This window comes from Streptomyces sp. NPDC028635 (assembly GCF_040637635.1).
In the GTDB taxonomy this organism is placed as follows: Bacteria; Actinomycetota; Actinomycetes; order Streptomycetales; family Streptomycetaceae; genus Streptomyces.
The window spans coordinates 55,784-277,349 of sequence record NZ_JBEZWX010000007.1 but is presented as its reverse complement, the minus strand read 5'-3'; the positions used below and the strand labels follow the sequence as shown (position 1 = coordinate 277,349).

Annotated in this window: 182 protein-coding genes, 1 tRNA gene and 1 pseudogene (1 of these 184 only partly in view); 120 read left to right on the top strand and 64 right to left on the bottom strand. The window is 73.4% G+C overall.

All coding sequences use genetic code 11. The features are described from left to right. Nucleotides 1-50 precede the first annotated feature (50 nt). Nucleotides 51-2,582, bottom strand: a complete 2,532-nt coding sequence (locus tag AB0E88_RS11030; RefSeq protein ID WP_361627396.1) for an ATP-dependent Clp protease ATP-binding subunit — start codon at nucleotides 2,580-2,582, stop codon at nucleotides 51-53. A 198-nt stretch (nucleotides 2,583-2,780) separates the two neighbouring features. Next, nucleotides 2,781-3,548 carry a type I methionyl aminopeptidase gene (gene map / locus AB0E88_RS11025; RefSeq protein ID WP_361627393.1) on the bottom strand — a complete coding sequence of 256 codons (768 nt, stop codon included), beginning with the start codon at nucleotides 3,546-3,548 and terminating at the stop codon, nucleotides 2,781-2,783. A 33-nt stretch (nucleotides 3,549-3,581) separates the two neighbouring features. On the opposite strand from map, the gene AB0E88_RS11020 reads away from it, so the two are divergent. The 9 genes from AB0E88_RS11020 (at nucleotide 3,582) to AB0E88_RS10980 (ending at nucleotide 15,273) form a co-directional block, all read left to right on the top strand. Continuing rightward, nucleotides 3,582-3,848, top strand: coding sequence for a helix-turn-helix transcriptional regulator (locus tag AB0E88_RS11020; RefSeq protein ID WP_361627390.1), 267 nt, complete (start codon nucleotides 3,582-3,584; stop codon nucleotides 3,846-3,848). A gap of 128 nt (nucleotides 3,849-3,976) precedes the next feature. Then, nucleotides 3,977-6,052 carry a hypothetical protein gene (locus AB0E88_RS11015; RefSeq protein WP_361627387.1) on the top strand — a complete coding sequence of 692 codons (2,076 nt, stop codon included), beginning with the start codon at nucleotides 3,977-3,979 and terminating at the stop codon, nucleotides 6,050-6,052. Nucleotides 6,053-6,331: 279 nt separating this feature from the next. After that, nucleotides 6,332-7,174 carry a nitrilase-related carbon-nitrogen hydrolase gene (locus tag AB0E88_RS11010; protein WP_361627384.1) on the top strand — a complete coding sequence of 281 codons (843 nt, stop codon included), beginning with the start codon at nucleotides 6,332-6,334 and terminating at the stop codon, nucleotides 7,172-7,174. 29 nt (nucleotides 7,175-7,203) lie between these two features. Next, nucleotides 7,204-8,454 (top strand): aspartate aminotransferase family protein, encoded by a 1,251-nt coding sequence (locus tag AB0E88_RS11005; protein ID WP_361627428.1) that lies wholly within the window; start codon nucleotides 7,204-7,206, stop codon nucleotides 8,452-8,454. 46 nt (nucleotides 8,455-8,500) lie between these two features. Then, nucleotides 8,501-10,084 carry a PucR family transcriptional regulator gene (locus tag AB0E88_RS11000; RefSeq protein ID WP_361627381.1) on the top strand — a complete coding sequence of 528 codons (1,584 nt, stop codon included), beginning with the start codon at nucleotides 8,501-8,503 and terminating at the stop codon, nucleotides 10,082-10,084. A gap of 156 nt (nucleotides 10,085-10,240) precedes the next feature. Continuing rightward, entirely contained in the window at nucleotides 10,241-11,083 is an 843-nt protein-coding gene (locus tag AB0E88_RS10995; protein ID WP_361627378.1) for a nitrilase-related carbon-nitrogen hydrolase, read from the top strand. A gap of 118 nt (nucleotides 11,084-11,201) precedes the next feature. Further along, a complete protein-coding gene (hydA, locus tag AB0E88_RS10990; RefSeq protein ID WP_361627375.1) occupies nucleotides 11,202-12,605 on the top strand; it encodes a dihydropyrimidinase in 1,404 nt (467 codons plus the stop codon). Between the two features lie 20 nt (nucleotides 12,606-12,625). Continuing rightward, nucleotides 12,626-13,648: a TIGR03842 family LLM class F420-dependent oxidoreductase gene (locus AB0E88_RS10985; RefSeq protein WP_361627372.1), complete on the top strand. Its 1,023-nt coding sequence runs from the start codon at nucleotides 12,626-12,628 to the stop codon at nucleotides 13,646-13,648. A 95-nt stretch (nucleotides 13,649-13,743) separates the two neighbouring features. Next, the gene (locus AB0E88_RS10980; protein WP_361627369.1) at nucleotides 13,744-15,273 is read left to right on the top strand and encodes an NCS1 family nucleobase:cation symporter-1; all 1,530 of its coding nucleotides are present in this window, start codon (nucleotides 13,744-13,746) and stop codon (nucleotides 15,271-15,273) included. A gap of 58 nt (nucleotides 15,274-15,331) precedes the next feature. Here the strand turns inward: AB0E88_RS10980 and AB0E88_RS10975 are convergent, their stop codons facing one another. Next, nucleotides 15,332-16,003 carry a hypothetical protein gene (locus AB0E88_RS10975; RefSeq protein WP_361627366.1) on the bottom strand — a complete coding sequence of 224 codons (672 nt, stop codon included), beginning with the start codon at nucleotides 16,001-16,003 and terminating at the stop codon, nucleotides 15,332-15,334. Nucleotides 16,004-16,175: 172 nt separating this feature from the next. Further along, nucleotides 16,176-17,240: a biotin/lipoate A/B protein ligase family protein gene (locus tag AB0E88_RS10970; protein ID WP_361627426.1), complete on the bottom strand. Its 1,065-nt coding sequence runs from the start codon at nucleotides 17,238-17,240 to the stop codon at nucleotides 16,176-16,178. 153 nt (nucleotides 17,241-17,393) lie between these two features. Here AB0E88_RS10970 and AB0E88_RS10965 point away from each other — a divergent pair, with 153 nt between their 5' ends. The 7 genes from AB0E88_RS10965 (at nucleotide 17,394) to lpdA (ending at nucleotide 28,695) form a co-directional block, all read left to right on the top strand. Beyond that, nucleotides 17,394-19,190, top strand: coding sequence for a gamma-glutamyltransferase (locus tag AB0E88_RS10965; RefSeq protein WP_361627423.1), 1,797 nt, complete (start codon nucleotides 17,394-17,396; stop codon nucleotides 19,188-19,190). A gap of 108 nt (nucleotides 19,191-19,298) precedes the next feature. Then, the gene (locus AB0E88_RS10960) at nucleotides 19,299-20,144 is read left to right on the top strand and encodes an inositol monophosphatase family protein (RefSeq protein WP_361627363.1); all 846 of its coding nucleotides are present in this window, start codon (nucleotides 19,299-19,301) and stop codon (nucleotides 20,142-20,144) included. Nucleotides 20,145-20,414: 270 nt separating this feature from the next. Further along, nucleotides 20,415-21,824, top strand: coding sequence for an NAD(P)/FAD-dependent oxidoreductase (locus tag AB0E88_RS10955; protein WP_361627360.1), 1,410 nt, complete (start codon nucleotides 20,415-20,417; stop codon nucleotides 21,822-21,824). After that, on the top strand, nucleotides 21,821-22,330 hold the full coding sequence (locus tag AB0E88_RS10950; protein WP_361627357.1) for an O-acetyl-ADP-ribose deacetylase: 510 nt from the start codon (nucleotides 21,821-21,823) through the stop codon (nucleotides 22,328-22,330). The genes AB0E88_RS10955 and AB0E88_RS10950 overlap by 4 nt, the downstream gene beginning before the upstream one ends. A 148-nt stretch (nucleotides 22,331-22,478) precedes the next feature. Further along, on the top strand, nucleotides 22,479-22,988 hold the full coding sequence (locus tag AB0E88_RS10945) for an SRPBCC family protein (RefSeq protein WP_361627354.1): 510 nt from the start codon (nucleotides 22,479-22,481) through the stop codon (nucleotides 22,986-22,988). Between the two features lie 185 nt (nucleotides 22,989-23,173). Next, nucleotides 23,174-27,070 carry a glycoside hydrolase family 2 TIM barrel-domain containing protein gene (locus tag AB0E88_RS10940; RefSeq protein ID WP_361627420.1) on the top strand — a complete coding sequence of 1,299 codons (3,897 nt, stop codon included), beginning with the start codon at nucleotides 23,174-23,176 and terminating at the stop codon, nucleotides 27,068-27,070. A gap of 212 nt (nucleotides 27,071-27,282) precedes the next feature. Next, on the top strand, nucleotides 27,283-28,695 hold the full coding sequence (gene lpdA / locus AB0E88_RS10935; RefSeq protein WP_361627351.1) for a dihydrolipoyl dehydrogenase: 1,413 nt from the start codon (nucleotides 27,283-27,285) through the stop codon (nucleotides 28,693-28,695). Between the two features lie 6 nt (nucleotides 28,696-28,701). Here lpdA and AB0E88_RS10930 read toward each other — a convergent pair whose 3' ends face one another. Continuing rightward, nucleotides 28,702-29,895, bottom strand: a complete 1,194-nt coding sequence (locus AB0E88_RS10930) for an MFS transporter (protein WP_361627348.1) — start codon at nucleotides 29,893-29,895, stop codon at nucleotides 28,702-28,704. Nucleotides 29,896-30,086: 191 nt separating this feature from the next. On the opposite strand from AB0E88_RS10930, the gene AB0E88_RS10925 reads away from it, so the two are divergent. The 3 genes from AB0E88_RS10925 to AB0E88_RS10915 all read left to right on the top strand — a co-directional run bounded on the left by AB0E88_RS10925 (nucleotide 30,087) and on the right by AB0E88_RS10915 (nucleotide 32,342). Continuing rightward, nucleotides 30,087-31,568 (top strand): AlkA N-terminal domain-containing protein, encoded by a 1,482-nt coding sequence (locus AB0E88_RS10925; RefSeq protein ID WP_361627345.1) that lies wholly within the window; start codon nucleotides 30,087-30,089, stop codon nucleotides 31,566-31,568. 8 nt (nucleotides 31,569-31,576) lie between these two features. Then, nucleotides 31,577-32,059: a methylated-DNA--[protein]-cysteine S-methyltransferase gene (locus tag AB0E88_RS10920; protein WP_361627342.1), complete on the top strand. Its 483-nt coding sequence runs from the start codon at nucleotides 31,577-31,579 to the stop codon at nucleotides 32,057-32,059. A 109-nt stretch (nucleotides 32,060-32,168) separates the two neighbouring features. Beyond that, nucleotides 32,169-32,342, top strand: a complete 174-nt coding sequence (locus AB0E88_RS10915; RefSeq protein WP_361627339.1) for a type A2 lantipeptide — start codon at nucleotides 32,169-32,171, stop codon at nucleotides 32,340-32,342. Nucleotides 32,343-32,405: 63 nt separating this feature from the next. Here AB0E88_RS10915 and AB0E88_RS10910 read toward each other — a convergent pair whose 3' ends face one another. Beyond that, on the bottom strand, nucleotides 32,406-33,143 hold the full coding sequence (locus AB0E88_RS10910) for a Sir2 family NAD-dependent protein deacetylase (protein WP_361627336.1): 738 nt from the start codon (nucleotides 33,141-33,143) through the stop codon (nucleotides 32,406-32,408). A 120-nt stretch (nucleotides 33,144-33,263) separates the two neighbouring features. Here AB0E88_RS10910 and AB0E88_RS10905 point away from each other — a divergent pair, with 120 nt between their 5' ends. Both AB0E88_RS10905 and AB0E88_RS10900 read left to right on the top strand, forming a co-directional pair. Further along, a complete protein-coding gene (locus tag AB0E88_RS10905; RefSeq protein ID WP_361627333.1) occupies nucleotides 33,264-33,806 on the top strand; it encodes a GNAT family N-acetyltransferase in 543 nt (180 codons plus the stop codon). A 54-nt stretch (nucleotides 33,807-33,860) separates the two neighbouring features. Beyond that, nucleotides 33,861-34,061: a type II toxin-antitoxin system VapB family antitoxin gene (locus AB0E88_RS10900; RefSeq protein WP_361627330.1), complete on the top strand. Its 201-nt coding sequence runs from the start codon at nucleotides 33,861-33,863 to the stop codon at nucleotides 34,059-34,061. 12 nt (nucleotides 34,062-34,073) lie between these two features. Here AB0E88_RS10900 and AB0E88_RS10895 read toward each other — a convergent pair whose 3' ends face one another. Both AB0E88_RS10895 and AB0E88_RS10890 read right to left on the bottom strand, forming a co-directional pair. Further along, on the bottom strand, nucleotides 34,074-34,565 hold the full coding sequence (locus AB0E88_RS10895; RefSeq protein ID WP_361627327.1) for an NUDIX hydrolase: 492 nt from the start codon (nucleotides 34,563-34,565) through the stop codon (nucleotides 34,074-34,076). Nucleotides 34,566-34,594: 29 nt separating this feature from the next. Beyond that, nucleotides 34,595-35,671, bottom strand: coding sequence for an ADP-ribosylglycohydrolase family protein (locus tag AB0E88_RS10890; protein WP_361627324.1), 1,077 nt, complete (start codon nucleotides 35,669-35,671; stop codon nucleotides 34,595-34,597). Between the two features lie 202 nt (nucleotides 35,672-35,873). Here AB0E88_RS10890 and AB0E88_RS10885 point away from each other — a divergent pair, with 202 nt between their 5' ends. Beyond that, on the top strand, nucleotides 35,874-37,025 hold the full coding sequence (locus AB0E88_RS10885; RefSeq protein ID WP_361627321.1) for a glycerate kinase: 1,152 nt from the start codon (nucleotides 35,874-35,876) through the stop codon (nucleotides 37,023-37,025). A 508-nt stretch (nucleotides 37,026-37,533) separates the two neighbouring features. Here AB0E88_RS10885 and pssA read toward each other — a convergent pair. From pssA to AB0E88_RS10840, 9 genes are all read right to left on the bottom strand, one after another. Next, nucleotides 37,534-38,349, bottom strand: coding sequence for a CDP-diacylglycerol--serine O-phosphatidyltransferase (gene pssA, locus AB0E88_RS10880; RefSeq protein ID WP_103783613.1), 816 nt, complete (start codon nucleotides 38,347-38,349; stop codon nucleotides 37,534-37,536). A gap of 22 nt (nucleotides 38,350-38,371) precedes the next feature. Then, nucleotides 38,372-39,028 carry a phosphatidylserine decarboxylase gene (locus AB0E88_RS10875; protein ID WP_103783614.1) on the bottom strand — a complete coding sequence of 219 codons (657 nt, stop codon included), beginning with the start codon at nucleotides 39,026-39,028 and terminating at the stop codon, nucleotides 38,372-38,374. A gap of 170 nt (nucleotides 39,029-39,198) precedes the next feature. Beyond that, entirely contained in the window at nucleotides 39,199-40,404 is a 1,206-nt protein-coding gene (locus AB0E88_RS10870; RefSeq protein ID WP_361627317.1) for an acyl-CoA dehydrogenase family protein, read from the bottom strand. 3 nt (nucleotides 40,405-40,407) lie between these two features. Continuing rightward, nucleotides 40,408-40,920: a MaoC family dehydratase gene (locus tag AB0E88_RS10865; protein WP_019757884.1), complete on the bottom strand. Its 513-nt coding sequence runs from the start codon at nucleotides 40,918-40,920 to the stop codon at nucleotides 40,408-40,410. A gap of 2 nt (nucleotides 40,921-40,922) precedes the next feature. Beyond that, the gene (locus tag AB0E88_RS10860) at nucleotides 40,923-41,885 is read right to left on the bottom strand and encodes a CoA ester lyase (RefSeq protein WP_361627314.1); all 963 of its coding nucleotides are present in this window, start codon (nucleotides 41,883-41,885) and stop codon (nucleotides 40,923-40,925) included. After that, the gene (locus AB0E88_RS10855) at nucleotides 41,882-43,930 is read right to left on the bottom strand and encodes a protein meaA (RefSeq protein WP_361627311.1); all 2,049 of its coding nucleotides are present in this window, start codon (nucleotides 43,928-43,930) and stop codon (nucleotides 41,882-41,884) included. Before AB0E88_RS10855 ends, AB0E88_RS10860 begins: the two co-directional genes overlap by 4 nt. 14 nt (nucleotides 43,931-43,944) lie before the next feature. Next, nucleotides 43,945-45,282, bottom strand: coding sequence for a crotonyl-CoA carboxylase/reductase (gene ccrA, locus AB0E88_RS10850; protein ID WP_361627415.1), 1,338 nt, complete (start codon nucleotides 45,280-45,282; stop codon nucleotides 43,945-43,947). 422 nt (nucleotides 45,283-45,704) lie between these two features. Continuing rightward, on the bottom strand, nucleotides 45,705-46,517 hold the full coding sequence (locus AB0E88_RS10845) for a TetR family transcriptional regulator (protein WP_361627308.1): 813 nt from the start codon (nucleotides 46,515-46,517) through the stop codon (nucleotides 45,705-45,707). Between the two features lie 145 nt (nucleotides 46,518-46,662). Continuing rightward, entirely contained in the window at nucleotides 46,663-48,468 is a 1,806-nt protein-coding gene (locus AB0E88_RS10840) for a 3-hydroxyacyl-CoA dehydrogenase family protein (RefSeq protein ID WP_361627305.1), read from the bottom strand. Between the two features lie 405 nt (nucleotides 48,469-48,873). Here AB0E88_RS10840 and AB0E88_RS10835 point away from each other — a divergent pair, with 405 nt between their 5' ends. Beyond that, entirely contained in the window at nucleotides 48,874-49,446 is a 573-nt protein-coding gene (locus tag AB0E88_RS10835; RefSeq protein ID WP_361627302.1) for an adenylosuccinate lyase, read from the top strand. 423 nt (nucleotides 49,447-49,869) lie between these two features. On the opposite strand, the gene AB0E88_RS10830 is transcribed toward AB0E88_RS10835, so the two are convergent. The 3 genes from AB0E88_RS10830 to AB0E88_RS10820 all read right to left on the bottom strand — a co-directional run bounded on the left by AB0E88_RS10830 (nucleotide 49,870) and on the right by AB0E88_RS10820 (nucleotide 53,087). Further along, nucleotides 49,870-50,268, bottom strand: coding sequence for a RidA family protein (locus tag AB0E88_RS10830; RefSeq protein WP_361627299.1), 399 nt, complete (start codon nucleotides 50,266-50,268; stop codon nucleotides 49,870-49,872). 70 nt (nucleotides 50,269-50,338) lie between these two features. Then, nucleotides 50,339-51,907, bottom strand: coding sequence for an alpha/beta hydrolase (locus tag AB0E88_RS10825; protein WP_361627296.1), 1,569 nt, complete (start codon nucleotides 51,905-51,907; stop codon nucleotides 50,339-50,341). Between the two features lie 136 nt (nucleotides 51,908-52,043). Next, on the bottom strand, nucleotides 52,044-53,087 hold the full coding sequence (locus tag AB0E88_RS10820; RefSeq protein WP_361627293.1) for an Rv2578c family radical SAM protein: 1,044 nt from the start codon (nucleotides 53,085-53,087) through the stop codon (nucleotides 52,044-52,046). A gap of 201 nt (nucleotides 53,088-53,288) precedes the next feature. On the opposite strand from AB0E88_RS10820, the gene AB0E88_RS10815 reads away from it, so the two are divergent. From AB0E88_RS10815 to AB0E88_RS10775, 9 genes are all read left to right on the top strand, one after another. Beyond that, entirely contained in the window at nucleotides 53,289-53,732 is a 444-nt protein-coding gene (locus AB0E88_RS10815) for an SRPBCC family protein (protein WP_361627290.1), read from the top strand. A gap of 178 nt (nucleotides 53,733-53,910) precedes the next feature. Further along, nucleotides 53,911-56,325 carry an MFS transporter gene (locus AB0E88_RS10810; protein ID WP_361627287.1) on the top strand — a complete coding sequence of 805 codons (2,415 nt, stop codon included), beginning with the start codon at nucleotides 53,911-53,913 and terminating at the stop codon, nucleotides 56,323-56,325. 160 nt (nucleotides 56,326-56,485) lie between these two features. Then, entirely contained in the window at nucleotides 56,486-58,936 is a 2,451-nt protein-coding gene (locus AB0E88_RS10805; protein WP_361627284.1) for a SpoIIE family protein phosphatase, read from the top strand. 99 nt (nucleotides 58,937-59,035) lie between these two features. Continuing rightward, entirely contained in the window at nucleotides 59,036-59,761 is a 726-nt protein-coding gene (locus tag AB0E88_RS10800) for a class I SAM-dependent methyltransferase (protein WP_361627281.1), read from the top strand. 304 nt (nucleotides 59,762-60,065) lie between these two features. After that, a complete protein-coding gene (locus AB0E88_RS10795) occupies nucleotides 60,066-60,899 on the top strand; it encodes a M55 family metallopeptidase (RefSeq protein WP_361627278.1) in 834 nt (277 codons plus the stop codon). Further along, on the top strand, nucleotides 60,892-62,196 hold the full coding sequence (locus AB0E88_RS10790) for a M20/M25/M40 family metallo-hydrolase (RefSeq protein WP_361627275.1): 1,305 nt from the start codon (nucleotides 60,892-60,894) through the stop codon (nucleotides 62,194-62,196). Before AB0E88_RS10795 ends, AB0E88_RS10790 begins: the two co-directional genes overlap by 8 nt. Before the next feature lie 12 nt (nucleotides 62,197-62,208). Continuing rightward, a complete protein-coding gene (locus tag AB0E88_RS10785) occupies nucleotides 62,209-64,140 on the top strand; it encodes an LpqB family beta-propeller domain-containing protein (protein WP_361627272.1) in 1,932 nt (643 codons plus the stop codon). Continuing rightward, nucleotides 64,137-65,060 carry an LD-carboxypeptidase gene (locus AB0E88_RS10780; protein WP_361627269.1) on the top strand — a complete coding sequence of 308 codons (924 nt, stop codon included), beginning with the start codon at nucleotides 64,137-64,139 and terminating at the stop codon, nucleotides 65,058-65,060. The genes AB0E88_RS10785 and AB0E88_RS10780 overlap by 4 nt, the downstream gene beginning before the upstream one ends. 86 nt (nucleotides 65,061-65,146) lie before the next feature. Further along, nucleotides 65,147-65,698: a GNAT family protein gene (locus tag AB0E88_RS10775; protein ID WP_361627266.1), complete on the top strand. Its 552-nt coding sequence runs from the start codon at nucleotides 65,147-65,149 to the stop codon at nucleotides 65,696-65,698. Here the strand turns inward: AB0E88_RS10775 and AB0E88_RS10770 are convergent. Further along, nucleotides 65,670-66,017: a DUF6204 family protein gene (locus AB0E88_RS10770; protein WP_361627263.1), complete on the bottom strand. Its 348-nt coding sequence runs from the start codon at nucleotides 66,015-66,017 to the stop codon at nucleotides 65,670-65,672. The genes AB0E88_RS10775 and AB0E88_RS10770 overlap by 29 nt on opposite strands. Nucleotides 66,018-66,160: 143 nt before the next feature. Between AB0E88_RS10770 and AB0E88_RS10765 the strand changes: the two genes are divergently transcribed. After that, nucleotides 66,161-68,116, top strand: coding sequence for a DUF5107 domain-containing protein (locus AB0E88_RS10765; RefSeq protein ID WP_361627260.1), 1,956 nt, complete (start codon nucleotides 66,161-66,163; stop codon nucleotides 68,114-68,116). Nucleotides 68,117-68,202: 86 nt separating this feature from the next. On the opposite strand, the gene AB0E88_RS10760 is transcribed toward AB0E88_RS10765, so the two are convergent. Further along, nucleotides 68,203-68,553: a VOC family protein gene (locus AB0E88_RS10760; RefSeq protein ID WP_361627257.1), complete on the bottom strand. Its 351-nt coding sequence runs from the start codon at nucleotides 68,551-68,553 to the stop codon at nucleotides 68,203-68,205. A gap of 298 nt (nucleotides 68,554-68,851) precedes the next feature. Next, nucleotides 68,852-69,805: an LLM class F420-dependent oxidoreductase gene (locus AB0E88_RS10755; RefSeq protein WP_361627254.1), complete on the bottom strand. Its 954-nt coding sequence runs from the start codon at nucleotides 69,803-69,805 to the stop codon at nucleotides 68,852-68,854. Between the two features lie 609 nt (nucleotides 69,806-70,414). Here AB0E88_RS10755 and AB0E88_RS10750 point away from each other — a divergent pair. The 13 genes from AB0E88_RS10750 to AB0E88_RS10690 all read left to right on the top strand — a co-directional run bounded on the left by AB0E88_RS10750 (nucleotide 70,415) and on the right by AB0E88_RS10690 (nucleotide 80,220). Then, complete coding sequence (locus AB0E88_RS10750) at nucleotides 70,415-71,926, top strand: NAD(P)/FAD-dependent oxidoreductase (RefSeq protein WP_361627413.1); 1,512 nt, start codon at nucleotides 70,415-70,417, stop codon at nucleotides 71,924-71,926. Continuing rightward, nucleotides 71,923-73,770, top strand: a complete 1,848-nt coding sequence (locus AB0E88_RS10745; protein WP_361627251.1) for a transketolase — start codon at nucleotides 71,923-71,925, stop codon at nucleotides 73,768-73,770. Before AB0E88_RS10750 ends, AB0E88_RS10745 begins: the two co-directional genes overlap by 4 nt. Next, nucleotides 73,767-74,696 carry a non-homologous end-joining DNA ligase gene (gene ligD, locus AB0E88_RS10740; RefSeq protein WP_361627248.1) on the top strand — a complete coding sequence of 310 codons (930 nt, stop codon included), beginning with the start codon at nucleotides 73,767-73,769 and terminating at the stop codon, nucleotides 74,694-74,696. The genes AB0E88_RS10745 and ligD overlap by 4 nt, the downstream gene beginning before the upstream one ends. Before the next feature lie 100 nt (nucleotides 74,697-74,796). Beyond that, a complete protein-coding gene (locus AB0E88_RS10735; protein WP_361627246.1) occupies nucleotides 74,797-75,171 on the top strand; it encodes a gas vesicle protein in 375 nt (124 codons plus the stop codon). 57 nt (nucleotides 75,172-75,228) lie between these two features. Further along, nucleotides 75,229-75,651: a gas vesicle structural protein GvpA gene (locus tag AB0E88_RS10730; protein ID WP_361627243.1), complete on the top strand. Its 423-nt coding sequence runs from the start codon at nucleotides 75,229-75,231 to the stop codon at nucleotides 75,649-75,651. Continuing rightward, the gene (locus AB0E88_RS10725; protein WP_361627240.1) at nucleotides 75,648-76,421 is read left to right on the top strand and encodes a GvpL/GvpF family gas vesicle protein; all 774 of its coding nucleotides are present in this window, start codon (nucleotides 75,648-75,650) and stop codon (nucleotides 76,419-76,421) included. Before AB0E88_RS10730 ends, AB0E88_RS10725 begins: the two co-directional genes overlap by 4 nt. Nucleotides 76,422-76,425: 4 nt before the next feature. Then, entirely contained in the window at nucleotides 76,426-76,689 is a 264-nt protein-coding gene (locus AB0E88_RS10720; RefSeq protein ID WP_361627237.1) for a gas vesicle protein GvpG, read from the top strand. Beyond that, nucleotides 76,686-77,405 (top strand): DNA primase, encoded by a 720-nt coding sequence (locus tag AB0E88_RS10715; RefSeq protein ID WP_361627234.1) that lies wholly within the window; start codon nucleotides 76,686-76,688, stop codon nucleotides 77,403-77,405. Before AB0E88_RS10720 ends, AB0E88_RS10715 begins: the two co-directional genes overlap by 4 nt. Further along, the gene (locus AB0E88_RS10710) at nucleotides 77,402-78,604 is read left to right on the top strand and encodes an SRPBCC family protein (protein ID WP_361627231.1); all 1,203 of its coding nucleotides are present in this window, start codon (nucleotides 77,402-77,404) and stop codon (nucleotides 78,602-78,604) included. Before AB0E88_RS10715 ends, AB0E88_RS10710 begins: the two co-directional genes overlap by 4 nt. After that, nucleotides 78,601-78,939: a gas vesicle protein gene (locus AB0E88_RS10705; protein ID WP_361627228.1), complete on the top strand. Its 339-nt coding sequence runs from the start codon at nucleotides 78,601-78,603 to the stop codon at nucleotides 78,937-78,939. The genes AB0E88_RS10710 and AB0E88_RS10705 overlap by 4 nt, the downstream gene beginning before the upstream one ends. Continuing rightward, nucleotides 78,936-79,739 carry a GvpL/GvpF family gas vesicle protein gene (locus tag AB0E88_RS10700; protein WP_361627225.1) on the top strand — a complete coding sequence of 268 codons (804 nt, stop codon included), beginning with the start codon at nucleotides 78,936-78,938 and terminating at the stop codon, nucleotides 79,737-79,739. The genes AB0E88_RS10705 and AB0E88_RS10700 overlap by 4 nt, the downstream gene beginning before the upstream one ends. Then, complete coding sequence (locus tag AB0E88_RS10695; protein ID WP_361627222.1) at nucleotides 79,736-79,945, top strand: gas vesicle protein; 210 nt, start codon at nucleotides 79,736-79,738, stop codon at nucleotides 79,943-79,945. Before AB0E88_RS10700 ends, AB0E88_RS10695 begins: the two co-directional genes overlap by 4 nt. Beyond that, nucleotides 79,942-80,220, top strand: coding sequence for a gas vesicle protein K (locus tag AB0E88_RS10690; protein ID WP_361627219.1), 279 nt, complete (start codon nucleotides 79,942-79,944; stop codon nucleotides 80,218-80,220). The genes AB0E88_RS10695 and AB0E88_RS10690 overlap by 4 nt, the downstream gene beginning before the upstream one ends. Before the next feature lie 99 nt (nucleotides 80,221-80,319). Here the strand turns inward: AB0E88_RS10690 and AB0E88_RS10685 are convergent, their stop codons facing one another. From AB0E88_RS10685 to AB0E88_RS10675, 3 genes are all read right to left on the bottom strand, one after another. Then, a complete protein-coding gene (locus tag AB0E88_RS10685; RefSeq protein ID WP_361627216.1) occupies nucleotides 80,320-80,490 on the bottom strand; it encodes a hydrophobic protein in 171 nt (56 codons plus the stop codon). A 42-nt stretch (nucleotides 80,491-80,532) separates the two neighbouring features. Beyond that, the gene (locus AB0E88_RS10680; RefSeq protein ID WP_361627213.1) at nucleotides 80,533-81,354 is read right to left on the bottom strand and encodes a methyltransferase domain-containing protein; all 822 of its coding nucleotides are present in this window, start codon (nucleotides 81,352-81,354) and stop codon (nucleotides 80,533-80,535) included. Between the two features lie 111 nt (nucleotides 81,355-81,465). After that, on the bottom strand, nucleotides 81,466-82,959 hold the full coding sequence (locus tag AB0E88_RS10675; RefSeq protein WP_361627210.1) for a phosphatase PAP2 family protein: 1,494 nt from the start codon (nucleotides 82,957-82,959) through the stop codon (nucleotides 81,466-81,468). A 67-nt stretch (nucleotides 82,960-83,026) separates the two neighbouring features. On the opposite strand from AB0E88_RS10675, the gene AB0E88_RS10670 reads away from it, so the two are divergent. Both AB0E88_RS10670 and AB0E88_RS10665 read left to right on the top strand, forming a co-directional pair. Then, complete coding sequence (locus AB0E88_RS10670) at nucleotides 83,027-83,683, top strand: histidine phosphatase family protein (protein WP_361627207.1); 657 nt, start codon at nucleotides 83,027-83,029, stop codon at nucleotides 83,681-83,683. Nucleotides 83,684-83,763: 80 nt separating this feature from the next. Continuing rightward, nucleotides 83,764-85,383 carry an ATP-binding cassette domain-containing protein gene (locus AB0E88_RS10665; RefSeq protein ID WP_361627204.1) on the top strand — a complete coding sequence of 540 codons (1,620 nt, stop codon included), beginning with the start codon at nucleotides 83,764-83,766 and terminating at the stop codon, nucleotides 85,381-85,383. A gap of 184 nt (nucleotides 85,384-85,567) precedes the next feature. On the opposite strand, the gene AB0E88_RS10660 is transcribed toward AB0E88_RS10665, so the two are convergent. Further along, nucleotides 85,568-86,686: a Vms1/Ankzf1 family peptidyl-tRNA hydrolase gene (locus AB0E88_RS10660; protein ID WP_361627201.1), complete on the bottom strand. Its 1,119-nt coding sequence runs from the start codon at nucleotides 86,684-86,686 to the stop codon at nucleotides 85,568-85,570. 90 nt (nucleotides 86,687-86,776) lie between these two features. Between AB0E88_RS10660 and AB0E88_RS10655 the strand changes: the two genes are divergently transcribed. Continuing rightward, complete coding sequence (locus tag AB0E88_RS10655; protein WP_361627198.1) at nucleotides 86,777-87,025, top strand: DUF6158 family protein; 249 nt, start codon at nucleotides 86,777-86,779, stop codon at nucleotides 87,023-87,025. A gap of 119 nt (nucleotides 87,026-87,144) precedes the next feature. On the opposite strand, the gene AB0E88_RS10650 is transcribed toward AB0E88_RS10655, so the two are convergent. Genes AB0E88_RS10650 through AB0E88_RS10640 form a run of 3 tightly spaced genes read right to left on the bottom strand, consistent with a single transcriptional unit; the run spans nucleotide 87,145 to nucleotide 89,901 of the window. After that, a complete protein-coding gene (locus AB0E88_RS10650; protein WP_361627195.1) occupies nucleotides 87,145-87,690 on the bottom strand; it encodes a type 1 glutamine amidotransferase domain-containing protein in 546 nt (181 codons plus the stop codon). 2 nt (nucleotides 87,691-87,692) lie between these two features. Beyond that, the gene (locus tag AB0E88_RS10645; protein ID WP_361627192.1) at nucleotides 87,693-88,088 is read right to left on the bottom strand and encodes a DUF2795 domain-containing protein; all 396 of its coding nucleotides are present in this window, start codon (nucleotides 88,086-88,088) and stop codon (nucleotides 87,693-87,695) included. A 19-nt stretch (nucleotides 88,089-88,107) separates the two neighbouring features. Continuing rightward, nucleotides 88,108-89,901, bottom strand: a complete 1,794-nt coding sequence (locus tag AB0E88_RS10640; protein ID WP_361627189.1) for a thiamine pyrophosphate-requiring protein — start codon at nucleotides 89,899-89,901, stop codon at nucleotides 88,108-88,110. A 243-nt stretch (nucleotides 89,902-90,144) separates the two neighbouring features. Between AB0E88_RS10640 and AB0E88_RS10635 the strand changes: the two genes are divergently transcribed. From AB0E88_RS10635 to AB0E88_RS10620, 4 genes are all read left to right on the top strand, one after another. Then, the gene (locus AB0E88_RS10635) at nucleotides 90,145-90,927 is read left to right on the top strand and encodes an RNA polymerase sigma factor SigF (protein WP_361627186.1); all 783 of its coding nucleotides are present in this window, start codon (nucleotides 90,145-90,147) and stop codon (nucleotides 90,925-90,927) included. A 236-nt stretch (nucleotides 90,928-91,163) separates the two neighbouring features. Next, entirely contained in the window at nucleotides 91,164-91,958 is a 795-nt protein-coding gene (locus AB0E88_RS10630) for a hypothetical protein (RefSeq protein ID WP_361627183.1), read from the top strand. 140 nt (nucleotides 91,959-92,098) lie between these two features. Further along, nucleotides 92,099-93,346: an aminotransferase class I/II-fold pyridoxal phosphate-dependent enzyme gene (locus tag AB0E88_RS10625; protein WP_361627179.1), complete on the top strand. Its 1,248-nt coding sequence runs from the start codon at nucleotides 92,099-92,101 to the stop codon at nucleotides 93,344-93,346. After that, nucleotides 93,343-94,452, top strand: a complete 1,110-nt coding sequence (locus AB0E88_RS10620; protein ID WP_361627176.1) for an MBL fold metallo-hydrolase — start codon at nucleotides 93,343-93,345, stop codon at nucleotides 94,450-94,452. The genes AB0E88_RS10625 and AB0E88_RS10620 overlap by 4 nt, the downstream gene beginning before the upstream one ends. Nucleotides 94,453-94,624: 172 nt before the next feature. On the opposite strand, the gene AB0E88_RS10615 is transcribed toward AB0E88_RS10620, so the two are convergent. Further along, the gene (locus AB0E88_RS10615) at nucleotides 94,625-95,254 is read right to left on the bottom strand and encodes a VTT domain-containing protein (RefSeq protein ID WP_361627173.1); all 630 of its coding nucleotides are present in this window, start codon (nucleotides 95,252-95,254) and stop codon (nucleotides 94,625-94,627) included. Continuing rightward, nucleotides 95,251-96,024: an MBL fold metallo-hydrolase gene (locus AB0E88_RS10610; RefSeq protein ID WP_361627170.1), complete on the bottom strand. Its 774-nt coding sequence runs from the start codon at nucleotides 96,022-96,024 to the stop codon at nucleotides 95,251-95,253. The genes AB0E88_RS10615 and AB0E88_RS10610 overlap by 4 nt, the downstream gene beginning before the upstream one ends. An 84-nt stretch (nucleotides 96,025-96,108) precedes the next feature. Here AB0E88_RS10610 and AB0E88_RS10605 point away from each other — a divergent pair, with 84 nt between their 5' ends. The 14 genes from AB0E88_RS10605 to AB0E88_RS10540 all read left to right on the top strand — a co-directional run bounded on the left by AB0E88_RS10605 (nucleotide 96,109) and on the right by AB0E88_RS10540 (nucleotide 111,590). After that, nucleotides 96,109-96,540, top strand: coding sequence for a hypothetical protein (locus AB0E88_RS10605; RefSeq protein WP_361627167.1), 432 nt, complete (start codon nucleotides 96,109-96,111; stop codon nucleotides 96,538-96,540). A 448-nt stretch (nucleotides 96,541-96,988) separates the two neighbouring features. Next, entirely contained in the window at nucleotides 96,989-99,097 is a 2,109-nt protein-coding gene (locus AB0E88_RS10600) for a phage holin family protein (protein WP_361627164.1), read from the top strand. A gap of 128 nt (nucleotides 99,098-99,225) precedes the next feature. Further along, nucleotides 99,226-100,656 (top strand): amino acid permease, encoded by a 1,431-nt coding sequence (locus AB0E88_RS10595; RefSeq protein ID WP_361627161.1) that lies wholly within the window; start codon nucleotides 99,226-99,228, stop codon nucleotides 100,654-100,656. Between the two features lie 119 nt (nucleotides 100,657-100,775). Next, complete coding sequence (locus AB0E88_RS10590; protein ID WP_361627158.1) at nucleotides 100,776-101,201, top strand: OsmC family protein; 426 nt, start codon at nucleotides 100,776-100,778, stop codon at nucleotides 101,199-101,201. 352 nt (nucleotides 101,202-101,553) lie between these two features. After that, nucleotides 101,554-102,549, top strand: a complete 996-nt coding sequence (locus AB0E88_RS10585) for an AfsA-related hotdog domain-containing protein (RefSeq protein WP_361627155.1) — start codon at nucleotides 101,554-101,556, stop codon at nucleotides 102,547-102,549. Further along, entirely contained in the window at nucleotides 102,546-103,595 is a 1,050-nt protein-coding gene (locus AB0E88_RS10580; protein ID WP_361627152.1) for a beta-ketoacyl-ACP synthase III, read from the top strand. The genes AB0E88_RS10585 and AB0E88_RS10580 overlap by 4 nt, the downstream gene beginning before the upstream one ends. 144 nt (nucleotides 103,596-103,739) lie before the next feature. Beyond that, the gene (locus AB0E88_RS10575; RefSeq protein WP_361627149.1) at nucleotides 103,740-103,979 is read left to right on the top strand and encodes an acyl carrier protein; all 240 of its coding nucleotides are present in this window, start codon (nucleotides 103,740-103,742) and stop codon (nucleotides 103,977-103,979) included. After that, nucleotides 103,976-105,208, top strand: a complete 1,233-nt coding sequence (locus tag AB0E88_RS10570; RefSeq protein ID WP_361627146.1) for a beta-ketoacyl-[acyl-carrier-protein] synthase family protein — start codon at nucleotides 103,976-103,978, stop codon at nucleotides 105,206-105,208. Before AB0E88_RS10575 ends, AB0E88_RS10570 begins: the two co-directional genes overlap by 4 nt. Before the next feature lie 20 nt (nucleotides 105,209-105,228). Further along, complete coding sequence (locus AB0E88_RS10565) at nucleotides 105,229-106,194, top strand: aldo/keto reductase (protein ID WP_361627143.1); 966 nt, start codon at nucleotides 105,229-105,231, stop codon at nucleotides 106,192-106,194. Nucleotides 106,195-106,198: 4 nt separating this feature from the next. Beyond that, nucleotides 106,199-107,038, top strand: coding sequence for an HAD-IB family hydrolase (locus AB0E88_RS10560; protein WP_361627140.1), 840 nt, complete (start codon nucleotides 106,199-106,201; stop codon nucleotides 107,036-107,038). Beyond that, nucleotides 107,025-108,062 (top strand): 3-oxoacyl-ACP synthase, encoded by a 1,038-nt coding sequence (locus AB0E88_RS10555; RefSeq protein WP_361627137.1) that lies wholly within the window; start codon nucleotides 107,025-107,027, stop codon nucleotides 108,060-108,062. Before AB0E88_RS10560 ends, AB0E88_RS10555 begins: the two co-directional genes overlap by 14 nt. 62 nt (nucleotides 108,063-108,124) lie before the next feature. Further along, nucleotides 108,125-109,693: an MFS transporter gene (locus AB0E88_RS10550; protein WP_361627134.1), complete on the top strand. Its 1,569-nt coding sequence runs from the start codon at nucleotides 108,125-108,127 to the stop codon at nucleotides 109,691-109,693. Then, nucleotides 109,690-111,204, top strand: coding sequence for an FAD-dependent monooxygenase (locus AB0E88_RS10545; RefSeq protein WP_361627131.1), 1,515 nt, complete (start codon nucleotides 109,690-109,692; stop codon nucleotides 111,202-111,204). The genes AB0E88_RS10550 and AB0E88_RS10545 overlap by 4 nt, the downstream gene beginning before the upstream one ends. Next, the gene (locus AB0E88_RS10540) at nucleotides 111,201-111,590 is read left to right on the top strand and encodes a PPOX class F420-dependent oxidoreductase (RefSeq protein WP_361627128.1); all 390 of its coding nucleotides are present in this window, start codon (nucleotides 111,201-111,203) and stop codon (nucleotides 111,588-111,590) included. Before AB0E88_RS10545 ends, AB0E88_RS10540 begins: the two co-directional genes overlap by 4 nt. 23 nt (nucleotides 111,591-111,613) lie before the next feature. On the opposite strand, the gene AB0E88_RS10535 is transcribed toward AB0E88_RS10540, so the two are convergent. Further along, entirely contained in the window at nucleotides 111,614-112,147 is a 534-nt protein-coding gene (locus AB0E88_RS10535) for a cysteine hydrolase (RefSeq protein WP_361627125.1), read from the bottom strand. A gap of 64 nt (nucleotides 112,148-112,211) precedes the next feature. Between AB0E88_RS10535 and AB0E88_RS10530 the strand changes: the two genes are divergently transcribed. The 3 genes from AB0E88_RS10530 (at nucleotide 112,212) to AB0E88_RS10520 (ending at nucleotide 118,387) form a co-directional block, all read left to right on the top strand. After that, nucleotides 112,212-113,111: an alpha/beta fold hydrolase gene (locus AB0E88_RS10530; protein ID WP_361627122.1), complete on the top strand. Its 900-nt coding sequence runs from the start codon at nucleotides 112,212-112,214 to the stop codon at nucleotides 113,109-113,111. A gap of 726 nt (nucleotides 113,112-113,837) precedes the next feature. Beyond that, nucleotides 113,838-117,098, top strand: coding sequence for a BTAD domain-containing putative transcriptional regulator (locus tag AB0E88_RS10525; RefSeq protein WP_361627119.1), 3,261 nt, complete (start codon nucleotides 113,838-113,840; stop codon nucleotides 117,096-117,098). Further along, nucleotides 117,095-118,387: an MFS transporter gene (locus AB0E88_RS10520; protein ID WP_361627116.1), complete on the top strand. Its 1,293-nt coding sequence runs from the start codon at nucleotides 117,095-117,097 to the stop codon at nucleotides 118,385-118,387. Before AB0E88_RS10525 ends, AB0E88_RS10520 begins: the two co-directional genes overlap by 4 nt. Before the next feature lie 69 nt (nucleotides 118,388-118,456). On the opposite strand, the gene narJ is transcribed toward AB0E88_RS10520, so the two are convergent. The 3 genes from narJ to AB0E88_RS10505 all read right to left on the bottom strand — a co-directional run bounded on the left by narJ (nucleotide 118,457) and on the right by AB0E88_RS10505 (nucleotide 121,151). Beyond that, complete coding sequence (narJ, locus tag AB0E88_RS10515) at nucleotides 118,457-118,951, bottom strand: nitrate reductase molybdenum cofactor assembly chaperone (protein ID WP_361627113.1); 495 nt, start codon at nucleotides 118,949-118,951, stop codon at nucleotides 118,457-118,459. Nucleotides 118,952-119,424: 473 nt separating this feature from the next. Next, a complete protein-coding gene (locus AB0E88_RS10510; RefSeq protein WP_361627110.1) occupies nucleotides 119,425-120,291 on the bottom strand; it encodes a helix-turn-helix transcriptional regulator in 867 nt (288 codons plus the stop codon). 26 nt (nucleotides 120,292-120,317) lie between these two features. Beyond that, complete coding sequence (locus AB0E88_RS10505; protein ID WP_361627107.1) at nucleotides 120,318-121,151, bottom strand: helix-turn-helix transcriptional regulator; 834 nt, start codon at nucleotides 121,149-121,151, stop codon at nucleotides 120,318-120,320. Nucleotides 121,152-121,370: 219 nt separating this feature from the next. Between AB0E88_RS10505 and AB0E88_RS10500 the strand changes: the two genes are divergently transcribed. Beyond that, nucleotides 121,371-121,676: a 4a-hydroxytetrahydrobiopterin dehydratase gene (locus AB0E88_RS10500; RefSeq protein ID WP_361627104.1), complete on the top strand. Its 306-nt coding sequence runs from the start codon at nucleotides 121,371-121,373 to the stop codon at nucleotides 121,674-121,676. 32 nt (nucleotides 121,677-121,708) lie between these two features. Further along, complete coding sequence (locus AB0E88_RS10495) at nucleotides 121,709-122,482, top strand: class I SAM-dependent methyltransferase (protein WP_361627101.1); 774 nt, start codon at nucleotides 121,709-121,711, stop codon at nucleotides 122,480-122,482. 69 nt (nucleotides 122,483-122,551) lie between these two features. Here the strand turns inward: AB0E88_RS10495 and AB0E88_RS10490 are convergent, their stop codons facing one another. After that, nucleotides 122,552-125,470, bottom strand: coding sequence for a glycoside hydrolase family 48 protein (locus tag AB0E88_RS10490; protein ID WP_361627098.1), 2,919 nt, complete (start codon nucleotides 125,468-125,470; stop codon nucleotides 122,552-122,554). 269 nt (nucleotides 125,471-125,739) lie between these two features. On the opposite strand from AB0E88_RS10490, the gene AB0E88_RS10485 reads away from it, so the two are divergent. From AB0E88_RS10485 to AB0E88_RS10475, 3 genes are all read left to right on the top strand, one after another. After that, nucleotides 125,740-127,233 (top strand): cellulose binding domain-containing protein, encoded by a 1,494-nt coding sequence (locus tag AB0E88_RS10485; protein WP_361627095.1) that lies wholly within the window; start codon nucleotides 125,740-125,742, stop codon nucleotides 127,231-127,233. A 12-nt stretch (nucleotides 127,234-127,245) separates the two neighbouring features. After that, nucleotides 127,246-128,982 carry a glycoside hydrolase family 6 protein gene (locus AB0E88_RS10480; RefSeq protein WP_361627092.1) on the top strand — a complete coding sequence of 579 codons (1,737 nt, stop codon included), beginning with the start codon at nucleotides 127,246-127,248 and terminating at the stop codon, nucleotides 128,980-128,982. A 355-nt stretch (nucleotides 128,983-129,337) separates the two neighbouring features. Then, entirely contained in the window at nucleotides 129,338-130,231 is an 894-nt protein-coding gene (locus AB0E88_RS10475) for a methyltransferase domain-containing protein (RefSeq protein WP_361627089.1), read from the top strand. 77 nt (nucleotides 130,232-130,308) lie between these two features. Here the strand turns inward: AB0E88_RS10475 and AB0E88_RS10470 are convergent, their stop codons facing one another. The 4 genes from AB0E88_RS10470 to AB0E88_RS10455 all read right to left on the bottom strand — a co-directional run bounded on the left by AB0E88_RS10470 (nucleotide 130,309) and on the right by AB0E88_RS10455 (nucleotide 135,696). Continuing rightward, the gene (locus AB0E88_RS10470; protein WP_361627086.1) at nucleotides 130,309-131,055 is read right to left on the bottom strand and encodes a glycoside hydrolase family 75 protein; all 747 of its coding nucleotides are present in this window, start codon (nucleotides 131,053-131,055) and stop codon (nucleotides 130,309-130,311) included. A 128-nt stretch (nucleotides 131,056-131,183) separates the two neighbouring features. Further along, entirely contained in the window at nucleotides 131,184-132,020 is an 837-nt protein-coding gene (locus tag AB0E88_RS10465) for an aldo/keto reductase (protein WP_361627083.1), read from the bottom strand. A gap of 106 nt (nucleotides 132,021-132,126) precedes the next feature. After that, on the bottom strand, nucleotides 132,127-133,953 hold the full coding sequence (locus tag AB0E88_RS10460; protein WP_361627080.1) for an AMP-dependent synthetase/ligase: 1,827 nt from the start codon (nucleotides 133,951-133,953) through the stop codon (nucleotides 132,127-132,129). 255 nt (nucleotides 133,954-134,208) lie between these two features. Next, nucleotides 134,209-135,696 carry an MFS transporter gene (locus AB0E88_RS10455; protein WP_361627077.1) on the bottom strand — a complete coding sequence of 496 codons (1,488 nt, stop codon included), beginning with the start codon at nucleotides 135,694-135,696 and terminating at the stop codon, nucleotides 134,209-134,211. A gap of 117 nt (nucleotides 135,697-135,813) precedes the next feature. Between AB0E88_RS10455 and AB0E88_RS10450 the strand changes: the two genes are divergently transcribed. Continuing rightward, a complete protein-coding gene (locus AB0E88_RS10450) occupies nucleotides 135,814-136,797 on the top strand; it encodes an AsnC family transcriptional regulator (RefSeq protein ID WP_361627074.1) in 984 nt (327 codons plus the stop codon). Between the two features lie 16 nt (nucleotides 136,798-136,813). Here AB0E88_RS10450 and AB0E88_RS10445 read toward each other — a convergent pair whose 3' ends face one another. After that, the gene (locus AB0E88_RS10445; RefSeq protein ID WP_361627071.1) at nucleotides 136,814-137,695 is read right to left on the bottom strand and encodes a LysR substrate-binding domain-containing protein; all 882 of its coding nucleotides are present in this window, start codon (nucleotides 137,693-137,695) and stop codon (nucleotides 136,814-136,816) included. A 166-nt stretch (nucleotides 137,696-137,861) separates the two neighbouring features. Between AB0E88_RS10445 and AB0E88_RS10440 the strand changes: the two genes are divergently transcribed. After that, on the top strand, nucleotides 137,862-138,896 hold the full coding sequence (locus AB0E88_RS10440) for a bile acid:sodium symporter family protein (RefSeq protein ID WP_361627068.1): 1,035 nt from the start codon (nucleotides 137,862-137,864) through the stop codon (nucleotides 138,894-138,896). Here the strand turns inward: AB0E88_RS10440 and AB0E88_RS10435 are convergent. Both AB0E88_RS10435 and AB0E88_RS10430 read right to left on the bottom strand, forming a co-directional pair. Continuing rightward, on the bottom strand, nucleotides 138,846-140,705 hold the full coding sequence (locus tag AB0E88_RS10435; RefSeq protein ID WP_361627065.1) for an exo-alpha-sialidase: 1,860 nt from the start codon (nucleotides 140,703-140,705) through the stop codon (nucleotides 138,846-138,848). The genes AB0E88_RS10440 and AB0E88_RS10435 overlap by 51 nt on opposite strands. A gap of 33 nt (nucleotides 140,706-140,738) precedes the next feature. After that, nucleotides 140,739-141,656, bottom strand: coding sequence for a zinc-binding dehydrogenase (locus AB0E88_RS10430; RefSeq protein ID WP_361627062.1), 918 nt, complete (start codon nucleotides 141,654-141,656; stop codon nucleotides 140,739-140,741). A 127-nt stretch (nucleotides 141,657-141,783) separates the two neighbouring features. Between AB0E88_RS10430 and AB0E88_RS10425 the strand changes: the two genes are divergently transcribed. Beyond that, nucleotides 141,784-142,227 carry a MarR family winged helix-turn-helix transcriptional regulator gene (locus tag AB0E88_RS10425; protein ID WP_361627059.1) on the top strand — a complete coding sequence of 148 codons (444 nt, stop codon included), beginning with the start codon at nucleotides 141,784-141,786 and terminating at the stop codon, nucleotides 142,225-142,227. Nucleotides 142,228-142,298: 71 nt separating this feature from the next. Here AB0E88_RS10425 and fdhD read toward each other — a convergent pair whose 3' ends face one another. The 5 genes from fdhD to AB0E88_RS10400 are packed head-to-tail and all read right to left on the bottom strand — an operon-like array spanning nucleotide 142,299 to nucleotide 148,763. After that, nucleotides 142,299-143,147: a formate dehydrogenase accessory sulfurtransferase FdhD gene (gene fdhD / locus AB0E88_RS10420; RefSeq protein ID WP_361627057.1), complete on the bottom strand. Its 849-nt coding sequence runs from the start codon at nucleotides 143,145-143,147 to the stop codon at nucleotides 142,299-142,301. Then, a complete protein-coding gene (locus tag AB0E88_RS10415; protein WP_361627055.1) occupies nucleotides 143,135-144,025 on the bottom strand; it encodes a 2Fe-2S iron-sulfur cluster-binding protein in 891 nt (296 codons plus the stop codon). The genes fdhD and AB0E88_RS10415 overlap by 13 nt, the downstream gene beginning before the upstream one ends. Next, entirely contained in the window at nucleotides 144,022-145,845 is a 1,824-nt protein-coding gene (locus AB0E88_RS10410; RefSeq protein WP_361627052.1) for an NADH-ubiquinone oxidoreductase-F iron-sulfur binding region domain-containing protein, read from the bottom strand. The genes AB0E88_RS10415 and AB0E88_RS10410 overlap by 4 nt, the downstream gene beginning before the upstream one ends. Before the next feature lie 6 nt (nucleotides 145,846-145,851). Then, nucleotides 145,852-147,795 (bottom strand): molybdopterin-dependent oxidoreductase, encoded by a 1,944-nt coding sequence (locus AB0E88_RS10405; protein WP_361627049.1) that lies wholly within the window; start codon nucleotides 147,793-147,795, stop codon nucleotides 145,852-145,854. Further along, nucleotides 147,792-148,763, bottom strand: a complete 972-nt coding sequence (locus AB0E88_RS10400; RefSeq protein WP_361627046.1) for a 2-dehydropantoate 2-reductase — start codon at nucleotides 148,761-148,763, stop codon at nucleotides 147,792-147,794. Before AB0E88_RS10400 ends, AB0E88_RS10405 begins: the two co-directional genes overlap by 4 nt. 354 nt (nucleotides 148,764-149,117) lie before the next feature. Here AB0E88_RS10400 and AB0E88_RS10395 point away from each other — a divergent pair, with 354 nt between their 5' ends. Both AB0E88_RS10395 and AB0E88_RS10390 read left to right on the top strand, forming a co-directional pair. After that, complete coding sequence (locus tag AB0E88_RS10395) at nucleotides 149,118-150,065, top strand: beta-ketoacyl-ACP synthase III (protein WP_361627042.1); 948 nt, start codon at nucleotides 149,118-149,120, stop codon at nucleotides 150,063-150,065. Between the two features lie 163 nt (nucleotides 150,066-150,228). Further along, nucleotides 150,229-150,906 (top strand): GntR family transcriptional regulator, encoded by a 678-nt coding sequence (locus tag AB0E88_RS10390; RefSeq protein ID WP_361627039.1) that lies wholly within the window; start codon nucleotides 150,229-150,231, stop codon nucleotides 150,904-150,906. Nucleotides 150,907-150,954: 48 nt separating this feature from the next. On the opposite strand, the gene AB0E88_RS10385 is transcribed toward AB0E88_RS10390, so the two are convergent. Then, nucleotides 150,955-152,133: a low temperature requirement protein A gene (locus AB0E88_RS10385; RefSeq protein ID WP_361627036.1), complete on the bottom strand. Its 1,179-nt coding sequence runs from the start codon at nucleotides 152,131-152,133 to the stop codon at nucleotides 150,955-150,957. 207 nt (nucleotides 152,134-152,340) lie between these two features. Here AB0E88_RS10385 and AB0E88_RS10380 point away from each other — a divergent pair, with 207 nt between their 5' ends. The 16 genes from AB0E88_RS10380 (at nucleotide 152,341) to AB0E88_RS10305 (ending at nucleotide 171,959) form a co-directional block, all read left to right on the top strand. Then, nucleotides 152,341-153,522, top strand: coding sequence for an ROK family transcriptional regulator (locus AB0E88_RS10380; protein ID WP_361627033.1), 1,182 nt, complete (start codon nucleotides 152,341-152,343; stop codon nucleotides 153,520-153,522). Nucleotides 153,523-153,766: 244 nt separating this feature from the next. Beyond that, nucleotides 153,767-155,284, top strand: a complete 1,518-nt coding sequence (locus tag AB0E88_RS10375; RefSeq protein WP_361627030.1) for a sugar ABC transporter ATP-binding protein — start codon at nucleotides 153,767-153,769, stop codon at nucleotides 155,282-155,284. After that, a complete protein-coding gene (locus AB0E88_RS10370) occupies nucleotides 155,281-156,297 on the top strand; it encodes an ABC transporter permease (protein WP_361627027.1) in 1,017 nt (338 codons plus the stop codon). The genes AB0E88_RS10375 and AB0E88_RS10370 overlap by 4 nt, the downstream gene beginning before the upstream one ends. Before the next feature lie 17 nt (nucleotides 156,298-156,314). Then, the gene (locus AB0E88_RS10365) at nucleotides 156,315-157,355 is read left to right on the top strand and encodes a substrate-binding domain-containing protein (protein WP_361627024.1); all 1,041 of its coding nucleotides are present in this window, start codon (nucleotides 156,315-156,317) and stop codon (nucleotides 157,353-157,355) included. A gap of 216 nt (nucleotides 157,356-157,571) precedes the next feature. Beyond that, complete coding sequence (locus AB0E88_RS10360) at nucleotides 157,572-158,813, top strand: Gfo/Idh/MocA family oxidoreductase (RefSeq protein ID WP_361627021.1); 1,242 nt, start codon at nucleotides 157,572-157,574, stop codon at nucleotides 158,811-158,813. A 15-nt stretch (nucleotides 158,814-158,828) separates the two neighbouring features. Beyond that, nucleotides 158,829-159,827 (top strand): sugar phosphate isomerase/epimerase family protein, encoded by a 999-nt coding sequence (locus AB0E88_RS10355; protein ID WP_361627018.1) that lies wholly within the window; start codon nucleotides 158,829-158,831, stop codon nucleotides 159,825-159,827. Nucleotides 159,828-159,912: 85 nt separating this feature from the next. After that, a complete protein-coding gene (locus AB0E88_RS10350; protein WP_361627015.1) occupies nucleotides 159,913-162,390 on the top strand; it encodes a carbohydrate-binding protein in 2,478 nt (825 codons plus the stop codon). 12 nt (nucleotides 162,391-162,402) lie between these two features. Next, nucleotides 162,403-163,731: a ThuA domain-containing protein gene (locus AB0E88_RS10345; RefSeq protein WP_361627012.1), complete on the top strand. Its 1,329-nt coding sequence runs from the start codon at nucleotides 162,403-162,405 to the stop codon at nucleotides 163,729-163,731. 86 nt (nucleotides 163,732-163,817) lie between these two features. Beyond that, a complete protein-coding gene (locus AB0E88_RS10340) occupies nucleotides 163,818-164,930 on the top strand; it encodes an inositol-3-phosphate synthase (protein ID WP_361627009.1) in 1,113 nt (370 codons plus the stop codon). After that, nucleotides 164,927-165,880, top strand: coding sequence for an SCO3242 family prenyltransferase (locus AB0E88_RS10335; protein WP_361627006.1), 954 nt, complete (start codon nucleotides 164,927-164,929; stop codon nucleotides 165,878-165,880). The genes AB0E88_RS10340 and AB0E88_RS10335 overlap by 4 nt, the downstream gene beginning before the upstream one ends. Continuing rightward, the gene (locus tag AB0E88_RS10330) at nucleotides 165,877-166,725 is read left to right on the top strand and encodes a sugar phosphate isomerase/epimerase family protein (RefSeq protein ID WP_361627003.1); all 849 of its coding nucleotides are present in this window, start codon (nucleotides 165,877-165,879) and stop codon (nucleotides 166,723-166,725) included. Before AB0E88_RS10335 ends, AB0E88_RS10330 begins: the two co-directional genes overlap by 4 nt. Beyond that, nucleotides 166,722-167,327, top strand: a complete 606-nt coding sequence (locus AB0E88_RS10325) for an EboA domain-containing protein (protein ID WP_361627000.1) — start codon at nucleotides 166,722-166,724, stop codon at nucleotides 167,325-167,327. Before AB0E88_RS10330 ends, AB0E88_RS10325 begins: the two co-directional genes overlap by 4 nt. 30 nt (nucleotides 167,328-167,357) lie before the next feature. Next, nucleotides 167,358-168,206 (top strand): TatD family hydrolase, encoded by an 849-nt coding sequence (locus AB0E88_RS10320; RefSeq protein WP_361626998.1) that lies wholly within the window; start codon nucleotides 167,358-167,360, stop codon nucleotides 168,204-168,206. Nucleotides 168,207-168,211: 5 nt separating this feature from the next. Next, nucleotides 168,212-169,372 carry a metabolite traffic protein EboE gene (gene eboE, locus AB0E88_RS10315; RefSeq protein ID WP_361626995.1) on the top strand — a complete coding sequence of 387 codons (1,161 nt, stop codon included), beginning with the start codon at nucleotides 168,212-168,214 and terminating at the stop codon, nucleotides 169,370-169,372. After that, nucleotides 169,369-170,811, top strand: a complete 1,443-nt coding sequence (locus tag AB0E88_RS10310) for a nucleotide pyrophosphatase/phosphodiesterase family protein (RefSeq protein ID WP_361626992.1) — start codon at nucleotides 169,369-169,371, stop codon at nucleotides 170,809-170,811. Before eboE ends, AB0E88_RS10310 begins: the two co-directional genes overlap by 4 nt. Further along, entirely contained in the window at nucleotides 170,808-171,959 is a 1,152-nt protein-coding gene (locus AB0E88_RS10305) for a sugar phosphate isomerase/epimerase family protein (protein ID WP_361626989.1), read from the top strand. The genes AB0E88_RS10310 and AB0E88_RS10305 overlap by 4 nt, the downstream gene beginning before the upstream one ends. Before the next feature lie 68 nt (nucleotides 171,960-172,027). Here the strand turns inward: AB0E88_RS10305 and AB0E88_RS10300 are convergent, their stop codons facing one another. The 5 genes from AB0E88_RS10300 to AB0E88_RS10280 all read right to left on the bottom strand — a co-directional run bounded on the left by AB0E88_RS10300 (nucleotide 172,028) and on the right by AB0E88_RS10280 (nucleotide 179,849). Further along, entirely contained in the window at nucleotides 172,028-173,404 is a 1,377-nt protein-coding gene (locus AB0E88_RS10300) for an OFA family MFS transporter (RefSeq protein WP_361626986.1), read from the bottom strand. Further along, a complete protein-coding gene (locus AB0E88_RS10295; RefSeq protein WP_361626983.1) occupies nucleotides 173,401-174,654 on the bottom strand; it encodes an MFS transporter in 1,254 nt (417 codons plus the stop codon). The genes AB0E88_RS10300 and AB0E88_RS10295 overlap by 4 nt, the downstream gene beginning before the upstream one ends. Before the next feature lie 119 nt (nucleotides 174,655-174,773). After that, nucleotides 174,774-176,918 carry an acetate--CoA ligase family protein gene (locus tag AB0E88_RS10290; protein ID WP_361626980.1) on the bottom strand — a complete coding sequence of 715 codons (2,145 nt, stop codon included), beginning with the start codon at nucleotides 176,916-176,918 and terminating at the stop codon, nucleotides 174,774-174,776. A 4-nt stretch (nucleotides 176,919-176,922) separates the two neighbouring features. Continuing rightward, nucleotides 176,923-178,155, bottom strand: coding sequence for a formyl-CoA transferase (frc, locus tag AB0E88_RS10285; RefSeq protein WP_361626977.1), 1,233 nt, complete (start codon nucleotides 178,153-178,155; stop codon nucleotides 176,923-176,925). 11 nt (nucleotides 178,156-178,166) lie between these two features. Continuing rightward, the gene (locus tag AB0E88_RS10280; RefSeq protein ID WP_361626974.1) at nucleotides 178,167-179,849 is read right to left on the bottom strand and encodes a thiamine pyrophosphate-binding protein; all 1,683 of its coding nucleotides are present in this window, start codon (nucleotides 179,847-179,849) and stop codon (nucleotides 178,167-178,169) included. Between the two features lie 135 nt (nucleotides 179,850-179,984). Here AB0E88_RS10280 and sucC point away from each other — a divergent pair, with 135 nt between their 5' ends. From sucC to AB0E88_RS10260, 4 genes are all read left to right on the top strand, one after another. Continuing rightward, nucleotides 179,985-181,115 carry an ADP-forming succinate--CoA ligase subunit beta gene (sucC, locus tag AB0E88_RS10275; RefSeq protein ID WP_361626971.1) on the top strand — a complete coding sequence of 377 codons (1,131 nt, stop codon included), beginning with the start codon at nucleotides 179,985-179,987 and terminating at the stop codon, nucleotides 181,113-181,115. A gap of 14 nt (nucleotides 181,116-181,129) precedes the next feature. Next, nucleotides 181,130-182,038 carry a succinate--CoA ligase subunit alpha gene (gene sucD / locus AB0E88_RS10270; RefSeq protein ID WP_361626968.1) on the top strand — a complete coding sequence of 303 codons (909 nt, stop codon included), beginning with the start codon at nucleotides 181,130-181,132 and terminating at the stop codon, nucleotides 182,036-182,038. Between the two features lie 11 nt (nucleotides 182,039-182,049). Next, a complete protein-coding gene (locus tag AB0E88_RS10265) occupies nucleotides 182,050-183,612 on the top strand; it encodes an aldehyde dehydrogenase family protein (RefSeq protein ID WP_361626965.1) in 1,563 nt (520 codons plus the stop codon). Between the two features lie 253 nt (nucleotides 183,613-183,865). Continuing rightward, a tRNA-Leu gene (locus tag AB0E88_RS10260) sits at nucleotides 183,866-183,953 on the top strand. 51 nt (nucleotides 183,954-184,004) lie between these two features. Here AB0E88_RS10260 and AB0E88_RS10255 read toward each other — a convergent pair. After that, nucleotides 184,005-185,381: an HEXXH motif-containing putative peptide modification protein gene (locus AB0E88_RS10255; RefSeq protein ID WP_361626962.1), complete on the bottom strand. Its 1,377-nt coding sequence runs from the start codon at nucleotides 185,379-185,381 to the stop codon at nucleotides 184,005-184,007. Then, complete coding sequence (locus tag AB0E88_RS10250) at nucleotides 185,378-186,703, bottom strand: FxsB family cyclophane-forming radical SAM/SPASM peptide maturase (RefSeq protein WP_361626959.1); 1,326 nt, start codon at nucleotides 186,701-186,703, stop codon at nucleotides 185,378-185,380. The genes AB0E88_RS10255 and AB0E88_RS10250 overlap by 4 nt, the downstream gene beginning before the upstream one ends. A 290-nt stretch (nucleotides 186,704-186,993) precedes the next feature. Between AB0E88_RS10250 and fxsA the strand changes: the two genes are divergently transcribed. The 3 genes from fxsA to AB0E88_RS10235 all read left to right on the top strand — a co-directional run bounded on the left by fxsA (nucleotide 186,994) and on the right by AB0E88_RS10235 (nucleotide 192,502). Continuing rightward, nucleotides 186,994-187,212 (top strand): FxSxx-COOH cyclophane-containing RiPP peptide, encoded by a 219-nt coding sequence (gene fxsA / locus AB0E88_RS10245; protein ID WP_361626956.1) that lies wholly within the window; start codon nucleotides 186,994-186,996, stop codon nucleotides 187,210-187,212. Between the two features lie 299 nt (nucleotides 187,213-187,511). Then, a complete protein-coding gene (gene fxsT, locus AB0E88_RS10240; protein ID WP_361626953.1) occupies nucleotides 187,512-191,336 on the top strand; it encodes an FxSxx-COOH system tetratricopeptide repeat protein in 3,825 nt (1,274 codons plus the stop codon). A 140-nt stretch (nucleotides 191,337-191,476) separates the two neighbouring features. After that, nucleotides 191,477-192,502 (top strand): hypothetical protein, encoded by a 1,026-nt coding sequence (locus AB0E88_RS10235; protein ID WP_361626950.1) that lies wholly within the window; start codon nucleotides 191,477-191,479, stop codon nucleotides 192,500-192,502. Here AB0E88_RS10235 and AB0E88_RS10230 read toward each other — a convergent pair. The 4 genes from AB0E88_RS10230 to AB0E88_RS10215 all read right to left on the bottom strand — a co-directional run bounded on the left by AB0E88_RS10230 (nucleotide 192,486) and on the right by AB0E88_RS10215 (nucleotide 198,490). Beyond that, nucleotides 192,486-194,735: a hypothetical protein gene (locus AB0E88_RS10230; RefSeq protein WP_361626947.1), complete on the bottom strand. Its 2,250-nt coding sequence runs from the start codon at nucleotides 194,733-194,735 to the stop codon at nucleotides 192,486-192,488. The two genes, AB0E88_RS10235 and AB0E88_RS10230, sit on opposite strands and share 17 nt — an antisense overlap. Nucleotides 194,736-194,901: 166 nt before the next feature. Then, nucleotides 194,902-196,053 (bottom strand): hypothetical protein, encoded by a 1,152-nt coding sequence (locus AB0E88_RS10225; protein ID WP_361626944.1) that lies wholly within the window; start codon nucleotides 196,051-196,053, stop codon nucleotides 194,902-194,904. Beyond that, nucleotides 196,050-197,144 (bottom strand): hypothetical protein, encoded by a 1,095-nt coding sequence (locus AB0E88_RS10220; RefSeq protein WP_361626941.1) that lies wholly within the window; start codon nucleotides 197,142-197,144, stop codon nucleotides 196,050-196,052. Before AB0E88_RS10220 ends, AB0E88_RS10225 begins: the two co-directional genes overlap by 4 nt. A 122-nt stretch (nucleotides 197,145-197,266) precedes the next feature. Continuing rightward, nucleotides 197,267-198,490 carry a hypothetical protein gene (locus AB0E88_RS10215; RefSeq protein WP_361626938.1) on the bottom strand — a complete coding sequence of 408 codons (1,224 nt, stop codon included), beginning with the start codon at nucleotides 198,488-198,490 and terminating at the stop codon, nucleotides 197,267-197,269. Between the two features lie 448 nt (nucleotides 198,491-198,938). On the opposite strand from AB0E88_RS10215, the gene AB0E88_RS10210 reads away from it, so the two are divergent. From AB0E88_RS10210 to AB0E88_RS10160, 11 genes are all read left to right on the top strand, one after another. Next, entirely contained in the window at nucleotides 198,939-199,634 is a 696-nt protein-coding gene (locus AB0E88_RS10210; protein ID WP_361626935.1) for a nucleotidyltransferase domain-containing protein, read from the top strand. A gap of 311 nt (nucleotides 199,635-199,945) precedes the next feature. Next, the gene (gene fusA, locus AB0E88_RS10205) at nucleotides 199,946-202,003 is read left to right on the top strand and encodes an elongation factor G (RefSeq protein ID WP_361626932.1); all 2,058 of its coding nucleotides are present in this window, start codon (nucleotides 199,946-199,948) and stop codon (nucleotides 202,001-202,003) included. Nucleotides 202,004-202,448: 445 nt separating this feature from the next. Next, entirely contained in the window at nucleotides 202,449-203,765 is a 1,317-nt protein-coding gene (locus AB0E88_RS10200; RefSeq protein WP_361626929.1) for a sugar ABC transporter substrate-binding protein, read from the top strand. Between the two features lie 5 nt (nucleotides 203,766-203,770). Continuing rightward, nucleotides 203,771-204,757: a sugar ABC transporter permease gene (locus AB0E88_RS10195; RefSeq protein WP_361626926.1), complete on the top strand. Its 987-nt coding sequence runs from the start codon at nucleotides 203,771-203,773 to the stop codon at nucleotides 204,755-204,757. 79 nt (nucleotides 204,758-204,836) lie between these two features. Continuing rightward, a complete protein-coding gene (locus AB0E88_RS10190; RefSeq protein WP_361626923.1) occupies nucleotides 204,837-205,676 on the top strand; it encodes a carbohydrate ABC transporter permease in 840 nt (279 codons plus the stop codon). Nucleotides 205,677-205,714: 38 nt separating this feature from the next. Next, complete coding sequence (locus AB0E88_RS10185; RefSeq protein ID WP_361626920.1) at nucleotides 205,715-207,073, top strand: GH1 family beta-glucosidase; 1,359 nt, start codon at nucleotides 205,715-205,717, stop codon at nucleotides 207,071-207,073. A 139-nt stretch (nucleotides 207,074-207,212) separates the two neighbouring features. Beyond that, nucleotides 207,213-207,611 carry a hypothetical protein gene (locus AB0E88_RS10180; protein WP_361626917.1) on the top strand — a complete coding sequence of 133 codons (399 nt, stop codon included), beginning with the start codon at nucleotides 207,213-207,215 and terminating at the stop codon, nucleotides 207,609-207,611. A 603-nt stretch (nucleotides 207,612-208,214) separates the two neighbouring features. Continuing rightward, on the top strand, nucleotides 208,215-208,709 hold the full coding sequence (locus tag AB0E88_RS10175; protein ID WP_361627411.1) for a GNAT family N-acetyltransferase: 495 nt from the start codon (nucleotides 208,215-208,217) through the stop codon (nucleotides 208,707-208,709). Beyond that, nucleotides 208,706-210,199, top strand: coding sequence for an ABC transporter substrate-binding protein (locus tag AB0E88_RS10170; protein WP_361626914.1), 1,494 nt, complete (start codon nucleotides 208,706-208,708; stop codon nucleotides 210,197-210,199). The genes AB0E88_RS10175 and AB0E88_RS10170 overlap by 4 nt, the downstream gene beginning before the upstream one ends. 2 nt (nucleotides 210,200-210,201) lie before the next feature. Continuing rightward, entirely contained in the window at nucleotides 210,202-211,947 is a 1,746-nt protein-coding gene (locus tag AB0E88_RS10165) for an ABC transporter permease subunit (RefSeq protein WP_361626911.1), read from the top strand. Continuing rightward, nucleotides 211,944-213,125, top strand: coding sequence for an MFS transporter (locus AB0E88_RS10160; RefSeq protein WP_361626908.1), 1,182 nt, complete (start codon nucleotides 211,944-211,946; stop codon nucleotides 213,123-213,125). Before AB0E88_RS10165 ends, AB0E88_RS10160 begins: the two co-directional genes overlap by 4 nt. 427 nt (nucleotides 213,126-213,552) lie before the next feature. Here AB0E88_RS10160 and AB0E88_RS10155 read toward each other — a convergent pair whose 3' ends face one another. After that, a complete protein-coding gene (locus AB0E88_RS10155; RefSeq protein WP_361626905.1) occupies nucleotides 213,553-214,320 on the bottom strand; it encodes a CDP-alcohol phosphatidyltransferase family protein in 768 nt (255 codons plus the stop codon). A 107-nt stretch (nucleotides 214,321-214,427) separates the two neighbouring features. On the opposite strand from AB0E88_RS10155, the gene AB0E88_RS10150 reads away from it, so the two are divergent. The 5 genes and pseudogenes from AB0E88_RS10150 to AB0E88_RS10130 form a co-directional block, all read left to right on the top strand. After that, nucleotides 214,428-215,411 carry a zinc-binding alcohol dehydrogenase gene (locus AB0E88_RS10150; protein ID WP_361626902.1) on the top strand — a complete coding sequence of 328 codons (984 nt, stop codon included), beginning with the start codon at nucleotides 214,428-214,430 and terminating at the stop codon, nucleotides 215,409-215,411. A gap of 150 nt (nucleotides 215,412-215,561) precedes the next feature. Beyond that, entirely contained in the window at nucleotides 215,562-215,960 is a 399-nt protein-coding gene (locus tag AB0E88_RS10145) for a 6-carboxytetrahydropterin synthase (RefSeq protein ID WP_361626899.1), read from the top strand. After that, on the top strand, nucleotides 215,957-217,138 hold the full coding sequence (locus tag AB0E88_RS10140) for a glycosyltransferase family 4 protein (protein WP_361626896.1): 1,182 nt from the start codon (nucleotides 215,957-215,959) through the stop codon (nucleotides 217,136-217,138). The genes AB0E88_RS10145 and AB0E88_RS10140 overlap by 4 nt, the downstream gene beginning before the upstream one ends. Beyond that, entirely contained in the window at nucleotides 217,135-218,166 is a 1,032-nt protein-coding gene (locus AB0E88_RS10135; RefSeq protein WP_361626893.1) for a methyltransferase domain-containing protein, read from the top strand. Before AB0E88_RS10140 ends, AB0E88_RS10135 begins: the two co-directional genes overlap by 4 nt. After that, nucleotides 218,163-219,368: pseudogene (locus tag AB0E88_RS10130) on the top strand (lysylphosphatidylglycerol synthase transmembrane domain-containing protein); the annotation flags it as partial. The gene AB0E88_RS10135 and the pseudogene AB0E88_RS10130, both read left to right, overlap by 4 nt. Nucleotides 219,369-219,421: 53 nt before the next feature. Here the strand turns inward: AB0E88_RS10130 and AB0E88_RS10125 are convergent. Then, nucleotides 219,422-220,204: a creatininase family protein gene (locus tag AB0E88_RS10125; RefSeq protein WP_361626890.1), complete on the bottom strand. Its 783-nt coding sequence runs from the start codon at nucleotides 220,202-220,204 to the stop codon at nucleotides 219,422-219,424. A 39-nt stretch (nucleotides 220,205-220,243) separates the two neighbouring features. Between AB0E88_RS10125 and ribA the strand changes: the two genes are divergently transcribed. Next, nucleotides 220,244-220,915, top strand: coding sequence for a GTP cyclohydrolase II (ribA, locus tag AB0E88_RS10120; RefSeq protein WP_361626887.1), 672 nt, complete (start codon nucleotides 220,244-220,246; stop codon nucleotides 220,913-220,915). Nucleotides 220,916-220,928: 13 nt separating this feature from the next. Here ribA and AB0E88_RS10115 read toward each other — a convergent pair whose 3' ends face one another. Next, nucleotides 220,929-221,566, bottom strand: partial view of a serine hydrolase domain-containing protein gene (locus AB0E88_RS10115; protein WP_361626884.1) — the 3' portion only. It continues 592 nt past the right edge of the window; only the last 638 of its 1,230 coding nucleotides appear in the window; its start codon lies off the right edge, out of view; the stop codon is at nucleotides 220,929-220,931.

Sequence of the window (221,566 nt, the reverse complement as noted above, 5' to 3'; positions counted from 1 at the left end):
GCCGACGTGACGGCCGTCGGCCCTGTCACCGGGCCGACGGCCGTCGCGCTCTACAGCTCGGGAGCGGGCCGCGCTTGCGTGCGGAACACCAGCCGCCCGTCCTCGACGTCGACGGTCACCCGGCCGCCCTCGCTGATCGTGCCGTTCAGCAGCAGCCGGGAGAACTGGTTGTCCACCTCCCGCTGGATGGTGCGGCGCAGCGGCCGGGCGCCGTACTCCGGCTGGTAGCCGCGTTCGGCGAGCCAGTCCACGGCCGCGTCGGTGAAGTCCACCGTGACGCCCTGCGCCTGCACCAGCCGGCGGGTCTGCGTGAGCAGCAGCTGCGTGATCTGGCGCAGTTCCTCGCCGGTCAGCTGGCGGAAGACGACGATCTCGTCGATCCGGTTGAGGAACTCCGGCCGGAAGTGCTCGCGCAGCGGCCGCAGGATCTGCTCGCGCCGCGCCTCCTCGTCGGCGTCCGTGCCGGTCGCCCCGAACCCGATGCCGGCGCCGCGCCGCGTGATGGCCTCCGACCCCAGGTTGCTGGTCATCACGATCACCGTGTTGGTGAAGTCCACCGTCCGGCCCTGGGAGTCGGTCAGCCGGCCGTCGTCCAGCACCTGCAGCAGGATGTTGAACACGTCCGGGTGCGCCTTCTCCACCTCGTCGAGCAGCAGCAGCGAGTACGGGTGCCGGCGCACCACCTCGGTGAGCTGTCCGGCCTCCTCGTGGCCGACGTACCCGGGCGGGGCGCCGACCAGCCGGGACACGGTGTGCCGCTCCTGGTACTCGCTCATGTCCAGGCGGACCATGCGGTCCTCGCTGCCGAACAGCGCCTCCGCCAGCGCCCGGGCCAGCTCCGTCTTGCCGACGCCGGTCGGACCGAGGAAGAGGAAGGACCCGATCGGCCGGCCCGGGGCGGACAGGCCGGCGCGGTTGCGCAGCACCGCCTCCGAGACGACGGCGACCGCCTCCTCCTGCCCGACGACCCGCTGGTGCAGATGCTGCTCGAGGCCCAGCAGGCGCTCCTTCTCCTCCTGGGTGAGGCTGCTGACCGGGATGCCGGTCTGCCGGGACACCACCTCGGCGATCGCCTCCGCGGTGACCTGGAGGTTCTGGCCCTCGTCCGCCTCCCCGTCGCCGGCCTCGGCGATCCGCTGCTTCAACTCGGTGATGCGGTCGCGCAGTTGCGTGGCCGTCTCGTACTGCTCGTCCGCGACCGCCTGGTCCTTGTCCCGGGCGAGCTGCTCGACCTCGCGCTCCATGGCCCGTACGTCCGTGCCCTTGGTGCGGGCCTGGAGCCGCACGCGCGCGCCGGCCTGGTCGATCAGGTCGATCGCCTTGTCCGGCAGCCGCCGGTCGGTGAGATAGCGGTCGGACAGCTCCACGGCCGCCACCAGCGCCTCGTCGGTGTAGCGGACCTGGTGGTGGGCCTCGTAGCGGTCGCGCAGCCCGCGCAGGATCTCGATGGTGTCGGGCACGGACGGTTCCGGCACCAGGATCGGCTGGAAACGGCGGGCGAGCGCCGCGTCCTTCTCGATGCGCCGGTACTCCTCCAGCGTGGTCGCGCCGACGATGTGCAGCTCGCCGCGGGCCAGGGCCGGCTTGAGGATGTTGCCCGCGTCCATGCTGCCGCCCTCGCCGCCGCCCCCGGCGCCGACGACGGTGTGCAGTTCGTCGATGAAGACGATCAACTGGTCGGAGTGGGTGCGGATCTCCTCGACGATGGTGTTCAGCCGCTCCTCGAAGTCACCGCGGTAGCGGGTGCCCGCGACCACCCCGGTCAGGTCCAGGGCGACCACCCGCCGCCCGATCAGGATGTCCGGCACGTCCCCGTCGGCGATGCGCTCGGCCAGCCCCTCCACGATGGCGGTCTTGCCGACGCCGGCGTCACCGATCAGCACGGGGTTGTTCTTGCCGCGCCGGGAGAGCACCTCGATCGTCTGCTCGATCTCCGTGTCCCGCCCGATCACCGGGTCGATACGGCCCTGGCGTGCCAGGTCGGTCAGGTCCCGGCCGTACTTGTCCAGGGTCGGCGTGCCCGTGGGCCGCGCCCGCTCGGAGCGGGGCATCTGCGGGGCCTCCGGCGCCGACGGCGGGCCCGAGGGGGCGAAGCGGGCCGCGTTCAGGATGTGCCCGGCGGCCGAGTCCGGGTTGGCGGCCAGCGCGCTGAGCACGTGCTCCGGGCCGATGTAGCCGGCGCCGCCGGCGCGCGCCATCTCGTGCGCGTCCAGCAGCGCCCGCTTGACCGCCGGGGTGAGGGAGAGCGAGGTCGGCGCGGGCGCCTCGCCGGGCGGGTGCTGGACGGGGCCCGACCGCTCGTCGATCTCCGAGGCCAGCGAGTCAGGGTCCGCGCCCGCCCGGCTGAGCAGACTGCGGGTGGGCTCGCTGGACAGCGCCGCCCGCAGCAGGTGCTCGGTGTCCAGGTCCCGGCTGCCGTGCTCCGCGGCGTACTGCGCGGCGCCCCGCACCAGTTCCCTGGCGGGCTGACTGAGCAGACGGCCGATGTCGATCTGGCGGGGTCCCGGGCGGGGGCCGCCGAAGAAGCGGGCGAGGAATTCTCCGAAGGGGTCGCCCTCCGGGCCGAGGTAGCCGCTGGTCATGGCGCTCCGTTCCTTCGCTGAGACGTACCGGAGGCGGGTAACCGGGGGTGGGGTCGGTCATGCCCACGATGGCATGTTCTGCGGGGGTGCGCCTTTTGGCCCAGGATGCGCACGTGCCTCGGGTGGAGCGGCTTGCCGGGCGGCTGCCGTTGGTGGGGGCTGGTCGCGCGGTTCCCCGAGCCCCCGGGGTGGGTGACCTCAGCGTTGGGTGAGGATGCGCGGTCCGCTGTCCGTGATCGCCACCGTGTGTTCGGCGTGGGCGGCCCTGGTGCCGTCGTTCGTACGGAGGGTCCAGCCGTCGGGGGCCTCGTGGTAGCCGTCGGTGCCGCCGGCGATCAGCATGGGCTCGATCGCGAGGACCATGCCGTGGCGCAGGGGCAGGCCGCGGCCGGGCCGGCCCTCGTTGGGCACGCCCGGGTCCTCGTGCATACGGCGGCCGATGCCGTGTCCGCCGAAGCCGTCGGGGATGCCGTAACCGGCCGCGCGGCACACCGTGCCGATGGCGTGGGCGATGTCGCCGATGCGGTTGCCGACGACGGCCGCCTGGATGCCGGCGGCGAGGGCGCGCTCGGCGGTCTCGATCAGCTTCAGGTCCGCCGGGCGCGGGCGGCCCACCGTGAAACTGATCGCGGAGTCGCCGACCCAGCCGTTCAGCTCGGCGCCGAAGTCGGCGGAGAGGAGGTCGCCGTCCCGCAGCCGGTACGCCGTGGGGATGCCGTGCACGATCGCGTCGTTCACGGAGGCGCAGAGCACGGCCGGGAACGGGGTGGGCGCGAAGGAGGGCCGGTAGCCCAGGAAGGGCGATGTGGCGCCCGCCTCGCGCAGCACGTCGTGGGCCAGCTCGTTCAGTTCCAGCAGGGAGACGCCGACGTCCGCGGCCTCCCGTACGGCCGTCAGGGCGCGGGCGACCACCTGGCCCGCCTCGTACATCGCGTCGATCGACGTGTCCGTCTTCAGTTCCACCATGCCAATTACTATACCGGTATTAGAATGGGTGCCATGGTACGCACCCCTCTCACACCCGAAGAGCGCGAGCGCGGCGAGCGGCTCGGGCGGCTGCTGCGCGAGGCCCGCGGCGAGCGCAGCATGACGCGGATCGCGGCGGATGCCGGGATCTCCGCGGAGACGCTGCGGAAGATCGAGACCGGACGGGCGCCGACGCCGGCGTTCTTCACCGTGGCCGCGCTGGCCGGCGCGCTCGGGCTGTCGCTGGACGAGCTGGCCGTCCGGTGCGCGCAGGCGGGTCTGGATCTCGCCGCGGCCTGAGCGTCACCGCTGCCCGAGCGGTGGCCCGAGGTCCCTGCCTCCCGGGCGAAAACTCCGCGTAGCCGTGCCGTAACACGAAGGGTGTTGGCTACGGGCCCGGAGTGATCCCCTCGGGCGGGAGTCGGGCGATGGCGGTGGAGCAGCTCCCGGGTGCGGTACGGGAGTTCGTGGGATACCTCGACGCGCTGCTGGGGCGTCTCGACACGGGCGACGGCTGGTGCGGCGTCTTCTGGCAGCGCGACCCGGACGGCATGCGCGCGTGCCGGGAGGGCCGCGAGGTGCCGCCGTGGGACGTGGTCGTGGCGCTGCTGCAGGATCTCGCCGCCCGTCACGGTCCGCGGGTCGCCGCACGGGAGAGCGAGCGGGCCCGTGCCCTGCACGCCGCCGCGGTCACCGCGTACGACGCCCGTCCCGGTGGCCGGGAGGCGCTCGCGGACCGCCTCGACGTGATGCTCCGCGAACAGCGCTACGCCGCAGAGCGCTGCGCCGGCCTGACCCGGGCGCTCGCCTCGGCGGCGACCCGGGAGGAGGCCGACGCCCTCCGCGTCGACCTCGCCTGGTCCCGCGACGACCACGACCGCGCGACCGCCCGCTGCGCGGAACTGCGGGCACGGATGGCGCGACGGGAGCGGGGGCAGCCGACGGAGGGGGCAGGGGGGAGCGGCGGCGTCCGGGCCGACGGCCCCCTCGGCGCCGCGCCCGCGCAAGCAGGCCGCCCCGCGCCCGGCGCCCACCCGCCGGTGGTCCGCGCCGCGGACGGCGACCCCTGGTTCACGGCGGACGTCGGTGCCGCGGGTACGGCGCCCGTGACCGGGTCTGCCCGGGGACGCGTCGGGGACGCCGACGGCCAGACCGAAGCCGACGCGGAGGGCACCGGCGCATGGCCCCGGGGTGACGTGGGGGGCGTTGACGCGCGAGCTGGAGCCGGCGGTGCGGGCGTCGGCGGTGCGGGCGTCGGCGCGCGAGCTGGAGTCGGCGATGGGGACGGGGGTCCTGTGCCGGCGAACGAGGCGGGGGCCGGGGGCGGGGCACGGGGCGCTCGTGTGCAGGACCGGCCGCAGCCGGGCGACCGGGGCGTCACGGCCGCCGTCGGGGGCGCGCCGCAGGCGGTCGGCGGTGCCGTGGGCCGGCCGGTGCGGGAGGCTCACGCAGCGCCCTTCGGGGCCCTGTCTGACCTCGCGCCGTCGCAGTCGTCCGCGCCCGTCGCGTTCCCGGACGCCCGTACCGGGACTGTCACGCCCCCGCCCGCCGATGCCCCGCCAGCACCGCACCGGGTCGCCGGTGCCCCCTCCCAGGCCGACGGCCCACCGGCACCGGCCGACGGCCCACCTGCCCTGCCCGGCGTTCCCCCCGCCCAGCCCGCCTCGCAGGCCATCGCTTCGGCCTCGCCCGGCCCCCTGCCGCCCCCCAGCGGTCCTCCCGTCGATGCTCAGGCTGCCGCGCGGCCGGTACCCCCCGTCATCCCCAAGCCGCGTAAGCGGCGGCGTGGCGGGGCGCGGTTCGCCGGTGCCGTCGACGAGGGGGACGCCGCGCCTCTCGCGGAGCCGGTGCCGGTGCCGCAGCCGGCTCAGGTGCCGGTTCCCGGTGCCGGTACCGGCCGTGGCCTGCGGGGGGCCCGGTTCGCCGGGGCCGGGGAGGGTGCCGAGGCGGTACCCGCGCCCGAGCCGGTGGACGGGGCCGACCGCCGGGCGGTCCAGGGCGCCGTGGACCGGCTCGCGCGGCTGCGCGCCGACGGCCGTACCGGCGACGCACACGTCCTGCTCGTCGAACTCGCCCGCTGGCCCGCGGCCCGCTTCCCGCTGCTCGCCGCCGAGCTGCACCGGGCCGGGCTCGGTGCGGACTGGACGACCCTGCTGTGGGAAGCCGCCTCGCTGTCCGCCGAACGGCTCGTCGCCGCCGCTGACGCGCTCGTCGCGGCGGGCCGGGACGCCGACGGCGAGCACATCCTGCGGCAGGGCGTCGCACGGCCCGCCGAGGAGATCGGCGCCGCCGTGCGCGCGCTCCACACGGCCGGACGCCACCGCGAGGTGCGCGCGCTGCTCGGCGCCTACGTCCGTGTCCGCAGCCCCGAGGAAGCCGCCCGCAGCGCCGCCGCCGACCCCCGGCTCCTCGTGCCCCTGCTCCTCGAGGCCGCCCGGGACGTCACCGACGAACGCCACTGGGACCTCCTGCACGCCCTGCGCGTCGCCGGCCTCGCCCACTGACCCCCATCGAAGCCACCGACGCCCGCGCCCGATGCCGCCACGCCCGCCTCGAAGCCACCCACGCGCACCCATGCGCACACACACGCACCCACGTACCGAAAACAACGCCACATCCACCCCACCAGCCCCACCCATCACCCACAGGAGTGTCAATCGCGCTCGACTCAGCGGGTTGGCGACGATGGTCTTGGCAAGCCCGTCCGAGAGGCTTACGTTCGTCCCTCTACGGCCTGCTTCTACGGGCGTAGAGGCTCTGACGTCGCGTCGAAGGAGCAGCTCATGGCGAACGTCGTCCGTGCCGCCCTGGTCCAGGCCACCTGGACCGGCGACACCGAGTCCATGGTGGCGAAGCACGAGGAGCACGCCCGCGAGGCGGCCCGCCAGGGAGCCAAGGTGATCGGCTTCCAGGAGGTGTTCAACGCCCCGTACTTCTGCCAGGTCCAGGAACCCGAGCACTACCGCTGGGCCGAGCCCGTCCCCGACGGCCCGACCGTGCGCCGTATGCAGGAGCTCGCCCGCGAGACCGGCATGGTGATCGTCGTGCCCGTCTTCGAGGTCGAGCAGTCCGGCTTCTACTACAACACCGCCGCCGTGATCGACGCCGACGGCAGCTATCTGGGGAAGTACAGAAAGCACCACATCCCGCAGGTGCGGGGCTTCTGGGAGAAGTACTACTTCAAGCCCGGCAACCTCGGCTGGCCCGTCTTCGACACGGCCGTCGGCAAGGTCGGCGTCTACATCTGCTACGACCGGCACTTCCCGGAAGGCTGGCGGCAACTGGGGCTCAACGGCGCCCAGTTGGTCTACAACCCCTCCGCCACCCACCGCGGCCTCTCGTCCTACCTGTGGCAGCTGGAGCAGCCCGCCGCCGCCGTCGCCAACGAGTACTTCGTCGCCGCGATCAACCGCGTCGGCCAGGAGCCCTACGGCGACAACGACTTCTACGGCACGAGCTACTTCGTCGATCCGCGCGGGCAGTTCGTCGGCCGGACCGCCTCCGACTCCAAGGAGGAACTCGTCGTCCGCGACCTCGACTTCGACCTGATCGACCAGGTGCGGCAGCAGTGGGCCTTCTACCGCGACCGCCGCCCCGACGCCTACGAAGGACTGGTGCAGCCGTGAGCGACCTGTACGCCCGCCACCGCGGCGTGATGCCGGACTGGCTCGCGCTGTACTACGACGACCCGATCGAGATCACGCACGGCGAGGGCCGCCATGTCTGGGACTCCGACGGCCGCCGCTACCTGGACTTCTTCGGCGGCATCCTGACGACGATGACCGCCCACGCCCTGCCGGAGGTGACCAAGGCCGTCAGCGAACAGGCCGGGCGGATCATCCACTCCTCCACCCTCTACCTCAACCGCCCGATGGTCGAGCTGGCCGAGCGGATCGCCCAACTCAGCGGCATCCCCGACGCCCGCGTCTTCTTCACCACCTCCGGCACCGAGGCCAACGACACGGCCCTGCTGCTCGCGACGACGCACCGGCGCAGCAACACCGTCCTCGCCATGCGCAACAGCTACCACGGCCGCTCGTTCAGTGCCGTCGGCATCACCGGCAACCGCAGCTGGTCGCCGACCGCGCTCTCCCCGCTGCAGACGCTGTACGTGCACGGCGGGGTGCGCACCCGGGGCCCGTACGCCTCCCTGAGCGACGAGGACTTCATCGCTGCCTGCGTGGACGACCTGACGGACCTCCTCGGCCACACCCGCCCGCCCGCCGCGCTGATCGCCGAGCCGATCCAGGGCGTCGGCGGCTTCACCTCCCCGCCGGACGGTCTGTACGCCGCCTTCCGCGAGGTGCTCGCCGAGCGGGGTGTGCTGTGGATCGCCGACGAGGTGCAGACCGGCTGGGGCCGCACCGGCGACCACTTCTGGGGCTGGCAGGCGCACGCCCGCAGCGGCCCGCCGGACATCGTCACCTTCGCCAAGGGCATCGGCAACGGCATGTCCATCGGCGGTGTGATCGCCCGCGCCGAGATCATGAACTGCCTGGACGCCAACAGCATCTCCACCTTCGGCGGCACCCAGGTCACCATGGCCGCGGGCCTCGCCAACCTGGGTTACCTGCTGGAACACGACCTTCAGGGCAACGCCCGGCGCGTCGGCGGCATGCTCATCGAGCGGCTGCGGGCGATCGCCGCCCACGTCCCGGCCGTACGGGAGGTACGCGGACGCGGGCTGATGATCGGCGTGGAGCTGACGAAACCCGGCACCGACGAGGCCGACCCGCAGGCCGCAGCGGCCGTCCTGGAGGCGTGCCGCACCCAAGGGCTGCTCATCGGCAAGGGCGGCGGGCACAACACCTCCGCGCTGCGCATCGCACCGCCGCTGTCCCTGACCGTCGCGGAGGCCGAGGAGGGCGCCGCGATCCTCGAGGACGCCCTGAGAAGCCTCCCGTAGCGGCTGGGTGAGCGGTGAGCCGAGCGGCAGCATCGAGGAAGGCGCCATGACCATCACCTGGGAACCCGTGGAACCGGCCCTGTCGGTACGGCAGATCCTCACCCTGGAGCGGGTGCTCGCCGGGCAGCCCGAGGTGGTGGCCGGCGCCGGCCGGCTGGACCGTCCCGTGCGCTGGGTGCACGTCGCCGAGGCGCCCGACGTCGGCGTGATGCTCAGCGGCGGCGAACTCGTGCTCACCACCGGCGTGCTCCTCGCCGGCGACGAGGACAAGCAGGCCGACTACATCCGCTCCCTGCACCGCGCCGAGGCCGCCGCGGTCGTCCTGGGCCTCGGGCGGGCGTTCCCGGCCGCGCCGGAGGTGATGCGCCGGGCGGCCGACCGGTGCGGACTGCCGCTGGTCGTGCTGCACCGGCCGTTCCCCTTCGCCCAGCTGACCGAAGAGGTGCAGGCGCGGCTGGTGCGGCGCGAGTTCGCCGCGGTCAGCCTGTCGGAGTCCGTGCGCACCGCGCTGACCGCGCTGATCACCTCCGGTGCCCCGCTGCAACGCCTCCTCGACGAGATCGCCCGGCACTGCGGCTGCCCCGTCCTCGTCACCAACCTCGCCCACCGGGTGCTGGCCACGGCGGGGGAGCGGCCCGCGGTGGACGACGTGCTGCGCGACTGGGACCGCATCGCACGCCAGGCCGGCGCCGCCGACGCCGACGGCTGGATCCGCGCCGAACTCGGCGGGCGCGGCGAACGCTGGGGCCGCCTCGTGCTGTGCGGGCACCGAGGCGACCCGGCCGTCGGCCGCCTCCTCGCCGAGCGGGCCGCCGAGGCCCTCGTCCTGCACCGCATGCTCGCCGGGCCGGCCGCCCGCACCTGGGAGGAGCAGTCCGCTCAGAGCCTGCTCACCGACCTGGTCTCCGGCGTCGTACCGGCCCGGCAGCTGCTGCCCCGGGCGCGCGCCGCGGGGCTGCCGGTCAACCGGCGCACCTTCGTGCCGCTCGCCGTACGCGACCGCGAACCCGCCCGACTCGACCGCGTCCTGCGGCTGCTGGGGCTGCCCGGCCTCGTCGCGGACCTCGCCGGCGGCACCACCGCCGTCCTGCTCAGCCTCGCCCGCGACCAGGACGCCGACGCGCTCACCGCCCACTTCGCGACCCGGCTGCGCGCCACGCACCCCGCCGGCCCGTCGGACGACCGCGCCCCGGCCGTGGTCGCCGCCGCCGACCCGCGCACCGCCTGGGACGACGTACCGGCCGGGCTGCGCGAGGCGCGGCACGTCGCCGACGCCGTCGCCGACTCCGCGGCCGCCCTGGACCTGCCGCCCGTGGTCCGCCTCCGGGACGTCCATCTGCGGGGCCTGATCCGGCTGCTGCGGGACGACCCGCATGTGCAGTCCTTCGCGGAGCGGGAGCTCGACGGGCTGCTCGGCACCGCCGAGGACGACCTGCTCGCCGTGCTGCGCACCTACCTCGCCACCGGCCGCAACAAGTCCCGCACCGCCCAGCTCCACCATGTCTCCCGGCCCGCCCTGTACCGCCGCCTGGAAGCGATACAGACCCGCCTCGGGGTGGACCTGGACGACTTCGAACAGGCCGCCTCGGTGCACATAGCCCTCCTCGCGCACGACGCGCAACACCCCTGACACGGACGACCACCTGGGAAAACGGCGGTGAAACATGCGCCAGACGAAGGGTGACACGGTGACACGCCGCACCCCCGCGGACGTGACACCGTGCACCTCACCGCACGCCCGCGGTCTTTCTACGCTCGCCGCACACCGACCGAGCGGAGAAACGTGATGAGCCGAGTGATCCGCGCCGCCCTCTTCCAGACCGCGTGGACGGGCGACAAGGAGTCCATGATCCAGGTCCATGAGCAGGCGGTGCGTGACGCCGCCGCGCAGGGCGCCCAGGTGCTGTGCTTCCAGGAGCTGTTCTACGGGCCGTACTTCTGCCAGGTCCAGGACCCCGCCTTCTACGCGTACGCCGAGCGGATCCCGGACGGCCCGATCGTGCGGCGCTTCCAGGCACTCGCACGGGAGGCGGGCATCGTCCTCGTCCTGCCGATGTACGAGGAGGAGCAGCCCGGTGTCCTGTACAACACCGCCGCCGTCATCGACGCCGACGGCTCCTACCTCGGCAAGTACCGCAAGACGCACATCCCGCAGGTCAAGGGTTTCTGGGAGAAGTTCTACTTCCGTCCCGGCAACGGCGGCTGGCCCGTCTTCGACACCGCCGCCGGCCGTATCGGCGTCTACATCTGCTACGACCGGCACTTCCCGGAGGGCTGGCGGGCCCTGGGCCTCGCGGGCGCCGAGATCGTCTTCAACCCGTCGGCGACCTCGCGCGGTCTGTCCCGCTACCTGTGGCAGCTGGAGCAGCCGGCGGCGGCCGTGGCCAACGAGTACTTCGTCGGCGCGATCAACCGGGTCGGCGTCGAGGACCTCGGCGACAACGACTTCTACGGCACGAGCTACTTCGTCGACCCCGAGGCGCAGTTCGTCGGCGAGGTCGCGAGCGACAAGGAGACGGAACTGGTCGTGCGCGACCTGGACCTGGCCAGGCTCCGGGAAGTGCGCGACCGCTGGCAGTTCTACCGCGACCGGGCCCCCGGGGCGTACGAACCGCTGACGGCACCGTGAACACCCCAGGAGCCCCGTCCGCGAAGAGCGGGGCCGGGCCCGGCCGGCGGCCACCGCCGCGCGGGCGCGACCAGCCACCCACGACCGGCACACATCCACCGGGAGGAGCGACACAGACATGAGCACCCGAACCGTCATCCGCGGGGGCCTGGTCGTCACCGCGTCCGACGAGATCCACGCCGACGTGCTGATCGAGGACGGCCGCGTCGCCGCCCTCGCCGCCTCCGGCACCGCGGCCGCCGGGGCGTGGACGGCGGAGCGGACGATCGACGCCACCGGGAAGTACGTCCTCCCCGGCGGCGTCGACGCCCACACCCACATGGAGCTGCCGTTCGGCGGCACCTTCGCCTCCGACACCTTCGAGACCGGCACCCGGGCCGCCGCCTGGGGCGGGACGACCACGATCGTCGACTTCGCGGTGCAGAGCGTCGGACACAGCCTGCGCGAGGGCCTGGACGCCTGGCACGCCAAGGCGGAGGGCAACTGCGCGATCGACTACGGCTTCCACATGATCGTCTCGGACGTCAACGACAAGACGCTCAAGGAGATGGACCTGCTGGTGGAGGAGGGCGTGACCTCCTTCAAGCAGTTCATGGCCTACCCGGGAGTGTTCTACTCCGACGACGGCCAGATCCTGCGCGCCATGCAGCGCTCCGCCGGCAACGGCGGGCTGATCATGATGCACGCCGAGAACGGCATCGCGATCGACGTCCTCGTCCAGCAGGCCCTGGAGCGCGGCGAGCGGGACCCGCGTTTCCACGGCGAGGTCCGCAAGGCACTGCTGGAGGCCGAGGCCACCCACCGCGCGATCCGGCTCGCGCAGGTCGCCGGGGCGCCCCTGTACGTCGTGCACGTCTCGGCGACGGAGGCGGTGGCCGAGCTGGCCCGGGCCCGCGACGAGGGACTGCCGGTGTTCGGGGAGACCTGCCCGCAGTACCTCTTCCTGTCCACCGACAACCTCGCCGAGCCGGGCTTCGAGGGCGCCAAGTACGTCTGCTCCACCCCGCTGCGGCCGAAGGAGCACCAGGCGCAGCTGTGGAAGGGCCTGCGCACCAACGACCTCCAGGTCGTCTCCACCGACCACTGCCCGTTCTGCTTCAAGGGCCAGAAGGAACTGGGCCTGGGCGACTTCTCCAAGATCCCCAACGGCCTGCCGGGCGTCGAGAACCGCATGGACCTGCTGCACCAGGCCGTCGTCGACGGGCACATCTCGCGGCGCCGCTGGATCGAGATCGCCTGCGCCACCCCGGCCCGGATGTTCGGCCTGTACCCGAAGAAGGGCACCATCGCGCCCGGCGCCGACGCCGACGTGGTGATCTACGACCCGCACGCCGAGCAGGTGATCTCCGCCGAGACGCACCACATGAACGTCGACTACTCGGCGTACGAGGGCACACGGGTCACCGGCCGCGTCGAGACCGTGCTCTCCCGCGGTGAACTCGTCATCGACCAGCGGGAGTACACCGGGCACGCCGGTCACGGCGTCTACCTTCCCCGCTCCACCTGTCAGTACCTGAACTAGCCGAACGAGGAGTGGCGCCCATGGACTTCGGGCTCGTCCTGCAGACAGACCCGCCCGCCTCCCGGGTCATCGACCTGATGAAACGGGCCGAACACAACGGCTTCAGCCACGGCTGGACCTTCGACTCCGCCGTGCTGTGGCAGGAACCGTTCGTGATCTACAGCCAGATCCTGGCCCAGACACGGAGGTTGACCGTCGGACCGATGGTGACGAACCCGGGGACGCGCACCTGGGAAGTCACCGCCTCCACCTTCGCCACCCTCAACGACATGTTCGGCAACCGCACGGTGTGCGGCATCGGACGCGGCGACTCCGCCATGCGCGTCGCCGGCCGCAAACCCAACACGCTCGCCCGGATCAGCGAGGCGATGAAGGTCATCCGGGCCCTCGGCAGCGGCCGGGAGGCCGACCTCGGCGGCGGCACGGTCGTGCGCTTCCCCTGGATCAAGCCGGGCGCCGAACTGCCCGTGTGGATGGCCGCCTACGGGCCCAAGGCGCTGAAGATGGCCGGCGAGGAGGCCGACGGCTTCATCCTCCAGCTCGCCGACCTGTATCTCACCGAGTACATGGTCAAGGCCGTCCGGGACGCCGCCACCGCCGCCGGACGCGACCCGTCCGAGGTGACGGTCTGCGTCGCCGCCCCCGCCTACGTCACCGCCGACGACTCGCCCGAGGCCCTCGCCCACGCCCGCGAGCAGTGCCGCTGGTTCGGCGGCATGGTCGGCAACCACGTCGCCGACCTGGTGAGCAAGTACGGCGAGCACTCGGCGGCCGTCCCCGACGAACTCACCGACTACATCAAGGCCCGCCAGGGCTACGACTACGCCCACCACGGACGCAGCGGCAACCCCGACACCGCCTTCGTCCCCGACGAGATCGTCGACCGCTTCTGCCTGATCGGCCCGGTCGAGCGCCACCTCGAGAAGCTGCGGGCGCTGCGCGCGCTGGGCGTCGACCAGTTCGCCGTCTACGACATGCACGACGCGCAGGAAGCCGTCATCGACGCCTACGGGCAGCACATCATCCCCGCGCTCGCCTCCTGAGCCCTGCCTCAAGCCCTTGGTCGCCCCTCCCCGCCGTCCGGAGGAGGGGCCGGTGCCCGCACACACCCCGACCCACCTCACCCCATGGGGCTGCCATGACCGAGACCGCTCCCCCCGCGATACCCATGACCGGCCAGATCACCCTGCCCGACGGCCGCGTGGAACTCGCCCCGGACGCCGAGCCGCCCGGCGGCCGTTACGCCAACCGGGACCTGCTGCCGGTCCCGGCGGCGCGGCGCACCTGGACGACGTACAACTTCTGCGCGCTGTGGGTCGGCATGGCCCACAACACCGCCTCCTGGACGCTGGCCTCCGGCCTGATCGCCGTCGGGATGGACTGGAAGCAGGCGGTGTTCACCATCGCCCTGGCCAATGTGATCGTGCTCGTGCCGATGCTGCTCACCGGGCACGCCGGACCCAAGTACGGCATCCCCTTCCCGGTGTTCGCGCGCGCCTCCTTCGGCGTGCGCGGCGCCAACCTGCCCGCCGTGGTGCGGGCGTTGGTGGCGTGCGGCTGGTTCGGCATCCAGACCTGGATCGGCGGCGAGGCGATCTACTTCCTGGCCGGGAAGCTGATCGGTTCCTCCTGGTCGCAGGCGTCCCACATCGCCGGCTACGCCTGGACCATGTGGCTGTCGTTCGCGCTGTTCTGGGTGCTCCAGGTCGCCATCATCCTTCGCGGCATGGAGACGATCCGCCGCTTCGAGAACTGGGCGGCGCCCTTCGTGCTGGTCGGCGCGTTCGTGATGCTGTGGTGGATGAGCGACAAGGCGGGCGGTCTCGGCCCGCTCTTCGACCAGCCGTCCAGTCTGGGCTGGGGCGCCGACTTCTGGAAACTCTTCGCGCCCTCGCTCATGGGCATGATCGGCTTCTGGTCCACGCTGTCGCTGAACATCCCCGACTTCACCCGCTACGGCCGCAGCCAGAAGGCGCAGACGTGGGGCCAGGCGCTCGGACTGCCCACCACGATGACCCTGTTCGCGTTCCTGTCCGTGCTGGTCACCTCCGGCTCGCAGGCGGTCTACGGCAAGCCGGTCTGGGACCCGGTGCAGCTCGCGGCGAAGACGGACAACACGGTCGGCCTGCTGTACGCCCTCGTCACGGTCCTGGTGGCGACCCTGTCCGTGAACATCGCGGCGAACCTCGTCTCCCCGGCGTTCGACTTCTCCAACGTCGCACCGCGCCGGGTGAGTTTCCGCACCGGCGCGCTGATCACCTGTGTGCTCGCCGTGCTGATCCGCCCGTGGAAGCTGTACGCCGATCCGCAGGGCTACATCTTCACCTGGCTCGGGCTGGTCGGCGGACTGCTCGGCACGGTCGCCGGCATCCTCGTCGCCGACTACTGGATCCTGCGCCGGGCCCGGCTCGACCTCGCCGGCCTGTACCGGGCGGGCGGCCGCTACTGGTACGCGCGCGGCTGGAACTGGCGGGCCGTGGCCGCCTTCACGGCGGGCGGGGTGCTGGCCGTCGGCGGCGCCGACTTCCACCCGCTGATCGACGGCCGCCCCACCCCGGCGCTGGCCCCTCTCGCCGACTACGGCTGGGCCGTGGGCCTCGCGACGTCGCTGGTGGTGTACCTGGCGCTGATGCTGCCACGCCACCGGCGCGCATACGCCGAGGTGTGAGCGGCGGTGGTCTCGTTCCTGCGCTCGTACGCCGAGCCGTGAACGCGCGACGGGGCGGTCAGCCGGACTGACCGCCCTTCAGCGCCGCCATCGCCTCCTTGGCCGCCTTGATCGCGCCCTTGTTGATCTCGTCGGTGCTCGGCGCCTTCTTCGTCTCGAAGTCGCTGCCGTTGTAGGTGATCACCACCACGGCGTTGTCCGCGCGGGCGATCACCTCGCCCTCCCGGGTCTGCTGCTTGTCCTCGGTGGTCAGGTTCACCACCGAGTAGGCCTCGTCCCCGAGGCCGGGCACGGCGCCGCCGCCGCTCTTCTCCGCCGTGCGCTCCCGGTAGGACTTCTGCGCCTGCTCCCCGGAGCCCAGGATCTCGAACGACACGTCGAGCCAGCGGTAGTCGTAGCCCTTGAGGGCGTTCCAGGAACATGTGCGGCGCAGCTTCACGTCCGTGGAAGGGATCTCCTTGCCGCCCGTCCCGGCACCGGGCACCAGCGAGGTGATGGTCTTCGTGCCGATGCTCGTGCAGGGCGCGGGGGCCGTGGCGTACGACTTCGTCTCCGTCGTCGTCGAGGGGGCGGTGGCCGACTGGGTGGCGGTCTTGTTCTGTGCGGCTTCGTGCCCGGCGGCCGGGGCAGGGGCGAGCGGGCCGGACGACAGGGCCCAGCCGGCCGTGGCCAGCACGGCCACCGGGGACAGGCGCGCGGTCAGGGCGAGCGGCAGAGGAAGCAAACGCACGGCGCACATCTCATGGGGGGAGGCTGTGAGGGGCGTCCGCAGTGCGGACGGGACGACAGTGTCACATGACTGCCTGTGGGGCGGAAGGGCGAACTCGCTCCGTGCCGGTGCGGTGACGCTCACGTGCCGAGGGGTGCCGGACTTGTACGAAAAGCCTCGCCTGCCGGGATGCTCAGGGCACCCGGGCGGTCCACTCAGGCGAGGAGAACTTGGTGCGGGCCAGCTCCTCGGCGCGGGCCAGCTCCTCGTCCGTGACCTTGCCCTCGGTCAGGCCGTACCGCGTGCGGAAGGAGTCGATCATCCGCTCGATGACCGCCTCGCGGGGCAGCCCGGTCTGCCGGCGCAGCGGGTCCACCCGCTTCTTCGCGCTCCTGGTCCCCTTGTCGGACAGCTTCTCCCGCCCGATGCGCAGCACCTCGACCATCTTGCCGGCGTCGATGTCGTACGACATGGTCACGTGGTGCAGTACGGCCCCCGGCCCGCCGTGCGGGGCCACGAGCCGCTTCTGCGCGGCGCCCGCGATCTTGCCCTGGTCGGTGGCGATGTCGTTCAGTGGCTGGTACCAGGCCCGGATGCCCATGTCGCCGAGCGCGCCGAGCACCCAGTCGTCGAGGTAGGCGTAGCTGTCCTGGAAGGACAGGCCCTGCACCAGCGCCTCGGGCACCGACAGGGAGTAGGTGATGGTGTTTCCCGGCTCGACGAACATCGCGCCGCCGCCGGAGATCCGGCGCACGACCTGCACGCCGTGGCGTGCGGCGCCGTGGGCGTCGACCTCGTTGCGCAGGGACTGGAAGCTGCCGATGATCACCGCCGGGGCGCCCCACTCCCACACGCGCAGCGTCGGAGGGCGCCGCCCGGCCGCCACCTCGGCGGTCAGCACCTCGTCCAGCGCCATGTGCAGCGCCGGTGACTGCGGGCCCTCGTGAATCAGCTGCCAGTCGTAGTCCGTCCAGTCGGTGGCGTGCGCGAGGGCACGGCGCACCGCGATCCCGACACCTTCCGAGGTGAGCCCGTACATCACGGTGCCCTCGGGGAGCGCCGCGTCGACGCGGGCCGCGAGCCCCGCCGCGTCGGTGTCCGCCGGGGCGCCCTCCAGCGCGCCGTTCACCGCGTCCAGCGCCTCGTCCGGCTCCAGGAAGAAGTCGCCCGCCACGCGCACGTGCCGCAGCACGCCGTCCTCGACGTCCACGTCCACGACGACGAGCTTGCCGCCGGGGACCTTGTACTCACCGTGCACGGGACCTCCCATCCTGCCTACGGGATCAACGCCGCGGGCGACCGCCGTGTTCCCGCGGCGCGATCACGCTCGTACGATCCACCCGGCAGACACCCCCGAGCCCAGGAGGCGCCCGTGTTCACCACCCGGCCCACCCTGCAGGGCACGTTCGGCATGGTCTCCTCCACCCACTGGCTGGCCTCCCAGTCGGCCATGGCGGTTCTGGAGGACGGCGGCAACGCCTTCGACGCCGCCGTGGCCGGGGCGTTCGTGCTGCACGTGGTGGAGCCGCATCTGAACGGGCCGGCGGGCGAGGTGCCGATCCTGCTCGCCCCCGCCGGCGGCGAGGTGCGGGTGCTGTGCGGGCAGGGCGTGGCGCCGGCGGGCGCGAGCGTCGCGCACTACCGCGGCCTCGGCCTGGACCTCGTCCCCGGCACCGGCCCGCTCGCCGCCGCCGTGCCCGGCGCCTTCGACGCGTGGATGCTGCTGCTGCGCGACCACGGCACCAAGTCCCTCGCCGACGTCCTGAAGTACGCCGTCGGGTACGCCGAACACGGGCACGCGCCCGTGGAGAACGTCGGCGCGACCGTGGAGAGCGTGCGGGAGCTGTTCGAGACGGAGTGGACCTCCTCGGCGGAGGTCTATCTGCCCGGCGGCCGCGCGCCCCGGCCCGGTGAGCTGCTGCGCAACCCCGCGCTCGCCGCCACCTGGAAGCGGCTGCTGGCCGAGGTCGCCGGGGCGGGGGACCGGGACGCGGAGATCGACGCCGCGCGGGAGGTGTGGCGGACCGGCTTCATCGCCGAGGCGCTGGTACGGCAGGCCGGGCGGCCCACGCGGGACACCAGCGGCGAGCGCCACACCGGCACCCTCACGCTCGCCGACCTCGCCGCCTGGTCCGCGACCTACGAGACGCCGGTGACGTACGACTGGAACGGCTGGACCCTGTGCAAGGCCGGCCCCTGGAGCCAGGGACCCGTCCTGCTCCAGCAACTCGCCCTGCTACCGCCCGAGCTGCCGCCGTACGGCTCCGCCGACTACGTCCACCTGCTCGTCGAGGGCTGCAAGCTCGCCATGGCCGACCGCGAGGCCTGGTACGGCGACGCCGCCGGTGTGCCCGTCGACGAGCTGCTGTCCGAGGACTACAACGCGGCACGCCGGGCCCTGATCGGCGACACGGCCTCCACCGAGCTGCGCCCCGGCAGCCCGGGCGGCCGCACCCCACGGCTGAGCGCCCACGCGCGCGTGGCCGCCACCGTGGCGCCGGGGCCCGATCCGCTGGCCGCGCTCGGCGTCGGCGAGCCCACCGTCGCGGGGCCGGTCACCTCCCCGGTGCCGGGCGAGCCGATGGTCGGCACCGACGGAGCCACGCGCGGGGACACCTGCCATCTCGACGTCGTCGACCGCTGGGGCAACATGGTCTCCGCCACACCCAGCGGCGGCTGGCTCCAGTCCAACCCCGTCGTGCCCGAGCTGGGCTTCCCGCTCGGCACCCGGCTGCAGATGACCTGGCTGGAGGAGGGCCTGCCGAACTCCCTGACGCCCGGCCGCCGCCCCCGCACCACGCTCACACCGTCGCTCGCGCTGCGTGACGGCGTGCCCGTCCTCGCCTTCGGCACCCCCGGCGGCGACCAGCAGGACCAGTGGCAGCTGCACTTCTTCCTCGCCGCGGCCCTGCGTTCCCCGGTGCGCGGCGGACTCGACCTGCAGGGTGCCATCGACGCCCCGAACTGGCACAACGACAGCTTCCCCGGCTCCTTCTACCCGCGCGCCATGCGGCCGGGCGCCCTCACCGTCGAGTCGCGCACGGACCCCGACGTCGTCGCCGCGCTGCGCCGCCGCGGTCATGACGTGACCGTCGGCCCGGCCTGGTCCGAGGGCCGGCTGTGCGCGGTCGCCCGTGACCCGCGCACCGGCGTGCTGTCGGCGGCGGCCAACCCGCGGGGGATGCAGGGATACGCGGTGGGCCGCTGAACCCCTGCGGCCCTGGGCGGGATGAGCGGAGCCGCACGTTCATGCCGATTCCACCCGGTGTGCACGGGCCGGGTGAGGAATGTCAGTGCCGCATGCTGTGATGGAGGCATGATCCAAGACACGGGAACCATCGAGGAGTTTCTCGCCCGCCACTCGGCCGACGTGGAGGAGGCGGTCCGCGCGGCCGCCGCGGCCGAGATCATGCCCCGCTGGCGGCAGCTCGCCGACCACGAGGTGGACGTCAAGAGCGGGCCGCACGACCTGGTGACGGACGCCGACCGCAAGGCCGAGCTGTATCTCACCGAGACCCTGCGCGCCCTGCTGCCCGGCTCCGTGGTGGTCGGCGAGGAGGCCGTGCACGCCAACCCGGCGACCTACGAGGCGATACAGGGCGCGGCACCGGTGTGGATCGTCGACCCGGTCGACGGCACACGGCAGTTCGTGCACGGCGACGACGGCTTCTGCACCCTGGTCGCGCTCGCCCAGGACGGCGTCCTGCGGGCCTCGTGGACGTTCGCACCCGCCCGCGGCCAGTTCGCCACCGCCGTGCGGGGCAGCGGCGCCCACCTCGACGGACAGCGGCTGCACGCCGGAGCGCCGGCCCCGGGCGAGGACCTGCGGGTCGCCACCTCGCACCCCGACTACACCACCGACGACCAGAAGCGGGCCCTGCTGGGCCTGTGGACGCCGGGAGTCGCACCGCGCGCCTGCGGTTCGGCGGGGCTGGAGTATCTGGCCGTCGCCCGCGGCGAGTCCGACGCCGTCGCCTTCTCCTGGGAAGCGGCGTGGGACCACGCGGCGGGCCTGCTGCTCGTCGAGGAGGCGGGCGGTGCCCACCTCACGATCACCGGCGAGCCGTTCCGCGTCACCGGCGGCAACGCCCTGCCCTTCACCGCCGCCCGCGACGCGGCCACGGCCCGCCGGATACGGGCGCTGCTGACGCAGGGGGCGTGAGGGCCGGGCGGTGCACTTGCCGGCCGCCGTGCGCGGTTGCGGCAAGGGGCGTGCGAGACGGACGGGCGGCGCGGTTGCCGCAAGGGGCGTGACGGGCGGGCGGCGTGGTTGCGGCAAGGGGCGTGTGGGCGGGGCGGCGCGCGGGCAGGGGCAAAGACCACGGGCCGGCCGGCGGCAGCCGACCGCGCCGCCGGGGCTGTCGGTGCCCCGGCATATCCTGATCCCCTCAGGCAGGCCATCGGCTGACGAAGGGGTCCGAAGGTGCCGTCGATGCTCGATGCGGTCGTGGTGGGTGCGGGGCCGAACGGACTGACCGCAGCCGTGGAGCTGGCCCGCCGCGGCTTCTCCGTCGCCCTGTTCGAGGCCCGCGACACCGTCGGCGGAGGCTCCCGCACCGAGGAGCTGACCCTGCCCGGGTTCCACCACGACCCGTGCGCCGCCGCCCACCCCCTCGCCGTCAACTCGCCCGCGTTCCGCGCCATGCCGCTCGAGCGCTACGGCCTGCACTGGCTGCACCCCGAGCTGCCCATGGCGCACCCCTTCCCCGACGGCAGCGCGGCCGTGCTCGCCCGCTCGGTCGCCGAGACCGCCGCGTCCTTCGGCCCGCGCGACGCCGGAGCCTACCGACGGCTGGTGGAGCCGTTCCTGTACCGCTGGGACGGCCTCGTCCGCGACTTCATGTCCCTGCCGCTGACCGCGCTGCCCCGCGACCCGGTGACGCTCGCCCGCTTCGGCCTGGCCGGCCTGCCCCCGTCCACGTGGCTGACGCGCCGCTTCCGCGACGAGAAGGCCAGAACGCTGTTCGCCGGGCTCGTCGCGCACGTCATGGCCCCGCTCGGCGGGGTCGCCACCAGCGCGATCGGCCTGGTCTTCGCGCTCGCCGCGCACGCCCGCGGCTGGCCCGTCGCCCGGGGCGGCTCCCAGGCGATCTCCGACGCGCTCGCCGCCTACCTGACGGACCTGGGCGGCGACATCCACACCGACTACGAGGTCAAGCGGCTCGACGACCTGCCCCCGGCCCGCGCCTACGTCTTCGACACCTCGCCCACCGCCCTGGCCCGCATCGCGGGCTTCGGCCGCTACTACGACAACTTCCGCAACGGCCCCGGCGCCTTCAAGATCGACTACGCCCTGGACGGCCCGGTCCCCTGGACCGCGCCCGAGGCCCGCACCGCCGGGACCGTGCAGATCGGCGCGGACAGCGCGGAGATCGGCGCGGCGCTGCGCGCGGCCTCCCGCGAGGGCCGCGCCCCCGACCGGCCGTTCCTGATCACCGTGCAGCCGAGCGTCGTCGACCCCAGCCGCGCGCCCGAAGGCCGTCACGTCTTCTGGGCCTACGGCCACGTCCCGAACGGCTGGACCGGAGACCTCACCGACGCCCTGGAACGCCAACTGGAGCGTTTCGCGCCCGGGTTCCGCGACCGCGTGCTCGCCCGCGCCACGGCCGGCCCGCCCGAGCTGGCCGCCCGCAACCCCAACTACGTCGGCGGCGACATCGCCTCCGGCGCGGTGTCCGGGCTCCAGACGCTGCTGCGCCCCAAACTGTCCCTGTTCCCGTACGCCACCCCGCATCCGGCCGTCTTCATCTGCTCGTCGGCCACCCCGCCGGGCCCGGGCGTGCACGGCATGTCGGGACACAACGCGGCCAAGGCCGTGTGGAGGAGGCTGAGGCAGGAATGACCACCATCACCCTGGTCCGGGGCGACATCACCCGGCAGAGCGCCGACGCCCTCGTCAACGCGGCCAACTCCTCCCTGCTGGGCGGCGGAGGCGTCGACGGCGCGATCCACCGCCGCGGCGGCCCGGCGATCCTCGAGGACTGCCGTAAGCTGCGCGCCTCGCGCTACGGCAAGGGCCTGCCCACCGGCCGGGCGGTCGCCACCACCGCGGGCGAGCTGGACGCCCGCTGGGTGATCCACACGGTCGGCCCGGTCCACAGCGCGAGCGAGGACCGCTCCGGCCTGCTCGCCTCCTGCTACCGGGAATCCCTGCGCGTGGCCGACGAGCTCGGCGCGAGGACCGTCGCCTTCCCGGCGATCTCCACGGGCGTCTACCGCTGGCCGATGGACGACGCGGCCCGCATCGCCGTCGAGACCGTCCGCACCACCCCCACCGCGGTGGAAGAGGTCCGCTTCGTCCTCTTCGACGACCGCGCGTACGACGCGTTCGTCCGGCAGCTGGGCTGACGAGGGCGGCCCCCGGGGCTCACGGCCCTCGCGGAACGAGGGCCGCTGACGACACGTCAAAGACGCGCGCTAGCCTGGCCGCGCCCCGCGCCGGTGATCGCTGACCGGTGCGCGGAGTGGAGCCGTTCCCTGCATGGAGGTTGAAGCGATGCGTCTTGCCGATGGACCCGGGGTGGAGTGCGAGATCGAGATAGCGGCCGCGCCGGAACAGGTGTGGAAGGTCGTCTCGGACATCGCCACCTCGGCGAGGTACAGCCCCGAGCTGCAGGAGGTGGAGTGGCTCGACGGCGCGCGCGAGCCGGCCGTCGGCGTGTGTTTCTCCGGTCGCAACCACAACGAGCACATAGGGGAGTGGCGCACCGTCAGCCGCATCACGGTGCTCGAGGAGCCGCACGCCTACGCCTGGGAGGTCGTCCGGCACAGCGACCGGGACGGAGAGGCGCTCGCCCGGTGGACGTACACCCTGGAGCCGGTCGCCGGCGGGGCCGCCACCCGGCTGCGGCACGGCATGCGCATCGGCCCCGGGCGCGGCCCGCTGAACGACTTCGTGGAGAAGCACCCGGAGCGCGAGGAGCAGATCATCGACGGCCGGCTCGCCCTGCTGCGCACCGGCATCGAGGCGACGCTCGCCGGCGTGAAGGCCGAGGTGGAGGCGTAGCCGCTCCCGCGGCGTGAGCCGTTCGCGTCGCTCCGCTGATCCTGATGGGCGACGAGGGCCCATCAGGATCACACAAACTCCGACAGAATCATTGATAGGAAAGTGTTCGGGTTCTAGGGTGACGGTGGCTCAGTAGCCGCACGGTCACCATGAGTTGCGTGTCGGTCGTCAGGAAGGCCCCGGTCATGCCGCACCCGAACGCGTCCCCGTCCGCCCGCTCCGAGCGCACGGTCGTCAGCCGCCGTCGTCTCCTGGAGTCCTCCGCCGCCGTACTCGGCGCGCTCGCCCTGTCCGGCCCGTCCACCGCCGCACACGCCGCCGGCCCGCGGGCGGCGGCCGACGACCGCGCGGAGTGGAACGGCCACATGAACCTGTTCCAGGTGGGCACCGAGCCCCCGCACACCACGCTCATGCCGTACGCGAACCTCGCCCAGGCGCTGAAGGCCGACCGCACCGCCTCGCCGTACCGGATGAGCCTCGACGGAACCTGGAAGTTCGCCTACGCCGACCGCCCCGACGACCGGGACGCCGACTTCCACCGCACCGACCTCGACGACCGGGACTGGGAGACCATCCCCGTCCCCTCCGTGTGGCAGCTGCACGGCCACGACTTCCCGATCTACGTCAACATCACCTACCCCTACTGGGGCCCCAACGGCCTCGGCGAGAACCCCCGGCCGCCCGCCGCGCCGACCCGCTACAACCCCGTCGGCCAGTACCGGCGCACCTTCACCGTCCCCGGCGACTGGTCCGGCCGCCGTACCTTCCTGCACTTCGAGGGCGTCAAGTCCGCGCACTACGTGTGGATCAACGGACAGCTCGTCGGGTACCACGAGGACTCCTACACCCCCGCCGAGTACGACATCACCGACCACCTGAGGGCCGGCACCAACCAGATCGCCGTCGAGGTCTACCGCTACTCCGACGGCGACTGGCTGGAGGACCAGGACATGATCCGGCTGAGCGGCATCTTCCGCTCGGTCTACCTGTACTCCACGCCGAGCGTGCACCTGCGCGACTTCAAGCTGGACACCCCGCTCGGCGACGGCTACCGGTCGGCGGAGCTGAAGGTCACCGCGAGCGTGCGCGACTACGGCGGCGAGGGCGGCGGCCGGCACACCGTCGAGTGCGCCCTGTACGACGCCGACGGCCACCCCGTGTGGCCGCGGCCCCTGCCGCTGAGCGCCGACCTCGGCTCCGGCGGCGAGCTGACCGTGCAGGCCGCCAGGGCCGTACCCGATCCGAAGCTGTGGTCGGCCGAGCGGCCGTATCTGTACACCGCCGTGCTCCGGCTGCGCGACCCGGCCGGGAAGGTGACCGAGACGCTCTCGCACCGGGTCGGGCTGCGCGAGTTCGCGCTCAGGGACGGTCTGATGCGCATCAACGGCCGGCCGGTGTCGTTCCGCGGCACCAACCGCCACGAGATGCACCCCGAGCGCGGCACCGCGCTCACCCGCGCCGACCTGGTGCGGGACATCGAGATCATCAAGCGGATGAACATCAACTCCGTCCGCACCTCCCACTACCCGAACAATCCGCAGTGGCTGGAACTCGCGGACGAGTACGGTCTCTACCTCGTCGACGAGACCAACCTGGAGACGCACGGCGTCCGCGACCAGTACCCCGGCAGCCACCCGGAGTGGACCGCCGCCTGCGTCGCCCGCGCGCAGAACATGGTCCACCGCGACAAGAACCACGCCTCGGTGGTCATCTGGTCCCTCGGCAACGAGGCCGGCGGCGGCAGCACGTTCTCCGCCATGCACGACTGGATCCGCTCCTACGACCCCACCCGCGTCATCCAGTACGAGGGCGACGACCGCCCCGGCGTCAGCGACATCCGCTCGGAGATGTACGACACCCCCGCGCGTGTGGAGCAGCGGGCGAAGGACACCACCGACACCCGGCCGTACGTCATGATCGAGTACGCCCACGCGATGGGGAACTCCAACGGCAACCTCAAGAAGTACTGGGACCTGATCCGGCGCTACGACGTACTGCAGGGCGGCTGGATCTGGGACTTCGTCGACCAGTCGCTGAGCTGGCCGACCCCCGCGCGCACCCTCCTCACCGAGACCGGGCCGGCCGGGCTGCGCGGTGAGATCCTCCCCGCGCACGGCCGCTTCGACCGGGCCAAGGGCATCAGCGGCGGCACCGTCTTCGCCCGCGACGACCGCCTCGACCTCACCGGCTCGCTGACCCTGGAAGCCTGGATCACCCCGCGCGTCACCGGCTACCACCAGCCGGTCCTCGCCAAGGGCGACACCCAGTACGCCCTCAAACAGACCGACAGCAACCTGGAGTTCTTCATCCACAGCGCCGGTCAGTGGATCACCGCGAGCTGGGCCCTGCCCGCGGACTGGACCGGCCGCGAACACCATGTCGCCGGCGTCTTCGACGCGGACGCGGGCACGGTGACGCTGTACGCCGACGGCGCGGTGCGGGCGACGCGGACGACCACCTCGCGGCCGGCCGTCACCGCCGCGCCGCTCTCCCTCGCCACCGATGTCGACAACCCGACCCGCGAGTTCAGCGGCACGATCCGGCGGGCGCGGGTGTACGCCCGTGCGCTGGGGGCCGGTGAGCTGGCCGCGGAGGGGCGCGGGCCGGGGGACGCCGGGGTGCGGTTCTGGTTCGACGCGGCCACGGTGGGGCTCACCGAGGCCGTGCCGCAGCAGAAGACCTTCTTCGCGTACGGCGGCGACTGGGGGGACAACCCCAACGACGGCGCCTTCGTCGCCGACGGCATCGTCACCGCCGATCGCGGCCACACCGGCAAGGCCGCCGAGGTCAAGCGGATCTACCAGGCGATCAACGCCGCCCCGGCCGGTGGGGACCCGCGCCGGGTCACGCTCACCAACGAGCACCTCTTCACCAACCTCCGGCAGTTCGACGGCAGTTGGTCGCTGGTCGCCGATGGCGTCGTCGTGCAGAGGGGGAAGCTGACCCGGGATCAGCTGGACGTCCCGCCGCTCACGCGCAAGGACGTCACCGTGCCGCTGAGCCTGCCCGGCAGCCCCGCGCCCGGCACGGACCACTTCCTCGAGCTGTCCTTCACCACCCGGGAGGCCACCCCCTGGGCGAAGGAAGGCTTCGAGGTGGCCCGGCAGCAGATCCCGCTCGACGCGGGCAGCCCGGCCGTGACGCCCGCCCCGCTCGGCTCCGTGCCCGCGCTGCGGTACGCCGACACGGCCGCGTCCGTCACCGTCACCGGTGCGGACTTCACCGTCACCGTCGACAAGCGGACCGGTCTCCTCACCACCTACGAGGCCGCCGGGATGAGCCTGATCGCCTCGGGACCGGTACCCAACTACTGGCGTGCGCCCACCGACAACGACCGCGGCAACGGCCAGCACACCCGCAACCAGACCTGGCGCGACGCGGGCGCCCGCCGGGCCGTGACCGGGGTGACCGTGCGGCCCCTGCGCGACCGCGCCGTCGAGATCAAGGTGACCGGCACCCTGCCCACCACGGTCGTGTCGGCGTACTCCACCACCTACACCGTGTTCGGCAACGCCGAGATCCGCGTCGACCACAGCCTGCACCCGGGCGCCGCGAGCCTGCCCTACCTCCCGGAGGTCGGCACGATGCTGTTCCTGCCGGAGCGGCTGGAGCACCTGCACTACTACGGGCGCGGGCCCGAGGACAACTACTGGGACCGCAACGACGGCACCGACGTCGGCCTGTACTCCGGGACCGTCTCCGAGCAGTGGACCTCCTACATCCGCCCCCAGGAGAACGGCAACAAGACGGACGTGCGCTGGGCCGCCCTCACGGACGCCGCCGGCCGTGGCCTGCTGGTGTCCGGGGAGCCGCTGATCGAGGTCAACGCCTCCCGCTTCACCCCCGAGGACCTCTCCCTCGGCGTCCGCCACGACTACCAGCTCACCCCCCGCAAGGAGGTCGTCCTCCGGGTCAACCACCGCCAGATGGGCGTGGGCGGCGACAACAGCTGGGGCGCCCACACCCACGACGAGTACAAACTCTTCACCGACCACGACTACGCGTACACCTACCGCCTGCGCCCCCTCAAGGACGTGGACCGGGCGACCTCGCTGTCCCGCCGGCCGACCGGGACCGTCTGACCCGGGCCCTGTCCCGCCGGCCGACCGGAACCGTCCGACCCGGGCGGCCCGGGGGCCCGCGGGTGGTGGAGGACTCTCTCGTCACCCCCGGGCAAGGACCAAGATCACACCCTCTGTGCGGGCGAGATCCGTGATCGGCGTGGCGGGGAGGCGGTGAGGGAGAAAGAATCCGTGGGTCAGCACTTCACGGCACACCCGAAAAGGAAGTCCCCATGGTCGAGCAGGACGAGCGCTTCGACGTCGTGGTCCTCGGCGCGGGCCCCGGCGGCTACGTGGCCGCGATCCGAGCCGCCCAGCTGGGCAAGCGCGTCGCCGTCGTCGAGGAGAAGTACTGGGGCGGCGTCTGCCTGAACGTCGGCTGCATCCCCACCAAGGCGCTCCTGCGCAACGCCGAGCTCGCGCACATCGTCACCCGTGAGGCGAAGACCTTCGGCATCAAGTCGGACAGCCCCATCTCCTTCGACTACGGCGAGGCCTTCCGCCGCAGCCGCCGCGTCGCCGACGGCCGGGTCAAGGGCGTCCACTACCTGATGAAGAAGAACAAGATCACGGAGTTCGACGGCCGTGGGACCTTCCTCGACGCGAACACCCTCCAGGTCGCCGACTACGACGGCAACACGCGCACGATCGGCTTCGACCACTGCATCATCGCCACCGGCGCCACCCCCAAGCTGCTGCCCAACACCAAGCGCAGCGCGCGCGTGGTGACCTACGAGGAGCAGATCCTCGCCGAGGACCTCCCGCAGTCGATCGTCATCGCGGGCGCCGGCGCGATCGGCATCGAGTTCGCCTACGTGCTGCACAACTACGGCGTCAAGGTCACCATCGTCGAGTTCCTGGACCGCGTCGCCCCGCTGGAGGACGCCGAGGTCTCCGCCGAGCTGGCCAAGCAGTACCGCAAGCTCGGCATCGACGTGCTCACCTCCACCCGGGTGGACGCCATCGACGAGTCCGGCCCCCAGGTCCGTGTCACCGTCACCGCCAAGGACGGCTCCCAGCAGGTGCTGGAGGCCGACAAGGTGCTCCAGGCCATCGGCTTCGCCCCGAACGTCGAGGGCTACGGCCTGGAGAACACCGGCGTCAAGGTCACCGACCGCGGCGCCATCGACGTCGACGGCCGCTGCCGGACCTCCGTGCCGCACATCTACGCCATCGGCGACGTCACCGCCAAGCTGATGCTCGCGCACGCCGCCGAGGCCATGGGCGTGGTCGCCGCCGAGACCATCGCGGACGCGGAGACCATGGAGCTGGAGTACGCCATGATCCCGCGCGCCACGTACTGCCAGCCGCAGATCGCCAGCTTCGGCTACACCGAGGCCCAGGCCCGCGACCTCGGCTACGACGTGAAGGTCGCGAAGTTCCCCTTCACCGCCAACGGCAAGGCGCACGGTCTCGGCGACTCCACCGGCTTCGTCAAGCTGATCAGCGACGCGAAGTACGGCGAGCTGATCGGCGGCCACCTCATCGGCCCCGACGTCACCGAGCTGCTGCCCGAGCTGACCCTGGCCCAGCAGTGGGACCTCACCGTCCACGAGGTCGCCCGCAACGTCCACGCCCACCCGACGCTGGGCGAGGCGGTCAAGGAGGCCGTCCACGGACTCGCCGGACACATGATCAACTTCTAGCGCGGTTCACCGGTGCTCGTCCCGCCCGGGCGAGCACCGGACCGGGCGGGCAGCGACCCGGGCGAGCAGCGGCCCGAGCGCCAGCAGCACCGCCAGCGCCGCGTAGCCGTACGTCAGGGTCGCCGCCGACGCCACACCCGCGACCAGCAACGGCCCGCCCGCATCGCCCAGTTCCCGGCCCAGCTCCGCCGCCCCCATGGTCTGCCCGAGCCGCTCCTTCGGCGTCCCCGCGGCCAGCGCGGCGAATCCCAGCGGCGTGATCAGCCCGGTGCCGACCCCGATCAGCGCGGCGGCGAGCAGCACGCCCACCAGGCCCGGCAGCATCGCGCATCCGGCCCCGGCCGCCGCCAGGAGCAGCCCCGCGCCCAGCCCGGTCCCCGTGCGCAGCCGCCCGGCGTCCAGCGCCCGCCCGGCCCGCGGCTGCACCACCGCCGCGCACGCCGCCAGCACCGACACCGCAGCGCCCGTCGCCACGGGCCCGAGCCCGGCCGCACGCCCGGACACCGGCAGGAAGCCCACCCCCACCGACAGCGCGGCCGTCGCCCCGGCCAAAGCCGCCGTCGGTACCAGGAACCCCGGGTCGGCCAGTCGCCGCGCCAGATCCACCACCGTCTGCCGCTCCTTGGGCAGCGGCGGTACGACCGGCACGGCCACCCACGCCCAGAGCGCCACGGCCGCGCCGAGCACCGCGAGCAGCCCGAACAGCAGCCGCAGCCCCCCGGCCCACACCAGCACCCCGCCCAGCAGCGGGCCCGGCGTGTAGCCGGCGGATTTGAAGAAGCCGTAGCTGCCGAAGGCACGGCCCTGCCGCGCCGCCGGGTTCAGCCGGGACACCAGCGCCGACGCCGACGGGGAGAACGCGGAGGCCGCCGCGCCCTGGCCGAGCCGCGCCGCCCACAGCCAGCCGGGCCGGTCCACGGCGACGTACAGGGCGGACGCGGCCGCGAACGCGACCAGCCCGCCGAGCAGCACCGGGCGCGCCCCGACCCGGTCGGCCAGCGTGCCGAACAACGGTTTGAGCAGGACCTCCGCACCGTCGTAGAGCGCGAGGAGACCACCGAGGACGAGCAGCGAGGTGACGGCGTCCGCGTCGGCGGCGCCGAGGTTCGCGGCGACGCCGTGCGCCCCGAAGGCGGTGGTGAAACCGGCCGCGTACAGCGGCCCCGTCGTCCGGCGCGGCGCCGGCTCCGGCGGCGTCACCGCGGCCCGGCCGGGGGTGCTCCGCGTGCCGGCCGGCGGCCGGTGACGACTGCGTGGGGCATGGCCCGTATCGTAACGACGCGACGGCAGCGGGTGAACGCGTCCCGAGCGATCCGTCCCGGCGCAGCCCCCGCCGCGTTGATGTCGGATTTCCGCCAGCCCGGCCCGTGGGCGTGGCCGATGCTTGAGGCATGCAGAACGGGATGCACACCGACCGGGAGCGGTGCGTGCGCGCCGTCCAGTCCAAGGACGCGCGCTTCGACGGCTGGTTCTTCACCGCCGTCCTGACCACCGGCATCTACTGCCGGCCCAGCTGCCCGGCCGTGCCGCCGAAACCCGACAACATGATCTTCCAGCCGAGCGCGGCCGCCTGCCAGCAGGCCGGCTTCCGCGCCTGCAAGCGCTGCCGCCCCGACACCAGCCCCGGCTCACCCGAGTGGAACCAGCGCGCCGACCTCACCGCCCGCGCCATGCGGCTGATCGCCGACGGCGTCGTCGACCGCGAGGGCGTGCCCGGACTCGCCTCCCGGCTCGGCTACAGCACCCGCCAGGTCGAACGCCAGCTGCTCGCCGAGCTGGGCGCCGGCCCCCTCGCCCTGGCCCGCGCCCAGCGCGCCCAGACCGCGCGCCTGCTCATCGAGACGACCCCGCTGCCGATGGCGGACATCGCCTTCGCCGCCGGCTTCTCCTCGATCCGCACCTTCAACGACACCGTCCGCGAGGTCTTCGCCCTCGCCCCGAGCGACCTGCGCGCCCGCGCCCCGCACAGCGCCGTACCGGCCGCCCCCGGCACCCTGTCGCTGCGCCTGCCCTTCCGGGCCCCGCTCAACCCCGACAACCTCTTCGGCCACCTCGCCGCGACCGCCGTACCCGGCGTGGAGGAGTGGCGCGAGGGCTCCTACCGGCGCACGCTGCGGCTGCCGTACGGCCACGGCATCGTCGCCCTCACGCCCCGGCCCGACCACATCGCCTGCCGCCTCACCCTCACCGACCTGCGCGACCTCACCGTCGCCATCAGCCGCTGCCGCCGGCTGCTCGACCTGGACGCCGACCCGGTCGCCGTCGACGACGCGCTGCGCGCCGACCCGCTGCTCGCGCCCCTGGTCGACAAGGCCCCCGGGCGGCGTGTGCCGCGCACGGTCGACGAGGCGGAGTTCGCGGTACGGGCCGTGCTCGGCCAGCAGGTGTCCACGGCCGCCGCCCGCACCCACGCCGCCCGGCTCACCACGGCGCACGGCGAGCCGGTCACCGACCCGGAGGGCGGCCTGACCCACCTCTTCCCGTCCCCGCAGGCCCTCGCGGCGGTCGACCCCGAGACCCTGGCGATGCCCCGCACCCGCCGCACCACACTCACCACCCTGGTCGCCCACCTGGCGGACGGCTCCCTCCACCTGGGCGTCGAGAGCGACTGGGCCGAGACCCGCGCCCGGCTGCTGGACCTGCCCGGCTTCGGTCCCTGGACCGTCGACGTCATCGCCATGCGCGCCCTCGGCGACCCCGACGCCTTCCTCCCCACCGACCTCGGCATCCGGCGCGCGGCCGCCGAGCTGGGCCTGCCCGCCACCCCGGCCGCCCTCACCGCCCGCGCGACGGCCTGGCGCCCCTGGCGGGCCTACGCCGTGCAGTACCTGTGGGCGACCGACGACCACCCCATCAACTTCCTGCCCGTGTGAGGACGTTCATGAAGCAGCACACCGTGATCGACAGCCCCTGCGGCCCGCTCACCCTCGTCGCCGACGACGGCGTCCTGTGCGGGCTGTACATGACCGCGCAACGCCACCGCCCACCCGAGGAGACCTTCGGTGACCGCGACCCGACCCCGTTCGCCGAGGCGGAGGAGCAGCTGAAGGCCTACTTCGCGGGCCAGTTGCGCGAGTTCACCCTCGAACTGCGCCTGGCCGGCACCCCGTTCCAGCGCAGGGTCTGGGAACTGCTGCGGGCCATCCCCTACGGCGAGCGGCGCACCTACGGCGACCTGGCCGCCGCCCTCGGCGCCCCGCGTGCCTCCCGCGCCGTCGGCCTCGCCAACGGCAAGAACCCGATCGGGATCATCGTCCCCTGCCACCGCGTCGTCGGCGCCGACGGCGGCCTCACCGGCTACGGCGGCGGCCTGTCCCGCAAGCGCCAACTGCTGGACTTCGAAGGCGGTGCGGCGCTGTTCTGACCACCCTGCGCACGTGCTGTGCAGATTCGCCGCAGACCCACCGGGACCGGACGACTGCCCTCCGTATGCGTGTTTGGATCTTCCGGCAGCCAGTACGAAGGGAACAGTCATGAACTCCGTTTACCAGGTCGAGACCGCCGAGATCTCCGAGGCCGAACTCGACGACGTCGCCGGTGGTCTCGCCGTGCACGCCGGTGTCGGCCTCGGCGCCGGGCTCGCCGTCGGCGCGGCCGGGACCGAGGCGTGCCTCCAGGCCCAGGTCTGCGTCGAGGTCGCGCTCTGAGCGTGGCCTGACACCCGCGGACTCCGACCGCGCCGGAGTCGGGCGCGGTCGGAGTCCGCGGGCTCACCCGCCCTCGCCGCCGCCGATCCGGCGCAGCAGCGCGGGCAGGGCCGTACCGATGGGCTCGCGGATCACCTCGTCCGCGAGTTCGTCGTACGGCGTCGGCTCGGCGTTGACGATGACCAGCCGCGCCCCGTGGTCGACGGCGACACCCGCGAGCCCGGCCGCCGGATGCACCTGCAGCGAGGTGCCGACGGCGATGAACACCTGGCACGCCTTGCTGACCGCGGCGGCCTCACCGAGCACCATCGCATCGAGCCGCTCGCCGAACATGACGGTCGCCGACTTCAGGATGCCGCCGCACTCCAGGCAGGACGGGTCCTCCTCACCGGCGTCGACCCGGGCCAGGGCCTCCTCCATCGAACTGCGCGCCCGACACGCCGTACACACCACGCCGCGGGCGCTGCCGTGCAGTTCGAGCACCTTGCGGGCGGGCATCCCGGCCAGCTGGTGCAGCCCGTCCACGTTCTGCGTGATCACCCGCACCGGCACGCCCGTCCGCTCCAGCTCCGCGACGGCCCGGTGCGCGGCGTTGGGCCGCGCCTCGAGCGCGCCGCTCTCGCGCCGCATCCGCCAGGAGCGCCGCCGGATCTCCGGATCCGCCATGTAGTACGTGTACGTCACGAGCTTCTCGGCATCCGGATCGCGCCGCCACAGCCCCTGCGGGCCTCGGTAGTCGGGGATGCCGGAGTCGGTCGAGATGCCCGCCCCGCTGAGGATCGCTACGAGGGGCCTGGTCATGGAGCCGAGCGTAGGACGCCCGTCGGCGCGGAGCGAGCGGGTATCCGACCGGCAGGGCCAGGGACGGGGGCGGCCGATAAGCAGTCGTCCGGGCGGGTGGGGCCCCGCTACGGTGGCCCGGTGCCCGAGCTGACGACCGACCGGCTTCTGCTGCGCCACTGGCGCGCGTCCGACCTCGCCCCGTGGGCGGCCCTGAACGCCGACCCCGAGGTCCGCGCGTACTTCCCCGGCGTCCTCACGCCCGAGCGGAGCGACGCGTCCGTGGCCCGTTTCCAGGCCGACCTGGACCGGCGGGGCTGGGGCTGGTGGGCCCTCGAGGTGCGGGCCACCGGCGCGTTCATCGGGTTCGCCGGGCTGGACCCGGTGGAGGAGGACATGCCGTTCACCGGGGTGGAGGCCGGGTGGCGGCTGGCCCGCCCCGCCTGGGGACACGGCTACGCCACCGAGGCCGCCCGAGCGGTCCTCGACTTCGGCTTCACCCGTCTCGGGCTCCAGGAGATCCTCGCGGTCACGGCGGCCGGCAACGTCCGCTCGCAGGCCGTGATGCGCCGGCTCGGCATGACCCACGACCCGGCCGACGATTTCGACGACCCGGCCGTGCCGGACGGCCCGCTGCGCCGGAGCGTCGTGTACCGGCTCCACGCCCCCTGCGCAGGCCGCTGAGGACGGGACCAGAACCCGTCCCTCCGGCGACCGCCCGGTGCTACTGTCCCGCACATGGCCAAGGTCACCGTCTCGCTCGACGCCGAACTGGTCGTCGAGGTCATGGTCCTGGCGGGCGTGGGCAGCCCCCAGGACGCCGTCGAACTCGTCGTCCGCGACTACATCGAGCGCGGCCACCGCACCGAGGCCCGCACGGCGACCCGGGACGAGGCGCTGCGCCAGGTCGACGTCAAGCCGAGGGACGTCCAGGGCTGAGCACGCCGCCGCTCACGCGACCTTCTGCCCGTTCTCCAGTTCCGCCGTGCCCGAGCCCTCCGCCAGGACGTCGAGGGCGGCCAAGACCCGGCTGCCCAGGGGATCGAGGAGATAGCCGGTCAGCTCCTCGCGCGGCACCAGCCGCCAGGACAGCAGCTCCTCCTCCTGCAGCCGGATCGCCCGGAAGTCGTCCTCGGTCAGCACACCGCCGTCGTACAGATACGACACCAGCGGCGGCCGGCCGGGACCGTGCGACCAGTCCACGGTGAGCAGCCGGCCCAGCGGCCGGTCCAGGCCGATCTCCTCCAGCGTCTCGCGCCGCGCGCCCTGCCGCGGCGTCTCACCGTCGTCGGACTCGATCGTGCCGCCCGGCAGCGCCCACCCCTCGCGGTAGTTGGGCTCCACCAGCAGCACCCGGCCCTCGGCGTCCCGGAACAGCGCGGCGGCCCCGGCGAGCACGCGCGGGAGGGAGGCGATGTACGTCGCGAAGTCAGCTGTGGTCATCCAGGAAGGGTAACCAGCACGCGCCCGCCTCAGGCCTGTGTCCCGGCCAGCCGCAGCGTCCGCTCGGCCAGCTCGCTGATGCGCACCCCGTCGAAGCCGAACACCGCGCTGCGCACGGTGTCCTCCAGGGGCTCCTTCCACTGCGCGGGGATCGCCGCCGCACCGGCCAGCACACCGGCCACCGACCCCGCCGTCGCCCCGTTGGAGTCGGTGTCCAGGCCACCGCGCACGGTCAGCGCGATGGTCCGGGTGAAGTCGCCGTCGCCGTAGAGCAGGCCCGCCGTGAGCACCGCGGCGTTCGGCACGGTGTGGATCCAGCCCAGACCGGCGGTCTCCTCCTCCACCGTGGCCAGGGTGTCCTCCCAGGGCAGCCGCGTCTCGTGCAGGGACATCACCCGGCGCACGGTCCGCGCCAGACGGCTACTCGCCGGCACCACCCCCAGCGCGCTCTCCAGCGCCTCCCGCACCCCGGCCGCGCCGAACGCGGCGGAGATCAGCGCGGCTGCGAACATGGCGCCGTACACGCCGTTGCCGGTGTGCGACAGCACCGCGTCCCGCCGGGCCAGCAGGGCCGCGCGGCGCGGGGCGCCGGGGCACGTCCAGCCGAAGACGTCCGCGCGGATCAGGGCGCCGATCCACTCCTGATAGGGGTTGTCGAAGGTCGCCGTCAGCGGCGGCTTCAGCCCGTTGGCGAGATTGCGGTACGCCGCCCGCTCCGCCGTGAAGGTCTGCAGATACGGCAGCCTCAGCAGCCACAGGTCGCCGACCTGCTCGGTGCTGAAGGCGAAGCCGTACGTCTCCAGCAGGTGCAGACCGAGGATCGCGTAGTCGATGTCGTCGTCCCGGCAGCTGCCGTGGACGCGGCCGCGCACGCAGTCACGCCACTCCGGGCGCAGCGGCGGGTCGTGCGCACCGCCGTCCGCGGGCTCGGGCAGGTAGTCGGTCAGCGGGAGCGCGGCGGCCCGCCGCAGGTAGCGGTCGATGCGCTCCCGGGTCCACACCTCGCCCTGTTCCACCGGCTTGCCGAGCATGTTGCCCGCGATCCGGCCCAGCCAGCCTCCGAGGATGCGGTCGGCCAGTTCCGGCGTCGTGCCCACAGCGGTCATGGGGGAGGGGTACCCGCTCGCGGCCGGGTCTGCGCGGGCGACGGGGCCGGGTCCGCGCGTGCGGGGGACGGGGTCTGCGCAGGCGAGCGGGCGTTCCAGCCAGCGGGCGGGGCATGACGTAAGGGGTGTCCTCCGGTTATGGTCGCAGCGGCGCGACTGGCCCCGACGTGCGTCGGAGCCCGGAGAGCAAGGGGATAGCAAGGTGGCGGACGCTGCTGTGGAGGGCACCCGGCGGGTGCTCGTTGCCGCGGACAAGTTCAAGGGCTCGCTGACGGCGGTCGAGGTCGCCCAGCGGGTGACGGCCGGGCTGCGCCGGGTCGTACCCGGCGTGGAGGTCGAGACGCTCCCCGTCGCGGACGGCGGTGACGGCACGGTCGCGGCTGCCGTGGCGGCCGGTTTCGAACGCCGGGAGGTCCGGGTCACCGGCCCGCTCGGCGAGCCGGTCACGGCTGCCTTCGCGCTGCGCGACGGCACCGCGGTGGTGGAGATGGCCGAGGCCTCGGGCCTCCAGCTGCTCCCGGCGGGCGTCTTCGCCCCGCTGACCGCCACGACCTACGGCTCCGGCGAGGTGCTGAAGGCCGCGCTCGACGCGGGTGCCCGCACGATCGTGTTCGGTGTGGGCGGCAGCGCCACCACCGACGGCGGCGCCGGCATGCTGGCCGCCCTCGGCGCGGTGTTCCTGGACGCCGACGGAGAGCCGGTCGGCCCGGGCGGCGGCGCGCTGGCGGACCTCGCCTCGGCCGACCTGTCGGGCGTGGACCCCCGCTTCGCCGAGGTGGACTTCGTCCTCGCCAGCGACGTGGACAACCCCCTCACCGGCCCGAAGGGCTGCGCGGCGGTGTACGGACCGCAGAAGGGCGCCTCCGAGGAGGACGTGGCCACCCTCGACGCGGCCCTCGCCCACTACGCGGAGGTGCTGGAGAAGGCCATCGGCCCCAAGGCCGCCGAGCTCGCCGCGTCCCCGGGCGCCGGCGGCGCGGGCGGCATCGGCTACGGCGCCCTGCTGCTCGGCGCGAGCTTCCGCCCCGGCATCGAGCTGATGCTGGACGTGCTGGGCTTCGGTCCGGCCCTGGAGCGCGCCTCGCTGGTGATCACCGGCGAGGGCTCCCTGGACGAGCAGACCCTGCACGGCAAGGCCCCGGCGGGCGTCGCCGCGGCGGCGCGGGCGGCGGACAAGGAGGTCGTGGCGGTCTGCGGCCGCCTCGCCCTGCCGCACGAGGCGCTGGGCCGCGCGGGCATCCGCCGCGCCTACCCCCTGACGGAGATCGAGCCGGACGTCGCGAAGTGCATCGCGGATGCCGGTCCCATCCTGGAGCGAGTGGCGGAGCAGATCGCGAAGGACTACCTGCGCTGAGCCCTCCGGGGGCCGGGGTGGGCTTCAGCACGCCTGCTCTCTGCGCCCGGAGCCCGCGTGACCCACCGGCGACCCCGGAGACCCCGTCCGCACGGACGGCGTCCCCGGGGTCGCCGTCTCTCCCGCCCGCTCCGGAGCCGCGCTGCCGGCACAGGCGCGCCAGGCCGTGTGCCGGACCCCGCCGGTGCCGACGTGCTGCGGCCTGTCACCGGTGCCGGGTCATGTCCGGGATCCTGCTGGTGCCGGCGCGTTGCGGCTCGTCACTGGTGCCGGGTCGTGTCCGGGAGCCTGCCGACGCCGGCGTGCTGCGGCTCGTCACCAGTGCCGGGCCCCGTTCTGGACCCCGCCCGTACCTTCGCGCTGCGCCCGGCCGCCGTGGCACACCGCCGCCGGTGCCGGCGCGCGGCGCTCCGGCACCGCGGCACACGGCCGTGGCACTGCGGCTCACCGCCGCGCACACGGCAAAGGGCCCCGGACCAAATGGTCCGGGGCCCTTGCAAGGACGCCGTCACGGCAGCTGCGCAGCCCGCGCCTCGCGCCGGTTGTCGCGGAAGTTGTTCACCCGCCGAGCCGTGGCGAAGAGCGGGATCACCGCGCCCATCACCAGCTGCAGCGCGCAACCGGTCTGTAGCAGCAGCTGCCCGCTCGGCGCGCCGAAGGCCCACGCCGCCAGCAGGCCCATGCTCAGCACGATCCAGGAGAGCATCGCCACCGCGAGACGCCCGCGCGGCTTCGGGTACTCCACGCGGCTCACCATCAGCCACGCCGTACCGATGATCGCCAGCAGCGTCGCCGCGAACGGCAGCTCCAGCAGGACGATCGCCACGACCGTCAGCGCCCCGAAGGGACTCGGCATGCCCTGGAAGGTCCCGTCCTTCACCGTCACGCACGAGAAGCGCGCGAGACGCAGCACGACCGCCAGCAGAACCACGATCGCGCCGACCGCGGCCACCCTCTGGTGGGCGTCGTCGGCGACCATGCCGTAGACCAGGACGAAGTACGCCGGGGCCAGGCCGAAGCTGATCAGGTCGGACAGGTTGTCCAGCTCCGCGCCCATCGGCGAGGAGCGCAGCTTGCGCGCCACCAGGCCGTCGAACAGGTCGAAGACCGCCGCGCAGAGCATCAGGATGACCGCCGTGGCCGCGCTGTGGCGGGCCATGCCGGACTCCTGGCTGCCGGTCAGGTGCGGGATCAGGATGCCGGTGGTGGTGAAGTACACCGCCATGAAGCCGCACGTGGCGTTACCGAGGGTCAGGGTGTCCGCTATTGAGAGGCGGAGGGAGAGGGGCATCTCCTCCTCGTCCTCCTCGGCCGCCTCCGGCACCCAGCCCGACTGAGTCTGCGGATCAATCACGGTCAATGCGAGTCACCCCAGCCACGGTCTTCTGACCGACCTCGACCGCGACCTCCACACCCTCCGGCAGGTAGAGATCGACACGCGAGCCGAAGCGGATCAGCCCGATCCGGTCGCCCTGCTCGACCTTCGTCCCCTGCGGGATGTACGGCACGATGCGACGGGCCACCGCGCCGGCGATCTGGATCATCTCGATGTCGCCGAGTTCGGTGTCGAAATGCCAGACTACGCGCTCGTTGTTCTCGCTCTCCTTGTTGAAAGCCGGAACAAAGCCCCCGGGGATGTGCTCGACCGACGTCACGGTGCCGGCCAGCGGGGCGCGGTTCACGTGGACGTTGAGCGGGCTCATGAAGATCGCGACGCGGGTCCGCCCGTCCTTCCACGGCATGATGCTCTGCACCACACCGTCGGCCGGGGAGATGACCCGGCCCTGGGCGATCTCGCGCTCGGGGTCGCGGAAGAACCACAGCATCCCCGCCGCGAGCGCGGTGGCGGGAACGGCGACGGCCCTGGCGGCGCCGGAGCGGCGTGCCCGGGCCAGGCTGAGGGCTGCGGTGGCGACGGTCGGGAGAAGCCACGGCGATGCTCCGCGCGCGAGGCGTACGCCGGCTCGGCTGTCGCGAGGTGCAGAGGTTTGGCTGTGGGGCATGGATGACCTTCGTAGCGGATGATGCCGCGCTTCAGGAGGGGGACGGCGGCTTTCCGCGATCGTAGCGGTTCGCGGGCACAACTGGGTAAGGCAGGAAGCCGAGTCGGCGTCCGAAGAGTGCCTACGGGGTGTGATCTTCCTCCCGGAGATAACACCCCGTACCCGGACAATCAGCCCTGGAACCGATACTCTTCGAGCAGTCTGCGACCGATGATCATTTTCTGGATCTCGGCGGTACCTTCACCGATGAGCAGCATCGGGGCCTCACGGTAGAGGCGCTCGATCTCGTACTCCTTGGAGAAGCCGTAGCCGCCGTGGATCCGGAAGGCATCCTCCACGACCTCCTTGCAGTACTCGGAGGCGAGGTACTTCGCCATCCCCGCCTCGAGGTCGTTTCGTTCACCGGAGTCCTTTTTGCGCGCTGCGTTCACCATCATCGCATGCGCGGCCTCCACCTTGGTGGCCATCTCGGCGAGCTTGAACTGGATCGCCTGGTGCTGGGCGATCGGCTTGCCGAACGTGTGGCGCTGCTGCGCGTACTGGACGCCCAGCTCGAAGGCACGCTGCGCGACACCGCAGCCACGCGCCGCGACGTTGACGCGGCCGACCTCCACGCCGTCCATCATTTGGTAAAAACCTCGGCCGGTGACCCCGCCGAGCACCCGGTCGGCCGGAATGCGCAGGCCGTCCATGATCAGCTCGGTGGTGTCGACGCCCTTGTACCCCATCTTGTCGATCTTGCCCGGGATGGTCAGGCCGGGGCGGACCTCACCGAAGCCGGGCTCCTTCTCGACGAGGAACGTGGTCATCGACTTGTGCGGGGCCGTGCCCTCGGGGTGTCCTTCGTCACTGCGGACCAGCACCGCCACGAGCGAGGACGTACCGCCGTTCGTCAGCCACATCTTCTGGCCGTTCAGGACGTACTCGTCGCCGTCCTTCACCGCCTTCGACGTGATGGCCGACACGTCGGAGCCCAGGGCCGGCTCCGACATCGAGAAGGCGCCGCGGATGTCGCCGGCCGCCATCCTCGGCAGGAAGTGGTCCTTCTGCTCCTGCGTGCCGTGCTGCTTGAGCATGTACGCGACGATGAAGTGGGTGTTGATGATGCCGGAGACCGACATCCAGCCGCGGGCGATCTCCTCGACGCACAGGGCGTAGGTGAGCAGCGACTCGCCCAGGCCCCCGTACTCCTCGGGGATCATCAGGCCGAACAGGCCGAGTTCCTTCAGCCCGTCGACGATCTGCTGCGGGTACTCGTCGCGGTGCTCCAGCTCGGTCGCGACCGGGATGATCTCCTTGTCGACGAAGTCCCGGACGGTGGAGAGGATCTCCTGCTGGACGTCGGTCAGACCGGCGGTCTGGGCGAGACGGGCCATGGCCTACTTCTCCTGCTGCTTGAGTTCCGGGCGGCCCGGCTGCTCGCCGCCGCGCTCCTTGATGTACGTCTCGGTCGGCACCATGACCTTGCGGCGGAAGACGCACACCAGGGTGCCGTCCTGCTTGTAGCCCTTGGTCTCGACGTAGACGATGCCGCGGTCGTTCTTCGACTTCGACGGCCACTTGTCGAGGACGGTCGTCTCGCCGTAGATCGTGTCGCCGTGGAAGGTCGGCGCCACGTGCTTGAGCGACTCGATCTCCAGGTTGGCGATCGCCTTGCCGGAGATGTCCGGCACGCTCATGCCCAGCAGCAGGGAGTAGATGTAGTTCCCGACGACGACGTTCTTGCCGAAGTCCGTCGTCTTCTCCGCATAGTTCGTGTCCATGTGGAGCGGGTGGTGGTTCATGGTGAGGAGACAGAACAGGTGGTCGTCGTACTCCGTGACCGTCTTGCCCGGCCAGTGCTTGTACGTCGCCCCGACCTCGAACTCCTCGTAGGTGCGCCCGAACTGCATGCTCACGCCTCCGGAATCTCGAACTTGCTGGTGCGCTGCATGCCGGCGGCCCGTCCCTTGCCGGAGATGACCAGGGCCATCTTGCGGCTGGCCTCGTCGATCATCTCGTCGCCGAGCATCGCGGAGCCCTTCTTGCCGCCCGCCTCCGACGTGTAGTAGTCGTACGCGTCCAGGATCAGCTCGGCGTGGTCGTAGTCCTCCTGGGAGGGCGAGAAGATCTCGTTCGACGCCTCGACCTGGCCCGGGTGCAGCACCCACTTGCCGTCGAAGCCGAGGGCGGCGGCGCGCCGCGCGACCTCGCGGTAGCCGTCGATGTTGCGGATCTGCAGGTAGGGGCCGTCGATCGCCTGGAGGTTGTTGGCGCGGGCCGCCATCAGGATCTTCATCAGGATGTAGTGGTAGGCGTCCGCCGGGTAACCGGGCGGCTGCTCGCCCACGACCAGCGACTTCATGTTGATCGACGCCATGAAGTCGGCCGGGCCGAAGATGATCGTCTCGACGCGCGGGGAGGCCTGCGCGATCGCGTTGACGTTGTTGAGGCCCTGCGCGTTCTCGATCTGCGCCTCGATGCCGATCTTGCCGACCTCGAAGCCCATCGTCTTCTCGATCTGCGTCAGCAGCAGGTCGAGGGCGACGATCTGCTCGGCGTTCTGCACCTTCGGCAGCATGATGCAGTCGAGGTTCTGCCCCGCGCCCTCGACGACCGTCACGACGTCCCGGTACGTCCACTCGGTCGTCCAGTCGTTGACCCGCACGACCCTCGTCTTGCCGGTCCAGTCACCCTCGTTGAGGAACTTCACGATGGTGTGCCGCGCCTCGGGCTTGGCGAGCGGCGCGCAGGCGTCCTCCAGGTCGAGGAAGACCTGGTCGGCGGGGAGGCCCTGGGCCTTCTCCAGGAAGCGCGGGTTCGAGCCCGGTACGGCCAGGCAGGAGCGCCGGGGACGCAGGCGGTTGACCGTGGTCATGCGGGGACCTCCAGGGGGTCGAGCTTGTTCGCTGTCCGGATCTCGTCGACGATGCGGCCGATGATTCCGGTGATGTCGAAGTCCTTCGGGGTGAAGACGGCAGCCACGCCGGCGGCCCTGAGCTGCGCGGCGTCCCCGCTGGGGATGATGCCACCCGCGATCACGGGTATATCTGTGGCACCGGCCACACGCAGCCGGTCCAGCACGTCCGGCACCAGCTGCGCGTGCGAGCCGGACAGGATGGACAGACCCACCGCGTGCACGTCCTCGGCCAGGGCCGCGTCCACGATCTGCTCCGGGGTGAGCCGGATGCCCTGGTAGACCACCTCGAACCCGGCGTCGCGGGCGCGCACGGCGATCTGCTCGGCGCCGTTGGAGTGCCCGTCCAGACCCGGCTTGCCGACCAGGAAGCGCAGCTTGCCCACGCCGAGGTCCTGGGCCGTCAGTTCCACCTTGCGGCGCACCTCGGCGAGCGCCGAGCCGGCCTCGGCCGGGATGGCGACGGGAGCGGAGGACACGCCCGTCGGGGCGCGGAACTCGCCGAACACCTCGCGCAGCGCCCCGGCCCACTCGCCGGTCGTCACGCCGGCGCGGGCGCACTCCAGCGTGGCCTCCATGAGGTTGTCGGTGCCCTTCGCGGCCTCCTTCAGCCTCTCCAGCGCCTTGCACGGGCGCGGGTGGTTGAAGGGCGGCTGGTAGCGGGTGTCCCGCCAGTGCTGGAGCGAGGCGATGACCTGGGCCTCGACCGCCGGGTCGACCGTCTGGATCGCGGTGTCCAGGTCGGCGGTGAGCGGATTGGGCTCGGTCGACTCGAAGATGTTGACGCCGACGATCTTCTCCTGCCCGGACTCGATCCGGGCCCGGCGCTCGGCGTGCGAGGAGACCAGCTGCGACTTCAGATAGCCGGACTCCACGGCGGCCATCGCGCCGCCCATCTCCTGGATCCGCTCGATCTCCGCGAGGGATGCCTCGACCAGCTCGTCGACCTTGGCCTCGATGACCTTCGAGCCCTCGAAGATGTCGTCGTACTCCAGCAGGTCGCTCTCGTAGGCGAGGACCTGCTGGATGCGCAGGCTCCACTGCTGGTCCCAGGGGCGGGGCAGGCCGAGCGCCTCGTTCCAGGCGGGCAGCTGCACGGCACGCGCGCGTGCGTCCTTGGAGAGGGTGACCGCCAGCATCTCCAGCACGATCCGCTGGACGTTGTTCTCCGGCTGCGCCTCGGTCAGCCCGAGCGAGTTGACCTGGACGCCGTAGCGGAAGCGGCGCTGCTTGGGGTTCTCGATGCCGTACCGCTCGCGGGTGACCTTGTCCCAGATGCGGCCGAAGGCGCGCATCTTGCACATCTCCTCGACGAAGCGGACGCCCGCGTTGACGAAGAAGGAGATCCGGGCGACCACGTCGCCCATGCGCTCCTGCGGCACCTGGCCGGAGTCGCGCACGGCGTCGAGCACGGCGATCGCGGTGGACATCGCGTACGCGATCTCCTGCACCGGCGTGGCCCCGGCCTCCTGCAGGTGGTAGCTGCAGATGTTGATCGGGTTCCACTTCGGGATGTGGGAGACCGTGTACGCGATCATGTCCGTCGTCAGACGCAGGCTCGGCCCCGGCGGGAAGACGTGCGTCCCGCGGGACAGGTACTCCTTGACGATGTCGTTCTGGGTCGTGCCCTGGAGCTTGGTGATGTCCGCGCCCTGCTCCTCGGCGACGACCTGGTAGAGCGCCAGCAGCCACATGGCGGTGGCGTTGATCGTCATCGAGGTGTTCATCTGCTCCAGGGGGATGTCCTGGAACAGCCGGCGCATGTCACCGAGGTGCGCGACGGGCACGCCCACCCGGCCGACCTCGCCGCGGGCGAGGATGTGGTCGGAGTCGTAGCCGGTCTGCGTCGGCAGGTCGAACGCCACCGACAGGCCCGTCTGGCCCTTGGCGAGGTTGCGCCGGTACAGCTCGTTGGACGCCTCGGCCGTGGAGTGACCGGCGTAGGTGCGCATGAGCCACGGCCGGTCCTTCTCCCGCTTCGCCTCGGCGGGCTGACGCTCAGTCATCTGGGCCCCGTTCCTCAGACGTTGCGGAAGCGGTTGATGGCGTCGATGTGCTGGGCGCGCATCTCCTGGTCGCGCACGCCGAGGCCCTCCTCGGGCGCCAGGCACAGCACGCCGACCTTGCCCTGGTGCAGGTTGCGGTGGACGTCGTAGGCCGCCTGGCCGGTCTCCTCCAGGGAGTACGTCTTCGACAGCGTCGGGTGGATCTTGCCCTTGGCGATGAGGCGGTTGGCCTCGTAGGCCTCGCGGTAGTTGGCGAAGTGCGAGCCGATGATGCGCTTCAGCGACATCCACAGGTAGCGGTTGTCGTACTCGTGCATGTAGCCCGAGGTCGAGGCGCAGGTGGTGATGGTGCCGCCCTTGCGGGTGACGTAGACCGAGGCGCCGAAGGTCTCGCGGCCGGGGTGCTCGAAGACGATGTCGATGTCCTCGCCGCCGGTGAGCTCGCGGATGCGCTTGCCGAAGCGCTTCCACTCCTTGGGGTCCTGGGTGTGCTCGTCCTTCCAGAACTTGTAGCCCTCGGCGTTGCGGTCGATGATCGCCGTGGCGCCCATCTTCCGGCAGATCTCGGCCTTCTCCGGGGAGGAGACGACACAGACCGGGTTGGCGCCGCCGGCCAGCGCGAACTGGGTGGCGTAGGAGCCGAGGCCGCCGGAGGCGCCCCAGATCAGCACGTTGTCGCCCTGCTTCATCGCCGCGCCGTTGCGGGAGACCAGCTGCCGGTAGGCGGTGGAGTTCACCAGGCCCGGGGCGGCGGCCTCCTCCCAGCTCAGGTGCTTGGGCTTGGGCATCAGCTGGTTGCTCTTCACGAGCGCGATCTCGGCCAGGCCGCCGAAGTTGGTCTCGAAGCCCCAGATGCGCTGCTCCGGGTCGAGCATGGTGTCGTCGTGGCCGTCGGGGGACTCCAGCTCGACGCTGAGGCAGTGCGCGACGACCTCGTCGCCGGGCTGCCAGGCGTTGACGCCGGGGCCGGTGCGCAGGACGACGCCCGCGAGGTCGGAGCCGATGATGTGGTACGGCAGATCGTGCCGCTTGGTCAGCGGGGACAGCTTGCCGTAGCGCTCCAGGAAGGCGAACGTCGACACCGGCTCGAAGATCGAGGTCCACACCGAGTTGTAGTTGACCGAGGAGGCCATGACGGCCACCAGGGCCTCGCCCGGGCCGAGCTCGGGCACCGGGACGTCGTCGAGGTGGATCGACTTGCGCGGGTCCTTGTCGCGGCTGTTCAGGCCCGCGAACATCTCCGCCTCGTCCTTGTGGACGGTGATGGCGCGGTACGACTCGGGGAGCGGCAGGTTGGCGAAGTCGGCCGAGGTGCTCTCGGGCGACTGGATCGCGGCCAGGATGTCCTTCACGGTCACGGTGTTGCCTCCGGCGGTGAGCGCCCTGAGGGAGGGGCGCCGATGGGTACGTCGGTGCTGCTGAGGGTGTGAGGGTGTGCCGTCGGTTCGGCGGGTGGTGCTGTTCGGCAGCGCTTTGTGGCGCGGGAGGGTGCCTGTGACGCAGGCGTCCGGGCGCGCAGACCAGTGGCCTGCGGGGACAGCCGGCCCGGTGCTGTGTCGCTGTGCGCCGGCCGCCCGGAACACTCTCAACGTATGGCACAGCGTGTCAGGTGACAAGGCACTGAGTGCCAGAACTTCCTCTCAGATGAAATCTTTACGTAACAAATGAGCGATGATCGATCGAACGACGCCGGAGAGCCGGTGGAAAACGGCTGGGGGCATACCAAAACGGCCACCCCGAGGGGTGGCCGTCGTCACACAGGTGAGGCAGGTGCTCAGCGCTCCTTGAGCGCCTGCTCGATGGTCCGCATGACCTCCTCCAGCGGGGCGTCGGTGCGGGCGACCGTCACCAGCACCTCGCCCTGCGCCGAGGTCGTCGCGGCGGTCGGGGGCGCGGGCGGCGCGGAACGCCCCGCCATGATCCCCGTGCCGAACGTCTTGCGCACGATCGCGAAGGCGTGGTCGAGCTGTGCCTCCACGTCCCCCTGCCCGCCGGCCCGCAGCCAGCGCCGCAGCACGTGGTTGTGCGCGGTGACCACCGCCGAGGCGGCGACCTCGGCCAGCAGCGGGTCGTCGTTGGCGTCGTCGTCGTGCGCGTGCTCGTCGAAGTGGCCGAGCAGATAGCGGGTGAACAGGCGCTCGTAGCGGGCCACCGAGGCGATCTCCGCCTCGCGCAGGGTGGGTACCTCGCGCGTGAGCTTGTAGCGGGCCACCGAGATCTCCGGGCGGGCCGCGTACATCTTCATGACTTCCTTGATGCCGCGGCACACCGTGTCCAGCGGGTGCTCGTGCGCGGGGGCCGCGTTGAGCACCGCCTCGGCACGGACCAGGGTGTCGTCGTGGTCCGGGAAGATCGCCTCTTCCTTGGAGCGGAAGTGGCGGAAGAAGGTGCGGCGGGCGACGCCGGCCGCGGCGGCGATCTCGTCGACGGTGGTCGCCTCGTACCCCTTCGTCGCGAAGAGCTCCATCGCGGCGGCCGCCAGTTCTCGGCGCATTTTCAGCCGCTGAGCAGCCGCGCGGGAGCCCGCGGCGGTTTCCGGCGCGTCGGGCGTGGCGGGGGTACGTGAGGACTTGGCGGGCTGGGACATGACCCGAACGTACTGCATGGGCGCGGCTCTCTGCGCAGGTCCGGGGCTTCCCCCGCCCGTCAGGGGCGGGGGAGGGGCGGCCGGATCCAGCAGGCCGCCCCAGTCCGCGCGGTCCGGAACCGTCCCGGACCACTCGCCGGAGTGCTCAGCGGCGGGCATATTCGCGGAAGCCGCGGCCCGTCTTGCGGCCGAGGCAGCCCGCGGCCACCAGGTGCTCCAGGAGCGGCGCGGGCGCGAGGCCCGGGTCGCGGAACTCGCGGTGCAGCACCTTCTCGATGGCCAGCGAGACGTCCAGGCCGACGACGTCCAGCAGCTCGAAGGGCCCCATCGGGTAGCCGCCGCCCAGCTTCATCGCCGCGTCGATGTCGTCGAGCGAGGCGTAGTGCTCCTGGACCATCTTGATCGCGTTGTTCAGGTACGGGAACAGCAGCGCGTTGACGATGAACCCGGCCCGGTCGCCGCAGTCCACGGCGTGCTTCCTGATCTTGGCGCACACCTCGCGGACGGTCGCGTGCACCTCGTCCGCGGTGAGCACCGTGCGGACGACCTCGACGAGCTTCATCGCCGGCGCCGGGTTGAAGAAGTGCATGCCGATCACGTCCTGCGGGCGCGAGGTGGCACGGGCGCAGGCGACGACCGGCAGCGAGGACGTCGTCGTCGCGAGGACCGCGCCCGGCTTGCAGACCTTGTCCAGCGCCGCGAACAGCTGCCGCTTGACCTCCAGGTCCTCCGCCACGGCCTCGACGGCCAGGTCGACGTCGGCGAACGCGTCGTAGGAGCCCGCCGGGGTGATCCGCTCCAGGGTCTGGGCCGCTGCCTCGGCGGTCATCCGGCCCTTGTCGACCGAGCGTGCCAGCGACTTGCCGATGCGGGCCTTCGCCGTCTGCGCCTTCTCCTCGCTGCGAGCGGCGAGCACGACCTCGTAACCGGCCTTGGCGAAGACCTCGGCGATGCCGGAGGCCATGGTGCCGGAGCCCGCGACGCCGACCGAGCGCACCGGGCGGCCGGGGGTGAGGGAGCCGCCCTCCAGCGGGGTCAGGGCGTCGCGCACGACGGTGGCGCTGCCGGGGGACTCGTAGGTGTAGAAGCCGCGGCCCGCCTTGCGGCCGGTCAGACCCGCCTCGCTGAGCTGCTTGAGGATCGGCGCGGGGGCGTGCAGCCGGTCCCGGGACTCGGCGTACATGGCCTCCAGGACCGTACGCGCGGTGTCGACGCCGATCAGGTCGAGCAGCGCGAGCGGGCCCATCGGCAGGCCGCAGCCGAGCCGCATCGCCGCGTCGATGTCCTCCCGGGAGGCGTACTTCGCCTCGTACATCGCGGCCGCCTGGTTGAGGTAGCCGAACAGCAGCCCGTCCGCCACGAACCCGGGACGGTCACCGACCGCGACCGGCTCCTTGCCCAGCTCCAGCGCCAGGTCGGTGACCGCGCCGACGGCCTGCGGAGCGGTCAGCACACAGGAGACGACCTCGACGAGCTTCATGGCCGGCGCCGGGTTGAAGAAGTGCAGGCCCAGCACCCGCTCCGGGCGGGCCGAGTCGGCGGCCAGCCGGGTCACGGACAGGGCGTTGGTCCCGGTCGCGAGGATCGTCTCGGGACGCACGATCCCGTCCAGCTCACGGAAGATCTGCTGCTTGATCTCGTACGACTCCGGCGCCACCTCGATGACGAGGTCGGCGTCGGCCGCGGCGGACAGCTCGGTGCTGGTGCGGACCCGGGCGAGGGCGTCGGCCCGCTCCTGCTCGGTCAGCCGGCCGCGCTCGACCGCGCGGGCGGTGGAGGCCTCCAGGGCGGCGAGGCAACTCGCCGCCTGCGCCTCGCTGATGTCGATGCCGGTCACCTCGCGGCCGGCACGGAGCAGGACCTCGGTGATGCCGGTGCCCATGGTGCCGAGACCGACGACGGCGATCTTTCGCAGGGCGGAGGGTGAGCTGGGGGACAGGGGAGTGGCCATCGCGGGACTCCAGGAATGAGGGTGACGACGAGGAGTGCGCCCGGGTGCGCCGAGGGGGCGCACCGGGTGCGTGCAGGAGTGCGGGTGTGATGTCCGGGCTGCTGAGCGCACACGCCCGGTGCCGTCGCCGGGTGCCCCGCTCGGGCGGACCCGAGGGCGGGGCGGGCGTGCACACGCCCGCGGAACGGCGAAGAACCGACCGGCCCTGTCCCGAGGCCGGGTCGCACTGCGGTACGTGAAGTACCGAACCGACTGCTCCCGTGGGGCTGCGTCACCAAACCGCCACAGGGGGGTGCGAGTGGGTAACTCGCTCGCTTGAGCTTAACCGGCGGGTAACGAGCGCGCCAGCCCCCGGACTTTGTGATGTACGTCCCCCGACGCCACGGGCGTCCTACCCTCTCAGACATGGACGAAGAGTTGCGAGCGCTCACGGAGCGCTTACGGCGGGAGTCGGGAGGCGGGCCGGACTTCGAGCGGCTGCTCACCGCGGAAGCCGATGCGCTGGCCCGGGTACTGACCGCGCCCGCGGAGCCGCTGTGGGCCCGCGAGCTGGCCGCCTTCCGGCTGGGCCGCGCGGGCGACCGGCGCGCCTTCGAGGCCCTCGTCCTGCTGCTCAACCACCGTGACGCCGAGCGCTGCGCGTCCGCCGCGCACGCCCTGGCCCGCCTCGGCGACCCGCGCACCGCCCGCGCGGCGGCCGCCCTCGCCACCAACGAACTGCGCGTGGCCTACGCCCTGCACCCGGTCCGCCTGCTGGTCGCGCTGGACGCCCCGGAGTCCGTGCCGGCCCTGATCACCACACTGCGCCGCCGCCTCAGCCCGCACGACCCCTACCGCAGGGTGGCCCTCGCCTGCGTGGAGGGCCTCGGCGCCCTCGCCGACGCCCGCGCCCGGGAGGTCCTGACCGAGGCTTTGGCCCACCCGGCCCTCGCCGAGGCGGCGGTCCACGCGCTGGCCCGCATCCCGAAGCAGCGATGACCTTGGCCGCGCCTGCGTAGGCGACCGCCGGCCCCCGTCGTGCCGGCGGCCCTCCCGGAGGCCCTTTCGCAGGGGCCACCTCGGGCCACCGTCCGCCGGGTCAGCCCCGTCGGCCTTCGCCCCGGGGGTGTCCGTCCCCGGCAGCCGTGCGGGCCGGGGACGGGCGGGGACGGCTCCGTCCGCCGTCGTGCAGCCGTCGGCGTCGGCGTCTTTATGCCTACCGGCCCCGGCGTCCGGCATGCCTGCTCGGTCCCGACGTCCGGCATGCCTGTTCGGCCACGGCGCCCGTCGTGCCGGGGGTTCGGCTCCGGCGGTCCGTGGTGCCGGGGCATCCGGGGCCGGCGGCCCGTCGTGCCGGGGTCGGACCGGTGCCCGTGGAGGGAGACGCCCCTGGCGTCGAGCGGGAGTGACCGCCGGTCGCCGTCAGGCCGGGGTGACCGCCAGGGCCTCGATCTCCATCAGGAACTCCGGGCGTACCAGCGCCGCGACCTGGACGGCCGAGGACGCCGGGAGACGGTCGTCCGGTATGTGTGCCGCGCGGGCCACGCGGATCGCCGGCATGTGGGCCATGTCCGTGACGAAGTAGGTCAGTTTCACGACGTCGTCGAAGGTGGCCCCGGCCGCGGCCAGGCAGCGGCGGAGGTTGGCGAAGACCTGGCGGGCCTGCGCGGCGGCGTCACCGTCGCCGACCACGCTGCCGTCCTCGGCCAGAGGCAGCTGCCCGGAGACGGCGACCAGGCGGCCCGTGCCGATCACGACATGGCTGTACTGCGTCGCGGGCGCGACTCCGCCGGGGGCGGTGATCCTCGTCAGCTCACTCATGCGCCCATCATGGAGCACGGGTCTGACAACGACCGCCCCCGACGGGACGTCAAAGGCCGGACGGCCGGGCTCAGCTGCGGAAGCCGAGCAGACCGTGCAGCGCCGAGCCCCGCGAGCCGCTGGACGCCTCCTTGGTGCCGAGCGGCTTCGGGTCGGGCAGCGTCGCGCACACCGCGTCGACCGGCCCGCGCCCGCGCGGCACCGTGCCGTCGGCCAGGTACGCCGACAGATACCGGTCCAGGCAGCTGTTGCCGCTCAGGGTGATGCCGTGGTTGCCGCCACCCTGCTCGACGACCAGGCTGGAACGGCTCAGCAGCCGGTGCACGGTCGCACCGCCCGCGTACGGGGTCGCCGCGTCGTTCGTGGCCTGGAACAGCAGCGCCGGCGGCAGGCTCGCGTTGGCGACGTGCACCGGCCGCTGCGCGGACGTCGGCCAGAACGCGCACGGCGCGTTGTACCAGGCGTTGTTCCACGTCATGAACGGAGCCTTCTCGTACACCGCCCAGTTGTCCTTGCGCCACTGCCGCCAGTCGCGCGGCCAGGAGGCGTCCCGGCACTGCACCGCGGTGTAGACGCTGTAGCCGTTGTCACCGGAGGCGCTCACCGCACCGAAGTTGTCGTACGCCTCGACCAGCGGAGCGGTGTCGTGCTTCGTGACGTACGCCGAGAATGCCTCGGCGAGGTAGGGCCAGTAGCCGTTGTAGTAGCCGCCGGGGATGAAGGTGTCCTCCAGTTCGGAGGCGCCCACCTTCCCCTGGGCCGGTTTCCCGGCGAGGGCCGCCCGCATCGCGTACCACTTCGCCTCCACCTTCTCCGGGTCGGTGCCCAGGTGGTAGGTGGCGTCGTACTTCGCGATCCACGACATCAGCGCGCGGTGGCGGTCGTTGAAGGCCTGGTCCTGCGTCAGGTTGTCGTCGTACCACACACCCGTGGGGTCGACGATCGAGTCCAGCACCAGGCGGCGCACCCGCTCGGGGAACAGCCGGGCGTAGACGGCGCCGAGGTAGGTGCCGTAGGAGTAGCCGAAGTAGTTGAGCTTCGGCGCGCCGACCGCCGCGCGGATGGCGTCCATGTCCCGCACGGCGCTGACCGTGTCCATGTGGGGCAGCAGGTCCGCGTACTTCCTGGCGCAGGCCGCGGCGAAGGACGTGGCGCGGCGCAGGTTCGCCTGCTCCAGGGCCCCGGTCGACGGCACCGAGTCGGGCCGCACCGGCTTGAAGTGGCCGGGCGCGCAGTCGAGGGCGGGGCGGGACTTGCCGACGCCGCGGGGGTCGAAGCCGATGACGTCGTACTGCGCCGCCACCGCCTTGGGCAGCGAGGAGGCGACGAACCCGGCCAGGCTGAGCCCGCTGCCCCCGGGACCGCCGGGGTTGACCAGCAGCGGGCCCTGGTAGGCACGGGCGGTGTGCGGGACGCGGGAGAGCGCCAGGGTGATCCGCCGCCCGTCCGGGTCCGTGTGGTCCAGCGGCACCGTCAGGGACGCGCACTGGAGCGTCGGGTAGTCGGTGGTGCCGCACTTCTTCCAGGTGAGAGAGGCGGCGGGTGCGCCGTGCGCGGCGTGGGCCTGCGCGGGCGCCGCCGTGAGGGCTCCGGCCAGCACGGCGGCGGCGCCGCACAGCGCGGCTGCGCGTTTGCTCATGGGGGTCCTCCCAGGACGGAGGGTGGCGGACCGCGAGATTCACGGTCCACGCCGCATCGTCCCGGCAACGGACCCCCGAAGAACGTGTTCCGGCGATACTTGACCCGGATGGGCCGCCGGATGCCCTCGAACGCTCTCAGATCAGCGACAGTTGGGTCGGCTCGGACGCCGGGGTGCCGGAGGCCTGTGCGGGCGTGATCCGGCGGGGCAGGCCCGGGCCGGCCGGACCGATGCCGTACTCCTGGGCCAGCTCGTGCACCTGACGGGTGATCCGGCGCTGGTACCACTTCGGCGCGTAGGCGCCCGTGGCGTACAGCCGCTCGTAGCGCGGCACCAGGTACGGGTGGTGCTGCCCCAGCCACGCCATGAACCACTCCCGTGCCCCGGGCCGCAGGTGCAGCGTCAGCGGTGTCACCGAGGTCGCCCCGGCCTCCGCGATGGCCCGCACGGTCGCCCGCAGCTGCTCGGGCCGGTCGCCGAGGAACGGGATCACCGGTGCCATCAGCACCCCGCACCCGATGCCGTGCTCGGCCAGGGTGCGCACGACGTCCAGGCGGCGCTCCGGGGCGGGGGTGCCCGGCTCCACCGTGCGCCACAGCTCACCGTCGGTGAAGCCGACCGAGACGGAGATGCCGACGTCGGTGACCGCGGCCGCCTGCTTCAGCAGCTCCAGGTCGCGCAGGATCAGCGTGCCCTTGGTGAGGATCGAGAAGGGGTTCGCCCGGTCGCGCAGGGCGCCGATGATGCCCGGCATCAGCCGGTAGCGGCCCTCGGCGCGCTGGTAGCAGTCGACGTTCGTGCCCATCGCGATGTGCTCGCCCTGCCAGCGCGGTGAGGCCAGCTGGTGGCGCAGCAGCTCCGGCGCGTTCACCTTGACCACGATCTGGGTGTCGAAGCCGATGCCGGTGTCCAGGTCCAGGTAGCTGTGCGTCTTCCTGGCGAAGCAGTACACGCACGCGTGCGAGCACCCCCGGTAGGGGTTCACCGTCCACTCGAAGGGCATGCGGGAGGCGCCCGGGACGCGATTGATGATCGAGCGGGCCCGGATCTCGTGGAACGTGATCCCGCGGAACTCCGGCGTGTCGATCGTGCGGCGGACCACCGCGTCCGCCCCGAACAGGGCGCTGTCCTCGGCCCGGCCGTGCTCGCCGGAGTCCACGGTGAGGTTCTCCCAGCGCATGACGCCTCCTCGGTAGCTCTGGCGAAGGCCCGGTGCCTCCGGCCACAGAATAGAACACTTGTTCCCTTGATCGTGCGAACGTCATCTCCGGTCATCCGAAGACCCCCGATCGATCACTTCCGGCACCCCGATTCGCGCGCCCGCCCGGCGGGGTGGTTGGCTTTGCCCCAACCCGAGAGCACGAGGTCCTGGAGGGATCCGATGGCGCAGGTCGAGGCCACTACCGAGCGAGTCGTCGCGGCGGACCCGGAGAAGGTGTTCGACACCCTCGCCGACTACAGCGGCGCGCGCGAGAAGCTGCTGCCCGAGCACTTCAGCGAGTACGAGGTGCGCGAGGGCGGCGACGGCGAGGGCACCCTCGTCCACTGGAAGCTCCAGGCCACCAGCAAGCGCGTCCGCGACTGCCTCCTGGAGGTCACCGAGCCCACCGACGGGCAGCTGGTGGAGAAGGACCGCAACTCCTCCATGGTCACCACCTGGACCGTCACCCCGGCCGGGGAGGGCAGGTCCCGGGTGCAGGTGACCACCACCTGGAAGGGCGCCGGCGGCATCGGCGGCTTCTTCGAGAAGACCTTCGCGCCCAAGGGGCTCGCCCGGATCTACGACGCGATGCTCGCCAGGCTCGCCGCCGAGGTCGAGAAGTGAGGCCCGGCCGTTGATGTCCGGAGCGTGACAAGTCGCCCCCGGTGAAGGGGCCTTGACTCCGTCACCGGTTCGAGTGGATCTCCGTTCGACGCGCCGATTCGCCGTAACTCGTCGCGCCTGCCCGTAGTTGTCGCCTTACGCGGGAATTGCGTGGCAGGCGCGACGAGGGGAGCGGCACGTGGGCGGGATCACCCTGACGCAGGAGGAGCTGCGGGAAGCGCCGGTCGCGGCGCCGCCCGGACCTCCCGCGCCCGAACCCCGCGATCCGGCCGGGCTCAGCCCCCGCCGGGTGCGCCTCGTCTTCCTCGGCCTGATGCTCGCGCTGCTGCTCGCCGCGCTCGAGCAGATGATCGTCGCCACCGCCCTGCCGAAGATCGTCGGCGAGCTGCACGGCCTGGAGCGGATGTCCTGGGCGATCACCGCCTATCTGCTCACCTCCACGGTCGGACTGCCCGTCTACGGCAAGCTCGGCGACCTGCTCGGCCGCAAGAGCGTCTTCCAGTTCGCGATCGTCGTCTTCGTCATCGGCTCCGCGCTCGCCGGCCGGGCGCAGAGCATGGACCAGCTGATCGCCTTCCGGGCCGTGCAGGGCGTCGGCGCGGGCGGCCTCATGATCGGCGTCCAGGCCATCATCGCGGACATCGTGCCGCCGCGGCAGCGCGGGCGGTTCATGGGCCTGATCGGCGCCGCCTTCGGCCTCGCCTCCGTCGCCGGACCCCTGCTCGGCGGCTACTTCACCGACCACCTCTCCTGGCGCTGGTGCTTCTACATCAACGTCCCCTTCGGACTGGTCACCCTCGCCGTCGTCACCGTCGTCCTGAAACTGCCGAAGCCCGCCACCCGCCCCCGCTTCGACGTCCTCGGCACCCTGCTGCTCGCCGCCGCCTCCACCTGCCTGGTGCTGCTCACCAGCTGGGGCGGCACCGAGTACGCCTGGGGCTCGCGGGTCATCGCCGGCCTCGGCGCCGGCGCGCTCGTCGCCGGCGCGCTGTTCCTGCTCACCGAGCACCGTGCCGCCGAGCCCCTGATCCCCCTGCGGCTGTTCCGCGACTCCGTCTTCAACGTCTCCGCGCTCGTCGGCCTGGTGATCGGCGTCGCCCTCTTCGGCGCCGCCAGCTATCTGCCGACCTTCCTGCAGATGGTCGACGGGGCCTCCGCCACCGAGTCCGGACTGCTGATGCTGCCCATGATGGGCGGCATCGTCGGCGCCTCAGTCATCTCCGGCCAGCTCATCAGCCACACCGGCCGCTACAAGCTCTACCCGGTGCTCGGCGGCGCCGTCTCCGCGCTCGGCATGTGGCTGCTGTCCCGGCTCGAGGTGGACACCCCCCGGCTGCACTACAGCATCTGGATGGCCGTCCTCGGCGCCGGCATCGGCCTGGTGATGCCCGTCCTCGTCCTCGCCGTGCAGAACTCCGTGCGCCCCGGCGACCTCGGCACCGCCACCAGCGCCAACAACTACTTCCGGCAGATCGGCGGCAGCGTGGGCGCCGCGATCTTCGGCACCCTCTTCGCCGACCGCCTCACCGACGCCCTCGCGGACCGCCTCCCGGCACACGCGGGCGCAGCCCTGCCCGACGCCGAGTCCCTCACCCCGCAGCTCGTCCACCGGCTGCCGCCCGCCCTGCGCGACGCCTACATCCAGGCCTACGCCGACGCCATGCCGCGCATCTTCCTCTACCTGGTGCCGGTGCTCGTCCTCGGCCTGCTCATCGCCTTCTTCCTCAAGGAGACCCCCCTGTTGAACACCGCAGAGTCCCACAACGCCCCCGCCCCCGAGACGGAGAGCGCACCCCTGCACGCGAGCGTCCCCCAGGCCCGCGCCCCCCACACCGCGGGCATCCCCGTCTGCGGCACCGTGCAGCACCCCGACGGCACCGTCGTGCCCCGCGCCGCGCTCACCCTCATCGACGTCGCCGGGCAGCAGATCGGCCGGGGCGCCAGCGGCGAGGACGGGCGGTACGCGCTGGCCACGCCCGGCTCGGGGGCGTACGTCCTGATCGCCGCCGCGGGCGGCCACCAGCCGCAGGCCGTCTCGGTGACCGTCGGCGAGCGGCCCGTCGAACTGGACGTCGTCCTCGGCGGCGCCGGACGCCTCGCGGGCAGCGTGGTCACCGCCGACGGCACGCCGGTGCGCGACGCCACCGTCACCCTCACCAACGTGCACGGCGAGGTCGTCGCCACCACCCGCAGCGGCCGCGAGGGCGGCTACGTCATCAGCGAGCTCGTCGCCGGCGAGTACACCCTCGCCGCCAGCGCCCCCGCCTACCGCCCCGCCGCCCTCCCGGTCACCGTGCAGGCCTCCCGCGAGACCCGGCAGGACATCGAACTCGCGGGCGGCGCCGTGCTGCGCGGCACCGTGCGGGCGAGCGGAGGACGGGCGGTGGAGGACGCGCGCGTGACCCTGCTCGACGCGGCCGGCAACGTCGTCGACACCCTCACCACCGGCGCGGACGGGACGTTCCGCTTCGTCGACCTGTCGTCCGGCGAGTACACCGTCATCGCCGCCGGCTACCCGCCCGTCGCCACCGTGCTGCAGGTGGCCGGCGGCGGCCGCACCGAACGGGACCTGCAACTCGGCCACGAGGACTGAGCCGACGGGTGAGGGCCGGCGCATCCGGCCGCGGGAAATCCCGTGTTTGCCGCACACCGCGGTGCGCGGTCACCGTACCGTGGGAGAGCGGCGCAGATCTTGAGTGCGCGGCACTCACGGGGAACCCACGTGACGTCGAGGGGGAGAAGGGGCCCGGGTCATGGACCATGGCACCGAAACGGACGTGCACTTCGGCCGCGCACCAGGCGGCGGGAGTGCGCGGGCGGACGCCGGGCGGATCCCGCTCGCCGTGGTCGTCGTCGACCGGGACGGCCTGGTGTCCCACTGGAGCACCGGCGCGCGGCGGCTGTTCGGCACCGCACGCGAGGACGCCGTCGGCCGCGCGGCCGTCGATCTGCTGCCGGTCTCCGGCGCGCTGCCCGAGGACCCGGACGACGGGCCGACGCTGGACGCCTACGACGTGTACGACGGCCTCGGACCCGGCCTGGGCGCCTCACTCGGCGGCCGCACGGCCTACCCGGCGGCGGGCCGGGCACGCGTCGCCCACCCCCGTCAGGGCGACCGTCTCGACGTGCTGTGGTGGGCCTACCCGCTGGTCGGCCCCGACTCGGCGCGGCTGCTGGTGCTCGCCGCGGACGCGGCCCGGCTGCACGCCGAGCGCGGCTACGACGACGAGCTGATCGAGCGGATCTCGCCCGGCTTCGCCCGCCACACCGAACTGCCCGACGCCGAGGGCCTCGCCCGCCGGCTCCCCGAGATCCTGCCCAACATGGGCCCCGGCCGCAGCGCCCGGATCATCTCGCAGGTGCTGGAACTGGGCTACCCCGTGCTGGAGTTCAGCCAGTTCGACCGGGTGCCCGTCACCCCGGACTGGGGTGTGCCGCGCCGCGCCGACCGGGGCGCGGCGGCCACCGCCGCGCGGACCCCGGCGGTGCTGCCTGCCGCCGCGGCGGCAGGCACGGAGTCGGAGCTGGAGTACGCGGCGGTCCGCGAGCGGCTGGAGTTCCTCAACGAGGTCAGCCGGGGCATCGGCTCCTCCCTCGACCTCGGCGCGACCATCCGCGAGGTCACCAGCGCCGCGGTGCCCCGCTTCGCGGACTTCGCCGGTACCCATCTGCGCGCGGCCGTCCTGGCCGGCGAGGACTTCCCGGACGGGCCGCCGGACGCGCAGACCGTGATGCACCGTGTCTGGGTCGAGCACAACGACGCACCGGGCCGCTGGGACGACACCGTCCCGGTCGGCGAGACCTTCGCCTTCCCCGAACACACGCCCTTCTACCGGTGCATGGTCACGGGCGAACCGGTCCTCATCGAGCGCGTGAACCCGGAGCTGAGCGAGCGGATCTCCGGCGAGTTCGAAAAGCGCGACCTGCGGCCGCTGATCACCGGCCGCTCCCTGCTGATCGTGCCGCTCAAGGCGCGCAACGTCGTCCTCGGCTTCATGGTGCTCATGCGCCGCCCCGACCGCGCCGCCTTCGACGACATGGACCGCACCACCGGCGCCGAACTCGCCGCCCGCGCAGGCCTGGTGCTCGACAACGCCCGCATGTACACCTACCAGGAGAACGTCGCCGAGACCCTCCAGGACAGCATGCTGCCCCAGGTCGCCCCGCGCATGGCGGGCTGCGACACCGCCACCCGCTACCTGCCCGGCACCCGCCTCGGACGGGTCGGCGGCGACTGGTTCGACACCATCAAACTGCCCGGCGCCCGCACCGCCCTCGTCGTCGGCGACGTCATGGGCCACGGCCTGAACTCGGCCGCGATGATGGGCCAGTTGCGGACCGCCGTGCAGACCATGGCCGCCATGGAGGTGCCGCCCGCGCAGCTGCTGCGCCACCTCGACGACCTGGCCCGGCGGCTCGGCGAGACCTACCTCGCCACCTGCCTGTACGCGGTGTACGACCCGATCCACGGCGAGCTGCGGATCTCCAACGCCGGACACATCCCGCCGGTGCTGGTGCGCGCCGAGGACGGCCGCAGCGAGCTGCTCGACCTGCCGACCGGCGCGCCCATCGGCATCGGCGGGGTCCCCTTCGAGACCGCCGTGGTCCGGGTGGCGCCCGGCGACCGGCTCGTGCTGTGCACCGACGGGCTCGTCGAGGTGCGCGGCGCGGACATCGGGGACGGGCTGGCCGCGCTGTGCGAGTCCGCCGCCCACCCCGCGGCCTCCATGGACGACGCCTGCGACACCATCATCCGGGCGCTCAACACCCACGGCGAACGCAAGGACGACGTGGCGCTCCTGCTGGCCCGGCTCAACGGCATCCCGGCCGGCCACATCGCGGAGTGGCCGCTCGACCACGACCCGCGCGAGGTGGGCCGCGCCCGCCGGCTGGTCCGCGAGCAGTTGCTGCGCTGGGACCTGGCCGACGCGGTGGAGACGGCACAGCTGCTCGTCAGCGAGGTCGTCACCAACGCCGTACGCCACGCCGGGGGACGGCGCATCGGGTTGCGGCTCGTGCTCGCGGACGCGCTGCTCGTCGAGGTCACCGACGAGGGGGCCGAGCTGCCCGCCCTGCTCGCCTCCCGGCCCGAGGAGGAGTACGGGCGCGGACTGCGGGTGGTCAGCCGGCTGGCACGGGAGTGGGGCGCCAGTGTGCAGGGCAACGGCAAGACGGTGTGGTTCGAACAGTCGTTGACGTCCTGACCCTCTCGTCGAACACCGGGTGAAAGCCTGCTCCCGACCCCTTGCCGTGCCCTCGCGCGTCGCGATATGTCGATCACGACGCCGACCTGGGGAGCACGCATGAACATCTCGGACAACTACCGCAGCGCCTGGGAGAGTTACTGGGAGAAGACCTCCGACGAGCCGGGTGAGGCGATCTGGGACGCGGGGGTGGAGCTGACCGCCGTGCCGCACACCGAGCTGCTCCTGCCCCACGCCGACGCGGACCTGCCGATCGTCGACCTCGGCTGCGGCAACGGCACCCAGACCCGCTATCTCGCGACCCGGTTCGCGCGGGCCGTCGGCGTCGACCTGTCACACGCGGCCGTCGAGCACGCACGGCGCGGCGGGGAGGGCGACGGAGTGGAGTTCCAGCAGCTCGACCTGACCGACGCGGACGCCGTGCGCGCGCTGCACGCACGGCTCGGCGACACCAACGTCTACATGCGGGCGGTCATCCACCAGAGCGAGCCGGCGGCACGGCCCGCGGTCGCGGCTGCCGTGGCCGAGCTGACGGGCGAACGCGGCCGGGCCTTCGTCGTGGAGCTGACCTCCGGCTCCCGGGAGGTGCTGCGGCGGGCCGCGCAGGGGCCGGGCGGCCCGGGGCCCAAGCTGCGCCGGGTCTTCGAGCACGGTCTCAAGCCGGCCGACGCGCCCGACGACGAGATCCGGCAGCTGCTCGGCGCGGCCGGCCTGGAGATACTCGCCGAGGGCGACACGGCGCTGGCGCAGACCGAGTACCTGCCCGACGGCAGCCTGCTGGAGCTGCCCGCGCACTGGTTCGTGCTGGCCCGCACGCCCGCGTGACCCGGCTCCGGGGGCGGGACGGCCCCGTGCCGGTCACCTGCCCGCGTCGCGGTGTGTCAGGCCGGTGACCGCGCGGAAGAGCCCTGCCGCCGCCCCGGGTGGCCCGGGTTTCCGGCACCCCTCCGGTGTCCGGTCCCCGCCCGGGAGGACCGGCGGCACGGCCTGGCGCCGGGGGGTGTCCCGGGTCCGGAGGGTCACCGGGTCGACGGTGAAGCGGTCGTGTCCGGCGGGCCACTCGACGCGTACCGGGACATCGGCGGCGGAGCCTGGCCGGTGGGGCGGGCGGCGCGTAACGTGGCGGAGCATGAAGATCCTCATCAGTGCCGACATGGAGGGGGCCACGGGGGTCACCTGGCCGGCCGACGTGCTGCCGGGGACGCCTCAGTGGGAGCGGTGCCGGGCGATGTTCACCTCCGACGTCGACGCCGCCGTGCGGGGCTTCTTCGACGGCGGCGCCGACGAGGTCGTCGTCAACGAGGCCCACTGGACCATGCGCAACCTGCTGCTGGAGCGGCTGGACGAGCGGGCGCAGATGCTCACGGGGCGGCACAAGGACCTGTCGATGGTCGAGGGGGTGCAGCACGGCGACGTCGACGGCATCGCGTTCGTCGGCTACCACGCGGGCGCCGGCATGGAGGGCGTCCTCGCCCACACCTACCTCGCCAACCAGGTCACCGGCGTCTGGCTGAACGACGTACGGGCCAGCGAGGGACTGCTGAACGCGCACGTCGTCGCCGAGTACGGCGTCCCCGTGATCCTCGTGACCGGCGACGACGTCGCCTGCGAGGACGCCCTCGGCTACGCGCCCGAGGCGCTGAAGGTCGCCGTCAAGGACCACGTGTCGCGGTACGCCGCCGTGTGCCGCACCCCGGCCCGTACCGCCGCCGACATCCGCGCCGCCGCCAAGGAGGCCGCACGGCTGGCGGTCCGTCAGCCGCCTTCGCTGTCGGGTCCGTTCACCGTCGCCGTCGAGTTCGACGCCGAGCACCTGGCCATGGCCGCGACCGTCGTGCCGGGCGTCGGCCGGATCGGGGAGCGGAAGGTCGCGTACACCAGCGACACCATGTACGAGGGGATCCGTACGTTCAAGGCGGTCACCACCATCGCCTCGGCCGCAGTGGAGGAACAGTATGGCTGACCAGCAGGCCCTGGACGAGGTCGTCGACTTCACCTCCGGTCTCATCCGCATCGACACCACCAACCGGGGCGGCGGCGACTGCCGGGAGAGGCCCGCCGCCGAGTACGCCGCCGAACGGCTCGCCGGCGCCGGTTGCGAACCCGTGCTGCTGGAGCGCACGCCCGGCCGCACCAACGTCGTCACCCGTATCGAGGGCACCGACCCGTCCGCCGAGGCGCTGCTGGTCCACGGCCACCTCGACGTCGTACCGGCCGAGGCGCGGGACTGGAGCGTGCACCCCTTCTCCGGGGAGGTGCGCGACGGCGTCGTCTGGGGGCGCGGGGCCGTCGACATGAAGAACATGGACGCGATGATCCTCGCGGTGCTGCGGGCCTGGGCGCGCGAGGGCTTCCGGCCCCGGCGGGACATCGTCGTCGCGTTCACCGCCGACGAGGAGGCCAGCGCCGAGGACGGCTCCGGCTTCCTCGCCGACCGCCACCCGCACCTGTTCGAGGGCTGCACCGAGGGCGTCAGCGAGTCCGGCGCCTTCACCTTCCACGACGGCTCCGGGCGGCAGATCTACCCCATCGCGGCCGGCGAGCGCGGCACGGGCTGGCTGAAGCTCACCGCGCGCGGCCGGGCCGGACACGGCTCCAAGGTCAACCGGGAGAACGCGGTGACCCGGCTCGCCGCCGCCGTCACCCGCATCGGCGAGCACAGCTGGCCCACGCGGCTGACCCCCACCGTACGGGCCGCGCTCACCGAACTCGCCGCGCTGTACGGCGTCGAGCCCGACCTGGACGACGTGGACGCGCTGCTGGGCAAGCTCGGCCCGGCCGCCCAGCTGGTCGAGGCCACGATCCGCAACAGCGCCAACCCGACCATGCTGGACGCCGGTTACAAGGTCAACGTCATCCCCGGCGAGGCCGTCGCCCACGTCGACGGACGCTACCTCGCGGGCCACGAGGAGGAGTTCCGCGCGACCCTCGACGACCTCACCGGCCCGGACGTCGACTGGGAGTTCCACCACCGCGAGGTCGCGCTCCAGGCACCGGTGGACTCGCCGACGTACGCCAGGATGCGGGCCGCCGTCGAGGAGTTCGCGCCGGAGGGGCACGTGGTGCCGTACTGCATGTCCGGCGGCACCGACGCCAAGCAGTTCTCCCGGCTCGACATCACCGGCTACGGCTTCGCCCCGCTGAAGCTGCCCGAGGGCTTCGACTACCAGGCCCTCTTCCACGGCGTCGACGAGCGCGTGCCCGTCGAGGCCCTGCACTTCGGCGTCCGCGTCCTCGACCGTTTCCTGCGCACCGCCTAGGAGGGACCCACCGTGCAGATCCTGCCGTACGGCTCGTGGCCGTCGCCGGTCGACGCGGCGCTCGCCGCATCCCATGACGGGTTCCCCGAGTACGTCGGCTTCGTCGGCGACGAGGCCTGGTGGACCGAGCCGCGCCCCGCCGAGGGCGGCCGCCGCGCCCTGGTGCGGCGGCACGCCGACGGCCGCACGGAGCCGGTGCTGCCCGCGCCGTGGAACGTGCGCAGCCGGGTCATCGAGTACGGCGGACGGCCCTGGGCCGGCGTGCTGCTCCAGGGCCGGCCGCTCGTGGTGTTCACGCACTTCGCCGACCAGCGGCTGTACGTGTACGAAGGCGGCGGCGAGCCGCGCCCGCTCACCCCGCAGGGCCCGCGCTGGGCCGAGCCGCAGATCCTGCCCGACCGCGGTGAGGTGTGGTGCGTGCTGGAGGAGTCCACCGGCCCGGCGCCCACCGACGTACGGCGCGTCCTGGCCGCCGTACCGCTGGACGGGTCGGCCGCCGAGGACCGGGGCGCGGTGCGCGAACTCACCGGCGAACGGCACCGGTTCGTCACGGGGCCGCGGCTCGCGCCGGACGGGCGGAAGGTGGCTTGGCTGGCCTGGGACCATCCACGGATGCCGTGGGACGGCACCGAGCTGCTGGTCGCCGACGTCGGCGCGGACGGCACCTTCGGCGAGCCGCGGGTCGTCGCGGGCGGTGCGGAGGAGTCCGTCGCGCAGGCCGACTGGTCGGCGGACGGACGGCTGCTGTACGCGAGCGACCGCACCGGCTGGTGGAACCTCTACCGTGACGGCGAGCCGCTGTGCCCACGCGAGGAGGAGTTCGGCGGGCCGCTGTGGAAGCTCGGGCAGCGCTGGTTCTCGCCGCTGGACAGCGGACTCATCGCCGTACTGCACGGGCGCGGGCCCGCCGTTCTCGGCATACTCGACCCCGAGACCGGCGAGCTGGCCGACGCCGTCGGCCCGTGGACCGAGTACGCCGCCACCCTCGCCGCGCACGGCGACCGGGTCCTCGCCGTCGGCGCGAGCCCGCGGACCGGAGGCGAGGTCGTCGAGCTGGACACCTGCACCGGGCGGGCCCGGGTGGTCGGCGCCGCCCATCAGGACGCCGTCGACCCCGCCTACTGCCCCGAGCCGCGGGCGCGGACCTTCACCGGCCCCGGTGGACGCGAGATCCACGCCCACGTGTACCCGCCCCGCCACCCGCACTGCGCGGCACCCGACGGTGAACTGCCGCCGTACGTCGTGTGGGCGCACGGCGGCCCCACCGGCCGGTCCCCGCTCGTGCTGGACCTGGAGATCGCCTACTTCACCTCCCGCGGCATCGGCGTGGCCGAGGTCAACTACGGCGGCTCCACCGGGTACGGGCGCGCCTACCGCGAGCGGCTGCGGGGACAGTGGGGCGTGGTCGACGTCGAGGACTGCGCGGCCGTCGCGCTGGCCCTCGCCGACGAGGGCACCGCCGACCGGGCCCGGCTGGCGATCCGGGGCGGCAGCGCCGGCGGCTGGACCGCGGCCGCCTCCCTGGCCACGACGGACGTCTACGCCTGCGGCACGATCATCTACCCGGTGCTCGACCTCGTCGGCTGGGCCTGCGGCGGCACCCACGACTTCGAGTCCCGCTACCTCGACTCCCTGATCGGGCCGTTCAGCCCGGAACGCTACGCCGAGCGTTCGCCGCTGACCCACGCCGACCGGATCACCGTGCCCTTCCTGCTGCTCCAAGGGCTCGACGACGTGATCTGCCCGCCCGAGCAGTGCGAACGCTTCCTCGCCCGCATCGAGGGCCGGCGGCTGCCGCACGCCTACATCGCGTTCGAAGGGGAGGGCCACGGCTTCCGGCGGGCCGAGACCATGGTCCACGCCCTGGAGGCGGAACTGTCCCTGTACGCCCAGGTGTTCGGGCTGGCGGTGGCCGATGTGCCGCGGCTGGAGCTGGCCAAGTGAAGCCGCTGCTGCGGCCCCGCCGCCTCACCCCCGGCGCCCGCGTGGCCGTCGTGGCCCCGAGCGGGCCCGTGCCGGAGGAGCGGTTGCAGGCCGGGCTCGACGTGCTGCGCGGCTGGGACCTGGACCCGGTCGTCGCACCCCATGTGCTCGACCGGCACGGCGACTTCGACTACCTCGCCGGGACCGACGCCGACCGGGCCGCCGACCTCCAGGCCGCCTGGTGCGATCCGGCCGTCGACGCCGTGCTGTGCGCGCGGGGCGGCTACGGGGCTCAGCGCATCGCCGACCTGCTCGACTGGGACGCGATGGCGGCCGCCGGGCCGAAGGTGTTCGTCGGCTTCAGCGACATCACGGCGCTGCACGAGGCGTTCGCGACCCGGCTCGGCCTGGTCACCCTGCACGGTCCGATGGCCGCCGGGATCGACTTCGTCAAGAACGCCCGCGCCCAGGAGCACCTCCGGGCCACCCTGTTCGCCCCGGAAACGGCCCGCACGATCACCTCCGGCGGCGCCGCCCTGGTGGCCGGGCGGGCGCGGGGCGTGCTGCTGGGCGGTTGCCTGTCCTTGCTCGCCGCCGAACTGGGCACCCCGCACGCCCGGCCGTCCGCGCGGGGCGGGCTGCTGTGCCTGGAGGACGTCGGAGAGGAGCCCTACCGGCTGGACCGCTGCCTCACCCAACTCCTGCGCTCCGGCTGGCTGGACGGCGTGCGCGCAGTGCTGCTCGGCTCGTGGGAGCGGTGCGGCCCCTACGAGCGGGTGCGGGCGTTGCTCACGGACCGGCTCGGCGGGCTCGGCGTGCCCGTCGCCGAGGAGTTCGGGTTCGGGCACGGGCCGGGAGCGCTCACGATCCCGTTCGGTGTCCCGGCGGAACTCGACACGGCCGCGGGCACGTTGACCCTGGACGAGCCGGCGCTCAGCTGACCGGGGCCGCGCCGACCCGGGGGTGCCGCTGCCGGGCACCCTGGCGACGACGCGCACGGGTGCCGGTCGCGTCGTACAGTGTTCGAATGCCGCACACCGCATCCCGCTGGCTCGCCGAGGGGCCTCGCGTGGGCATACGCCACTTCGCCTACGACGACGGCCCCGAGTTCGCCGCACGGGCCCGGCAGAGCAAGGACCTGCACCACCCGTGGCTGTTCCCGCCGGACAGCGCCGACGCCTACACCGCGTACGCGTCCCGGCTGATCGAGGACCCGGCCAAAGCGGGGTTCCTGGTCTGCGAGAAGGACGGCGGGGACATCGCCGGCTTCATCAACATCAACAACATCGTCGAGGGCGCCTTCCTCAGCGGAGCCCTCGGCTACGGCGCCTTCGCCCACGCGGCCGGACGCGGGCTGATGAAGGAGGGCCTCGGCCTCGTCGTCGGCCACGCCTTCGGCCCGATGCGGCTGCACCGGCTGGAGATCAACGTCCAGCCGGGCAACGCCGCCTCCATCGGCCTCGCCCGCGCCTGCGGCTTCCGGCTCGAGGGGTTCTCACCGAAGATGCTCTTCATCGACGGGGCGTGGCGCGATCACGAGCGCTGGGCGATCACCGCCGAGATGCGGGCTTGTAGTTGATCTTCATGGTGTCGAGGTCGGTGACCGTCGACTTCAGCTCGCCGAAACCGTACCCGTGAGAGCGCAGCACGGTCGCCGCACGGTCCTCCGCGATCGCCGCGGCCATCTCCTCGCCGTCCCCGGCGTCCGACACCACCACGAACCGCATCGAGAAGTGCTTCAGCGGCCGCGGCTCGTAGCTCAGCGTGCCCTCCTCGGTGAACCGCATGCTCGCCAGCCCGTGATCGGCGGCCTCGGCGAGCAGCCGCTCCCGGGCCGCGTCGCTCAGCCCGTCCCAGGTGCCCCGGACGATCACCCGGTAGGTGTGCTGCTCACTCATGTAACGCTCGTACTCCTTCGTGACCGCGGTCGAAGAGCCGACTGTACGGGCGCGCTCGCCGCCCCGCCCACCGAATAAATGCGGCGGCTTTGCGCAACCCTGACCCGCTGCGGCCCTGGCCGGATCACCCGGCAACCGCTTCCATGGTCGTCGTGACGACGATCCGACGTGAGGTACTGACCCTGCCCGCCGCGGACCTCGGTCCGGACAACCCGCTGCCCGCGCTGCGGCCCCTGGACGAGATGCACCACATCGACGACCGGGACAAGGCGGACCTGCCGCGCGACATGGCCCGGCAGATCGGCTACGCCCCGCTGACCAGCCTGCTGCCCGTGCGGGTGCGCGACTGCTACGGCCGCGACCGCGTACCGCGCCCCCTCGACACGCTCGTCATCGAGAACGACCGGCTGCGCGCCACCGTCCTGCCCGGGCTCGGCGGCCGGATCGTCTCCCTGCTGCACAAGCCGACCCGGCGCGAACTCCTCTACCGCAACCCGGTGCTGCAGCCCGCCAACTTCGCCCTCAACGGCGCCTGGTACTCCGGCGGCATCGAATGGAACATCGGCGCCACCGGTCACACGACCCTGTCCTGCGCACCCCTGCACGCCGCCCGCGTGCCCGGCCCCGACGGCACCGACATGCTGCGGCTGTGGGAGTGGGAGCGGCTGCGCGACCTGCCCTTCCAGGTCGACCTGTGGCTGCCGGACGGCTCCGACTTCCTCTACGTCGGCGTCCGGGTCCGCAACCCGCACGAGCGGCCCGTGCCCGCCTACTGGTGGTCCAACATCGCCGTCCCCGAGGAGTGCCGCGTCCTCGCCCCGGCGAGCGAGGCCTACCACTTCGGCTACGAGCGCCGGCTGCGCCGGGTCCCCGTCCCGGCGTACGACGGCGCCGACCGCACCTACCCGCTCGGCAGCCCGTACGCCGCCGACTACTTCTACGATGTTCCCGCGCGGCGCCGCCCCTGGATCGCCACGCTGGACGAGAACGGCCACGGGCTGGTGCAGACCTCCACCGACGGGCTGCGCGGCCGCAAGCTGTTCGTGTGGGGGCACCTGCCCGGCGGCCGCCGCTGGCAGCAGTGGCTCACCGAACCCGGCACCGGCGGCTACTGCGAGATCCAGGCCGGCCTCGCCCGCACCCAGCTGGAGCACGTGCGCCTGGAGGAACACAGCGAGGTCACCTGGCTCGAGGCGTACGGCCCGCTCGACGCCGACCCCGAGGGGGGGTGGGACGCCGTCGTCGGCCGGGCCGAGGCCCGGCTCGAGGCCGTACTGCCGGCGGCCGACGTCGACGCCGCCCACTCCGCGTGGCTGCCGCACGCCGACACCGAACCCACCGAGACGCTCGCCGCCGGCTCCGGCTGGGGCGCGCTGGAGGTCCTGCGCGGCGGCTTCGAACTGCCCGGCACCCCGTTCCCGGAGGCCACCCTCGGGGCGCAGCAGGAGCCGTGGCTGGCGCTGCTGCGCACCGGCGCGCTGCCCGGACCGAGCGGCGAGCGGCCGCCCGGCGAGAGCCTCGTCGCCCCGCACTGGCGGGACATGCTGGAGACCGCGCCGGCCCGGCCGCACACCGAGTACCACCTCGGCGTCGCCCAGTGGCACGCCGGTGACCGCGCCCAGGCCGTGCGCAGCTGGGAACGGGCCCTGCCGCTCGCTGTCCCGCGGTGGCCGCTGCTGCGCTGCCTCGCCGTCGCCGACCGCGAGGGCGGCCACGCGGAACGGGCGGCCGAACGGTACGCCGAGGCCTTCGACGACCTGTGCCGGGAGCCGCACGGCGACGGCCCCGAGTGGGCGGCCGTCACCGCCGCGCTCGGCCGCGAGGCCATCGAGGCGCTGCTCGCCGCCGGGCGTACCGAGGCGGCGAGAGCCGTATGGGAGCGGCTGCTCCCCGAGATGCGGGAACGCGGCCGGTTCCGGCTGATCGAGGCGGCCCTGCTGCTCGCCGAGGGCAGGACGAGCGAGGCGCGGGCCGTGTTCGACGCGGGCTTCGAGGTGGCCGACCTCAGGGAGGGGGACGAGGTGATCGGGCGGCTGTGGGCCCGGCTCACCGACGAGCCCCTCCCGGAGCGGTACGACTTCCGGATGCGGCCGTCGTGAGAGGGCCCGGCCGACGGCCGCGCCGATCGCGGGCGACGGTTGCCGGGTCACGGGCGGCGCCGTGAGCGCGGGCTACGGCGGCCGGGTCACGGGCGGCGGCGGTCCACGTACTCGTACACGGCCCCGTCCGGATGGCGGGCGATCAGATTGCGGCCCACCGGCGTCGGCACCGGGCCGGCCACGATCTCCGCGCCCAGCCCCGTCAGCACGGTGTGCGCCTCGTCCACGTCGGCGACCGCGAGCGTCGCCGCCACCTTGCGCAGCACCTCGATCTCCGCGGCCGGGCCACTCATCAGCAGGAAGCAGCCGATCGCGGCGACCTGGACGCCGCCCCGCTCGAAACGGAGGGCTCTGCCGCCCGCGAGCCGCTCGTAGAAGGGGATGGCGGAGTCGAGGTCGTCGACGCAGACACGGAGTGTGGCACCCTGGATCTCCATACGGCAAAGCCTAGTTGGGGCCGCGCGGCACCGTTGATCGTTTCACCCGATCCCCGCGGCCGGGGGCCGGCTGCACGCCGTTACGGCCCTGTGGCGCCGGGTGCCCGCACGCGTGGGCAACGGCTCTGCAACCGGCCCGGTGGTGCGGGGAACTGCGCAACCGGCCACGCATCATCTGCGCCTGGGGACAGGACGGAACCCCCGACGGGGGGCCGCCGCTGCGCGCGGCTCGCCGTCGGGGGAGGACGCCGAGCCGCGCGTGCCGGTACGTGCGTCAGGTCGCGTGCCGGTACGAGCATCAGGTCAGCTGCGGCAGCACCTTCGTGCGGTAGAAGTCGAAGAAGCCGCGCATGTCCGGGCCGATCTGGTTGACGTACACGACGTCGAAGCCCGCGTCGGCGAACTGGCGCAGCTCGGCGACGTGCTCGTCCACGTCGTCGCCGCACACCCGGTTCTCGCGCACCATGTCCTCGGTGACGAGCTGCTGGGCCTGCTCGAAATGCCTGGGGGAGGGGAGCACCTGGCTGAGTTCGCCGGGCAGCTGCTCGTTCGCCCACAGACGGTGGACCGTGCGGACCGCGGCGTCCTTGTCGGTGTCGTAGCAGACCTTGGTGCCGCCGCTGACGAGCTTCGCTCCGCCGCCGCCCTTGCGGTACTGCTCCACCATCGAGGCGTCCGGGGCGACCGTGATGTAGCCGTCCCCCACACGGGAGGCCAGCTTGACGGCGGCCGGGCCGAAGCCGGAGATGTCGATCGGGACGGGCTCGTCGGGGACCGTGTACAGGCGGGCGTTCTCCACGGTGTAGTGCGTGCCGTGGTGGTTGACCTCCTCGCCGGTGAACAGGCGGCGCATCACCTGGATGGCCTCCTCCAGCATCTCCAGCCGTACGTGGGCCGGGGGCCAGGAGCCGCCGACGACGTGCTCGTTGAGGGCCTCACCGGTGCCGACGCCGAGCCGGAAGCGGCCGTTCGTCATGACCGCGCTGGTCGCGGCGGCCTGTGCGACGACGGCGGGGTGGATGCGGACGGTGGGACAGGTCACCGCCGTCTCGATGGGCAGCGACACGGCCTCCGAGAGGGCGCCGATCACCGACCACACGAACGGGCTCTGGCCCTGCGCGTCGTTCCACGGGTGGTAGTGGTCCGAGATCCACAGTGCCTGGAAACCGGCCTGCTCGGCCATCCGGGCCTGCTCGATCAGCTCCGCGGGCCCGTACTGCTCGCAGGAGAGGAAGTAGCCGTACTGGGGCATGGGCGGCGCCTCCGGGGATGGGACGGGGTGGGCGGTCGGGGCGGCGAGTACCCAGGGCTCCGCCGGTGGAACGGGGGGGTGGGTGCGTGTACGGGGGGTGTTTGCCCGCCCGCCCGTCTCGGTTGCGCGGGAGGTGCCGTCGCGGGGCTTCGCCCCGGACCCCGTGGGGTGTTTGCCCACCCGCCCGCCCGTCTCGGTTGCGCAGGAGGTGCCGTCGCGGGGCTTCGCCCCGGACCCCGGGGGTGTTTGCCCGCCCGCCCGTCTCGGTTGCGCAAGAGGCGCCGCTACGGGGCTCCGCCCCGGACCCCGTCGCGGGGCTTCGCCCCTGCACCCCAGCGGGGCTTCGCCCCTGCACCCCGGCGCAGGCCGCCCTCTTGCGCACTGGCGGGGGCTTCGCCCCTGCGCCCCGGCGGGGGCCGCCCCCTGCGCCCTTGTACCCCGGCGGGGGCCGTCCCCCCTGCGCCCCGGCCGGGGGCCCCTGCGCCCCGGCGGGGCCGTCCCCCCGCCCCGGAGGGCGCTCCGCCCCCGGCGTCGGGCATCCCGCCAACCCCCCCGCGGGTCACGTTTGGCGTACCCCCGGAGGGAAACGCGGTGGGGCGGGCCGTTGTGATGGACGTGGAGGGCAGGGACGTCGTGGGTCGACCCCGGGTGGTGATTGTCGGAGGGGGGTTCGCCGGGTTCCGGGCCGCTCGGGTGCTGGCGCGGATGGCCCGGGGGCGGGCCGAGATCACTCTGGTGAACCCGACCGACTACTTCCTGTACCTGCCGCTGCTGCCCCAGGTCGCCGCCGGGATCCTCGAGGCGCGCCGGGTGACCGTGTCGCTGACCGGGGCGCTGCGGGGTGTGCGGCTGGTGCTGGGGGAGGTCGGGCGGGTCGATCTCGACGCGCGGACCGTGCACTGGACCGGGCCCGAGGGCGACACGGGTTCCCTGCCGTACGACCGGCTGGTGCTGGCCGCCGGAAGCGTCAACAAGCTGTTGCCCATCCCGGGCATCGCCGAGCACGCGCACGGCTTCCGGGGGCTGCCCGAGGCGCTCTATCTGCGTGATCACGTGATCCGGCAGGTCGAGCTGGCCGCCGGCGGCGACGATCCCGCCGCCTGCGCCGCCCGCTGCACCTTCGTGGTCGTCGGCGCCGGATACACCGGCACCGAGGTCGCCGCGCAGGGGCAGCTGTTCACGGACGCGCTGGTGCGCGACCACCCCCTGCGCGACGGCATGCGCCCGCGGTGGCTGCTGCTCGACGTCGCCGATCGCGTCCTGCCCGAGCTGGACGAGCGGCTGTCGCGCACCGCCGACCGCGTGCTGCGCGAGCGGGGTGTCGACGTGCGGATGGGGACCTCCGTCAAGGAGGCCACCGAGCGGGGCGTCCTGCTCACCGACGGCGAGTTCGTGGCCACCAGGACCCTGGTGTGGTGCGTCGGCGTCCGGCCCGATCCGCTCGCCGAGTCGCTGGGGCTGCCGCTGGAGCGCGGACGGCTCCTGGTCGAGCCCACCCTCCGGGTGCCGGGGCGGCCCGAGGTCTTCGCCTGTGGTGACGCCGCCGCCGTACCGGATCTGGACGAGCCGGGGTCGTACACCCCGATGACGGCGCAGCACGCGTGGCGGCAGGGGAAGGTCGCCGCGCAGAACGTGGCCGCCTCGCTGACCGGTGGCGCGCTGCGGTCCTACCGGCACCGGGACCTGGGGTTCGTCGTCGACCTCGGCGGCGCGCAGGCCTCCGCCAACCCGCTGGGCGTCCCGCTGTCCGGGCCGCTCGCGGGCCTGGTCACCCGCGGCTACCACCTCGCGGCGATGCCCGGCAACCGGGTGCGTGTCGCCGCGGACTGGCTGCTCGACGCCGTACTGCCGCGCCAAGGCGTCCAGTTGGGACTCGTGCGGTCCTGGGCGGTGCCGCTGGACACGGCCTCACCGGAATTGGCCCGGACACCCGGGGCACCCGGGCGGCAGGAGCCCGCGCCGGCCCGGCGGCCCGGGCCCGACGCCCTCGACGCGGACCACCCCGCTCCCGGGCCGGTCAAGCGCACCGGCGCGACGGGCAGCGACCAGACCGGCAGTGACACCCGCAGTGATGACACCCGCACCGACGCAACCGATTCCGACGCTCAAGGAGACTCATGAACACCGGTGAACTCGTCGAACTCGGTCAGCAGTTGCGCGTGGACAGCGTGCGCGCGGCCGCCGCCGCGGGGTCCGGGCACCCGACGTCCTCGATGTCCGCGGCCGATCTGATGGCCGTCCTGCTCGCGAACCACCTGCGCTACGACTTCGAGAGGCCCGACCACCCCGGCAACGACCGGTTCGTGCTCTCCAAGGGCCACGCCTCGCCGCTGCTGTACGCCGCGTACAAGGCGGCCGGGGCGATCGACGACGAGGAACTGCTCACCTTCCGCAAGCTCGGCAGCCGGCTCGAGGGGCATCCGACCCCGCAGCAGCTGCCCTGGGTGGAGACCGCCACCGGTTCGCTCGGGCAGGGCCTGCCCGTCGGGGTCGGCATCGCCCTGTCCGGCAAGCGGCTCGAGCACGACGGCTACCGCGTGTGGGTGCTCACCGGCGACAGCGAACTCGCCGAGGGCTCGGTGTGGGAGGCCGCCGAGCACGCCGGGCACGAGCACCTCGACAATCTCGTCACCATCGTCGACGTCAACCGGCTCGGGCAGCGCGGACCCACCCGGCACGGCCACGACCTCGACGCCTACGCCCGCCGCTTCCGGGCCTTCGGCTGGCACACCATCGAGATCGACGGCCACGACGTGGACGCCGTCGACCGCGCCTACGGCGAGGCCCTGTCCACCGCCGGGCAGCCCACCGCGATCATCGCCCGCACCCTCAAGGGCAAGGGCGTCGAGGGCGTCCAGGACCGGGAGGGGCTGCACGGCAAGCCGCTGCCGGAGGCCGAGGAGGCCATCGAACAGCTCGGCGGGGTGCGTGACCTGCGGGTGCAGGTGCACGAGCCGCCGACCGTCACCGTGGTGCGTTCCGCGACCACCTCGCCCTATGAGCTGCCCCGCTGGGACAAGGGCGAGGAGGCCGCCACGCGGGACGCCTACGGCAAGGCCCTCGCCGCCCTCGGACACGGGCGCGGCGACGTCGTCGCGCTCGACGGAGAGGTCGGCGACTCCACGCGGGCGGAGCTCTTCGGTAAGGAGCACCCCGAGCGGTACATCGAGTGCTACATCGCCGAGCAGCAGATGGTCGCCGCCGCCGTCGGCGTCGCCGCGCGCGGCTGGGTGCCGTACGCCGCGACCTTCGCCGCCTTCCTCACCCGCGCGCACGACTTCGTGCGCATGGCCGCCATCAGCGGCTCCGGCATCAATCTCGTCGGCTCGCACGCCGGGGTGGCCATCGGGCAGGACGGGCCCTCCCAGATGGGCGTGGAGGACCTGGCGATGATGCGGTCCGTGCACGGCTCCACCGTCCTCTACCCCTGCGACGCCAACCAGACGGCGAAGCTGGTCGCCGCCATGGCGGAGCTGGACGGCGTCCGTTATCTGCGCACCTCGCGCGGCAAGAGCCCGGTGCTGTACGGGCCCGAGGAGGAGTTCCCGGTCGGCGGGAGCAAGGTGCTGCGCTCCTCCGGCCGCGACCGGCTGACGATCGTCGCGGCCGGGGTCACCGTGCCCGAGGCGCTGGCCGCCGCGGACGCGCTGGCCGCGCAGGACATCGCCGTGCGGGTGATCGATCTGTACTCGGTCAAGCCCGTCGACGCCGAGACGCTGCGGCGGGCCGGCGAGGAGACCGGCTGCCTGCTCACCGTCGAGGACCACCACCCCGAGGGCGGGCTCGGCGACGCCGTTGCGGAGGCGTTCTCCGACGGGCGTCCGGTGCCTCGGCTGGTCCGGCTCGGGGTGCGGAACATGCCGGGCTCGGCCACGCCCGAGGAGCAGCTGCGCGCCGCCGGCATCGACGCCGAGTCCATCGCGGCGGCCGGACGGCTGCTGGTCGGGGAGGCGGTCGTGCGGTGAGCGACCGCGACGGCACACGGACGGTGCGGGCCGGGCGCCGCAGCGTGCCGGTGCACCGGCCCGGCAAGGTCCTCTTCCCGGGCGGGCCCGGAGCCAAGGAGTACACCAAGGGCGATCTCGTCGACTACTACCGTTCCGTCGCCGCGTTCATGCTGCCGCATCTGCGCGGCCGGCCGCTGATGCTCGAGCGGCATCCCGACGGGATCGAGGGGCCCCGGTTCATGCAGAAGAACACCCCGGAGCACTATCCGCAGTGGATCACCCGCGTCGAGCTGGCCAAGGAGGACGGCACGGTGTGCCACACCGTGTGCGACGACACCTCCACCCTCGTCTACCTCGCTGACCAGGCCTGTCTCACCTTTCACCGCTGGCTCTCCCGCACCGGCGGTGTCGACGTGCCCGACCGGATGGTCTTCGACCTCGACCCCTTCGGTGACGACTTCGAGGCCGTCCGGGACGCCGCCCGGTGGCTGCGCGGCCTGCTCGACGAGCTGCGCCTGCCGTCGGCCCCGATGACCACCGGATCGAGAGGGGTCCACGTCGTCGTGCCGCTGGCCGGCCATCAGGACTTCGACACCGTACGGCAGTTCGCGCGCGACGTGGCCGAGCTGCTCGCCGCCGGGCACCCCGAGCGGCTCACCACCGCCGCCCGCAAGAAGGACCGCGGCGACCGGCTCTACCTGGACATCCAGCGCAACGCCTACGCGCAGACCGCCGTCGCCCCGTTCACCGTGCGGGCCCTGCCCGGCGCGCCCGTCGCCGTCCCGCTCACCTGGGACCAGCTGGACGATCCCGGCGTCGACGCCCGCCGCTGGACCCTCGCCGACGCCGTCGAGCAGGCCCGTACCAACCCGTGGGCCGGGCTGCCGGCCCGCGGCCGTGCCCTCGGGCCCGCCCGCCGCAGGCTCGACGCGCTGCGCGGCTGACCGGCCACCCTGTGCGAGCGGAACCGGCCGCGCCGCTTGCGCCTGCCACCGTGAAGGTTTGGCCATGGAACGAGCGGCCACACGGAGGAGAGAGGTGGCCATGGCGAACACAAAGAACACGCGAGATTCGCAGAATTCACCGAACGAACCCGAAGAGCGGGAGCCCGCGGAGGAACGGGAACCCGCACAGGAGCGGAAGACCGCCCAGTCGCGGCTCAGGCCGATGGAGGTGCTCCGCAACGCACGGGCCCAGCTCGCCGAGCTGACCGGTATGAACCCCGAGTCCGTGTCGTCCTTCGAGCAGACGGAGGACGGCTGGGCACTGGAGGTGGAAGTCCTCGAACTCGCCCGGGTCCCCGACACGATGAGCCTGATGGCGAGCTACGAGGTGGAGCTGGACCCCGAGGGTCAGCTCACCGGTTACCGGAAGGTCCGTCGTTACGAGCGCGGCCGGTCCGACGCCCGCGGCCGGTAGCGGGCCGCTCTCGACGACCGAACACACACGATCACGACAGAAGGAGGCACGGTCGGCATGACCGTTGTCCCGGCACAGCAGTCCGGCGGCGGAGGCGGCAGCAGCGGCCTCTACGACGTTCTCGAGCTCGTCCTCGACAGGGGGCTGGTCATCGACGCGTTCGTGCGGGTTTCCCTCGTCGGCATCGAGATCCTGAAGATCGACGTACGGGTCGTGGTGGCCAGCGTCGACACCTATCTGCGCTTCGCCGAGGCGTGCAACCGGCTCGACCTGGAGGCCGGGCCGCGCAAGGACCCCGGCCTGCCCGACCTGGTCGGCGAGATCACCGAGTCCGGTGCGCGCGGCAAGTCCAAGGGCGCCCTGTCCGGTGCCGCGCAGACCATCTCGGACGCGTTCAAGGAAGCACGCGGCGAGGGTGAGACCGAGCAGCGGCGGCCCCGCAAGAGCTCGTCCGCCCGCCGTAAGGAGGAGCAGGAGTGAGCACGTACGTCTACGGGATCACGGCGAGTTCCCACCCGAAGCTCCCCGAGGGGATGGACGGGGTCGGCGAGCCCGCGCGTCCCGTCCGCATCCTCAGGGCGGGTGAGCTGGCGGCCGTCGTCAGCGACGCCCCCGAGGGGCTGCGCCCCAAGCGGCGCGACCTGCTCGCCCACCAGAACGTGCTCGGCGAGGCAGGCGCGGCCGGCTGTGTGCTGCCCATGCGGTTCGGCAGCGTCGCCCCCGACGACGACACCGTCACCTCGGTGCTCACCGAGCGGGCCGACCACTACAAGGAACGCCTGCGCGCCCTCGACAACCGCGTGGAGTACAACATCAAGGCCAACCACGTGGAAGAGGCGGTCCTGCACCGGGTGATGTCCGAAAGCCCGGAGATCCGCACCCTGGCCGAGGCCAACCGGCGTGCGGGCGGCGGGAGTTACGACGACAAGCTGCGCCTCGGCGAGATGGTCGCCGCCGCCGTGAAGGCCAAGGAGGCCGAGGACGGCACGGTCCTGCAGCGGCTGCTGGAGCCGAACGCCGACGCGGTCAGCGCGGGCCCGGAGTCCACCGGCTGGCTGGCCAACACGTCGTTCCTGGTGAACAAGGACAGCGCCGAGCAGTTCCTGGCCGCGGTCGAGCAGGCCCGCAAGGACCTGCCGCAGCTGGAGATCCGCGTCAACGGACCGCTGCCGCCCTACAGCTTCGTCGACCCGGGCCCGGCCGAGCACACGGCCACCCTGGCCGGCAGTGCGGACACCGAAGAGGGGTGAGGACATGGGCCTGCTCGGCGAGGTGCTGCTGCTGCCGTTCGCCCCGGCGCGCGGCAGCGCGTGGGTGATCAGACAGGTGCTCCAGGAGGCCGAGCGGATCTACTACGACCCGGCCACCGTCCGGACCGAACTGGCCCGTCTGGAGGAGCGGCTGGAGGCCGGAGAGATCAGCGAGGAGGAGTTCGACCGCCAGGAGGACGAGCTTCTCGACCGGCTGGAGACTGCGACGCGCGCGAGCGCGGGAACAGGTGAGTGGACAGCGCAATGAACCGAGTGGGACTGGGCCTCGCGGTAGGGGCCGGATACGTCCTCGGACGTACCAAGAAAGCGAAACTGGCGATCGCCGTCGGCAGCATGGTCGCCGGCAAGCGGATGAACCTCAGCCCGCGCATGGTCGCCGACCTGGTGAACCAGCAGCTGAAGAACAATCCCCAGATCAAGGAGATCGGGGACCAGCTGCGCGGGGACCTGCGCGGCGTCGGCAAGGCCGCCTCCGGCGCCCTCGTCGAGCGGCAGATCGGCGCCCTCGCCGACCGGCTGCACTCCCGTACGGCGGATCTGCGCGGGCAGGTCTCCGGCGGCTCTTCCCGCGGTGAGCGGGACGACGAGGACGAGGAGCCGGAGGACCGGGACGAGGAGCCGGAGGACCGGGAGGAGGAGCCCGAGGACGAGGCCGAGGACCGGGACGACGAGCGCGACGAGGACCGGGACGAGGACGACGACGACCGGGACGAGGACGACGGCGACGCCGCTTCTCAGGGGTCGCGCGGCGAGCGCCGGGCCCCGGCGAAGAAGACGGCGGGTTCGGCCCAGAAGGCGAAGAAGGCGGCCAAGAAGGCTCCGGCCAAGAAGGCCGCCCCCGCCAAGAAGGCCGCCAAGAAGGCGCCGGGCTCCGGCGCCGCCAAGAAGACCGCCTCGGCCCGCAGGTCGGCGGGGAAGTCCGCCGGTGGGGGCGGGCAGCAGAAGGGAGGCGGTGAGCGATGACCGACACCCTGGGATCGGCCGGCTCCGCGGCGCGGGGCGCGGCAGGCGCAGCCAAGGGCGCCACGGACAAGAATCCGCTCGCCGACCTGGCGCACAGCGAGGCCGCCGACCGGCTCAAGTCCGAACTGCAGGACTACCTCGCCGCGCAGGCGACCCGGATGCTCAGCGGCGTCGGGCGCAAGCTCGGTGAGACCACCGTGAAACTGAACGACATCGCCGAGGGCAACAGCCCGGGCTTCGCCAAGCTGGCCCTGGACGGCGGGCGCAAGCTCGCCGAGGGCAAGGGCCCGCTGCGCACCGCCCTGGAACTCGGCACCTCCCGAGCCAAGGACAGCGTGATGGACAAGCTGAAGGGCCTCGGCGGCGGTGGCAAGAAGGGCGGCAAGGGACGCGCCGGCAACAAGCCGACCGTGATCATCGAGCACATCGACGTCGGTGTGCCGCTGCGCACCGCCTACGACCAGTGGACGCGCTACCAGGACTTCAGCACCTTCGCCAAGGGCGTCAAGAGCGCGAGCCGCGCCGACGACACCCATTCCGACTGGCAGGCCAAGGTGTTCTGGTCCAGCCGCAGCTGGAAGGCGACCACCACCGAGCAGGTACCGGACTACCGCATCGCCTGGACGTCGGAGGGCGCCAAGGGCACCACGAAGGGCGCGGTCACCTTCCACCGGCTCGCGGACAACCTCACCCGTGTCCTGCTGGTGATCGAGTACTACCCCTCCGGTCTGTTCGAGAAGACCGGCAACATCTGGCGCGCCCAGGGCCGCCGGGCCCGGCTCGACCTGAAGAACTACGCCCGCTTCATCACCCTCAAGGGAGAGGCGGACGAGGGCTGGCGCGGCGAGATCCAGGACGGCGAGGTCGTCCGCAGCCACGAGGAGGCCCTGGAGGCCGAGCAGGCGGAAGGCGAGGAGGGGGAAGGCGAGGAGACGGACGGCGGCGAGGCCGAGGACGAGTACGACGACGAGGACACCGACGAGGACGAGGACGAGCAGGCCCCCGAGAACGCCGACCGGCAAGCCTCCGAGGACGAGGACGAGGAGGAGGACGAGGACGAGGAGCCGTACGACGAGGAGGAGGGCGAGTACGAGGACGAGCCCGAGGAGGGCTACGAGGACGAGGGCGCCGGGGACGCCGATGACGAGTACGAGGAAGAGGAGGAGGACGAGGACGAGTACTCCGGGAGCCGGCGATGACCACCCCCAGCCCCATGTCCGGCCGCATGCCCGAGCCCTACGGGGGCGGCAGCGGAGCCAACCTCGCCGACATCCTCGAGCGTGTCCTGGACAAGGGCATCGTCATCGCGGGTGACATCCGTATCAACCTGCTCGACATCGAACTGCTCACCATCAAGCTGCGGCTCATCGTCGCCTCGGTGGACAAGGCCAAGGAGATGGGCATCGACTGGTGGGAGACCGATCCGGCGCTGTCCAGCCGTGCCCGCCGCGACGAACTCACCCGCGAGAACGCCGAGCTGCGGGCCCGGCTGGCGGAGCTGGAGCCCGGACACGGCCAGGAGGAGGCCCCATGACCGGACTGCGGTACGTCTACGCCGTCTGCCGCCCGTTCAGCGCGCCCCTCCAGGCGCAGCTGACGGGGGTGGGCGGCGCGCCGCCCCGGCATCTGACCCACCACGGGCTGGTGGCCGTCTACAGCGAGGTCCCGGCGCGGGACTTCGCCGAGGAGCCGCTGCGGGCGCACCTGGAGGACCTCGACTGGGTGACCGCGACCGCCCGCGCCCATCAGGGCGTGATCGACGCGCTGACCGTCGTCACCACGCCGCTGCCGCTGCGCCTGGGCACCGTCTTCCACGACGACAGCGGGGTGCGCACCATGATGGAGGCCCGCGAGCGGGACTTCCGGCGCACCCTGGACCGGCTCCAGGACAAGGTCGAATGGGGCGTGAAGGTGTACGCGGAGGCCCAGGGCGAGGAGGCGCAGCGCGGGACCCCGTCACCGCAGGCCTCCTCCGGGGCGGCGCCGGCCGCGTCGGGGCGGGACTATCTGCGCCGGCGCAGCATGCGCGCCAGGGAGAACGAGGACATGTGGCAGAAGGCCGAGGAATTCGCCACGCGGCTGCACGAGTCCCTTTCCGCGCACGCCGTCGATTCCCGGGTGCACGCGCCGCAGAACCCGGCGCTTTCCGGCGCGGCCGGACGCAATGTGCTCAATGCCGCCTATCTGGTGCCGCGGGCGGCCTCGGAGGAATTCGTGGAACTCGTGGACCGGACGAAGGACGACGTCCCGGGAATGCGGGTGGAACTCACGGGTCCGTGGGCCGCCTACTCGTTCGTGGAGACGCCGCGGCCGGTGGGGGAGGGATCCGGGTGACCGTCGTCGAACGCCGTGAGATCGCGCTCGTGGACCTGCTGGACCGGCTGCTGGCCGGCGGAGTGGTGATCACGGGGGACATCACCCTGCGCATCGCCGACGTCGATCTGGTGCGCATCGACCTCAACGCCCTGATCAGCTCGGTGAACGCGCAGGTGCCGTCGCCGTTCGACCCCCTGGTCCCCGCGCGCAAGGAGGTGCCGTGACAGACCGCCGCATGGACCTCGATCCCGACACGGTGGAGCGGGACCTGGTCAAGCTCGTCCTGACGGTGGTGGAGCTGCTGCGTCAGCTCATGGAGCGCCAGGCCGTGCGCCGCTTCGACGAGGGCGGCCTGACCGAGGAGCAGGAGGAGCGCATCGGGCTGACCCTGATGCTGCTGGAGGACCGCATGGCGGAACTGCGAGACCGCTACGGGCTGCGGCCCGAGGACCTCAATCTGGACCTCGGGCCGCTCGGACCGCTGCTTCCCCGGGAATGAGGACTTCCCCGGGAATGCGTCCCGGGGAAGTCCCCTGACTCCCGGGGAAAGCCCCTGGGAGTCACCTGTACGGTTGTGTCACCACCGGCGGTGGTTCTGTCACCACCTGTACCAACGGCCCCTGCCGCCTGCCGCACTTGTGCTCCGCAGCAGGAATCCCAGAAGCCATACCACCAGGACCGCCAACGCGATCCACCACAGGACCTTCACTGCGAATCCGAGACCGAAAAGCACGATCGCGAGAAGCAGTACCAGCAGGATGGGAACCATAGTCTGAACCTCCTGCTTTCCGGGTTTCCCGAAAAGAGGGATTCAGACTTCCTTCCGGCACAGAATTTCGCCGTGCAGCACCGCGAACCAGCCGTCCTCGTGCCCACCCCATTCCCGCCAGGCCGCCGCCACGGCGGCCAGTTCCTCCTCGGTGGCGTGCCCGCCGGCGACGGCCAGCCCGGCGAACGCGGAGGCCGTCGTGCGCTCGGCCCACAGACCGCTCCACCACTCCCGCTCCTCGGGCGTGGCGTACGTCCAGGTGCTGGAGGTCGCTGTGACGTCGGTCAGGCCGGCCGCGCGCGCCCACGCCGTCAGCCGGCGGCCGGCGTCCGGCTCGCCGCCGTTCGCGCGGGCGACCCGGCGGTACAGCGCCAGCCAGTCGTCCAGCCCGGGCACGTGCGGGTACCAGGTCATCGCCGCGTAGTCCGCGTCACGGACCGCGATGAAGCCGCCGGGCCGCGTGACCCGCTTCATCTCGCGCAGCGCCTGCACCGGGTCGCTGACGTGCTGCAGCACCTGGTGGGCGTGGACCACGCAGAAGGTGTCGTCCGGGAAGCCGAGGGCGTGCACGTCGGCGGTGGCGAAGGCGACGTTCGTCAGACCCCGCCCGGCGGCCTCGGCCCGCGCCTGCTCCAGGACGCCCGCCGCCCGGTCCACGCCGGTGACGTGCCCGTCCGGGACGAGTGCGGCCAGGTCGGCGGTGATGGTGCCCGGACCGCAGCCGATGTCCAGGATCCTCATGTGCGGCTTCAGCGCGCCGAGCAGGTAACCGGCCGAGTTGGCGGCGGTACGCCAGGTGTGCGATCGCAGCACCGACGCGTGGTGCCCGTGCGTGTAGACGGCCGTCTCCTGCGCTTCCGGCATGGCTGTGCCCTCCTCGTCGAGCCCGGCCGGATGCCCCGGCCGGTGCTCGACACGGTACGCGCGTCGGCCGCATGATGAGATGCGCGTTTTGACATGTGGACTGACGGCTCGTCAGCTCCCGGCCCCGGGCCGGTAGACGGTCAGCGCCTGCGGCAGCTTCTCCACCGTCACCTCGCCCCGCACCTCGGCCACTTCACCGTCGTACGCGAGCAGCGTGCCCGGGGCGACGCCGGCCAGCCGCAGCCGGGGCACCTGCACCGCGGCGTGCGCGGGGGAGCGGGTGAGCGGGCCCGCGACGGCTGCGGCCAGCAGCCGCAGGGCGGGGTGGCGCCCACCGTGCACGACCCGCACGTCCAGCTGCCCGTCCGCCAGGTCCAGGCGGCGGCCCGGGGTGAGGCCCATGCGGTGGTAGGTGCCGTTGCCGACGAACAGCAGCCACAGCGGGTGCGGCCGGCCGCCCAGTTCCGCCTCCAGCGGATGCCGGTCCGCGCGCAGCACCCGCAGCGCCGCCAGCACCCCGGCCGGCCAGCCGCCGACGCGATGCGCCCAGCGGTCCCGCTCCCGCACCAGCTCCGGATACACGCCGAGACTGAGCGTGTTGACGAAGATGCCGCGCCGCTCGCCGGAGGTGAACCGGCCCACGTCCACGCGCACCGCCTCGCCCCGCGTCAGCGCTCCGGCGAGATCACGGACGTCCTCCAGGCCCAGATCGAGGGCGAAGTGGTTCAGCGTGCCGCCCGGCAGCACCGCCAGCGGCAGCCCGCGGCGCAGGGCGACCTCGGCGGCCGTGTTGACCGTGCCGTCACCGCCGCACACGCCGAGCACGACGGCCCGCTCCGCCGCCTTCTCCAGCTCCGCGGGCACGTCCTGCGGCGCGCATTCCACGACCTCCGCGGCCGGCAGCGCGTCCCGCAGCGCCCGCACCCGGTCGGCGGTGCCCGCCGCGGTGTTCGCCACCAGCACCAGACCCCGCCCGTCCGGCAGCGCCGGGGCGTCCGCGCGCGGCCGGGCCGGCGCCGCCGGCTGGGCCCGGGTGGGCGCCAGGCCGCGTACGGCGAAGGCGGCGCCCGCGCCGAGCGCCGCGCCCGCCAGGACGTCGCTCGGGAAGTGCACGCCGGTGTAGACCCGGGACATCGCCACCGAGAACGCCACCGGCGCCACGGCCGCGCCCCAGGCCGGGGACTCCAGCGCCAGCCCGGTGGCGAACGCGGCCGCCGACGCCGCGTGGCCCGACGGGAACGACGTCGTGATCGGCTGCCGCTTCAGCTGCCGAACCAGCGGCACCGGGTCCAGCACCGGCCGTTCGCGGCGCACCGAGCGCTTGCCGAGGGTGTTGACGGTCAGCGAGGCCAGCGCGAGCGAGGCCACCCCGCGGGCGGCGGCCCGGCGGCCCCGGGGGGTGCGGCTCGCCGCGATGGCGGCCGCCGTCGCGAACCAGAGCAGACCGTGGTTGGCGCTGCGGCTCAGCCGGGGCAGCACCGGCTCGGCGGCCGGCCAGTTCCGCTCGGCGGCGAACTCGAAGAGACGGCGGTCCAGGGCGAACAGCTTCTGCCGCAGACGAGGGCCCCCGGAGCGGGGCGCGGTGAGGTCGAGATCGGGACTCATACCCTGGCAGGTACCCTGAAGTGGCCGTTTGCCGACCGGGGGGGCCACACCGCACGGAGACCGCCGCATGCGTCTGCTGCTCGTCCGCCACGCCGAGACCCCCTCCAACGTGCGGCATCTGCTGGACACGGGCGTGCCCGGACCCGCTCTGACGGCCCTCGGTGAACAGCAGGCCGCCGCGCTGCCCGAGGCGCTGGCGGACGAGGACATCACGGCGCTCTACGCCTCCACCTTGATCCGCACCCAGCTCACCGCCGCCCCGCTGGCCGCCGCCCGCGGCCTCGAGGTGCGCGTCCGTGACGGCATCCGGGAGGTCACCGCCGGCGACCTGGAGATGCTGCCCGGTGACAGTGCCCAGGGCGAGCTGTACATGAAGACCGTGTTCGCCTGGGCGGCCGGGGACACCGCACTGCGCCTGCCCGGCGGCGAGAGCGGCGACGAGGTGCTGGAGCGCTACGACGCGGTGGTCGCCGAGGCCGCGGCGACCGGCGCCGGGACGGCCGCCCTGGTCAGCCACGGTGCGGTGATCCGCATGTGGACCGCCGTCCGCGCCGCGAACGTCGACGTCCCCTTCGCCGCCGCGCACCCCCTGCGCAACACCGGCGTGGTCGTGCTGGAGGGCACCCCGTCCACCGGTTGGACGGCTCTGACGTGGGCGGACGAGACGGTGGTGCCGCCGGGCGAGGCGGGGCCGACGGGAGAACCCGTCCCGGACGCCGAATGACGGGTGTCCGCCGGGCCCGCCGCCGGCCCCGCGTTTAAGAGTTTGCCGCCGTTCCTCACCGCACCGGAGAATGCCTGCCCATGGGACATCTGGAAGCCGCGCACCTGGAGTACTACCTCCCCGACGGGAGGGCCCTGCTCGGCGACGTGTCCTTCCGGGTCGGCGAAGGCGCCGTCGTCGCGCTCGTCGGCCCGAACGGCGCCGGCAAGACCACGCTGCTCAGGCTGATCTCCGGTGAGCTGAAACCGCACGGCGGGACTGTCACCGTCAGCGGCGGGCTCGGCGTGATGCGGCAGTTCGTCGGGTCCGTACGGGACGACACGACCGTACGCGACCTGCTGGTCTCCGTCGCGTCGCCCCGGATTCGCGAGGCCGCGGCCGCCGTCGACGCCGCCGAGCACGCCCTGCTCACCGTCGACGACGAGGCCGCCCAGATGCGGTACGCCCAGGCCCTGTCCGACTGGGCGGAGGCGCGCGGCTACGAGGCGGAGACGCTGTGGGACATGTGCACCACGGCCGCGCTCGGCGTGCCCTACGAGAAGGCGCAGTGGCGGCAGGCGCGCACGCTGTCCGGCGGTGAGCAGAAGCGGCTGGTGCTGGAGGCGCTGCTGCGCGGCACCGACGAGGTGCTGCTGCTCGACGAACCGGACAACTACCTCGACGTGCCCGGCAAACGCTGGCTGGAGGAACGGCTGCGGGAGACGCGCAAGACCGTGCTCTTCGTCTCCCACGACCGCGAACTGCTCTCCCGCGCCGCCGAGAAGATCGTCTCGGTGGAGCCCGGGCCGGCCGGTGCCGACGCCTGGGTGCACGGCGGTGGCTTCGCCACGTACCACGAGGCCCGCCGGGAACGCTTCGCCCGCTTCGAGGAGTTGCGCCGCCGCTGGGACGAGAAGCACGCCCAGCTGAAGAAGCTGGTGCTGAACCTGCGTCAGGCCGCCGCCGTCAGCCATGAGATGGCCTCCCGGTACGCCGCAGCCCAGACCCGGCTGCGCAAGTTCGAGGAGGCCGGACCGCCGCCCGAGCCGCCCCGCGAACAGGACATCACCATGCGCCTCAAGGGCGGCCGCACCGGCGTGCGCGCCGTCACCTGCGAGGGCCTCGAACTCACCGGCCTGATGAAACCGTTCGACCTGGAGGTCTTCTACGGCGAGCGGGTCGCCGTCCTCGGCTCCAACGGCTCCGGCAAGTCGCACTTCCTGCGCCTGCTCGCCGGTGAGGACGTGGCCCACACGGGTCGCTGGAAGCTGGGTGCGCGGGTCGTGCCCGGGCACTTCGCGCAGACCCACGCCCACCCGGAGCTGGTGGGCCGCCCCCTGCTGGACATCCTGTGGACGGAGCACTCCCAGGACCGGGGCGCCGCGATGTCCCGGCTGCGCCGCTACGAGCTCACCCAGCAGGCCGAGCAGTCCTTCGACCGCCTCTCCGGCGGCCAGCAGGCCCGCTTCCAGATCCTGCTGCTGGAACTCGCCGGTGCCACCGCCCTGCTCCTGGACGAGCCGACGGACAACCTCGACCTGGAGTCCGCCGAGGCGCTCCAGGAGGGCCTGGAGGCGTTCGAGGGCACGGTCCTCGCCGTCACCCACGACCGCTGGTTCGCCCGCTCCTTCGACCGCTACCTGGTCTTCGGCACGGACGGCCACGTCCGCGAGACCCCGGAGCCGGTGTGGGACGAGCGACGGGTGGAGCGAGCGCGCTAGCCGGAACGCGAGGCGCGGGCGGCGGGTCCGCCGCCCGTGAACGACGGGTGGGGCGGGTCCGCCGGCGGTGAACGACGGATGGGATGGGTCCGCCGGCCGTGAACGACCGGTGGGGCGGCCCCGCAGGCCGTGAGCGCCGGACGGGGCGGGTCCGACCGGGCCCGCCCCCTCCTGGTGTGTGCGGTCAGCTCCAGCGCAGCAGGGCTCCGAGGCCGCCCGCCGGGGTGTCGTCGGTGTGTTCCGGCAGGGCCGGGGTGACCGAGATGGCCGGGGCGCCCGTCGTCACCACGGAGCGCAGCAGGGCGTCGTCGGCCCGCGCCGACCACGAGTGCTGCTCGCCGAGCGTCTTCAGCTCCGCGCGGCGCACCGCCACCTGGTCCGGATCCTCGCCGATCCACACCTCGCGGTGCGTGTCCGGGCCGTCGGGCCGGATCAGCAGCTCGTCGATGCGGTGCTCACGGGCCGCCTCCACCAGCGCCGGCACACCTTCCGCGGCGGCCGTGCGGCCCTCGCCGCCGGGTGTGCGGGCGGCCAGGAAGCGGTCCAGGTCCTCCCGCGCCCGTCGCCGTACATGCTCGGCGCGCGCCCGCTCCACCTCCTCGTCGAGCAGCCGGCTGCCGCTGCCGTGGTCGGCCTCCACCACACAGCCGTGCAGCCGCTGCGGCAGCCGCTCGCGCACGGCCCGCCGCTCGCGCGCGTCACCCACCAGGATCAGCAGATCGGCGCGGGACTCCTCCTGGCACACCGCGAGCGCGTCGGCGATCTCCGCCGCGTTGTGCTCCCAGGTGTTCTCCACTCGCAACTGGAAATGGCGCTCCGACCAGTCGACGGAGCTGGTGCGGTGCACCGGCCACTGCCGCCCGCCGACCGAGCCGGCTCCCTGGCTGCCCAGACCGGAGCGCAGCTCGAAATCCGCGCCCTTGCGGTCGACGTACGCCACCACACACACCGGATCCTCTCCGGCGAGCTCCAGCAGCGGCGACACCCGCGGCAGCGGGGCCCACTGCGCCGAGCTGCCCCGGACCGGCGTCCGGGCCAGCGGCGGATCCAGCACCACCTCGCCGTCCCGGGCGAACAACGCGCGCCCGTGGGGATCACTCGCATGGCGCAACTCGTCCACGGCCTCGCGCACCGCCCGGCAGGTCGCCTCGTCCGCTCCTTGCCCGGCCAGCTCCCGCGCCACCGCCTGCGCCGTCAGTTCCCGCTCGTGCGCCGTGTCCTCCGCATGGCGTGAGAGGTCGACGTACACGGAGGCCCAGGGGCCGGACTGTTCATAGAGTGGATGCAGAAAGGCGAGATCCATGGCTCCCTCCCGTGACGCGCTCGGGGGTAGTGCTCACCGGGCGGGTACCCGGACCGCAGACACGAACACGACCGACCGGACGGGACCACCATGAGCGGAGTCGACCCAGAGCGACTGGACGACCAGCAGCTGATGAGGGAGCTGGAGACGATCCACCGCACGCGTCACGACACCCTGCTGTACGGCTCCAACGACGCGCTGCGCGCCCACAACGAACGCATGGCGCAGCTCGAGGGCGAGTACCTGCGCCGCAATCCGAGCCGTCCCGTCGCGGCCGGCCGCACCCGGGAAGGCGCCCGGGAACGCGGAAGCGGGGAGTCGGCGACTCCCCGCTCCTGACCTGCCGCCGCCGGCCGCTCACCGGCCACCCTGGCCGGCCGCCACTCGGACGGCCGGCCGGGCCGCCGGGCCGCCACTCGGGCGGCCGGCCCGGACTTCCCGCCGGGACGACCCGCCGCTCAGGCGGACTGCTCCTGCGCGAACACGTCCAGATACGTCGCGCAGAAGGCCTTCAGATCGTCCGGCTTGCGGCTGGTGACCAGCTTGTTCGGCCCGTGGTCGCAGACCTTGACCTGTTCGTCGACCCAGGTGCCGCCCGCGTTGCGGATGTCCGTCCGGAGGCTCGGCCACGAGGTCAGCTCCCGGCCCCGTACGACATCGGCCTCGACCAGCGTCCACGGGGCGTGGCAGATCGCGGCGACCGGGCGGCCCTGCGTGAAGAAGTCCTTGACGAACGCCACCGCCTTGTCGTTCATCCGCAGGAAGTCCGGGTTGGCGACGCCGCCGGGCAGCACCAGGCCGCCGAAGGAGTCGGCGGAGGCGTCCCCCACGACCTCGTCGACAGGGAAGGTGTCGGCCTTGTCCAGGTGGTTGAACGCCTGGATCTCACCCGGCTCCGTCGACACCAGCACCGGTTCGTGCCCGGCGTCCTTCGCCGCCTGCCACGGGTCGGTCAGCTCGACCTGCTCGACGCCCTCGGGGGCCGTCAGGAAAGCAATACGCATGATCATCCCTTCGTACGTGTCGACGGGGTGCCGGTGACCGCCTCGGCCAGCTGCTGGACGTTGCCGTAGTGCGCCTTGCGGGGCAGCCCCTCCAGCGCGGCCACGAGCGCGTCCGGCGCGTTGTTGCGGCGCAGTACACCGATCAGTTCGTGCGGGGTCGCCGGGAAGGAGCCGCGGCCGAGGATCCGCGCCAGCTCCAGCCGAACGGTCTCCAGTGAGGAACCGAGGCCACCGGGCGCCACCGGGCCGCCCCAGACCTCGGGGTCGTCGTCGGCGGCCGGTTCCGGGTCGTGCCACTCCTCCGTCCGGGTCGGGTGGCCGGACCGGAGCAGCCCCTGGAGTTGGTGCTTCATCTCGTCGTCCCGGTGGACGCTCATCCGGTCGCTGCCTCGCTGCATGTCCCGCTCCTTTCGGCGGTTACTTCTTCTCCCGGCCCGGCAGGAACTCCTGCACCTTTGCCTTGAAGCCCTGCTTGACCAGGGCGTTCCGGTCGGCGTCGCCCTTGAGGATCGACGCGATCGTGGCCTCCATCTGCTCCCAGGTGGCGTGCGGCGGCACCGGCGGCACCGCGGGGTCGGTGAGGAACTCGATCACCGCGGGCCCGTCGGCCTCCAGACCGGCGCGCCAGCCCGCCTCCACGTCCTCCGGCTTCTCCACCCGCACGCCGGTCAGGCCCAGCGAACGGGCGAACGCCGCGTACTGCACGTCCGGGATCGCCTGCGACTCCACGAAGGACGGCGCGCCCTCCATGGCCCGCATCTCCCACGTCACCTGGTTGAGGTCCTGGTTGTTCCACACGGCGACCACCAGCCGCTTGTCCTGCCAGCGGTCGGCGTACTTCGCCGCGGTGATCATCTCCGCGAGGCCGTTCATCTGCATGGCGCCGTCGCCGACCAGCGCCACCACCGGCCGGTCCGGATGGGCGAACTTCGCGCCGATCGCGTACGGCACCCCGGGGCCCATCGTCGCCAGCGTGCCGGACAGCGAGCCGCGCATGCTGCCCCGCATCGTGATGTGCCGGGCGTACCAGTTCGCGGTCGACCCCGAGTCGGAGGTGATGATCGCGTCGTCCGGCAGCAGCGGGTCCAGCGCGGCGGCGACGTACTCCGGGTTGATCGGGTCGGCGGACAGGTGCGCTCGCCGCTCCATCACCTGCTGCCAGTGCTGCACGTTGTCGCAGACCGTGTCGAACCACTCCCGCCCGCGCCCGGAGTCGATCATCGGGATCAGCCGGTCCAGCGTCGCCTTCGCGTCACCGACCAGGTTCACCTCGTACGGGTAGCGCATGCCCACCATGTGCGGATCGATGTCGATCTGCACCGCCCGGGCCTTGCCGAACTCCGGCAGGAACTGCGAGTAGGGGAACGACGAGCCGATCGTCAGCAGCGTGTCGCAGTCCCGCATCAGCTCATAGCTCGCGCGGGTGCCCAGCAGCCCGATCGAGCCGGTCACGTACGGCAGCTCGTCACTGAGGACGTCCTTGCCGAGCAGCGCCTTCGCCACGCCCGCGCCCAGCAGCTCGGCGATGTGCTGCACCTGCTCACGGGCATGGGCCGCGCCCTGCCCGACGAGGATCGCCACCTTGTCGCCGGCGTTCAGGACCTCCGCCGCCCGGCGCAGCGACTCCTCCGAGGGGATCGCCGTCCACGAACTGCGGTCCAGGCTGGAGGGCACCATCTTGAACGCGTGACCCGGCGGCGCGTAGTCCAGCTCCTGCACGTCACCCGGGATGATCACGGCCGTCGGGGCGCGCCGCGCGTACGCGGTGCGGATCGCCCGGTCCAGCACGTTCGGCAGCTGCTCGGGGACCGTCACCGTCTCCACGAAGTCGGAGGCGACGTCCTTGTAGAGCGTGTGCAGGTCCACTTCCTGCTGGTAGGAGCCGCCCATCGCGGTGCGGTGGGTCTGACCGACGATCGCGACGACCGGCACATGGTCCAGCTTCGCGTCGTACAGCCCGTTCAGCAGGTGGATCGCGCCGGGGCCCGACGTCGCCGCGCACACCCCCAGCCGGCCGCTGAACTTGGCGTATCCGACCGCCTCGAACGCGGACATCTCCTCGTGCCGGGACTGGATGAAACGGGGCTTGTCCCCGGCGCGTCCCCAGGCGGCGAGCAGTCCGTTGATGCCGTCACCCGGATAGCCGAAGACACACTCCACGCCCCAGTCGCGCAGCCGCTCGAGGACGTAGTCGGACACCTTGCTGCTCATGCAGTACCTCCAGGTGGCACAGGCTTCGGTGAACGTCGGCACGGGACGAGTCACCCGCAGCCATCCCGGAAAACCTGCGCCCGGGTTTGCCCGCCGGGGTCGAGGGCAGGCGCAGGATCAGTGCTTCGGACCGGAGGCACGTCCGTGGGAGCGGCTGCACGTGGCCCCGGCGTACCCCGTCCGGGCCTGCCGCATTCCCCCGGTGACCGTCCACCCAGAGCACCCAGGGGAGAGCGACGCACCATGCGAACCCGAACCGGCACGCACCCGCACGACGACGCCCCCGACACCGCCGACGCCTTCCGCAGGCTCGGCGCGCTCCCGCCGGGGCCCGAGCGCGACGCCCTGCGCGCCGAGATCACCGAGGCGTGGCTGCCGATGGCCGAACGCCTCGCCGGACGCTTCCGCAACCGCGGCGAGTCCTACGACGACCTGCGCCAGGTCGCCGCCCTCGGCCTGGTCAAGGCCGTCGACCGCTACGACCCCGGACTCGGCAACGCCTTCGAGAGCTACGCCGTGCCCACCATCACCGGCGAGATCAAGCGGCACTTCCGCGACCACATGTGGACCCTGCACGTGCCGCGCCGCGTCCAGGACCTGCGCAACCGGGTCCGCTCGGCCGTCCAGGACCTGTCCCAGACCGTCTCGGGCGAGCGGCCCACCGTCGCCCAGATCGCCGAACGCGCGCAGCTCAGCGAGGAGGACGTCAAGGCCGGTCTGGAGGCGCTGGAGAGCTTCACCGCGCTGTCCCTGGACGCGGAGATGACGGGCGGCGAGGGCGGCTACGCGCTCACCGACACGCTCGGCTCGCCCGACGCGGCGCTCGACACGGTCGTGGACCGCGAGGCGGTACGGCCGCGGCTGGCGGCGCTGCCGGAGCGGGAGCGGGCGATCCTGTACATGCGGTTCTTCGGCGACATGACGCAGAGCCGGATCGCGGAGGAGCTGGGGATCTCGCAGATGCACGTGTCCCGGCTGATCAGCCGGTGCGTGGCGCGGCTGCGGGACGACGTTCTGGCGGAATAGGACCGTGGGGGCCGGGGCCGCTGCCCCGGTGCCGGATGCGGATCGTGGTGGGCTGAGCGCGCAGTTCCCCGCGCCCCCCGGTGGGCCGCCCTCGCGCCGGCTGAATCACCCGGTCGGCTGCCCTTCCTCCCCCCAACGGCGTCCGGCCGCGCGCGTCCCCGGCCTGCGGCGGCTGTGATGGCTGTACGGCACGACACCCCCGTGCCCGCAGTCGTACGGCCGAAGGAGTTCTCCCCATGCGCCGCACCGCCCGTGCCCTGTCCGTCGCCGCGCTGGTCGTGCTGGCCGGTGCCGCACCGGCCCGGGCCGCGGATGACCCGGCCGACCCGGTCGACCCCCTGGATACGGCCGTGGAGGCCGGTCCGGGCGACCCGGCCGCGCCCGCCGCGCAGATCAGTCCCGCCTCGGTGGAGCCGGGCGGCACCGTCACCGTGTCCGTGACCTGCGACCCGACGGGCGGACCCGCGCCCGAGAGCATCGACGCCAGCTCCGAGGCCGCCTTCGCGGACGGCACCGTCAAGCTGCAGAAGGTGCCGGGCGGCGACGACGAACTGTCCGGGCCCGCCTACAAGGGCACCGCCACGATCGTCCCCGCCGAGGATCTCGAGGGCCTGGCCGGCGGCGGATCCGGCGCCGGCTGGACCGTGGACGGCACCTGTCCGGCACCGCCGGGCGGCAAGGGCCGGCCCTGGAGCACCACGTTCAGCGTGGCCCACGCCTCCCACGGCGCCACCTCCGCCTCCGCCTGCCCCGACACCCCCTTCACGCCCTGCAAGGACAAGGACGACACGGCGGGCACGGGAGGCAAGGGGGAGAAGCCGCTGCCGCCCGGGCAGGAAGCCGTCCCGCCGGAACCCGGCCGGCAGCAGCCCACCGCCCGGCCCCCGGCGATCGAGCACGGGGTGCACGCAGGTGAGGGCGGCTCCTTCACCACCTCGGCGCCCGCCCTGGTGGCCGGGGGGCTGCTCATCCTCGGCGCGGCCGGCGCCGCCGCGCACCGGATGCGGCAGCGCGAACGGGACCGCGCCTGAGCCGAGCGGCGGGTGTGACCGGCGCGACCCGCGCCCTGAGCCATGGGGGGCGCACGACGTGGGTACTTGGAGGCGGAGCGGCGAGGCGGTGACGCGGCACCGGCCCGCACCACGGCACGAGCGACTGCGCGGAGGCACGCATGCGGCGGACCGACCCCGAAGGGCACGGCCCCGTCCGCTACGGCCCCCCACTGCCCGGCACCGGACTGCCGGTGCTCCCCGAACTGACCGCCCGCGTCTGCGCCGCCGCCGACCGGGCCGACGCCGAACCCGTGGGCGGCTCACCCGCCGTCACCGAGGCGGCCTGCGGCTACTGGGAGCGGCGCGGCCTCCCCGGCGAGCCCTGCCATGTCGTCGCCGCGCCCGGCGCGCCCGCGCTGCTGCTGGCGCTCACCGCCGCCCTCGGCGGTGACGTCCTGGTGCCCCGGCCCTGCGCGGCCTGGTGGGGACCGTACGCGCGCGTGCTGGGCAGACCCGTCTTCCACGTGCCGACCACCGCCGAGTCCGGCGGCGTGCCCGATCCCTACGCCCTGCTGGAGACCGTGCGCAGGGTCCGTGCCGAAGGCGGCGAACCGCGGCTGCTGGTCCTGTCGCTCGCCGACGACCCGACCGGCACCGTCGCCCCGCCGGAACTGCTCCACGAGACGGTGGAGGCCGCCGCCGGTGAGGGACTGCACCTGGTGAGCGACGAGACCTGGCGCGACACCCTGCACACCCGCCACGACACCGTCCTGCTCAGCCCCGCCGAGATGCTGCCCGGTCAGGTCACCGTCGTCTCCGACCTGGCCGGCGCGCTGCTGCCGGCGGGCTGGCCCGCGGCGATCGCCCGGTTCCCGGCGGACGGCCGCGGCGCTGAACTGCACGCGCGGGTACTGGACATCCTCACCGCGCTCGGCGCCCGTGTCGCCGCACCCGTCGCGGCCGCGGCCGCCTACGCGCTGACCGAACCCGAGCCGGTCGCCGCCCGGGTCGCCGCCACCGTGGCGCTGCACGCGCGCATGGCCGCCGCCGTGCATCACGCCGTCGTCGCCGCCGGCGCCCTGGCCCGCCCGCCGCAGGCCGGCCGCCACCTGTACGCCGACCTCGGCCCGTTGCGCACGGCGCTCGCCGGGCACGGGGTGAGCGACGCGCAGGACCTGGAGGAGTACCTCACCGCCCGGCTCGGCATGCCCGCGCCGGGCGGCCACCGCTTCGGAGACGACCTCGCCGCGCTGCGGGTGCGTCTGAGCACCGGTCCGCTGCTGGGCGGCACGGACGCCGAACGCGCGGAATGCCTCACGTCCCCCGCGCCGTTGGAACTGCCACACGTGCACCGCGCGTTGAGCACGGTGCGGTCCGTCTTCGACGCCCTCCGCGACGACGCCCAGCGATGGGAGCCTCCTCGATGACGCAGCAGTCCGAGTCGCCCGCCACCGGCACGGCCACGACGCCGTCCCCGGCCCCCGTCGCGAACACGCCGCCGTCACCCGCGAACACGCCGCCGTCCCCGGCCCCTGTCGCCGGTACGGCGCCGTTCCCGCCTCTTGCCGAGCCCCGCCCGCTGGGGGAGCGGCGGGTGTGGCCGCGGACCTTCCACGACCGGCTCACCGCCCCGCTGCCCGGCCTCAAGGCCATGGCCCGCTTCGCCCGCGAGGGAGCCGTCCGCCCCGGCAAGGAGGGCCTCGCCGACATCCCCCGCCTGCCCTACGCTCCCGCCCCGCTGCCCCGCGTCGACGCCCGTACCCTCGCCGTCACCTGGGCGGGGCACGCCAGTTGGGTGATCCGGGCCGGCGGACTGACCGTGCTCACCGATCCGGTCTGGTCGCGCCGCATCCTCGGCACCCCGGCCCGCGTCACACCCGTCGGCGTGGAGTGGGAGGACCTGCCGCGCGTCGACGCCGTCGTCATCAGCCACAACCACTACGACCACCTCGACGCGCCCACGCTGCGCCGACTGCCGCGCGACACACCGGTGTTCGCCCCCGCCGGACTCGGAGGCTGGTTCCAGCGGCGCCGGTTCACCCGCGTCACCGAACTGGACTGGTGGGAGGGCGCCGAACTGTCCGGCGTCCGCTTCGACTTCGTCCCGGCCCACCACTGGTCCAAGCGCACCCTCACCGACACCTGCCGCAGCCTGTGGGGCGGCTGGGTGCTCACCGCGCCCGACGGCCGGCGGCTGTACTTCGCCGGCGACACCGGATACGGCCACTGGTTCAGCCGTATCGGCCGCCGCTACCCCGGCATCGACCTCGCCCTGCTCCCGATCGGCGCCTACGACCCGCGCTGGTGGCTCAGCGACGTCCACTGCGACCCGGAAGAGGCCGTGCAGGCCGCCCTGGACCTCGGCGCGCGCAGAATGGCCCCGATGCACTGGGGCACGTTCATCCTCTCCGCGGAACCCGTCCTGGAACCGCTGACCCGGGTGCGGGAGGCATGGCAGAGGGCCGGGCTCGACCGTGACGACCTGTGGGACCTGGCCGTCGGAGCCTCCCGGGTGCTGGAGGCCGGGCAGTGAGGGTGTCGTGAGTGCGGGTGCGGGTGCGGGTGCGGGTTGCGGGTGCCGGGGGGGGGAGGGGGGGCGGCCGACGGTGGCGTGTGAGGCGGGGGAGGCGAGGGGCGGGGCCGGTGGTCGTGCGTGAGGGGAGTGAGGCCGTCGCGGGTGCGGGAAGCCTGCTGGAGGCCCCCGTCTAGCGGGCCGGGGTGCCGCGGAGCCGGCGCCACAGGGCGGGAGCCGCGCTGACCACGATCGTCAGGGCGATCGCCGCCACCACACCCTCCCACGGCTCCGGGAACAGCGAGCCGCCGAGGATGCCGATCACCTGGTACGTCACCGCCCACGCCAGGCACGCGGGCAGATTGCCGCGGGCGAAACGGCGCAGTGGCCACTTCGCCAGCAGACAGGCCAGCATCACCGGGACACGCCCGGCCGGCACCAGCCGGGACAGCACCAGCACCGCCACCCCGTGCTCCGCCAGCTTGTCCTGGGCCTGCGTCAGCCGCTCCTGCGGCGCCCGCGCGCGGATCGCCTCCAGCCAGCGCGACCCGCTGTGCGAGCGCATCCCCCGCCGGCCGAGCCAGTACAGCGCCGCGTCCCCGCAGAACGCGGCCAGCGACGCCGTGACGAAGACCAGCGCCAGCGAGAAGGGCGCCGTCTGGTGGAAGGCAACCACCGCCGCCGAACTCACCAGCGCGCCCGTCGGCACCACCGGCACCAGCGCGCCGATCAACACCAGCAGGAACAGCGACGGATAGCCGAGCGCCTGCTGCGTGGACTCCGTCGGTACCGCCGTCACCGCCGCGGCCAGCCAGTCGTTCACGGGGCGACCGCCGGGCGCACGCTCTCGCCGTGCGTCAGCCGGTGCACGGTCACGTCCGGCGCCCAGCGGGCCGCGAGCCGTACGAACTCCTCACCGGGCGCGTGGAACTCGTGCGGACGCACCGCGTCCATGCCGATCGGCCAGTACGTGCCGTAGTGCACGGGTATCGCGCAGCGCGGCGCGAGCCGGGCCAGCGCCTGCGCCGCCCGTCCCGCGTCCAGATGCCCCTCCCCGAGGTACGGCCCCCAGCCGCCCACCGGCAGCAGCGCCACCTCGATCGGGCCGACCTCCTTCGCCATCGACTCGAACAGCCCGGTGTCCCCGGCGAAGTAGGTGCGCGCCTCGCCCTCGACGACGTACCCGAGAGCGGGGGAGCGGTGCGGGCCGAACGGCAGCCGGCGCCCGTCGTGCTCGGCCGGCACCGCGCGGATCACCAGATCGCCGGCCCGCGTCTCGTCGCCGGGCGCCATCTCGCGCAGCTCCAGATGCGTCAGACGCCGTAGCCCCGGTACGGCGCCCGGCGCACCGCGGGGCACCAGCAGGCGCGTGCCCGGCGCGAGCCGCCCCAGGGAGGGCACATGGAGATGGTCGGCGTGCAGGTGGGAGACCAGTGCCACGTCCGCGCGCCGGGCGTCCGGCGGCGGCAGCGCCCCGCGGCGGCGCCGCAGATGCGCCAGCCGGCGGGTGAACAGGGGATCGGTGAGCACACGGGTGTCCGAGTCCTCCACCGTGCAGGTGGCGTGACCCCACCAGGTGATCTCCACCGGCACCTCAATGCCTCCTTCGCGCGACTCCCCCGAAGCCTACGGGCAGGAGTAGGGTCGGCGGCGAAACCCGGAGGTGAGGGGGACGCCATGGGAGAGGTGCGGGGTGCCTTCGGCCGGCCGGCCCAGGTCCGCGTCACGGCGATCGCCGGTCTGACGCCGCTGGAGGAGCTGGACAGCGACCCCTTTCTGGTGGACTCCCGCAGCCAGTTCGCGATGTGCGCCCGCTGGGCCGCGGAGCGCGGCTACGTCGTCGCGCGCGAACTGCTCGTGAGGGGGCTGCGGGCCGACCACTGCGTGCTGTGGGACGGGGTGCGGGCGGGGCGGGACGTGTTCGTCGCGCCGAGCCGGCGGGTGCTGGAGTCCGCGCTGTCCTCCGTGGAGGAGTTCACCGCGGAGTGCGCGCGGCGGGGGGTGCGGGTGGAGACGGTCGGCTGCGCCGAGCCGGCGTACGACGCGCAGATGAAGGCGCGGGTGCATCGGAGGCTGTCGATGCCGACGGCGGGGTACGACGGTCGCTGACGGCTCCGCCGGGGTGGGGGCGCCTCGGTTGCGCGGAAGGTGCCGCCGCGGGGCTCCGCCCCGGACCCCGGGGTGTTTGCCCACCCGCCCGCCCGTCTCGGTTGCGCAGGAGGTGCCGCCGCGGGGCTCCGCCCCGGACCCCGGGGTGTTTGCCCACCCGCCCGCCCGTCTCGGTTGCGCAAGAGGTGCCGTCGCGGGGCTCCGCCCCGGACCCCGTTGCGGGGCTCCGCCCCTGCACCCCGGCGGGGGCTCCGCCCCCTGCACCCCGGCGGAGGCAGCCGCACCCCGCCCGAGGCAACCGCGCCCCCGCCGGAGGCACCCGCACCCCCGCCGGAGGCGCCCGCTCCCCTCCGCTCGCTCCAGCCCCCTCCCCGGACAAACCGGTATGACAGGGTGGTGAGCCGGAGGCCCCGTCGGGTGTGGGGTCGGTGCGGGAGGTTGGTGTGTCGTGTGGGGCGGGCGTTGGGGGCGGGTGTTCGGGCAGGTGGGGCGGAGCGTCGTCGTGTGGGCCGCTTCCACCGTGACCATGCTCGTGCTCGCCGGGCTGTTGCCGGACTTCCAGTTGCAGTCCGCCGACGGTGACAGTGCGACCCGTGTCGCCGTGACCGCCGCGCTCGGCGCCGGGGCGTTCGGTCTGCTGTCGGCGCTCGTGTGGCCGTTGCTCGTGCGGTTGCTGCTGCTCGTGCCGGCCCTCCTGCTGGGGCTGCTGGTGTTCTTCCTCAACGGGTCGCTGCTGTGGCTCGCCCTGCGCATCAACCCCTCCGGTGACAGCGCCGCCGCTCCCGAGACGGCCGTCATCGTCGCCGCCGTGATGTCCGCCGTGGCCTCCGCGACCGGCGCCGCCCTCGCGGTGCGCGACGACGACGCCTACCGGCGCCGGCTGCTCCGGCTCGCCACCCGCCGGCGCCGGCGCGGGCCGCCCTGCCCGGCCGGGCCCGGCACCGTCTTCCTCCAGCTGGACGGCGTCGGCCACGACGTGCTGCTCGGCGCCGTGGCCAAGGGGCTGATGCCGACCGTCGGCCGCTGGCTCGGCGAGCCCACCCACCGGCTCACCCCCTGGCGCACGGACTGGTCCAGCCAGACCGGCGCCAGCCAGCTCGGCATCCTGCACGGCTCCAACCACGACGTGCCCGCCTTCCGCTGGTACGAGAAGGACACGGGGGAGGTCATGGTCTGCAACCGGCCGTCGTCGGCGGCCGAGCTGCAGCGCCGCGCCGTCGCACGCACGCGGGACGGCGGGCTGCTCACCGCCGACGGTGCCAGCCGCGGCAACCTCTTCAGCGGCGGGGCCGACGAGAACGCCCTGGTGCTGTCCGTGTCCGCCCGTATCGGCCGCGCGAACCGTTCCCGCGTCGGGTACTTCGCCTACTTCTCCGATCCGGCCAACGCCGTGCGTACCGTCCTCTCCTTTCTTGCCGAGGTCGGCCGTGAGATCGGTCAGTCCGTCCGGGCCCGGCTGCGCAGACAGCGCCCGCGCGTCGGCCGCGGCGGCCTCTACCCCCTCGTGCGTGCCTTCGCCACCGTCGTCGAACGCGACGTCGTCGTCGCCGCCGTCATGGGTGACCTGCTGGCCGGACGCACCGGTGTCTACGCCGACCTCGTCGCCTACGACGAGGTCGCCCACCACTCCGGCCCCGCGAGCCGGGACGCCGAGAAGGTGCTTCAGCGGCTCGACCGCTCGCTGGCGTTGATCGAGAAGGCCGCCGAGCACGCCCCGCGGCCGTATCGGATCGTCGTCCTGTCCGATCACGGGCAGAGTCCCGGGGAGACCTTCCGCTCCCGGTACGGGCTCACGCTCGGCGACCTGGTGCGGGCCGGGTGCGGACTGCCCGTGCCACGCCGTGCACGGCGCACCCGCAGCGGCGCGGAGGCCCGCAGCGCCGTGCGGGCGGCGCTGCGCCGGCCCGTGGAGGAGGGCGGCGAGCAGCACCGGCCCTCCGGACGGCGGTCCGAGCCGATCGTGCTGGCCTCCGGCAACCTCGGACTGATCTCCTTCCCGGACGTCGCGCACCGCATGACCAGGGAGGAGATCGACGCCCGCCACCCCGCGCTGCTGCCCACCCTCGCCAACCATCCCGGCGTCGGTTTCCTGCTGGTGCGCAGTGCGGAGCACGGTGGGGTGGTGCTCGGGGCGCGAGGGGCCGAGATACCCGTCGAGGAGCTGACGGACGGCCGCGGGCCGCTCGCTTCCTTCGGGACCGGCGCGGCCGACGCCGTGCGCCGTACTCACTCCTTCCCGCACACCGCGGACATCATGGTCAACTCCTCCCACGACCCCGCCGACGGCGAGGTGCTCGCCTTCGAGGAACAGATCGGCTCCCACGGCGGCCTCGGCGGCGCCCAGAGCCGGCCCTTCCTGCTGTCGCCCCTGGCGCTGTCCGCGCCCGTCGCCGACGGGGCGGATCTCGTCGGCGCCGAGCACCTGCACCGGGTGCTGCGGCGCTGGCTGAGCGAGGCGGACGGCCCTCAGGTGCCGGTGGACGATTCGCGGTACGAGGCCGTCGGCGACGTACCTTTTGCGGCGCCCGACCCGGCCGTACAGGACAAAAGCGCGTGATTTGGAGCGGCTCGAACCGGTGACCGACCATGGTCGGTCGTCCGGCGATCCCGGACACCGGCCCGGCAGCTCCACGGGCCGCCCGGCGACCCCGGGCCACCCAGCACGCACGAGAGGCGCACCTGCCCATGCACGACTCCGGAACCGTCCCGGCTCCGGCCCCCGAGGCGACCGCACCCCGGTCCGAGACCGCACCCCGGACGGAGACCGCACCCCGGTCCGAGACCGCCGGCCGGTCCGCGTCGGCACCCGAGAAGCACGCCCGGCGCTTCGGGCTCCCCGTCGCCACCGCCCTCGTCATGGGCAACATCATCGGCGGCGGCATCTTCCTCCTCCCCGCCTCGGTGGCCCCGTTCGGCACCGTCAGCCTGCTCGCCTTCGGCGTCCTGACGCTCGGCGCGATCGCGCTGGCCCTGGTCTTCGGCCGGCTCGCCGAGCGTGATCCGCGCACCGGCGGCCCCTACGTCTACGCCCGCGAGGCCTTCGGTGACTTCGCCGGCTTCCTCGCCGCGTGGGCGTACTGGATCACCACCTGGGTCTCCAACGCGGCCCTCGCCGTCGCCGCCGTCGGCTACCTCGACGTGCTGATCCCGGTGAACGACCACAGGTGGAGCGCGTGCCTGGCCGCGCTCGCCATCCAGTGGCTGCCCGCCCTGTCCAACTTCGCCGGCAGCCGGTACGTCGGCGCCGTGCAGCTGGTCTCCACCGTGCTGAAGTTCGCGCCGCTGCTGCTCGTCGCGGTCGGCGGCCTGCTGCACTTCGACGCGCGCAACCTCGGTCCCTTCCAGGCGGGCGGCGGGGGCACGCTCGGCGCGGTCTCCGCGTCCGCCGCGATCCTGCTCTTCTCCTACCTCGGCGTGGAGTCCGCCGCGGTCAGCGCCGGCGAGGTGCGCGATCCGCGCCGCAACGTCGGCCGCGCCACCGTGATCGGCACCGTCGGCGCCGCCGTGGTGTATCTCCTCGGCACCCTCGCCGTGTTCGGCACGGTCGCCCACGACCGGCTGGTGCACTCCACCGCCCCCTTCTCCGACGCGGTGAACGCCATGTTCGGCGGCTCCTGGGGCGGCTGGGCCGTCGCGCTCGCCGCACTCGTGTCGATGACCGGCTGCCTCAACGGCTGGACCCTGCTCAGCGCCCAGACCCCCTACGCGGCGGCCAAGGACGGGCTGTTCCCGGCCGCGTTCACCCGCAAGCGGCGCGGTGTGCCGACCGTCGGCGTCGGCGTCACGGTCGTCCTCGCCTCGCTGCTGACGGTCTACAACTACACGGCCGGCTCGGCGCGGGTCTTCGAGATCCTGGTTCTGGTCACCACCTTCACGGCGACCGTCCCGTACCTGCTGGCCACCGCCGCGCAGATCTTCCACCTCGCGCGGGGCGAGCAGGTCGACCGGGTGCGGCTGGTGCGCGACGCCGTCCTCGCCGCGCTCGCCTTCGCCTTCTCGCTGTGGCTCGTCGCGGGTGCCGGGTACGCGGCCGTCTACCAGGGAGTGCTGTTCCTCTTCGCGGGCGTCCCCGTGTACGCGTGGCTCGCGGCGCGCCGGCAGCGCGGCGCCGCCTGAGGAACCGTCCCGCGCGGGCGGCATGAGGGGATCGTCCTGCGCGTGCGGCGTGGAGAAATGTGATCGGATGGGAGCTCAGGGAACCCGCTTCGGCGGGACCACACGCGAAAGGAAGAATCGTGGCCACCACGCGTTCCGCACACACCGTCTGGGAAGGCAACCTGCTCGAGGGCAACGGTGTCGTCACCTTCGACTCCTCCGGCATCGGTCAGCAGCCGGTGTCGTGGCCGTCGCGCGCCGAGCAGGCGAACGGCAAGACCAGCCCTGAGGAGCTGATCGCCGCCGCGCACTCCAGCTGCTTCTCCATGGCTCTGTCGCACGGTCTGGCCGGGGCCGGCACCCCGCCCACCAAGCTCGTCACGTCCGCCGACGTCACCTTCCAGCCCGGTGAGGGCATCACCGGCATCCACCTGACCGTCGAGGGCACCGTCCCCGGCATCGACAACGACGCCTTCGTCGCCGCCGCGCAGGACGCCAAGGCCAACTGCCCGGTCAGCCAGGCCCTGAAGGCCGTACCGATCACGCTGGACGCGAAGCTCGCCTGAGCCCGCACCCCGCACCCCTCACACGGCGCGGACCGCCCCCGGACCTCCGGGGACGGTCCGCGCCGTCGTTTCCAGCGCCCTCGCGTCAGCACCCTCTCCCGCTCGAGCCGGACCCCTCTCCCGCTCGAGCCGGCCTCCTTTCGTTCTCGAGCCGGCCTCCATGCGCGTTCGAGTCAGCCTCCTTTCAGGGTCGAGTCAGGCTCTTACACGCTGCGACAGCGGGGCGACAGAGGCCGTGGCTAGTTTTCTCCGCATCCGCCGCGGACGGGTTCGTCCAGCGGCGCACCACCACGAGATGCCGAGAGCGCCGGCGCGGGGAACGCCGCGTTCTTGAGAGAGGGGCTACCCACCGATGACGGTGACCACCAGTGCCTTCACCCCCGGTCTGCGGGAGCTCGAGTTCGTCCGGTCGGTCGACCGGCGCCTGCTCCACCGCCGTGCCCTGTCGGAAGTCTTCCTCACCGACACCGCGGCGGTGGACGGGCAGCGCTTCCTCGCGGGCGCCCAGCTCCCCTCCTCTCACGCCTACTTCACCGACCACGTCGGACACACGGTGGTCGACCCGATGCTCCTCCTGGAGTGCGCCCGCCAGGCCGAGACCTGCGGCGCGCACCGCCACCTCGGCGTCGACGACGACACGAAGTTCGTCCTCCAGTCGTGGTCGATGCGGCTGCCGGGCCTGTTCCACGCCCACTCCGGTGACCCGGCGGAACTGACCATGGACGTCACCACGGACCGCCCCGCCGGGGCGAGCGCCCCCGCGCGTTCCGCCGCGTACGACATGCGCTTCTTCCTCGGCGGCGAGGAGGTGGGCGAGGTGCGCATGGCGGTCGGCTACGTGTCGTCGGCGGCGTACTCCGTCATCCGGTCGAAGCGGCGCGGCAGCCCGCCCGTCTCCTCCGACGACGTCGCGGCCGTGCCGGCGACGGTCGACGCGCCGGACGTCGGGCGTGGCAGCGCCGTGAACGCCCTGCTGACGGAGCCGGTGCGGGACGGTGACGGCATCGTCGCCGGCGTACGGATCCCCACCGACAACCCGAGCATGTTCGACCACGCGCAGGACCACCTGCCGGGGATGGTGCTCACGGAGGCGGCGCGGCAGGCGGCCCTGCTCTGCGGCGCCCGGGTCCTCGGGCAGCCCGCGGAAGCCACCACGATGACCGGATTCGACCTCGCCTTCACCAGGTTCGCCGAACTCGACGCGCTGACCACGGTCAGCGTGAGCCCCGGGCACGAGAGCGACGGGGGCCGCGTCTTCCGGGTCGTCTTCCGGCAGAACGGCGAGGAGATCGCGTTCGGCGCGGTCGAGACCGCGGCCGTGCCCGCCTCGCACCGGAGGGCCCGGTGAGCGCACGGGCGGCGGTGCTGGCCGGGCTCGGCGGCTGGCTGCCGCCGGTCAGGGTCACCAACGACGACCTCGCCCGGGAACTCGACACCAGCGACGAGTGGATCACCACCAGGACCGGGATCCGGCAGCGGTTCGTCGTCCCGCCCGGAATGTCCACCTCGGGGGTGGCGGTCGAGGCGGGGGCGCGGGCGCTGGGCTCGGCCGGCGCCGACCGGGTGGACCTCCTCGTCCTCGCCACCAGCACCCCGGACCACCCCTGCCCGGCCACCGCGCCGGAGGTGGCCGGCCGGCTCGGCCTCGGCCAGATCCCCGCGTTCGACGTGGCCGCCGTGTGCACGGGGTTCGTGTACGCGCTGGCCACCGCGTCGAGCATGATCACCGCGGGGGTGGCCGACAGCGCGCTGGTGATCGGCGCCGACACCTTCTCCACGATCCTCGCCCCCGAGGACCGTACGACCAGGGCGATCTTCGGGGACGGCGCGGGTGCCGTGGTGCTGCGCGCCGGGCACCCGGAGGAACACGGTGCGCTGCTCGGGTTCGACCTGGGCAGCGACGGCTCGCAGGCCGACCTGATCACCGTGCCGGGCGGCGGATCCGAGTACCGCTCGAAGGGGCTCTCCGAGCCGGGCGACGCGTTCTTCGCCATGCAGGGCCGCTCGGTGTTCCGCAACGCCGTGACCCGGATGAGCGAGTCGTCGCTGCGGCTCGCGCAACGCCTCGACTGGCCGGTCGAGTCGGTGGACCGGCTCGTCGCCCACCAGGCGAACATCCGCATCCTGTCGGCGGTCGGCGCGCAACTCGGCCTGGCCGGCGAGAAGGTGGTCGCCAACCTCGACCGGGTCGGCAACACCGTCGCCGCCTCCATCCCGCTGGCGCTGACCGACGCGGTGGCTTCGGGATCGATCGTCCCCGGCCACCGGGTGCTGCTGTGCGGTTTCGGCGGGGGCCTCACCTGGGGGGCCGCCGCTCTGCGGTTCCCCGAACTGTCCGTCGAACCGCTGCCGTACCCCTCCTCCGCCCCGGCCGAGCTCGCCCACGCGCGCTAGGGCCGGCCCGCGACCCGCGTACGCCGGTCGCTGCATCCGTCCGTCCGTCCACCCGTCCCTCCATCCATCCATCCCCCCGTCCGTCCATCCACCCGTCCGTCCGTCCATCCGTAGTCACCGACGCACTGAGAAGAAGGCGAAACCATGAGCGCGATCCACGAAAAGCTGACCCATCTCCTCGTCACCCAGCTCGGCGTGCCCGCCGGGAAGGTCGAGGCGGGCATCTCCTACAAGGACCTCGGCCTCGACTCGCTCGCACTGATCGAGCTGACGATGATCATCAACAAGGAGCTGGGCACCGACCTCGGCGACGACCTGCTCCAGGGCGAGACGACGATCGCCGAGACAGTCGAGCTCATCGAGGCCCAGGGCGTGCCGGCGTGACCGACTCGTCCAAGGGGGCCGTGGCGATCACGGGGCTCGGACTCGTGACCCCGGCCGGCCTCGACGTGCGGACGAGCTGGGAGCGGGTGTGCTCCGGCCGGCCGACCGCCGCCCCCGATCCCGGACTCGCCGGTCTCCCGGTCGACTTCTCCTGCCGTGTCCCCGGCTTCGACGCCGGGGCGCTGCTCGGGCCCGCCAGCGCGTGGCGCCTGGACCGCTTCACCCAGCTGGCGATCGTCGCCGCCCGCCAAGCGGTGGCCGACGCGGGCCTCGACCCGGAGAGCTGGGACGGCACCCGGGTCGGTGTCATCGTCGGCAACTCCCTCGGCGGCACGGCCACGTGGGAGGAGCAGCACCGCCGGTTCCTTCAGGACGGCCCGAAGAGCGTCTCCCCGCTGACGGTCCCCATGGGGATGTCGAACATGGTCGCCGGCCATCTGGCCATCGACGTGAAGGCGTACGGGCCGAGCATGGTCACGGCCACCGCCTGCGCGTCCGGGAGCAACGCGATCGGCCTGGCCCGGGACCTGCTGCGGTCCGGCACCTGTGACGTGGTGCTCGCCGGAGGGGCCGAGGCCGCGCTGACACCGGCGACCATCACCGGCCTGACCCGGATGGGCGGTCTGTCGGGGCGGCGCGAGGACCCGGCCGCCGCGTCCCGGCCGTTCGACGCGGCGCGCGACGGCTTCGTCGCCGCCGAGGGCGCGGGGATCCTCGTGCTGGAGCGGCCCGAGGACGCGCGGGCGCGGGGCGCGCGCAGCTACGCGGACGTCGTGGGCTTCGGCTGGTCGTCCGACGCGCACCACGCCACCGCGCCCGATCCCAGTGGTGCGGGCATGGAACGTGCCCTGCGCGCCGCACTCGCCGACGCGGGGGTCGGCGCGGGCGACGTGGACCACGTGAACGCGCACGGCACGTCCACCCCGCTCAACGACGTCACCGAGGGGCGCGTGCTGCGCCGGGTCCTCGGCGAGCGCCCGCTGGTCACGTCGACCAAGGGCGTCACCGGGCACACGCTGGCGGCGGCCGGCGCGGTCGAGGCCGCCTTCACCGCGCTGGCACTGCACCACCGGTCGGTCCCTCCGACGGCCAACCTCACCGATCTCGATCCCGAGATCGACCTGAACATTCCGACGGGCACGGCGGCCACGGCGGACCTGCAGGTCGCGGTGAGCACGTCGCTCGGATTCGGCGGCCACAACGCCGCGCTCGTACTCGCGGCCGCCTGACAGGAAAGGGAGGAAGAACAATGCGCCTGAGGAATCTGGGCAACACGGGAACCAAAATCGGCAGCGTCGGCCTCGGGTGCATGGGCATGAGCTGGCTCTACCAGGAGTCCGCCCGGGACGACGAACGGTCCATCCGGGTCATCAACGAAGCGCTCGACCTGGGCGGCAACCTGCTGGACACGGCCGACCTGTACGGGGCCGGCCACAACGAGACGCTGCTGGGCCGGGCCGTGGCGAGCCGCAGGGACGAGGCCGTCGTCGCGACGAAGTTCGGCATCGTCCTGGACGACCTGAAGGCGCGCGAGGCTCACCGCGACAACTCCCCGGCGTATCTGCGCCGGGCGGTGGAGGCCAGCCTGCGGCGGCTGAACACCGACGTCATCGACCTGTACTACGTCCACCGCATCGACCCGGCCGTGCCGCTGGCGCAGACCTGGGGCGCCATGGCCGAACTCGTCGAACAGGGCAAGGTGCGCTGGCTCGGTCTGTCCGAGCCGACCGTGGCACAGGCCCGGGAGGCACACGCGATCCACCCGGTGACCGCCGTGCAGTCCGAGCTGTCGCTGTGGACGCGCGATGCCCTGGAGGGTGAGGGGGGCGGCGTCGTCGGCTGGTGCGAGAGCGTGGGGGCGACCTTCGTCCCGTTCGCTCCGCTCGGCCGCGGCTTCCTCACCGGGACGCTGCACGCGGACCAGTTCGAGGACAGCGACTTCCGCGCGGCCAGCCCGCGTTTCCACCGCGCCGCGATGGAGGCCAACCAGCGCATCGTCGACGTGGTCCGTGAGGTGGCCGACCGCCGTGCGGTCACGCCCGCCCAGGTCGCCATCGCCTGGACGCTCACGCAGGGCGACCGGGTGGTGCCGATCCCCGGCACGAAGAACTCCCGCTATCTGCGGGAGAACCTGGCCGCGGCGGACGTCGACCTCACCGCGCAGGACCTGGCCGACCTGGACGCGCTGCCCCCGGCCCAGGGAAGCAGGTACTGAGTCCATGACCGCCACCACCCGACTTCCCGCGACCGGGCGGGCGAACGCCTCCGCGGGGCCGGTGCGGATCGCGTTCTTCGACGTCGACGAGACACTCATCGGCCTCAAGAGCATGTTCGCCTTCCTGGAGTTCCACCTCGCCGACCCGGCGCGCTACCGGGCGGTCGCGGACGCCCTGACGCGTGCGGCACGCAACGGCGTGCCCCGCGAGGAGACCAACCGGGCCTACTACCGCGCCTACGCCGGGATGGAGCGTGCGGCGGTCGCCGAGAGCGGGCGGCGCTGGTTCGCCTCCGCGCACCGGCGCGCCGGGTTCTTCCACCGGGAAGCCGTCAGCGAACTGCGCCGGCTCCAGGGCGAGGGATACCGCGTCGCGCTGGTGTCCGGCTCCTTCCGGGCCTGCCTCGACCCCGTCGCGGACCACCTCGACGCCGATCACGTGCTGTGCAGCGAGCCCGAGGTGGTCGCAGGCCGCTACACGGGCGAGGTGCTCACCACCGTGATCGGCGAGGGGAAGGCCGTGGCCGCCCGCGCCCTGATGGACCGTCTCGGGGCCCGTCCCGAGGCGTGCGTGGCCTACGGCGATCACGCCACCGATCTGTCGCTCCTGGCCTGTGTGGGCCGGGCGGGGATCGTCGGGGACGACCCGGTGCTCCTGGAGCACGCCGGCCGCCACGGCTGGACGAGGTTGCCCACAGCCGCCGGGTCCGCAGCCGCAGCACAGGGGAGTGCGGCTGCGGACCCGGCCACCGGCCCGCCCGCCTCGCGGGGAGCCTTCTCGCCGTCACCACCATCCGCTCCATCCACCTCGAGCACGGAGGAACTCACCGATGCGACTCGGTAACGGGCTGGGCATCCGGGCCGTCACGACCTGGCTGCCGCAGACCGTCGAAACCGCCCAGGACGCCCTCACCCGCGGCAGGATCAGCGACGAGGACCTGAGGAACACCGGTGTCACCGAGGTCCCGGTGGCGCACACCGTCTCGGCACCGGACATGGCGGTGGCCGCCGCCCGGGACGCGCTCGCCGCCGCGGGCTGGGACGGGGCCGCCCTCGGCTTCACCACCCACGCCTGGATCCACCACCAGGGGCACGACTTCTGGTCGCCCGCCCACTACGTGGCGCACCGCGTCGGCGCGGTGCGCGGGGTGCCGCTGGGCATCCAGGTGATGTGCAACGGCGGCGGGACCGCGCTCGAGGCGGCCGCCTCCCGGCTCCTGGCCGACCCCGCCACCGGCACGGCGCTCGTCACCACCGGCGACCGCTTCCCCGACGAGGGGTTCGACCGCTGGGCGGGCGACTACGGCGTCTTCTACGGCGACGGCGCCACCGCCCTCCTGCTGCACGAACGCGACGACAGCGCCGACGAGTTCACCCTGCTCGGGTTGTCCAGCGCCGCCGTCTCGGCGGCGGAGGGGCTGCACCGGGGACGCGACGAGTTCACCCCGGCCGGCCGCTGGATCAGTGACCGGATCGACGTCAGGCGCACGAAGAAGGCCTACATCACCGACGTCGGCCTCGACGGCTTCTACAGCGGGGTGTCCACCGCGCTGCGCACCGTCGTCACGACGGCGCTGGACGAGGCCGGCATCGAGGTGGACGACCCGCGCATCCGCCTCCTCGCCCTGCCCCGGGTCGGCGTCAAGGTCCGCCGGGAGACCTACCACCCGGCGGTCGAGGGCCTGACCAAGGCGCAGATCGTCGAACTGGGCGGCCGCACCGGCCACTTGGGCGCCGGCGACATGGCGGCGAACCTCACGGCGATCCGGGAGCAGGAGCTGCTCGCGCCGGGCGAGGTCGCCCTCGCGATCTCGGCGGGCGGAGGCTTCGGCTTCACCTGCGCCGTCGTCGCCCGCCCCGCCCGCTGACCCCGCCTCTTCCTCCTGCTCCGCATACCCCCATCACCCCCCCCACGAAAGGGAAACGTTTCATGAGCACGGCTCGTCCGGACACCGCACGCGGCAATCCGACGCTGACTCTCGCCGCGGTGTGCCTCGCCGTTCTGGTGCTGCCCGCCTCGCTGACCGGCACCTCGGTCGCCCTGCCGGACATCAGCTCCACGCTCCACGTCGGGCTCGCCCCGCTCCAGTGGGTGGTCAACGCCTACAACCTCGCCTTCGCCTGCTTCATGCTGGGCTGCGGCTCGCTCGCCGACATCCTGGGCCGGCGCCGGATGTTCGCCGCCGGAACCGTTCTGTTCGCCCTGTCCAGCCTGGCCAGCGCGGTGACGTCGAGCATCGTCGTCCTCGACGTGGCCCGCGCGCTCGCCGGACTCGGGGCCGCCGCGGTGATGACGGCGGGCGCCGCGATGCTCGCCACGACGTTCGAGGGCGCCGCGCAGGCCCGTGCCTTCGCGATCCTCGGCTCGTCGGCCGGCGCCGGTCTGGCGCTCGGCCCGTCCACCGCGGGTGCCCTCGTCAACGCCTTCGGCTGGCGCGCGGTGTTCGTGTCGCACCTGGTCGTCGCGGTGATCGTGCTGTTCGCGGTGCCGGCGATGCCCGAGTCGAGGAACCCCGCCGCGACCAAGGTCGACTGGGCCGGCACCACGACCTTCACGCTGTCGCTGTTCTGCCTGATGTTCGCCATCGTCCAGGGCCCCCAGCGGGGCTGGACCAGTGCCGCGACGCTGCTGCTGTTCGCCTCCGCGGCCGTGCTGATGGCCCTGTTCGTCGTCGCCGAACTGCGCCAGCGCCAGCCCATGTTCCAGCTGTCGCTGCTGGGGCAGGGCCGCTTCATGGCGGTGTCGCTGATCCCCGTCGCGCTGTCCTTCAGCTTCGTGTGCCTGCTGGTGCTGCTGCCGACGTACTTCACCTCGGCGGCGGGCATGAGCATCAACGCCTCGGGCGCCACGATGATGCTGCTCACCCTGCCCGTGCTGGTGGCGCCGCTCGTCGTCAGCAAGCTGGTCAAGAACGGTGTCTCCACCCGGCTCGTGCTCACCCTGAGCCTCGTCGTCGCCGCGCTCGGCGCCGGCTGGCTCACGCTGATCGCCCCGGACGTGTCGGTGGCCACGCTCGCCGGCCCGCTGCTGCTGCTCGGCATCTCGATGGGCATGACGGCCGGCCTGGTCGACGGTGTGGCGATCACCTCCGTGGAGCCCGCCCAGGCGGGTGCCGCCGCGGGCATGTTCAACACGATGCGTCTGGCCGGTGAGGCGTTCGCCATCGCCGTGATGAGCGCCGTGCTGCTCAACTCGACGCGCTCGCACATCGCCGACGGCCTGCCCGGCGTGCCGGGTGCGCGCGGTGCCGACGCGGGCGCCCTGGCCGACCGCGTGATCGGCGGTGACCTGGCCGGAGCCGCCGGCACCGTCGCCGGCTCCGCCCGCTCCGGCTTCCGTGCCCTGCTGACCGGCAGCTACACCGACGCGCTGCACCTGGTGCTGTGGGTGGTGGTCGCCATCTGTGCCGCGAGCGCCGTGCTGGTGGGCGTGATGCTGCGCGAGCCCGCCCAGCAGGCGGCGCCCGTCGAGCCCGCCCCCGAGAAGGCCGCCGTATGAGCACCCCGGCGGGTGCGCTGCCCGTCCTCGTCACCGGTGCGGGGCCGGCCGGGCTGACCGCGGCGACCGAACTCCTCCGGCGCGGCGTACCGGTGCGCTGCGTGGACAAGGCCGACGGCCCCACCACCCTGTCCAAGGCGCTCGGCCTGTGGCCGCGGACCGTCGAACTGATCCACCGGGTCGGCGGGGAGGACCTGCTCGCCGCCCGCGCCCTGCCCCAGTCGCAGATGCGGTACTACTCGGACGGCAAGGTCATCGCCGACCTGCGCTACCGTCCCGAGACGCAGCCCCTGATCTGTCCGCAGCCGGACATCGAGGAGGTGCTGCGGGCCAACCTCGCCACCGTCGGCGGCGCGGTGCAGTGGGCGACCGAACTGCTCGGCTTCGAACAGCTCGGCGACCGGGTCCGGGCCACGCTGCGCGGCCCGGACGGCACCGAGCACGAGGAGGAGTTCGCCTACCTGGTGGGGGCCGACGGGGCGAGCAGCACCGTCCGCGGGCACCTGGGCGTCGGCTTCGAGGGCTCCACCTACGAACTGCGCTTCGTGGTGGCCGACGTGATGGTCGACACGGCCTTCGACCACCGCATGACGCACTACTTCTGCTCGCCGCGGGGCATCCTCGTGGCGTGCGGACTTCCGGACGGGCGCTGGCGCGTGTTCACCTCGGCGCCCCCCGGCGTCACCCAGGAGGACATCGACCTGGCGGCGGTGCAGCGACTGGTCGACGAGCGCGGGCCGGGCGGCATCCGGCTGCGCGACCCCGACTGGATCAGCGTCTTCAACGTGCACGCCCGGCACGCCGAGACGACCCGGGTCGACCGGGTCTTCCTGATCGGGGACGCCGCGCACATCCACAGCCCGGCGGGCGGCCAGGGGCTCAACACCGGTGTCAACGACGCCCACAACCTGGCGTGGAAGCTCGCCCTCGTCTGGCACGGGCGCAGCGCCGAGCGGCTGCTGGACACGTATGCCGGCGAGCGCGGGGACGTGGCGCGCGCGGTGGTGCGCCAGGCCGACGTGCAGACCAGGCTGTGGCTGCTGCGCAAGCGGCACCAGGTCGTGCTGCGGGACAACGCGCTGCGGGTCGCCTCCGGGCTGCGCCTGTTCGACATCGCCTACATACCCTGGCTCGCCGGGCTGCGGACGAAGTACCGCGCCGACGCGGCGGCCGGCGGCAAGGCCGCGGGCTTCGTGCCCGGTGCGCTGGTACCGAAGCCGCTGCGCGGCCGCCTCGACGACCTGCGCCACACGCTGATCGTCGCCGGGCAGCCGGACGACGGGACGCGGGAGCTGATGCGCTGGTGCGCGGACCGGCTCGACGTGGTCCTCGACGTCCGCACCGTGGCCCACCGCGGCCGGCCGGCCCTGGCGCTGGCCCGCCCGGACGGCCACGTGGACATCACCACCAGGGACGCCCGCGCGATGCGGGCCCGACTGACCGACCTGTTCCGGCCCCTGTTCGACAGCCGGCGGGACGCACAAGAGAAAGTGAAGGCACACACGGCATGAGTCTCATTCCGGACAGCCACCGGGACCTGCTGGAACGGCCGCTCTTCGGTCACCTGGCCACGATCCGCCGGGCAGGCGGACCGCAGGTGAACCCGATGTGGTTCTCCTGGGACGGCGAGTACATCCGCTTCACCAACACGACGATCCGCTACAAGTACAAGAACATCACGGCGAACCCGCAGGTCGCGGTGTCGGTCAACGACCCCGAGCAGCCCTACCGCTACCTGGAGATCCGCGGCGAGGTGGTCCGGATCGACGACGACTCCTCGGCGGAGTTCTTCGCGCAGCTCGCCGAGCGGTACGGCATGAAGCTGGACGGCCCGCCGCCGGACGCCGCACACCGCATCGTGTACGTGGTCAAGCCGACGGCGGTCAGCTACCAGTAGCGGCCCGGCCGCGGGCCGCCGGGTCAGCTCCCGGCGGCCTGCGCGGCCGGCAGGTCGGCGAGGAGGGTGGTGCGCGCACCGGACGCGGCGAGCCGGTCGAGCGCCTCGCGGTGCTGCGCCTCGCTCACGCTCGCGGTGGCGTCGGAGACGACGACCACGTCGTAGCCCAGGCGCACCGCCGTCGCGGCCGTGGCGGCGACCCCGTGTGCGGTGGACAGCCCGGCGACCACCACCTCGGTGACGCCCTCGCGGCGCAGGATGCCGTCGAGGTCGGTGCCCTCGAAGGCGTCGAGGCCGTTCTTGGTCACCACATGGTCGCCGGCGCGGGGGGCACAGGCCGGGACCAGCTGGTTGGGGGCGGCACCGACGCCACCGTCGGCGCCGTCGGCCCGTACGTAACGGACGAGGACGACGGTCGAGGAGCCGGTGTCCGCGGCATGCTCCCGCAGCCTTCCGCACGCGTCGGCCACGGCGTCACCGCTGATCGGCTGCCACGGCATGTCGACGATCCACCGTTGCAGATCTATCAGGACAAGTGCCGTGCGGGCGCGGGTCATGTGTTCCCCCAGGGACGGATGATCAGTGGTCCCGAGGCACACTACCAAGGGGAAGTACAGCCCAGTGGAGAGCCCAATCACGACGCGGGACGGCCTGCGGCTGTGGACTCAGACCTTCGGCAGCCGCCGTGATCCGGCGGTGCTGCTGGTGATGGGCGGAACGGTGCCCGGCATCGTGTGGCCGGACGAACTGTGCCGGCTGCTGGCGGCCGACGGCTACTTCGTGGTGCGCTACGACCACCGGGACACCGGCAGATCGGGCAAGTCCCGGGACGAGTACGACCTTTCGGTGCCGGCCTCGGACGCCGCCGAGGTGATCACCGGGCTCGGCCTGGGCCGGGCGCATGTGGTGGGCCAGTCGTTCGGCGGCATGGTGGCCCAGCTGCTCGCCCTGGAACGGCCCGGACTCGTCCGGTCCCTGGTGCTGCTGTCCAGTTCCCCCGACGCCAACGGTGACGTGTCCCGCCCGCCGCGCACCGGGCTGCCCGGGCCGCGCCCGGCGATGGTGGACCGGGTCGCCCGGCTCTCCGCGTCGCCGCCGCGCGGCCCCGAGGAGTTACTGGCCGCCGCGGTCGACGGCTGGCGGGTGCTGGTCGGGCCCGCCGTACCGTTCGACCGGGCCTACTGGGAGGACCTGGTCCGGCGCGTGATGGCCCGCGGGGAACTTCCCGACACCTCCGGGCGCCACCTGACGGCCCTGGACCGGACGCCGCCGCTCACCGGCCGGCTCCCCGCCCTCGACGTGCCGACGCTCGTCGTGCACGGTGAGCAGGACCCGGTCTTCCCGCCCGAGCACGGTGAGGAACTGCGCCGGGTGATCCCCCGCGCGCGCCTGTGGCGCATCGCCGGCATGGGCCACATCTTCCCCCCGCACTGGTCGCCGCTGATCCGGGAGCTGATCGTCGACCACCTCCGCCGGTCCCACCCCTCGGATCACACCGGCCGGCGCCCGCGCCCCGCCTGATCCGGGCACGAAGGGAGACTGTGATGCGCCGTCACCTGACGGGCCGGACCGCTTCCGCGCGCCCGCAGCCCAGAGCGCGGGTGGGCGCGGCGTCGGCCACCTGCCTGCCGTACGGCGCCGGCCGGCAGGCAAGCCCGCCGTGCGGGCCGATGGCCGACCCCGGTCCGCCGTACACGCCCGCGGCCGGTGGGACCGTGCCGCCGCCGCACGAAGAGCTCGCTGTGCCGCCGCCGCACGAAAGGCCCGCGCCACCGGACGGCGGCACCGCACACACGGACGCCCAGCGGGATTTCATGCGGGCACTGCGCACCCCGCGTCCTCTCTTTCCGCTCGACGACCCGGCGTCGTCGGACCCCTTGACGACGGCGATCCGCTGGTTCACCGGAACGGGGTGAGCCGGGTGACGAACCTTCCGATGCGCCCGTATGCCGCGGCGCCGGGGAGTTCGCCGTGTGATCTACCGAACAAGCCACGGTCACCTTGCTGTCACCGGTCTCCCTTATTCTGTCAACCGCACAACCCGACCAGACCCCTGAAGTGCGCATTTCCGCGATGATGCGGTGCGCGGGACGGGGGCGGTTGTGCACGGCCTACGGGGGAAGGCAAGAACCGCACATGGCTAGAACGGAACTATTCCCGTCGCAGAGTGCTGCCCTGCACCGCGGCGGGAACGACTTCGGCATTCTCGGACCGCTCTCCGCGTCAATAGCAGGCAATGAAAAGGTCATGGATTCCGGAAAACTCCGGGTCCTCCTGGCCGCCCTTCTGCTGCGGGCCGGAGCGGTGGTCGACAACGACCGTCTCGCGGACTGGCTGTGGGACGAGCGCAAGCCGTCGAACCCGCGCGGGGCGCTGCACACCTACGTCCGCCGGCTGCGGCTGCTGCTCGGTGACGCCAGCCTGGTGGAGACCGCGGCCGGCGGCTACCGGATCGACCTGCGCGAGGACGAACTCGACCTGACACGGTTCCGCCGCCTGGTCCTGACCGCGCAGCAGACGACGACGCCGGAGGAGCGGGCACGGCTGCTGGGCGAGGCACTGAGCGTGTGGCGCGGGGCGCCGCTCGCCGACATCCCCTCGGACTCGCTGCGCCAGGACGAGGTCCCGGCACTCGAGGACGAGCGGCTCGGCGCTATGGAGGCGTACTTCGAGTCGGAGCTGCTCCTCGGCCGGCACGCCCAGCTGGTCAAGGAGCTGCGCACGGCCGCGATGGACAACCCGCTCCGGGAGAACTTCTGGAGCCTTCTGATGCTCGCCCTGTACCGCTCCGGGCGGCAGGCGGAGGCACTGGACGTCTACCAGCAGGCCCGCCGCGAACTGGTGGAGCAGCTCGGCATCGAGCCCGGCGAGCGGCTGCGCGCGCTGCACACCGGCATCCTCGAATCGGACCCCTCGCTGGCGGCCCCCGACGGGCCGCGCCCCGGCGTGGACCGGGTCGTCACCGTGCCCGCGCAACTGCCCCCGCTGGCCCTGGGGTTCGTCGGGCGCGACGACATCGCCGCCCGGGTCGAGGCGGCCCTGCCTCCGGCACCGGGCCGTACCGGGGTCCCCGTCGTGGTCCTGTCCGGACCGCCCGGCGTGGGCAAGACGGCGCTGGCGGTGTGCCTCGGCCGGCGTGTGCGCGCCGCGTTCCCGGACGGACAGCTCTATGTCAACCTGCGCGGCTACGAGCGGGGCGGGGCGTACGCGCCGCTCCCGCCGGACCAGGTGCTCTCGCAGTTCCTGCGCAGCCTCGGGGTGCCGGCGGACCAGATCCCGGTCGACCCGGTGGAGCAGGCGAACCTCTACCGCTCCAAGCTGACCGGGAAGAACGTCCTGGTGGTGCTGGACAACGCCTCCAGCGCCGAGCAGGTGCTCCCGCTCATCCCGGGTGACGCCGGGTGCTCCGTACTGATCACCAGCAGGCGGCAGCTGCGCTCCCTCGCGGTGACCCACGGCGCCCAGGTGATCGGCGTCGGCACGCTCAGCCCGCGGGAGTCCGCCGAACTGGTCACCGGCATGGTGCGTCAGGCCGGTGTGGCCATCGGGCCCGACGTGGTCGACGAAGTGGCCGCGCTGTGCTCCTACCTGCCGCTCGCGCTGCGCATCGCCGCGGCCAACCTCATCAGCGCCCCCGGCGGGCAGACCGACGTGTACCTGGAGAGTCTGCGGCAGGGCAACCGCCTCGCCGCCCTCTCCGTCGACGGGGACACGACGTCCGCCGTCTCCACGGCCATCGCCCTGTCCTACGACGCCATGACGCCGGACGACCGCGCCGTCTTCCGGCTCACCGGGCTCTTCCCCGGCTCCGACTTCACCCCCGCCGCCGTCTCGGTGCTCGCCGACATCAGCGAGGCGCAGGCGCGGTCCGGTCTGAGCCGGCTGGAGACCGCGAGCCTGCTGCAGCAGACCGCACCGGGCCGCTACCAGTTCCACGACCTGCTGCGCGAGTACGCGCAGGACCGCGCCCTGGAGGAGAACTCCGCACAGGAGCGGGCCGAGGCGCTCCGGCGGCTCGGCGGGTGGTACCTCGCGGGCGCCTGCGCCGCCGCCGACGTGCTGTACTCGGAGTTCGTCCGGCTCGCCGAACCGGCCCGGTCCAGGGCGACGTTCGACGCGCCGCGGTTCCGGGACGAGAGCCATGCGATGGCCTGGCTGCTGGCCGAACGGCGCAACCTGATGGCGTGCGTGCGCCACTTCGGCACACACGGCCCGCACCACCTGTCCTGGCGCCTGGCCGACGCGCTGCGCGGCTTCTTCTGGACGGGCAAGTACCGCACCGAGTGGGACGAGACGACCCGCATCGGCCTGTCCGCCGCCGAGTCCCTGGACGACGAGCCCGGTGTCGCGGCGATGCACCGCAGCCTCGCCAACCTGTACAACACCCTCGGCGACTACGAACGGGCCATCGCGCACCAGGAGAAGAGCCTCGCGCTGCACGACCGGCTCGGCATGGCCGAGGAGGTCGCGGCCACACTCAACAACATGAGCCTCGCCCACCTCAGCCTGGGCCGGGGCGCGCAGGCCGAGGAGGCGGCGCGGCAGGCGCTCGAGGTCTCGCACAGCATCCTCTCGCCCCGGCTGGAGGCCACCACCCAGGGCCTGCTGGGGTTCATCCACTGGACGCAGGGCGACATGGTGCGGGCCACCGAGTTCCTCACGGCGTCGCTGGCCACCGCCGGCACGCTCGGCCTGCACCACATCAACTCCTACAGCCTGCGCAACCTGGGTCTGGTGCGCCAGGCCACCGGGGAGCTGTCCGAGGCGAGGTCCTGCTTCACGCGTGCGCTGAAGGCGTCCGAGTCCATCGACTCCTCCTACGACCGGAGCATCTCGCTGTACGGGCTCGCCCTGGTCGACCTGGACCTCGGCCGGCACGAGAGCGCGCTCGAGTCCGCGCAGCGGGCGCTGAGTTCCTTCCAGGAGTGCGGCGACCGCACCTACGAGGTGCAGACGCTGTGTCTGCTGTCGGCCATCAGCGCGGGTCTCGACGCGCTGCCGGAGGCGGCCCGTTACGCGGGCCGGGCGCTCGAGGGTGCCCGGCAGATCCGTTACGTCGACGGCGAGGCGTACGCGCTGGCCCGGCTCGCCGTCGTCGACCGGCTGCTGGGCGGCGACGAGGCCCACGGACACGCCGAGGCGGCCCGCTCGCTCGCCGAGAGCAACGCCAACCGCGTCGCCCGGAGCAAGGTGTTGCTGGAACTGGCCCCGCTGTACCTGAGCCTGGGGGATCCGGACCGCGCCGAGGAGTGCGCGCAGCGGGCGCTCGCCCTGTCCCGGCCGACCGCGCAGCGCCTGAACGTCGCCCGGGCCGAGCACGTCCTCGGCACCGTCGCCGCGCTCGGCGGCGACCACACGCGGGCGGCCGCGTACTGGACGCGGGCCCTGGCGGTGTTCACCGAGATCGGCGCCGCCGAGGCCGACGACGTCCGCACCCGACTCGGCGCCGGCCCGTCACCGACGCCACCGCACCACAGGACGACCAGGAAGAGCGGGGCCGTATCGTGAGCACCCTTGCCCTCAGCACGACGCCGGCGGACACCGGACGGGGCGGGCTGCGCCGGGTGATCGTCGCCTCGGTCGGCAACGCCATGGAGTGGTTCGACTGGGGCGCGTTCGTGACGTTCGCCGCCATCCTCGGCGCGCAGCTCCAACCGGCCGGTGACACGGCCACGAACGTCCTGCGGACGCTGTCGGTGTTCGCCGTCGGGTTCCTGTTCCGGCCGCTCGGCGGAGCGCTGATCGGCGCGTACTGCGACCGCCGCGGGCGCAGCGCCGCGCTGCGGCTGTCCCTGCTGATGATGGCGGGCGGCAGCCTGCTGATCGCCCTCGTCCCGCCCTACCGCTCCGTCGGCGTCCTGGCGCCGGCGCTGCTGGTGGTGGGCAGGGCGGTGCAGGGGCTGTCCGCGGGCGGCGAGGGCGCGGCGATGAGCACGTACGTCAGCGAGACCGCGCCGGCCGGGCGCCGCGGCCTGTACTCCAGCGCCATCTACGTCAGCACCACGCTCGGCACGCTCGCGGCGACGCTGCTCGCACTGCTGCTGCACGCCACGCTCACCCCCGCGCAACTGGGCAGCTGGGGCTGGCGCGTGCCGTTCGCGCTCGGCGCGCTGCTGGCCCTGTACGGCTGGTACCTGCGCGGGCGGATGGAGGAGACGCCCGTCTACGACGCGGTCCGCGAGCGTCCGCGCAACCCGGCGTGGCAGGCGGTGCGCAGGCACCCGCGGGCGGCGGCCCGGGTGGTCTGCTTCACCCTGGGGGCGACCGTCGTCTACTACACCTTCGCCGCCTACCTTCCGCTGTACGCCCAGCTCCGGTACGGGATGTCGGCGAACGCGGCGCTGTGGGCCGGGGTGGCCGCCCAGGTGGTGTTCATGGCCGCGCTGCCCGTGCTCGGCATGGCCGCCGACCGGTTCGGGCGCCGTCCGCTGCTGCTGGTGTTCGGCTGTGGCTTCGTCTGCGCGTCGCCGCTGTTCCTGGGCGCGCTGTCGGGCTCGGCCGTACGGCTGTTCGCGGTGATGACGGCCGCGCTGCTGCTGTTCGGCTGCTATGCCGCGGCCGCGCCGGTGGCGACGCTGGAGATGTTCCCCACCGCCCTGCGCTCCAGCGGGGTCGGGCTGCCGTACGCGCTGACGGTGGCCCTCTTCGGCGGCACCGCTCCGTACCTGATCCAGTACCTCGCCGCGCACGGTCACGCCGACTGGTACCGCTGGTACGTGGCCGCGCTGTGCCTGGTCAGCACCGTGTCGTTCGTCGGGTACCGCGAGACGAAGGACGTGGACCTGACCGCCGTCTGACGCACCTGAGAGCGGCCGGCCATCAGCAGGGCGAACGCGATGCAGGCAGGGCGCCCCAGGGCAGGGTGGTCATCGGCGCACCTCGGGACGGGCGGGCGGCAGCGCGGCGCACACGGCGTCCAGGACGGCCGCGTACGGGGTGCCGAAGGCGGTCAGCCGCGCCCGGAGCTGCTCCAGCCCGTCGCGGTACTCGGTGAGCAGCCCGGTGTCGCCGGTGCGGGAGGTGAACTCCAGCACCGCGGGCAGGAAGTCCGGCAGCTCCTCGTCCGTGAACTGAAGGCCGTGCGCCCGGTACTGCTCCTTGATGCGGGCCAGCGACATCCCGCGGCGCCGGGTGTCGCCGTCACGCCACCGGCTCAGGTACAGGCTGTGCCGGTTCTTCGGGTCGAAGACCCGCACGTAGTGCGCGGCCAGCTCCCGCGGCTCGGTGACGGCCGCGTGGTCGGTGAACACCCGCAGCTGGGGCGCCGCCTCGCGCAGCAGCGGAAGCCGGGCGAACAGGTCGTCGTCGGGATAGGTCAGGCAGAGTGCGGCCGCCTGGTACAGCACGGCGTCCGAGGGCATCAGGGTGCCTCCTTCGGGTCGGCCACCTCGGCTTCGTCGTCCGCGGTCTGCCTGCGGCGCAGCAGGTGGACAGGTCCGGGGCGGGCGTGCCCGGCCGGAAGAACCGGCCGGCGCGCAGCAGGGCCGCGCCCGGCTCGGCCGGCGGTGTGCGCGTGTCGGTCACGGGCCCTCCCTCGCTCACCCTCAGCCCCGACGCTAGGGGCGGCCGGGCCCCGGCACCTGCCCAGCGCATCCGTACGGGTCAGCGGGGTCTGCGCCCACGGGGGAAGGGGAGAGGGCGGGCGGGCGCGCCGGTCAGGGTGGAGGGGAGGCGGCGGGCGGGCGCGGTCAGGGCCTGCGGGCGACCCCCGCGTACACGGGCACGACGCGTCCCCACTCCCTCCCCGCCCGTCGAGGTCGAAGCACCTCCGCTGCCCGCCTGCGCGGCGGCGCGGCGCGCCGCGGGCCCGGATCCGGACAGGCGCGGGCTCCTCCTAGCCCAGGCGGTCACGATGGTCCGTGAGGATCTTCTTCGTGCGGTCGGCCGACGCGGCGTGCGTCGTCAGATGGTCCAGCACCTCCAGGTGCACCGACACCTCCGGGCGCGAGTCCAGGTACAGCGCGCCGCTGAGGTACTCGGAGACCACCATGTCGGGCAGCTCCGGCTCCGCGAAGCGGAAGAGCGAGAACGGCGCGTACGTCCCCGGATGCGGCCCGGCGGCGAACTCGGCCACCTGCAACGTGACTTTGTCGCGCTCGCCGAACTCCAGCAGCTTCTCCAGCTGCTCCCGCATGATCGCCGGGTCGTCGCCCGCCGGGCGCAGCAGCACCGTCTCGTCCATGACCACCCACAGATGCGGCGCGTCCGGGCGCTCCAGCAGCCGCTGCCGCTCCATGCGCAGCATCACGTGCCGCTCCGTGGCCTCGGGGCTGCGCCGCCCGATCGTGCCGGACTCCAGCACGGCACGCGCGTAGCCCTCCGTCTGCAGCAGCCCCGGCACGAAGTGCGGCTCGTAGGAACGCATCAGCCTCGCCGCGCCCTCCAGGCTGACGAACAGACTGAACCAGTCCGGCAGCACGTCGTGGAAGCGCTGCCACCAGCCGGGCCGGTTGGCCTCCTCCGCCAGTGCCACGAACTGCGCGGCCTCCGCCGCACCGACGCCGTACGTCTCCAGCAGCACCTGCACGTACGGGATCTTCAGCGCGACCTCGGCCGTCTCCATCCGCCGCACGGTCGCCGGGGCCACCCGCAGCACCTGCGCGGCCTCCTCGCGTTTGAGCCCGGCCGCCTCCCGCAGCTCCTGCAACCGCCTGCCGAGCACCACCTGGCCCACCGTGGGCGCGGGCCGCCGCTCGCTCACGCCGTCCTCCCCAGTGCCGCGTCTCGTCAATCACCCAGTGCATGAAGGTACTTCACCGTGGCCGGGTCGGCCGGGAGGAACGTCTCGATCGCCAGCTCGGCGACCGTGACGTCCATCGGCGTGTTGAACGTGGAGATCGACGAGATGAACGACAGCACCCGGCCCTCGTGCTCGATCCGCAGCGGCAGCGCGAAATACGGATAGGGCTCCTCCGGCTCGGCGTCCGCCGCGGAAGCCTCGGGCACCGGGTAGGCCGCCACCTCCTCGTACAGTTCCCGCAGTTCCTCCGAGCGCTGCAGCGCGATCTGCCGTTCCATCTGCGCCAGCAGATGACCGCGCCACTCGCGCAGGTTCCGGATCCGCGGCGCCATGCCCCGCGGGTGCAGCGTCAACCGCATCGCGTTCAACGGCGGTTGGAGCAACCCCTCGTCCACGCCGTCCAACAACATCATGATGCCCCGGTTCGCCGCCTGGACCGTGTACAGCCCGTCCACCACCAGCGCCGGATACGGCTCGTAGCCCTGGATCAGCCGCTCCATGCCGTCCCGCAGCGCACCGAGTGCCGGGTCGTCCAGAGGTGTCTGCCGGTAGCGCGGTGCGTGACCGGCCGCCAGCAGCAGCGCGTTGACCTCCCGCACCGGCACCTCCAGGTGCTCGGCCAGCCGCAGCACCATCTCCTCGCTCGGCCGCGAGCGCCCCGTCTCGATGAAGGAGATGTGCCGGGCGGAGGAGTCGGCGCGCAGCGCCAGCTCCAGCTGACTGATCCGCCGCCGCACCCGCCAGGCCCGCAGCAGCGGGCCGACGCCCTGGCCGGCGGGGGCGGTGGGGGAGGCGGCGGTGCCGGACGCGACAGTGGTCATGGGCACGACCGTAGCCGAGGCGGGCGCCGCTCGCGGGCGCCCGGTGCCCTCTCGCGCCCGCGCCGCACCGGCTCGCCGCAGACCCCTCACGGCGTCGCCGACGCCCCCGCGGCCGGATCCGGGCTCCGCCGCACCGGACGTGCCGCGTCGCCCGGTTCTCCGGGCGCCGCGTTGTGGCAGGCTGGACGCGTACCGCGACACCGCTGAAGGGAGCCCGGCATGGCCGTCGAACCGCTGTCGCAGAAGGAGATCGAGGACCGGCTGGCCGAGCTGCCGGGCTGGTCCCTGGACGGAGACCGCCTCGCCCGCTCCTACCGGCTGGCCTCCCACTTCGCGGCGACCGCGATGGTCATCCACATCGCCCAGGTGCAGGAGGAGCTGAACCACCACTCCGACCTGACCCTCGGCTACAACACCGTCTCCCTCACGGTCAGCACGCACAGCGCCGGCGGCGCGCTCACCGCGCTCGACTTCGAGCTGGCGCGCCGCGTCCAGGACCTGGCCCCCGGCCACGCGGCCGACTGACCGGCACACACGGGGACGAGGGGGAGCGGACGGTGCTGGACTACGACAAGGAAGCCGAGCGCTACGACGCCTTGCGCGGCGGCGAGCCACGGGCGGCCGCGGCGGCGGACGCCGTACTGAGCCTCGTACCGCCGGCCGCGCGGCGGATGCTCGACGCGGCCTGCGGCACCGGCATCGTCACCCGCCGGCTGTCCGCCGCCCGCCCCGGTCTCGCCGTCACCGGCGCCGACCTGGCACAGACCATGACCCGGCACGCCGCCGCACGCCTGCCCGGCGCCGTCGTCCGCGCCGACACGCGCCGCCTGCCCTTCGCGCGGGCCGCGTTCGACGCGGTCGCCAGCGTGTGGCTGCTGCACCTGCTGGACACAGCGGAGGACGTGCGCGCAGCCGTCGCCGAGTGCGCCCGGGTCCTCGCACCCGGCGGGGTGTACGTCACCACGGTCGACAAGGCCGCCGCGCACAACGTGGGCAGCGACATCGACGCCGTCCTCGCCTCCCGGCCGCCGAGCGAGGCCCGGGACGCCGCCGGCCTCGTCGAGAAGTACGCGGTCGAACACGGCCTGGTCCCGGCCGGCGAGGCACGCTTCACGGGCCTCGGTCAGGGCCGCAGCCCACGCCGGACGATCGCCGACCTGCGCCGCGGCTGGTTCGTCACCCTGCCGCCCGGCGCGCCGGTCACCGAGCGGTACGCGGCCCGGCTGGCCGGGCTGCCGGACCAGGACCTGCCCCGCCCGGACCCGCGTTTCACGCTCCGGGCGTTCCGCAAGCCGGTGCAACCCCGGCAGCCTTCCCTTCGTCCTGCGTGACGAGCACGGGGGAGCCGGGCGGCCCCTGGAAGAGCGGGGACCGCCCGGCGCGTACACGGAGAGCGGGGACTACTCGAGAAGCTCCGCGTACGAACCCATGGCGAGCGCGATGTCCGCCTGCGCCCAGAACCGGTGGTACGTGAACACGGGCGCCGCGCCGCCCTTCAGATAGGCCTCGATCTTCGACCACGCCGGGTCGTTCCTGTAGAACGACCGCAGCGAGGCGAACGTCGAGGTCGCGTCGATGGCGTCACCGTTCGGCATCGTGCCGCTCCAGCCGCTCGGCACGTACACCTTGTCGTTGAAGCGGCTGTAGTCGGCGCGGGTCTCCGGGACGGCCACGCCGAGGGCGTCCCGGTAGTTCTTCCACATGCCGTCCAGCAGCGCCTTCGCCGTCGTCTTCGCCTGCGCGTCACCGGACTTGGCGGCGTAGTACGTGAGGGTCTTGGCGTACGCCGCGGCCACGCCGACGTCGTTGGTGTAGTCGGCGACGGTGACGTGCAGGCCCGCGTTGGCGCCGGGGCTCGCCGCGTTCCAGGTGTCCGGCTGCCCGGTCCACTGGAGCGTGGCGGGGATGAGATAGGTGCCGTCCGGGTTGACCGTGGTCTTGGACAGCGCCCACTTCACCCACTTGTCGAGGACGGCCTTCGCGGCCGCGCTCCCCGTCTGCTGGTAGTACTCGGCGACACGCTCCATCGACCACGCCTGGAAGCCGAACCACTGGTTGGACGGCGGGTCGTGGTAGACGGGCGCCGGGTCGTAGTACATGCCGTAGAAACTCGACGTGCCGGCCGGCGGGGCGGCATACCGGCCCGCCCAGCTGTTGGTCGCGCCGCCGGCGATGCCGCCCTCCGAGGACTGCAGCCAGCGGTAGAACTCCAGCTGCCGGTCGAGGGACTTCGCCCAGTCCGTCGCGCCCGTGGCCGACTTGGGCCTCAGGTCGGCGTAGGAGCTGAGCGCGTACGCGGCGAGGGGGTTCTGGTAGCCGCCGTGGACGTGGCTGGAGCCGATGCGCCAGGCCCAGCCGGCCGAGGTGTCGGCGGCGCCGCCCCAGGCGTAGTACCACGACAGCAGGTAGTGCGAGGCGTCCTTGCCGGTGCCGGCCGGGCAGGCGGACGGACCGACGCAGTTGCCGATCTTCTTGAAGTACTTGTCGTACATGGCGTAGCGCAGGTAGTCGCCCATCTTGGCGGCCTTGGAGACCGTGCCGGACACCGCCGAGCCCTTGCCCTGCTGCTTGGCCCACACGTCCGCCCAGTAGGCCGCCTGCACCGCGCGCGCGTCCGCGTCCGGGGCGTCGGTGTACTTCCACTGCCTGGCGTAGGAGGAGTCCCCGGTGAACAGGTCCAGGTAGCCGTTCTTGCCGCCGTACTTGAAGGCGTCGCAGGTGGGCTGCGGGACGGTCTCCCACACCGACTCCTGCGGGCCGCGCTGGAAGGTGTTGATGTACGACGGTCCGGTGGCCGTCGGTCCGGCCTCGCACGTGCCGGGCTCGTCGCCGTAGCCGTAGACGTTGTCGACGTCCTGGATCCAGTGCATGCCGTAGACGTCGTCGGTGCCGTAGGCGCTCTTCAGCTCGCCGGCGATCGGGTCGGAGCCGACCGCCACCGAGGTGTCGAGCCTGGCCGGGTACTCGTCGGGGGTGTCGTACTCGGGGGCGTAGGTGGCCGGCTTGGAGGCGTTGTAGGCGGAGGTGGCGGGCTGGTCGGCGTGGGTGGGGATCATGTACTTCTCCATGAGGTCCCACGCGCCGTTGAACTTGGACCAGTCGCCCGTCACCTTGCCGTACATCGCCTGGAGCCACAGCAGGTAGCTGTACGCCTCGGACGTCGTCTCGTGCCCCTGGTCGGGAGCCTCGACGATCAGTGTCTCGACCGAGTGGTAGGGGATGCCCTCGGGTGAGAAGTAGCCGCTCGCCGGGTTGGTGATCTTGCCGTAGAGGTCCAGGAAGCGGGCGTCGTACTCCTTGGCCGCGGCGATCTGCGTGACCGTCACCGACGCCTTCGCGAGCCCCGGTGCGGTCGACTCGAAGGCCGCCGCGCCGGTCCCGGACGCGTCCGCGGCGACCGTCACCTTCTGCGGGACCGACCAGTCGGCCGGGGTGAAGGTGAGCGAGGCGCCGCCGGTGACGCTCAGGCCGCTGTTGCCGCTCGCCCGCGCGGTGGTCACGGTGACGTCCCCGCTGGGCCGGGTCGACAGCTTGATCTCGTACGAGGCCGTCCTGCCCTGCTGCACCGCCAGCTGGGTGGTGGAGGCGACCACGGACGGTCCGGCGGCGACCGTGATGCCGACCGGTGCGGAGGACGCCGACGCGCCGAGGCTGTCGTACGCCTTCGCCACCAGCGAATGGCTGCCCACGGTCAAACCGGAGGCCGGGAGCGCGTACGGCGCCGTGGTGTCCGTGCCCAGCAGCGTGGTGTCGTCGTAGAACTCCACCTTGCTGATCGACGCGTTGTCCGCCGCGGCCGCGGTCGCCGCGAGGGGGACGGCGTCCCCTTGCGTGTAGACCGCGCCCGCGGCCGGGCTGGTCAGCACGGTGACCGGAGGCTGGTGCGCGCCGGTGCAGGGCGTGCCGTTGATCGCGAAGGACGTGGGCGCGGTGTTGGTGCCGCTGTAGGTGAACTGGGCGCCGGTGCCGACGGCCGCCCCGGCGGCGATCGTGCCGTTGTACGAGGCGTTCTTGACGGTGACCGTCCGGCCGGACTGGCTCCAGGTGCCGTTCCAGCCGTTGCTCAGCTGCTGGTTGCCCGAGTAGGCGTAGGTCAGGGTCCAGCCGTCGACGGCTTCGGTGCCGCGGTTGGTGAGGGTCAGGTCGGCGGTGAAACCGGAACCCCAGTCGTTGGTCTTGTAGTCGACGCTGCACCGGAGCGCGGCGGCGTGCGCGGTCGTCGCGCCGCTCGCGAGCATCGGCAGCGTCAGCACCAGGGCTGCCGCGGCGGCGGTCGTCAGCCGCCGCACGGCTCCGCGTGTGCGGGGTGGGGGATGCATGGTGCTGGTTCCTCCTTGCGGCTCGGGATGTGCGGGCTCGGAGAAGTCAAGGCTTGAACCAGTGGGAGCGCTCCCATAGTGGGGACGCGGTGACGGAGGGTCAAGACACTTGAAGAGCCGAAAAGATTCGACGAGGACGACTTTCGGAAAACTCCGCGGGCCCTCTGGTCATCCCGGTGCCCCGGCGCTACCTTCCTCGGCACCAGTGGGAGCGGTTCCATCCAGTCGGCGCGTGTGCACCACGCGCCCGAACTGCAAGGAGTCGCTCGATGAGACACCCCCCGCGTTCAGGACTCATGGCCGTCGCCGGTGCGACCGCCCTGCTCACCACCGCGATCGTGCCGGTCGTCACTGCACAGGCCGCCGCGCCCGCGTGCACGGTGGAGTACTCCGTCACCGGGCAGTGGGACGCCGGCTTCCAGGCCGCCGTGAAGATCACCAACAACGCCGCCGCGCTGAGCAGTTGGCGGCTGACCTTCGACTTCCCCGGCGGTCAGCAGGTCACCCAGGGCTGGAACGCCCGGTGGTCCCAGTCCGGCTCGGCCGTCACCGCCGCCAACGAGAGCTGGAACGGCACGCTCGGCGCCGGCGCGAGCGTGAGCGCCGGCTTCCTCGGCTCGTTCTCCGGCGCCAACGCCGTACCGGCCGTCTTCAAGCTCAACGGCACCACCTGCAACGCCGGCACCCAGCCGACCCCGGACCCGACCGACCCGGGACCCACCGGCCCACCGCCCTCCGGCGGCACGGCACCCGCCCTGCATGTCGAGGGCAACCGACTCGTCGACGCCGGCGGCAGGACCCGCCGGCTGCTCGGCGTGAACCGCTCCGGCGGCGAGTTCATGTGCGTCCAGGGCCGCGGCATCTGGGACGGCCCGGTCGACGACGCCGCGATCCGGGCGATCGCCGACTGGCAGGCCGACGCGGTCCGCATCCCCCTCAACGAGGAGTGCTGGCTCGGCGTGGCCGGCGTCGCACCGGAGTACGCGGGCGCCCACTACATCAGCGCCGTGAAGGAGCTGGTGGCCCGCGTCGAGGCGCACGGCATGACTCCGGTCGTCGACCTGCACTGGACCCACGGGCAGTACACCGGAAACTCGGCGGGCTGCTCCGACGCCGCCGCCACCTGCCAGAAGCCGATGCCGGACGCGCAGTACAGCCCGTCGTTCTGGACGTCCGTCGCGAACACCTTCAAAGGCGACCAGGCCGTCGTCTTCGACCTGTTCAACGAGCCGTACCCGGACCGCGCCACCTCCACCACCGCTCAGGCCTGGCAGTGCTGGCGGGACGGCGGCACCTGCCCGGGAATCGGCTACCAGGTCGCCGGCATGCAGGACTTGGTCGACGCCGTGCGCGCCACCGGAGCCAGGAACGTGCTCATGCTGGGCGGCCTGGCCTACTCCAACGACCTGAGCCAGTGGCCGGCGTACCGGCCCACCGACCCGGTGGGCAATCTCGCCGCCGCGTACCACGGGTACAACTTCAACACCTGCTCGAGCGAGAGCTGCTGGAACTCCACCCTCGCCCCGGTCGCCGCGCAAGTCCCGCTGATCGCGGGGGAGTTCGGCGAGAACACCTGCGGCCATTCCTTCGTCGACCGGGTCATGAAGTGGTTCGACGACCACGGGCTGTCCTACCTCGGCTGGACCTGGAACACCTGGGACTGCTCCACCGGCCCCTCGCTCGTCTCCTCCTACGACGGCACCCCCACCGCCTACGGCGCCGGTCTGCGCGACCACCTGCGCGCCCTCACCCCCCTCACCTAGAAGGAACCCCCCATGAGCCGTACAAGACTTGCCCTGATCGCCGCCCTGGCGCTGACCGCCGGGTCCGGTGCGGCCGCCTTCACGGCCGTCCCCGCCGGGGCCGCGGCCGCGGCGCCCGCGTGCACCGTCGGCTACACGGTGCAGAACCAGTGGGACACCGGCTTCACCGCCGCCGTCACCGTCACCAACAACGGTGCCGCCAAGTCGAGCTGGTCGCTGAAGTGGACCTACGCCGGCAACCAGAAGATCGGCAACGCCTGGAACGCCAGGGTCACCCAGTCCGGCGCCGCCGTCACCGCCGCCAACGAGTCCTACAACGGATCACTGCCCACCGGCGGTTCGGCGAGCTTCGGTTTCCAGGCGTCCTACAGCGGCGCCAACGCGGTACCGGCCACCTTCACCCTCGACGGTGTCACCTGCACGGCCGACGGCACCCCCACGCCCACCCCGACGGACCCCACCCCCACCCCGACCGACCCGGCGCCCGACCCCACCGGCCGGGTGGACAACCCCTACGCCGGGGCCAAGGTGTACGTGAACCCCGAGTGGTCCGCGCACGCCGCCGCCGAACCGGGCGGCAGCCGCGTCGCCGACCAGCCCACCTACGTCTGGCTCGACCGGATCGCCGCGATCAACGGCGTGAACGGCGGCATGGGCCTGCGCGCCCACCTCGACGAGGCGCTCAAGCAGAAGGGCTCCGGCAACCTCGTCGTCCAGCTCGTCGTCTACGACCTGCCCGGCCGTGACTGCGCCGCCCTCGCCTCCAACGGTGAACTCGGCCCGAACGACATCGACTCGTACAAGAGCCGGTACATCGACCCGATCGCGTCGATCCTGTCCGACGCGAAGTACGCGGGCCTGCGCATCGCCACCGTCATCGAACCCGACTCGCTGCCCAACCTCGTCACCAACGCCGGCGGCACCAGCACCACCACCGACGCCTGCGTCACCATGAAGTCCAACGGCAACTACGAGAAGGGCGTCGGCTACGCCCTCGACAAGCTCGGCGCCATCCCGAACGTCTACAACTACATCGACGCCGGTCACCACGGCTGGCTCGGCTGGGACACCAACCTCGGCCCCTCGGTGCAGGAGTTCTACCGCACGGCGACCTCCAACGGCGCGAGCGTGAAGGACGTGGCCGGGTTCATCGTCAACACCGCCAACTACAGCCCCACCAAGGAGCCGTACTTCAAGGTCACCGACACCGTCAACGGGCAGACCGTGCGCCAGTCCAAGTGGGTCGACTGGAACCAGTCCGTGGACGAGCAGTCCTTCGCCCAGGCGCTGCGCGACAAGCTCGTCGCGGCCGGGTTCGACTCCGGTCTCGGCATGCTGATCGACACCTCCCGCAACGGCTGGGGCGGCACCGCGCGCCCGGCCGGCCCCGGCCCGCTGACCTCCGTCGACGACTACGTCAACGGCGGCCGCATCGACCGGCGCGTCCACGTCGGCAACTGGTGCAACCAGAGCGGCGCCGGTCTCGGCGAACGGCCCACCGCGGCACCCGCCGCCGGGATCGACGCCTATGTCTGGGTCAAGCCCCCGGGCGAGTCGGACGGGTCCAGCTCCGCCGTCGCCAACGACGAGGGCAAGGGCTTCGACCGGATGTGCGACCCCACCTACGGAGGCAACGCGCGCAACGGCAACAACCCGACGGGCGCGCTGCCGAACGCGCCGCTGGCCGGGCACTGGTTCTCCGCCCAGTTCCAGCAGCTGATGCAGAACGCCTACCCGCCGCTGCCGTAGCGCGGTGAGCGACCGCTCGGGGCCGGCAGTGGGGAGCCGGCCCCGAGCGCGACCGCCGGGGCCGAAGCCGCAGGCCCGGGCCCCGGCGGAGCGCGGACCCGACGGCCGCGCCGTCGCCGTCCGTCCGCCGCAGCGTCACCGGCTCCGCCGGGCGCGCTCGTGGGCGATCGCGAAGCCGACCCGCAGCCCCGCGAGGCCTTACGCCACGGCGGCCGCACCGGCACCCGGTGGGCTCCACCGGCCTCGCCACGGACGTCATTTCCGGACGTGTGTTTTTGCCGTCCCGGCAACAGCACTGGCCGCCGTGCGGTGCGTCGGCGCACGCTGGCGGCATCCGGACGAGAGGCTGACCACCATGGCACACGATCACCACCACCCCGCGCACGGCCACGGCCACGACCACGGCACCGACATCGACTGGGCCGAGATGGCGGCGTACCTGGAGTCGGAGGCCGAGCTGTTCACGCCCCTGTACGAGCGGGCGCTGGCCTGGCTGGGGAAGGAGGTGACCGAGCCGGGGCTGATCGTCGACGCGGGCAGCGGGCCCGGCGTGGTGTCGTGCCTGTTCGCCGAGGCGTTCCCGGGCGCGCGGGTGCTGGCCGCCGACGGCTCCGCCCCGCTGCTGGAGCGGGCCCGGGCGCGTGCCGAGCGCACCGGCGTCGCCGACCGCTTCGCGACCCTGGCCGGGGACCTGCCCGAGGCCCTGGACGAGCTCGACTACCCCGCCGACCTGCTGTGGGCCAGCCGCAGCCTGCACCACCTCGGTGACCAGCGCGCCGCCCTCGCCGCCTTTGCCGAGCGGCTGGCTCCCGGCGGCACGCTGGCCCTGCTGGAGGGCGGGCTGCCGGCCCGCCACCTGCCCCGCGACATCGGTTTCGGCCGCCCCGGTCTGCAGGCCCGGCTGGACGCGCTGCAGGAGGACCGCTTCGCCCGGATGCGCGCCGAGCTGCCCGGGAGCGTCGCCGTCACCGAGGACTGGGCGGCGCTGCTCACGGCGGCCGGCCTCAAGCACACGCGCACCCGCACCTTCCTGCTCGACGTCCCGGCCCCCGTGCCCGACCGGGCTCGCGCCCATGTCGTCACCTTCCTCGGCCGGCAGCGGGAGAACTTCGGCGACGACCTGGACGCGGAGGACCGCGCCACCCTGGACCGTCTCCTCGACCCCGGTGACCCGGCGAGCGTCCACCACCGCCCGGACGTCTTCGTCCTCGCCGCCCACACTGTCCACACGGCGGTCCGGCCGTACTGACCGGCCGTCCCGCACCTTGCGTGCGCCGGCCGGTGCCGGCGACGTACCGCCCGCCGGGCAGCCCGTGAGACCCCGCGTCAGTTGTTCTTCAGGAACTCCCGGGCCAGCCGCTCGCCGAGTGTCACGGCCTCCGTATGGCTCTCCAGCGGCGTGACCTGGGAGCCCGTGAACAGGATGTAGGTCACCGGGGCGTCGGTGCCGCCGCGTTCCGGGTCGGGGTCCAGGCCCAGGGCCGCCGCGGTGGCGTACGACGCCTCCCCGATGATCTGCTTCGGCCCCACGTCGCCGACGATCGCGTACTCGACCTGGTCGTCGTGGATCACCGCCGCCACGCCACCGCCGCGCACGCCCGCCGCGCGGTAGTCCCAGAGGTCGCTCGCGCCGGGGACGACGACGAACGGCAGCCGGTCGGCGCGCAGCGGCCTGCCGTCGGACTGGTGGAAGGCGGTGTCGTCCTGGAACGAGGAGTCCGTGGCCCTGCTGCACCGGGCGCTGGGGCGGCCGTCGCAGTCGATGTCCATGTCGGCGGTGAAGAACACGGCGCCCTTCGCCCCGCACACGGGGACGGCGGGGGCCTTGTCCTGGTCCGTGCGGTACAGGCCGTGCGACACCTGCTTGCAGGAGCGCACCTCGGCGAGCAGGTCGGCGGCGGCCACCGAGCCCTCGTGGGCGAGGGCGGATGCGACGGAGGCCTCGTGGGCGAAGGCCGCGCCGGAACCGCGGCCGGCGGCGAGCGCCGGGAGGACACCGGCGGCGAGAACGGCGGCCGCCGCCCGCAGGGGGAGACGGCGGGAACGGGTACGCGCTGGGGGAAACGAGTGCACGGGTCAGGGACGCTAGCCCGGGCGCCCGCCCCGCGCGGACACGCCACGCCGCCCCGGGACGGCGTGTCCCGGGGCGGCGTGGTGATCGGGTGACGATCGGGAAGGACGATCGTCCGACAGGGTGACGCTCAGACCACGTCGAACGTCGCCGGGTCCGGGCCCAGGCGCCGGTCCTCGTTGAGGGCGCTGATCGCGGCGAGGTCCTCGTCGTCCAGGCTGAAGTCGAACACCTCGATGTTCTCCTTGATCCGCGACGGCGTCACGGACTTCGGGATCACCACGTTGCCGAGCTGGAGGTGCCAGCGCAGCACCACCTGGGCGGGGGTGCGGCCGTGCTTCTGGGCGATCGCGACGATCGCCGGGATCTCCAGGATGCCCTTGCCCGAGCCGAGCGGAGACCACGCCTCGGTGGCGATGCCCTGCTCGGCGTGGTACGCGCGGGCGGCGTTCTGCTGGAGGTGCGGGTGCAGCTCGATCTGGTTGACCGCCGGGACCACCGAGGTCTCGGCGATGAGCCGCTCCAGGTGGGGCTGCAGGAAGTTGGAGACGCCGATCGCGCGGGCGCGGCCGTCGGCGTACAGCTTCTCGAACGCCTTGTAGGTGTCGACGTAGGCGTCCTTGGACGGCAGCGGCCAGTGGATCAGGTAGAGGTCCACGTAGTCCAGCCCGAGCTTGGCGAGCGAGGTGTCGAACGCGCGCAGCGTCGAGTCGTAGCCCTGCTCGCTGTTCCAGAGCTTGGTGGTGACGAAGATGTCCTCGCGGGGGAGACCGGAGGCGGCGATGGCCTTGCCGGTGCCCTCCTCGTTGCCGTAGATCGCCGCCGTGTCGATGCTGCGGTACCCGGCCTCCAGGGCGGTGGCGACGGCCCGCTCGGCCTCGTCGTCCGGCACCTGCCAGACGCCGAATCCCAGCTGGGGCATCTCGATGCCGTTGTTGAGGGTGATCGGGGGGACCTTGCTGCTCACGAGCTCTTGATCCTTCGGTTGTCCGTCAGGTGGTACGCACATCGTCAACGATCAGAGGGCGTGATGCATTCCTGACCGCGAAATCCGTCGCCCGCCGTGCGACGGTTCACACCTGGTAGAGCGCCTCCACCTCGCGCGAGTAGGCCTTCTCGATCGCCTTGCGCTTCAGTTTCAGCGACGGCGTGAGCAGACCGTGCTCCTCGGTGAAGGGCTGGGCGAGGATACGGAAGGTGCGGATCGACTCGGCCTGTGACACCAGGGTGTTCGCCGCGACGACCGCGCGGCGCACCTCGGTCTCCAGATCGGGGTCGCGCACGAGCTCCGACGCGGTGAGGCGGGGCTTGTTGCGCATCTGGAGCCAGTGCTCGACGGCCTCCTGGTCGAGGGTGACCAGGGCGGCGATGAACGGCCGGTCGTTGCCGACGACGATGCACTGGTTGACCAGCGGATGTTCGCGCACCCGCTCCTCCAGCACCCCCGGCGAGACGCTCTTGCCGCCCGAGGTCACCAGGATCTCCTTCTTGCGGCCGGTGATGGTCAGGTAGCCGTCCTCATCCAGCTGGCCGAGGTCGCCGGTGGCCAGCCAGCCGTCGTGCAGGGCCTGGTCGGTGGCCTTGGGGTTGTTGAGGTAGCCCTGGAAGACGTTCTGGCCGCGCAGCCAGATCTCGCCGTCGTCGGCGATGTGCACGGTCACGCCGGGGATCGGCCGGCCCACCGTGCCGTACCGGGTGCGCTCGGGCGGGTTCGCGGTGGCCGCCGCCGTGGACTCGGTCAGGCCGTAGCCCTCGAATATCTGCACGCCGGCGCCCGCGAAGAACAGGCCCATCCGGCGGTCCATCGCCGAGCCGCCGGACATCGCGTTGCGGATCCGGCCGCCCATCGCCGCGCGGACCTTCGCGTACACCAGCTTGTCGAAGAGCTGGTGCTGCATGCGCAGGCCCGCCGACGGGCCGGGCCCGGTGCCCCACGCCTTCGCCTCGACCGCCTCGGCGTACTTCACGGCCACCTCGACGGCCTTCTCGAACGGCCCCGCCTTGCCGTCCTTCTCCGCCTTGCGCCGCGCCGCGTTGAACACCTTCTCGAAGATGTACGGCACGGCCAGGATGAACGTCGGCTTGAACGCCTGCAGGTCCGGCAGCAGCGCGGCCGCGTTCAGCTGCGGCTGGTGGCCGAAGCGGACCTTGCCGCGGATCGCCGCGACCTGCACCATCCGCCCGAAGACGTGCGCCAGCGGCAGGAACAGCAGCGTCGCCGCCTCGTCGCCCTTCTTCGAGTGGAACACCGGCTCCCAGTGCCCGATGACCGTGTCCGCCTCGTACATGAAGTTGCCGTGCGAGATCACACAGCCCTTGGGGCGGCCGGTGGTGCCGGAGGTGTAGATGATCGTGGCCGCCGACTCCGGGGTGACCGCCTCGCGGTGGCGCTGCACCACGTCGTCCTCCAGGTGGGCGCCGGCGTCGTACAGCTCCTGCACGGCACCCTCGTCGAGCTGCCACAGCCGGCGCAGCCTCGGCAGCCGGTCGATGACGGTGGCGATCGTCATCGCGTGGTCCTCGTGCTCCACGATCGCCGCCGTGCACTCGGCGTCGTACAGCATCCAGAAGCACTGCTCGGCCGACGAGGTCGGGTACACCGGCACCACCTGGGCCCCGATCGTCCACAGCGCGAAGTCGAACAGCGTCCACTCGTAGCGGGTCCGGGACATGATCGCGACCCGGTCGCCGAACCGGATGCCGCTCGCGAGCAACCCCTTGGCCAGCGCCAGCACCTCGTCGCGGAACTCCGCGGCGGTCACGTCCCGCCACTGCCCGGCGTCGTCCTTGCGGCCGAGCGCGACGTGCAGCGGATCGGTCTCGGCATGCCGGAAGACGACGTCGGCCAGACCGCCCACCGGCGGCGACAGCGCCAACGGAGGGTTGGTGTACTCGCGCAAACCCGCTCCCCGCTCCCCGGTCCCGGCGCCCGGCTCGTCCTTGGCGCCCGCGCAGCGCCGTGAAAGCTACCCCACGCGGCGGCGGGACGGGAGGGGCGAGCGCGGCGGGCGGCGCGGAGGCCGCCGCTGGTCATGGACGGAAAATGGGCGCACATACGGAAGGGTCGGACAGAAAACCGACGGTTCCGTAAGTTTCGGCAGTCAGATCTCCACCGAATCTGTACGACCGGGTCGCGGGGTGCGGCGGGCAGGTCGTCAGCGCTTCACTTCGGTCAGCGTCCGCGCCCCCGATTCCGTCACCGCGGGCCGCTGTGCCCGCGGGGAGCGGGCCAGCGCCAGCACCAGCGCGCCGCCGATCACGGCCACCGCGCCCGCCGCGACGGACGCCGTGTTCAGCCCCGAGGCGAACGCGGAGCGCAGCACGTGCTCGGAGAACGAGCCGCGCAGGGCGCCCGCGCCACCCCCGGCCAGCGTGTGCGCCGCGCCCGACGGCAGGTCGTCCTCCATCCTCGACGTCAGCACCGTGCCGAAGACGGCGATGCCGAGCGCGTAGCCGAGCTGACGGAAGGTGTTGACCGCACCGCCCGCCATGCCGGCCCGCTGCGGCTCCACCACGGCCAGCGCCGCGCCCGCCATCCCCGGGGAGACCAGGCCGGTGCCGATGCCGACCAGGACCAGGCCCGGAACCAGCGCCGTCGCCGTCGATCCCGCGTCCAGCACCGCCGAGCAGAACTGGCCGGCGCCGATCAGCAGCAGTCCGCCGCCCACGGTGAGCCGGGCCGGCACCCCGTGCAGCAGCCGGCCGCCCAGCGCCGCCACCACGAACGACGCCAGCGACAGCCACAGGAACACCAGGCCGCCGCGCACCGGGCTCATCCCGAGCAGGGTCTGCAGCCAGATCGAGGAGTACGCCATCACGGCGAACGCCGCCGGGTTGAAGGCGAACGCCCCCACCATCACGCTCGTGAACGCGGGCCGCCGGAACAGCCGCGGATCCAGCAGCGGGTCGGTCACCCGCAGCTCGACCACGACGAAGCACACCAGCGCCAGCACCGCGAGGGCGAAGGACAGCAGCGTCCCGGACTCCGACCAGCCGTGCGACCCGGCCCGCACCGCCCCGTACGTCAGGGCCCCCGCGAACGCGGCGAAGGCCGCCGTGCCCGCCAGGTCGATACGGCGCCGGCGCTCGCCGTGCGACTCCGGCACCACCCGCAGGGTCAGCCACACCGAGGCGACGCTCACCGGCAGGTTCACGAAGAAGATCCACCGCCAGCCGGGCCCGGCGGTCAGCAGCCCGCCCACGACGGGCCCGACCGCGGCTGCCGCGCCGCTCACCGCGCCCCACACGCCGAGCGCCGCCGACCGCTGCCGGCCCTGGTAGACCGCGCCCAGCAGCGGCAGCGTGGTGGCGAACATCGCCGCCGCGCCGACGCCCTGCAGGCAGCGGGCCGCCACCAGCAGACCCGGCCCGTCCGCCAGCCCGCACAGCAGCGACGCCACCGCGAACAGCGCCACGCCGGCCACGTGCACCCGGCGCCGGCCCAGCACATCGGCCGCCGCGCCCACCCCCAGCAGCAGCGCGGCCAGCGCGAGGGCGTACCCGTCCATCACCCACTGCAGATCGCTCAGCGACGCATGCAGGGCGCGTGCCATGTCCGGCAGCGCCACCACCGCGATCGTCACATCCAGCAACAACATGAACGTGCCCAGGCACACCGCCGTCAGCGGCCCCCATGTGCGCATGTCCTCAACTCCTCGTCCTCGTCGCGACGCGTCCGCGCCGATTCCGTACGATGAGCCGCGCGCGGACGATCGCAGGCCCACAGGCCCGGTAGGCGACGGAATCCGACGGGAGAGCGCATGCTGGAGTGGGAATCCGACACCTTCGACGAGCTGGACCTGCGGCTTCTGTGCGCGCTGGAACTGAACGGCCGGGCTTCCTTCAGCCGGCTCGGCTCCGTGCTCGGGGCGTCCGACCAGACCGTCGCCCGCCGCTACCGCAGGCTGTGCGCGCAGGGCGGTCTGCGGGTCGTCGCGGTCCGCGACGCGGAACGGCTCGGCCAGGACCAGTGGACGCTGCGGCTGCGCTGCGTCCCCGACGCCGCCCTGGCCATCGCCGACGCGCTCGCCAAACGGCCCGACACCAACTGGATCGGCCTCGCCTCCGGCGGCACGGAGGTCGTCTGCGGCACCCGGCCGCGCAGCGCCGGGGACCGTGACGACCTGCTGCTCGGCAAGCTGCCGCGCACCCCGCGCGTGCTGGAGATCCGCGCCCACCAGATGCTGCACCGTTTCTACGGCGGCCCGACGGGCTGGCTCGGCAAGTTCGGAGTGCTGCGGGACGACGAGATCGCGGCCCTGCGCCCGGAGCCCGTCGACGACGCGGGACCCGCCCGCATCGACCCCTCCGACGAGCCGCTGCTGGCCGTTCTCGAGCGCGACGGCCGGGCGGGCTACCCGGAACTCCAGCGTGCCACCGGCCGCTCGGAGTCCGCCGTGAAACGCCGGCTGGCCACCCTGCTCGGCTCGGGAGCCCTCTACATCGACGTCGAGTACCACTCGGAGATCTTCGGCTTCCCGACGGCCGCCGCACTGTGGATCACCACCACCCCCGCCACCCTGCACGCGGTCGGCGAGGCGCTCGCCACGCACGACCGGATCGCCCACGCCGCCGCGACCGCCGGCCCGTCCAACCTCACCGCGACCGCCGTCTTCCGCGACACCGCCGAGCTGTACGCGTACCTCAGCGGCCCCCTCGGCCGGCTCTCGGGCGTCCAGCACGTGGAGGCCAGCCCCTTCCTGCGGCGGGTCAAGCAGCTCACCTATCCCATGCCGGCCCGCTGAAGCCGCTCCCGGTCCGTCAGCCGACGCCGGTCCGTCCGCGCCGCTGCAGTCGGTCGCCGCCCGACAGGACCGCCGCGGCCAGGGCGTCGGCGGCGTCCTGGGCGGAGGGGCGGCGGTGGCCGTGGACCAGGACGAAGTCGACGCCCGACAGCTCCGGCAGGCCGGCCCGGTCCGGGACGCGCACCAGGCCGGGCGGGACCAGGCCACGGGAGTGCGCCATCACCCCGAGTCCCGCGCGGGCCGCCGCGATCAGACCGTTCAGGCTGCCGCTGGTGCAGGCGATCCGCCACGGGCGCCCCGCCCGCTGCAGCGCCTCCATGGCGAGCGCCCGGGTGATGCCGGGCGGCGGGTAGACGATCAACGGGACGGGACGGTCGGGGTCCAGGCGCAGCCGCTCCGCGCCGATCCACACCAGCTCGTCCCGCCACACCAGCTCCCCGCGCGGATCCTGCGGGCGCCGCTTGGCCAGCACCAGGTCGAGCTTCCCGGCCGCCAGCTGCTCGTGCAGCGTGCCGGACAGCTCCACGGTCAGCTCCAGGTCGACCTCGGGATGGTCGTACCGGAAACCCTCCAGGATCTCCGGCAGCCGGGTCAGCACGAAGTCCTCCGACGCGCCGAAGCGCAGCCGGCCGCGCAGCCGGGTCCCCGTGAAGAAGGCCGTCGCCTGCTCGTGCACCTCCAGGATGCGGCGCGCGAAGCCCAGCATCGCCTCCCCGTCCTCGGTCAGCTCCACCGCGTGCGTGTCCCGGGTGAACAGGGTGCGCCCGGTGGCGTCCTCCAGCCGCCGCACGTGCTGGCTGACCGTCGACTGGCGCAGCCCGAGCCGCCGCGCGGCCTGCGTGAAGCTCAGCGTCTGCGCCACGGCGAGGAACGTGCGCAGCTGGGAGGGGTCGTACACGCCTGCCACCCTAACCGCTCATCATGAAACGTGATGACAGTCAGAGCCGTATGCCGGATTCCCGATCACGGTGCGGGGGAGCAGGATGGAAGGGGGCCCTCCGGGCCTCGGACAGGGGCGGGCCGGTACGGCCCGCACGCACCGACGACCGAGCACGTGGAGCACCGTGAAACGCCTGCAGTGGCCGAGCTGGATGCCGATCGACCCCTACATCGTGCTGTTGCTCGGCACGGTGGGTCTCGCCGCGCTGCTCCCGGCGCGCGGCACGGGCGCCGACGTGGCCTCCGGCGCGTCCACCGTGGCGATCGCGTTCCTGTTCTTCCTGTACGGCGCGAGGCTGTCCACCCGTGAGGCGCTGGACGGCCTCAGGCACTGGCGGCTGCACGGCACCGTCCTCGCCTGCACCTTCGTGATCTTCCCGCTGCTGGGCCTGGCCGCCCGCGCACTGGTCCCGGTCTTCCTCACCCAGCCGCTCTACCAGGGCCTGCTCTTCCTGACGCTGGTGCCGTCCACCATCCAGTCCTCCATCGCCTTCACCTCCATGGCGCGCGGCAACGTGCCCGCCGCGATCTGCGCCGGCTCCTTCTCCTCCCTGGTCGGCATCGTCGTCACCCCGCTGCTGGCGGCCGGGCTGCTCGGCAGCAGCGCGGGCGGCTTCTCCGCCGACTCGGTGGTGCAGATCGTGCTGCAGCTGCTGGTGCCGTTCGTCGCCGGACAGCTGCTGCGCCGCTGGATCGGCGGCTTCGTCGCCCGGCACAAGAAGGTGCTCGGGCTGGTCGACCGCGGTTCGATCCTGCTCGTCGTGTACACGGCGTTCAGCGAGGGCATGGTCCGTGGCATCTGGCATCAGGTCAGCCCCGTCCGCCTCGGCGGGCTGCTCGTCGTCGAGGCGGCGCTGCTCGCGGTGATGCTGCTGCTGACCTGGTACGGCGCGAAGGCACTGGGCTTCGGCCGCGCGGACCGCATCGCGATCCAGTTCGCCGGGTCGAAGAAGTCGCTGGCGTCGGGGCTGCCCATGGCCGGCGTGCTGTTCGGTCCGCAGGCCTCGCTGGCCGTGCTGCCGCTGATGCTGTTCCACCAGATGCAGCTGATGGTGTGCGCGGTGATCGCCAAACGCCGCGCCCGCGACCCCGAGGCGGACGCCGAGGGCTCAGCGGCTCACCCGGTCCAGGGGCAGCGCCAGGACCACGTCCTGCGCTGAGCCCGGCAGCCGCGGACGCCTCAGCTCCCCGTCGCTCAGCGCCCGGTCCCACACCCGTACCTCGTCGAGCGCGCCGGTGAAGAAGACCCGGCCGTCCATGCGCTGACCGAGGTGCACGCCGAAGGGCGACGTCCGGCTGACCGAGCCCGGCGGGGCGGCGGCGGAGGTCTCCGTGCCGTCGACGGACAGCGACAGGCGGCCGCCGCCCCGGCGCAGCACCGCGCGGTGCCACCGGCCGTCGTTGTACGCGCTCCTCGCGCTCACGGACGCGGTCCGCGGTGCCGCGGCGCCGGCCCGCACGGTGATCAGACCCACGACACGGTTCTCGGCCGGCTCGGCGCCCAGCCACACCTGCGGCTGCGAGGCGCCGACTCCGCCCATCCACACCAGCGGCTGTTCCCCGGCCGTCGCCGTGTGACGGAAGTACACGGAGACGGTGAAGTCCCCGGTGCCCAGCGGCAGCCGCGCACGATACGGCAGGCGTACGGCGTCGTCGGTGCCGTCGAACTCCAGGGCGCCGCCGCGCACGCCGGCCGTCCGGCGCGGGTGGCCGAGGACCGCGGCGGGCCGGCCGTGCGGAGCCAGGTCGGGGGTGGTCGGGTCGGGGCCGCGGCGCGGGGTGAGCCAGTCCTCGGTGAAACGGGCGAAGCGGATCTCCTCGCGGGCGTCGGCTGTCCCGCCCTCGTAGAGCAGACCGACGGTGGCGGGGGCGATCCCGGCCAGGTCGGAGTAGCCGGACCGGTCCCGGGTGACGACCGTGCCGCGGTCGGCGCCGTCCCAGGTGCGGCCCCCGTCGTGCGAGGAGCGGATCAGCAGGGTGCGGCGGCGGTCGGGGTCGCCGGGGCAGGCCAGCAGGAGGCGGTCGCCCAGCCGCAGCACGGATCCCTGGACCTGCGGCGCGTACAGGTCGGGCAGGGCCCGGAAGGGGGAGGTGAAGCGGTCGCCGCCGTCCCGGCTGACGGCCTGGGTGCGGTGGCCGAGGTCGGTGCCGTCCTGTTCCCGGCCGCTGACCAGCAGCGCACCGTCCGTGCGCTGGGCCGGGCTCAGCTCCGAGGGCTTCTGCCGGAAGGTGCCGTCGGCGGCCACGGGCCAGGTGCCGGTGGCGCCCAGCCGCCAGTGGGCGCCGTGGTCGTCGCTGACGATCAGCGCGGCCTGGTTGGCGGTGATCCGGCCGCCCGCCCAGCTCTCGGCGTTGACGCCGATCACGAGCCGGCCGGCGTGCGCGCCCCGGGTGAGCTGGATGCCGTGCCCGGGGCCGGTGGCGTACCAGGAGTTCCAGTGCGCCGGCCGGACCTCGGTGCCGAGGGCGCGCGGCGCCGACCAGGTCCGGCCGTCGTCGTCGCTGTACTGAAGGTGCGGGGTGCGCTCGCAGGGGGCGGCGCAGCCGCGGGCGTCGGCGCGGCCGGTGTTGTAGGTCTCGGCGAGCAGGACGCGGCCGGTGGTGCGGTCGACGACGGGTGCCGGGTTGCCGTGCGTGTCGCCGCCGCCGTCGTTGACGACCGTCAGGGGCCCCCAGCTGCGTCCGCCGTCGGTGGAGCGCCGGACGACGATGTCGATGTCACCGGCGTCCCCGCAGGTGTGTGCCCGGGCCTCGGCGAAGGCGAGCAGGGTGCCGGCGTTCGTCCGCACGAGCGCCGGGATGCGGAAGCAGGCGTAGGGGGAATCGCCGGCCGCCCGGAAGAGGACCTGCTGAGCGAACGCCGGCCGGGTGAGGCCCTGCGCGGGCGAGGGTGCCGCGACCAGCGGAACGGCCACCGTGCAGACGGCGGCCGTGACGAGGCCGAGGCGGGTACGGCGGCATGGGGGCATGGCGGACGTCGTCTCCCGGACGGGCTGAGTGGATCATGGGATCAGAATGACTTTGCCCAGATTCGCCCGGTTCTCAATCACCTCGTGCGCCTTCCCGGCGTCGGTGAGCGCGAACTCCCCGTGCACGGCGGGCTTCAGCGAGCCGTCCGTGAACAGCCGCCACAGCTCCGCCCGCCACTGCTCGTAGAGTGCCGGCCGACCCCGGGCGATGCGGGCCATCTGGAACCCGATGACGGATTTCGCGCCCACCAGCAGGTCGTACGCCTGGACGGTCCCGCCGCCCGAGCTGTACGCCACCAGCCGGCCGCCGGGGGCGAGCGCGGCGAGGGTCGGGGTGAGCAGCTCGCCGCCGACGGCGTCCAGTGCGTAGTCGGCCGGTTCGCCCCAGCGGTCGTCGCCGTACACCACGACCTCGTCGGCGCCGAGCGCGCGCACGAAGCCGGCCTTGGCCGGGTCGGAGACGGCGCCGGTCACCCGGGCCGCGCCGCGTATCCGGGCCAGCTGCACGGCCAGCTGACCGACACCGCTCGCGGCGGCCGTGACCAGCGCCGTCTCGCCGGGCTCGGGGCGGGCCGCGTCCAGGGCGCCGTAGGCGACGAGGCCGCTGCGCACGAGGGCGACGGCGTCGACGGCGGAGGCCGTGTCCGGCACGGGTGAGGCCATCGCGTCCTGCAGCAGCGCGAAGTCGGCGTAGCCGTGGCCGAAGCACAGCCCGGTCACCCGGTCGCCGGGCGTCCAGCGGGTCACGCCCTCGCCGACGGCCACGACCTCACCGGCGATCTCGCCGCCGAGCGCGATGGGCTGCGCCGCCTCGGTGACCTTGCGCACGACGGGGAGGGTGACGCCGATCGCCTCGCAGCGCACGAGCAGTTCGCCGGGGCCGGGCTCCGGGACGGGGGTCTCCTCGAGGAAGAGGGGGCCGGCCGGGCGGTCGTATCGGATGCGGCGCATGGTGGACCTCCGGGGATCGTGGGGCATGCCCATGAATTCGTTGGGAGTCCCAACGATAGGGCATGTCATGGGGAAGTCCAATGGTTATTCGTTGGGGAGACCAATGTTTTCCGGATAGGGTGTGCGCATGGCCGAAGCACCGCTGCCCGCGATCCGCTCCCTGCCCAGCTGGCTGCTCGGGCGCGCCGCCGCACGCGGGCGTGCCCTGGTCGCCGAGGCGCTCGCCACGCAGGGCATGAAGATGTGGCACCACGTGGTGCTCTCCGCCGTCCGCGACCTCGCACCGGTCGCTCAGGCCGACCTCGGCCGCAGTGTCGGCCTCGACCCCAAGGACCTGGTCGGCGTCCTCAACGACCTCCAGTCCGCCTCCCTGGTCCGGCGCGAACCGGACCCGAAGGACCGCCGCAAGAACGCCGTACGGCTCACGCCGGAGGGGGAGCGGATGCTTCAGCGGTGCGAGGAGGCGGCCCGCGCGGCCAACGCCGAACTGCTGGCGCCGCTGCCGGCGCAGGAGCGGGAGCGGTTCGTGGAGATGCTGGTCCGCGTCAGCGGAACAACCGGGGAGAGCTGAGGCGGGGCCCCGCCGGCGCAGGGGGCGCTCCCCGCCGGGCGGAGCCCCGCCGTCGTGTCGCGGGCAGGACGTCAGCCCTCGCCGGCCGTGGCCTTCAGGGCCATGCGGTCCTCGCCCGCGTACACGTTCATGGAGGCGCCGCGCAGGAAGCCCACCAGGGTCAGGCCCGCCTCCGCCGCCAGGTCCACCGCCAGCGACGACGGCGCCGACACCGCCGCCAGCACCGGGATGCCCGCCATCACCGCCTTCTGCGCCAGCTCGAACGAGGCGCGCCCGGACACCAGCAGGATCGTGCGGGACAGGGGCAGGTCCCCGTTCTGCAGGGCCCGCCCGACCAGCTTGTCCACCGCGTTGTGCCGGCCCACGTCCTCGCGGACGTCCAGCAGGTCACCGTCCTCCGAGAACAGCGCGGCCGCGTGCAGACCGCCGGTGCGGTCGAACACCCGCTGGGCGGCGCGCAGCCGGTCGGGCAGGCCCGCCAGCAGCTCCGGCGTCACCCGCAGCGGGGGTGTGTCGGCGATGGGCCAGCGGGCCGTGGTGCGCACGGCGTCCAGGCTGGCCTTGCCGCACAGACCGCAGGACGACGTCGTGTAGACGTTGCGCTCCAGGGTGATGTCCGGGGCGGCCACGTGCGGGGCGGTGTGGACGTCGACGACGTTGTAGGTGTTGGAACCGTCCGCCGTGGCGCCCGCGCAGTACACGATGTTGAGCAGGTCGGACGCCTCCGCCAGGACGCCCTCGCTGACCAGGAACCCCGCCGCCAGCGCGAAGTCGTCACCGGGGGTGCGCATGGTGATGGCGAGGGGCTTGCCGTCGAGCCGGATCTCCAGGGGTTCCTCGGCGACGAGCGTGTCCGGGCGGGCGGACACCGCTCCGTCCCGTACGCGGATCACCTTGCGTCGTTCCGTCACTCGTCCCATGTCCCCATCCGTCCCGGTCGGTCCCGGTTCTGTACGTGCTGGTAGCCGAAGCGCCCCTTGATGCAGAGGTTGCCATGGGTCACCGGGTTGTCGTGCGGAGAGGTGACCTTCACGATCTCATTGTCCTGCACATGCAAGGTCAGGTTGCAGCCCACCCCGCAGTACGCGCACACCGTCGTCGTCTCGCTCTGCCGCGCCTCGTCCCAGGTCCCGGCGGCCCGCATGTCGAACTCCGACCTGAACGACAGCGCCCCCGTCGGACACACCTCGATGCAGTTGCCGCAGTACACACACGCCGAGTCGGGCAGCGGCGCGTCGTGCTCGACGGCGATCCGCGCGTCGAAGCCACGGCCGGCGACGGAGATCGCGAAGGTGTTCTGCCACTGCTCACCGCATGCGTCGACGCACTTGTAGCACAGGATGCACTTGTCGTAGTCGCGCACGTAGAGGTCGTTGTCGACCTTCGGCTCCTCGTTCGGCCGCGCCGCGTCCGGGCCGAAGCGGTCCGGTTCGGCGCCGTACCGAGCGATCCACTCCGCCGCCCCCGGCGTGGTCGACAGATCGGCCGAGGAGGCCAGCAGTTCCAGGACGACCTTGCGGCTGTGCCGGGCGCGTTCGGTGTCGGTGCGGACCTCCATGCCGGGCTCCGCCGCCCGTGAGCAGGCCGGCACCAGGGTGCGCGCCCCCGCCACCTCCACCACGCACACCCGGCAGGCGTTCTTCGGGGTGAGCGTGTCGCCGTGGCACAGGGTCGGCACGTCCTGCCCGGCGGCGCGGCAGGCGTCGAGGACCGTCGCGCCCTCGGGCACCCGCGCCTCCTGACCGTCGACCGTGCACTCCACCAGCCGGCGCGGCACTCCGAGCGGTATCGCGGTCATGCGTAGGCCCCCAGACGGTCGATGGCGGATTCCACGGCGTTCCACGCGGTCTGCCCGAGACCGCAGATCGAGGCGTCCCGCATCGCGCGGCCGACCTCCCGCAGCAGCGCGATGTCGTCGGCGGCCGCCGTGCCCCGGCGCTCCAGCAGCCGGGTCAGCGCCTCCTGCTGGCGCACGGTGCCGACCCGGCACGGCACGCACTGTCCGCACGACTCGTCGCGGAAGAACTCCGCGATGCGCAGCAGCAGCCGGGGCAGCGGCACCCTGTCGTCGAACGCCATGACCACGCCCGACCCGAGTGTGGTGCCGGCGGCACGCGTGCCCTCGAAGGTGAGCGGGATGTCCCGCTCGTCGTCCCGCACGAAACCGCCCGCCGCGCCGCCGAGCAGCACCGCCCGCAGCCCCTCGCCCGCCCCGGCCAGGTCCAGCAGCTCACCGAGCGTGGCGCCGAAGGGCAGTTCGTACACGCCGGGCCGGGCCACGACGCCGGACACGCAGTACAGCTTCGGGCCGGTGGAGCCTTCGGTGCCGATCGCCGCGTACGCCCGGGCGCCCAGGGTGAGGATCGGCAGGACGTTCACCAGCGTCTCGACGTTGTTCTCCACCGTCGGCTTGCCGAACAGGCCCTTCACCACCGGGAACGGCGGCTTGGAGCGCGGCTCGCCGCGGCGGCCCTCGATCGAGTTGAACAGCGCGGTCTCCTCACCGCAGATGTAGGCGCCCGCGCCGCGCCGGATCTCGATGTCGAAGGCGTAGCCCTGGCCGAGGACGTCGTCGCCGAGCAGACCCCGGGCGCGGGCCTGCGCGACGGCGTGTTCCACGCGCCTCAGGGCGCGCGGGTACTCGCCGCGCAGATACAGGTACCCGCGGTGCGCGCCGGTCGCGTACGCCGCGATCGTCATCGCCTCCACCAGCGCGAACGGATCGCCCTCCAGCAGCACCCGGTCCTTGAAGGTGCCCGGTTCGGACTCGTCCGCGTTGCACACCAGGTAGTGCGGATGGTCGGGCTGGGACGCCGTGGCCTGCCACTTGCGGCCCGTGGGGAAGGCGGCGCCGCCGCGCCCGAGCAGACCCGCGTCGGTGACCTCGCGGATCACCCCGGCCGGGCCGAGCGCGAAGGCGCGGCGCAGGGCCGTGTAGCCGCCGTGGGCGCGGTAGTCGTCGAGGGATTCGGGATCGACGGCACCGACCCGGCGCAGCAGGACCAGAGCGTCGTCACCCGCCTGCGGTACGGCGTCGACGGCACCCGGCTCCCCGGGCGCGGAGTCCGGTGCGGTCGCCGCGAGCCGGGCGGCGTCGGCGGTCGCCGGGGCCGCCACCGCCGTACGCACCGGGTCGCCGGCCCGGATCGCGAGGGCGGCCGGGGCGCGTTCGCACAGGCCGAGACAGGGGCCGCGTTCGACGTGCACGCCGCTGCCCGGGCCGAGCCGGGACTCCACACCGGCGCACAGCTCCTGAGCGCCGGCCGCCGCGCAGGCCAGGTCGGTGCACACGTGCAGCACGGTCGCGGGCCGGGGCCGCAGCGAGAACATCGCGTAGAACGTGGCCACGCCGTACGCCTCGGCCGGGGGCACGGTCAGCCGGCGGCACAGATAGCCCAGGCCGCCCGGACTGATCCAGCCGGTGCGGTCGTTGAGAGCGTGCAGACCCGGCAGCAGCAGGTCGCGGCGGTCCCGGGCCGCACGCCCGCCCCGTGCCCAGCGCAGGTCCGCCGCCGAGCGGCCGGCGCCCTCCCAGGCGGACTCCGGGGGCCCCAGCAGGGCGTCCACCGCGGCGCGTTCGTCGTCCGTCGGTTCGCTGTCGCCGAAGTGCAGGTCCACGCGTGCTCACCTCACGTAGGTCACGACCGGAAGCTTCTCGATGCGGATCGCCGACGCCTTGAACTCCGCCGTCCCGGCGATCGGGCAGTTCGCCTCGATCGTCAGCCGGTTGGTGTCGACCTCGTCGGGAAAGTGGAACGTCATGAAGGCGAGCCCCGGCCGCAGCGCCGGGTCGACCCGGACCGGGGCCACCACCGAGCCGCGCCGCGAGGTCACCTGCACCCGCTCACCGGCCGCCACCCCGTACCGCTCGGCGTCCTCGGGGCTCAGCTCGATCGACTCGCCGCGCCGGAGCGGGGAGGGGAAACCGCCGCTCTGCACACCGGTGTTGTAGGAGTCGAGCCGCCTTCCGGTGGTGAGCCGAAGGGGGTAGCTCTCGTCGGTGAGGTCGACCGGCGGGTCGTGCTGCACGATCCCGAACGGCGCCGGCCTTCCCCTGGCCTGCGGGTCCTTCTCCCACAACCGCCCGTGCAGATAGGGCGGTTCGAGGCGGTCGGTGCTCGGGCAGGGCCACTGGATGCCCTGGTGCTCCTCCAGTCGCGCGTACGTCATGCCGTGGTGGTCCGGGGACAGCGCGCGCAGCTCGTTCCACACGGCCTCGGCGTCGGCGTACGCGAAGGGGCGGCCGAGGCGGGACGCGAGGTCGCAGAGGATGTCGATGTCCTCGCGGGCCTCACCGGGCGGGGTGACCGCGTGCCGCACGCGCTGCACCCGGCGTTCGCTGTTGGTGGTGGTGCCCTCGGTCTCCGCCCAGCCGGCGGTCGCGGGCAGCACGACGTCCGCGAGCTCGGCGGTCCTGGTCAGGAAGATGTCCTGCACCACGAGGAAGTCCAGTTCCTTCAGCCGCCGCACCGCCTGCTCGCTGTCCGCCTCGGACTGGGCCGGGTTCTCGCCGATGCAGTACACGGCCCGCAGGGAGCCGTCCTCCATCGCCTCGAACATCTCGGTCAGGGTCATCCCGTAGTGGGGGTCGAGCGCGGTGTCCCAGGCCGACTCGAACTTCAGCCGGACGTCGGCGTCGAGGAGGTCCTGGAAGCCGGGCAGCCGGTTGGGGATGGCGCCCATGTCGCCGCCGCCCTGCACGTTGTTCTGCCCGCGCAGCGGTTGCAGTCCGGAGCCGTAGCGGCCGACGTGCCCCGTCAGCAGGGCCAGGTTGATCAGGGCGCGCACGTTGTCGGTGCCGTTGTGGTGCTCGGTGATGCCGAGGGTCCAGCACAACTGGGCGCGCTCGGCGCGGGCGTAGGCATGGGCCAGCTCCCGGATCGCGCGGGCCGGCACCCCGGTCACCTTCTCGGCGAGGGACGGCGTCCACGGCTCGACGAGCGCCCGGTACTCCTCGAAGCCGGTCGTCGCCCGCTCCACGAACGCCGTGTTCGTCAGCCCCGCGTGGATGATCTCCCGGCCGATCGCGTGGGCCATCGCGATGTCGGTGCCGACGTTCAGGCCGAGCCAGCTCTCCGCCCACTCGGCGGTGGAGGTGCGGCGCGGGTCGACGGCGTACATCCGGGCGCCGTTGCGGATGCCCTTCAGCACGTGCTGGAAGAAGATCGGGTGTGCGAAGCGGGCGTTGGAGCCCCACATCACGATGACGTCGGTGTGCTCGACCTCCGCGTACGACGACGTGCCGCCGCCGGAGCCGAACGCGGCCGACAGCCCGGCGACGCTGGGCGCGTGGCAGGTGCGGTTGCAGGAGTCGACGTTGTTCGTGCCCATCACGACCCGGGCGAACTTCTGCGCCACGAAGTTCATCTCATTGGTGGCGCGGGAGCAGGAGAACAGGCCGAACGCCCCCCGGTTGCGGGCCAGTGAGCGTGCGGTGCGGTCCAGGGCCTCCGCCCAGCTCGCCCGGCGCAGCGGCTCGTCGCGGGAATCGCGGACCAGCGGGTGGGTGAGACGGGTGTAGGTCTTCGGCTGCCCGCCGGTGCGGGTCTTCGGCTGACGCTTCCTCATGCGGCGCTCCTCAGCGCGAGCAGGTCCGACAGGGCGTGCACGGTGCGCAGGGTGGGCACCGGCACACCGGTGATCTCCGCGAGTTCGACGACGGCCGCGAGCAGCACGTCGAGCTCGAGCGGCTTGCCGCGTTCGAGGTCCTGGAGCGTGGAGGTGCGGTGCTCACCGACCCGTTCGGCGCCGGCCAGACGGCGCTCGACCGAGACGCCGGGCTCGCAGCCCAGGGCGCGGGCGACGGCGAGGGTCTCGTTCATCATGATCTCGATGACCCGGCGGGTGCCGCCGTGCCGGCACATCTGCGCCATGGTCGCCCGGGAGAGGGCGCTGATCGGGTTGAAGGAGATGTTGCCGAGCAGCTTGACCCAGATGTCGCTCCGCAGGTCCGGCTCGACGGGGCATTTCAGGCCGCCGGCCCGCATCGCCTCGCTGAAGCGGACACAGCGGTCCGAGAGGCTTCGATCGGGCTCGCCGACCGAGAACCGCGTGCCCTCCAGGTGCCGTACGACGCCGGGGGCCTCGAGCTCGGTGGCCGCGTAGACGACGCAGCCGACGGCCCGTTCGGGCGCGAGCACCGCACTGACCGCGCCGCCGGGGTCCACGCTCTCGACGCGGCGGCCGTCGTGCGGGCCGCCGTGCCGGTGGAAGTACCACCAGGGGATGCCGTTCTGGGCGGCGACGACCGCCGTGCTCTCGTGCAGCAGCGGCTTGATCAGCGGTCCGCACGCCGCGTAGGAGTTGGCCTTCAGGCCGAGGAAGACGTAGTCGGCCGGGCCGATCTCGGCCGGGTCGTCGGTGGCGTGGGCGCGGGCGGTGAAGTCGCCGCGCGGGCTGCGCACCCGGACACCGTGCTGCCTCATGGCCGCGAGGTGCGGTCCGCGGGCGACGAGATGCACATCGGCGCCCGCGCGGTGCAGGGCGGCGCCGACGTAGGCACCGATGGCTCCGGCGCCGAGAACTGCGACTTTCACAGGGACACTCCGTTCGGTTCGAGGGATACCGCGGAGGGTGGTGAGCAGGGCGGACAGGGGGAGCGGCCGGGGAGAAGGGGAAGCGGCCGACAACCGAGGCACGTCGGCACCGCGCAGCCGGACGCCGGAGGGCTCCGGCGCCCGGGCGGCGCATCCTGTCGACGAAATATTGTCTACAGTATGGAGAGCGGGTCGACAAGGGTGTACGCAGCCCCGGCTCGCCGGGTGGCTCGTCCTCTGAGGGAAGCCGACAACACCCGCGCCCGATTCCTGTCGCTTCGCCTGCCCTGGTACCCGTGAGTCACTGATCAGACTGGGGGATCCGCTGTCCAGGCAACGAGGGGGACCCTCCAGATGAACGGCTCACGGATCACCGCCGTCGGCCACTACCAGCCCGCCAAGGTCCTCACCAACGAGGACCTCGCCGGGCTGGTCGACACCAGCGACGAGTGGATCAGGAGCCGGGTCGGCATCCGGACGCGGCACATCGCCGGGCCCGACGAGCCCGTCGACGAACTCGCCGCGCACGCCGCCGCCAAGGCGCTCGCCGCGGCCGGCCTCACGCCGGGCGACATCGACCTCGTCCTGGTCGCCACCTCCACCGCGATCGACCGCTCCCCGAACACCGCCGCCCGGGTCGCCGCCCGGCTCGGCATCCCGGGTCCTGCCGCGATGGACGTCAACGTGGTGTGCGCCGGGTTCACCCACGCGCTGGCCACCGCCGATCACACCGTCCGCGCCGGTGCCGCCCGTCGGGCCCTGGTCATCGGCGCGGACAAGATGTCCGACGTCACCGACTGGAGCGACCGCAGCACCTGCGTCCTGGTCGGCGACGGCGCCGGGGCCGCGGTGGTCGAGGCGTGCGCCGACGGCGAGGAGCCGGGGATCGGCCCGGTGCTGTGGGGGTCGGTGCCGGAGATGGGGCACGCCGTGCGCATCGAGGGCCAGCCGGCCCGGTTCGCGCAGGAGGGCCAGTCCGTCTACCGGTGGGCGACGACCCAGCTGCCGCCGCTGGCCCGGCAGGCCTGCGAACGCGCCGGCATCGCCCCGCAGGACCTCGCCGCCGTCGTGCTCCACCAGGCCAACCTGCGCATCATCGAACCCCTCGCCCAGCGCATCGGCGCCACGAACGCCGTCGTCGCCCGGGATGTGACCGAGTCCGGCAACACCTCCGCCGCGAGCATTCCGCTGGCCCTGTCCAAGCTGGTCGAGCAGGGCCGGATCACCACCGGCGACCCGGTGCTCCTGTTCGGCTTCGGCGGCAACCTCTCGTACGCGGGGCAGGTCGTGCGCTGCCCCTGAGAGCAGGCGAGCGGGGCGGCCGCCGACGGCTCCCCCGGGGCCGAGGGTCTGCGGCGGCCGTACGCCGCGGTGCGAGCTGTGCGCCGTAGACTGTAGACGAAAGGCAATCGATACTGATCGTCTGCTGCGCGTGCCGTCCCACCGAGTCCCGCGAGGGGGAGCGATGTTGTCGACCGGACTGCCGCAGGGCGCGGTGCCGCGACTGGAGCGGCCCGGCCCGCTGCGCGAGCGCGTCTACGAGGCCTTGCTCGAACTCATCACCACACGCGCCCTGCGGCCCGGTCAGCACCTCGTGGAGAGCGAACTCGCCGGGCATCTCGGCGTCTCCCGGCAGCCGGTGCGCGAGGCGCTGCAGCGGCTCAACACCGAGGGCTGGGTCGATCTGCGCCCCGCCCAGGGCGCGTTCGTGCACGAGCCGACGGAGGAGGAGGCCGACCAGCTGCTCACCGTCCGCACCCTCCTGGAGGCCGAGGCCGCCCGGCTCGCCGCCGCGAGCGCCGACAGCGACGGCGTCGCCCGGCTCGAGGAGCTGTGCGGGCAGGGCGAGGAGGCCGTCGCCGCGGACGACGTCGACGCCGCCGTCGCGCTCAACGCGCGCTTCCACGCCACGATCATGGAGCTGGCCGGCAACACGGTCCTCGCCGACCTCGCCGCCCAGGTGGACCGCCGGGTGCGCTGGTACTACACGCCGGTGGCGCGCCGGCGCGGGCAGCAGTCGTGGATCGAGCACCGCGCGCTGATCGCCGCCATCGCCGACGGCGACGAGAGCCGGGCCACCCGGCTGATGCGCGAACACACCGAGCACACCCGGCGCTCGTACCACGAACGGCCGGCGTCCTGACCCAGGCGGCCGGCCGCGACGCGGCCGCCAGGACATCCTCCGTGACCGCTACGCGGTCGCCGGGGCGTCCTCGGTGAGGGTCGTGCGGCCCGTGGCCCAGCGGGCCTCGGCCGCCAGCATCGCCACCACCACCGCGACGAGGCAGGTCAGTTCGACCGCCGCCGAGGTGCGCACGCCCAGCGGGGCAGCGACGAGCGCCACCGGAGCGGCCGACAGCCGGTAGCGCACGGGCCGCAGCGACAGGGCCGCCCGGAACGCCGCGTCCCCGGCGAGGAACAGCGCGACTCCGCCGGCGAGCGCCAGCGCGGGCCCGCCCTGAGCGTGTTCGGTGAGGTGGCCGAGCGCCTTCTTCACCCCGGCGGCCAGGAAGGCGATGCCCAGCAGCATCGGCAGGAAGGCGTAGTAGTACGCGTTCATCGCCCGCCGCCAGCGCGCCGGTGCCTCGGTCGCGGCGAACGCCGCCTCGGCCGCCTCCTCGTCGCGCACGAAGTACGTCCACCACAGCGCCACCGCGAGCGCGAGGGCGAGGAACGCGCCGCCCACCAGGCCCGGGGTGAGCGGCAGATCCCCGATGCCGATGCCGATCGCGATGACCGACTCCCCGAACGCGACGATCAGCAGCAGCCCGTGCCGCTCCACGAAGTGCGCCGGGTCCAAGGCGCCCAGCTGCGTGCGCAGCGCCTCCGCCGACCGGCCGTCGGCGCGCCGCGGCCCGTGCTCCGCCATCAGCGGGGTGACGAACTGCAGCACCAGCGCCAGCGTCCACAGCCCGTCCGCCGCCAGGCCGTCGACCAGACCCGCGGCGGTCACCGACATGGCGGCCAGCGCGTTCGGCACGCCGTACCAGATGGTGTCCCGGCCGTGGCTGCGGGTGTAGAGCGCGGTGTGCACGACGACCACCCCGAGGAAGCCCAGTCCGAACACCACCCCGGTGTCGTCGAAGACACGCGGGATCGCCAGCGCGCACACCAGGAACGCGCCCATGCCGAGCATCAGCAGCAGCCGGCGGGAGGGGCGGTCGGGCGGAACCTGGTTCGTCAGGTAGGCGTAGGCGCCGTACATCCAGAACAGCACCATGAGGATCAGGGCGACCCGGCCGGCGGTCGCGAAGGACAGGTCACCGGTGAGGAGCACGGTGAGCTGCGTGAGCGTGAAGACGAAGACGAGGTCGAAGAACAGCTCCAGTGTGGTGACTCTGCGGCCCGGCTGCGGCGGTGCGGTGTCCACGTGTTCCCCCAGGTGATCGGTGTGCCGCCGATCGTAAAGGGCCGTGGGTGTAAGCCAGTTGGGGTCACGGGTCTTTGTCCTGTCAGTGGAAGAAGTCTGCGGGAATCCGTGCGCGACTTCTTCCCACATTCAACAGTCACTGCTACGTTCCCCTCGAAAGCCCGACGACGGTGGCCGATGTGAGGCGGGGAGGGGCACGTGAGGCGCATGACCGCACGACCCGGTAACACGCATCAGGCTCAGCTGCTGAAGCTGCTGCGCGACGGAGGACCCAACTCCCGTGCGCAGCTGGGCGATCAGATCGACCTGTCGCGGTCCAAGCTCGCCGTGGAGGTCGACCGGCTGCTGCAGACGGGCCTGGTCGTGGCCGACGGACTCGCCGCCTCGCGCGGCGGACGCCGTTCGCACAACGTCCGGCTCAATCCGCAGTTGCGCTTCCTCGGCGTCGACATCGGCGCGACCTCGATCGACGTCGCCGTCACCAACGCCGAGCTGGAGGTCCTGGGCCACCTCAACCAGCCCATGGACGTGCGCGAAGGGCCGGTCGCGGTCTTCGAGCACGTGCTCTCCATGGCCGCGAAGTTGCGCGACTCCGGGCTCGCGGAGGGCTACGACGGCGCCGGCATCGGCGTCCCGGGCCCGGTCCGCTTCCCGGAGGGCGTGCCGGTGGCACCGCCGATCATGCCGGGCTGGGACGGCTTCCCCGTGCGGGAGGCGCTCAGCCAGGAACTGGGCTGCCCCGTCATGGTCGACAACGACGTGAACCTGATGGCGATGGGGGAGATGCACGCGGGCGTCGCACGCTCCGTGGGCGACTTCCTCTGCGTCAAGATCGGCACCGGCATCGGCTGCGGCATCGTGGTGGGCGGCGGCGTCCACCGCGGGGTGACCGGCAGCGCGGGCGACATCGGCCACATCCAGGCCGTGCCCGACGGCCGTCCGTGTGCCTGCGGCAACCGGGGTTGCCTGGAGGCCCACTTCAGCGGTGCCGCCCTGGCCCGCGACGCCACCGAGGCCGCCCGCCAGGGGCTGTCGCCGGAACTGGCGTCCCGGCTGGAGACGGGCGGCACGCTCACCGCCGCCGACGTCGCCGCGGCCGCGTCGGCCGGCGACGCCACCTCCCTCGACCTCATCCGGGAGGGCGGCACCCGCACCGGGCAGGTCATCGCCGGCCTGGTCAGCTTCTTCAACCCGGGCCTGGTGGTGATCGGCGGCGGGGTGACCGGACTCGGTCACACCCTGCTCGCCGCGATCCGCACCCAGGTCTACCGCCAGTCGCTGCCGCTGGCGACCGGCAACCTGCCCATCGTCCTGGGGGAGCTGGGACCCGTCGCCGGAGTCATCGGCGCGGCCCGGCTGATCAGCGACCACCTGTTCTCACCGGCGTAGCCGCCGGCTCCGCCACCGCGTCACGTCCGGCCCCACACCGGCGTACCAGCACAGCTCACCGCTCCGCCCTGCCCGGAACAGCCCCATCCAGCTCCGCCCTGCCCGCAACCGCCCCACCGCCCGGCCCGGCCCTGCCCGGAACCGCTCACCCGGCCCAGCCGTGCCCGGAAGAACCGTTCACCCCGCTCCGCCCTGCCCTGAACCGCCCTGACCCGGCCCGCACCGCCCGCCGAGGGGAATCCGCATGGCACCACAACCACCGCTGCTCAGCATGTCCGGCATCACCAAGTCGTTCCCCGGAGTCCGGGCCCTCGACGGCGTCGACCTCGACGTCCAGGCCGGCGAAGTGCACTGTCTGCTCGGCCAGAACGGCGCCGGCAAGTCCACCCTCATCAAGGTCCTCGCCGGAGCCCACCAGCCGGACACCGGCACCATCCGCTGGCGCGGCGAGCCGGTCGCCCTGCGCTCCCCGATCGCCGCGATGCGCCTGGGCATCGCCACGATCTACCAGGAACTCGACCTGGTGGAGCACCTGTCCGTGGCCGAGAACGTCCACCTCGGCCACGAGCCCACCGCCGCCGGCTTCGTCGTACGGCGCAAGGCCGCGAAGGAGTCGACCGCCGCGCTGCTCAAGCGGCTCGGCCATCCCGAGATCGAACCGGGGCGACTGGTCGGGGACTTGTCCGCGGCACAGCAGCAGATCGTCTCCATGGCCCGGGCGCTGTCCCACGACGTACGGCTGATCGTGATGGACGAGCCGTCCGCCGCCCTCGACCCCGACGAGGTGGACAACCTCTTCCGGATCGTCGCCGATCTCACCGCCGACGGGGTCGCCGTCGTCTACATCTCGCACCGGCTGGAGGAGATCCGCCGCATCGGCGACCGCGTCACCGTGCTGAAGGACGGCCGCGCGGTCGCGGGCGGACTGCCCGCGCAGACGACCCCGACCCGTGACGTCGTCGCCCTGATGACCGGCCGGACCATGGAGTACGTCTTCCCCGAGCGGCCGGCCGGGCCGCCCGCGGGCACCCCGGTCCTCCAGGTGCGCGGCCTCGCCCGGGACGGCGAGTTCGCGCCGCTCGACCTCGATGTGCACGCCGGGGAGATCGTCGGACTCGCCGGGCTCGTCGGCTCCGGACGCTCGGAGATCCTGGAGACGATCTACGGCGCCCGCAAGCCGACGGCCGGTCAGGTCATCGTTGACGGAACTCCGTTGCGGCCCGGCAGCGTCCGCGCCGCCGTCCGTGCCGGGCTCGGCCTCGCGCCCGAGGAGCGCAAGGCACAGGCGCTGCTGATGCTGGAGTCCGTCACCCGCAACGTCTCCGTCTCCTCGCTGTCCCGGTTCTCCCGGGGCGGCTGGATCGACCGCGGGGCCGAGACGGGCGCCGCCCGCGCCGCCGTGCGCGAGCTGTCCCTGCGGCCCGACAACCCGTCCGTGCCCGTGCGCACCCTGTCCGGCGGCAACCAGCAAAAGGCGGTCCTGGCCCGCTGGCTGCTGCGCGGCTGCCGGGTCCTGCTGCTCGACGAACCCACCCGCGGTGTCGACGTCGGCGCCCGCGCCGAACTGTACGCGGTGGTACGGCGCCTCGCCGACGAGGGCCTCGCGGTGCTCCTCGTCTCCAGCGAGGTGCCGGAGGTGCTCGGCCTCGCCGACCGCGTCCTGGTGCTGCGCGAGGGCCGGGTGGTGCACACCGCGCCGGCCCGGCAGCTCGACGAACACCGCGTCCTCGACCTCGTCATGGAAGGAAGCCCGGCGTCATGACGCAGCACGTGTCCCCGCCGCGGGACGGCACCGGAAAGGTGCCGCAGGTCCGCCTCCCCGCCTGGCGCACCCTCGTGGCCCGCGCCGACGTCCGCACCCTGTCCCTGCTCGGCGTGCTCGCCGTGCTCGTGGTCATCGGCGGTGTCACCAAGCCCGACGAGTTCCTCGACACCCGCAACCTCCAACTCGTCCTGACCCAGGCCTCGGTGATCGGTGTCGTCACCGTCGGCATGACCTTCGTCATCACCTCCGGCGGCATCGACCTCTCCGTCGGCGCGATCGTCGCGCTCGCCTCGGTGTGGGCGACGACGCTGGCCACCCAGGAGTTCGGCTTCGCCGGCATCCTGTTCACCGCGATGGTCGTCGGCCTCGGCTGCGGCCTGGTCAACGGCCTGCTCATCGCGTACGGCGGGATGGTCCCGTTCATCGCCACCCTCGCCATGCTGGCCTCGGCCCGGGGCCTCGCCCTGCAGATCACCGACGGCAAGACGCAGATCGTCGGCGTCGACAGCGTGCTGAGCCTCGGCGAACGCGACTCCTACCTCCTCGGGATCCCGCCGCTCGTGCTGATCTTCGCACTCGTGACGGTCCTCGGCTGGCTGCTGCTGAACCGCACCACCTTCGGCCGGCGCACCGTCGCCGTCGGCGGCAACGCCGAGGCCGCCCGGCTCGCCGGCATCGACGTGCGGCGCCAGCGGCTGTACCTGTACCTGCTGTCCGGGCTGTGCTGCGGCATCGCCGCGTTCCTGCTGATCGTCCTGTCCGGCTCCGGCCAGAACACCAACGGCAACCTCTACGAACTCGACGCCATCGCCGCCGCGATCATCGGCGGGACCCTGCTGACCGGGGGACGCGGCACCATCACCGGGTCCGTGCTCGGCGTCCTGGTCTTCACCACGATCACCGACATCTTCGCCCTGAACAACCTGCAGAGCGACGTCCAGCAGATCGCCAAGGGCGCGATCATCGTCGCCGCCGTGCTGGTCCAGCGCCGTACCGCAAGCACGACCTGAGGAAAGGGTTCCCCGCCATGCCCCAGCTGCCCACCCGCAGAGGACTGCTCTTCGGATCCGCCGCCGTCTCCGCCGGAGCCCTCCTCACGGCTTGCACCAGCAACGAGCCGAAGGACGCCGCGCCGGCCGCGGACGACCGGCCGGCCGCCGACGACAAGCCCGGCAAGCACGTCACCATCGGCTTCGCCGGACCGCAGGCCGACCACGGCTGGCTCAACGCCATCAACGACAACGCCAAGTCCCGCGCCAAGAAGTACTCCGACGTCACCCTGGAGATCACCGAGGGCTCCAACGACACCGCCCAGCAGATCGGCCAGATCGAGACCCTCATCAACAAGAAGGTCGACGTGCTGGTGGTACTGCCCGCCGACGGCAAGGCCCTCACCCAGGTCGGCCTGAAGGCGATGCGCGACGGCATCCCCGTGGTCAACCTCGACCGTGTCTTCAACACCCCGCAGGCCTACCGCTGCTGGATCGGCGGCGACAACTACGGCATGGGCCTGAACGCCGGGCACTACATCGGCGAGAAGCTCAAGGACAAGCCCGGCGCCAAGGTCGTCGAGCTCGCGGGCCTGGACAACCTGGAGCTGACCAAGCAGCGCACCCAGGGCTTCGACGACGCGCTGAAGAACTACCCCAACATCCGCAAGGTCGCCCGCCAGGCGGCGGAGTTCACCGTGGAGTCCGGCCAGGCCAAGATGGCGCAGCTGCTCCAGGCCCAGTCGGGCTTCGACGCACTGTGGAACCACGACGACGACCAGGGCGTCGGCGCGCTGCGCGCCATCGAGCAGGCCGGACGCGACGACTTCCTGATGGTCGGCGGCGCAGGCGCCCTGTCCGCCTTCCAGGCCATCAAGCAGGACAACGGCGTGCTCAAGGCGACGGTGCTCTACCCGCCCACCATGGCCGCCTCCGCCATCGACCTCGCCCGCGCCCTCGGCCAGGGCAAGGGCGTCGGCGGCCTCGCCGAGTACGAGATCCCGGCGTCGATCACGCTCTACTCGGCCGTCGTCGACAAGACCAACGTCGACCAGTACATGCCCGTCGGCTTCCGCTGACAGCGCACTCGGCCGGCCTCGACCCGCCGGGCGCGCCGCAAGGCTGGGTCGCCCACCCCGCCGGGCGCGCCGCAAGGCTGGGTCGCCCACCCCGCCGGGCGCGCCGCAAGGCTGGGTCGCCCGCCCCGCCGGGTGCGCCGCACGGCAGGTCGCACACCCCGCACCCCCCACCGCACCGCCACGACGTCGTCACGACGAGGACGGAGGACTTACCCCATGGCACAGCCGCAGCAGTCAGACGGGACCCAGAGCCCGACGAGCCCGGCCGGCTCACCGGGCCGGGACAGACCGCCGCTGCGCGTCGGGATGGTCGGCTACGCCTTCATGGGCGCCGCCCACTCCCAGGGCTGGCGCACCGTGGACCGGGTGTTCGACCTGCCCCGCCGCCCGGAGCTGGCCGTGATCTGCGGCCGTGACGCCACCGCGGTGCGCGCGGCGGCCGACCGGCACGGATGGGCGGCGGCCGTCACCGACTGGCGGGAGCTCGTCGAGCGTGACGACATCGACCTCGTCGACATCTGCACCCCCGGCGACAGCCACGCCGAGATCGCGCTGGCCGCGCTCGCCGCGGGCAAGCACGTGCTGTGCGAGAAGCCCCTCGCCAACACCGTCGCCGAGGCCGAGGCGATGGTCCGCGCGGCGCGGCACGCCGAGGCGCGCGGTCTGGTGGCGATGGTCGGCTTCAACTACCGCCGGGTCCCGGCGACCGCGCTGGCCCGCCGCATGGTCGCGGACGGCCGGCTCGGCACCCTGCGGCACGTGCGGGTGACGTATCTCCAGGACTGGCTGGTGGACCCCGCGTTCCCGCTGACCTGGCGGCTGCGCAAGGAGCAGGCGGGCTCCGGCTCGCTCGGCGACCTCGGCGCGCACATCGTGGACCTCGCCCAGTACGTCGCGGGGGAGCACCTGGCCGGGGTGTCCGCGCTGACGGAGACCTTCGTGCGGGAGCGCCCGCTGCCCGCGGGGCCGGTCCAGGGCCTGTCCGCCGGGACCGCCGCCGCCCGCACCGGCACGGTCACCGTCGACGACGCGGCCCTGTTCACCGGCCGCTTCACCTCCGGCGCCCTCGCCTCCTTCGAGGCCACCCGGTACGCCACCGGCCGCAAGAACGCCCTGCGCATCGAGCTGAACGGGGAACACGGCTCGCTCTGCTTCGACCTGGAGCGGCTCAACGAGCTCTGGTTCCACGACGGAACAGAACCCGGCGTACAGGCCGGCTTCCGCCGCATCCTCGTCACCGAACCCGACCACCCCTACCTCCACGCCTGGTGGCCGCCCGGCCACGGCCTCGGATACGAGCACACCTTCGTCCACCAGGCCCGCGACCTCGTCCACGCGGTCGCCGACGGCCACCGCCCCGAGCCCTCCTTCGCCGACGGGCTGCAGGTGCAGCGCGTGCTCGCGGCCGTGGAGGAGAGCGCCGAGAAGAACTCCGTCTACACGCCCGTCGGGCTCTGAGGAGAAGCCACCGCCATGCCGCGTCCGTTCACGCTGTTCACCGGCCAGTGGGCCGACCTGCCCCTCGAAGAGGTCTGCCGCCTCGCCCGCGACTTCGGCTACGACGGTCTCGAACTCGCCTGCTGGGGAGACCACTTCGAGGTCGACAAGGCCCTCACCGACCCGTCCTACATCGACTCCAGGAAAGGCCTGCTCGACAAGTACGGCCTGCGGTGCTGGGCGATCTCCAACCACCTCGTCGGACAGGCCGTGTGCGACGCCATCATCGACGAACGCCACCGGGCGATCCTGCCGGCCGAGGTGTGGGGCGACGGCGACCCCGAGGGCGTACGGCAGCGGGCCGCCGCCCGGATCGAGGACACCGCGCGCGCCGCGGCCGCGTTCGGCGTCGACACCGTCGTCGGCTTCACCGGCTCCGCGATCTGGCACCTGGTCGCGATGTTCCCGCCCGCCCCCGAGGCGATGATCGAGCGCGGCTACCAGGACTTCGCCGACCGCTGGAACCCGATCCTGGACGTCTGCGACGCCGAGGGCGTACGGTTCGCGCACGAGGTCCACCCCAGCGAGATCGCCTACGACTACTGGACCACCCGGCGCGCCCTCGAAGCGGTCGGCCACCGGCCCGCGTTCGGCCTGAACTTCGACCCCTCCCACTTCGTGTGGCAGGACCTCGACCCGGTCGGTTTGCTGTGGGACTTCCGCGACCGGATCTACCACGTCGACTGCAAGGAAGCCCGCAAGCGCCTCGACGGCCGCAACGGCCGCCTCGGCTCCCACCTGCCCTGGGGTGACCCGCGGCGCGGCTGGGACTTCGTCTCCGCCGGCCACGGCGACGTCCCCTGGGAGGACGTCTTCCGCATGCTGCGCTCCATCGGCTACCAGGGCCCCGTCTCCGTGGAGTGGGAGGACGCCGGCATGGACCGCCTGCAGGGCGCCCCCGAGGCCCTGACCCGGCTGAAGGCGTACGACTTCGAACCCCCGACGGCGTCCTTCGACGCGGCGTTCGGCAACTGACCTTCCCTTCCCCCATCTCCGGGATGACGGCGCATCCCGGCGTCTCCACCCGCCCGTACAACCAGCCCCTCATCTGGAGGCATTCGTGCACGGGAACGACCGCACCACCAGAACCCCTCGCTCACGTCTGCGCGCGGGACTCGCGCTGTTCAGCGGTGCCCTGCTCGCGGGCGCCACGCTCACCCTCACCACACCGCCGGCCGGCGCAGCCGTCGCCGACCGACAGGCGGCCGCGGCCGAGGACTTCCAGCAGGTCACCCTCGCCAAGGGCGAGGCGGAGGTCGGCGAGCCCATGTCGCTCGCCGTCCTGCCGGACCGTTCCGTCCTGCACACCTCCCGCGACGGTGAACTGCGCCTGACCGACGCCGCCGGCAACACGAAGCTCGCGGGCAAGCTCGCCGTGTACTCCCACGACGAGGAGGGCCTCCAGGGCGTCGGCATCGACCCGGACTTCACGGACAACCGGTTCGTCTACCTGTACTACGCGCCGCCGATGAACACCCCCGCGGGCGACGCGCCCGAGAACGGCACCGCCGCCGACTTCGCGCCCTTCGACGGCGTCAACCGCCTCTCGCGGTTCGTGCTGAAGACCGACGGCACCCTCGACCCGGCCAGCGAGAAGCAGATCCTCGACGTCCCCACCACCCGGGGCCTGTGCTGCCACGTCGGCGGCGACATCGACTTCGACGCGGCCGGCAACCTCTATCTGTCGACCGGCGACGACACCAACCCCTTCCAGTCCGACGGCTACACCCCGATCGACGAGCGCGACGGCCGCAACCCCGGCTTCGACGCCCAGCGCACCGCCGGCAACACCAACGACCTGCGCGGCAAGATCCTGCGCATCAAGGTGAACGCCGACGGCTCCTACTCGATCCCCGACGGCAACCTCTTCGCGCCCGGCACGGCGAAGACGCGGCCCGAGATCTACGCCATGGGCTTCCGCAACCCGTTCCGGTTCAGCGTCGACAAGAAGACCGGCATCCTCTACGTCGGTGACTACGGCCCCGACGCCGGCGCCGCCAACCCCAGCCGCGGCCCGGCCGGCCAGGTCGAGTTCGCCCGGGTCACCGGCCCCGGCAACTTCGGCTGGCCGTACTGCACCGGCGCCAACGACGCCTACGTCGACTACGACTTCGCCACCAAGGCCTCCGGCGCCTCCTTCGACTGCAACGCGCCGAAGAACACCTCGCCGCACAACACCGGCCTGACCGACCTGCCCCCGGCCCAGCCCGCGTGGATCCCCTACGACGGCGGTTCCGTACCCGAGTTCGGCACCGGCTCCGAGTCCCCGATGGGCGGCCCCGTCTACCACTACGACCCGGCGCTCGACTCGCCGGTGAAGTTCCCCGAGGCCTACGACGGGAACTTCTTCGCCGGTGAGTTCGGCCGGCGCTGGATCAAGCGCATCGTCAGCGACGGCAACGGTGCCGTGCAGTCCATCAACCCCTTCCCCTGGTCCGGCACCCAGGTGATGGACATGGCCTTCGGCCCCGACGGCGCCCTGTACGTCCTCGACTACGGGCTGGCCTGGTTCGGCGGCGACGACAACTCCGCGCTGTACCGCATCGAGAACGCCACCGACGGCCACTCCCCGGTCGCCCAGGCCGCCGCGAGCCGCACCAACGGTCAGGCGCCGCTGAAGGTGCAGTTCTCCTCCGCCGGCACCTCCGACCAGGACGGCGACGCCCTCACCTACAGCTGGGACTTCGGGGACGGCGCGCAGTCCACCGAGGCGAACCCCACCCACAAGTACAAGAGGAACGGCACCTACACCGCGACCCTGACCGCGAAGGACACCTCCGGCCGCACCGGCAGCGCGAGCGTGCAGGTCGTCGTCGGCAACACCGCGCCGAAGGTGACGCTGGAACTTCCCCAGGACGGGCAGCTGTTCACCTTCGGTGACGCCATCCCGTTCAAGGTGAAGGTCACCGACCCCGAGGACGGCAAGGCGATCGACTGCTCCAAGGTCACCGTCACCTTCGTCCTGGGCCACGACAGCCACGGCCACCCGCTGACCTCCGCCACGGGCTGCTCCGGCACCATCCAGACCAGCGCCGACGGCGGCCACGACGAGGACGCCAACATCTTCGGTGTCTTCGACGCCCAGTACACCGACAACGGAGGCGGCGGCCAGGCCCCGCTCACCACGCACGCCCGGCACGTCACCCAGCCCAAGCACCGCCAGGCCGAGCACTTCGGCGACAGCTCCGGCGTCGACGTCATCGCCAAGGACACCGCGCACGGCGGCAGGACCGTCGGCGACATCGACAACGGCGACTGGATCTCCTTCACGCCGTACGCCCTGAGCAACGCCACCAAGATCACCGCCCGGGTCTCCTCCGGCGGCGCGGGCGGCACCCTCGAGGTGCGCGCCGGCTCCCCGACCGGCACCCTGCTCGGCAAGGCGGCCGTCCCGGTCACCGGCGGCTGGGAGACCTTCCAGGACGTCGAGGCCGGCCTGTCCCGCGCACCACGCGGCACCACCACGCTCTACCTGGTGTTCAAGGGCGGCACCGGAGCCCTGTTCGACGTGGACGACTTCACCTTCACGACGAGCTGAGAGGAGGCCGAGATGCGACGCATCGGCAACGTCACCACCGCCGCCGCGGCAGCCGCGCTGCTGCTCGGCTGCGCGACCGCCCCGGCGGCCTCCCAGCCCGGCGACGGCAAGCGGGTGCTGGTCTTCTCCAAGACGGCCGGCTTCCGCCACGACTCCATCCCGGACGGCGTGGCGGCCCTGAAGCAGCTCGGAGCCGGCGGCGGCTTCACCGTCGACGCCACCGAGGACGCGGGCGCCTTCACCCCCGGCAACCTGCGCCGGTACGCCGCGGTGGTGTTCCTGTCCACCACCGGGGACGTGCTGAACCCCGCCCAGCAGCGCGCCTTCGAGGACTACGTCCACCGCGGCGGCGGCTACGCCGGCGTCCACGCCGCCGCGGACACCGAGTACGACTGGGCGTTCTACGGCGGCCTGGCCGGCGCTTACTTCCAGTCGCACCCGGCGATCCAGCCCGCCACCGTGAACGTCGAGGACCGCGCCCACCCGGCGACCGCGCACCTCGGGCCCGTATGGGAGCGCACCGACGAGTGGTACAACTACCGCTCGAACCCGCGGGAGCGGGCCCATGTCCTCGCCTCGCTGGACGAGTCGTCGTACAGCGGCGGCACCATGAACGGCGACCACCCGATCGCCTGGTGCCAGGAGTACCAGGGCGGCCGCGCCTTCTACACCGGCGGCGGCCACACCAAGGAGTCCTACGCCGACCCCGCCTTCCGGCAGCACCTGCTGGGCGGCATCCGGTACGCGATCGGCGCCGCCCAGGCCGACTGCCGGCCGGAGAACGGCTACCGGCCGCTCTTCGACGGCACCTCGACGGCCGGCTGGAAGCAGGCCGGTCCGGGCTCCTTCACCCTCTCCGAGGACGGCACGCTCACCTCGTCCGGCGGACTGGGACTGCTCTGGTACGCGAACGCGAGCTTCGGGTCGTACTCCCTGAAGCTCGACTGGAAGACGGCCGGCGACGACAACTCCGGTGTGTTCGTCGGCTTCCCGCCCTCGGACGACCCGTGGTCGGCCGTGGACAACGGCTACGAGGTCCAGATCGACGCCACCGACGTCCCGGAGAAGACCACCGGGTCCGTCTACGGCTTCCGGTCCGCCGACCTGAAGAAGCGCGACCGTGCGCTGAACCCGCCGGGGGAGTGGAACACGTACGAGATCCGGGTGCAGGGCGAGCGCCTGCGCGTCTGGCTCAACGGCGTGCAGATCAACGACTTCACCAACACCGATCCGGCCCGGAGCCTTGCGGACGGACACATCGGCATCCAGAACCACGGCACGGGTGACGAGGTGTCCTTCCGCGACATCCGGATCAAGGAACTGCCCGCCCAGGGCGACTGAGCGGCGGCGGGCGGGGGACGCCGGACTCCCGCCCGCCGCCTTTCCCCCACCCTTCTCAGGGTTCGCACGCGACAAGGAGGCTGCCCATGTCCGCGTCCCGCACCGGAGTCTGGCTGATAGGCGCCCGCGGTTCGGTCGCCACGACCGTGGTGGCGGGCTGCGCCGCGCTGACGGCGGGCCTGCACCCGCCGACCGGGATGGTCACCGAGACCCCGGCGTTCGCCGCTGCCCCGCTGCCCCCGCTCGGCTCGCTGGTCTTCGGCGGTCACGACACCGTCGACTGTCCGCTGCCCAAACGGGCCGAACACCTGGCCGCGGCCGGGGTGCTGCCGCACGGCCTGCCGTCGGCCGTCGCCGCCGAACTGGCCGCCGCCGACCGCGAGATCCGGCCCGGCGGCCCCCTGCCGGGCGACACCAGGGACGCGGACCGGCTCATTGAGACCTTCACCGCCGACCTGCTCGACTTCTCGCACCGCAACGAGCTGGCACGCGTCGTCGTCGTGAACGTCGCCTCCACCGAACCGGCGCCCACCGACGGCGAGTTGCCCGCCAGCTCCCTCTACGCGGCCGCCGCCCTGCGCGCCGGCTGCCCCTACGTCAACTTCACCCCCTCCACCGGACTCCACCATCCGGCGCTGGCCGCCCCCGCCGAGGCGAGCGGGCTGCCGTACGCCGGACGGGACGGCAAGACCGGGCAGACGCTGCTGCGTTCGGTCCTCGGGCCGATGTTCGCGCAGCGCTCGCTCACCGTGCGGGCCTGGTCCGGCACCAACCTGCTGGGCGGGGGCGACGGCGCCGCCCTGGCCGACCCGGCCGCCGCGGCCGCCAAGAACGCCGGCAAGGAACGCGTCCTCACCGACACCCTCGGCGCCGTACCCGAGGGCGAGGTGCACATCGACGACGTACCGGCCCTCGGCGACTTCAAGACCGCCTGGGACCACGTCGCCTTCGACGGCTTCCTCGGCTCGCGCATGATCCTGCAGACCATCTGGCAGGGCTGCGACTCCGCCCTCGCCGCGCCCCTCGTCCTCGACCTGGCCCGGCTGACCGCCCGCGCCCACGAGGCCGGTCTGAGCGGCCCGCTCACCGGCCTGGGCTTCTACTTCAAGGACCCGGTCGGGGACGGCCCGGCGGCGCTCGGGGAGCAGTACGCGGAGCTGCTGCGGTTCGCCGGGCGGCTCGGCGGGGGACAGCGGTGAGGCCCCGCCTGCGGGCCTGGGCCGAACTGCTGCGGCTGCCCGCCCTGTGCACGGTCCCGGGCGACGTCCTCGCGGGCGCCGCGGCGGCCGCCGCGCGGCCCGGCCGGCGCACCCTGCTCGCCGTCGGCGCCTCCGTGTGCCTGTACGAGGCCGGCATGGCCCTCAACGACTGGGCGGACCGCGCCGAGGACGCCGTGGACCGCCCGCACCGACCGCTCCCGTCCGGCCGCGTCAGCCCCGCCGCGGCCCTCACGGCGGCCGGTGCGCTCACGGCGGCCGGCCTGGGCCTCGCGGCCCGCGCCGGCCGCCCCGCCCTCACCGTCGCCGCCCCGCTCGCGGCCACCGTCTGGGCGTACGACCTCGCCCTGAAACACACCCCGGCAGGACCCGCGGCCATGGCGGCGGCCCGCGCCCTCGACGTGCTGCTCGGCGCGGCCGCCACCGCGGGACGCACCCGAGCGGCCCTGCCGTCGGCGGCCCTGCTCGGCACCCACACCCTCGCCGTCACCACGGTCTCCCGCACCGAGACCCGCGGCGGCGCACCCCTGGCCCCGCTGGCCGCCCTCGCGGCGACCACCTGGCTCAGCCGCACCCTCACCCGGCCCCCGGCAGCCCGCGGCGACGCAGCCTCCCGCGGGCTGCCGGGCCCCACGCCCACCACCGCCCCCGGCCCCGCCCGGCACGCCGGTGCGTCCGCCGCGCGCTGGGCCGACCCCCTCGTCCCCGCCCTGACCACCCTCTACGCCGCCACCGCCGCCCGCCCCTACACCCACGCCGCGCTCAACCCGTCGCCCCCGCTGACCCAGCGTGCCGTCGGCGCCGGGATCCGCGCCACGGTCCCGCTCCAGGCCGCACTCGCCGCCCGCTGCGGCGCCCGGTCCGGCGCCCTGCTCATCGCGGCACTCGCCCCGCTCGGCGCGCGCCTCGCGAAGAGGGTGAGCATCACATGAGCCTCCGCTTCGGCTACGGCACCAACGGCCTCGCCGACCTGCGCCTCGACGACGCCCTCGCCCTCCTCGCCGACCTCGGCTACGACGGCGTCGGCCTGACCCTCGACCACATGCACCTCGACCCGCTGGCCCCGGACCTCGCGGCCCGCACCCGCCGTATCGCCGGGCGGCTCGCCGGACTCGGGCTGGGCGTCACCGTGGAGACAGGCGCCCGCTACGTCCTCGACCCGCGCCGCAAACACGGCCCGTCCCTGCTCGACGCCGACCCCGGCGACCGCGCCCGCCGCACCGGCCTGCTGCTGCGCGCCGTGACGATCGCCGCCGACCTCGGCGCGCACGCCGTGCACTTCTTCAGCGGCGTCGTCCCGCACGACACCGACGAGGACACCGCCTGGAAGCGGCTCGCCGAGAGCATCGTGCCCGTGCTGGACGCGGCCGCCGCAGCCGGCGTCCCGCTCGCCGTGGAACCCGAACCCGGCCACCTGCTCGCCACCCTCGACGACTTCCACCGGCTGCGCCGCATCCTCGGCGACCCCGGGCCCCTCGGCCTCACCCTCGACATCGGCCACTGCCAGTGCCTGGAACCGCTGCCGCCCGCCGACTGCGTGCGGGCCGCCGCGCCCTGGCTGCGGCACGTGCAGATCGAGGACATGCGCCGCGGGGTCCACGAGCACCTCCCGTTCGGCGACGGCGAGATCGACTTCCCGCCCGTGCTCGCCGCCCTCGACGACATCGGCTACCAGGGCCTCACCGTCGTCGAACTGCCCCGCCACTCCCACGCGGGCCCGCACTTCGCGGCGCTCTCCCTGCCCTTCCTCAGGCACGCCCAAGGGAGCACCTCATGACCCGTCTCACCGCGGACGACCTGCGCGGCCGTCTCACCGGCACCGCCCGCGCCTGGCTGGACAAGGCCCTCGACGAGGCCGCCGCCCATCCCGGGTCGCACGGCCCGATCTCCGTGTGGGAACTGCGGCTGGCCGAGGCGGGCCGGCGCTGCGGACCCGAGCACGCGGAGGCCGCACGCTCCCTCATCCTCGCCGCGGCCCGGCCCGCCCCGGACGCCCTGGCCCGCGTCTACCACCAGGGCACCGCCGAGGAACGCCTCGCCGTGCTGCGCGCCCTGCCCGGCCTGGTGGCCGGACCCGACGCCGTGGCGCTGGTCGAGGACGCGCTGCGCACCAACGACACCCGGCTGCTGGCCGCCGCCGTCGGCCCGTACGCCGCCCGCCACCTCGACACCCACTCCTGGCGGCACGCCGTACTGAAGTGCCTGTTCACCGGCGTGCCCGTGGACACGGTCGCCGGCCTGGACCGGCGTGCCCGCGGGGACGCCGAACTCGCCCGCATGCTGCGCGACTACGCCGCCGAACGCACCGCCGCCGGCCGTGCCGTCCCCGACGACCTCCGCCGCGTGCTCACCCTGACCGAGGCCCGGTTCGAGGCCTGACCGAGGCCTGATTCGAGGAGGAGACCGGTGATGCGCATCTTCGACCCGCACATCCACATGACGTCCCGCACGACCGACGACTACGCGGCCATGCACGCCGCCGGGGTGCGCGCCGTGGTCGAGCCCGCCTTCTGGCTGGGCCAGCCCCGCACGGCGCCCGCCACCTTCTACGACTACTTCGACTCCCTGCTCGGCTGGGAGCCGTTCCGTGCCGCCCAGTACGGCATCGCCCACCACTGCACGATCGCCCTCAACCCCAAGGAGGCCAACGACCCGCGCTGCGTCCCCGTCCTCGACGAACTGCCCCGCTACCTCGTCAAGGACCGCGTGGTCGCCGTCGGCGAGATCGGCTACGACGCGATGACACCGGCCGAGGACAAGGCCCTGGCCGTGCAGCTCCAGCTCGCCGCCGACCACGGCCTGCCCGCGCTCGTGCACACCCCGCACCGCGACAAGCTCGCCGGTCTGCGCCGCACCCTCGACGTGGTGCGCGAGTCGGCGCTGCCACCGGACCGTGTGCTGGTCGACCACCTCAACGAGACCACGGTGAAGGAGGCCAAGGACAGCGGGTGCTGGCTGGGGTTCTCCGTCTACCCGGACACCAAGATGGACGAGGCCCGCATGGTCGCCATCCTGCGCGCCCACGGCCCCGAGCGGGTGCTGGTGAACTCGGCCGCCGACTGGGGCCGCAGCGACCCCCTGAAGACCCGCAAGGTCGCCGACCTGATGCTGGCGGAAGGCTTCACCGAGGACGAGGTGGACCGCGTCCTGTGGCGCAACCCGGTCGCGTTCTACGGACTCGGCGGCCGCCTCGCCCTCGACGTCGCCGCGACCGGCCCCACCCACGAGGGCAACTCCGTGCTGCGCGGCGGGGAGTGACGCCGATGCGCTTCCGCCACCCCGACGGCTCCACCGTCCACCTCGCCTACTGCACCAACGTCCACCCGGCCGAGACCCTCGGCGGAGTCCTCGCCCAGCTGAGGGAGTACTGCGAGCCGGTGCGCCGCCGCCTGGGCCGCGACCGCCTCGGCATCGGCCTGTGGCTCGCGCAGGGCGCCGCCCGCACCCTGGCCGCCGACCCGGCCGCGCTGCGCGGCCTGCGCGAGGAACTCGACAGGCGCGGCCTGGAGGTCGTCACCCTCAACGGCTTCCCGTACGAGGGATTCGGCGCCGAAGAGGTCAAGTACCGGGTGTACCGGCCCGACTGGTCCGAGCCCGAGCGTCTCGACCACACCACCGCGCTCGCCCGCATCCTCACCGTCCTGCTCCCGGACGACGTCACCGAGGGCAGCATCTCCACCCTGCCGCTCGCCTGGCGCACCGCGGCGGACACCGAGCGCGGCCTCGACGCGCTGCGCGTACTCGGCGAACGCCTCGATGCCCTGCGGGAGCTGACCGGGCGCGGCGTGCGCATCGGTCTGGAACCGGAACCCGGGTGCGTCGTCGAGACCACCGGCGACGCCCTCACCCCCCTCGCCACGATCCGCCATCCGCGCATCGGCGTGTGCGTGGACACGTGCCACCTCGCCACCTCCTTCGAGGACCCGGACACCGCCCTGGACGCGCTCACCGCGGCCGGCGTCCCCGTCGTCAAGTCCCAGCTGTCCGCGGCCCTGCACGCCGAGCAGCCGCACCTGCCCGAGGTGCGGGAGGCGCTGGCCGCGTTCGCCGAGCCCCGCTTCCTGCACCAGACCCGCACCCTGACCGCCACCGGCCTGCGCGGCGCCGACGACCTCGGCGACGCCCTGACCGGCGACACGCTGCCCGACGCCACCCCCTGGCGGGCCCACTTCCATGTGCCGCTGCACGCCGCCCCCGCCCCGCCGCTGACCTCCACCCTGCCCGTCCTCAGGGCCGCGCTGACCCGCCTGGCCGGCGGACCGCACCCGCTCACCCACCACCTCGAGGTCGAGACCTACACCTGGCAGGCCCTGCCGCCCGAGCTGCGCCCGCGCACCCGCGAGCGGCTCGTCGACGGCATCGCCGCCGAACTCACCCTGGCCCGGGACCTGCTGACGGACCTCGGCCTGAAGGAGCTGCCATGAGCCGACCGGACGAAGCCCCCACGGACACCACCGAACCGACCCCCCTGCTCGTCCTGGACGTCGTCGGCCTCACCCCCCGCCTGCTGGCACACATGCCGCGCCTGAAGGCCCTCGCCGACGCCGGCTCCCGCGCCCCCCTCGACACCGTCCTGCCCGCCGTCACCTGCTCCGCCCAGGCCACCTTCCTCACCGGCGCCCACCCCGGCGAGCACGGCATCGTCGGCAACGGCTGGTACTTCCGCGACCTCGGCGACGTCCTGCTGTGGCGCCAGCACAACGCCCTGATCGAGGGCGACAAGGTGTGGGACGCCGCCCGCCGCGCCCACCCCGGCTACACCGTCGCCAACGTCTGCTGGTGGTACGCCATGGGCGCCGACACCGACTGCACGGTCACCCCCCGCCCGGTGTACTACGCCGACGGCCGCAAGGAACCCGACTGCTACACCTGGCCCCCGGCCCTGCACGACGAACTCACCGACACGTTCGGCACGTTCCCGCTCTTCCACTACTGGGGACCCACCGCCGACCTCACCTCCAGCCGCTGGATCATCGACGCCACCCGGCACATCAACCGCACCCGACGGCCGAACCTGACCCTCTGCTACCTCCCGCACCTCGACTACGACCTCCAGCGGTACGGCCCCGACGACCCGCGCTCCCACCGCGCCGCCGCCGACCTCGACGCCGCCCTCGCCCCGCTGCTGGACGACGCCCGCGCCGAGGGCCGCACCGTGCTCGCGCTGTCCGAGTACGGGATCACCCCGGTGCGCCGCCCGGTCGACATCAACCGCGCCCTGCGCCGCGCCGGCCTGCTCCAGGTGCACACCCAGGACGGCATGGAGTACCTCGACGCGATGGCCTCCCGGGCCTTCGCCGTCGCCGACCACCAGATCGCCCACGTCTACGTCCGCCGCCCCGAGGACCTCGCCGCCACCCGCGCCGCCCTCGACGGCCTGCCCGGGATCGCCGACCTGCTCGACGACGAGGGCAAGAAGGCCCACCACCTGGACCACCCCCGTGCCGGTGACCTCGTCGCCATCGCGCAGGAGGACGCCTGGTTCACGTACTACTACTGGCTCGACGACGCCCGCGCCCCCGACTTCGCACGGCTCGTCGACATCCACCGCAAACCCGGCTACGACCCGGCCGAGCTGTTCATGGACCCGCTCGACCCGTATGTGAAACTCCGCGCGGCCGGCGCCCTGGCCCGCAAGAAGCTCGGCCTGCGCTACCGCATGGCGGTCGTGCCGCTGGACCCGGCACCCGTGCGCGGCAGCCACGGCCGACTCCCCACGAGCGACGACGACGGTCCGCTCGTCCTGTGCTCCACCCCCCGCGCCGTCGGCGACCGTGTCGCGGCCACCGACGTGAAGTCCCTCCTGCTCCACCTTGCCGGTCTCGACGGACCGGACCACCATGGCGAAGAGAGGCACCCGTGAACGACATCCGCACCCCCGACGACCAGCTGCGCCGCTCCCTCGGCATCGGCCGCCGCTCCTTCCTGAGCACCTGCACCGCCGTCGCCGCCGGCGCGATCGCCGCGCCCGTCCTCGGCGCGGCCCCCGTACACGCCGCCACCCCGGCGGCCGCGGACGGTGACACCGCCAGAGGCCACGAACTGGTGCCCGCGGACAAGCGCGGCATCATCCTGTACACCGTCCGCGACGCCATCGGGCGCGACCCGCTGAGCACCACCCTGCCCTCCGGCTTCCGCGAGGTCTTCGAGCAGCTGGCCCGGTTCGGCTACCGGCAGGTCGAGTTCGCGGGCTACGGACAGCACGCCAACGCCCCCGGCGGCGCGAACCTGGAGTCCGTCGAGGGCGCCAGGCTGCTGCGCCGCTGGCTCGACGACTACGGGCTGCGCGCCCAGGGCAACCACGGCTTCATCCCGCCGTCCTGGCCGCTGACCAGCACCGACCTGGACACCTTCAAGAAGCACCTGGAGATCGCGAACATCCTCGGCATGGCGCACATGGGCACCGGTGGCGACCCCACCTCCAGTGCCGTGAAGTCGGACTGGGACGTGGCCGCCGACAAGTGGAACGCCCTCGGCGAGATCGCCCGCGCCGCCGGGCTCAAGCTGTACACCCACAACCACGACGCGGCCTACGGCTTCCTGCTGGACGGCGGCCCGCTGGACGCCCAGGGCCGGCCCACCCGAAGCTCCGGCCTGCGCAAGCTGGAGTACTTCCTCACCGTCACCGACCCGCGGCTGGTGTGGCTGGAGATGGACGTCTTCTGGGCGCATGTGGCGCAGTACAAGTTCCGCACCTACACCGCCCACGACGGCTCCACGCGGACGGACGTCTTCGACCCGGCCGGCCTGGTCGAGCGGTACGACAAGCGCTACCCGCTCTTCCACGCCAAGGACGGCGTCGTGAACAACACGAACGGCATGGGCTACGACATGGTGCCGTTCGGCACCGGCGTCATCGACTACACGGCCTTCTTCTCCCGTGTCGGCCACCGCAACTACCACAACCCCATGGTCGAGCAGGACAACGCGCCCAGCGCCACCGACCCGGGGCAGTCGCTGCGGCACGCGGCGATCGGCTACCGGAACATGGCGGCCCTGCGTCGCAAGTAGCGCACCCATGAGGAGGGGCCTCCCCGGTGACGCGGGGGAGGCCCCTCCTCAGGTGTCCGGCGTCGCTCTCAGCCCGTCGCCGCCCGCCCCGGCTGCCGCAGCAGCAACGCGATCGCCGCCGCCACCATCGACACCCCGCCGGCCAGCGCGTACGCCCCGTCGTAGCCCCACGCCGAGACCACCATGGAGCCCAGGCCGCCGCCGAACAGGCCGCTGATCAGCTTGCCGCTGTACACCAGGCCGTAGTTGGTGGCGTTGTAGTTCTCGCCGAAGTAGTCCGGGGTGAGCGCGGCGAACAGCGGGTAGAAGGCGCCGCCGCCGAAACCGGAGAGGAACGCGAAGAACAGGAACAGCCACTCGCTTCTGACGTCACCGGCCCAGATCACGCCGAACTGGGCCAGGCCCAGGATCACGATCACGAACACCAGGGTGATCTTGCGGCCCCACAGGTCCGACAGCCAGCCCACCACGGCACGCCCGACGCCGTTGATGACGGCCATCAGGCCCATGGAGGAGGCGGCGACCAGCGGCCCGAAGCCGACCTCCTTGGCGAAGTCCACCTGGAAGGAGATCCCGAAGATCGACACACCGGCCGTCATCACGATGGTGATCCACATCAGCGGCAGCATGCCGGTCCTGATCGCCTCCTTCGGTGTGAACTGCCGTACCGCGGGCGGGTTCTTGGCCAGGCTCACGGCACTCTTCGCATTGCCGGAGTACGACAGCGGGTCGATGTCCGCGGGCCACCAGTTCTTCGGCGGGTCCTTGAAGAAGAACGCGCACACCGCCACCACGATCAGCACGTACACGCCGATCAGATCGAGCACCTCGTCGTAGTTCCCGGTGTCGAAGGCGTAGTTGAAGATGAAGATGAAGGGCAGCGAGCCGTACGCGAAGCCGCCGTTGACGAAGCCGGTCTTCGCGCCGCGCCGCTCCGGGAACCACTTGCCGACCATGTTGATGCAGGTGGCGTAGATCAGTCCGGAGCCCACCCCGCCGACCACACCGAAGCCGAGGATCGCGAGCAGCACGTCGTCGAGGTGGGACAGCGCCAGGAAGCCGAGCAGGCACATGCCCGCGCCGGTGTACATGGCGCGCCGCGCGGTGAGGACGCCGCGCTCGCGCAGCCAGCCGGCCGGGAAGGCGATGCCGGCCTGGAAGAACACCCAGACGCTCAGGATCCAGAAGGTGTTGCTCTGCGTCCAGCCGTGCGCCTCCGACAGGGTGTCCTCCGCGGAGCCGTAGGCGTACTCGCTGACGCTGATGGCCATCATGGATATCCACGGCAGGTACACCATGAACTTCCGTGAGTGGCCGAGGATGTCCCGGTCCGTCTCGCCGACGCGGTACACCCGGCCCCGGGCGTCGGTGACTTCGCGGTACGAGCGCTCCGCCGAGCCGGGGTCGGCCGGCGTGTTCCTGGTTGCCATCGGATCAGCCGTCATGAGGCCATCTCCTCGCCGAGGGGGTGGGGATTGGGGAGGACGCGCCGGGCGCTGAGCCGGCCCGGCGCCTTGAGGAACAGCGCCGGTGCGGCGCAGGCGAGCCCCGAGCAGCCCGCCAGGACGTAGGCGCTGGGGTGGGGGGAGTTCAGCGGGACGGGCAGCAGCCACGCCGCGGCGAGCACCCCGTGGACGCTCGCGCTGTGGTTCTCGCCGAAGTGGTCCGCCGTCATCGCGGTGACCAGCGCGAGGACCGCCGCGCCGGTGAACCCCACGGTCACCGCGCCGGCCACCAGCGGCGCGCCTCCCGCACGGCCGGCGGCCGGCAGCGCGAACTGCGCGGCACCGAGCAGCAGACAGGCCGCGGCCAGGGCGGTGCGCCGTTCGACCAGATCGGTGAGCGCCCCGGCCGCCGCGCCCGCGGCGGCGCCCGCGACGAGGGGCGCCGCCTGACCGAGCGGTGCCAGCAGGCGCACGTCGAGAACGACGGCACCGGCCACGCCCAGCAGACACAGCGCGGTGAGCCACAGCGCCGGGGTGCGGGCGGCCTCACCGGGGGTGTGCTGGCGTACCGCGGGCGGGTTCTTCGCCAGGACGCGCCGGGCGACGGGATCGGCCGGCACACGCAGCGGGTGGGGATGCGGCGGCCACCAGTCGCGCGGCGGCTCCCGCAGCAGCCGCCCGGCCGCCGCCGCCACCAGACACGCCCCGGCGCCCGTCACGGTGAGCCCGGCCGGTCCGAGACCGAGCAGGACCGGTACGGCGCCGACGGCGCACCCGCTCACCACGAACCCGGTCGGGCCGCCCCGCCGTTCCGGATACCACCGGCCGGGCAGCGTCAGGCAGCTCGCGCACACCAGCCCGGCTCCGGCGCCGCCGATCACACCGGCGGTCAGGTACGCGGCCCCCGTGCCGGGCGCGACGGCCGGCGCCAGGCAGGCACCCAGGACGCCGCACGCCCCACCGGTGACGGCCACCCGCGCCGGCAGCCGGCCGCCGTCCCGCAGCCGCCCGGCCGGGAAGGCGACGGCGGCCTGGGCGAGCACCCACACACGTACGTCACCGGGGCCGGCCACGGCGTACGCGTACGCGGCACAACTGACGCCCGCCATGCCCACCCAGGACAGGACGGCCATCCGGATCCGGCCGTACCCCAGCAGGTCGGCGTCGCTCTCGCCGACCCGGTACACGCGGCCCCTGCGGTCCCTCACCTCCCGGCACACCGGGGAGGCGGGGGGATCGGTGGTTCTCACGACTACACCCCTTGCGTCGAAAGCTCTGGCCGGCGCCCCCTGTCCATTGCCTTTCGTGCGCGCGTGGGTCCCGGGACCGGCCGGCGCGCACCGCCGGCCGCTCCCGCGCCTGCCTCACCTCATGAACCACCCCCGAGCAGCCCCGCCGCCCGCGCCCACCGGTACTTCGCGCCGAGCACCGCCACCGGCTTCTCGGTCGTGTACGGGTAGGCCACGACCCCCCGCTCGAACAGGTACTGGCAGGCCGCCTCGACCTCGACGTCCCCGGCGAGCGAGGCCACCACCGGCTTCTCGACGCCGCGCTCGCGGAACTCGGCGACCACCCGCGCGGTCAGCTCCGCGAAGACCATCGGCGGGGTGACGACGGTGTGCCAGTAGCCCAGGACCAGCGCGTGGATGCGCGGGTCCGCCAGCCCCAGCCGGATCGTCGCCTCGTACGTCGACGGCGGTTCGCCGCCGGTGATGTCGACGGGGTTGCCGGCCGCGCCGAACGGCGGGATGAAGCGGCGGAACGCCTCGTCCAGGTCGGGCGGGATCTCCATCAGCGACAGCCCGTTGTCCGTCACCGCGTCCGACAGCAGCACCCCGCTGCCCCCGGCCCCCGTGATGATCACGACGTTGTCGCCCTGCGGGGCGGGCAGCACGGGCAGCGCGCGGGCGTACTCCAGCATGTCGTTCAGGCCCGGCGCCCGGATCACCCCGGCCTGCCGCAGGATGTCGTCGTACACGGCGTCGTCGCCCGCCAGCGCCCCCGTGTGCGAGCCGGCCGCCTTCGCCCCGGCCGCCGTACGGCCCGCCTTGAGCACCACGACCGGCTTCTTCGGCACGGTCGCCCGCGCCGCCGCCACGAAGGCGCGCCCGTCCTTGAGGTCCTCCAGGTGCATCGCGATGCACTCGGTGCGCGGGTCCTCACCGAACCAGGTGAGCAGATCGTCCTCGTCCAGGTCGGACTTGTTGCCGAGCCCGACGATCGCCGACACACCCGTCCTCGTGGTGCGGGCGAAGCCCAGGATCGCCATGCCGATCCCCCCGGACTGCGAGGTCAGCGCCACCCCGCCCTTCACGTCGTACGGCGTGCAGAACGTGGCGCACAGGTCCTGCCAGGTGGAGTAGTAGCCGTAGATGTTCGGGCCCAGCAGCCGGACGCCGTACCGCTCGGCGATCGCCACGATCTCCGCCTGGAGCGCGTGTTCACCGGTCTCGGCGAACCCGGAGGGGATGAGGACGGCGTTGGGGATGCCCTTGCGCCCCACCTCCTCCAGGGCGCCCGCCACGAACCGGGCGGGGATGGCGAAGACGGCCACATCCACCTCACCGGGAACGTCCGTGACACTCTTGTACGCCTTGCGGCCCAGAATGTCATCGGCCTTGGGGTTCACCGGATGGATGTCCCCGGCGAAGCCGCCGTCGACGAGGTTGCGCATCACCGCGTTGCCGATCTTGCCCTGCTCGCCGGAGGCGCCGATCACCGCGACCGACGAGGGCTGCATCAGCCGGCGCATCGAGGTGAGGATCTCCTCGCGCGTGTAGGTGCGCCGGGGGACCGGCTGCTCCTCGGCGAGGATGATCCGGATGTCTGCGGCGACCGCGCCGTCCGGGGTGGCGATCACCGGATTGAGGTCCACCTCGGCGATCTCCGGGAAGTCCGCGACCAGATGGGAGACCCGGCGGATCTGCTCGGCGAGCGCCCACCGGTCGACACCCGCCCGCCCGCGCACCCCGCGCAGCACGTCGGCCGCCTTGATGGAGTCCAGCATGGACAGCGCCTCGTCGCCGCTGACCGGCGCGAGCCGGAACGTCACGTCCTTGAGCACCTCGACCAGCACCCCGCCGAGCCCGAAGGCCACCACCTTCCCGAACGTCGGATCGGTCACCGCGCCGACGATGACCTCCTGCCCGGGCGGCAGCAGCTCCTGCACCTGCACGCCCTCGATGCGGGCCCCGGCGTCGTACGCCCGCGCGTTGTGCACGATCCGGTGGAAGGCGGCCCGTACGTCCGCCGCTCCCTCCACCCCGACGACGACCCCGCCGGCGTCGGTCTTGTGCAGGACGTCCGGCGAGACGATCTTCATCACCACGGGACCCCCGAAACGTGCCGCGGCCGCCACCGCCTCGTCCACGTCCCGCGCCACCGCCTCACCGGGTACGGCGATGCCGTACGCGTCGGCGATCACCTTGCCCTCGGGCGCGGTCAGCGCGGTGCGCCCCTCGGCCCGCACGCGCTCCAGCAGCGCCCGCACCCGCAGTCCGCGGTCCTCCGCCATCACCTCAGATCACCCCGTCCGACTTCAGCAGGCGCAGCTCCTCGTCACCGAGGCCCAGTTCGCCGACGTACACCTCGGCGTTGTGCTCGCCGAGCAGCGGGGAGCCGGTGACCTCGACGGGGGAGTCGGACAGCTTCAGCGGGCTGCCGACCGTGACGAACTCGCCCCGCTCGGGGTGCGGGACGCGCACGATCATCTCGTTGGCGACCAGCGAGGCGTCCTCGATGATCTCCCTGGTGGACAGGATCGGCCCGCACGGGATGCCCTGCGCGTTCAGCCGCTCCAGCACCTCCCACTTGGGCAGCGTCGAGGACCACTCCTCGATCAGCTGGAACATCTTGTTCAGCTTCGGCAGCCGGGCCTCGGGCGTCGCCCACTCGGGATCGTCGGCGAGTTCGGGCCGGCCGATCAGCTCGGCCATCGGCCGCCAGCCGACGGGCTGCACGATGACGTACACGTAGTCGTTGGGGCCGCCCGGCGCGCACTTGACCGCCCAGCCGGGCTGACCGCCGCCGGAGGCGTTGCCGGAGCGGGGCACCTCGTCGCCGAAGTCGTCGTTCGGGTACTCGGCGAGCGGGCCGTGCGCCAGGCGCTGCTGGTCGCGCAGCTTCACCCGGCACAGGTTGAGCACCGCGTGCTGCATGGCCACGTTGACCCGCTGCCCGCGCCCGGTGCGCTCCCGCTGGAACAGCGCCGCGAGAATGCCGGCGACGGTGTGCACACCGGTGCCCGAGTCGCCGATCTGGGCGCCGGTCGCGAGCGGCGGACCGTCCTCGAAGCCGGTGGTGGCCATCGACCCGCCCATGGCCTGCGCGACGACCTCGTACGCCTTGAAGCCCGTGTACGGGCCGTCGCCGAAGCCCTTGATGGAGGCGTAGACGATCCGCGGGTTGATCTGCCGGATGCGCTCCCAGGTGAAGCCCATCCGGTCGACCGCGCCCGGCCCGAAGTTCTCCACCATCACATCCGCGCGGCGGATCAGCTCGGTGAGGATCTCCTTGCCGCGCTCGGTCTTGGTGTTCAGGGTGATGCTCCGCTTGTTGCAGTTGAGCATCGTGAAGTACAGGGAGTCCACGTCCGGCAGGTCGCGCAGCTGCCGCCGCGTGATGTCCCCGGTGGGCGCCTCCAGTTTGATCACGTCGGCGCCGAGCCAGGCGAGCAGCTGGGTCGCGGACGGCCCGGACTGGACGTGCGTCATGTCGAGGACGCGGATGCCGTCAAGTGCCTTGGCGGTCATGGCCGTTCACCTCACTTGTACATCGTCTGGTTCATGGTTCCGGGGGCGTACGCGTCCGGGTCGACCCACACGTTGATCAGTGAGGGCTTGCCGGACTCACGGGCGCGGCGCAGCGCCGGGCCGATGTCGGCGGGGTCGCGGACCTCCTCGCCGTGACCGCCGAGGATCTGCGCGAACTTGTCGTACGGCACGTCGCCGAGGGTGTTGCCGACCCGCTCGCGCTCCTTGCCGTACTTGGCGGCCTGGCCGTAACGGATCTGGTTCATCGAGGAGTTGTTGCCGACGATCCCGACGAACGGCAGGTCGTAGCGCACCAGCGTCTCGAAGTCCCAGCCGGTCAGGGAGAAGGCGCCGTCGCCGAAGAGGGCGACGACCTCCTTGTCCGGGCGGGCCTGCTTGGCGGCGAGCACGAACGGGATGCCCACGCCGAGGGTGCCGAGCGGGCCCGGGTCCATCCAGTGGCCGGGCGACTTGGGCTGCACGACCTGGCCGGAGAAGGTGACGATGTCGCCGCCGTCGCCGATGTAGAGCGAGTCCTCGGTGAGGAAGTCGTTGATCTCGCTGACCAGCCGGTAGGGGTGGATCGGCGAGGCGTCGGACCTGAGCTGCGGCAGCCGCCTGTCGAGCGCGGTCTGCTCGGCGGCGCGCAGCTCGTCCAGCCACTCCTTGCGCCTCGCCGCACCGCCGTCGACCCGTCCGGAGGCCGCCTCGGTGACCGACCTCAGCACCAGTCCGGCGTCCCCGACGATCCCCAGGTCGATGTCGCGGTTCTTGCCGACCGTGCGGTAGTCGAGGTCGATCTGCACGACCGTGGCCGCGGGGGACAGGCGCTTGCCGTAGCCCATGCGGAAGTCGAAGGGGGTGCCGACGATCACGATGACGTCGGCGTTCGAGAAGGCGTAGCGCCGGGAGAGCTGGAAGTGGTGCGGGTCGCCGGGCGGGAGGGTGCCGCGCCCGGCGCCGTTCATGTAGGCGGGGACGTTCAGGGTGCGCACGAGCTCGATCGCGGCCTCGGTGCCACGGGTCGTCCACACCTGGCTGCCCAGCAGGACGGCCGGCTTCTCGGCGTGCACCAGCAGGTCGGCGAGCTTCTCGATCGCCTCGGGGTCGCCGGCCGAGCGCGTGGACGCACGGTAGGCACCTGCCCGCGGCACCCGCGCCGTCGCCGCCGGCACCCTGGCGTCGAGCACGTCGCGCGGGATCTCCAGGAAGGACGGTCCCGGCGCGCCGTGGAAGCACTCGCGGAACGCCATCGAGACCATGTCCGCCGCGCGGGCCGTGTCCGGCACGGTCGCCGCGAACTTGGTGATCGGTGCCATCATGTCGACGTGCGGCAGGTCCTGCAGGGACCCCATCTTGTGCTGGGTGAGCGCCCCTTGGCCGCCGATCAGCAGCATGGGTGACTCGGCCCGGAAGGCGTTCGCGACCCCCGTGACCGCGTCGGTCGTACCGGGTCCGGCGGTGACGACGGCGCAGCCCGGCCTGCCGGTGATGCGGGCGTAGCCGTCGGCGGCGTGGGCGGCGACCTGTTCGTGCCGGACGTCGACGACTTCTATGCCCTCGTCGACGCAGCCGTCGTAGATGTCGATGATGTGGCCGCCGCACAGGGTGTAGACGCGGTCGACACCCTCCGCTTTGAGCGCCTTGGCGACGAGATGACCACCGGAGATCAGGTCCTGGTTGTCGTCGGGCATGCGACGTCCCGTCCCTTCAGTAGGGGCTCGCTTCGTACATTGCATACAGTCGACGAATACTGTATGAACCTTGTTATCCCGCATCCGGTGGGTGGTGTCCAGGGGGCGTGCGGCACTTTCACGACAGGAGCCGGAATGGACCTGTACGAACACCAGGCAAGGCAACTCCTCGCGGATCACGGCATCTTGGTGCCGAGGGCAAAGGTCACGGACTCGGCCGACCGAGCGCGCGCGATCGCCCGTGGGCTCGGCGGGCGTGTGGTGGTGAAGGCCCAGGTCAAGACGGGCGGGCGCGGCAAGGCGGGCGGGGTGCGGCTCGCCGACGACCCCGCCGCGGCCGAACGCACGGCACGCCGGATCCTCGGCATGGACATCAAGGGCCACACGGTCCGCACGGTCATGCTGGCCGAACCCGTCGACATCGAGGAGGAGTTCTACGTCTCCTACGTCCTCGACCGCGCGGCCGGCCGCTTCCTCGCGATCGCCTCCGCCGAGGGCGGCACGGACATCGAGGAGGTCGCCGCGAGCCGACCCGAGGCCGTGGCACGCATCCCCGTCGACCCGGCCGAGGGCGTCACCTCGGCGAAGGCGGCCGAGATCGCCGCGGCGGCCGGGCTGCCGCCCCAGACCGTCGACCCCCTCGTACGGCTGTGGCAGGTGCTCGTCCGCGAGGACGCCCTGCTCGTCGAGGTCAACCCGCTGGTGCGCACCCGCGAGGGGCAGATCCTCGCCCTCGACGGCAAGGTCACCCTCGACGACAACGCCCGCTTCCGGCAGGCGCGGCGGGGTTCCGACGACTGTGGACATGACGACCCGCTGGAGGCGGCGGCCGCGGCGAAGGGCCTGAACTACGTCAGGCTCGACGGCGAGGTCGGCGTCATCGGCAACGGCGCCGGACTCGTCATGGCGACCCTCGACGTCGTCGCCGGCTGCGGCGCCCGCCCCGCCAACTTCCTCGACCTCGGCGGCGGGGCGTCCGCAGAGGTCATGGCGGACGCACTGGCGGTCGTCGTGTCCGACCCGGCCGTGAAGTCGGTCCTCGTCAACGTCTTCGGCGGCATCACCGCCTGCGACGCGGTCGCCGACGGCATCCTCCGAGCGGTCGACCGCGTCCGGCCGGCCAAGCCACTCGTGGTGCGCCTCGACGGCAACAACGCGGTCCGCGGGCGCGCCCTCTTGGACGAGCGCGCCCACCCGCTGGTCCAGCAGATCCCCACCATGGACGGCGCCGCCCGCCGCGCCGCCGAACTCGCCACCACGGCCTGAGGAGACGGGACGCCATGGCCATTTACCTCACGCAGGACAGCAAGGTCCTCGTCCAGGGCATGACCGGCGGGGAAGGCATGAAGCACACCCGCCGCATGCTCGCGGCCGGCACGGACGTCGTCGGCGGCGTCAACCCGCGCAAGGCGGGCCGCACCGTCGACCTCGGCGACCGAGCCGTCCCCGTCTTCGGCTCCGTCGCCGAGGGCATCGCCGCGACCGGCGCCGACGTCACCGTCGTCTTCGTCCCGCCCGCCTTCGCCAAGGCGGCCGTCCTGGAAGCCGCGGACGCCGGCATCGGCCTCGCCGTCGTCATCACCGAGGGCATCCCGGTCCACGACACGGTCGCCTTCACGGCGTACGCGAAGACCAGGGGCACGCGGGTCATCGGCCCCAACTGCCCCGGACTGATCAGCCCCGGCCGGTCCAACGCGGGCATCATCCCCGCCGACATCGCCAAGCCGGGCCGCATCGGCCTGGTCTCCAAGTCCGGCACCCTCACCTATCAGCTCATGCACGAACTGCGCGACATCGGCTTCTCCACCTGCGTCGGCATCGGCGGCGACCCGGTCGCCGGCACCACGCACATCGACTGCCTCGCCGCCTTCCAGGCGGACCCCGACACCGATCTGATCGTCCTTATCGGGGAGATCGGCGGCGACGCGGAGGAGCGGGCGGCCGCCTACATCCGCGACCACGTCACCAAACCGGTCGTCGGCTACGTCGCCGGCTTCACCGCTCCCGAGGGCCGGACCATGGGCCACGCGGGCGCGATCGTCTCCGGCTCGTCGGGTACGGCCGCGGCCAAGAAGCAGGCGCTGGAAGCGGCCGGGGTGCGCGTCGGCGACACCCCGGCCCGCACGGCACGACTGGTGCTGTCCGCGCTCGATTCCGCGCACGGCTCCACGCTCGGCTCCGACCGGTGAGGGGGACGGTCATGACCCTGACACCCAAGAAACCCGCGCCGCCCCTGACCCTGAAGGCCGGCACCTCGTGGGCCGCCGCCTGGCAGCGCTGTCTCGCCGCCGCACCGGAGGCCTTCCGCGACGACCGCGTGCTCAACCTCTGGGACGCCCGCTGGCACGCCGACGGCCGGGTGCTGCCCGCCACCAGCCCCGTCGACGGCACGCCCGTCGCCGGCCCGCCCCGGCTCGACGGCGACACCGCCCGCCGTGCGGTCCGCGCCGCCCTCGACCAGCACCGCGCCTGGCGGCACGTCCCGCTCGCCGAACGGCGCGCCCGCGTAGCGGCCACCCTGGACGCCCTCGTCGCCCACCGCGACCTGCTCGCCCTGCTGCTCGTCCGGGAGATCGGCAAACCCTGGGCGGCGGCGCGGGCGGACGTGGACCGGGCGATCGACGGAGTGCGCTGGTACGCCGACGGCATCGCACCGATGCTGGCCGGCCGGACCCCGCTCGACGGCCCGGTGTCCAACATCGCGAGCTGGAACTACCCGATGAGCGTGCTCGTGCACGCGCTCCTCGTGCAGGCCCTGGCGGGCAACGCGGTCGTCGCCAAGACCCCGACGGACGGCGGGGTCGCCTGCCTGACCCTGGCCTGCGCGCTCGCCGCCCGCGAGGGCGTCCCCGTCACGCTGGTCAGCGGCAGCGGAGGCGAGCTGTCCGAGGCGCTCCTGCGGGCCCCGGAGATCGGCTGCGTCTCCTTCGTCGGCGGCCGCGACACCGGCGCCGCGGTCGCCACCGCCGTCGCCGACCTGGGCAAGCGGCACATCCTGGAACAGGAGGGACTGAACACCTGGGGAGTCTGGGAGTGCTCGGACTTCGCCGCGCTGGCGGCCGCCCTGCCGAAGCTCTTCGACTACGGCAAGCAGCGCTGCACCGCCTACCCGCGCTTCGTCGTCCAGCGCACGCTGTTCGACGCGTTCCTGACGGTGTACCTGCCGGCGGTGCGCGCCCTGCGCTTCGGTCACCCGCTGGCCGTCGAACACCCCGGCGACCCCTTCCCCGCGCTGGACTTCGGGCCGCTGATCAACGCCGCCAAGGCCAAGGAGCTGACCGACCAGGTCGCCCACGCCGTCGACCGGGGTGCGGTGCCGCTCCACCGCGGCAGCCTGGAGAACGCCCGCCTCCTGCCCGGCCAGGACACGTCGGCATACGTCCCCCCGGTCACGCTTCTGGGGCCGCCCCCTTCCTCCCCCCTCCACCACGCCGAACCCTTCGGCCCCGTCGACACGATCGTCCTGGTCGACACCGAGGCCGAACTGCTGGCCGCGATGAACGCCTCGAACGGCGCGCTGGTGGCCACCCTGTCCACCGACGACCGGGCCACCTTCGACCGGCTGGCCCCGCAGATCCGCGCGTTCAAGACCGGCCACGGCGTGCCCCGCTCCCGGGGGGACCGCGACGAGCTGTTCGGCGGCTTCGGCGCGTCCTGGCGGGGCGCCTTCGTCGGCGGCGACCTACTGGTCGGCGCGGTGACCCAGGGCCCACCGGGGGAGCGGCTGCCGGGGAACTTCCCGGGGTACCGGCTGATGCCGTGACGCACGGCGGGCCCGGGGGCTCATCGGGCCGTCCGGCGGCGTTTCCTCGCGCCGCCGGACGGCCCGACGGCGGCGGCCCCGATCGAGCCCCCGCCTGCCCGCGTCACCGACCGCGTGACCGCCCGAGCACGCCACGTGACCCCCCTCCGCTCCGGTCGGCAGCCGCGGATACGCAGGTGAAAGGCACTGCGAAACCTTGGTATGGTTGTCCTCGTCGCCGCGGGGATGACCCCCGCCGAGCGGCAGACACCTTGTCCGGGTGGCGGAATGGCAGACGCGCTAGCTTGAGGTGCTAGTGCCCTTTATCGGGCGTGGGGGTTCAAGTCCCCCCTCGGACACCAGTGAGACCCCTGCATCGCAGGGGTCTTCTTCTTTGGCGCCCGCTCCCACCCTCACGCCGACAGCATCCGCTCCCCCTCCCTCCCCCCGTGCCGGTCGTGCCAGGCGTCGCGGTGGGCTCGGGCCGCGGATTCCGCGCGGTGGAGTGCCGCCGGCGGGACCGGCAGGCGGCACAGGGTGTCCAGGGTGGCGAGCATGCGGTCGGCGAAGCGGCGGCCCAGGGGTGTCAGGCGGTCCGACGCGAGCAGCACGAGCGTGGCCTCGCGGGCCGCCAGCCGCCAGCGGGCGAACTGCACGTGGGCCTCGAAGCGAGCCCGCGGATCGGGCTCCCGCTCCCGGCGGCGGCCCCAGAAGCGAGCCACGCCCAGATGCGCGTACGCCCCGTGGAACAGCCCCAGCAGCGGGCGCGGGTCGGGACGCCAGGGGGCGTAGAAGCGCTCCGGGCCGCCCGGACGGAACAGGTCGAACAGGTGCAGCAGCGCCGCGAACTTGTTGTGTTGCATCTCGTGCGCCACGGTCACCGCGAACCCCGCCGCCGTCCGCGGCAGGGACAGCGCCACACAGCCGAAGGTCTCCGCGCTGCTGCCGCTGACGATTCCGGGCCCCGGCCGGGCCAGCGGCACCAGCAGGCGCTCGCCCGCCGCCAGCTCCTCGTACACCTCCGGATGGTCGGCGCGCAGCAGCGCGCACGCCTCCCGAGCCACGGCCGCCCACGCCCGGGCCTCGCGCGGCCCGATGCCGTCGGGGAGGTCCGCGGCGTGCGGGAACGACGGCCGGTCCACCACGTCCAGCAGCAGCGGCACCCCGCCCTCCAGCGTGACCAGCGGATGCGGCCCGTGCCAGCGGCCGCTGCCCCGGTACGGCGCCGGGGGCACCGGCACCGCGTCCTCGGTGCCGTCCGCCGCACACAGCACGATCCGCGCGCGGCCCTCTGCGCCGGTGCGCACCTCGGCCCGGTCGCCGGCGCGCGCCCCCGGGAACCGGGCCCGGCCCAGCGAGGGCAGCGCCACCCACGCCCCGTCCACCGGCAACGCCGTACGCCCCGGCACTCCCGCGCGCACCGCCGCGGCCGCGGCCAGCGCCGTGAACCGGGCCATCAGCGGCTCCTCGTTTCCTCGCGCCCCCGGTCGCGGCCGCGTCAGCCGGGACAGCACCTCGAACAGCGCCGGCCCGGCGGTCGGGTGCGTCAGGACGGCCGCCGCCGCGTCCGGCGCGGTGTGCGCCGCCGCGGTGAGCAGTTCCCAGGCGTGCGCGGCCTCCTGCGCGACCCGGCCGCCGGTGCGTCCCGCCGCGTCCGCCACGGCCCACGCGCAGGCCAGGCGCCGGCTGTGCTCGGCGCGGGCCAGCAGCCGCAGCGCCTCGGCCCCGCCGCCGCCCGCGGCGACCGCGTCGAACAGCGCGCCCGGCATCCGGTACGGCGACGGCGTCATCCCACCTCCGCGGTCATCGGCGTCGGGCTGTCGTCACCGCGGTCGAGGACGGGGACCGGGCGCGCGGGGCGGTCGGTGCCGTCGACGGCGGGCGGTTCGCCCCGCCGGGCCGCGCCCGGCAGGTCCGCTGCGAGCCGCCGCCGTACCCGTCGGATCAGTTCGGCGAGGTCGGCGCAGTACACGCTCGGGTTGGCGAAGCCTGTGGGGCGGCGGTAGCGGGTCGCGAAGTGGCCTCCGCCGCAGACGCGGTGCAGGGCGCAGGCGCGGCAGTGCGCGCACAGTCCGTCGGCGCCCCACTGGCGCGCCGCGATCCCCGGGTGGCCGAGCAGCGTGTCGAAGGAGTGCCGCCACACGTCCAGTCCGGTCCGCGCCGCCCCGTCGTACGCCGTGCGCAGCGCGTCGTCCTGTGCGAGGGCGCCGTCCGTCTCCACCACCGCGTAGCGCACCGGGGACAGGCCCAGCGACTCGGTGCGCGCCGGGGCGCCGAGCAGCAGCGCCATCAGGTCGTCCAGCAGCCGCACGGCCGTCTCCTTCACCGGCGTGCCGTACCAGCGCTCGAAGACGGCCCACAGCCAGTCGGCGTACGGGGTGCGCCGTCCGGTCAGGTCCACACCGGGCGGCGGGCCGTGCCAGGTGCCCAGCGGCAGCAGGAAGTCGACGACCGGCGGGGCGTACGCCAACAGCTCCTCGTACGTGCGTACCGGGTCGTTCGCCAGGTCGATTGTGCACAGCAGCCCGGCGAACAGGGGGCGGTAGGGCCCGCTCGCGAGCAGCCGCAGCGCCGCGCTCACCCGGGCGTGGCTGCCGCGGCCGTCCGCGCCGCGCCGGTGCCGGTCGTGGGCCGCGCGGCCGCCGTCCGTGCTGACCCCGACCCGCAGCCCCAACGCGCCGAAGAGGTCGAGCCGTTGCGGGGTCAGCCGGACTCCGTTGGTCTGCACCGACACGTGCAGCCGCACGCCGTCGCCGACGGCCGCGCGCAGCCTGCGCACCGTGTCGGCGAGCGCGCGGTCGCCGGCCAGCAGCGGCTCGCCGCCGTGCAGCACCACGCCCGCCTCGCGGGTGCCGTGCGCGGCGAGGTGTTCGGCGATGCGGTGCGCGGTGCGCTCCACCGTGGCCGGTGCCATGGTGCGCGGCTGGCGGCGCCAACCGGTGTCCTGCGCCCGGTACATGTAGCAGTAGTCGCACGCCAGATCGCAGCGGCTGTGCACCTTCAGGACGAACGAGTCCAGCGGATACGGCTGCCAGCCGGCCGCCCGCCGCGCCGCCACGTCGGCTGCGGTGGGCCACGGCGGCTCGGCGTGGCGCAGTGGCGGTCGACTCATCCGCTTCCCCCCGACGGCCTCGCCACGGGCCCGCCCGCTACGGGCGTCAGGCCCAGCCCGTCCGGCCCGTATGCCGACCAGTATTCGGGGGTTCTCGACACACCGTCAACATCGCTAATGAGACAACGCAGGTGGGAGGGCGGGCAGTTGCCCGTACCGATGCCGTCCGGACGCTGCCGCCGCCGGGGGCCCGGCGTTACGCTGAAACGACGGATGCCGGCGCGGCCCCGCGTCCCCGCGGCCGCTCGGCGGCCCGGGAGGCCCGGCCACGAGACCCAGGGAGTGACCCCGTGGAAGCAGCCGAGGGCACCGCCCCCGCCGAGGTGCGCGCCGCGGACGGCGACGGCGTGGCGGGCGACGTGGAGTCCGTCGTCCTGGACATCGCCGCGCTCTCGCCCGACGACGTCGCCGCCCTGCCGGGTTCGGTGCTGGGGGAGCTGCTGCGCCGGGTCCACGACAGCTGCGCCGAGGGAGACCCGTTCGTCACGGGACACAAAGAGAGCCAATGAACGAAGGGGGCCGATGTGCGAGGAGAGGCGATGTACGAAGAGGGCCGATGATCGAAGAGAGCCGATGAACGAAGAGGGGCGATGAACGCCGGGACACGGAGCCGCGGCCGTGACGCCGTCGGCCTCGCCCTGTACTGTCACCCCCCGAGCGTCCGTTTTGTCCTTACGGAGGGCGTCTTTGCGGAGAACGTCCTCGCGGAGGGCGGTCCCGGCGCCCTCCGGCACCACCCGCGCCCCGCCGCCGTACCGCCGCCTTCCCCATCGCACCGTCCCGTCGCGCCGCGCCGAGCGGAGAGGTCATGTCCGAGGTCAACTCCCCCGACCGCACCGGTCCGTTCGCCGTCTTCGTCGCCGCCTCCGAGAACGTCGGCCTGAGCACGACCCTGCGCAACGTCGCGGACATCCTCGCCGAGGCCGGCCGCAGCGTGCTGCTCGTCGACGGCCGCACCGGCGCCCCGGACCCCCTTCCGCTGCCGCAGCCCGTGCCCGGCCGGGTCGCCACCGCGCGCCCGCACCCCGACCGGCCCCTCGCCGACGATCCCGTGGCCGCCGCCTACGACCACGTCCTGATCGAGGCTCCCGTACCGGACACCCCCGACGCCGACGAGCCCGCCCGGACCGCGGCGCCCGCCGACGCGCTCGTCGTCTGCTTCGCCATGACCGCGTGGTCCATCGACGGCGCCGCCGCCCTCGCCGAGGACCTCACCGCCCGCGCCCGGCGGCCCGTGCGGCTGCTCACCCTCGGCCTCAAGAGCGACGTGCGCGTCCACGACCGGCTGCGCGACGCCCGCGAACGCGTACGGCGGCGGTTCGGACCGCTCGCCGCGACGCTCGGCGAAACCGACATCCCCTTCCTGGAGATCCCCTACAACCCCCTGTACCAGGACGTGCGCGGCCTCGCCGTGCGGTCCGAGGGCGCGGGCACGGTCATCGGACTGCGCCCCTACTACGAGCGGCTCGCCGACTGGCTGCGCGCCCGCCGCGCCCCACGGCTGAACGAGGTCACCGTCGTCCACTCCGCCCGGCACGCCAACTGGGCGGCCTGGGTGCGCGACCGGCTCGCGGCCAGGGGCGTGCGCACCCAGGCGCGCCGCGCCGACACCTACACCGGCGAACGCCCCGAGCGCGGCGGCGCGTTGCTGTTCCTCGCACCCGACGGCACCGACGAGACGCTGCTCGCGCAGATCGGCGCGCTGTCCCACACCGACGTGCGGATCGTCCTCGTCGACGAGCCGTTCCCGTACGCCGAAGCCGCCCACCACGAACGGATCGACCTGCGCGACGCGGGGGAGGAGGAGGCGCTCCGGCTGCTGTGCGCCGGCCTCGGGCTCGACCCCCGGCCCTCCGGCGAGGCACCGGGCGCCGCGCGCTTCCCCCGCCTTCCCGAGACCCACAACATCGGCCCCCGCAACCGGGGTTTCGTCGGCCGCGACGAGCTGCTCGCCACGGTGGAGGACCGGCTGCGCGCCGCCGGGCGGGACGGCGCGTGCCTGGTGCTGCACGGGGCCGGCGGCTGGGGCAAGAGCGAGACCGCGCACGAGCTGTGCCACCGCTACGGCTCCGGTTACGACGTCGTGTGGTGGGTGCGGGCCTGGGAACGCCGGCGCGTCGAACGCGGTCTGCGCCGCCTCGCGGGGTGCCTCGACAGCCCGCACGACGGCCTCGGACCGGCCGACACCTCCGGTGACGCGATCCCCCGCCTGCTCGGTCGCCTCTCCCGCCCCGACGAACCGGCCAGCTGGCTCCTGATCTACGACGGTGTCGCCGACCCGTCCACCCTCACCGGCCTGCTGCCCTCCCCGCACGACCACGGCCACGTCCTGATCACCAGCCGCACCGCACCGGCGACGGCGGAACCGACCCGGGAGGCGGGGGAGGCCGGTGAGGCGGGGAAGGAGGCAGGGGCGGCGCGGACCGGGTCGGACCGAGGCGAAACCGCCGTGGACGGGGAGGAGCCGCGGCAGGGCGCCCCGGGGCAGACCGGCGCCCCTGACGCCGCCGGTGACGCCGCCCCCCGTCCTCTGCTCGGCCGGCGTCCGCGTCTCCTGTCGTACCCCATGCCGCCCATGACCGCCGACGAGAGCCGCGCGCTGCTGGCCGAGCGGGTGCCGGAGATCAGCGAGGGACAGGCCGGACAGGTCGGCAGTGTCGTCGACTTCGTGCCGCACGCCCTGCATCTGGCCGCGCACTGCCTGGCGGAGCGGGCCGCCGGGCACCACCGCCACGACCACCTCACGACCGAGGCCGCCGTGCGCGACGCCGTGCGCGACGTGCTCGCCGAGTACCGGGCCGGCAAGACGGAGCTGCTGCGGCGCGGCGAGGCGGCCACCCCGGTCGCCGTGATGGTGCAGGTGGCGCGGCGGGTCGCCCGCACCACCCCGGGCGCCGCCGCCTGGCGCTCGGAGTCCCCGCACCGCGACGCGCTCGGCTGGCTGCTGGACGCCGCCTCCCTGCTCACCGGCCGGGGCATGGGCCTGGAACTGCTGCGCTCGCGCCGGATCCTGTCCGAACTCGCCCGTGACGAGGACGTCGTGGACCCCCGCGCCGACGACCCCCGCCACCCCGACGACGTGCAGCTGCCCGACGAGCACATGGTCAGCGTCGCCCTGTGGGCCCTCGCCCAGGTCGGCCTCCTCGACGTCGACTTCGACCGCGCGACCCAGCCGCTCGCCCAGCACCACGGGCTGCGCGACCTGATCCGGGCCTCCATGAGCGACTCCGAACGCGAGCACATCGAGTCGGTGCTGCGCGGCATCCTCGCCGAGTACGCGCCACAGGAGAGCCAGGACCTGCCCGCCGACTGGGCCCGCGAGGTGTACTCACTGCGGCTGTGGGAGGACACCCGCCCCCGGGTGCGCCGCTCCCTGCTGCGCCACCTCAACGCGCTCAGCCAGCGCGCCGAGGCCGCCGACCTGGAACGCCTCCTCGACATCGCCGCCCAGGCGCGCGACGCCTGGCACCGCGACGACGACGAGCAGTCGCCCGAGTACCTGCGGCTGCTCAACCTCACCGCCCGCGCCCACCGGCTGCGCGGCGACTACGACGCCTCCCGCCGCCTCGCCCAGGACGCCCTGCTCGGACACCGCAGGCTGCTCGGCATCACCCACCCGCGCACCCTGCTGTCCGCCGACTCCTACGCCGCGACCCTGCGCGCCCTCGGCCGCTTCGAGGACGCCCTGCTCGAACTGCGGCCCGCCCTCGACGGGCTGACGCTGCTGCTCGGCCGGCAGCACCCGGCGACCGTGCAGGTCGAGCACAACCTCGCCCTCACCGAGGCGCTCACCGGCCGCACGAGTGACGCCCTGACCCGCCTTCAGGACCGCTTCCGCCACCGGCAGGCCGTCGGCGGCGAGGACGACCCGGTCGCCTGGGACTCCGCCGACCTGCTCGCCTACCTGCTGCGGGCCACCGGCCGCGACGGCGAGGCCCGCGACCTGCTGCGCCGGCGGCTGCGCCGGCTCGGCGACTCCTGGGGCCGCGACCGGCTGTGGACGGAGGTCGGCCTCGCCGTCGGCGAACGCCGCCTCGCCGACGGCTTCCCCGCCGTCAAGGATCCCCGCTACGGCTACGAACGCGCCCACGAACGCGACCGGCGCGCCCTGACCGAGTACCTCGCCCGCTTCGGCGCCTCCCGCTTCGACACCCTGCGCTGCCAGTTCAGTTACGCCGCCGACCTCGGCGCCCTCGGCAAGCACGAGGAGGCCGAGGCGCAGGCCCGCCAGTGCGCCGGCATCTTCGCCCGCACCTTCGGCGCCGGCCACCCCTACACCGGCCTGTGCCACGTACGGCAGGGCGTCCACCTGCGGAACATGGGCGAGCCGCGGGCGGCCGAGGAGGCGGGCCGCGCCGGCCTCAACCTGCTCGGCCACAAGCTGGGCAGCGCCCACCCGTGGGTCGCCGCCGCCGAGAACTCCCTGGCCGCCACACTCGCCGCGGCCGGCCACGGCGACGAGGCCGTCGAGCTGGCCCGCTCCGCCCTGACCCGGCTCGGCGACCTCGGCGTCGCGGACCGGCCCGACGGACGCCGGGTCGCCCTCCACCTCGACCACCTCACCGGCACCGGCAGCGCCCGCCCGGCGCCGCCCTCCGGCTACGACATCGACCTGGAGCTGCCCGGCCTGTAGACCCCACCGCGCCGGACCGGGTCCGGCCCGTAGCCCACCCGGCCGGACCGGGCCCGGCCCGTGGACCCCGCCCGGCCGGTCCGGGCGGCCCGCACCCCGGCACCCGCGGCCGGCCCCACCCCACCGAAAGGCGCGTACCCGTGGCAGCTCCCGCACCCCAGCTCACCAGCACGCTGAAGCAGTCGCACTGGACCGTCAACCGGCACGGCCTGATCACCGGAATGTGCGAGGAGACCGTCGCCGCCACACCGGCGATACGCAGCCTGTGCCACTACAGCAACGGCATCCTCGACTTCGCGGTCCTGCGCGCCCCCCTCGCCCCGCTCAGCAGCCTGCTCACCGAGCCCGGCGACGAGGAGTCCGGCGAGTCCCTGCCGGGCAGCCGGCTGCTGCTGTGCGCCCAGGACCTCGGCCTGCTGCTGCGCCCGCTGGGGACCGGCGAGTTGATGCGCACGGTGGTCGCGGGTCCCCGCGGCGCCCTGTGGGGCGGCCGCGCCCGGCCCGGCGAGTTCCTGGCCGCGGTCACCGACCTGGGCGACGGCGTGCCCGCCGCCGACGCCGCCATGAACCGGCTGGTCACCCGCATCCGCACGGAGATCCACTCGCTGCCCGACGAACTGCTCGGCGGCGACCCGGTGGCCAAGCCGCACCTCACCGCCCTCCCGGCCCCCGAGGGCCCGCGGATCGACTTCGGTACGGCCGCGGCCGCCGACACGGTCTACGAGGAGCGGCTGCGCGATCTGTGGCGCAGCCACGTCAACCCCGCCGACCTGCACTACGCCGGCTACTACCGCGACTGGACGCTGGTCTGTGTCGGCGACGTCTTCGACGCCGGCGAACTCGGCCCCCGCTTCATCGACGTCAGTGTGCGCACCCGGCGTACCGCCTACCGTGACCTCTCGCGCAGCCTGCGCGGCCACGTCGTACGCCTCACCGACGCGCTCGGCCTGATCACCCCGCCCGCCGCCGGCCGCGCGCCCCTGGACCGGCTCGTCCTCGATGTGCAGGAGGGCGCCGTGTACGTCCACTGGACCTCGCCGCACGCCTTCCTGCTGGGCGTCACCCTCGACCAGCGGCAGGTCGGCAACGCCGAACAGCGCCTGGCGGGCCTGGCCCGGGCCCTGCGGGAGGCGCCCGCGGCCGGACGGTTCACCACGCCGCGCTGAGCGTCCCCCACACCTCCTCCGCCAGCGACTCCACGGTGCGGGCCGGGGTGAGCCGGTGACGCTGGTCGGCGCCGCCGAGCAGATGGACCGGCAGCACCTCCACCGCGCTCTCGTACTCCCGGCAGATCCGGCGCAGTTCGCCCAGCTCGGCCTCGGTCGGCGCGGCGCCGGGCACGGTCGCTGCGGCCCAGGCGGCGACCGCTCCGCGGAAGCGCTCCGTCAGCTCCCGCACCAGCGTGGCGCAGCCCAGCACGCTCAGATCGGCCGGGGTCGCCGCCGCGCGCCCCGCCGTACGGCCCGCGACCCTCCCGGTGACCGACTCCAGCATGGCCAGCGCGTCCCGGAACCGGCGCCGCACCGGCCCCGGCAACGCCGCGGTGTCCGGCTCGGGTTCGCCGTGCTGGAGCGTGGCCTGCGGCGTGGCCGCGGGCCTGGTGTCCAGGGCCAGGCCGGCCAGGGTGCGCTGCATCTCGTCCAGGCGGGCGGTCTGCGACTCCAGGTCGCGGCGCATCCGTTCGCCCAGCTCCAGCAGGTCCTCCTCGCGCCGCTCCTCCACCAGGCGCCGCTCCAGCTGCAACAGCGCCTCGTGCGCGCTCAGGCCGAAACCGCCCTGCCGGTACACCAGCGGACGGGACCCGATGGACCGGCCCAGCCGGTCCTGCATCGCCTGCGACACCAGCCCGTTGACCACCAGCAGCACCTCCAGCCGGTACGGCCGTACCGCGCTGCGCAGCCCGAGCACATGGGCGGCGACCCGCTCGGCGTCGTCGGCGAGCAGCACCGACCGGCCGTAGATCACCGCGATACAGGCGTCGGGGGCGGGGGAGAGCCAGTACACCACCTCCTCGCGTCCGCCCGGTGAGCGCGCCAGGCGGGCCGGCACCGGGTCGCGGGAGGCGATCCGCCACTGCCCGACGTCCAGCGCCTCGTGCAGGTCTGCGAGGACCTGCCGGTACGCCACCCGCTCGTGCAGCTGCCGCACCGCGTCCAGCACCGCCGACCCCGGCACCCGGCGTACCGCGCCCTGCTCGTCCTCGGCGAGCTGCCAGGCCTGCCGGCACGTCTTGAGGATCTCCCGGGGCACACCCTCGGTCAGCTCCGGCAGCAGCCGCAGCGCCTCCTCGTCGAACGGCCCGGTGCCCGCCGTGCCCGCGGCGGCCAGGTAGCGGGCGACCAGCTCGCGGGTGTCGCGGCCGTCCAGTCCGTTCGCCCACAGCTGCACCACCCGCTCGTGCACGCTGCCGCGCAGCGCCTGCAGCCCCGCCGGGGAAGTGCAGAAGACCAGCAGACCGCCGTGGCTGGCGCAGATGTTGACGAGGCGCTCGAAGGCGTCGAAGAAGGTGCGGCGGGCCTCCTGCGGCCACTCCAGCACCTTCTCCAGGGAGTCCAGCAGCAGCACGTACGGATTGCCGACGCGGCCGTGCAGGAAGCCCTGCACGGCGAGCGCGTCGAAGACCCGGTCGATGCCGGCCACGGTGTCGGCCCGCCCCTGCTGCGGGCCGATGGCCTCGGTGATGCCGCGTTCGCGCAGCGGCTCGGCGGGCTCCTCGCCGCTCAGCCAGTTCCACACCATGCGGCGGAACGGGGGTTGCAGCAACAGCGCGAGCGCGGTGGCGAACCGGCGGTGCTCGGTCACCTCGCCGAGCGTGCCGCGCAGGTCGGCGTGGATCACCTCGGGGTCGTAGCGCAGCGCCGAGACGACCTTGTCGGGGTCGAGCGTGCGGTCGCGCAGCCCGGCCGCGATCTCCCGCAGGGTGCCGCGGCGCGGATCGTCCTCCTCGCCGCCGACCCACGCGGCGGTGACATAGGCGTAGTAGTCGCGCACCAGTTCCTCGAAGGCCTGCCGGCCCTGCGGGGTGTCGGCGGGGCCGCGCAGCCGGTCGCGGTAGAGCCGCCCCATGTCCTGCGCCGGCTCGTCCACGATCCACATCGCCGCGTCGCCGTGCCGCTCGCGCACCGCCTGGTAGGTGCGGCGCAGCGCGTGACTCTTGCCCAGGCCGAACCCGCCCACCAGGGCGACGACCCGCCCGCGCCGGCCTCCCGCGGAAGGTGGCGCGAAGTAGTCGTCGACCAGGGCCCGCAGATCGGTGACGAGCGGGGTGTCGAGATGGGCGTTGCCCGAGTCGGCCGCCACCGCCGCCGACTCCCCGAGGTCGGACGCCGGGCCGAGCCGTACGACGGGGCTCAGCGGGAAGGGGTTGTCGTGCCAGAGGTCTCCACGGTCTGGGGCCATGATGGCACTCCTCGGGTTCTGACGGTGGTGTCCGCGGTGCGAGCGGCGGCGGGAGCGGGGATACGGGCCCGTGTGCGTCCGGGCGGCGGGGCGGGGACACGGGCCGGTGGCGTCCGGGCGCCGGCTCGGGTCCGGCCGGGGGAGACGGCCCCGGCGGCCCGCCCGGTCAGCGCCCCGGCGGCAGCGTGGACCACCGGTCCGGCGGCGGCGCGGGCCGTCGCGTCGTGGGCGGCGCGGCCCGCTGGCCCGGCGGCCGGGGCGGCGCCGGCGGCGGAGTGCGTCCCAGGTCGGCCGGGTTCAGGGTGGGCGCCCGCAGGTCGGCGGCGGTGACCCGCACGCGGCCACCCTGATGTCTTTGGCGTTCGGCGATCTCGAAACACTCCTTGCGCAGCTGCCGCACGTCCAGCAGGTTCCACGCGTCACCGGCCTCGGGCGGTGGGCCGTCCACGGACGGGTGGCCGCCCCGGACGGCCTCGGTGAACTTCACGGGGTCCTCCGATGTCAGGGAGCCGAGCGAGAGATGGGTGACCTCCGGATAGGACAGCAGGTCCCCGAGCACTTCCCGCGCGGTGCGCGGGTTCTGGTGGCTGATCTCGACGAACAGTACGATCCGGCTCTGCGCGTGTCTCAGGCACGTCCTGAGGAACTTGCCGCGCACCTCGCCCCCGGCGTCCCGCCAGTCGATGTGCGGCACGATCGCGAACAGCAGGCAGTTCTGCTGTGCGAGCAGGGCGCTGATGGCGCTGAACGCCTTGTGGACGTCACCGCCGTCGATGACCGGGTCCAGGCTCACGCCGGGGAAGTAGCCGCGCAGCGCCTCGACGACCTTGTCCCGTATGGCCGCGTTGATGCCCGGCGTCTCGGCGAAGTCGCCGCGCTCGTCCCAGCTGACGTCGTTGCCGTAGTTGACGTATCCGCCGGTCATCGCCACGACCGGGCGCGGTGGCCGCAACCCCCGCTCGTACTCGGGAGTGCCGCCGGCGTCCGCGTCGAGCTGGGCGAGGTACTGGTGGGCGAGGTGGATGCACTGGTGGATCAGCGTGGTCTTGCCCATGCCGACCGGACCGGTCACCACGACCAGGTGACCCCGGTCCACATGCGGCATGATCATCTCCGGCAGCCGGGCCAGACAGCGCCGGAACTCCTCCACCTGCTCCCGGACATGGTCGACGTCGACCCACTGCCCGGCGTGCTCCTCCTCCGCCCACGGCACCAGCGGGTGGTCGTCGCGGGGGACGGCCGGTATCCCGGGCACCTGGCTTCTGCTGCCCGGCACGTACACCCCGAACGGGTTCGTACGCTGCTCGCCCCCGTTCATGCCGCCGTCCCCGCTCTCTCCCGTCGCGCGATCCGGTCCCGCACGCTACGCCAACTCCAGTACACCTTGCTCCGGTTGAGGTCGGGTATCAGTCGCAGCCGGTCCTCCACGGTGCTCCGTTGCTCCTCCGCGTACCGGCCGCGCCCCTCGGTGTCCAGCAGATAGCCGTCCCGGTCCCCGCGCAGCGGCCGGCCCAGCGGCAGCGCGTCGGCGGCCGCCCGCCCCGCGTCCCGGCGCGCCCGCGGGCCGGGCACCCGGTTCAGGGTGCGCGCCAGGGCCGTACGGGCCGTGCGCACCGCGCCGTGATCGGCCCGCTCGTCGGTCTCGTACGCGGTGAGGTAGTCGTGCACGGCCGTCCGGTAGGCGCTCTCCTCGCCGGCCAACTGCTGCTGGAACTGGCGGCGTTCGGCCGACAGCCGTTCGGAGGCCTGGCCGCCCAGGGTGAGCAGCGCACCGGCGGCCAGCAGCGGCACCTGCTTGAGGAAGTCCGTGAACCAGCCGCCCCCGCCGTCGTCCCGGGCGGCCGCGCCCGGCGACTCGGAGGCGGCGGCCATGAGCGCGGAACAGGCCCGCCCGAACTCCTCCTGACGCCGCTCGGCCCACTGCTGGAGCGTCATCGCCCCGCCGCCCTGGCCCGCCGCCGCGCCGGCGTTCTTGCCCGCGCCCGCGGCCGCGCCCGCGCCCCCTCTCGCGTTGCTGCCCGCGTCCGCCGCCTTGCCCGCGCCCCCCGTCCCGCCGGCGCCCGCGTCCTTGTCCGCGCCGTCGGCCGGGAGTACGGCGTCCGGCGTCGCCGTGCTGCCCGGCGCCAGCAGCTTCAGGCGTACGGCCGCGGAGACGAGCCCGGCCCGGTGCGCGCCGTCCAGGCAGTACACCAGCTGCACGTCCCGTTCCGAGGACGCGCGCGGCGCCGCCCACGCGAGGCCCGTCGCCAGCAGCACCAGCGCCGCCCCGCAGGCCGCCGCGTACGACCGGCGGGCCCGGCTTCCCCGGGGAGGGCGCGGGGGAGCGGTGGCCCGCGCCGTCGGCCGGGCGCCGCGCGGCCGGCCCCCGCGCGGTGCCCCCGGCCGGCCCTGTCCCCTCCGCTGCCTCATCCCGTCTCTCCCCGTCCGGCCACCCACCCGGTGACCCCCGCTCGGGGTCACCCACCCGGTGACCCCCGCTCGCCGTACCTTTCGCCCGCGCGGCGCCCGGTGCCGCCCGGTCACACGGCCGCCTAGGCCGCCGTCCGCTCGTCCGCCGTCTTCGGCTCCACCGCCTCGCGGTGGTACGGAGAGTGACGAACGGTGGCCGCGGCGAGTTCCCGCAGGTCGACGAGTCCCGGCAGCCGCGACCCGCGGTCCTGGAGCACGCGCCCCGCCCCGTACAGGGCGTTGACGGTCAGGACGGCCGGGCCGACCGTGCCCGCGGTGCCCGGGAAATCACGCTCGAGGGTGAGCGCGATCAGCACCGCCGTGATGCCGTTCTGCTGGGCGAGCCCCAGCGCGATCCGGTCCCGGCGCGGCAGGCCCCGCACGAACAACGGCAGCACCAGCAGCGCCACCAGCGCCTGCGCGGCGAACGCGGCCGTACCCAGCACGACACCCTGCACCCAGGACACGCCGCGTGCGAGCAGCAGGCCGAGCGCCAGGAACGCGGCGAGGAACGCGCCGCCCACCGCCCGGTCGACCTCCCGGCCCACCGTCCGGGAGCGCACCACGAGACCGGCCAGCGCCACCGCGAGCATCAGCTGCTGCGCCGCCGCGAGCACCAGCAGAGCCACCACCAGCAGCACCGCGCCCGCGCCCCCGGCCCGCCGCACCACCACCGTGGCGGGCACCCGCCGGGCCGCCCACCGGCCCGCGCACCACACCGCGACCACGGCCGCGAGCAGCGCGGCGTTCAGACCGAGCCCGGTCAGATAGCCGCCGGTGCCGCCGGACGCCACCCGCGGAGTGCCGGAGTGCCCGGCCGCCGCGTAGGCGTACCCGGCGAGATACAGCGTCAGCAGGACCGTCATCGGATCGTCGAACGACGCCCACGCCTTCAGCAGCGACCGCGCCCGCGGCGACATCCGTCCCTCGCGGTCCAGCGCGGCCACCGACAGCGGGTCGATCTGCGCCACCGCCATGCCCAGCACCAGCGACTCCGGCCGCCGGAAGAACAGCAGCATCGTCCCCGCGATCAGCGCCGCCTTCAGCACCACACCGAGCGTGACCGCCACCAGCACCCCGGTCAGGTCCGCCCGCAGCGCCTCGACGTCGATCGCGTACGTGCTGCCGTACAGGCCGACCGCCAGCAGCAGGCCCGCCGTGAAGACGTAACCGCCGGAGTGCATCAGCCCCGTGGTGTCCACCGGCAGACCGACCAGCACCCCGGTGACCAGCGCCGCCGCCCCGCCCAGCACCAGACCCGGCACCGCCTGGGACAGCCGGCGCAGGGCGCGCCCCGCAGTCGTCATCGCCTGCTTCCCCCCTTCCCCGGCCGGCCCCCCGTACGGCGTCCGGGACGGGCGGGGACGCCTCGGTCCGGCGTCGGGCCCGCCGCCGCGGGGCAGGTGCATCGTAGGGTCCCGCCCACCGCGCCGACAGCCCGACACCGGCCGTGTCCACAGCAGTTGACGGACCCTCGGCCCGTCCTGCCCACGCGGGCCGCGGCGCCGTCGCCGCACCCCGGTGTCGTACCTCGTCTTCACGATGCCCGGCCAGAGCCACCGCCGAACCCGCACGCCCCCCGCCGGCGGGCGCATCCGGCCGCCCGGCTCACTCTTCCCGGTGAACCGGGGGCACCGCACGGCTCCCGGCAGGCGCGCGCACCCGGCCCGCGAGCCCCCCGGACGCGGAAAATGCGAGGCCGGTGAACGGTTGTGCGAGGCATGATGGCGGACCGCACCACCACCGGGGGGACCTGTGAGCGAGAGATACGTCCTGCTGTCCGGCGTCGTCGGCTCGACCGCGTACGGCCTGGCCCGCGAGGGCTCCGACATCGACCGGCTCGGCCTGTACGCCGTCCCCACCGAGGAGCTGCACGGTCTGCGGCAGCCCAAGGAGTCCCACGTCTCGACCGCGCCGGACCGCACCCTGCACGAGGCGGCCAAGTGGTGCCGGCTGGCCCTCGGCGGCAACCCGACCGTCATGGAGCTGGTGTGGCTGCCGGACGAGCTGTACGAGGTGCGCACCCCGCTCGGCGACGAACTGATCGCCCTGCGCTCCAGCCTGCTGTGCGCCCACCGGGTGCGCGACGCCTACCTCGGCTACGCCACCCAGCAGTTCCGCAAACTCACCCACCGGGCCGAGGGCACCGCCCCGCTCGCGCGGGTCGCCAAGCACGCCCGGCACCTGCGGCGGCTGTGCGTGCAGGGCTTCGAGCTGTACGCGACCGGCACGCTGACCGTCCGGGTCGACGACCCCGACGCCTACCACGCCTTCGGTGAGCGGGGCGCCGCCGATCCGTCGGCCGCGGAGCCGCTGCTGCGGCACTACGAGGACGCCTTCGCGCACACGCGAAGCGCCCTGCCCGCACGCCCCGACGAGTCGGCGGCCGACGCCTGGCTGCGCCGGGTGCGCGCCCACTTCTACACGCCCGCGCACCCGACGGCCGCCTGACGGAAATCGGATGCCCGGCCGCCGGGCTGGTCCCTAGACTCGCCACGCATCGCGCGCCGCCCCTGTCGACGGCGCGCGATGACCACCGCCACCGATCACCAGTGAGGGGAGCAGGCCATGCGTGACCGCACCGCTGCCGCCGCTTCCCGCGCCCGTTACGAGGTGATCCTCGTGTCCCGTGCCGTCCGGTGCCCGCTGCGCGGCCGGCACCGGAGGCCCGCGACGCACACCTGACGGCCCGTCGACCGCACGGGCGCACGTCGACGCGTCCGGGACATCGCGCTGCCCTGAACACATCTCGTCCGAAAGGCATGAGGGCCGTGCGCACCGCACTCGACCGTCACCTCACCCACCCGCTCACCGCCGTCCGCAACCTGGGCATCCTCGCCCACGTCGACGCCGGCAAGACCACCGTCACCGAGCGGATCCTGTACGCCACCGGCACCACGCACAGACGCGGCGAGGTGCACGACGGCACCACCGTCACCGACTTCGACCCGCAGGAACGCGACCGCGGCATCACCATCTTCGCCGCGGCCGTCAGCTGCGCCTGGGACGGGCACCGCGTCAACCTGATCGACACCCCCGGCCACGTCGACTTCGCCGACGAGGTGGAGCGCTCGCTGCGGGTGCTGGACGGCGCGGTCGCCGTGTTCGACGCGGTGGCGGGCGTGGAGCCGCAGAGCGAGTCCGTGTGGCGGCAGGCCGACCGGCACGGCGTGCCCAGGATCGCGTTCGTCAACAAGATGGACCGCGCGGGCGCCGACCTGGACGCGGCCGTCGCGTCGATCCGCGCGCGGCTGCACCCCGCACCGCTGGTGGTCCAGCTGCCGATCGGCGCGCAGGACGCCTTCACCGGCGTCGTCGACCTGGTCCGGATGCGCGCCCTGACCTGGTCCGACGGTGGCGAGCCGGTCACCGAGGGCCCGGTTCCGGACGCGGTCCTCGACGAGGCCCGGCGCCGGCGCCGGACGCTGGAGGAGGCCGTGGCGGAACGGCACCCGGCGGCACTGGAGGAGTTCTGCGACCGGGAGACCCTCTCGGCGGACACGCTCCGCGCCGCACTGCGGGACCTGACGGTCAGCGGGGACGGCGTGGTCGTGCTGTGCGGCTCCGCCTACCGCAACCGGGGCATCGAGCCGCTGCTGGACGCCGTGGTCGCCTACCTGCCCTCGCCGGCCGACCGGCCGCCCGTCCGGGACACGCGGGACGGCCGGGAACGCCCGGCCGACCCCGGCGCCCCGTTCACCGCCCTGGCCTTCAAGGTCACCGCCACGGCGACCGGACGCCTGACCTATCTGCGCGTGTACGCGGGAACACTGGAGAAGGGGGACACCGTGTGGGACGCCACCGCGCGCCGCACCGAGCGGGTCGGCCGCATCCTGCGCGTCCAGGCCGACCGGCACGCGGCGGTCGAGCGGGCGGGCGCCGGTGACATCGTCGCCGTCGTCGGCCTGAAGTCGGCCCGCGCGGGCACCACCCTGTGCGCGCCGGGCGCCCCGATCGTGCTCGAACCGCCGGGCGCGGCCGAACCCGTCGTCTCGGTGGCGGTCGAGGCCCGCCGCGGCACCGACACCGAACGGCTGTCGGCCGCGCTGGCCCGGCTCGCCGAGGAGGACCCGTCCCTGGTGGTCCGCACCGACCCCGAGACGGGCCAGACCGTGCTGTCCGGCATGGGTGAACTCCACCTGGAGGTCGCCGCGGAGAAGCTGCGCCGGGTGCACGGGCTGGAGCTCACCACGGGCCGCCCCCGGGTCAGCCACCGCGAGACGGTCGCCCGCGGTGTGACCGGCGTCGTCTTCCGGCACGTCAAACAGGACGGCGGCGCGGGCCAGTTCGCGCACGTCGTCCTCGACGTCGAACCGCTGCCGGACGGGCCGGGCGCCACCGGTTTCGTCTTCGCGTCGCGCGTGGTGGGCGGCCGGGTGCCGCAGGAGTACGTCCGGGCGGTCGAGGCCGGCTGCCGGGACGCGCTGGCCGAGGGCGGCCCGCTGGCCGGGCACCCGGTGACGGGGCTGAAGGTCACGCTCACCGACGGGTCCACGCATGTGAAGGACTCCTCGGAGATGGCCTTCCGCACCGCCGGCCGGCTCGGCCTGCGCGAGGCGCTGCGCGGCTGCACCCTGCTGCTGCTCGAGCCGGTCGCCGAGGTCACGGTGACCGTGCCCGAGGACGCCGTCGGCGCGGTCCTCGGCGACCTGGCGGCGCGCCGGGCCCGCGTCACCGGGTCCGCCACGCGCGGCGGCGCGGCGGTGGTGACGGCGACGGTGCCGCTGGCCGAACTCTTCGGCTACGCCACCCGCCTGCGCAGCCGTACCCAGGGCCGCGGCACCTTCACGGCCCGCCCGACGGGCTACGCGCCCGCGTGACGCGCACCGCCGGCGGTCCTCCCGGCCCGGGTGACGTGCACGGCCGGCGGTCGTCTCCGCCCGCGTGACGCGCACGGCCGGGTGGTCCTCCCCGCGCCCGGGGAGGACCACCCGGCGGCCCCGAGGGGGACACGGCACGAAGGCCGCCGGGTCAGGGGTACGTCACCACGCTCGACGGTGCCGTCGGCGTCCCCGGCGGTGCCGTCGGCGTCCCCGGCGTCGGCGCGCCCCCGTCACCGACGACGTGCTTGTACTGGGCCGTTGGCCGCCGAGGCGATGACGGAGTAACCCGCCACGCAGGGGCGCAGCCCCTGACCCGTCCCGTACCGGATCGCGGCCGAGTTCGACGATCCGCGTCAAAAGCCTTGACGCGCTTGACTTTCGCGGTTTAACTCACGCCCTAAATTAAGATGTGATGAGCTTCCCGGAAGGGACCACCTGGAGCATGCGCAGCATCCGAGTCGCGGCCGTCGGCGCCGTCAGCCTCTCCCTCGCCCTCGCGGCCACGGCGTGCGGGGGAGGTTCGGCCACCGGCGGCGGGTCGAACGACTCGCCCAGGACGCTCACCTACTGGGCCTCCAACCAGGGCGCGAGCATCGAGGAGGACAAGAAGGTCCTCCAGCCCGAACTCGCCAAGTTCGAGAAGCAGACCGGCATCAAGGTGAAGCTGGAGGTCGTCCCCTGGTCCGACCTGCTCAACCGGATCCTCACCGCCACCACCTCCGGCCAGGGTCCGGACGTGCTGAACATCGGCAACACCTGGTCGGCGTCGCTCCAGGCGACCGGCGCCCTGCTGCCGTGGGACACGGCGAACTTCGGCAGGATCGGCGGAAAGGACCGGTTCGTCGACTCCGCGCTCGGCTCCACCGGCGCCGCGGGCAAGGACCCGGCGGCGGTACCGCTGTACTCGATGGCGTACGCCCTCTACTACAACAAGCAGATCTTCGCCGACGCCGGAATCGCCCGACCCCCGGCCACCTGGTCGGAGTTGGTGGCCGACGGGCAGAAGATCGAGGCGAAGGGCAAGCAGGCGCTCGGCGCCGAGGGATCCAACGTCTCCGAGAACATCCACCACGTCTTCGTCTTCGCCCGCCAGCACGGCGCCGACTTCTTCACCGCCGACGGCAAGCCCGACTTCACCAGCGACGGTGTCGTCACCGCCGTCCAGCAGTACGTCGGCCTCATGGCCAAGGACAAGGTGATCCCGGCCGGCAACGCCGAGTACGCGCAGAACCAGTCCGTCAGCGACTTCGCCAAGGGCCGCACCGCGATGCTGCTGTGGCAGTCGGCCTCCGCCAACCTGAAGTCCCAGGGCATGAGCGAGGACGCCTACGGCATCGCCCCGGTGCCCGTGCAGTCCGGCACCCCCGGCACCGGCACCCAGGTCAACTCCATGGTCGCCGGCATCAACCTCGCCGTCTTCAAGAACACCCACAACCTCGACGGGGCCACGCGGTTCGTCAAGTTCCTGACGAGCGACGAGGAGCAGAAGATCCTCAACAAGGCCTACAGCACCATCCCGCCGGTCAGGACCGCCCAGGGCGACGCCGCCTTCAGCACCCCCGCGAACGCCGTGCTGAAGAACACGCTCGCCACCAGCGCGGCCGCCCTGCCCCAGGTCGCCGACGAGTCCCAGTTCGAGACGGCGGTCGGTACGGCCGTCAAGGAGCTGTTCGCCGACGCGGCCGCCGGCCGCCCCGTCACCGCCGCGTCCGTGAAGGCCAAGCTGGCCAAGGCGCAGCAGCAGATGCCGGCGAAGTGACCGGGATGACCACGACCACCGCCGTCGAGCGAGCGGTGCACAAGGGAGCACCCGCCCGTGCGGGTGCTCCCCGCCGCCCCGGACGGATCCGCCGCGCCACCCTGCCGTATCTGCTCCTGCTGCCCGCCCTGGTCCTCGAACTCCTCGTCCACCTCGTGCCGATGGTCATCGGCGTCGTGATGAGCTTCAAGGAACTCACCCAGTTCTTCATCCGCGACTGGGGCAGCGCGCCCTGGGCCGGCCTCGACAACTACACGGTGTCGGTCGACTTCGACGCCCCGGTCGGCGAGGCCCTGCTGCACTCCTTCCTCGTCACCGTCGCCTTCACCCTGCTGTCGGTCGCCCTGTGCTGGCTGATCGGCACCGCCGCCGCGGTCTTCATGCAGGACACGTTCGCCGGCCGCGGCCTGCTGCGCGCGTTGTTCCTCGTGCCGTACGCGCTGCCCGTCTACGCCGCCGTCATCACCTGGGTGTTCATGTTCCAGCACGACAACGGCCTGGTGAACCACGTCCTGCACGACCAGCTGCACCTCACCGGCCGGCAGCCCTTCTGGCTGATCGGCGACAACAGCTTCTACGCCCTGCTCACCGTCTCGGTGTGGAAGGGCTGGCCGTTCGCCTTCCTCATCGTCACCGCCGGGCTGCAGAACATCCCGCGCGAGCTGTACGAGGCGGCGGCCCTGGACGGCGCCGGGACATGGCAGCAGATCCGCCGCATCACCCTGCCGTCGCTGCGCCCCGTCAACCAGGTGCTGGTCCTGGTCCTGTTCCTGTGGACGTTCAACGACTTCAACACCCCCTACGTCCTGTTCGGCAGGGCCGCCCCGCAGGCCGCCGACCTGATCTCGGTGCACATCTACCAGGCGTCCTTCGTCACCTGGAACTTCGGCACGGGCGCGGCGATGAGCGTCCTGCTGCTGCTCTTCCTGCTCGCGGTGACGGGCGTGTACCTGGCCCTCACCACACGCGGACGGAGGACCGCCGATGCCTGACTCGTCCCTTGCGCCCGCCCGCGACCGGCGTCGCGCGCCGGCACGTGACGCCTCCCCGGCTCCGGCACGCAACTCGCCCATGGCACCCCCGGGTTCCTTCCTCTGGTCGCGCCGGATCTTCCTCACGCTGCTCACCGGCTTCGTCCTGCTGCCGGTGTACGTGATGATCTCCAGCTCGCTGAAGCCGCTCGCGGACGTGTCGGGGAAGTTCCGGTGGCTGCCCAGCGGCCTCACGATCCGCCCGTACATCGACATCTGGACGACGATCCCGCTGGCCCGCTACTTCGTGAACTCCCTGGTCGTGGCGGGCGCGGCGACGGTCTGCTCGGTCGTCATCGCGGTGTTCGCCGCCTACGCGGTCAGCCGCCACGACTTCCGCGGCAAGCGTGTCTTCACGGTGACCGTGCTGTCGACGCAGATGTTCCCCGGCATCCTCTTCCTGCTCCCGCTGTTCCTGCTGTACGTCAACATCGGCAACACCACCGGCATCGCCCTGTTCGGCTCGCGCGGCGGCCTGATCCTGACGTACCTCACCTTCTCCCTGCCCTTCTCGATCTGGATGCTGATCGGGTACTTCGACTCGGTGCCGCGCGACCTGGACGAGGCGGCCCTGGTCGACGGCTGCGGCCCGCTCGGCGCGCTCTTCCGGATCGTCGTGCCCGCGGCCGTGCCCGGCATCGTCGCGGTCGCCGTCTACGCCTTCATGACGGCGTGGGGCGAGGTGCTCTTCGCGTCCGTGATGACCAACGACACCACCCGCACGCTCGCGGTCGGCCTGCAGGGCTACTCCACCCTCAACGACGTGTACTGGAACCAGATCATGGCCGCCTCCCTCGTCGTCAGCGTGCCCGTGGTCGCCGGCTTCCTGCTGCTCCAGCGCTACCTGGTGGCCGGCCTGACCGCGGGAGCCGTCAAGTGACCTTCTCGTCCTTCCCCGCCTTTCCCGAAGGGACTTCCGTGACCATCGACCTCGCCGCGTTCCCCGCCGACTTCCTGTGGGGCACCGCCACGTCGGCGTACCAGATCGAGGGAGCCGTCGCCGAGGACGGCCGCTCTCCGTCGATCTGGGACACCTTCTCGCACACCCCCGGCATGACGGCGGGCGGCGACCACGGCGACGTCGCCTGCGACCACTACCACCGCTGGCGCGAGGACATCGCCCTGATGCGCCGGCTCGGGGTGAACGGCTACCGGCTGTCGGTCGCCTGGCCGCGCGTCCTGCCCGGCGGCGACGGCCCGGTCAACCCCAAGGGCCTCGCCTTCTACGACGAGCTGACGGACGCCCTGCTGGAGGCGGGCATCACCCCGTCCGTCACCCTCTACCACTGGGACCTGCCGCAGGTGCTCCAGGACCGCGGCGGCTGGCCCGAACGGGACACCGCCTTCGCGTTCGCCGAGTACGCCGAGGCCGTCGCCGCCCGCCTCGGTGACCGGGTCCGCCTGTGGACCACCCTCAACGAACCCCTGTGCTCGGCCTGGATCGGCCACCTGGAGGGCCGCATGGCCCCCGGCTGGACGGATCTCACCGCCGCCGTGCGCGCCTCCTACCACCTGCTGCTCGGCCACGGCCTGGCGGTCGAGGCGGTCCGCGCCGCGGCCCCGCAGGCCGAGGTCGGCCTCGTCAACAACCTCTCCACCGTCCACGCGGCCACCGACCGCCCCGAGGACCTGGCCGCGGCCCGCCGCCTGGACGGCCACACCAACCGCTGGTGGCTCGACCCGGTGCACGGCCGCGGCTTCCCGGCCGACATGCGGGAGGTGTACGGCGTGGACCTGCCGGAGGAACCGGGAGACCTGAAGACGATCGCGGCCCCGCTGGACTGGCTGGGCCTCAACTACTACTTCCCCCAGACGGTCACCGACGACCCGGCGGGGCCGGCCCCCCACGTCCGCACCGTCGACCGCCCCGGCGTCCCGCGCACCGGGATGGACTGGGAGATCGACGCGAGCGGCATGGAGACCCTGCTGCTGCGCCTGAGCGAGGACTACGGCGCCCGCAGGCTGTACGTCACCGAGAACGGCTCCGCCTACCCCGACGCCGTACGCCCCGACGGCACGGTGGACGACCCGGAGCGCCGCGCCTACCTGGAGCAGCACCTGTCGGCCTGCGCCTCGGCCCTGCGCAAGGGCGCCCCCCTGGCCGGCTACTTCGCCTGGTCCCTGCTGGACAACTTCGAGTGGGCGTACGGCTACGACAAGCGCTTCGGGCTCGTCCACGTCGACTACGCCACCCAGAAACGCACGATCAAGGGGTCGGGACACCGGTACGCGGAGATCATCCGGGAGCACGGGGCGGGGGCGCGGGAGGCGGCGTGAGAGTCCGGCGACGGCGGCCGGCGACCGCACCGCTGTCCGTTCACCGAAACCGAGTTCGCACCGGCGCCGTCCGCCTGGCACCATGGGGCGCTGCTGTGGGCGTGGCCGTGGGCCGAGCGTCCTGACCGAGGGGAGAGCCGTGGCGGACTGGATCTACATCCTCAATCCTCAACTGGACATGCTGGACGGTGAACCGACCGACCGGGAGACGATCCGGCAACTGGCCGAGGAGGAGCCCGAACTGGAGCTGTGGCTCAGCCGCCGCAACCGTATGAAGCCGGGGGACCGGCTCTGGTTCTTCTTCACCCACCCCGACGCCGCGGTCTGCGCGGTGGGCGAGGTGGACGAGGAGCCGTGGCAGGACCCCGACGACACCGAGGTCTCCTACCTCGTCGCCGCGACGCTGCTCACCGAGGCGACGAAGGCGCTGTCCCGCGACCCCGTGGGCCGCGAGCAGCTGGGGCTCGGGCAGGTGCGGTCGGTGCAGAAGGTGAAGCCGGAGGCCCTGCCGGTCCTGCTGGAGCGGTCCGGCCTCTGACACCGCCGCCGGTTTCCTCCCCCGGGAGAACCAGTGGAAGCGGGCGGCCTTGCCTCACGCCAAGGACCCCCAGCGGGACCTCTTCGCCCGGCAGTCCCGCGTCCGCGGGCCGATGCCCGGCCTGGCGATCGGAGAGACCCTGGGGGCGGCGCGGGGCAGGCTGCCCGCCGGCGGTTCGCTGCCCGCCGGCGTCAGCACCCGACTGGCCTGCTTCACCGCGGAGGGCGTCATCCGCGCCCAGGTCCGCGTCAACCACCAGGGCATCTGCCACGCGCCCGGAGTGGTCCTGCCCGCCCACAGCCGCTGGGCGCACCCCAGGGCATCGCCCGCGAGACGCTGCGGCGCCGCTGAACCCCAAACAACCACACACCCTGGCCGGACGGCATCAGCTCTTTTTGAAAATGAATGTCATGTGGCAGAGTGGTGCCCATGCCCCTCACCACCCTCCGGCGGGTGTCTCGCCGGAACCTGGTCGATCTTCCCTTGCCACTTACTGCATATGATGTGCAAGTGCGACAGCAAGGCATCAGTACCCCTCGTCCCCTCACGGGCCACCGCATCAGGCCCGCCACCCCCGACGACCTCGACGGCGCACGGGCCGTCATGCTCGACACCGTGTACCGGGACTTCGGCACCGGATACGTGCCGCGCTGGCACGGCGACATCATCGACCTCGCCGGCGCCTACCTCGTCCCGCCCCGGCACACCCTCCTGGTGGCACTCGACGCCGGTGACGGCGTCGTCGCCACCGCCGCGCTCGACTCCCGCGGCCCCGCGCACCCGCCCAACCCCCGTCCCCTCGCCGAGCGTTACCCCTCCGGCACCACCGCACAGCTGCGCCGCGTCTACGTGCGCCCCGAGCACCGCAGGCGCGGCCTCGCCCGGCGGCTCGTGCGCGAACTGCTCGCCTTCGCCGCCGCCGACGGCGGGTACCGGGCCGTCTATCTGCACACCGACCCGTCCGTGCCGGGCGCCGAGGCGTTCTGGCGGTCGCTCGGCACCGTCGTGCACGACGAGCGCGAGGACACCCACGGGGGCAACGGCGTGCTGCACGTGGAACTCCCGATGCCCGCTCCCGCCGGGGCGGTGACCCGGTGACCCGCATACGCCGCCTCCGGCTGCTCGCACCGCTCCTCCTCGTCCCCCTCCTCGCGAGCTGCTTCGCCGAGAAGGACGGCGGCGACGGCACCCGGGCCGCCGGCGGCTCCCGGCTGCGCGTCGCCCTCGCCTTCCCGCCCGCCGAGAACCTCTCCCCGTACGGCGCCGACGCCACCATCCTCAGCCGCCTCGGCGTCACCGAGGGCCTGACCGCCCTCGACGCCAACGGCGCCGCCACCCCCGCACTCGCCGCGTCCTGGCGGCGCGAGGGCGCCCGCAGCTGGCGCTTCACCCTGCGCGACGCCGCCTTCCAGGACGGCACCCGGGTCACCCCGGCCGCCGTCGCCGCCGCCCTCACCCGCGCCACGCAGGCCAGGCCCGCCCCCGCCGCCCTGTCCGGCGTCACCCTCACCGCCCGGGCCGCAGGCGGCGACGACGTCCGCGTCACCACCACCGCGCCCGACCCGATCCTGCCCCTGCGGCTGGCGAGCCCGAGCCTGGCCGTCTTCTCCCCGAAGGCGTACGCCGCTCCGGGGCGCGTCGACCCCGTCGGCACCGCCACCGGCCCCTTCCGGCTGACCAAGGTCACCGGCGCCACCTCCGCCACCCTCGACCGCCACGACGGCTACTGGGGCGGACTCGCCCACGCCGCCGGCATCGACGCCCGCTTCGTCGCCGACGGCACCGCCCGCGCCAACGCCCTGCGCACCGGTCAGGTCGACATCGCCGAAGCGGTCCCCGTCGCCCAGGCCGCCACCCTGGACGCCGCGACCCGGCACGAGACCTCCACGACCCGCACCACCAGTCTCCTGCTCAACGCCGCACACGGGCCCTTCGCGAACCCGGGGACACGCGCCGCCGCCCGGGCCGCCGTCGACACCGCCGCCCTCGCCAAGGGCGTCTACGAGGGGCACGCCGACGCCGGCGCCGGAATCCACGGGCCCGCCGTCACCTGGGCCGCCGGCAAGCGGACCCGGCCGGTGCACCCGGCTCCCGGCACCGTCGACGGCACCCCGATCACCCTCGCCACCTACGACAACCGACCCGAACTGCCCGAAGTGGCGCAGGTGTTGAAGCAGCAGCTGGAGAAGGCCGGGTTCCGGGTCACGCTCCGGGTGCAGGAGTACTCACGGCTGGAAAGCGACGCGCTCGCCGGGAAGTTCGACGCCTTCGTCCTCGCCCGCAACACCCTCGTCGACACCGGCGACCCCGTCGCCGTCCTCGCCGGCGACCACACCTGCCACGGCAACTACAACATCGCCCAGTTGTGCGACGCGAAGGTGGACCGGGCGGTCGCCGAGGCCGAGGCCACCGAGGACACCGGTGCGCGGCAGGACGCCGCCATGGCCGCCGAGGCCGCGATCCTCGGCACCGACGCCGTCGTCCCGCTGGTCCACCAGCGGATCGTCACCGGCGTCGGCACCACGGTGCACGGCGTGCTGCTCGACCCGTACGAGCGCACCCTCATCGGCCCCGGCACCCGCCGCTGACCGTGCGCGCGACACTTCGCGCCCTGCTGTGGCGCACCGCACTGGCGGCCGGGCTCGTGTGCGCGATCGGGCTGCTGCCCTGGCTGACGCACACCGACCCGGCCCGCACCGTCCTCAAGGCCCGCTCGGCCGACCGCGACCCCGACCCCCAGGTGCTCGCCGACATCCGCGCCCAACTCCACCTCGACGAAGGGCCGTTGGCTCTCCTCGTGCGTTGGCTGCGCGGGGCCGGCGGGCAGTCGTGGCTGAACGGCGCCGACGTCACCCCCACGGTGCTCGACGCCCTCGGCGCGTCCCTGCTGCTGATGACGGCGGCCCTCGCGGTCGCCGTGGTCACCGCCGCGCTCGTCACCACCCGCACCCTGTACGGACGGACCGCGCGCCGCCCCGGCGGCAGCGGCACCGCCGTCCTCGCCGCGCTGCCCGAGTTCCTCACCGCCTCCGTGCTCGCCACCGTGGTCGGCGTCCAGCTCGGCTGGCTGCCCGCGCTCGGCTGGTACGGGCCGCGCTGGACGGTGCTGCCCGCGCTCGCCCTCGGCCTGCCCGCCGGGGCCGTGCTCGGCCGGCTCCTCGACGACCTGCTGCCCGCCGCCCTGACCGAGCCCTGGGCGCGGGCCGCCGCCGCCCGCGGCATGCCCCGCCGCCGTATCGCCCGCCAGGCCGTCCGCCGCTGCCTGCCCGCACTGCTGCCCAACACGAGCCTGTTCGTCGTCGGGATCACCGGCGGCGCCGTCGCCGTCGAGCAGGTCTTCGACATCCCCGGACTCGGGCGTACGACCCTGCAGGCCGCCCTCGCCCAGGACCTGCCCGTGCTCCAGGCGGGCACCCTCGCGCTGCTGCTCCTCGCGGCCGCCGCCACCGGGCTCGCCCACCTCGCGAACCGCCTGCTGACCGGCCCCGCCCTGCGCGACGGCGCCCTGCCCACCCTGCACCGGCCCACCCCGCCCGCCCGCACCACCCTGCCCCTGGTGTACGGCGGCGCGCTGGCCGCCGTCGTCGCCCTCGGCCTGCCGCGCGACCCGCTCGCCCTCGACACCACCGCCCGCCTCCGGCCCCCCTCCGCCCCGCATCCCTTCGGCACCGACGCGCTCGGCCGGGACATGCTCGCCCGCATCGCGCACGGCGCCCTGGACACCCTGCTGCTCGCCCTCGGCATCAGTGCCGCCGCGCTCCTCGCCGGCGTCCTGCTCGGGCTGCTGCCCCGGCTGTCCGGGCCGCTCGTCGACACCGTCAACGCGATCCCGCCCGTCCTCGCGGCGCTGCTCGTCACCGCAGTCCGGGGCGGCGGAGCCGCCACGCCCGCGCTCGCCGTGCTCGCCGTCGCCTGGGCGCCGCTCGCCGCGCACACCTCCGCGCTGCTGCGGCAGGAGCGGGCCACCGCGCACCTGACGGCCACCCGCGCGCTCGGCGCCGGCCGCCTCCACATGCTGCGCCGCGCCCTGCTGCCCGCCGTACTGCCCTCCGTCACCCGGCACGCCCTGCTGCGGCTGCCCGGCACCGCCCTCGCCCTGGCCTCGCTGAGCTTCCTCGGCCTCGGCGCGCAACCGCCGTCCCCCGAGTGGGGCCTGCTGCTCGCCGAGAACCAGCCGTACGCCGAACGCGCCCCCTGGGCCGTCCTCGCGCCCGCCGCCGTGCTCGCCCTGCTGGGCGCGCTCGCCGTCAGCGCGGCGGGCGGCGTACGGATGCCACACCGCGACCGGGCCCGGAAGGCCGCACGGCCCGCGCCCGCCGCCGAGTCGGTGGCATGACCCCGCTGCTGCGGCTGCTGATCCTCACCCAGCTCGCCTTCAACGTCGGCTTCTTCGCCGTCCTGCCCTTCCTCGCCGACCACCTCGGGCGCGGCGTCGGCATGGCGGGCTGGCTCGTCGGGCTGGTGCTGGGGCTGCGCACCTTCAGCCAGCAGGGGCTGTTCGTGGTCGGCGGCGCCCTCACCGACCGCCACGGCATCCGGCCCGTCGTCCTGACCGGCTGTGCGCTCAGGATCGCCGGGTTCGCCTGGCTCGGATACGCGCAGCGCACCTGGGCCGTGATCGGGGCGGTGCTGCTCATCGGCTTCGCCGCCGCGCTGTTCTCCCCGGCCGTCGAGTCCGAGGTGGTCCGGCAGGCCGTCGCCCGGGAGGAGGCGGGCGGCGGCCCGCGCACCCGGGTACTGGCGCGGTTCGCGGTCGCCGGACAGGCCGGGGCGTTCCTCGGGCCGCTGCTCGGCGCGCTGCTGCTGGACGTCGACTTCCGCACGGTGTGCCTCGGCGGCGCCGGGATCTTCGTCCTCGTCCTCGCCGGGCACGCGTGGCTGCTGCCACGGCACGTGACGGGGCGGCCGGCGGCGGTGCGCGTCCGCGGCGGTGCCGGACCGCTGCTGCGCAACGGCCGCTTCCTCGCGCTGTGCTGCGCGTACGGGGCCTGTCTGCTCGCCTACAACCAGCTCTACCTCGCCCTGCCCGCCGAGGTGGAGCGCGCGGCCGGCTCCCAGGCGCCGGTGGCCTGGCTGTTCGCGCTGTCGTCGCTGCTGGTCGTCGCCGCGCAGCTGCCCGTCACACGGCTGGTCGGCGAGCGGCTCACGCCGCGACCGGCGATGGCGGCGGGCCTCGCGCTGATCGCGGCCGGATTCGCCGTCGTCGCGGTCCTGCGGCCCGCCGGGTGGACCGGCGTGCGCGGACTGGCGCCGGCCGCCGGGTTCGTCGTCCTGCTGACACTCGGTCAGATGCTCGTCGCGCCCGCCGCCCGCGCCTGGGTGCCCGACCTCGCCGACGAGGGCCGGCTCGGCCTGTACACCGGTGCGCTGTCCTCGGTGTCCGGCCTGATCGTGCTGGGCGGCTCCGCCGCGACCGGGGTCCTGCTCGACTCGGGCCTGCCGCCCGCCGCGCCATGGCTCGCGCTGGCCGCCGTACCCCTGACGGCGATGGCCCTGCTGCCCCGCCGGACGTGAAGGGCGGCCCTCGCCGCCGGGCCCGGACAGAGGCCGCTGTGCGAGCCACCGGACCCGCTCGGCTGACGGTGAGCCGTCGTGCGGGAACAGCTGGGCGCGAGCCTCCCGGTCCGGAAGGCCGGGCTTGAGCCGCCGGGCGGCAGTCGTCGACCGGCAGTCGTCAACCGGCGGTCGTCGGGCGCGAGCGGTCGGGCGGCGGTCGTCGGGCGGGAGCGGCCGGGTCGCCGTCGTCGGGCGTGAGCGGTCGGGCGGCAGTCGTCAGGCGTGGACGGCCGGGCGGCAGTCGCCGAACGTGAGGGCGGCGGTCGCCGGGCCCTAGCGGCCGGGCGGCGGTCGCCGGGCCTGAGGCGCCGGGCGGTCGTCGGGCCTGGGCCGCCGGGATGTGACCGCCGGGCGTGAGCCGCCTGCCCGGATGCCGGCGGGCGGGTCAGCGTGCGGCCAGGTCCAGTTCCTCCGCCTGCACCGGGACCGTGTCCGGCACGGCGTGCGCGTGCCGCCGCAGCCACACCACGTCCCGGCCGAAGGACCACGTCAGCAGCGCCAGCGCCAGCACCACCACCCCGGCGGACGCCGGGACCGGCAGCAGTCCGGAGGACGCGAGCAGCAGGAGGATCCCCTGGAGCGCGGCCACCGTCTTGCGGGCGGTGCTCGGCGGGAGCGGGGCGTTCAGCCAGGGCCACACCCGGGCCGCGGCGACGAACACATAGCGCATCGCACCGATGAGCAGCACCCAGGGGCCGAAGTCCAGCGCCACGTACACGCTGAGCACCAGGATCAGGAACGCGTCGACCTCCATGTCGAAACGGGCCCCCAGCGCCGTCGTGGTGCCGGTGCGGCGGGCCACCTTGCCGTCCACGCCGTCCAGCAGCAGCGCGACCGCCGTCAGCGCGACGAACAGTGTCACCGGCGGCGCGCCCTCGAAGGAGTCCGCGACCAGCGCGGTCACCCCGCCGACCAGAGTCGCGCGGCCGAGGGTGACCCGGTTCGCCGGGCCGAACGAGTCCAGCCCCGAACGGTGCAGGGCCCGCGACAGCACCGCCCAGCTGACCACGGCGAACACGAGCCCGGTCAGCCATCCCACCGGGCCCAGGCCTATCGCCGCGCCGAGCAGCGCCAGCAACACCAGCTGCACGCCCGCACCCACCGCGGGCTCCTGCTGGACGGGCCTGGCTGCGTACATGTCGTTCAGGGCCACCGAACACCCTCCGGCCGAGTGACAGAGTCGATCAACGCCGCGTACTGTGCGCGGCCTGTGCACATCCCGGTACGTGCACCGCCTTCCGATCGTTCAGGAGGATGCCGATGAGCCGTTCAGCACGTGCGTTCTGGCTTCGCTCGCCCGGGCACGGCGAGATCCGCGACGTCGCTCTGCCGGAACCCGCGGCGGGAGAGGCGGTGGTGCGCACCCTGTTCAGCGGGGTGAGCCGCGGCACCGAGACCCTCGTCTTCCACGGCGGGGTCCCCGTGAGCCAGTACGCGCGGATGCGCGCGCCGTTCCAGGAGGGCGACTTCCCCGGCCCGGTGAAGTACGGCTACCTCAACGTGGGCGTCGTGGAGGAAGGGCCGCCGGAGCTGACCGGCCGCACCGTGTTCTGCCTGTACCCGCACCAGACGCGGTACGTCGTCCCCGCGGCCGCCCTCACCGTCGTACCCGAGCAGGTGCCGGCACACCGAGCCGTGCTCGCGGGCACCGTGGAGACCGCCGTGAACGCGCTCTGGGACGCCGCGCCGCTGGTCGGGGACCGGATCGCGGTGGTCGGCGGCGGCATGGTCGGCTGCTCGGTGGCCGCCCTGCTCGCCCGCTTCCCGGGCGTCCGCGTCCAGCTGGTGGACACCGACCCGGGCCGCGCCCGCACCGCCGAGGCGCTCGGCGCCGGCTTCGCCACACCCGAGGACGCGCTCGGCGGGTGCGACCTCGTGGTGCACGCCAGCGCCACCGAGCAGGGTCTCACCCGGGCGCTCGAACTCCTCGCCCCCGAGGGCACCGTCGTCGAACTCAGCTGGTACGGCGACCGCGCGGTCCGGCTCCCGCTCGGCGAGGCCTTCCACTCCCGGCGCCTGACGATCCGCAGCAGCCAGGTCGGCACGGTCTCCCCGGCCCGCGCCTCCCGCTCCTACGGCGACCGGCTCGCGCTCGCCCTCGACCTGCTCGCCGACCCCGCCCTCGACGCCCTCGTCACCGGCGAGTCCGCCTTCGACGAACTGCCCGAGGTCCTGCCCCGCCTCGCGTCGGGGGAGCTCCCGGCGCTGTGCCACCGGATCCGCCACCCCGGCCCGAGCACCTGACCCGGGCGCACGCGCCGTCCCGGCCGAGCGTCTGACCTGAGCGAAAAGGTGAGGAGAGGCTGAACGCGGGGGAGGAAGGAGCCGTACTGGAAGGCATCCCCGGCGGCCATCGGCCGGGGAACCGACGCGCCGCACCTGGAGGGTCGTCCGTTGTTCAGTGTCACCGTCCGCGATCACATCATGATCGCCCACAGCTTCCGCGGCGAGGTCTTCGGCCCCGCGCAGCGTCTGCACGGGGCGACGTTCCTGGTGGACGCCACCTTCCGGCGCGAAGAGCTGGACGACGACAACATCGTCGTCGACATCGGTCTGGCCACCCGGGAACTGGGCGCCGTCGTCGGCGAGTTGAACTACCGCAACCTCGACAACGAACCCGATTTCGCCGGGATCAACACCTCCACGGAGTTCCTGGCCAAGGTCATCGCCGACCGCCTCGCCGAGCGCATCCACAAGGGCGCGCTGGGCGAGGGCGCCCGGGGCATCGCCGGCCTCGGCGTCACCCTCCACGAGTCGCACGTGGCGTGGGCGAGTTACGAGCGTGCCCTGTGACCGGCACGACGACGCGGAAGAAGCGGCTCGCCCACATACCCGCGCAGCCCGCACCCCCGACCGACGGCGGGATCATCCCCATGTCCCTGCGCACCGCGCACTTCGTGATGCCGGCCGGTGTCGACGACCCGGCCGCGCCGAGCGGCGGCAACGCCTACGACCGGCGCGTGGGCCTGGACCTGCCCGGCTTCGGCTGGCAGCCGCACGCCCACCTGGTGGCCGGCGCCTGGCCCCGCCCGGACGCCGCCGCCCGCGCCGCACTTCAAAGCACCCTGCGGGAGATCCCCGACGGCTCGGTGGTCCTGCTGGACGGACTGGTCGCCTGCGGCGTGCCCGAGGTCGTCGTCCCGGCGGCGCGCAGGCTGTCCCTCGCGGTCCTCGTGCACCTCCCGCTCGCCGACGAGACCGGCCTCGACCCGGCCGTCGCCGCCGACCTGGACGCGCGGGAGCGGGCGGTCCTGCGGGCCGTACCGGCCGTGATCGCCACCAGCGCCTGGGCCGGACGCCGGCTCGTCGCCCACCACGGCCTCGCCCCGGACGCGGTGCACGTCGCCGCCCCCGGCGCCGACATCGCGCCCCTCGCCCACGGCACCGACGGCGTGTCCCGCCTGCTGTGCGTCGCCGCCGTCACCCCGCGCAAGGGCCAGCACCGGCTGGTGGAGGCCCTGGCCTCCGTCACCGGCCGGCCGTTCCACTGCGAACTGGTCGGCGGGACCACCCAAGACCCGGCCTACGTCTCCCGCGTCCGCTCGGCGATCCGCTCGTACGGCCTGGACGACCGTGTCGGCCTCACGGGACCGCGCACCGCCGGAGCCCTCGACGCCTCCTACGCCGCCGCCGACCTGATGGTCCTGGCCTCCGCCGGCGAGACCTACGGCATGGCGGTCACCGAGGCCCTGGCGCGCGGTGTCCCGGTGCTGGCCACCGACGTCGGCGGCCTGCCCGAGGCGCTCGGCCGCGCCCCCGACGGCACCCGGCCCGGCCTTCTCGTCCCCCCGGACGATCCCGCCGCCCTCGCCACGGCCCTGCGCGCCTGGTTCGACGACCCGGAGCTGCGCCGGCGCCTCAGGACGGCCGCACGCGCCCGCCGGGCCGCCCTGAGCGGCTGGGGAACGACGGCCCAACGCCTGGCCGCCGTGCTGGGCAGGCTCCCGGCTCCGTCGGGGAGGCCGGCATGACACGGCCGACGACCGCCGCGGACGGCCGCGTTCCGCGCGAGCGCGAGACAGCATCCGGTGCGCCTGCCGCGACGGCGCGACAACGCGCCGCGGCGGCGCCGGCCGGGGGCACGTCCGCGGTGATTCCCGGCGCCGGGCCCGTGACCCGGCCGGGGGAGCGGGAGACCGTCCGGCTGCGGCCGGGTGCGCCGCAGGAGCCGGCCCGGTACGCGCCCGAGTGGCTGCGGCTGCGCGAGCCGGCCGACGCGGCGGCACGCGCCGCCGACCTGCTGGACCCGCTGCGCGTCCGGCTCGCCGACCGGTCCGGCCGCTCCGGCGGCCTCGTCGTGCACGACCTGGGATGCGGCACCGGTTCGATGGGCCGCTGGCTGGCGCCCCTGCTGGACGGCGCCCAGCACTGGGTGCTGCACGACCGCGACCCCTACCTGCTGCACTTCGCCGCGGCCGGTGCCCCGCGCGCCGCCGCCGACGGCAGCCGGATCACCGTGGAGACCCGGCGCGGCGACGTCGCCCGGCTCACCCCGGACGCGCTGGCCGGGGCCACGCTGGTCACCGCGTCCGCACTGCTGGACGTGCTGACCCGCGACGAGGTCGACGCCCTCGCCGCCGCGTGCGCGGGCGCCGCCTGCCCGGCGCTGCTCACGCTCTCCGTCGCCGGACACGTGGAGCTGACCCCGCATGATCCGCTGGACGCGGAGATCACGGCCGCCTTCAACGACCACCAGCGGCGCACCGGTCTGCTCGGTCCCGACGCGGTCACCGCGGCCTGCGAGGCGTTCGCCGCGTACGGCGCCGGGGTGCGGGTCCGCCCGAGCCCCTGGCACCTCGGGCCCGCCGACCCCGAGCTGACGGCGCAGTGGCTGCGCGGCTGGGTCGGCGCCGCCGTGGAACACCGCCCGGAGCTGGCCGACCGCGCCGCGACCTACCTGGCGGCCCGGCTCGCCTCCCTGGCCCTCGGTGAGCTGCGCGCGACCGTCCACCACAGCGACCTGCTGGCCCTGCCCCACGCGAACGGCGGCACGCCATGAGCGCGGGGAGGGACAACCGGGCCCCCGACCGCGGCGCGTCCACGGCGTCCACGGCGGTCGGCGTCCTGCCGCCCGAGACGGACCCTCCGGCGCCCGCCGCCGGTCGGATCGCCCCGGTGGGGCCGGTCTCCGGGGTCACCGCCGACGTCACGGCGCCCCGCCCCGGCACCACCGTCCCGGCCCCGGGGGGTGGCCGAGCGGCCGGGCCGGGAAGGGGCCACGAGGACCCGGCCGGTTCGCGGGGCGGGAACGGGTACGGCGAGACAGCCGGTTCGCGGGCCGGGAGCGGGCACGGCGAGCCGGCCGGGCCGCCTTGCGGCCAAGCGGCGCCACCGCCCACCGCGCGCCGCCCGGCCGTCCTCCGCCGCCACCTCGGCACTCTCGCCGGGGTGTTCATCCTGGGGCTGCTGGTCTGGCGGCTCGGGACCGGGGCCTTCCTCGAGGGGCTGCGCAGGATCGACCTGCCGACGCTGGCCGTGGCGGTCGGGATCGGCGGGGTGACCACGGCGTGCAGCGCCTGGCGCTGGTCGCTCGTGGCCCGCGGGCTCGGCATCCGGCTGCCCTTCGGCACCGCTCTGGCCGGTTACTACCGCGCGCTGTTCCTCAACGCCGCCCTGCCCGGCGGTGTCCTCGGCGACGTGCACCGCGCGGTGCGGCACGGGCGCAGCGCCGGTGACATGGGACGCGGCGTGCGGGCGGTGGTCCTGGAACGCGCCGCCGGGCAGGCCGTACTGGCGGTCGCCGGGCTGCTCGTGCTGCTCGTCGCCCCCTCCCCGGTCCGCACCGACGTACGGCACGCCGTCCCGCTCGCCGCACTCGCCGCCGTCGGCATGCTGGCCGTCGCGCTCGCCGTCCGGATGAACCGCGCGCCGGGGGCGCCCGTCCGGCGCGCCCGTGCGCTGCGGACGGCGCTGGCGGAGGCCCGCGAGGGGCTGCTGTCCCGGCGCAACGGGCCCGGCGTGCTGCTGTCCTCGGTCGTCGTGCTCGCCGGGCACCTGGCGACGTTCGTCCTCGCGGCCCGGGCCGCCGCACCCGGCACCGGGTTCGTCGCGCTGCTGCCGCTCGCCGTCCTCGCCCTGCTCGCCATGGGACTGCCGCTGAACATCGGCGGGTTCGGGCCGCGCGAGGGCGTGACCGCGTGGGCGTTCGGCGCCGCCGGACTCGGCGCGGACACCGGGCTGGCCGTCGCGGTCGTCTACGGCGTGCTGTGCTTCGCGGCCGCCCTGCCCGGCGCGTTGACGCCGGCCGCCCGCGGTCACTCCTCGGCGGCTCCGGTGAGCAGCGCGAAGCACGCCCCGAAGGAGTCGGCGAGGCTCGCCAGCAGCTCCCTGCCCTTGTCCGCCGACCCCAGGGAAGGACGGCCGATGACACCGGAAGCCGTATAGGCGGACATGCCCACGGTGAGCAGATGACGGCGGTCGTCGGCGACGACGTCGGCGGACTCGTAACCGGGCCGGACCACTTCGGGGTGAGCGTGCAGCAGAACGGACGTCTCGATCTCGCCCGCGTGCATGTCGGTGAGCAGCGATGTGGCCACCCCTGCCCGCACGCGGGCCGCTTCCCAGTCCTCCACGGCGGGGAAGAGCGCCATGCGCTCGCCGCGCGCCGAGGCTTCCTGGACGACGTTGCCGAGCACGTAGTTGCCGCCGTGTCCGTTGACGACGACGAGGGCCTCGACGCCGGAGCGGCGCAGCGAGGCGGCGATGTCCCGGACCACGGCGTGCAGCGTCACCGCGGAGATGGACACGGTGCCCGGCCAGCCGGCGTGCTCGTGCGAGCAGGAGATCGTCACCGGCGGCAGGAGCTGGACCGGGTACGCGGCGGCGATCTCCCGGGCGATCGCACAGGCGACGAGGGTGTCCGTCGCCAGCGGAAGGTACGGGCCGTGCTGCTCGTGGCTGCCGACGGGAAGGACGGCGACCCGTGCTGAACCGTCCGCCGCCCGCGTCCGTACGTCTTCCGTGGTGTCCGCGGGCAGCAGACCGTGACCCGCCGGCACCGGACCGTCTCCCGCTGTCACCGAGCCCGAACCACTCATGTTTTCACGGCCTTTCGTACAGAGCTGAGGAATCAGATCATGACAGAGAACAGCACGGCGCCCCTCGGCGTCCTCGGCGAGAAGCAGGACCGGCGCACGGGTGTGGAACGCGTCGTGAGCGCGCCGCTGCCGACGGCGTACGGGATGTTCCAGGCGATCGGTTTCCTGGACCACGACCGCGGCGAGGAGCAGGTCGCGCTCGTGCACGGCGACCTCGGCAGCGAGAACGTCCTGACCCGGCTGCACTCGGAGTGCCTCACCGGTGACGCGTTCGGCTCCCGGCACTGCGAGTGCGGCGACCAGCTGGCCGCGGCACTGCGCGCGGTCGTCGCCGAGGGCAGCGGTGTCGTGCTGTATCTGCGGGGCCACGAGGGCCGGGGCATCGGGCTGCTGGGCAAACTGCGGGCGATGGCGTTGCAGGCGGAGGGCCTGGACACCGTCGAGGCGAACCTGGCTCTCGGGCTGCCCGTGGACGCCCGCGACTACGGTGTCGCCGCCGCGATGCTGAGCGACCTGGGCGTGGACTCGGTGCGGCTGATGTCCAACAACCCGCTCAAGCGCGAGGCGCTGGTACGGCACGGCATCGGCGTCGCCGAACAGGTGCCGCTGCTCATCCCGCCGTGCGAGAACAACATCACCTATCTGCGCACCAAGCGGGAGCGGATGGACCACCATCTGCCGCACCTGGACGCGGTGGCCCACTGGTCCTGACGCGGCCCCTCGCTCAGCCGGTGACCGCCTCGTGCACGAGCCGTCTGAGCGCAGGGAACAGACGCAGGGAGCGCGCCGGGCGCAGCTGGGTCAGGAATTGCACGGTCAGCTCCCGGCCCGGATCCACCCAGAACGTCGTGGTCGCCACCCCGCTCCAGCCGAAGGTGCCGGGCCCGGCCGGTGCCAGGGTGCGGGCGGGGTCGGTGACGACGGAGACGCCGAGGCCGAAACCGACGCCGTCGTTGCCCGGCTCGTCGTGGGCCGGGCGGCTGCCGAAGGACCTCAGGTCGGCGCCGCCGGGCAGCTGGTTGCGGGTCATCTCCGCCACGGTCCGCGGCGCGAGCAGGCGTACGCCGTCGAGCTCCCCGCGGCGGCGCAGCATCTCCATGAAGCGGTGCCAGTCGGGCGCGGACGTCACGAGGCCGCCGCTGCCGGACAGGAACCGGGGCCGTGCGCGCACCGGCAGCCCGGGGATCGGCTTGACACCCCCGTCGTCCGCGTCGCCGTACAACTCGGCGAGCCGCTCGGCCTGTTCGTCGGTGACGTGGAAGCCGGTGTCGGTCATGCCGAGCGGGCGGAAGATCCGCTCGGCGAAGAACGTGTCGAGCGGCTGCCCGGAGACCACCTCGATCACCCGGCCGAGCACGTTGG

Coding starts and splice junctions, on each gene's coding strand:
- AB0E88_RS10925 (WP_361627345.1), top strand. CDS start 30,087: ATGCAGAACGGGATGCACACCGACCGGGAGCGGTGCGTGCGCGCCGTC.
- AB0E88_RS10360 (WP_361627021.1), top strand. CDS start 157,572: ATGGCACAGCCGCAGCAGTCAGACGGGACCCAGAGCCCGACGAGCCCG.
- AB0E88_RS10320 (WP_361626998.1), top strand. CDS start 167,358: ATGCGCATCTTCGACCCGCACATCCACATGACGTCCCGCACGACCGAC.
- AB0E88_RS10645 (WP_361627192.1), bottom strand. CDS start 88,088: ATGCAGCGAGGCAGCGACCGGATGAGCGTCCACCGGGACGACGAGATG.
- AB0E88_RS10505 (WP_361627107.1), bottom strand. CDS start 121,151: ATGACCACTGTCGCGTCCGGCACCGCCGCCTCCCCCACCGCCCCCGCC.
- AB0E88_RS10535 (WP_361627125.1), bottom strand. CDS start 112,147: ATGACCCGCGCCCGCACGGCACTTGTCCTGATAGATCTGCAACGGTGG.
- AB0E88_RS10710 (WP_361627231.1), top strand. CDS start 77,402: ATGACCGACACCCTGGGATCGGCCGGCTCCGCGGCGCGGGGCGCGGCA.
- AB0E88_RS10560 (WP_361627140.1), top strand. CDS start 106,199: ATGACCGCCACCACCCGACTTCCCGCGACCGGGCGGGCGAACGCCTCC.
- AB0E88_RS10500 (WP_361627104.1), top strand. CDS start 121,371: ATGGCCGTCGAACCGCTGTCGCAGAAGGAGATCGAGGACCGGCTGGCC.
- AB0E88_RS10855 (WP_361627311.1), bottom strand. CDS start 43,930: ATGACTGAGCGTCAGCCCGCCGAGGCGAAGCGGGAGAAGGACCGGCCG.
- AB0E88_RS10830 (WP_361627299.1), bottom strand. CDS start 50,268: ATGAGTGAGCTGACGAGGATCACCGCCCCCGGCGGAGTCGCGCCCGCG.
- AB0E88_RS10820 (WP_361627293.1), bottom strand. CDS start 53,087: ATGCGCTGGGAGAACCTCACCGTGGACTCCGGCGAGCACGGCCGGGCC.
- AB0E88_RS11000 (WP_361627381.1), top strand. CDS start 8,501: ATGACCATCACCTGGGAACCCGTGGAACCGGCCCTGTCGGTACGGCAG.
- AB0E88_RS10355 (WP_361627018.1), top strand. CDS start 158,829: ATGCCGCGTCCGTTCACGCTGTTCACCGGCCAGTGGGCCGACCTGCCC.
- AB0E88_RS10150 (WP_361626902.1), top strand. CDS start 214,428: ATGAGCCGTTCAGCACGTGCGTTCTGGCTTCGCTCGCCCGGGCACGGC.
- AB0E88_RS10665 (WP_361627204.1), top strand. CDS start 83,764: ATGGGACATCTGGAAGCCGCGCACCTGGAGTACTACCTCCCCGACGGG.
- AB0E88_RS10815 (WP_361627290.1), top strand. CDS start 53,289: ATGGCGCAGGTCGAGGCCACTACCGAGCGAGTCGTCGCGGCGGACCCG.
- AB0E88_RS10965 (WP_361627423.1), top strand. CDS start 17,394: ATGGTCTCCTCCACCCACTGGCTGGCCTCCCAGTCGGCCATGGCGGTT.
- AB0E88_RS10225 (WP_361626944.1), bottom strand. CDS start 196,053: ATGAACGGGGGCGAGCAGCGTACGAACCCGTTCGGGGTGTACGTGCCG.
- AB0E88_RS10790 (WP_361627275.1), top strand. CDS start 60,892: ATGGCTGACCAGCAGGCCCTGGACGAGGTCGTCGACTTCACCTCCGGT.
- AB0E88_RS10750 (WP_361627413.1), top strand. CDS start 70,415: ATGGACGTGGAGGGCAGGGACGTCGTGGGTCGACCCCGGGTGGTGATT.
- AB0E88_RS10370 (WP_361627027.1), top strand. CDS start 155,281: ATGACGCAGCACGTGTCCCCGCCGCGGGACGGCACCGGAAAGGTGCCG.
- AB0E88_RS10795 (WP_361627278.1), top strand. CDS start 60,066: ATGAAGATCCTCATCAGTGCCGACATGGAGGGGGCCACGGGGGTCACC.
- AB0E88_RS10450 (WP_361627074.1), top strand. CDS start 135,814: ATGCTGGAGTGGGAATCCGACACCTTCGACGAGCTGGACCTGCGGCTT.
- AB0E88_RS10255 (WP_361626962.1), bottom strand. CDS start 185,381: ATGACGCCGTCGCCGTACCGGATGCCGGGCGCGCTGTTCGACGCGGTC.
- AB0E88_RS10655 (WP_361627198.1), top strand. CDS start 86,777: ATGAGCGGAGTCGACCCAGAGCGACTGGACGACCAGCAGCTGATGAGG.
- frc (WP_361626977.1), bottom strand. CDS start 178,155: ATGACCGCCAAGGCACTTGACGGCATCCGCGTCCTCGACATGACGCAC.
- AB0E88_RS10330 (WP_361627003.1), top strand. CDS start 165,877: ATGAGCCTCCGCTTCGGCTACGGCACCAACGGCCTCGCCGACCTGCGC.
- AB0E88_RS10525 (WP_361627119.1), top strand. CDS start 113,838: ATGGATTCCGGAAAACTCCGGGTCCTCCTGGCCGCCCTTCTGCTGCGG.
- AB0E88_RS10220 (WP_361626941.1), bottom strand. CDS start 197,144: ATGAGGCAGCGGAGGGGACAGGGCCGGCCGGGGGCACCGCGCGGGGGC.
- eboE (WP_361626995.1), top strand. CDS start 168,212: ATGCGCTTCCGCCACCCCGACGGCTCCACCGTCCACCTCGCCTACTGC.
- AB0E88_RS10545 (WP_361627131.1), top strand. CDS start 109,690: ATGAGCACCCCGGCGGGTGCGCTGCCCGTCCTCGTCACCGGTGCGGGG.
- AB0E88_RS10700 (WP_361627225.1), top strand. CDS start 78,936: ATGACCGGACTGCGGTACGTCTACGCCGTCTGCCGCCCGTTCAGCGCG.
- AB0E88_RS10755 (WP_361627254.1), bottom strand. CDS start 69,805: ATGCCCCAGTACGGCTACTTCCTCTCCTGCGAGCAGTACGGGCCCGCG.
- AB0E88_RS10735 (WP_361627246.1), top strand. CDS start 74,797: ATGGCGAACACAAAGAACACGCGAGATTCGCAGAATTCACCGAACGAA.
- hydA (WP_361627375.1), top strand. CDS start 11,202: ATGAGCACCCGAACCGTCATCCGCGGGGGCCTGGTCGTCACCGCGTCC.
- AB0E88_RS10415 (WP_361627055.1), bottom strand. CDS start 144,025: ATGACCGCGATACCGCTCGGAGTGCCGCGCCGGCTGGTGGAGTGCACG.
- fusA (WP_361626932.1), top strand. CDS start 199,946: ATGAGGGCCGTGCGCACCGCACTCGACCGTCACCTCACCCACCCGCTC.
- AB0E88_RS10640 (WP_361627189.1), bottom strand. CDS start 89,901: ATGAGCAGCAAGGTGTCCGACTACGTCCTCGAGCGGCTGCGCGACTGG.
- AB0E88_RS10390 (WP_361627039.1), top strand. CDS start 150,229: ATGTTGTCGACCGGACTGCCGCAGGGCGCGGTGCCGCGACTGGAGCGG.
- AB0E88_RS10565 (WP_361627143.1), top strand. CDS start 105,229: ATGCGCCTGAGGAATCTGGGCAACACGGGAACCAAAATCGGCAGCGTC.
- AB0E88_RS10550 (WP_361627134.1), top strand. CDS start 108,125: ATGAGCACGGCTCGTCCGGACACCGCACGCGGCAATCCGACGCTGACT.
- AB0E88_RS10340 (WP_361627009.1), top strand. CDS start 163,818: ATGTCCGCGTCCCGCACCGGAGTCTGGCTGATAGGCGCCCGCGGTTCG.
- AB0E88_RS10900 (WP_361627330.1), top strand. CDS start 33,861: ATGGCCAAGGTCACCGTCTCGCTCGACGCCGAACTGGTCGTCGAGGTC.
- AB0E88_RS10190 (WP_361626923.1), top strand. CDS start 204,837: ATGGCACCCCCGGGTTCCTTCCTCTGGTCGCGCCGGATCTTCCTCACG.
- ribA (WP_361626887.1), top strand. CDS start 220,244: ATGACAGAGAACAGCACGGCGCCCCTCGGCGTCCTCGGCGAGAAGCAG.
- AB0E88_RS10955 (WP_361627360.1), top strand. CDS start 20,415: ATGCTCGATGCGGTCGTGGTGGGTGCGGGGCCGAACGGACTGACCGCA.
- AB0E88_RS10670 (WP_361627207.1), top strand. CDS start 83,027: ATGCGTCTGCTGCTCGTCCGCCACGCCGAGACCCCCTCCAACGTGCGG.
- AB0E88_RS10660 (WP_361627201.1), bottom strand. CDS start 86,686: ATGGATCTCGCCTTTCTGCATCCACTCTATGAACAGTCCGGCCCCTGG.
- AB0E88_RS10395 (WP_361627042.1), top strand. CDS start 149,118: ATGAACGGCTCACGGATCACCGCCGTCGGCCACTACCAGCCCGCCAAG.
- AB0E88_RS10405 (WP_361627049.1), bottom strand. CDS start 147,795: ATGAGGAAGCGTCAGCCGAAGACCCGCACCGGCGGGCAGCCGAAGACC.
- AB0E88_RS10595 (WP_361627161.1), top strand. CDS start 99,226: ATGCACGACTCCGGAACCGTCCCGGCTCCGGCCCCCGAGGCGACCGCA.
- AB0E88_RS10960 (WP_361627363.1), top strand. CDS start 19,299: ATGATCCAAGACACGGGAACCATCGAGGAGTTTCTCGCCCGCCACTCG.
- AB0E88_RS10310 (WP_361626992.1), top strand. CDS start 169,369: ATGAGCCGACCGGACGAAGCCCCCACGGACACCACCGAACCGACCCCC.
- AB0E88_RS10835 (WP_361627302.1), top strand. CDS start 48,874: ATGGACGAAGAGTTGCGAGCGCTCACGGAGCGCTTACGGCGGGAGTCG.
- AB0E88_RS10265 (WP_361626965.1), top strand. CDS start 182,050: ATGACCCTGACACCCAAGAAACCCGCGCCGCCCCTGACCCTGAAGGCC.
- AB0E88_RS10250 (WP_361626959.1), bottom strand. CDS start 186,703: ATGAGTCGACCGCCACTGCGCCACGCCGAGCCGCCGTGGCCCACCGCA.
- AB0E88_RS10345 (WP_361627012.1), top strand. CDS start 162,403: ATGCGACGCATCGGCAACGTCACCACCGCCGCCGCGGCAGCCGCGCTG.
- AB0E88_RS10745 (WP_361627251.1), top strand. CDS start 71,923: ATGAACACCGGTGAACTCGTCGAACTCGGTCAGCAGTTGCGCGTGGAC.
- fdhD (WP_361627057.1), bottom strand. CDS start 143,147: ATGGGACGAGTGACGGAACGACGCAAGGTGATCCGCGTACGGGACGGA.
- AB0E88_RS10730 (WP_361627243.1), top strand. CDS start 75,229: ATGACCGTTGTCCCGGCACAGCAGTCCGGCGGCGGAGGCGGCAGCAGC.
- AB0E88_RS10200 (WP_361626929.1), top strand. CDS start 202,449: ATGCGCAGCATCCGAGTCGCGGCCGTCGGCGCCGTCAGCCTCTCCCTC.
- AB0E88_RS10950 (WP_361627357.1), top strand. CDS start 21,821: ATGACCACCATCACCCTGGTCCGGGGCGACATCACCCGGCAGAGCGCC.
- AB0E88_RS10940 (WP_361627420.1), top strand. CDS start 23,174: ATGCCGCACCCGAACGCGTCCCCGTCCGCCCGCTCCGAGCGCACGGTC.
- AB0E88_RS10890 (WP_361627324.1), bottom strand. CDS start 35,671: ATGACCGCTGTGGGCACGACGCCGGAACTGGCCGACCGCATCCTCGGA.
- AB0E88_RS10995 (WP_361627378.1), top strand. CDS start 10,241: ATGAGCCGAGTGATCCGCGCCGCCCTCTTCCAGACCGCGTGGACGGGC.
- AB0E88_RS10435 (WP_361627065.1), bottom strand. CDS start 140,705: ATGCCCCCATGCCGCCGTACCCGCCTCGGCCTCGTCACGGCCGCCGTC.
- AB0E88_RS11005 (WP_361627428.1), top strand. CDS start 7,204: ATGCCGGACTGGCTCGCGCTGTACTACGACGACCCGATCGAGATCACG.
- AB0E88_RS10475 (WP_361627089.1), top strand. CDS start 129,338: ATGGCACACGATCACCACCACCCCGCGCACGGCCACGGCCACGACCAC.
- map (WP_361627393.1), bottom strand. CDS start 3,548: ATGGTGGAACTGAAGACGGACACGTCGATCGACGCGATGTACGAGGCG.
- AB0E88_RS10300 (WP_361626986.1), bottom strand. CDS start 173,404: ATGACGGCTGATCCGATGGCAACCAGGAACACGCCGGCCGACCCCGGC.
- AB0E88_RS10380 (WP_361627033.1), top strand. CDS start 152,341: ATGACCGCACGACCCGGTAACACGCATCAGGCTCAGCTGCTGAAGCTG.
- AB0E88_RS10490 (WP_361627098.1), bottom strand. CDS start 125,470: ATGCATCCCCCACCCCGCACACGCGGAGCCGTGCGGCGGCTGACGACC.
- AB0E88_RS10365 (WP_361627024.1), top strand. CDS start 156,315: ATGCCCCAGCTGCCCACCCGCAGAGGACTGCTCTTCGGATCCGCCGCC.
- lpdA (WP_361627351.1), top strand. CDS start 27,283: ATGGTCGAGCAGGACGAGCGCTTCGACGTCGTGGTCCTCGGCGCGGGC.
- AB0E88_RS10720 (WP_361627237.1), top strand. CDS start 76,426: ATGGGCCTGCTCGGCGAGGTGCTGCTGCTGCCGTTCGCCCCGGCGCGC.
- AB0E88_RS10865 (WP_019757884.1), bottom strand. CDS start 40,920: ATGCAGTTCGGGCGCACCTACGAGGAGTTCGAGGTCGGGGCGACGTAC.
- AB0E88_RS10215 (WP_361626938.1), bottom strand. CDS start 198,490: ATGACGACTGCGGGGCGCGCCCTGCGCCGGCTGTCCCAGGCGGTGCCG.
- AB0E88_RS10860 (WP_361627314.1), bottom strand. CDS start 41,885: ATGACCACGGTCAACCGCCTGCGTCCCCGGCGCTCCTGCCTGGCCGTA.
- AB0E88_RS10125 (WP_361626890.1), bottom strand. CDS start 220,204: ATGAGTGGTTCGGGCTCGGTGACAGCGGGAGACGGTCCGGTGCCGGCG.
- sucC (WP_361626971.1), top strand. CDS start 179,985: ATGGACCTGTACGAACACCAGGCAAGGCAACTCCTCGCGGATCACGGC.
- AB0E88_RS10605 (WP_361627167.1), top strand. CDS start 96,109: ATGGGAGAGGTGCGGGGTGCCTTCGGCCGGCCGGCCCAGGTCCGCGTC.
- AB0E88_RS11030 (WP_361627396.1), bottom strand. CDS start 2,582: ATGACCAGCGGCTACCTCGGCCCGGAGGGCGACCCCTTCGGAGAATTC.
- AB0E88_RS10280 (WP_361626974.1), bottom strand. CDS start 179,849: ATGCCCGACGACAACCAGGACCTGATCTCCGGTGGTCATCTCGTCGCC.
- AB0E88_RS10630 (WP_361627183.1), top strand. CDS start 91,164: ATGCGCCGCACCGCCCGTGCCCTGTCCGTCGCCGCGCTGGTCGTGCTG.
- AB0E88_RS10480 (WP_361627092.1), top strand. CDS start 127,246: ATGAGCCGTACAAGACTTGCCCTGATCGCCGCCCTGGCGCTGACCGCC.
- AB0E88_RS10585 (WP_361627155.1), top strand. CDS start 101,554: ATGACGGTGACCACCAGTGCCTTCACCCCCGGTCTGCGGGAGCTCGAG.
- AB0E88_RS10685 (WP_361627216.1), bottom strand. CDS start 80,490: ATGGTTCCCATCCTGCTGGTACTGCTTCTCGCGATCGTGCTTTTCGGT.
- AB0E88_RS10825 (WP_361627296.1), bottom strand. CDS start 51,907: ATGAGCAAACGCGCAGCCGCGCTGTGCGGCGCCGCCGCCGTGCTGGCC.
- AB0E88_RS10540 (WP_361627128.1), top strand. CDS start 111,201: ATGAGTCTCATTCCGGACAGCCACCGGGACCTGCTGGAACGGCCGCTC.
- AB0E88_RS11020 (WP_361627390.1), top strand. CDS start 3,582: ATGGTACGCACCCCTCTCACACCCGAAGAGCGCGAGCGCGGCGAGCGG.
- AB0E88_RS10985 (WP_361627372.1), top strand. CDS start 12,626: ATGGACTTCGGGCTCGTCCTGCAGACAGACCCGCCCGCCTCCCGGGTC.
- AB0E88_RS10945 (WP_361627354.1), top strand. CDS start 22,479: ATGCGTCTTGCCGATGGACCCGGGGTGGAGTGCGAGATCGAGATAGCG.
- AB0E88_RS10675 (WP_361627210.1), bottom strand. CDS start 82,959: ATGAGTCCCGATCTCGACCTCACCGCGCCCCGCTCCGGGGGCCCTCGT.
- fxsT (WP_361626953.1), top strand. CDS start 187,512: ATGTCCGAGGTCAACTCCCCCGACCGCACCGGTCCGTTCGCCGTCTTC.
- AB0E88_RS10840 (WP_361627305.1), bottom strand. CDS start 48,468: ATGGCCACTCCCCTGTCCCCCAGCTCACCCTCCGCCCTGCGAAAGATC.
- AB0E88_RS10135 (WP_361626893.1), top strand. CDS start 217,135: ATGACACGGCCGACGACCGCCGCGGACGGCCGCGTTCCGCGCGAGCGC.
- AB0E88_RS10175 (WP_361627411.1), top strand. CDS start 208,215: ATGCTCGACACCGTGTACCGGGACTTCGGCACCGGATACGTGCCGCGC.
- AB0E88_RS10625 (WP_361627179.1), top strand. CDS start 92,099: ATGCGGCGGACCGACCCCGAAGGGCACGGCCCCGTCCGCTACGGCCCC.
- AB0E88_RS10915 (WP_361627339.1), top strand. CDS start 32,169: ATGAACTCCGTTTACCAGGTCGAGACCGCCGAGATCTCCGAGGCCGAA.
- AB0E88_RS10455 (WP_361627077.1), bottom strand. CDS start 135,696: ATGCGCACATGGGGGCCGCTGACGGCGGTGTGCCTGGGCACGTTCATG.
- AB0E88_RS10650 (WP_361627195.1), bottom strand. CDS start 87,690: ATGCGTATTGCTTTCCTGACGGCCCCCGAGGGCGTCGAGCAGGTCGAG.
- AB0E88_RS10290 (WP_361626980.1), bottom strand. CDS start 176,918: ATGGCGGAGGACCGCGGACTGCGGGTGCGGGCGCTGCTGGAGCGCGTG.
- AB0E88_RS11010 (WP_361627384.1), top strand. CDS start 6,332: ATGGCGAACGTCGTCCGTGCCGCCCTGGTCCAGGCCACCTGGACCGGC.
- AB0E88_RS10805 (WP_361627284.1), top strand. CDS start 56,486: ATGGACCATGGCACCGAAACGGACGTGCACTTCGGCCGCGCACCAGGC.
- AB0E88_RS10430 (WP_361627062.1), bottom strand. CDS start 141,656: ATGCGCCGCATCCGATACGACCGCCCGGCCGGCCCCCTCTTCCTCGAG.
- AB0E88_RS10160 (WP_361626908.1), top strand. CDS start 211,944: ATGACCCCGCTGCTGCGGCTGCTGATCCTCACCCAGCTCGCCTTCAAC.
- AB0E88_RS10895 (WP_361627327.1), bottom strand. CDS start 34,565: ATGACCACAGCTGACTTCGCGACGTACATCGCCTCCCTCCCGCGCGTG.
- AB0E88_RS10425 (WP_361627059.1), top strand. CDS start 141,784: ATGGCCGAAGCACCGCTGCCCGCGATCCGCTCCCTGCCCAGCTGGCTG.
- narJ (WP_361627113.1), bottom strand. CDS start 118,951: ATGCCCTCGGACGCCGTGCTGTACCAGGCGGCCGCACTCTGCCTGACC.
- AB0E88_RS10765 (WP_361627260.1), top strand. CDS start 66,161: ATGGTCGTCGTGACGACGATCCGACGTGAGGTACTGACCCTGCCCGCC.
- AB0E88_RS10555 (WP_361627137.1), top strand. CDS start 107,025: ATGCGACTCGGTAACGGGCTGGGCATCCGGGCCGTCACGACCTGGCTG.
- AB0E88_RS10705 (WP_361627228.1), top strand. CDS start 78,601: ATGACCACCCCCAGCCCCATGTCCGGCCGCATGCCCGAGCCCTACGGG.
- AB0E88_RS10715 (WP_361627234.1), top strand. CDS start 76,686: ATGAACCGAGTGGGACTGGGCCTCGCGGTAGGGGCCGGATACGTCCTC.
- AB0E88_RS10195 (WP_361626926.1), top strand. CDS start 203,771: ATGACCACGACCACCGCCGTCGAGCGAGCGGTGCACAAGGGAGCACCC.
- AB0E88_RS10375 (WP_361627030.1), top strand. CDS start 153,767: ATGGCACCACAACCACCGCTGCTCAGCATGTCCGGCATCACCAAGTCG.
- AB0E88_RS10980 (WP_361627369.1), top strand. CDS start 13,744: ATGACCGAGACCGCTCCCCCCGCGATACCCATGACCGGCCAGATCACC.
- AB0E88_RS10575 (WP_361627149.1), top strand. CDS start 103,740: ATGAGCGCGATCCACGAAAAGCTGACCCATCTCCTCGTCACCCAGCTC.
- AB0E88_RS10770 (WP_361627263.1), bottom strand. CDS start 66,017: ATGAGTGAGCAGCACACCTACCGGGTGATCGTCCGGGGCACCTGGGAC.
- AB0E88_RS10870 (WP_361627317.1), bottom strand. CDS start 40,404: ATGGCCCGTCTCGCCCAGACCGCCGGTCTGACCGACGTCCAGCAGGAG.
- AB0E88_RS10875 (WP_103783614.1), bottom strand. CDS start 39,028: ATGCCCCACAGCCAAACCTCTGCACCTCGCGACAGCCGAGCCGGCGTA.
- AB0E88_RS10910 (WP_361627336.1), bottom strand. CDS start 33,143: ATGACCAGGCCCCTCGTAGCGATCCTCAGCGGGGCGGGCATCTCGACC.
- AB0E88_RS10620 (WP_361627176.1), top strand. CDS start 93,343: ATGACGCAGCAGTCCGAGTCGCCCGCCACCGGCACGGCCACGACGCCG.
- AB0E88_RS10845 (WP_361627308.1), bottom strand. CDS start 46,517: ATGTCCCAGCCCGCCAAGTCCTCACGTACCCCCGCCACGCCCGACGCG.
- AB0E88_RS10325 (WP_361627000.1), top strand. CDS start 166,722: ATGACCCGTCTCACCGCGGACGACCTGCGCGGCCGTCTCACCGGCACC.
- AB0E88_RS10485 (WP_361627095.1), top strand. CDS start 125,740: ATGAGACACCCCCCGCGTTCAGGACTCATGGCCGTCGCCGGTGCGACC.
- AB0E88_RS10920 (WP_361627342.1), top strand. CDS start 31,577: ATGAAGCAGCACACCGTGATCGACAGCCCCTGCGGCCCGCTCACCCTC.
- AB0E88_RS10800 (WP_361627281.1), top strand. CDS start 59,036: ATGAACATCTCGGACAACTACCGCAGCGCCTGGGAGAGTTACTGGGAG.
- AB0E88_RS10635 (WP_361627186.1), top strand. CDS start 90,145: ATGCGAACCCGAACCGGCACGCACCCGCACGACGACGCCCCCGACACC.
- AB0E88_RS10760 (WP_361627257.1), bottom strand. CDS start 68,553: ATGGAGATCCAGGGTGCCACACTCCGTGTCTGCGTCGACGACCTCGAC.
- AB0E88_RS10680 (WP_361627213.1), bottom strand. CDS start 81,354: ATGCCGGAAGCGCAGGAGACGGCCGTCTACACGCACGGGCACCACGCG.
- AB0E88_RS11015 (WP_361627387.1), top strand. CDS start 3,977: ATGGCGGTGGAGCAGCTCCCGGGTGCGGTACGGGAGTTCGTGGGATAC.
- sucD (WP_361626968.1), top strand. CDS start 181,130: ATGGCCATTTACCTCACGCAGGACAGCAAGGTCCTCGTCCAGGGCATG.
- AB0E88_RS10775 (WP_361627266.1), top strand. CDS start 65,147: ATGCCGCACACCGCATCCCGCTGGCTCGCCGAGGGGCCTCGCGTGGGC.
- AB0E88_RS10230 (WP_361626947.1), bottom strand. CDS start 194,735: ATGGCCCCAGACCGTGGAGACCTCTGGCACGACAACCCCTTCCCGCTG.